The following is a 228,545-nucleotide window of genomic DNA, read 5'->3' on the forward strand; positions in this document are numbered from 1 at the left end:
CGCGGCCGTCGTGGCCTTCGCCCACGGCAGCGGCAGTTCCCGGCACAGCCCGCGCAACCGCGCGGTGGCCGGGGTGCTCCAGGACGCGGGGCTCGCGACGCTCCTGTTCGACCTGCTCACCGACGCCGAGGAGCGGGTGGACGCGATCACCGCGGAGCACCGCTTCGACATCCCGCTGCTGGGACGGCGGCTGGTGGCGGCGGTCGACTGGCTCGCCGGGCACCCCGGCACCGGCGGCCTGCCGGTGGGCCTGTTCGGCGCCAGTACGGGCGCGGCGGCCGCCCTGACCGCCGCGGCGGAGCGGCCGGAGCGGGTGCGGGCCGTGGTGTCCCGGGGCGGCCGCCCCGACTTGGCGGGCGGGGTGCTGAACCGGGTCGGCGCGCCGGTGCTGCTGGTGGTGGGCGGGGACGACCACGAGGTGCTGCGGCTGAACGAGCAGGCCGCCGCGATGCTGGCCGCGCCGCACGAGGTCCATGTGGTGCCCGGGGCGACCCATCTGTTCGAGGAGCCCGGAGCGCTGGAACAGGCGGCGGAGGCGGCCCGGAACTGGTTCGCGCGCATGGCCGAACAGCGCGGCGCCACCCGCTGACCGCGTACCGCTTGGTGCCGACGCGTACCGCTAGGTGCCCAGCACCTCGCGCAGGTCGTACGAGACGGGCTCCTCCAGCTGCGCGTAGGTGCACTCCCCCGGCTCCCGGTCGGGCCGCCAGCGCCGGAACCGGGCGGTGTGCCGGAAGCGGTCGCCCTGCATGTGGTCGTACGCCACCTCGCACACCCGCTCCGGGCGCAGCGGCAGCCAGGACAGGTCCTTGACGCCGGTCCAGCGGCTCGGCGCGCCCGGCATCCGGCCCTGGGCGTGCGCCTCCTCCCGCGCCCAGTCGGCCCACGGGTGGCCCTCGACGGACTCCATGCGCAGCGGCTCCAGTTCGGTCATCAGCTCCTGGCGGCGGCGCATCGGGAAGGCGGCGCAGACGCCGACGTGCTGGAGGCGGCCGGTGGAGTCGTGCAGGCCGAGCAGCAGGGAGCCGACGACCGGTCCGGACTTGTGCAGCCGCAAGCCCGCCACCACGCAGTCGGCGGTGCGCTCGTGCTTGACCTTGACCATGACGCGTTCGCCGGGCCGGTAGCCGAGGTCCGGGCGCTTGGCGACGACGCCGTCGAGCCCGGCCCCCTCGTACCGCTCGAACCACTGCCGTGCCACGTCGAGGTCGTCGGTCCAGGGGGCGGTGAAGACGGGGTCGGCGGCCTCCCGCAGCGCCTCGGTCAGGGCGTCGCGGCGCTCGCTGAGCGGGGCGTCCATGAGGGAGGTGTCGCCGAGGGCGAGGAGGTCGAAGGCGACGAAGCCCGCCGGGGTGGTTCCGGCCAGCATCCGCACCCGGGAGTCGGCGGGGTGGATGCGCTCCAGGAGGGCGTCGAAGTCGAGGCGGCCGCCGCGCGCGATGACGATCTCGCCGTCCAGGACGCAGCGCGGCGGCAGCCGGGTGCGGAAGGCGTCGACGAGTTCGGGGAAGTAGCGGGTGAGCGGCTTGCCGGTGCGGCTGCCGATCTCGATCTCGTCCCCGTCGCGGAACACGATGGCCCGGAAGCCGTCCCACTTCGCCTCGTACCGCATCCCGGGCGGGATCGTGGCCACCGACTTGGCCAGCATCGGCGCCACCGGGGGCATCACCGGAAGGTCCATGATGTCTTCGATTGTGCCGCCGCCGGAACCCGCGCGCCCGCCGGGAGGTGGAGCGGACGGAGTGGCCCTAGCTTTGGGGGTATGGCAGAGACGGTGGAGCTTGACGTCGGTGGGCGCAGCGTACGGCTGTCCAGCCCCGGGAAGGTGTACTTCCCGGAGCGGGGCTTCACCAAGCTCGACCTCGCCCGCTACTACCTCGCCGTCGGCGACGGTGTGCTGCGGGCGCTGCGGGACCGGCCGACGACGCTGGAGCGCTACCCGGACGGGGTGGCGGGGGAATCGTTCTTCCAGAAGCGGGCGCCGAAGAACCTGCCCGACTGGATCCCGACCGGCCGCATCTCCTTCCCCAGCGGGCGGTACGCGGACGAGCTGTGCCCCACCGAACCGGCGGCCGTGGTGTGGGCCGCGAACCTCGGCTGTCTGACCTTCCATCCGTGGCCGGTGCGGCGCTCGGACACCGATCACCCCGATGAGCTGCGCATCGACCTCGACCCGCAGCCGGGCACGGACTACCGGGACGCGGTACGGGCCGCGGGCGAGCTGCGCGAGGTGCTGGACGAGCTGGGGCTGCGGGGCTGGCCCAAGACCTCGGGCGGGCGGGGCATGCACGTCTTCGTGCCCATCGTGCCGGAGTGGACCTTCGCCCAGGTCCGGCGCTCGGCGATCGCGGTCGCGCGGGAGCTGGAGCGGCGGGCACCGGAGCGGATCACCACGGCGTGGTGGAAGGAGGAGCGCGGCCAGAAGATCTTCGTGGACTACAACCAGACCGCGCGGGACCGCACCATCGCCAGCGCCTATTCCGTACGCCCCCATCCGCACGCCCCGGTCTCCGCGCCGCTGCGCTGGGACGAGGTGCCCGACGCCCGGCCGCGCGACTTCGACCTGGCGACCATGCCGGTGCGCTACCGGGAGGTCGGCGATGTGCACGCGGACATGGACGAGCACGCGTACCGGCTGGACGCCGCGCTGGAACTGGCCGACCGGGACGAGCGGGAGCACGGCCTCGGCGACCTTCCGTATCCGCCGGAGCACCCCAAGGTGAAGGGCGAGCCGAAGCGGGTTCAGCCGAGCCGCGCCAAGCACTGAGCCGCGCGTCGGGTGCGAGAATCGCGGCATGGCTGTCTTCGCGCATCCGGACCGGCACCGGGTGGCCGTGCTGGTGCGGCACGGGATGCTGCCGTTCGAGCTGGGCATGGCGCACCGCCTGTTCGGGCGGGCCGTCTCGGCGTCCGGCGAGCCGCTGTACGAGGTGGTGACGTGTGCGCTGGTGCCCGGTGAGGTGCGTACGGACTCCGACGTCAGCGTGAACGTCGCCCACGGCCCGCAGGCGCTGGCCGAGGCCGACACGGTGATCGTCCCGGCCGCCAACGAGAAGGACGAGCCGCAGACCGAGGGCCGCCTCGGCCCCGCCCTGGCCGCTGCCTTCGCCCTCATCCGGCGGCCCGGCACCCGGATCGCCTCCATCTGCACCGGCGCCTTCGTCCTGGCGGCGGCCGGGCTGCTGGACGGCCGCCGGGCGACGACGCACTGGCAGGCCGCCGACCAGTTCCGGGCGCTGTTCCCGGCGGTCGCGCTGGACCCCGACGTCCTGTACGCCGACGAGGGCGACATCCTCACCTCCGCCGGAGACGCCTCCGGCATCGACCTGCTGCTGCATCTGATCCGGCTCGACCACGGCTCCGCGGTGGCGGGCGAGGTCGCACGGGGCGCCGTGGTGGCGCCGCACCGCGACGGCGGCCAGGCCCAGTTCATCCGCCGCCCCGTCCCCGCGCCGCGCGGCTCCACCACGCGCGAGGCACGGGCCTGGGCCCTGACCCGCCTCGACCGCCCGCTGACCCTGGCGGAGCTGGCCGCGCGCGAGTCGATGAGCGTACGGACGTTCTCGCGCCGGTTCCGCGAGGAGGTCGGGATGACGCCCGTGACGTGGCTGACGCAGCGCCGGGTGGAGCGGGCGTGCCAGCTGCTGGAGGAGACGGACCTGTCGGTGGACCAGGTGGCCGCGGAGGCAGGCTTCGGCACGGCGGCGTCGCTCCGGACGCATCTGCGCGAGGCGCTGGGCGTCTCGCCGAGCGCGTACCGCTGCACGTTCCGCGGGGAGTAGGGCCGTGGTGAGTGGCCGAGGACCCTGAGGGGCACAGAGTTGCTCGAATCTCTCCTCTAGCACAATCCAGCGCCTTGCTCCGGCGCAATATCCTGCCAAGATTGCCGAGATCGGTTCGCCTCGACGTACCCGTCGACCACGCTTGATGGCGTCATGTCGAGGGATCACGAAGGAGCGGCCATGCCGGGCAGCAGCACCGTCACCGTCCATGCCGATCGGGAGGTCCGGCCCAGCCACGCCGTGGCGCCGCCCATCTACCAGACGGCGGCGTTCTCGGCCGAGGACGCGCAGACGTTCGCCCAGGCCGCGGTCGACCGGCGGGGCCAGGACTTCTACACCCGCTTCGGCAATCCGAACCACGCCCAAGTCGCGGCCGTCGTGGCGGAACTGGAGGGCACCGAGGCGGCCATGGTCACCGCGTCCGGGATGGCCGCGCTGACCACCGCCGTGCTGGCCCTGGTGTCCACCGGCGACCACGTCATCGGGCAGCGGTCCACCTACGGCGGCACGGCCTCGGTACTGCTGAACCTGCTGCCCCGCTTCGGCGTGTCGACCACCCTGGTGGACCAGACCGACCCGGAGGCGTTCGAAAAGGCGCTGACCCCACAGACCCGCCTGATCCTGGTGGAGTCCCCGAGCAATCCGCTGCTCCGGATCACCGACCTGCGCGCCGTCGCGGACCTGGCCCGCGCGCACGACGTACTGACCATGGCGGACAACACCTTCGCCACTCCGCTGAACCAGCGCCCGACGGACTTCGGCATCGATCTGGTCTGGCACAGCGCGACCAAATACCTGGGCGGTCACTCCGACGTGTCCGCCGGAGCGCTGGCCGGCCCGGCAGAGCAGCTGGACCGGATCTGGGAGACCGGTCTGCTCACCGGCGCCGTCCTCGGCCCGTTCGACGCGTGGCTGCTGCTGCGCGGGATGCGTACGCTTCCGTTGCGCGTGCCCCGGCACAACGCCAACGGCCAGGCGCTCGCCGAGGCCCTGCACGACCACCCCGCCGTGAGCCGTGTGCACTTTCCCGGCCTGGCGTCCCACCCGCAGCACGAGCTGGCCGCACGTCAGATGAAGGGGTTCGGCGGGGTGCTCGGCATCGAGTTCACCGGCGGTTACGAGGCGGCCGACGCGTTCCTGGGCCACCTGCGCTACGCCCGCCGGTCGGCCAGCCTCGGCGGCGTGGAATCGCTGGCCGTGCACCCCGCGTCCATGTGGCAGGGCATGCTCAGCGAGGACCAGATCGCCGCCTCGGTTCCGCCGGGCCTGGTCCGGCTGGCCGCGGGCACCGAGGACACGGCCGACCTGGTCGCCGACGCACTCGCCGCGGCCGACGCGGTGGCCGCCACCGGTCACCGCCACCGGTGACCGCGTCAGGACGCCGTGAGCGTCTTCATGGTGACGTAGCTGTTCACCATGGCGACGCCGGGAAGATCGGCCAGCCGGTTGGCGTGGAAGTCCTCGTAGGCGGCCAGATCGGCGACCTCGACCTGAAGCAGGTAGTCGTAGTTGCCGGTGACGTGATGGGCGTGGACCACCTCGGGCAGTTGGATGACCGCGCGCTCGAACGCGGTCACGTCGCCGCGCTTGTGTCTCATGAGCCGGACACCGGCGAACACGCGGAGGCCGCGGCCGAGGGCGGCGGGGTCGATCTCCGCCCGGTAGCCGCGGATCACTCCGGTTTCCTCGAGCCGGTTCACGCGCCGCAGGCAGGGTGACGGCGAGAGGCCGACCCGGGCGGCGAGCTCCGCGTTGCTGATCCGCCCGTGCTTTTCGAGCACGGCGAGGATCGCCCGATCTACATCATCCATAAGGGCAGACTATTTACTCAAGGAGGAGTTCTCAGATGAGGATCCTGCTCACCGGCGGCACCGTGGTCAGCATGGACCCGGCTGTCGGCGATCTCGAACGCGGTGACGTGCTGATCGAGGACGGTGTGATCACCGAGGTGTCCGAGGCGATCGACGCTCCGGGCGCCGAGGTGATCGACGCGACCGACCGGATCGTCATGCCCGGCTTCGTCGACACCCACCGGCACACCTGGCAGACCGCGTTCCGCGGCGTCGGCGCGGACTGGACGTTCCCCGAGTGGGCGGTGGCGATGCACGGCACACTCAAGCCTCACTACCGGCCCGAGGACGTCTACCTGGGCACCCTGCTCGGTCGGCTGGAGGCCCTCCACTCCGGTGTGACCACGATGCTCGACTGGTTCCACTGCGCGCAGGGCCCCGAGCACGCGGACGCCGCCGTCGAGGCGCTGCGCGACACGGCCGGACGCTCGGTCTTCTGCCACGGCGCGGGGTGGGGCACCACTGGCCCGGTCGATGCCGAGGTCCGCCGTGTGCGGTCCGCGCTTCCCGGGGGCGGGCTGGTCACCATGGCACTGGGGCTGCGCGGCGCGGACGACACCTCCATGGACACGGTCGCCGAGGAGCTGAAGCTGGCGGCCGAGCTGGACCTGCGGACCAGCGTCCACGTCACCTCCGACGGCACTCAGCGCCCGATCGCGGACCTGCGCGAGCACGGGCTGCTGCGGGACACCACGACGTTCGTGCACGCCAACGGGCTCGGCGACGACGAGCTGCGGATGCTCGCCGACGCCGGCAGTTCGGTGTCGATCAGCCCGGACGTCGAGCTGAGGATGGGATTCGGCTGGCCGATGACCGGCCGGATGCTGGCCGCGGGCGTCCGCCCGACACTCTCCATCGACGACGTCCCCTCTGTCGGCGGCGACATGTTCGCCACCATGCGCACCGCCTTCGTGGTGCAGCGTGGCCTGGACGGTGGCCTCAACTCCCGGGACCTGCTGGAGTTCGCCACCGTCGACGGCGCCCACGCGCTGGGACTCGCCGCCCGCACGGGCAGCCTCACGCCCGGCAAGGACGCCGATGTGATCCTGCTGCGCACCGACGACATCACCGTGCTCCCGGCAGCCGGTCCGGCCGGCACGGTCGTCGCGGCCGGTCACCCCGGCCTGGTCGACACGGTTCTCGTCGCGGGCCGCGTCGTCAAGCGGGACGGCGTGCTGGTGGACGTGGACCTGCCCGCGCTGAAGGCACGGCTGGTGGCATCCCGCGACCAGGTCGCCGCGGCCGCCGGTATCCCGCTCGACGGCACCTGGCGTCCGGGGCCGAAGGCGGCGTGACCGTGCCCACCCAAGAGCCGCCACACCGGTTCATCACCCACAGCACCGGAGGAATTGATGCGGATCGGTGAGATCGAGATCCATCCCCTCACCGACGGGACCTTCCGCGCCTCGCCCGCCTACTTCGGCGAGCACGCCCGCCCCGAAGGCCACGAGGACCTGTTCCTCCCACCCGACGGCATGGCCTGGCTGCCCATCGGCTGCTTCCTCGTCCGCACCGGCGACCGCGTCGTCCTCGTGGACGCCGGAATGGGACCCGCGATCGACGACCACAGCCCGCGCCGGCTTCTCGACGGCCCGGACGGGGCGATGCCCGATCACATCCGAGACGGCCTCAAGGCGACCGCCGAGCGGGGCAGCCGCCTCCAACTGCTCGACCGTGGCACCACGGTGGCGCCCGGCATCACCCTGACGATGACGCCCGGACACACACCCGGACACCTGTGTGTCATCGTCGCCTCCCAAGTCCGCCGCGCGATTCTGCTCGGCGACGCGATCGTCTGCCCGGTCCAGCCGGACGAGCCCACCTGGCATTCCATGGGCGACGTGGATCCCCAGCTCGCGCAGCAGGTCCGCGAGCGGCTGTTCCGTGAACCCGAGGACGGGGCGGCCATCGGCGTCGGCGCCCATTTCCCCGAGCTGGAGTCCGGCCGCGTACTCACCGGGCAGGGCCGACACTGGTTCACCTGACCCGCGGCCCTGTGGCTGTCCCCAGGAGGAGAACTGACGGTGGCAGGCTGTCCGGGACCTGCCGCCGTCGGCAGCCTTGACCCATGCCTGGATCACATCGATTACCTCGGATACTGCTGCTCCTGCTGGCACTGACCGTCGCCGCCCCGCCGGCGCACGCGAGCGCGAGGACCACCACCGATCCGGTGCGTGAACTGGCGCGCGTCGCGCAGCCGCTGCGCACCACGGAGCCCGGCGCCCCCGGCGGGGATCTGCGCCCGCTCGGCCGCATGATCGGCTCGGCGAAGATCGTCGGACTGGGTGAAGCCACGCACGGCTCCCGGCAGTTCTTCACGATGAAGCACCGCGTCTTCCGGTACCTCGTCGAAGAGAAGGGCTTCACCACCTTCGCGCTGGAGGCTCCCTGGTCCACCGGCCTGGTCCTCAACGCGTACGTGCTGCACGGGAAGGGCGACCCGGAGAAGATCATGCGGAAGGAGTTCCAGAGCTCCTACCGGATATGGAACACCCGCGAATACCTCGATCTGCTGAGGTGGATGCGCACCCACAACGTCCGCCACCCCGACCACCCCGTGCGGTTCATGGGTGAGGACAACGGCTACGCGGGACCTCAGCTGTTCGACGAGGTCACGGACTATGTGTCCGCCCACCACCCGCGGCTGCTGCCGGAGTTCCGCCGCTCCTACCGCGCGCTCCGGCCGACCGGGAGCGTGGCGGAGACCGTCAACGAGAACCTGGCCAAGCCCGCCGCCGAGCGCGAGCGGACGGCCACGGACGTGCGGCGCGCCTACGAGCTGCTTCGGGCGCAGGGGCCGGACGGGGACCGGAGGGCGTACGAGTGGGCTCTCCAGCACGCCAGGGCCATTTCCCAGACCGGCACCCTCTACGCGTACTACGACCTCTCCGACCCGGAGAAGATCGCCCGGGCCATGCTCTACCGCGACCAGATCATGGCGGAGAACACCGTGTGGTGGCAGCGGCACACCGGCCACCGGATGCTGCTGTCGGCCCACAACGGCCATGTCTCCTACGAGTCCGACAACCCTGAGCAGTATCCGAAGACCCAGGGGGAGTTCCTGCGCGAGACGGTCGGAGCCGGATACGTGAACATCGGCTACACCTTCGGGCAGGGCTCGTTCAACGCGATGGATCTGACGGATCCGGAGGAGCCCTACCGCCGCTTCTCCGTGGAGCCGCTGGGCGCGGGCAGCAATGAGGAGGTGCTGGAGCGCGTCTCGCGCCGGGACTACTACATCGATCTGCGGGCCGCGCCCGAACCGGCGCGGGACTGGCTGCTGGCGAAGCGGCTGACCCGCTCCATCGGGAACGCCTGGCCGGAGGACCCCTATCCAACCTCGCTCGGGCGCCAGTTCGACGTGCTGATCCACCTCCATCGCGTCACGGCCGCGGATCTCCTGTCGACGACCTGATCTACCGCCGCGGGGCCACCAGGCGTTCTGGGCCCAGGGTGGTGAACCAGTGCTGGATCCGGTCCTCGTTGTGGGTCCGCGCCAGGGACAGGGTCAGCAGCAGCCGGGCCTTCTGCGGGGTCAGGTCCTGGGCGCCGACGACGCCGCGTACGTGCGGGTCGTACACCGCCCCCGACCCGGTGCGGGAGGCCGAGGCGAAGAGCACGCCGTTCTTCACCGCGTCCGCGCGGGCCTCCGTCATGGCCGGGGAGAGGCCGCCCGCGCCGGTGCCCGCGGTGACGACACCGGCCGCGCCCGCGTCGGCGAACGCCTTGATGGCCTCGGGCCCGGCGCCCTGGTAGCTGTAGGCGATCTCGACCTTCGGCAGCGGCCGCCGGGCGATGCGGTCCAGGTCGAACGGGGTCTTCCAGCCCGGCTTGCCGCATTCCCGGACGCGCGCCGGGGCCCGGTCGATGCGGATGTGGTTCTGGTCGACGACACCCAGCTCACCGCTGCTGCCGCTGGTGAAGGCGTTCAGCCGCGACGCGTCGGCCTTGCGGACCTCGCGGGCGGCCTGGATCTGGTCGTTGAGCATGACGACGGTGCCGAAGCAGGTGGTGCGGCCGCTGGCGGCGAGGTGGATCGCGTTGAAGAGGTTGGCGGGGCCGTCGGAGCCGATGACCGTCCACGGGCGCAGAGCGCCGGTGAGCACGACGGGCTTGTCGCTGCGGACGGTGAGGTCCAGCCAGTACGCGAACTCCTCCATGGTGTCCGTGCCGGTGGTGACGACGACCGCGTCGTTCGTCCGCAGCGCGTTGTCGACCGCGGCGGTGAGCCGCCGGTACTCGGGGACGGAGTAGTCGTTGGAGTCCTTGTTGCCGAACTGCCGTGTCGTGACGTCGGCGAGCCGGTTCACTTCGGGCCTGAGGTCCTCGACCAGCCGGGACACCGGGAGCTGTCCGGACTCGTAGTTCTGGAAGGACACCCGGCTCTTGCTGACGCCCGCGATGGTGCCGCCGGTGCCGATGACGGCGACCTGTGGCTTGGGCCCGCCCCGGGGCCCCGGCGACTGTCCGGCGACGGCGAGGGCCGCGGCGGGGGTGCCGAGGCCGACGGCGATCAGGGTGATCAGGACGGCGGAACCGCGGGCGATCTGGTGCATGGGAACCACTCAAAGCGGCATTTACGGGCAGATACGGCATATACGAACGGACTATCCACCGTAACCACGTTCTCCGGCGGAGGGCGAGCGCCCGCACAGCCGGGCCAGCAGCAGCGCCACGTCGTCGTCCGGCGCCCCGTGCAGCGCCGCCAGCACCTGGTCGCAGATCCGGTCCAGCGGGCCCTGGTGGTGGCGGCGCAGCAGCTGGACGAGGGTGTGCAGTCCGACGTCCAGCGACTCGTGCCGTTTTTCCACCAGACCGTCGGTGAACAGGGCCAGCACCGCGCCCTCGGCCAGTTCGCAGTCGACCGCGGCGAACGGAACGCCGCCGACGCCCAGCGGGGCGCCGCTGGGGGTGTCGATCAGCTCGGCGCCGCCGCCCGGGTGGACCAGGACCGGCGGCAGATGGCCCGCGGTGGACAGCTCGCAGTGCCCGGTGCGCGGGTCGCAGACCGCGTACAGGCAGGTGGCGATGGAATCCCCCAGGGTCTGGGTGATCTCGTCCAGGTGGCGCAGCAGCTCGACGGGCTCCAGGCCGAGCTGGGAGAAGGCGCGGGTCGCGGTGCGCAGCTGCCCCATGATCGCGGCGGCGTGGATGCCCTTGCCCATGACGTCCCCGACGACCAGGCCGACCCTGCCGTCCCGCAGCGGCAGCACATCGAACCAGTCGCCGCCCGCGGCGCTGACCGCGGGCAGATAGCGGGAGGCGGTCTCCAGGCCGTCGAGATCGCGCGGCGGCAGGGACAGCAGGCTGCGCTGGAGGGTGAGCGCGGCGTCGCGTTCACGCCCGTACAGCCGGGCGTTGTCGATGGCCAGGGCGGCACGGGTGGCCAGCTCGCAGGCGAGGGTGAGGTCGTCCTCGTCGAACGGCCGGGGGTTGACCGTGCGGTGCAGGCTGAGGGTGCCGAGCACGCCGCCGCGGGCGATGAGCGGGGCGGCGATGTAGGAGTGGACGCCCTCGCGCCGCAGCATCTCGGCGGCGGCCTCGTCGCGCGCGATACGGCGTATGTCCTGCTCGGACGTGCGCGGCAGCAGGATCGGCGTGGCGTCGCGCACGCACTGGGCGATCAGGCGGTTCGGGCCGTAGCGGGCGATCTCGCCGACCGGGTCGGCGGCGTCGACGGCCTCGGTGGGATAGCCCGCGGCGACGGCGAGCGCCCGGAAGCGGGCCGAGCCGTCGCTCCGTACCCGGGCCACGGGTTCGCGGTGCACCACCGCGTCGAGGACGTCGACGGCCGCGAGGTCGGCGAGCCGGGGCACCGCCACATCGGCGAGTTCCTGGGCGGTCTGCCGCAGGTCCAGGGTGGTGCCGATGCGGACGCCCGCGTCGGCGACGACGGCCAGCCGCTCGCGCGCCTCGGCGACCTCGCTGGCCGCCCGGTGGCGCGCGGACACGTCGATGACCGAGACGGCGACGCCCAGGACCCGGCCGCCGGGGTCCTCCAGCCGGTAGTACGACTCCGACCAGGCATGGTCGCGGTCGGGGTCGGCAGGGGTCCGGCCGATGGTCTGCTGGTCCAGGATCGGTTCCCCGGTGGCCAGGACGCGCCGCATGGCGGTCTCGATGGCCTCGGTGTCGAGCCCGGGCAGCAGCTCGCTGATCCGGCGCCCGCGCACCAGGGGTTCGGGCATGCCGTTCATGCGCTGCAGCGACGGGTTGGCGCGCAGCCACCGCAGTTCGGTGTCGAAGACCGCGAGGCCCACCGGCGACTGCTTGATCAGCAGGCCCGATACGGCCAGGTCGGTCTCGACCCGCCGTACGGTCCCCTCGTCGGCGGCCAGCCCGAGGGCGTACGCGTCGCCGTGCACGTCGTGGAGGCCCATGGTGTGGAACTCGACGCGCACGGTGGTGCCGTCCCGGCGCCGGACGGGGAAGACGCCCGCCCAGGTGTCGCCCGCCCGGACCCGGGCGAACAGGTCCACGGCCGCCCGCCGGTCCGCCGGGTTGACGAGCAGCTGGTCGGCGCGGCGCCCCAGGGCCTCGGCAGCGCGGTAGCCGAACAGCAGCTCCGCCTCGGGGCTCCACAGGGTGATCCGGCCGTCGGCGTCCAGCACCACGGCGGCGACCCGCAGGACGTCGAGCACTCCGCCCGCGACCGTGGTCAGGCCGTCCTCGGCCGTCGGGTCCGCCTCGCTGTCCTGGTCAAGACGGTCATGCGTCGTCATACCGGCACCTCACGGGCTCGCCGTGCCCTCCCTCTGTCATACCTCGCCCCGGGCACCACCGCACCACCGATGGGGGATGCGGGCACGGTCAGATGGTGAACGGGCGCTGCCGGGCGAAGCCGGGGCGCTCGGCTCCGGCCAGGACCAGATGGGGGGTCTGGTCCGGGGGCATCCGCCTGACGATCTCCCGGTGCAGGGCGCGGTAGCTGCCCGGGAACGCGCCGCCCCGCCAGATCTCCAGCAGGGTGCCGGTGAACAGCCCGTTGACCGTGCCGTCGGCGGAGGTCTGGTTGTCCTGGCAGCCGGAGATGTGCAGCACCGTGGCGTCGATTTTCGCGAGGTCCTTGGCGGTGCAGGTCTTCTGGATCCGGTCGTAGAGGCCGCGGTCGCGGGCGTAGACGGCGGACTGCACGGGCTGGGGCATCGCCCGCAGCCGCCTGCCGACCTCGCGGGGGTCGTCGGTGGCGAAGCGGCGGCCGAGTTCACCCGCGCTGAGCACCTCGGGCAGCCGCCGGGCGACCGTACCGCTGTGGCAGCTGTCGGAGAGCATCCAGATCCGCACGCCCCTGGCGAACTTGCCGAACAGCCCGAACAGCTCGTCGTCGACCAGCTGACGGTCGTACAGCACCCAGGTCCCGTCCAGCCGCTCGCCGGTCTCGTCGTGGTTGAGGTCGGGCACCTGGCCGCCGTGGCCGGAGTAGGTGAGGAAGAGGATGTCGCCCTCGGCCAGCCGCCCGGCCGCGGTCTCCAGCGCGGAGGTGACCGCCTCGGCGGTGGCGGCGGCGCTCAGCAGCGGGCCGGTGACCTCGAAGCCCGCGGCAGCGGCGAGCCGGGCCATGTCGGTCGCGTCCCGCTCCCCCGCGGTGAGCTCACCGCTCCAGCCGTCGTACGCCACGGGGTCGACCTGGTTGAGTCCTATGTGCACGGAGAGACCGGTGGGCATGGGGGCTCCTCGGGTGGCGGTCGACCGGACAGTGCGCGGCGCGGCCGCCCCGCGGGCGAGGGTTCGCCCTCCCCAGGATGATGCGGCGATACGTACCGCTCCGCCCTGTTTTCCGGGCCCATCCGGAGGACCTGCGGCCGCTCCGCCACGGCGGACCTAAGGCCGCTCCGCGCCCCCGGCGGACAAGGCGCGCACGACGAGGTCGGCGGTGCGCTCCAGATAGCCGGGCTCCGGCGGCACCCCCCGCACCGCGATGCGCCAGTAGACGGGCGCGGCGAGCAGATCGAGCGCCAGCTCGCGGTCGGTGTCCGGCGGCAGCTCGCCCCGCGCCACCGCGCGGTCCAGCACGCCGATCGCGCGGGCCCGGCGGGGCCCGCCGATGGTGGTGGCGAGGGCCTGCGCCAGCGCCTCGTCCCGGCGCGCCTCGGCGATCAGGTCCGGGAGGATCCGGCTGAACCGCGGGTGGGTCAGCCAGTCGGCGACCGCCCGCAGCGCGGACAGCACATCGCCGCGCAGCGTCCCGGTGTCGGGCAGGTCGACCATCGCGACGCTCAGTTCGGACGCGACGTCGATGACCATCTGCTGCTTGGAGGCCCACCGCCGGTACAGCGCGCTCTTGCCGACCCCGGCGCGCTTGGCGACCGCCTCCATCGACAGCCGCCCGTAGCCCTGTTCGGCGAGTTCGTCGAGCACGGCCGCGCGGATGGCCTCGGTCTTGTCCGGGCGCAGCGTGGCGGCGCCGCTCGGGGCGCGTCGGGTGGGCGGGGCGGGGCGAGAGGGATCCGGCATGGCCCGAGAGTAGCAGATGGACGAGACGGTACCGTTCTGTTTAGATGTGCGACGGGACGACACCGTCCCGTCCATTCACTGGAGGAGCAACACGTCATGGACGCACGCGTCACGGTGTACGAGCGGATCAAGGAGCGTCTGCTCGCCCACGACATGGGGGGATTCGCGGATCTGTGGGCCGAGGACGGCACCATGGAGTTCCCGTTCGCCCCGCCCGGCTGGCCGCGCAGGCTGGAGGGGCGCGAGGCGGTGCGGGAGTACGTACGCGACTACACCGACCACATCGATCCGCGGGCCGTGGCCCACGAGACGGTCCATCTGACCGCCGACCCCGCCGTGCTGATCGTGGAGTTCACGGTGGAAGCCGTCGCCGTCCCCTCCGGCCGCCCGCAGCGGATCGACTACGTGGCCGTCCTCACCGTCCGGGAGGGCGAGATCGCCTCGTACCGGGACTACTGGAATCCGCTCCTGCTGAACGGGGAGCTGGGCTTCGCCGCCGAGGGGAGCCGGACCGATGGCTGAACCCGGCGTGCTGGTCATCGGCGCGACCGGAACCACCGGCTCGCGCGTCGCGACGCTGCTGCGGGAGCGCGGCGCGCCGGTGCGGGCCGCCGCCCGGCGGCCCGATCCGGCGGCGGGCGCGGAGGGGGTGCGCTTCGACTGGTACGACCCGGCCACCCATGCCGCCGCGCTGACCGGGGTGGAGCGGATCTATCTGGTCGCCCCCGTGGGCGAGGCCGATCCGATGCCCGTGGTCGAACCGTTCCTGACCGCCGCGCTCGACCGGGGCGTACGGCGGGTGGTGCTGCTCAGTTCCTCCGCGGTCCCGTGCGGCGCGCCGGTCCTGGGCGCGCTGCACCAGTTCGTACGGGACACGGTGCCCGAGTGGGCGGTGCTGCGGCCGTCGTGGTTCATGCAGAACTTCACCGGCGACCACGCGGTGGCCCACGCCATCCGCGGCGACGGGCAGATCGTCACCGCCACCGGTGACGGCCGGGTCGGCTTCGTCGACGCGGACGACATCGCCGCCGTCGCCGTCCGGGCCCTGCTGGACGACCGCCCGCACAACACGGACCACGTCCTCACCGGCCCGGAGGCGCTCGGCTACGCCGAGGCGGCGCTCATCGTGGCCGAGGTCTCCGGGCGCCCGGTCGGCCATGTCGCGGTGACGGCCGAGGCGCTGCGGGAGAGGCTGACGGGGCTGGGGATACCGCGGGACTTCGCGGCGATGCTGGCGGGCCTCGACGAGGACATCCGGGGCGGCGCGGAGGACCGTACGACGGACGCGGTCCGCCGGATCACGGGCCGCGCACCGCGGTCGTTCCGGGACTTCGCGAAGGCCCACCGGGCGGCCTGGGCGTAGGCCCGCGTCAGCGCAGCAGCAGCTGGAGGCCGCCGACCACGGTCGCCGCGATCACCAGCCGCTCGAAGAGCAGCTGGTCGATGCGGTCGACGCACAGCTTGCCGAGGATGGCGCCGGGTATCACGAAGAGGGCGAGGCCCGCGTCCAGCAGCAGGGAGTGGCGGTCGATCAGGCCGAGCCCGACGCTGAAGGGCACCTTGCACACGTTCACGATGAAGAAGAACCAGGCCGAAGTGCCCAGGAAGCCGAGCTTCCGGAAGCCGGAGGAGATCAGGTAGAGGGACATCACCGGGCCGCCCGCGTTGGCGACCATGGTGGTGAACCCGCCGAGCGCACCGTACGAACCGGCCTTGGCCCGGCCCCCGGCGCCACCGGCCGGCTGGTCGGCCGCCGCCGCGTCCGCCCCCGTACGCCGTCGCCACACCGTGACGGCGGCCATGAACAGCAGGATCGCGCCGATCGACACGCGCACCGCCGCGTCGTCGGCCCACAGCATGAACACCCAGCCCGCCACCACCCCGACCGCGACCGCGGGCAGCAGCCGCCACAGGGTGGCCCAGTGGGCGTGCCGCCGGTAGGTGAGTACGGCGATCACATCGCCGACGATGAGCAGCGGCAGCAGCACCCCCGTCGACTCACGGGCGGGCAGTACGGCCGCGAAGATGGCGAGGCTGACCGTATTGGCCCCGCTGACGGCGGTCTTGGAGAAGCCGACGAGCAGGGCCGCACCGGCCAGCGCGGCCAGTTCCCAGAGCGCGATGGTGTTCATGCCACGACACGATGCTACGTACCCACCTGCGCGGATACGGCGGGGTGGCGCTACGGCATCGGGCGGTCCGCGGCTTCGTCCAGTGCGGCCCGTAGCGTGCGGCTGTCGGTGAGGCCCTCCCCCGGCCGGGTCAGCCAGATGTGGCCGCGCCGCACGCACCCGGGGCGGGGGCACCGCAGCACCCGGCCCGCCCCGGCCGCCGCGACCGTGCGGCGGCGGGCGTACGGGGTCCCGGCCAGCCAGCGCTTCCATTCGGCCGCGGACCCGGGCGGGACGAGGAAGGTCAGCACATGGCTGGAGGTCGCCAGCATCACGGGCCCGGTCGCGGCATCGCGCCGCTGGAGGGCCTGGATCACCGCCGTACCGATGTCGTCGGCCATCCGGACCAGGTCGAAGACGGTGCCCACCGGCAGATCGGCGAGTCCGTCGCCGCTGGCCCACTGGAGCCGTACCCGCCCGGGTTCGTCGCTGGCGGCCAGCAGCCAGTCGGCCGCGTCGGTCTGCACGGTGCCGCCCACAGGGCTCATGAGGCGTGCTCGAGGGGCAGGGTGAACCACACCTTCTTCCCCTCGCCCCCCGGGTCCGGCGGCTCGGTGCCCCAGTCGCTGGCCAGGCAGTCGACTATGGCGAGACCGCGGCCGGACTCCTCGGTCAGCGAGGCGCTGCGGAAGATGGGGATGACGGGCGAGCCGTCGGCCACCTCGACGCGCAGCTCATGGCCGAAGCATCCGTCGGCGACCTCCAGGGAGACGGTGATGGTCACGGTGTCGGCGGGGCCGGCGCTGCCGTGCTCGACCGCGTTGGCGAACAGTTCGTTGGTGGCGAGGACGGCGCCGTCCACGAGCGCGCCGAGCCGCCAGTCGTTCAGATGGCCCGTCACCATGCGCCGCACCGCGGCGGCACGGTCGGGAAGGGCGGGGAATTCGGCCCGGAAGAGCCGACGGGTGACGAGGGCGCTCATAAGCCCCTCCCCGCGCGGTTCGGGCCCGGTGATCCGGATGCAGTGGCGGTTGACGGACACCGCGAGGGCAGGGCGGTCGCGCCCCAGGTCCTCGTCATCGGCCGGTGCCGGCCGCTGCGGCAGTCCTGGGAGGGATCGGCTCACGGTGTCCGTCCTCGTCGGTCTGTGGGCTCTCATGACATACAGGCACATGGGGTGGTTGATGTTCCGTTACGCGGGTAGGCGCTTGCTGACGACTGACGGCGCTGCGTCTGAGCCGGTGGCGGTTGGTGCGCGCCCCCCGTCCGACCCGCCTGGACCGGCTGCCACGGACGGCGTCGACGCGGTCGCGGTTGGTGCCGGATACCGGCATGGTTCCTCCTTCGAAGGCAGCTCGGAGCGTCATCGGTCACCGTCATGTAGAAAAACGGTTGAACCGACCGGTGGGCGAGAGGGCATGGGGGTTGTCCGGTTGTACGGGCGTAGTGGTTCGGGCCGTACGGTCCTGGCGAGGCAGGCGTGAGCGGCGACCGCGGCGGGGAATCCGCCCCGGCCGCGGGGTCCGGTCCGTCCGATATGTTCCGCCTGGACGGCAAGCGGGTGCTGGTCACCGGGGGCACCCGGGGGCTCGGCGAACAGATCGTGCGGCTGCTGACCGCGACCGGAGCGCGGGTGGCCACCTGCGCGCGAACGGCTCAGGACCTGCGGGCCCTTGAGGCGTCGTTACCTACGCAGGCGCCGGGCGCGCTGTTCACCGAGGCCCTCGACCTCACCGCGCCGGACCGGCTGGAGGCATTCACCCAGGCGACGGTGGAACGTTTCGGCGGACTGGACGGCGTGGTGGCGTGCGCCGGGGGCGCACGAGGCCGCGGACTGGAGGAGGCCGACGCCCAGGACTGGTCCGCGACCTGGGAGCTGAACGTCGGTCACACGGCGCGGCTGATCAAGGCCACGGTGCCGCATCTGCGGCGCGGCGGCGGCGGTTCGGTGGTGGTGATCGCCTCCATCTCCGGCTGGAAGCCGGGACCGCAGGCGCAGTACGGGGCGGCCAAGGCCGCCCAGATCCATCTGGCGGCCTCACTCGCCCGCGAGCTGGGCCCGGACCGCATCCGGGTGAACGCCGTGTCGCCCGGCTCGATGCTGATCCCCGGCAAGCGCTGGGACCGGATGCGTGCCTCGGAGCCCGAGAGGTACGCCCGCTTCACGGCCGAGGTCCCGGGCGGCGACCTGGTCACGCCGCTGGAGGTCGCCCGGGTCGTGGCGTTTCTGCTGTCCGACGCGTCGAGCGGGGTCTCGGGCGCCCATCTGCCCGTGGACCGGGCCCAGAACGCCCCCACCCCGAACGGCTACTGACGACAACGGGGCGCCGGGGGTGCCACCCCGGATCGGGTGACACCCCCGGCGCCCGTCGCGCCCGATGTACGCGGCAGCCCCCCGGTCCCCCGCTCCGGGGGCCCGCCGCGCGCGGCCGTCAGGCCGTCAGGCCGCTGACCCGAGCACCGCCCGCGAGCGATGCTCGAATTCCCGCACCATGGGCTCGCCCCGCCGGGGCCGCAGCCTGCTGCGGAAGTCGCGCAGCGCCTGGATCGAGCGCTCGCTGTGCACCCCGCTGAGGGTGTCCAGCGCCTCGCCCGCGGTGCCGATGGCCTCGTCCAGCCGGTTCTGCTGGAGGTAGGCCGTGGCGAGGACGGACCGGCTGATGGCCTGGCGGCGGCGCCGGTCGGCGTTGGCGCGCACCGACTCGGCGGCCGAGTTCTCGGCCTCCGCCGCGTTTCCCAGGTCCCGGAAGCACAGGGCCGCCTCGGCCGCCAGATAGTGGTGGTCGAGGAAGCGCACCCAGGGCGACTCCTGCGGGGCGCCCCGGCTCGCCTCCAGCTGGGCGTCGGCCGCGCGCAGCGACTTGGACGCCTCCCGGGGCTGGTCGAGCGCGGCATGGCCGCGGGCGGCCATGGCGTGCAGCCGCATCAGGCCGAGCGGACTGCCCGCGTGCTTCGCGGTGGCGACGCCGACTCTGGCCAGCTCGACCCCCGCGTCCGGCTGGCCGAGGTTGGTGGCCAGATGGGACAGCCCGGCCAGGATCTGACCGCCGAGCACCCGGTCACCGCCCTCGGCGCACAGCCGCAGCGCCTGGGTCATATAGCGCTGGGCCAGGCCGTATTCGGCGTTGTCGTAGGAACTCCAGCCCGCCATCGCGGCCAGCTTGGCGGCCGCGGTGAACAGCTGGCGCCGCTCGTGCGGCGGCGCGCCGCGCTGCTGGAGCATGGGCACGACCTCGGTCGACAGATAGAGCACGATGCTGGCGCGGACCTGGCCGCCGCCGAAGCGGTTGTCCATCTCGTCGAACATGCTGATGGCCGCGTGGACCTGCTCGACACGGCCGCCATCGGCCGCGGAGGAGAGCCGGGGGGTGTCCTGGTTCTCGACCAGCCACAGCAGCCATTCGCGCTGTGGGGTCACCAGGGCTCCGGCGACGAAGGGCACCGCGCCCAGCAGGCTGCGGCGGGAGATATCGGTGGAGCCGAGTTCGGCGAGCGTGTGCAAGGTCTCTGCTACGTCCTCCCGGTAGGCCAGCGCTCTGGCGACGACGGGGCGCTGACGGTCGGCGATGAAGCCGAGCTCGGCGGGCGCCAGCGGCCGGCCGAGCCGGTGGGAGAGCACGGCGGCGATCAGCTCGGGCGTGTTGCCGCGCGGCTGTCCGCCCTGCAGCCAGCGGGTGACGGACGCCTTGTCGTAGTTCGACTCGTGTCCTTGCCTGCGGCCCAGTTCGTTGACCCGGTGCGCCAACGAGGCGTAGGAGCACCCGGATTCCTTCAGGGCCGCGGCCAACGCGGCGTTGGCGGGGGCACTCTGGCGCCCGCTTCCCGGCTGTGCGCCCGGCATCACCGTAACCCTCCCCGGCACGCGCCACGGAAGGTTTCGGGATCCCCGCCGCGCGGCGCCTTACCGCTCATCGGCTGCGTCAACGACGTTGTGGACAAAGGAGGTTGGGAGCCCCCGCCGTGGAGGGTGAGATGGGTCACCTGCTCACTATGCGTGGTGAGTCGCTCACCCCGCAACCTTCGTTCTGATAATTTCAGAACGATCCGCATAGCTCTGTCTGTGTCGTCGGGCTCGTGGCACACTGTCCAGGCACACTGTGCAGGCATATGACAGCCACTCCGGGAGGCGGGACGTGAGCGAGGCACGGCCGAGCGGCGCCGCCCCCACCGTCTTACGCAGGGTCCTCGGCAAGCGACTGCGGCACCTTCGGGAGCGGGCCAAGGTTTCCTTCGAAGAGGCAGCTCAGGCCATCGAAGTGACCCCGCTGACGGTGCGTCGGATGGAGAAGGCGGAAGTCGGCCTCAAGATTCCGTACGTCAAGGAACTGCTGCGGAATTACGGCGTCCGGGGACCGGAGATCGAAAGCTTCCTCGCCCTCGCCCGGGAGGCCAACCAGCCTGGCTGGTGGCATCAGTTCCGGGACGTACTGCCCGACTGGTTCAGTGCGTATGTCAGCCTGGAGAGCGAGGCCACCGTCATCCGTGCGTATGAGCCGCACTACGTCCCCGGGCTGCTGCAGACCGAGGACTACGCCCGGGCGGTGCTCCGTATCGGCTTCCCCAACGACACCGAGGAGGAGCTGGAGCGCCGTATCGCGCTGCGCCTCCAGCGGCAGATCCTGCTCACCAAGCCGGACGCGCCGATCATGTGGGCCATCCTCGACGAAACGGTGCTGCGCCGCCCCGTCGGCCCCAGCGAGGTGATGCGGAACCAGATCGACCACATCATCGACACCCTGTCGATGCCCAAGGTCCGGCTGCAGGTCATGCGCTTCGCGTCCGGGCCGCACCCCGGAGCCTTCGGCCCCTTCCACTACTTCCGCTTCGGGTTCTCCGAACTGCCCGACGTCGTCTACACCGAGAACCTCACCGGCGCGGTCTATGTGGACCGGCCGAAGGAGGTCGTGGCCTATCTGGAGGTCCTGGACCGGATGGCCGTCCAGGCGGACCCGATCGGCGATACCAGCACCATCCTGGCCGAACTGCGTAAGGAGCTGTGATGACAGACCCCGTCTACACCGGGATGCCCGCCACGGACCTCGGCACGGAGGGCTGGCAAAAGCCCTGGAGCGGGTCCAACGGAGGCACCTGCATCGAGGCCAAGCGGCTGCCGGACGGCCGGGTGGCCCTCCGTCAGTCCACCGACCCGGGCGGCCCCGCGCTGATCTACACCCGCTCCGAGGTCGCCTCCTTCCTGGAGGCCGCCAAGGCGGGCGGCGCCGACTTCCTCATCGCCTAGCCGCCTGGCCTGCGCCCTCGCCCGGCCCGCCGCATCGCCCGGCCCGCCTCGGCGGATGCCCCCCGATACGCGCCGGGCGCACCCCCACACGGGCCACCATTCGAAAACCACTACGGTCGCACAACCGCACAACCCCGCAGCGCACTCCCGCCCCCGCCACCCCGCCACGCACACTGAAGGCGCCGTGGCGGGCGGCGGTGTCGTCCCTCCATCCAATCCGGGTCGCTCCGGAACGACGGGAAGACGGGATGAAGCTCCAGGATGCGTATCCACAGCGGCGCACACTGATCGTCGAGGGCTGTGACGGCGTCCGCCGGGACGGGCTGCTGTCCGGGCTCGCGGACCGGCACGGCTTCGCCGTCACCCGTGCCTCCCCCGACCTCCCGCACCTCGACCCGGTCCGCCCCTACCGCGAGCTGCTCCAGCACGACGGGGCGCTCGCGGTGGACGCGGGGCTGGTGGGCGAGCTGGTCTACGGGCCGCTGCGGCGCGGGCGCTCCCGGGTCACCTGGATCCAGGCATTCGACTTCGCGGACGCGGTGGCCGCGGGCGACGGGGCGTTCGTCCATGTCACCGCGCCCGTGACCGTGCTGGAGGACCGGCTGGCCGCGCGCGGCGCCGGTGCGGCGGACCTCGCGGAGATCGACGCCGCGCTGACCGGCTTCGACCACGCCTTCCGGACCCTCGCGCAGCACGCCCCGGTGGTCACGGTCGACGAGGAGCCGCCGATGGACCCCGGTTCCGGCCCCGGCGCGGAGCCGGGCCCGGGCGAGACTCCGGTGACGCTCCAGACGGCCTCGTTCGCCCGCCGCCTGCCACGGATTCGCTCACCAGTCCGCCGCTACGCCGGGAACCGCTGAACTCCCGGTCGTAGTGGGTAAGTTGGAGCCTCTCACAGGCATGACGCACGGCAGGAGAAGTCCCGATGACCAACGGTTCGTCCACCCCCCGCCCCGACCAGCAGGCGTGGTCGAAGATCGACACCGGCGTGCCGCATTCGGCCCGGATCTGGAACTACTGGATGGGCGGCAAGGACAACTACGAGGTCGACCGGATCGCCGGCGACCAGTACCGGGAGGTCGCCCCGAACATCGAGGTGATGGCCCGCGCCTCGCGCGCCTACCTCATCCGCACCGTCACCCATGTGGCGGGCGAGTGCGGGATCCGCCAGTTCCTGGACATCGGCACCGGGCTGCCCACCTACGACAACACCCACCAGGTCGCCCAGCGGGTGGCGCCCGAGGCCAGGATCGTCTACGTCGACAACGACCCCCTGGTGCTCCGGCACGCGCAGGCGCTGCTCACCAGCACCCCGGAGGGGGTGACCGACTACATCGACGCCGATCTGCACGAGCCGGAGCGGATCCTGGAGATGGCCGCCAAGACGCTGGACTTCGACCAGCCGATCGCCCTGATGCTGATGGGCATCCTCGGGCACATCCAGGACTACGACGAGGCGGTGTCGATCGTCGCCCGGTTACAGCAGGCCCTGCCCTCCGGCAGCTACTTCGTGCACTACGACAGCACCGACACCGACCAGGCGCTCAAGGAGGCCCAGCAGGGCTACGACGACACCGGCGCCGTCCCGTACGTGCTGCGGGGCCTGACCGAGATCAGCCGCTTCTACGACGGCCTGGACCTGATCGAACCCGGTATCGTCTCGTGTCCGCTGTGGCGGCCCGGGCCGTCCGAGACGCCCATCGAGACGACGGACGTGCACGGGGGTGTCGCGCGGAAGCCATGACGAGGGCTGTCGCCGACCCGGACGGCCGTGCCGACCAAACGAATGGTTCGGCCACCGGGTAGGTAACCCGCGGCCCCGCCCCGTCGTCAGACACGGCGCCGGGGAAGCCGAGGCGGAGGGACGCGCGGGTGTTCGAGGTCGGAGCCTGGAGAGTGCCCTCGGTCAAGCGGCTGCTGCGGGCGTCCGTCACCGACGGGCCCGCCGTCGTACGACAGCTCCGCGGCCCCCGGGAGGACGCCCCGGGGGTGCCCCGGCACCTCGCCATCATCATGGACGGCAACGGCCGCTGGGCCGCCTCCCGCGGCCTCTCCCGCACCCGGGGCCATGAGGCGGGGGTGCTGGCGCTGCCGCGCGTGGTGGACACGGCGCTGGAGGAGGGCGTCGAGCATCTGTCGCTGTTCTTCTTCTCCACCGAGAACTGGAACCGGCCGCGCGCCGAGGTGGCCGCCCTCATGCGGCTCACCGCGCAGCTGGCCGATGTCTTCCGCGCGTACGGCGAGCGGGGCGTACGGCTCCGCTGGCTGGGCTCCGAGGCCCGTCTCCCCCGCGCCACCCTGGCCGCCCTGCGCCGGGCCGAGGAGGAGACGGCCGGAAACCGCGCGATGACGCTGGCCTTCTGCTTCAACCACGGCGGACGGGAAGAGATCGCCCGCGCCGCGACCTCGCTGGCACGGGCCTCGGCGGACGGGGCGCTGGACCCGGCCCTGATCGACGAGGCGCTGTTCACCCGGCACCTGCCGCACGGCGACCTCCCGGACATCGACATGCTGGTGCGGACGTCCGGGGAGCAGCGGATCTCGAACTTCATGCTGTGGCGCGCGGCCTACGCGGAGCTGTTCTTCGTGGACACGCTGTGGCCGGACTTCACCGCGGAGGAACTGCGCGGCCTGCTGGCGGCGTTCGCGGGGCGCAAACGCCGCTTCGGCGCGAGGTGATCCGGGAGCCGACGGCGCCCCCAGGCGTGTCCGCAAAGTCGGCGTCGGGCCCGCGACGCCTGGCACGCTCCCCCGGCTACCGCTGGGAGGTGCCCCCTGACGCCACGGGGCGATCCAACGCGACTGTGCGGACCCCCCTAGCGGATCGGGACGCCGGAGAGGGTGCGGGCGATGACCAGGCGCTGGATCTCGCTGGTGCCCTCGAAGATCGTGTAGATCGCGGCGTCCCGGTGCATGCGCTCGACCGGGTACTCGCGGGTGAAGCCGTTGCCGCCGAGGATCTGGACCGCCTGGGCGGTGACCGTCTTGGCGGTCTCGCTGGCGAACAGCTTGGACATGGAGCCCTCGGCCGAGTCGAACGGCCTGCCGTTCACGGCCATCCACGAGGCCCGCCACACCAGCAGGCGCGAGGCGTCGATCCGGGTGCGCATGTCGGCGAGCTGGAACGCGACGCCCTGGTTGTCGATGACGGGGCGGCCGAACTGCTGCCGGGTCTTGGCGTAGTCGAGCGCGACCTCGTACGCGGCGCGGGCGGTGCCGACCGCCATGGCGCCGACGGCCGGGCGGGACGCCTCGAAGGTGGCCATCGCGGCGTTCTTCAGCCGCTCCCCGCCGCCCGCGGCCCTCTCGCGGGCGCGGGCGAGGCGTTCGTCCAGCTTCTCCTTGCCGCCGAGCAGGCAGCTGCCGGGCACCCGTACGTTGTCGAGGACCACCTCGGCGGTGTGCGAGGCGCGGATGCCGTGCTTCTTGAACTTCTGCCCCTGGGACAGGCCGGCGGTGTCCGGCGGGATGATGAAGGACGCGTGGCCCTTGGAGCCGAGCCCGGGGTCGACGGCCGCGACCACCACGTGGACGCTCGCGATGCCGCCGTTGGTGGCCCAGGTCTTGGTGCCGTTGAGGACCCATTCGTCCTTGGCCTCGTCGTAGACGGCCCGGGTGCGCATGGCGGAGACGTCGGAGCCAGCGTCGGGCTCGGAGGAGCAGAAGGCGGCGACCTTCACGTCGTTCGCGTCGCCGTACATCTGCGGGATCCAGGTGCCGATCTGCTCCTCGGTGCCGTTGGCGAGCACGCCGACGGCGGCAAGGCCCGTGCCGACGATGGACAGGGCGATCCCCGCGTCGCCCCAGAACAGCTCCTCCATGGTCATGGGGATGCCGAGGCCGGTGGGGTCGAAGTACTGCTGGGCGTAGAAGTCCAGCGAGTACAGACCGATCTTGGCCGCCTCCTGGATAATCGGCCAGGGCGTTTCCTCGCGCTCGTCCCATTCGGCGGCTGCGGGGCGCATGACGTCCGCGGCGAAGCCGTGGATCCACTCGCGCACTGCCTTCTGATCTTCGTTGAGTTCGAACGAGAACTCCGCCATGGCCCCTCCACCTGCTACGCCTGCTGTTACCTACGGTAACAGCAGTCTGTTACCGGCGAGTAGGCGATGTCAACTCCATCGCCGTGCGAAACCCTTGCCCCGGGCGGGTGTTACGTTGCGCAGACACGCGGAGCCCAGGCATGTCACGCGTGCACACGTCAGGGGGCGGGGAGGCCACGTCATGGAGACCGGGACCAGCCAGCGCGAGGACCACCAGCAGCAGGCCGCGGCGCGGCGCCGCAAGGAGCTGCTGGAGGCCGCCGACCGGGTGGTGCTGCGCGACGGCCCCGAAGCCTCGATGAACGCGATCGCTGCCGAGGCGGGCATCACCAAGCCCATTCTGTACCGCCATTTCGGCGACAAGGGAGGGCTCTACCGGGCCCTCGCGGTACGCCACACCGACGCCCTGCTCGCCTCGCTGCGCAACGCGCTGGACGCCCCCGCGCCCGACCGCCGCGGACGGGTGGCGGCCACGCTGGACACCTATCTGGCGGCGATCGAGGCCCGCCCCCAGGTGTACCGCTTCCTGATGCATCCGGCCGACCGGAACCAGCAGCCGGAGCAGGAGCAGGGCTTCGACGTGGGCCACCACTCCGCCCCGCTGCTGCGCCGGATGGGCGACGAACTGGCCAAGGTGATCGCCGACCGGGTCGAACTCGGCCCCGAGGGCGAGGAGGTGGCCCGGATCTGGGGCCATGGGATCGTCGGCATGATGCACGCCGCGGGCGACTGGTGGCTGCGGGAGCGGCCCTGCTCGCGCGACCGGCTGGTGGAGCACCTCACCGACCTGCTGTGGGGGCGGCTGGCCCTGTTGGACGACCGGATCGGCGCCCCGGGCTTCTGAGCCCCCCCGGCCGGGTCCAAGACGTCGGCCGGGCCCAAGACGTCGCGGCCAGGACCACCGCCGGGAAAGCTCCCCGATTTACGCCCGCTCGCGCGCCCACGGCGCACGGCGGGCCGCCCACAGCACCCGGCGCCGCCGCAAGCCCTCCAGCCGGTCCAGGAACAGCCCGCCGTCCAGGTGATCGCCTTCGTGCTGGAGGCAGCGCGCGAAGAAGCCAGTGCCCTCGACCCGCACCGGCTCCCCGGTCAGCGTCACGCCCTCCACCACCGCGCGGTCGAAGCGCGGGGTGCCCGCCTCGATGCCGGGCAGCGACAGACAGCCCTCCGCGCCCCGTACGGTCACCCCGTCGGCCTCGACCGGGCGCGGGTTGACCACATGCCCCAGATGGCGCCGGTCCTCGTCGTCCGGGCAGTCGTACACGAAGACCCGCAGCCCCACGCCGATCTGGTTGGCGGCGAGGCCGACCCCGCCCGCCGCGTACATCGTGGCGAACAGGTCCTCGACCAGCCGGTCGAGCGCGGAGTCGAACGCGGTGACCTCCTCGCAGGGCGCGCGCAGCGCAGAATCGCCGAGCAGCCGCAGGGGCCGCACCGCCCCTCGGCTCCCCGGGATCGCGCCGTTTCGCATGAGAGCCAAGCCTACGGTCCCCCGGAAGGCGCGACGGAATTCGGGACACCGCCCGGATCTCGATAGGCTGATCCCCGACCGTGGCCTCCCGGCTGGCGACTCGGCACGGAGGGGGCGTACCACCGGTGCCTCGGGGGGCAGGTGCGGCGCCGGTATGCGAGGAGGATCGAGAGACGATGGCAGGCAACTCAGAGCCGCTGTCGCCACGTGCCAAGCTGGCCGTGACGGCGGGCAAGGCCGCGGCGGCGGTGTCGAAGGCCGCGGGCCGCGGCAGCGGATCGGTGATCGGCGGCAAGGTGGCCCTGCGCCTCGACCCCGATCTGCTCAGCAGGCTGGCGCACCACCTGGACGTGATCCTGGTGTCGGCGACCAACGGCAAGACCACGACCACCCGGCTGATCGCCGAGGCGCTGCGGGCCGCGGGCCCGGTGGTCTCCAACGCGCTCGGGGCCAACATGCCCGCGGGCATCACCTCGGCCCTGGCGGGCGGCTCCGACGCCCGCTACGGCGTGATCGAGGTCGACGAGAAGTACCTCGCCGGGGTGGCCCGCGACACCGAGCCCAAGGCCATCGCACTGCTCAACCTCTCGCGCGACCAGCTCGACCGGGCCGCCGAGACCCGGATGCTCGCCGAGAAGTGGCGCGAGGGCCTGGCCGGTACGAAGGCCACGGTGATCGCGAACGCGGACGATCCGCTCATCGTCTGGGCCGCCTCCTCCAGCACCAATGTGGTGTGGGTCGCCGCGGGCCAGGAGTGGAAGGACGACGCCTGGTCCTGCCCGTCGTGCGGCGGGGTGCTCCAGCGCCCCGGCGACGACTGGGTGTGCGGCGAGTGCGGCTTCCGCCGCCCGGTGCCCAGCTGGGCGCTGAACGGCGACTATGTGCTGGACCCGCACGGCGCGGCCTGGCCGATCCACCTCCAGCTGCCCGGCCGCGCGAACAAGGCGAACGCGGCCACCTCGGCGGCCGTCGCCGCGACCTTCGGCGTGCCCCCGCAGGTCGCGCTGGAGCGGATGTACCAGGTGCAGGCCGTCGCCGGCCGCTATGACGTGGTCACCTTCCAGGAGCGCGAGCTGCGGCTGCTGCTGGCCAAGAACCCGGCCGGCTGGCTGGAGACGTTCTCGCTGATCGACCCGCCGCCCACCCCGGTGATCCTCTCGGTCAACGCGCGCGGCGCGGACGGCACCGACACCTCCTGGCTGTGGGACGTGGACTACACCCGGCTCGCCGGGCACCCGATCTGTGTGATCGGCGACCGCAAGCTGGACCTCGCGGTGCGCCTCGAGGTCGCCGGGCTCGACTTCCGGGTCTGCGCGGACGCGGACGAGGCGGTACGGATCTCCCCGCCCGGGCGCATCGAGGTGATCGCGAACTACACCGCGTTCCAGGACCTGCGCCGCCGAGTCGGCAACTGACCCCCGTACGAGGAGACACGACGATGCGTAGCACGAGCCAGAACGGCCTGCGTCTGGTGTGGATCTACCCCGACCTGCTGAGCACGTACGGGGACCAGGGCAACGTCCTGGTGGTGGAGCGCCGGGCGCGCCAGCGCGGGCTGGACGTCTCCCGCCTGGACGTCCGCTCCGACCAGCAGATCCCCACCTCCGGGGACATCTACCTGATCGGCGGCGGTGAGGACCGCCCGCAGCGGCTGGCCGCCGAGCGGCTGATGCGGGACGGCGGGCTGAACCGCGCGGTCGCCAATGGGGCGATCGTCTTCTCGGTGTGCGCCGGGTACCAGATCCTCGGCCATGAGTTCGTCAACGACCTCGGGCAGCGCCAGCAGGGCCTGGGCCTGCTGGACGTGATCAGCACCCGCGGCGAGGGCGCCCGCTGCGTCGGCGACGTACTGGGCGACATCGACGAGCCGCTGGGGCTGCCGCCGCTGACCGGGTTCGAGAACCACCAGGGCGTCACCCATCTGGGCCCGACCGCGCGCCCCTTGGCCCGCGTCCGGTTCGGCAACGGCAACGGCACGGGCGACGGTTACGAGGGCGCGTACAAGGACACCGTCTTCGGGACGTACATGCACGGCCCGGTGATGGCCCGTAACCCGCACATCGCGGACCATCTGCTGAAGCTGGCCCTCGATGTGAACGGGCTGCCGCCGGTCGACGACCAGTGGTACGAGGCGCTGCGCAACGAGCGGATCGCGGCGGCCACGCAGCCCGCGTGAGCGCCCTCGCGCACAGCTGAGCCGCCGGGTGACCGCATGTCGGACACCCGGCGGCGTGTTGTCCGCCAGGGGCGCGGCCGCCTATAGGGTGTCGTCGTCCAGCCGGACAGCGCGGTCCGGATGTCGCTCCCATCTCCCATGGGACGTACGCAGACAGAGGAATCACGCGCCATGCGCATCGGTGTGCTCACATCCGGTGGCGACTGCCCCGGGCTGAACGCGGTGATCAGGTCCGTCGTCCACCGCGCCGTCGTCGACCACGGCGACGAGGTGATCGGCTTCCAGGACGGCTGGAAGGGCCTGCTGGAGTGCGACTACCGCAAGCTCGACCTGGACGCCGTGAGCGGCATCCTGGCCCTCGGCGGCACCATCCTCGGCTCCACCCGGGTGCAGCCCGCCCATCTGCGCGACGGGGTGGAGCGCGCGAAGGGCCACGTCGAGGAGCTGGGCCTGGACGCGGTCATCCCGATCGGCGGCGAGGGCACCCTGAAGGCGGCCCGGCTGCTGTCGGACGCCGGACTGCCGATCGTCGGCGTGCCGAAGACGATCGACAACGACATCGCGTCGACCGATGTGACCTTCGGCTTCGACACCGCGGTCGGGGTGGCGACCGAGGCCCTGGACCGGCTCAAGACCACCGCGGAGTCGCATCAGCGGGTGCTGATCGTCGAGGTCATGGGGCGGCACACCGGCTGGATCGCGCTGCATTCGGGCATGGCCGCGGGCGCCCACGCGATCGTCGTACCGGAGCGCCCGTTCGACGTCGAGGAGCTGGCCAGGACCGTCGGGGCCCGGTTCGAGGCGGGCAAGAAGTTCGCGATCGTGGTGGCCGCGGAGGGCGCCAAGCCGCGCGAGGGCACGATGGAGTACGCGGCGGGCGACCGGGACGTCTACGGCCACGAGCGGTTCGCCGGTATCGCCCGGCTGCTCTCCGTCGAGCTGGAGCGGCGGCTGGAGAAGGAGGCCCGGCCGGTGATCCTGGGCCATGTGCAGCGCGGCGGCACGCCGACGGCGTACGACCGGGTGCTGGCCACCCGCTTCGGCTGGCACGCGGTCGAGGCGGCGCACCGCGGCGAGTTCGGCAAGATCACGGCGCTGCGCGGTACGGACATCGTCATGGTGCCGCTCGCGGACGCCGTGGAGCGGCTGAAGACGGTACCCGCCGAGCGGTACACCGAGGCCGAGTGCGTACTGTAAGTACGACACGAGCCGGATACAGCCGATTCGCACCGCGACCATCAATTGCGCAACCCCTACGGCGAGCAACCAGGTCCGCGAGAGCGGCGCCGGTTCAGGCGCGCAAAGGGGAGAGCTGATGGATCACGGCGGGCACGGCATGATGATGGATCTGCCGCCGTTCACGCTGTCGCGCGGACTGGAGTTCGGCGGTGATCCCGTCTTCCTCGTCGGCTGTGTGCTGGCCCTCGCCCTGTACGGCTGGGGCGCGGTGCGGCTGTGGCGGCGCGGTGACCGCTGGCCGGTGGGGCGGCCGGTGGCGTTCGTGGCGGGCGTGCTGACCATCGCGGTCGCGATGTGCACCGGGCTGAACGACTACGGCATGGTCATGTTCAGCGTGCACATGGTCCAGCACATGATCATCAGCATGGTCTCCCCCATCCTGCTCCTCCTCGGTGCCCCGGTGACGCTGGCCCTGCGGGCGCTTCCGGCGGGCGGGCGCGGCCGCAAGGGGCCGCGGGAGCTGCTGGTGGCGCTGCTGCACAGCCGCTACATGCGGGTCGTCACCCATCCCGTGTTCACGATCCCGCTGTTCATCGCGAGCCTGTACGGGCTCTACTTCACCCCGCTCTTCGACTTCCTGATGAGCTCCAAGGCCGGGCACATCGCGATGATGGTCCACTTCCTCGCGGTGGGGCTGGTCTTCTTCTGGCCGATCATGGGCGTGGACCCGGGTCCGCACCGGCCGGGCTATGTGATGCGGATGCTGGAGCTGTTCGCGGGGATGCCCTTCCACGCGTTCTTCGGGATCGCGCTGATGATGGCGAGCGCGCCCATGGTCGGCACCTTCGAGCATCCGCCGGGCTCGCTGGGGATCGACGCGCTGTCCGACCAGAACGCGGCGGGCGGCATCGCCTGGGCGTTCAGCGAGGTCCCGTCGGTGATCGTACTGGTGGCGCTGGTGTACCAGTGGTACAAGTCCGACCAGCGCCAGGCGCGGCGCAGCGACCGTACGGCGGACCGCGACGGCGATCAGGAACTCGCCGCGTACAACGCCTATCTGGCGTCGCTCCAGGCCCGCGGACGCTGACAGAGCCTGTTCCCGGAGCCCCGGCCGGGGGACGATGGGGTGGGAGTTCCGGCGCCCGGGTGCCGGGACCGCCGTGAGGAGGTCGGGGATGACCGGATCGGCCAAGGGGATGACGGCGTGCGCGGTGGGCGGCCTGGTGGTGGTGACCGCCTACACCGTGGCACTGGGGAGCAACGGCTGGCTGTGGTTCGCCTGGGTCGTGCTCGCTCTGCTGGCGGTGGGAACGCTGCTGGCCCGCTGAGCGGGCGTACGTCACGCCGCGGTGCCGCGCAGCCACCGCCACAGCGACGTCCACCACGGGACGCGGGCGGGCGGTGCCACGGTGTCCGCGGTGGCGGTGCCGCCCGCGGATAAGGCGTCCTCGTCGTCCGTGGGCGCCCAGCGCGGGGCACGCACCTTGGGCGCGGGCAGCAGGCCGGCGGCGCCCACCGGGTCCGTTTCGGGTCTGCGCGGCATGAACGCGACCGGCAGCGCGACCAGATGGCGGGAGATCCACGACGCCACCCAGTTCAGCTCGGACTCCGGCGCGTCCAGCCGCAGGTCGGGCAGGCGCAGCAGCAGGGTGTCGATGGCGGTGTCCGCGATGGCGCGGCCGATGTCCTGGCCGGGGCATTCGTGGGGGCCGCCGCTGAACGACAGATGCGAGCGGTTGCCGTACATGGGCGCGCCGAGGTCGGGGCGGATGGCGGGGTCGACGTTCCCGGCGGCGAGGCCGAGCAGCAGCATGTCCCCGGCCTTGATCTGCCGTCCGCCCAGTTCGGTGTCGCCGGTGGCCCAGCGTCCGGGGATCACGGTGAGCGGCGGTTCGTTCCACAGCACATGCTCGATGGCGTCCGGCAGGGTCATATGGCCACCGGCCAGGGAGGCGCGGAAGCGCGGGTCGGTGAGGACCATGCGCAGCGTGTTGGCCATGAGGTTGGTGGTGGTCTCGTTGCCGGTGAGCAGCACGAGCCGCAGATGCTGGACGACCTCCTCCTCGGTCAGCTCGGAGGGGTGGCTCAGCAGCCAGGAGGCGAGGTCGCCGCCGGGCTGGAGGCGCTTGCGCTCGACGAGCTGGCGGAGGGTGTCGGTGACGTACTGGTCGCTGCGCAGGGCCGTGTGGGAGCCCTTCATCAGGTCGCGGGTGGCCTCGACCAGCCGTGGGCCGTATTCGTCGGGCATGCCGAGCAGGTGGGTGAGGACGAGCATGGGCAGCCGCTGGGCAAAGCCGGTGACCAGTTCGGCCTGTCCCTCGGCGCAGAAGTCGTTGACCAGCTGATGGGTGAAGCGGGTGATGTGGCGGCGGATGCCGCGGCGGTCGACGCGGTTCATGCTGTCGGTGAGCGCGGCCCGCAGCCGTTCGTGCTCGTCGCCGTCGGCGAAGGTGCACATGGGCTGCCAGCCGACCACGGGCAGCAGCGGCGAGTCGTCGGGGATCCGGCCCTCCCCCCAGGCGCTCCAGTAGCGGGAGTCGCGGGAGAAGCGGGAGGGGGTGCGGGCGACCTCCAGGTTCTCGCGGTAGCCGAGCAGCAGCCAGGCCGGTACGTCGTCGCCGAGCAGCACCGGGGCGACCGGTCCGTGTTCGGTGCGCAGCCGCTCGTACAGACCCATCGGGTCCTTCTCGTTCTCGGAACCGAAGAGGTTCACCCCACCGGTGAGGGGTCTCCGGGCGTGGGCGGGGCACTGGTCGGGAGGAGGGGTCACGGTGTCTCCGGGGTCACGGTGGTGAGGTGTTGCAGATAGCTCACGAGGGTGAGGAGGGTGTCGCGGCTGGAGGCGCGGTCGCGGGCGTCGCAGTCGATGATGGGGACGGCCTCGGGCAGGTCCATGGCCGCGCGCAGCTCGCCGACGCCGTGGACGGGCGCTCCGGGGAAGGCGTTGATGGCGACGACGAAGGGCACGCCCCGCTCCTCCAGCCGTCCCAGGACGTCGAAGCTGACCTCCAGCCGCCGGGTGTCGATGAGGACCACGGCCCCGAGCGCACCCTCGAAGAGGCCGTTCCACAGGAACCAGAAGCGCTCCTGGCCGGGGGTGCCGAAGAGGTAGAGCACCAGCCGTTCGTTGAGGCTGATCCGGCCGAAGTCCATGGCCACGGTGGTCTCGGTCTTGCGCTCCACCCCGGCGATGTCGTCGACCCCGGCACCGGCCTGCGTCATCGTCTCCTCGGTGGTCAGCGGCCTGATCTCGCTCACCGAGCCGACCATGGTCGTCTTGCCGACCCCGAATCCGCCGACGATCACGATCTTGACGGCCGCGGCGGCGGAGGCCGGGAGGGTGTCCTCGCTCCGGGGTCCGGCGAGCGTCTCAGAGGTTCTGTAGTCCATGCATCACCGCCTGGAGGAGTTCGGTGTCGGGCAGCACGGCGGCCGGGACCGGTGCCCGGGCCTCCACCTGGTGGTGGGCGAGCAGGTCCGCGAGCAGTACGGTCACCGTGCTGACGGGCAGGGTCAGGTACGCCGAGACCTCGGCGACGGAGAGCGGGAAGTGGCACATCCTCAGCACGGCGGCGGCCTCGGGCAGCATGCCCGGCTCGGGTTCGGCCCGGGCCACGATCAGGCTGACGAGTTCGATGGTGTCCCCCCGCGAGGACCGGCCGGGGCCGCCGCCGTCGACCATGTACAGCCGTTCCGGGCCGCCTTCGTCGACGCCCCTTCCGGTCCGGCTCATGTCACGCGTCCGTCGACCCGTGGCGGGCTGCTGAGGTGTTCGCCGAGCCGGGCGACCAGGTCTCTCATGCACTGGCCCATCAGCCCGGCGTCCACGCCGTCGTCGGCGAGCACGGCGAGGTAGGAGCTGATGCCCGCCGCCATCAGGTAGAAGAAGCCGCCGTCGACCTCGATGACCACGAGCCGCATCCGCCCGTCGCCGGTGGGGAATTCGGCGGCGATCGCCGTCGACAGGCTCTGCAGCCCCGCACAGGCGGCGGCCAGCCGGTCGGCGGTGTCCGCCTCCGTACCGACCTGGGCCATGCACAGGCCGTCCGAGGACAGCAGGACCACGTGGCGGGTCTGCGGAACGCTCTTGGCGAGGTCCCGGAGCATCCAGTCCATGTTGAACCGCGCTTGCGTCACTTGCTACTCACCCTTATCCGAGACATCGGAGGCATCCGAGGCGTTGTCCAAGGCGTTCCACGCGTCCGACGGCTCGTCGCCGTGCGGGTGGCCGGACATGTCCACCGGGTCCGCCTCGCCGGACACGGCCTTGGTGAACGCGGCCAGCCACATCCCGGGCTGGACGGGCGGCTCGGCCGGTGCCGGGGGGCCCGCCGGGGCGGGCTCCGGGTCGGCCTGGATCCGGATGGGCGGGGTCACGGTCGGCATCCGGCGGCGGCGCTGGGGCAGTCCGGCGGTGTTGTGGCGGATTCCGTTGTGGTCGTGGACGACCGGGCCGGTGGCGTCGGCGGGGAACGGCGGGTAGGGCGCGGCGCGCTTGATGGGCTTGGGCGGCGGCAGCTTCTGGGCCCGGGCGATGGCGCCGCCGGGGGCGGGGGTGGGACACATGACGTCCTGCGGGACGATGAGCACCGCGCGGACGCCGCCGTACGCGGAGGGCCGCAGCGAGACCTGGAACCGGTACTTCACGGCGAGCCGTCCGACCACGGCCAGGCCCAGCCGGGGCGTCTCGCCGAGGTCGTCGAGGTCGAAGCCGGTGCCCGCCTGCTCCATCACGTACTCGGCCCGCCTGCGGCTCTCCTCCGACAGGCCCACCCCGGCGTCCTCGATCTCGACCGCCACCCCGGACTGGACCTCGATCGCGGTCAGATGCACCCGGGTCTTGGGCGGGGAGTAGCGGGTGGCGTTGTCCAGCAGTTCGGCCAGGGCGTGGATCAGCGGCTCCACGGAGGGGCCGACGATGCCGACGTCGGCCACCGAGTGCAGATCCACCCGCCGGTATTCGAGAATGCGCGACATGGCACCGCGCAGCACGTTGTACAACGGCACCGGGTTGCGCCACTGGCGGCCCGGGCGGGAGCCGCCCAGCACCGAGATGCTGTCGGCGAGCCGCCCGATCAGCGCGTTGCCGTGGTCGAGGTGGAGCAGATCGTGGAAGACCTCGGGGGCGGCCCCGTGCTTGTCCTCCATGTCCCGCATGTCCATGGCCTGTTGATGGACGATGGCCTGCACCCGGCGGGCGATGTTGACGAACGCCCGCCCCGCCGCGTCCCGCAGGTCCTCCTCGGCCCGCACGGTCTCCAGCACCGTTTCCAGGACGACCAGGCGGGCGGACTCGAAGTCCGGGTCGAGGACGGGCGAGGGCTCGATGGTCTTCATCACGGCGTCGACCTCGGCCCCGCGCTGCAGCCGCCGCACGGCCGCGGGCAGCACCTCCTGGGCCAGCCGCCGGGTCTCCACCTCCTGGTCGACCAGGCGCTTGCGGTACGCGCCGTCCTGTTCGGCGACCCGCGCGCGCAGCCTGCCGATCAGGCGTCCGCGGCGGGCCGACTCGGCCGCCGACAGGGCGACCGCCAGCGTCGCCGCCGCGCCGCACCAGGCGACCGTCGCCCGCGCCCCGGCGGACACCACGGTCACGGCGAATGCCGCGCAGGCCGCGACAGCGGCGGGAGGGATGAGCCATACGAGCGCGGAGGCGGGCCGTCGGCCTCCAGATGACGCGCCGGCGAAAACCATCGGCTTCCTTAAAAGCAGCGGGAGAAAATGCGTGCGAAGAACTCGCTATGGGCCCTGGAGCATAGCGGTGATGGCACATCCCGAAATGACGATGATTTTTTCTTGGTAACGAATTCGGCGGGTGAATTCAATGAGCGTAAAAATGCGATCGCATTCGCTCATATCTCTGGGGGATCCGAAACCCCACACCGCCAACATGCGGTGTATTTGCTGCCATTACGGACATCATGCGGCGACTCGCCGGACGCGGCGGTGAGTTGTACAGTCGGCAGTTTTCCCCGGTCACGCAGACGGGGGCCGCCCGGATGGGCGACCCCCGCCGGACCCCGCTTCCGTACGCGCCGACTCGTACGGAAGCGGGCTCGGCCGACCGTTACTCGACGGCCCCGGCGGCCTTGGCGGCCCCGCCGGTCTTCGCGGGCTTCGGCGTGGCGTGCGGAGCGCACGTCACGTCCTTGGCGTCCACCGTGCCCTTGAGCAGGTAGGCGTCCACCCGGTCATTGATGCAGGCGTTGACCAGCCCGGTGACGCCGTGCGAACCGGCGTCCTTTTCCGTGATCAGTCGCGAACCCTTCAGGCGCTTGTGCAGCTCGACGGCGCCCTCGTACGGGGTCGCGGCGTCACGGGTGCTCTGCACGATGAGCGTCTTCGGCAGCCCCTTGCCCGCGCCGACCTCCAGCGGGGTGTGCTGCTTGGACTGCCAGGTGGCGCACGGCAGGTTCATCCAGGCGTTGGACCAGGTCAGGAACGGGTAGTCGCGGTGCAGCCGGGTGTTGTCCCGGTCCCACTTCTGCCAGCTGGTCGGCCACTTGGCGTCGGCGCACTCCACGGCGGTGTACACCGCGTTGCCGTTCTCCGAGGCGATGTTGCCCGCGGTGTCGGACAGGTCCGGGCCCGCGGCCTCGACGAGCGCCTTCTCGTCACCGGCCAGGTAGTCGCTCCACACCTGGGCGACCGTGGCCCACGACGAGTCGTAGTACGGCGCGCTCTGGAAGAAGCCGAGCAGCTCGGCCGGGCCGACGACCCCGCCGATCGGGTTCTTCTTGGCGGTCGCGCGCAGCTTCTCCCACCGCGCCTGGACCTTGGCCGGGGTGTTGCCGATGTGGTAGGCCGCGTCGTTCTTGGCGACCCATGCCTTCCAGTCGTCCCAGCGCATTTCGAACGCGACGTCCTGGTCCAGGTTGGCCTGGTACCAGATCTTCTCCCGCGAGGGGTTGACCACGGAGTCCACGATCAGGCGGCGCACATGGTCCGGGAAGAGCGTCGCGTAGACGCCTCCGATGTACGTCCCGTAGGACACGCCCAGGTAGTTGAGCTTCTTGTCGCCGAGCGCGGCCCGGAGGACGTCGATGTCGCGGGCGGTGTTGGGCGTCGTCATGTGCGGCAGCATCCGGCCGCTGCGCTCCTTGCACCCGTCGGCGTACTCCTTGGCGAGCTTGCGCTGCGCCCGCTTGTCCGCCTCGCTGTCGGGCACCGGGTCCATCTTGGGCGCCTTCACGGACTCCTGCGGGTCGATACAGGAGATGGGCGCCGAGTGGCCGACCCCGCGCGGGTCGAAGCCCACGAAGTCGTACGCCTTCGCGGTCTTCGTCCACAGCGGGTTCTTGTTGGTGACCCGGGTCGGGAACTTCAGCCCGGAGCCGCCCGGGCCGCCCGGGTTGTAGATCAGCGAACCCTGCCGCTCGGAGGCGGTCCCGGTGCTGCCGACGCGGTCCACCGCGATCTTGATGGTGCGGCCGTTCGGCTTGGCGTAGTCCAGCGGCACGGTCACATAGCCGCACTGGATGGGCTTGGCCAGGTTCCAGTCGGCCGGACAGTCCGTCCAGTCGATGCCCGCCTTCGCGGCCCGGGCCGCGGCGATCGCCGCCCCGCGGGCCTCCGCGACGCCCCCCGGCGTCCGCGTGGGCTCCGATGCCCCCGCCGTGGGAGCGGCCAGCGCACCGGTTATCAGCGCACCGGTCATCACGCCGCCGGCCACGCCGAGTACTGCTGTGCGTCTCACGTAGTAATCCCCCTGCTTTGTTGCGCCGCCCGTGCGGCGATGATCACAGAGTGTCAGGAGGATCCTCGCGCCTCGCTTACTCCGGAGTACAGGGCAAACCGCCGTTTCTTTATCAACACGTCACCTTCACGGACGGTTTCGCGCACGGACACGCGTACGAAAGCGCGTGCGGTCCTCAGCCGTCGACCGCGGCAGGGAGGCGGCGAGCAGACTCTCCCAGCCCTCGAAGACCTCCGCGGCGGCAGCTGGGGCGGGCTCGCCCCGCATCTGGCGGCCCGCCCCGGGGCGCGGGTCCTGGTCGTCGCCCGGGGCAGCATCGGCCTGTACGTGTGCGACATCGCCCGCGCACTCGGCGCCTCCGATGCCGCGTCGATCAGCTCGCCCTCGCGCTGAGGTCCCTCGCGCCCGAGGGCATCTGCGAGAGCGCCCTCGAACTCGCCGCCTCCGGACAGGTCGCCCCCGAGCGCGTCGTCTCCCATGTCCTGGACTGGGAGCAGCTGCCGGAGGCGCTGCCCGAGAAGCGCCTCAAGCCGGTGTTCGTACGCGACATCGCTCCGGCCGGGCGCTGGCCGCCGCCTCGTCCAGCATCCGGCGCAGCCGCAGGCCGTCCGTGGCCACGGCGCTGACCAGGGCCGCGGGACCGGCGAGCGGGGTGAGGACGGCCGTGTCGGCGAGCAGCCGGGGCTGTACGGGGTCGTCCTCGAACGCCGCGTCGACCACGAGGAGTTGACCGGCCGCCCGGTGGCCGCCGAGCACCGCGCCGCCGTCCCAGCCGGGCGCGCCGGGGCCGTACGACAGCTCCTGGTCCAGCAGCGGGCGCCCGGCGCGGTGCACGGTCAGCCTGCTGGTCAGCCGCCCCGGCTGCTCGCCGGAGCGGCCGAGGATCTGTTCCTCGCGCAGCACCAGACGGGCGGTGGGGGCGAGTTCGACGGTGGTGGTCATGCGCAGATCGCTGCCGTGGGCGGAGATCAGGGGTTCGGGCAGCCAGTGCAGGGTGGCGCCGTCGGCAACGGTCAGCCGGATCGCGTAGTGGGCGGGCTCGGCGCAACGGCCGGGCAGCGCGAGGGTCGCGGCCGCCGAGCCGACGCGGAGCCGAGCACCGGGGCCGACGGTCGCGGTCAGCGCGATCCGGTCGCCGCCGAGCGGGGCGCTCATCGCCCCGACGACGGTGACGCACGCCTCCCCGTCGCCGGTCGACCGGGTCCGCCGCAGGGCGAGCGGCCCGTCCCCGGACAGCACGGGCAGCGCGGTGCCGCCGCGTCCGTCCGCGGCGGCGACGAGGCGGGCGGCGGCGCGGACGCCGGTGCCGGACGCGGTGCCGGACGCGGTGCCCGTACCGGTCACGCCGGGACCGCCGTCCAGGCGGCCAGCCGCTCCCGGACCCAGTCGGCGATCGGACGGACGCCGTCCGCCGCGACCAGGGAGGTGAAGGCGACGGGCAGGTCGCCGCGCTGCTCCTTGGCGTCGCGCGCCATGCGCTCCAGATCGGATCCGACATACGGCGCGAGGTCGGTCTTGTTGACGACGAGGAGGTCGGCCGTCGTCACGCCCGGGCCGCCCTTGCGCGGGATGTCGTCGCCGCCCGCGACGTCGATGACGAACACCTGCGCGTCGACCAGGCCCCTGGAGAAGGTCGCGGTGAGGTTGTCGCCGCCGGACTCGACCAGGACGAGATCGAGCGGGCCGACGCTCTCCTCCAGATCCTCGACCGCTTCGAGGTTGGCGGAGATGTCGTCGCGGATCGCGGTGTGCGGGCAGGCGCCGGTCTCCACGGCGGTGATGCGCTCCGCGGGCAGCACCGCGTTGCGCAGCAGGAACTCGGCGTCCTCGCGGGTGTAGATGTCGTTGGTGACCACGGCGATCGACAGCTCGTCGCGCAGTGCCCGGCACAGCGCGGCGACGGTCGCGGTCTTGCCGGAGCCGACCGGTCCGCCGAGGCCGATGCGCAGCGCCCGGCGGGTGCCGTCGGGTCGGCGGGGGTCGGCGCCGTGGGTGTGGCGCTGCGGGTAGGTCTCGGGGTGATCGAGGTGCATGGCGGCTCCGGGGTGTCGGGCGACTACGAGGCGAAGAGGCGTACGGGCCAGGTGGCGTGCTGCTCGGCGGCGATGTCGAGCAGCGGCGCCGCGGCGGCGGGCAGCACGCCGGGGCCCTCGTCCAGCGCCCGGTGGGCCGCCTCAGCGGCCCGGGCGGCGATCCGGTCGGTCTCGGGGGCGAGGCGGGCGAGGACGGTGGTGGCGTCGAACGGGTCGAGGCTGAGCAGCCGTACGGCGGCGGACGCCGGTCCCCCGGCCGACTCGTACGCGGCGGCGTACGCGGCTGCCTGTGGGCCGAGCCCGGCGGCGCGCGCCGCCAGCCCCTGCACGACGGGCTGATGGGCACCGCGCGGGCGGGCGGCGGCGAGGGCGTCCAGTTCGGGCGAGGGCCAGGTGGCGCGGGCGGCACGCATCAGCTGACGGCCGAGCCGCCGTGCGGTCAGGCGCAGCGCGGGGACCGGGGTCCGGGCGTCGGCGGCCTCGTCCAGCGCGAGCGGGTCCACCCCGGCGGCGGCCGCGGCGGCGAGCCCGGCCGCGGTGAGCCCGGCGGTGTGCAGCCGCCCGCGGCAGAACGCCTCCAGGCTGGCCCGGTCATGGATGCGCCCGGCTCTGACGGCGGCCTCGGCCCCACCGGAGTGGGCGTGTCCCCCGGCGGGGAACCGCCCGTCGGCGAGGATGAGCAGCGCGGCGACGGCCCCGGGGGCCGTCGGCATGGTCTCGTCCACGGTCATCGCGCTCAGAAGAGGAAGTACCGCTGGGCCATGGGGAGTTCGGCGGCCGGGGCGGGTTCCACGGGCTCGCCGTCGATGGTCACCGTGAAGGTATCCGGGTCGACCTCCACCCGCGGCATGGCGTCGTTCTCCCGCATGTCCGCCTTGGTCACCCCGCGCGTCCCGCGGATCGGCACGAACCGCTTCCCCAGGCCGAGCCGGTCCGCCAGACCGTCGTCCAGGGCCGACCGCGTGACGAAGTTGAACGAGTTGGCGGCCGGGGCGCGCCCCATCGCGCCGAACATGGGCCGGGGCAGCACCGGCTGGGGCGTGGGGATGGACGCGTTCGCGTCGCCCATCTGCGCGTACGCGATCTGCCCGCCCTTGAGCACCAGGTGCGGCTTGACGCCGAAGAAGGCGGGCTCCCACAGCACCAGGTCGGCGAGCTTTCCGGGCTCCACCGAGCCGATCTCGCCGTCGAGGCCCTGCGCCACCGCCGGGTTGATGGTGTATTTGGCGACATAGCGACGCGCCCGCCGGTTGTCCGCGCGCCCGTCCCCCGGCAGGGCGCCCCGGCGCCGCTTCATCACGTGCGCGGTCTGCCAGGTACGCAGGACGACCTCGCCGATCCGGCCCATGGCCTGGGAGTCGGAGGAGATGATCGAGATGGCGCCGAGGTCGTGCAGGATGTCCTCGGCGGCGATGGTGCCGGGCCGGATACGGGACTCGGCGAAGGCGAGGTCCTCGGGGACGGCCGGGTTGAGGTGGTGGCAGACCATCAGCATGTCGAGGTGTTCCTCGACGGTGTTGACGGTGTGCGGCCGGGTCGGATTGGTGGAGCTGGGCAGCACGTTCGGCTGGGAGACCACGGTGATGATGTCGGGCGCGTGGCCGCCGCCCGCGCCCTCGGTGTGGTACGCGTGGATCGAGCGTCCGGCGATCGCGGCGAGGGTGTCGGCGACGAACCCGGCTTCGTTGAGGGTGTCGGTGTGGATGGCGAGCTGGGCGCCGCTCTCCTCGCACACGCCGAGGCAGGCGTCGATCGCGGCGGGGGTCGCCCCCCAGTCCTCGTGGATTTTGAATCCGAGGGCCCCGCCCCGCAGTTGGGACCACATGCCCTCGCGCGAGACGGTGTTGCCCTTGCCGAGCAGCCCGATGTTGACGGGGTACGCCTCCAGCGCCTCGAACATCCGGGCGAGGTGCCAGGGGCCGGGGGTGATGGTGGTCGCCTTGGTGCCCTCGGCGGGCCCGGTGCCGCCGCCGACGAGGGTGGTGATGCCCGAGGACAGCGCCTGGTCGAGAAGGGTCGGGGAGATGAAGTGGACGTGGGCGTCGATGGCGCCCGCGGTGAGGATCCTGCCGTTGCCCGCGATGACCTCGGTTTCGGGACCGATGACGAGATCGGGGTGGACACCGTCCATGGTGTCGGGGTTCCCGGCCTTGCCGATCCCGGTGATGCGGCCGTCGCGCAGCCCGACGTCGGCCTTGACCACGCCCCAGTGGTCGAGCACCACGGCACCGGTGATCACGGTGTCGGGGGCGCCCTCGGCGCGGGTGGCGCGGGACTGGCCCATGGATTCGCGGATCACCTTGCCGCCGCCGAAGACCGCCTCGTCGCCGGAGCGGCCGGGCCCGCCGCAGCGGTCCTCCTCGATCTCGACCACGAGGTCGGTGTCGGCGAGCCGGATCCGGTCCCCGGCGGTCGGTCCGAACAGGTCCGCGTAGGAGGCGCGGCTCAGCTCCGTCACAGCGCGCCGCCCGTCTCGCCGCGCAGCCCGGGGACGACCCGCGCTCCCGCCAGCGGTACGAGGGCCACCTCGACGGGGATGCCCGGTTCGAAGCGCACGGCGGTGCCCGCGGCGATGTGGAGCCGGTGGCCGCGGGCCGCGGCACGGTCGAACTCCAGGCCCGGGTTGGCCTCGGCGAAGTGGTAGTGGGAGCCGACCTGGACCGGCCGGTCGGCAGCGTTGAGCACGGTGAGCCGGATGACCGGCCGCCCCTCGTTGAGCCGTACCGGCTCGTCCGCGTAAAGGATCTCTCCGGGGATCACGGAACGGGTCCTTCCGTCAGACGATCGGCTGGTGGACGGTGACGAGCTTGGTGCCGTCCGGGAAAGTGGCCTCGACCTGCACGTCATGGATCATCTCGGGGATGCCCTCCATGACCTCGTCGCGGGTGAGCACCTTGCGCCCGGAGTCCATCAGCTCGGCGACGGTCCGGCCGTCGCGGGCGCCCTCCAGGATGTGCACGGTGATCAGCGCGATGGCCTCGGGATGGTTGAGCAGCACACCCCTGGACCGTCGCTTTTCAGCCACGTCGGCAGCCACATGAATGAGCAGGCGTTCCTGCTCGTGCGGCGTCAAATGCACGTCGTCCCACCTCATCCTCACGCACGACTATCGAAGGCTAGATGGGTGGCGTTTCAAGCTGGTTAACGCGTCGGCAAAGAATCGCTCTTGACGGGTGCACGGAAAAGCGATGATCCTCATGTCCGCATCATGATCTACCAGCTCCGCACAAACCCCCCACATCACTACGGAGCCCAACTGTGCATCGAATAGCGCCATTTCGCCGTGGCACGCTCGCGGCCGGAACCTGTGCCGCCCTCGCCGCCGCCCTGCTGGGCGGGGCCTCCGCGGCCCAGGCCACCGTCACCCCCCGCGCCGCCGCACCGGACATCGACGTGAAGGCGGTCAAGGCCGATCTGGACCAGCTCCAGACGATCGCCGACGACAACGGCGGCAACCGCGCCCACGGACAGCCCGGCTACCGGGCGTCCCTGGACTACATCAAGGGCAAGCTGGACGCCGCCGGGTTCAAGACCGGCGTCCAGGAGTTCACCTCGGGCGGCGCCAAGGGCTACAACCTGGTCGCCGACTGGCCGGGCGGCAGCGCCGACAAGGTGGTCATGGCCGGATCGCACCTCGACTCGGTCGAGGCCGGCCCCGGCATCAACGACAACGGATCGGGCTCCGCCGCGATCCTGGAGGTCGCGCTCGCCGTGGCCAAGGCCGACCTCAAGCCCACCAAGCAGCTGCGGTTCGCCTGGTGGGGCGACGAGGAGGACGGCATGGTCGGCTCCACGCACTACGTGGACAGCCTGAAGGCCGACGAGAAGTCGAAGATCGACTCGTATCTGAACTTCGACATGCTCGGCTCCCCCAACCCCGGGTACTTCGTCTACGACGACGACCCGGAGCTGGAGAAGGTCTTCAAGGACTGGTACGCGGCCAAGGACATCGCGACCGAGAAGGAGACCGAGGGCGACGGCCGCTCGGACCACGCCCCGTTCAAGGACGCCGGGGTGCGGGTCGGCGGGCTGTTCACCGGCGCCGAGGCCACCAAGAGCGCGGCGCAGGCGGACGCGTGGGGCGGCAAGGCGGGCGAGCCGTTCGACCCGTGCTACCACTCCGCGTGCGACAAGACGTCCAACGTGGACGACACCGCGCTGGACCGCAACAGCGACGCCATCGCCCACGCGGTGTGGGAGCTCAGCTCCTAGATCCCGCTCCCCCAGCCGTCGTCACCCGCGGCCCGGACGCCGATCCCCGGCGTCCGGGCCGCGGTGCTCTGCCGCGATACCGAAGCGCCGCCGTTCGCCGGGAGCGGACGAGGTCGGGCGCATCGCCGAGACCGTGCTGATCACCTGCTCCTCCTCCCCCTCCGCCTCGATCGCGTCGAGTCGTTGCAGGTCATCCGAGGACACCAGGGCGACCAGCGGCTTCCCGTGCCGGGTGAGGACCACCCGCTCACCGCCGTAGACCACGCGGTTGATCAGCTCCGCCAACTCCGCCCGGGCTTGCGTCACCGGAATCTCGTACGCCATGCTCCCCATCGTACGGGACGTACATCCTGTACATTTTTTACGGAGCCAAGCCACCGGAACCACGAGAGGTGACCGCGATGGAACGACCGGCCGCGCGCCATGTCCTGCCCGAGTTCACCGAGCGCACGAGCACAGGCGTGCGCACCATGGACCCCTACTCCAAGCTGCTCTCCGAGCGCATCGTCTTCCTCGGCACGCCCATCGACGACACCGCGGCCAACGATGTGATCGCGCAGCTCATCCACCTCGAACACGCCGCGCCCGACCAGGACATCTCGCTCTACATCAACTCCCCGGGCGGCTCGTTCGGCGCGATGACGGCGATCTACGACACGATGCGCTTCGTCACCTGCGACATCGAGACCACCTGCCTGGGCCAGGCCGCGTCCGCCGCCGCCGTGCTGCTCGCCGCCGGGACGCCGGGCAAGCGGCTGGCGCTGCCGGGCGCGCGGGTGCTCATCCATCAGGCGGCGTTCGGCGAGCCCGTCGAGGGCACCACCTCGGACCTGGAGATCCAGGCCGCCGAGCTGCTGCGGACCCAGGCGCTGCTGGAGGAGATGCTGACGCGGCACACCGGACAGAGCGCCGAGCGGATCCGCGCCGATATCGACCGCGACACGATCTTCGACGCCGCGGCCGCGGTGGCGTACGGGCTGGTGGACGGGGTCACCCAGAGCCGTAAGCGTCCGGGTTCGCTGCCCGGGGCGAGGTGATCGCGCGATGCTTCCGCCGGAACTGCCCCCGCTGCCTCCGCTGACCCGCGCGGAGGGAGACCTCGTGGACGGCTATCTGGAGGCCGTCGATCTGCTCGGCCGGATCAATCCGGCCCGCGGCCATGACACCTACAGCGGGCTGCGCGCCGCGCAGGCGCTGGTCGGGAAGGCCATCGCGCTGCGGGACGCGCTGGCGCTGATGCACGAGCGGGGCGAGAGCGAGCTGCACAGCGCGACGCTGGCCCGGGCGCTGCGGGTACTGGACGGGGAGCGGCGCTCCCAGCGGGTCACGCTGCCGTCCGTCGCCCAGCGCTGAGCCCGCGCCCGCCGCTGTCCGCCCCGACGCGCCGAGCCCGGCCCGGCGCACCGAGCCGGGGGCGCACCGGACCGGGGCGCCCGTGGCATCGCCCGAACGGCGTAGTCCGGATCCCGGCGCGAGGCCGCCGCCGGGTTGCGGCCGGTGTCGCCGATACGGCCCTATCCGCAGGCCGGAGCCCAGGGCACGGCCCGTCCCGGTCACCCGAACGGCGGAGCCGTGACCACCCTCACACCCCGCCCGCTCGGCTCGGAACCGGCGGCCGCCGGGGGTGACCATCCCTGGGACGACCGAACCCGGTCAGCGAAGGGTGGTGTGCGAGATGACCGCGCACATACGGATCCCCAGAATGGTCTCCCGGGCCGGTGCCGTCTCGGCCCTCACCGCCGTCGCCGTCGGCGGCACCGTGGCGGTGCCCGCGCTGCCGCAGCAGGCCGACGCGGCGACCGTGGCGGCCAAGGCGCTGCGCATCGCGGCCTCGAAGAAGGGCGCGCCCTATGTGTACGGGGCGGCGGGGCCGCGCCGCTTCGACTGCTCGGGGCTCACCCAGTACGCGTACAAGCGGGCCGGGAAGCGGCTGCCGCGCACCGCCGCCGCCCAGTACAACCGCACCCACCGCATCAAGGCGTCCGCCCGCAAGGGCGGTGACCTGGTCTTCTTCCACGAGGGAGGCAGCGTCTACCACGTCGGCCTCTACGCGGGCAGCGGCCGGATCTGGCATGCGCCCAAGGCGGGCACGGTGGTGCGGCTGGAGCGGATCTGGACGGGCAAGGTCTCGTACGGGCATGTGCGCTGAAAAATACCGGCCGATTGTCAGAGCCCGGAGCTACGTTGACGGGGAATCAGGGGTCGCCCTGGTCCCCCGTCACCTCCGGAGGAACCGCATGGCCTATCTCAATCCGGTCCGGCACATCTCCATCGACGCCCACGATCCCTACGCCCTGGCGCAGTTCTGGTCGCGGCTGACCGGCTACGCCATGACGGACGAGGACGCGCCGGGCGACGACGAGGTGCTGATCGTCGCGGACCAGCCCGGCGTGCCCGGCCTGCTGTTCCTGCGGGTGCCGGAGGCCAAGACCGTCAAGAACCGGGTCCACCTCGACATCCAGCCGCCCTCGGGCACCCGCGACGAGGAGGTGAAGCGGCTGCTCGGGCTCGGTGCGCGGATCGTGGACGACCGGCGCACGGAGGACGGGATGGGGTGGGCGGTGATGGCCGATCCCGAGGGAAACGAGTTCTGCGTGGAGCGCGGCGCGGCCGAGCGCGGTCTGGTGTGACCGCCCCGGTGAGGCGCTAGCGTGGGCCGGTGCCGGTCCGGGGAGGGACCGGCACCGGGAGGGGGAGCGTCATGAGCGATCAGTTTCAGGCGGACCGGACCTACGACCAGGTGTATCTCGTCTTCGTCGACACCTCCGGCTATTCCACGATCGTCCGCTCGAACCCCAGGGACCGGGCCGCGCACGGCTTCGATCTGCTGCGGGAGCGGATGCGGGCGCGGATCGACCAGGTCTCCGCGCAGCACCGCTGTGCCCGCAGCGATCTGTGGAACTGGCGCGGGGACGGCGGGTTCTTCGCGATCCACGACGACAGCGAGAGCGTGGCCCGCGATGTCGCGCTGGAGGCGGCCCGGACCTTTCTCACCCTCGATCTGCGGCATCTGCGGGACGAGTTCGCGCAGGCGGGGGTGGACGGCGAGCTGCATGTGCGGATGGCGGTGCACAAGGGGGCGATACGGCACACCGGCGAGGGCCGGACCGGCACCATCCACTCCCCCGACATCAATCTGGCCGCGCATCTGGAGAAGGCGACCCCGCCGGACTGTCTGGCGGTCTCGGAGGACGTGTACCGCACCGCGGGCCGGTATGCGGAACTGTTCGCGCACGTCGGCAGCCATGAGGGCAAGGACGTCTATCTGATGGCGGGCGACGGCGGCCCCGGCGAGGCGGCCAAGGCGTGGCTGGCGGGCCGGGGGCTGGCGGACGGCACGCCCGTGCACGCCTATCCCGAGCGGCCCAGTCCGGCCGAGAAGGCGCGGCTGCTGGACGCGGCGTCCGCGGAGGTCCTCGACATGGGCACCGCGCTGCGCACCTCGTCGTCCCGGCTGGTCACCACCGAGCGCCCGGCCCGGTATCGCGACGCGGCCCTGAGCCTGCTGCGCCGGGGCGGGGTGTACCGCTGCTATCTGCTGGATCCGTCCTCGGACGCGGCGGCCACCCTGTCGCGGCAGTACCAGGAGGACATGACCCGGAAGATCAAGGACTCGCTGGAGCGGTTCGGCCGGTTCAAGGAGCGGTACGGGGCGGCGGCGGACGGCCTGCGGGTCTACCAGACGGACGGGTTTCCCGGCTTCTCGGCGCTGGCCGTCGATTCCCGCGGGTCGAACGGGCTGATCCTCTACTCCTCGTATCTGATGGGCACGAGCCCGTACGGGGTGATCGAGCGCGGAGACATGCCGCACTATCTGATCAGCCCGGACGCCGGTCGTACGTACGCCCGCATCCTGGAGCTGACCGAGGCGCGGGCGGCTACGGGGCAGGTCGAGCGCGTATTGTGACCGGTTGCGGTAACCCGCACGCACATGAAGGACGACGCCCCGGAAACCGTCCGTCGCGAGACCGCGCTGGAGCGTGACGACCGGAACTTCGCCGAACTGCTGCAGGAGCTGCGCGTCACCCAGACGGGGGTGCAGATCCTGTTCGCCTTCCTGCTGACCCTGGCGTTCACGAATCGCTTCGGATCGCTGGACGAGGTGCAGCGCGGCACGTACGTGGCCACCCTGCTGCTCGCCGTCGTCGCGGCGGCCCTGTTCACGGCCCCGGCGGCGCTGCACCGGGCGCTGTTCCGGAAGGGGGCCAAGCGGCGGGTCGTGGACATCTCCGGGAAGCTGGCCTCGGCCGGTCTGTGCGTGCTGACGATGGCGTTCACCGGGTCGGTGCTGCTGGTGGTCGACGTGGTGTTCGGGCGCGCCCCGGGGATCGCCGCGGCGGCGGGCACGTTCGCGGTGTGCTGCGGGCTGTGGGGCGTCCTCCCGCGGTGGATCCGCCACCGGATGGACCGCGCGGCGGCAAGGGCGAGCGCACCGGCCGTGCCGCACGACGACACGGGCCGGGCAGACCCCTAGCGGACCGGCACGGTCCAGGGCAGCGCGATCCATACGGTCTTGCCGCCTTCCGCGGTGGGGGTGACGAACACCTCGCCGCCCGATTCGGCGGCCAGGCAGCCGATGATGACCAGGCCCCGCCCGTTGTCCTGGTGGGCGGTCGCGGACAGCCGCCGGGGCAGGCGGGGGTGGCTGTCGGTGACACCGATCGACAGCCGCCCCTCGTGGTCGAGCCTTATGTCCACGGTGAAGCTGGGCGACTGGCCCAGGGTGTGCTGTATGGCGTTGGTGGCGAGCTCGGAGACGATGAGCCGCACGGTGTCCGCGGCCTCCTCACCTTCCCCGAGTCCCCATTCGGCCAGCACGTTCGCCACATAGGCGCGGGCCGCGGGAACCGAGGCGGGCGTGCTCGGCAGAGTGACGGATGCTTCCTGATGGTCTGCCATGACGGCCTGTCCCTTTCCCGCCGGGGCACGGCTGCGGACGCGCACGGGTGGCGCCGGCGCAGCCTGAGGGTCCCGGGTTGGGCGGCCCCGGCGGCTCCGACCGTCAGACTGCCATCAATGCCCTCCGTGACGGGGGCGATCCACCGAGTTATGCATATATCTGTCGCCCGAAGCGGTGAACTCTGCTACGGAAGACCGGATTTGCCGGGCAGACTGGGCCACGGTCACGACAGGGCGGGACAGCGGGATCAGCGGACAGGGCAGGCGGGAGGGAGATCTCATGCGGTACGGCCCGGCGGTACGCCGCCGCAAGCTCGGCGCGGAGTTGCGTCGCCAGCGCGATCTGGCGGGGCTCACCAGCGGTGAGGCCGCGCGGCGGCTGAGCTGGCATCAGTCGAAGGTGAGCCGGATCGAGACCGGGCGCAGCGGGGCGAAGCCCGGGGATGTGACGCGGCTGCTGGAGGTGTACGGAGTCACCGACCCGCAGCTGCGGGCCCTGCTGGAGGCGCTGTGCGGCGGGGGCGCCTCGGATCCGGAGGGGTCGCGGCGCGGCTGGTGGTACGCGTACCGCGATCTGCTGCCGCCCGCCTACCGGGACTTCATCAGCCTGGAGGCGGAGGCGTCGGCCGCGTACACCCTGGAGACCACGGTGGTGCCGGGGCTGCTGCAGACCGCGGACTACGCGCGGACGGTGACCCGGGCGGCGCTGCCGGAGCTGCCGCAGGACCAGCTGGACACGCTGGTCGAGGTGCGGATCGCGCGCCAGTCCGTGCTGCGCGACGCCCAGCCGCTGGCCCTGCACGCGGTGCTCGACGAGGCGGTATTGCGGCGCGGAGTGGGCGACGCCGCGGTGATGCGGGCTCAGCTGCGACAATTGGCCGAGTTGGCCGAATTACCTCAGGTACGGTTGCAGGTGCTGCCGTTTTCCGCCGGAATGCCCATTGGTATTACAGGTCCTTTCATTATCTTCTCTTTTACGCACATTACTGACCTCGACGTAGTGGTTCTCGACCATTTGACGAGTAGCCTCTATCTGGAGCGGAAAGAAGACCTCCGGGCGTACAGCAGCGCATTCGATGTGCTGCGGACCAACGCCCTGGCACCTGAGGAATCGTTGACGTTCATCAAAAAAATCGGGGGCGGCGCCTGAGAGGGGCACCATGTCCGATCTATCCGTCAAGTCCGCCGACTGGCTGAAGAGCAGCTACAGCGTCGGAATGAACAATTGCGTCGAAACGGCCCGGCTGAGTCCTGGCCTGCTCGCCGTGCGGGACTCGAAGAACACCGCGGGTCCCGCCCTGTTGTTCCCCTCGTCGGCCTGGACCTCGTTCCTCGAGGACCTGTGCCACGGCGATCCCGGTGACCCCGGCTCCGGAGGTGCCTCCCGGCCGTAGCCGGGAGGTCTCCACCACGCCGGACACCGATCCGTCAGATCGATCCGTCAGGCGGCCGGTGCGGTCCCCACGATCACGTCGGCCGCCTCCTCCACCTGCTGATCCGTCAGATCCGCGCGAGCGGTGAGCCGTACCCGCGAGATGCCGTCGGGCACGGACGGGGGACGGAAGCAGCCCACCACCAGACCGGCCGCACGGCAGTCCGCTGCCCAGCCCACCGCCTGCTCGGGGGAGGGCGCGCGCACCGACACCACCGAGGCGTCGGGCCGCGCCGCGGTGAGCCCGGCGGCGGTCAGCCGTGCGTGCAGCCGCGCAGCGACCGTACGGGCCCGCGCGGCGCGCTCCGGCTCCCGGCGCAGCAGCCGCAGCCCCGCCAGGGCGGCGCCCACGGCGGCCGGGTTGAGGCCGGTGTCGAAGATGAACGTACGAGCGGTGTTCACCAGATGCTCGATGACCCGGGCGGGCCCCAGCACCACCCCGCCCTGGCTGCCCAGCGACTTCGACAGGGTGGCCGTGACCACCACGTCCGGCGCGCCCGCGAGCCCGGCGGCGTACGGGGCGCCGCGCCCGCCGTCGCCCACCACCCCCAGCCCGTGCGCGTCGTCCACGACCAGCGCCGCGCCGTGCGCCCGGCAGGCGGCGGCGAGCCCGGTCAGCGGTGCCACGTCGCCGTCCACCGAGAACACGGAGTCGGAGACGACGAGCGCGCGCCGGGCCGGGTCCTCCTTCCGGGCTCCGTCGAGCACCTTGGCCGCGGCGTCGGGGTCGGCGTGCGGGGCGACCGCGACCTCGGCGCGGGAGAGGCGGCAGCCGTCGATGAGCGACGCGTGGTTGCCCGCGTCGGAGACGATGAGCGCGTCCCGGCCGCTCAGCGCGGAGACCGCGGCCAGGTTGGCGGCGTACCCGGAGGAGAACACCAGGGCCGCATCGAAGCCGCAGAACGCGGCCAGCTCCGCCTCCAGCGCCGCGTGCAGTTCCGTGGACCCGGTGACCAGCCGGGAGCCGGTCGAACCGGCGCCCCAGCGGCGTGCCGCCGCCGCGGCGGCGTCCGTCACCTCGGGGTGCCGGGCCAGGCCCAGGTAGTCGTTGCTCGCCAGGTCGAGCAGCGGCGAGTCGGCGGGCCGGGGGCGCAGCACCCGCTGCAGCCCGGCGCGGCCGCGCCGCTCCCGCCCCGCGTCGATCCACGCGAACGGGTCGTCCTGGCGGTCCTGGGGCATCGGCTTCCTCGCCTTCCGTCGGGCCTGGTCCCGGCACCGGCCGGGCGGGGACCGGGTGCCGACTGTGGGGTCCGGATAGAAGGTAGTCGTGCCCACGCGTGGGCAGGGTGTGGCAATACACACACCCCGAACGCCGCGTCTTGTACGGTCCCTCCTTGGCCCGGAGCGGTGGCGTAAGACAGGATCTCCGCCATGGACCTGCTGAACACGCTGGTGGACAAGGGGCTGCGGGGCGAGTCGCCGACCCGCGCAGAGGCTCTCGCGGTATTGGCGACTTCCGACGACGACGTACTGGATGTGGTGGCCGCCGCGGGCAGGGTGCGCCGTCGCTGGTTCGGGCGGCGGGTGAAGCTCAACTACCTGGTGAACCTCAAATCCGGGCTGTGCCCCGAGGACTGCTCGTACTGCTCGCAGCGGCTCGGCTCGAAGTCCGAGATCCTCAAGTACACCTGGCTCAAGCCGGACCAGGCGGCGGCCGCGGCGGAGGCCGGGGTCGCGGGCGGCGCCAAGCGGGTCTGCCTGGTCGCCAGCGGACGCGGGCCGACGGACCGGGACGTGGACCGGGTCTCGCAGACCATCGCCGCGATCAAGGAGCAGAACGAGGACGTCGAGATCTGCGCCTGTCTCGGACTGCTGTCCGACGGCCAGGCGGCGCGGCTGCGGGACGCGGGCGCCGACGCGTACAACCACAACCTCAACACCTCCGAGGCCACGTACGGCGACATCACCACCACCCACACCTACGCCGACCGGGTCTCCACCGTGCAGCAGGCCCAGTCCGCGGGCATGTCGGCCTGCTCCGGGCTGATCGCGGGCATGGGCGAGCGTGACGAGGACCTGGTGGACGTGGTCTTCTCGCTGCGCGAGCTGAACCCGGACTCGGTGCCGGTCAACTTCCTCATCCCGATCGACGGCACCCCGCTGGCCGGGGACTGGAACCTCACCCCGCAGCGCTGTCTGCGCATCCTCGCCATGGTGCGGTTCGTCTGCCCGGACGTGGAGGTGCGGCTCGCGGGCGGGCGCGAGATCCATCTCCGCACGCTCCAGCCGCTGGCCCTGAACCTGGCGAACTCGATCTTCCTCGGCGACTATCTGACCACCGAGGGCCAGTCGGGCAAGGACGACCTGGCGATGATCGCCGACGCGGGTTTCGAGGTGGAGGGCACCGACACCAGGACGCTGCCCGCGCACCGCGCCGACGCCCTCGCGGCGGCCGGCGGCGGCTGCGGCTCGCACGGCGCGGAGGGCGGCGGCTGCGGCCCGTGCGGTGACGCCCACGACGCCCCGGCCGCCGACGCCGAGCCCGCCGTCGAACCCGCTGCCGCCCCCGCCGCCGAGCCCGTCGCGGTGGCGGCCGGGGAGTCGCACGCGGACCTGGTCGCGGTGCGCCGCCGGGGCCCGGGGACGGAACTGCCGCCCAATGCCTGAGCCGCTGACGCCCGACGCGCTGCTGGCGCTGGACCGGCAGCACGTCTGGCATCCGTACGGCCCGATGCCCGGCCGCGCGGACCCGCTCGTCGTCGAGTCCGCGGCCGGGGTCAGGCTGCGGCTCGCCGAACCGGCCGAGGGCGTACGGGAGCTGGTGGACGGGATGTCGTCGTGGTGGTCCGCCATCCACGGCTACAACCACCCGGTGCTCAACGACGCGGCGCGCGGCCAGCTCGACCGGATGAGCCATGTGATGTTCGGCGGGCTCACCCATGAGCCCGCCGTGCGGCTGGCCACCCGGCTCGTGGAGATCACGCCCGAGCCGCTCCAGCACGTCTTCCTCGCCGACTCCGGCTCGGTGTCGGTCGAGGTCGCGGTCAAGATGTGCCTCCAGTACTGGCGCTCCCTCGGCCGCCCAGCCAAGCAGCGGCTGCTGACCTGGCGCGGCGGCTACCACGGCGACACCTGGCAGCCGATGGCGGTGTGCGACCCGGACGGCGGCATGCACCGGCTGTGGTCGGGCGTCCTGCCCGAGCAGATCTTCGCGGACGCGCCGCCGCCCGGCTTCGACGCCGAGCCCGACCCGGCGTACGAGGCACATGTGCGCGAGCTGGTGGCCCGGCACGCGGACGAGCTGGCCGCGGTGATCGTGGAACCGGTGGTGCAGGGCGCGGGCGGCATGCGGTTCCACTCCCCCGCCCTGCTGCGGATGCTGCGCGAGGCGTGCGACGAGCACGACGTCCTGCTGGTGTTCGACGAGATCGCCACCGGCTTCGGGCGTACCGGCACGCTCTTCGCGGCCGAGCACGCCGGGGTCAGCCCCGATGTGATGTGCGTGGGCAAGGCGCTGACCGGCGGTTATCTGACGCTGGCCGCGACGCTGTGCACCTCGCGGGTGGCGGACGGCATCTCGCGCGGCGAGCTTCCGGTGCTCGCCCACGGGCCGACGTTCATGGGCAACCCGCTGGCCGCCGCCGTCGCTGGCGCCTCGATCGACCTGCTGCTGTCGTACGACTGGCGGCAGGAGGTCAAGCGGATCGAGACGGGGCTGCGGGAGGGGCTGGCGCCCGCCGCAGAACTGCCGGGCGTCACGGAGGTACGGACGCTCGGCGCGATCGGCGTCGTCCAGCTCGACCACCCGCTGGACGACGCGGGCATGGCGGCGGCGTCGCGGGCGGCGGTGCGCGAGGGCGTATGGCTGCGGCCGTTCCGCGACATGCTCTACACCATGCCGCCCTTCATCACGGGCGACGACGATCTGGCCCGCATCTGCACGGCGGTACGGGCGGCCGCGGCCGCCGCGGCGGGCTGACGGCACAACACGCGACGACACAACACGCGACGACACAACAACAAGACAACAGCGAAAGGCACGAAGCAACAGATGTCAGTACTGGTCGTGACCGGCACCGGCACGGAGGTCGGCAAGACCGTCACCACGGCGGCCGTCGCGGCGGCGGCGCTGTCCCGCGGCCGGTCGGTCGCCGTACTCAAACCCGCGCAGACCGGCGTCGGTCCGGACGAACCGGGCGATGCCGCCGAGGTGGCCCGGCTCGCCGGTGGCGTGACCTTGCGGGAACTCGCCCGCTACCCCGAGCCGCTGGCGCCCGACACCGCGGCGCGCCGCGCCGGGCACCCCGCCGTACGGCCGCGGGAGATCGCGGAGGCGGCGGAGAAGCTGGCCGCCGAGCACGATCTGGTCCTCGTGGAGGGCGCGGGCGGCCTGCTCGTACGGTTCGACGAGACCGGCGCGACGCTCGCCGACGCGGCCCGGCTGCTCGACGCCCCCGTCCTGGTCGTCGCCCACGCGGGCCTGGGCACGCTCAACGCCACGGCCCTGACGGCGGAGGCGCTGCGCGCCCGTGGCCTGCGCTTCCCCGGCGTCGTCATCGGCAGCTGGCCCGCCGACGCGGACCTCGCCTCCCGCTGCAACCGGACCGACCTGCCGCGCGCGGCAGGTGCCCCGCTACTGGGCGCCGTCCCCGAGGGGGCCGGGACCCTGCCGCCCGCCGACTTCCGCGCGGCGGCCCCGGAGTGGCTGGCACCGCGGCTCGACGGCGTGTGGGACGCGGAGCGCTTCGTGAAGGAGCACCGCACGAAGGAGCACCGCACGGCGTAGCGGTGGGGGCGGCATGGGCAGACTCCCGGTATCGGTATACAGCCGTCCCGCTGGAAAAGGGGTGTCACCCATGCCCGTACGCCGCCTCCGGCCCCCGAGCGAGGCCGTCCACCACCCGCTCTTCGCCCGCTTCTGGGCGAAGGTCAGCCCGCTGGCCGACGAACGGGCCGGGGTCGCCGAACTCCGCGGTGAACTGCTGTCCGGGCTGTCCGGCCGGGTCATCGAGATCGGCGCCGGAAACGGCCTGAACTTCGCGCACTACCCGAGCACCGTCTCCGAGGTCGTCGCCATCGAGCCCGAGCGCCATCTGCGCCGCCTGGCGGTGCGAGCGGGTCATCGGGCCGAGGTGCCGGTGGACGTGGTGCCCGGGGTCGCGGAGGCGCTGCCGGTCAAGAGCGAGGCGTTCGACGCGGCGGTGGCGTGTCTGGTGCTGTGCTCCGTACGGGACGTCCGGCGCACCCTGGCCGAGCTGCATCGGGTGCTGCGGCCGGGCGGTGAGCTGCGGTTCCTGGAGCACGGGCGGGCCGAGGGGCGGGCGCTGGCGATGACGCAGGGGGTGCTGGACCGGACGGTGTGGCCGCTGCTGTTCGGCGGCTGCCACACCGGGCGCGAGGTGCGGGTGGAGCTGGCGCGGGCGGGCTTCGAGCCCGTCACCCAACGGTCCCTGCGGCTGCCCGAACGGGGACTGCCGCTGCCCACCTCGCCCTGCACGCTGGGGGTGGTGCGGCGCCCGCCGTCATAATTCTCGCCCGACGCTCCAGCGGCGCGGCCCGTCGCCTCGCTAGACGCCCCAGCGGCGCAGCTCGTCCGCGATCGCGTGCACATCCACGGCGCCGTCGTGCACCAGGCGTGCCAGGTCCCGCACCCGCTCGGGCGAGATGGCCACCTTCAGCCCGCTCGCCACCAGGTAGGCGTACGCGACGGCCGACGCGAACAGCGCGTTCGAGCGCTCCAGGGCCGGCACCCGGAGCAGCAGCTGCAACAGGGCGGCGGCCCGCTCCTGCGGATCGGTGTAGATCGGGGTGCCGAATATCTCCGCCTCATGGCGGCTCACGGCGGCCACCAGCGCGCCGTAATCGGTGACGCGCGGGTCCCCCGGGGTGTTGTGCTCGGCGATCATCAGCAGCCAGGCGAGGTCGATACGCACGGTCAACGGCGCGCTTCGCCTCCGAGCTCCCGGCCGAACCCCTCGTCGAAGACGGATTCGTACTGCTTCATGAAGTCGGCGGCGGCCTCCACGAACGTATGACCCACCTCGCCCGCGTCCTTCCGCACCAGCTCTTCGATGTAGCGGTTGACGCTCACTCCCCGCTGAAGGGCACGCTCCCGGGCCACCTCAGCGGTGGTCTCATCGACCCGGACGTTCAGCTGTGTCTTAGCCACCCCTCCACGCTAGCGCATAATTGCTAGCAGCGCCAACCGCGCGCGAAAGCCGGGACGGTCCCTACCATCGAGGGCAAACCGTTCCGACACGGGAGGCGTTTGTGTCCACACCGGCGGCAACGAAAACAGACGGGTACGCGGAGGGCGGCGCCCGCGCGGCGGCCCGGGCCCGCGGCCTGACCAAGGCGTACGGCAGCGGCGACACCGCCGTGATCGCCCTGGACTCGGTGGACGTGGAGATCGAGCGGGGCAGGTTCACCGCGGTGATGGGGCCGTCCGGCTCCGGCAAGTCCACGCTGATGCACTGCCTGGCAGGGCTGGACACGGTCTCCTCGGGCCAGGTCTGGCTGGGCGACACCGAGATCACCGGACTCAACGACCGCCAGCTGACTCAGCTGCGCCGCGACCGGATCGGCTTCATGTTCCAGTCGTTCAACCTGCTGCCCACGCTGAACGCGGCCGAGAACATCACCCTGCCGATGGACATCGCGGGCAAGAAGCCCGACCCGGAGTGGCTTGAGCGGGTCATCGACACCCTCGGGCTGCGGGACCGCCTCAAGCACCGGCCCGCCCAGCTGTCCGGCGGCCAGCAGCAGCGGGTGGCCTGCGCGCGGGCGCTGGCCTCCCGCCCCGAGCTGATCTTCGCGGACGAGCCGACCGGCAACCTGGACTCGCGGGCGGGTCTGGAGGTGCTGACCTTCCTGCGCGAGGCGGTGGACGACCTGGGCCAGACAGTGGTCATGGTGACCCATGACCCGAGCGCCGCCGCCCACTCCGACCTGGTGCTCTTCCTCGACGACGGCCGGATCGTGGACCGGATGGAGCGGCCCACGGCCGACTCGGTGCTGGGCCGCATGCAGATCTTCACCCGGGCGTACACGACACCCGAGGGCTGACCGATGAGCGCCGTACTCCGATAGGTTCGGGGCATTCCCGATCAAGGAGGGCTCATGGCAAGGCCGTTCCGTTTCGGAGTCAATCTGCTCACGCTCGAATCGGCCCCGGCATGGCGCGAGAAGTGCCGCCGCGCCGACGGTCTGGGCTACGACGTACTGCTGGTCCCCGACCATCTGGGCATGCCCGATCCGTTCGCGGCGCTGGTGGCCGCCGCCGAGGCCACCGAGCGGCCGCGGCTCGGCACCTTCGTCCTCAACCTGGGTTTCTGGAACCCGGCCCTGCTGGCCCGCGCGGTGGCCACCTGCGACACGCTCACCGGGGGACGGCTGGAACTGGGCCTGGGCGCGGGGTACGTGAAGGCCGAACACGACAGCGCCGGGCTGCCGTTCGGATCGCCGCGCGAGCGGGTGGACCATCTGGAGCACACGGTCCATGAGCTGGAGCGGCTGCTGACCGACCCCGAGCAGCAGCCGCGGCCCGCGCAGACGCCGCACCCGCCGCTGCTGCTGGGCGGCAACGGCAACCGGCTGCTGCGGCTGGCCGCCCGCCACGCGCGGATCGCGGCCTTCACCGGCGCGGTCCAGGCGCCGGAGGACGCGCCCGGCCCGGTGAAGCTGATCACTCCGGAGGCGCTGGAGGAGCGGGTGGCGGCCTTTCGCCGCTTCGCCGCGGAAGCCGGGGCCGGGGCCGGGGCCGACAGTGGCGGCGGGGAGCGCGCCGAGCTGAACTATCTGATCCAGATGGTGGACGGCACCGACGACCGCCGTTCCAAGGCCCGCGAGCTGCGGCCCTTCGCCCCCGACCTCACCGAGGAGCAGCTTCTGGAGCACCCCGCGCTGCTGCTGGGCAGCCCCAAGGACATGGCGGACCAGCTGCGGGCCCACCGCGAGCGCTTCGGCTTCTCGTACTTCAGCGTGCTGGAGCACCACATGGAGACCTTCGCCCCGGTGATCGAGGAGCTGCACGGAGCGTGATCGACGTACATTGACGTAACAGGAGCGGGGGTGCAAACCTCAGGTCGTGCAGGTGACCATTCGAGACGTCGCGAAGGCCTCAGGGGTCTCGCCGTCCACGGTGTCGCGGGCGCTGGCCCCCGGGGGAACGGTCAGCGTCGTCACGCGCGAGCGGGTGCGGGCCGCCGCCGACCGGCTCGGCTACCAGCCCAACCGCGCGGCACAGGGCTTGATCACGGGACGTACCGGCCATCTGGGCGTGATCGTCCCTGACCTGCTGAACCCCTTCTACGCGGAGTGCTGCAAGGGCGTGCAGTCCCGGGCCCGGGGCCTCGGCTACGCGGTGTTCGTGTCCGACGCCGAGCGCGACGAGGCCTTGGAGCTGGACGCGATCCGCACCCTGGCCCCGCAGGTGGACGGGCTCGTCCTGGTCTCGCCGCATCTGAGCGGCGAGGAGCTGCGGTCGCTGGACGAACTCGCCGCCAAGCCGACCGTGCTGCTGCACCGCACGGAGCCCGGCTTCGCGAGCGTCACGGCCGACCTGATGGCGGGCATGAGCGACGCGGTGGCCCATCTGCACGCCCTGGGCCACCGCAAGATCGCGTACGTCGGCGGGCCGCGCAGCTCCTGGGCCGCGCAGGAGCGGGCGGCGGGCGTCGAGGCGATGGCGGAGTCGGGCAAGGTCGAGATCGTCCACGTGGGGAGCGTGTCCCCGCAGTTCGACGGCGGGATCACCGGCGCGGCCGATGTGGTGCTCGCCAGCGGGGCGAGCGCGGTGGTGGCGTTCAACGACATCGTCGCGTTCGGGCTGATCAGCCGGTTCACCGCGCGCGGGGTGCGGGTGCCGGACGAGATGAGCGTGGTGGGCTGCGACGACTTCGCGCTGTCCGGGATGGCCGCGCCCCCGCTGACCACGGTGTCGGTGCCGAAGGCGTACGCCGCGCGGGCCGCCGTCGATCTGCTGTCCCGCATCCTGGGCACGCCCGCGGTGGAGGGGGCGGAGCCGATGCAGCGGGTGCTGGAGACGCATCTGGTGGTACGGGGGTCAACGGCCGCCGTCGAGTGAGAGCCGTGCTGAACTACCAGCGCGGCAGCGCCGGGTCGAAGCCCGGCTCCACGGTCCTCATGTAGAGCGCGTCGTGCCGGTGCTCGCGCCCCAGGTGCAGGTACGTGGCGTGCAGCCGGTCGAGGACGGCGCGGTCCAGCTCGACCCCGAGACCCGGGCCCGGCGGGACCCGCACGGCTCCGTCGGCGAAGGCCAGGGCACCGGGCGCCACCACGTCATCGGCGGCGTTCCACGGGTAGTGGGTGTCGCACGCGTAGGCCAGCTCCTCGGTGGCGGCGGCTACGTGGGTCATCGCGGCGAGGCTGATGCCCAGGTGCGAGTTGGAGTGCATGGACAGCCCCCAGCCCACGGCCTTGCAGACGTCACCCAGCGCGGCGGTGCCCCGCAGCCCGCCCCAGATGTGGTGATCGGCCAACACGATCCGCACCGCACCGTGGTCGAGGGCGGGGCGCATGGTCTCCAGCGAGTTCACGCACATGTTGGTGGCGAGCGGGATCGGGGTCCGCGCGGCGAGGGCGCCCATGTTCTCGGCCCCGGCCACCGGGTCCTCCAGGTATTCGAGGACGCCTTCGAGTTCGCGGACCGCCGTCAGGGAGGTCTGGAGGGTCCACGCGGCGTTCGGGTCGATACGGAGCGGATGCCCGGGGAACGCCGCGTGTAGCGCGTGAATGGCGGCGATCTCCTCGTCCGGCGGGAAGACCCCGCCCTTGAGCTTGAGGGAGCGGAAACCGTACCGGTCCACCATGCGCCTGGCCTGGGCGACGATGCCCTCGGGGTCCAGGGCGGCGCCCCACTCGTCCTCGATCGCGGGGGCACCGTCCCGTGCGGGGTGCCGCTCCCACTTGTAGAAGAGGTACGCGCTGTAGGGCACGGCGTCCCGCACCTGGCCGCCCAGCAGGTCGACCACCGGTAGCCCGGTCAGCCTGCCCTGCGCGTCCAGGCACGCGACCTCGATCGCCGCGTACACGCGCCGTACGTCGAAGGCGGGCGCGGGAACCGGGGCGGGGCCGCGCGATTCGGGCGGCCTCGTACGGTCGGACCAGCGCCGCCACGGCGCGCCAGGGCCGTAGTCGACGCCGTCCGCCCGCCCGGACAGCAGCGCGCGGACGGTCCGGCCGACCGCTGCCGTGTCGAAGACGGGGAGGCCCGCCAGATGCGCGCCGACGAGCGTCAGCCAGTCGAGCTGCCAGGCGTGACCGGCGCATTCGCCGAGTCCGGTGACCTCGCCGCCGCGGCCGTCGTCCACGACCAGTTCGAGGACCGCGCGCAGGACATGGGGCTGGTGGACTCCGTCGGCGTTGAGCAGCGGGGGGTCACGGAAGGCGATGGGGGTGACCCGCAGTTCACGAATGATCATGGTTCAGCCCTGTGGCACGGTCGTCCGGTACTTCTCCGTCATATGGGCGGCCGCCGCCCGTTCGCTCCGCTTGCCGAAGAGCACGTCCTGGTAGACGCTCTCGAACTCCAGCTTGTCCTCGTCGGAGCCGGGCGGCGGCAGTGGAGACCGCGCGAAGTCCTTCTCGAACGCGGTGACGTACTCGTACACCATGCGGTCGCCCTTGCTGAAGCCGGGCGCGAGGCGGTTGAGGTTCGGCCGGTTCGGCGGAAGACCGCGGACCACGCCGAGCGCGCGTCCCGCCTCGGGGTCGTTGAGCAGGAAGTCGAGCAGCAGCGCGGCCTCCCGCTTGTGCGGAGAGCGCTGCTGTACGCACATCATGCCCGCGCCCGCGGTCAGTCCGAGCGGGGCGCCGGAGGACACCGTGGGGAACGGCACGGCGGCGACCTCACCGTAGGCCTCGAAGTAGGGCGTGACCGAGGAGGTGAGCTTGAACTCGGCCGTGGAGATCTTCCGTACCAGCGGAGAACTCTCGATCGAGCCGTCGTAGGAGGCGGTGACGTGCGGCGGGGTGAAGATGCCCTTGTCCCTCAGCCGCGCGGTCAGCTCCCAGAACGCGGCGAGATCGGCCGTGCCGAAGCCGAGCGAGGCGTCGGCCTTGTAGATCGACTTGCCGCGCTGGGCGAGCCAGACGTTGAAGCACTCGCTGTAGCCGCCGAAATCGGTGAGCGGGACTCTGCCGGGCACGGCCCGCTTCAGGGCGGGGCCGATGTCGTTCAGCAGGTCGTCCCAGGTCCAGCCCTTCTTCGGGAGGCCGACCCCCGCCTTGCGCCAGAGGGTGGGGTCGACGAACAGGGCTTGCGTCGTGAGCCCCGTCGGCACCGCGTACAGCTTGCCGTCCAGGCGGTTGGCGTTCACATAGGTCGCGGGCACCTGGTCCAGGGAGAGGGCGGAGAACTCGGGGCCGTCGAGGTTCGCGAGCAGCCCGTAGTCGGCGTAGGACCGCATCTGGTAGTAGTCCATTTGCAGAATGTCGGGTCCGCCTCCTGCCGCCACTTGGGTGGCGAGCCGCTGGAAGTAGGCGTCGTACCCGGTGAACGACGTCGCCGCTTTGATGTTCGGATGGCGGCGCTCGAAGATCCGCAGCGCCTTGGCGGTGGCCAGATTGCGGTCGTCGGGGCCCCACCACTGGAAGCCGAGCGTCACCGTGTCGTCGGCGGCGGCCCTGTCTGCGGCGCACCCTGCGGTGGCGGCGCCCAGACCCAGCGCGCCGAGCGAGGCGAGCACCCGGCGGCGAGAGGGCGGGACGGGGGCGGGGGGACGGCGTGTTGCGGACATCGCGGCCCTTCACTCTGCGGGGCGGGGGCGGTTGGCCGAGAACGGCGGACGAGTGACTGCAAACGTTGCCACTCTGTTGCAAGCTGAACCGGAAATTACGCTTGCCCGCGAGGCCCAGTCAATGTCAAGAGCCGAATCATCAGGGAAAAGTTCGCCGCGCCCCACCTCTTGCCGCAAGCGCTTTCCCATGCAACCGTTGCCGCCGTTATCCATCCTCGCCGTTGAGGAGCACGTATGGCCCAGGCGACCGCACCGCCCCGTCCCCTGCCCCGCCCCGGCGGCGGCGTCACCGACGCCGTCGCTCCGGCGCGGCGCCGCCGCCGTTCATCGGTGCTGTCGGCACATGTCTTCCTGGCGCCCTGGCTGATCGGCGCGGTCGTCCTGACCCTCGGCCCGATGCTCGCCTCGCTGTATCTGTCGTTCACCGACTACGACCTCTTCTCGAAGCCGCAGTGGGTGGGTCTTGCCAACTACCGCTACATGCTGGAGGACGACCGGTTCCTCACCTCGGTGGGCGTGACCCTGAAGTTCGTCCTCATCGGCGCGCCGCTCAAGCTCGCCGCCGCGCTCGCCGTGGCGCTGCTGCTGAACCGCGCGCACCGAGGAGTCGGCCTGTACCGCGCCGCCTTCTACGCCCCGTCACTGCTCGGCGCGAGCGTCAGCGTGGCCCTGGTGTGGCGGTCGCTGTTCGCCACAGGCGGTCTCACCGACCGTTCGCTGGCCTTCTTCGGCCTCCACCTGGGCGGCCTCACCGACAATCCGGACTACGCCCTGTATCCGCTGATCATGCTGACCGTCTGGCAGTTCGGCGCGCCCATGGTGATCTTCCTGGCCGGGCTGAAGCAGATCCCGAAGGAGCTGTACGAGGCGTCCTCGATCGACGGGGCGAGCCGGACGCGCACCTTCTTCTCCATCACGCTGCCGATGCTGACGCCCGTCCTCTTCTTCAACCTGGTCATGGAGATCATCCACTCCTTCCAGTCCTTCACCTCCGCGTTCGTGGTCAGCAACGGCACCGGAGGGCCGTCCGACTCGACCCTCTTCTACTCGCTGTACCTGTACCAACAGGCATTCACCAACTTCCACATGGGATACGCCTCCGCGATGGCGTGGGTCCTGCTGGCCGTCATCGCCCTGGTCACGTTCCTCGTCTTCCGCAGTTCCCGGCTGTGGGTCTTCTACGGACAGGAGGAGACGTCATGACGACCGCGATGTCCCCGGCTCCCGCCACGACCACCCCACGGCTGCGTTCCGCGGTGTGGCACCTCGTCTGCGTGGCGCTCGGCCTCGTGCTGCTCTATCCGGTGCTGTGGCTCGTCACGGCTTCGGTGAAGTCCGGCACCGAGATCATCTCGAATCTGAGCCCCATCCCGGAGGTCTTCACCCCGGGCAACTACACCAAGGCGGCCGAGGGGATCAGCGGCATCACGCTGTGGCGGCTGTTCGGCAACTCGCTGCTCATCTCCACCGGCGCGGTCATCGGCAACGTGCTGTCCTGCTCCCTGGCCGCGTACGCCTTCGCGCGGCTCCGCTTCCGGGGCCGTGGGCTCTACTTCGCGGTGATGATCGGGACGCTGATGCTGCCGATGCACGTCGTGCTGATCCCGCAGTACATCATCTTCCAGAAGCTCGGCATGGTCGGCACCTTCCTGCCGATCATCCTGCCGAAGTTCCTGGCCACCGAGGCCTTCTTCGTCTTTCTGATCGTCCAGTTCATCCGCTCGCTGCCGCGCGAACTGGATGAGGCGGCGGTCATCGACGGCTGCGGGCCGTACCGCACCTTCTGGCACGTCATCATGCCGCTGCTCAAACCGGCCCTGGTCACCACGACGATCTTCTCGTTCATCTGGAGCTGGAACGACTTCCTCTCCCAGCTGATGTATCTCGCCGACCCGCGGGACTACACGCTGCAACTGGGCCTGCGGATGTTCGTCGACCAGTCCGGCGGCGCCGCGTTCGGGCCGATGTTCGCGATGTCGGTGCTCACCCTCGTACCCGTGATGCTGTTCTTCCTCGCCTTCCAGCGGCTGCTGGTCGAGGGCGTGCACACCTCCGGGCTCAAGGGATAGGGAGGCAGGGCCGATGCGCCGCTCTTGGTTCGCGCCGTTCGCCGACTGTCTGCTGCTCGGGGTGTTCCTGCTGCTCGCCTCGCTGCCCGTGGTCACCGCCTACCCCGCGCTGGTGGCGGGCTGCACCGTGCTGCGAGAGCAGGCGCACGGCGGGGCGGGCGTGACGCCACGCACCTTCCTGGCGGCACTGCGCCGGGTGCTGCGCTCGGGGCCGTCCGGCTGGCTCGCCCCCGCCGGAGTGCTGGCGCTGCTGTGGCTGGACGCGCTCGCCCTGGACGCTCACGGCGGGCCGGGCGCCGGGCCGGCCCTCGCCGTCGCGACCGCCGCTCTCGCCGCCCTGGGGCTGCGGTGCGCCGCGGCCTGGCGGGACGGGCTGCGCTGGCGCGCCGTCCTCGCCGCGGCCTTCCGGTCGGTGCCGGGGCAGCCGCTCGTCACCGTCCTGCTGGCCGGGTCCACGGCCGCCGCGGCGGTCCTGCTGACCATGTCCCCCGTCCTTTTGCTGGTCGTCCTCGGCCCCCTCGCGCTCGCCGCGACCGCCACCGACACGTGGCGCCCGCTGACGCCCTGACCGCACGAAAAGGGTTCGCCGGACGGCCCGGCGCTCTGCTTGGCTCCCCGCATGAGTGATCTTCGAATCCGCCATGCCACCCCCTCTGACGTCGACACCGTGCTCGCCTTCTGGCGCGAGGCCGCGGAAGGAACGAGCATCAGCGACGACCGGGGCGGGGTGGCCCGGCTGATCGACCGGGACCCCGAGTCGCTGCTGCTGGCCGAGCGGGACGGGGCGCTCGCCGGGACCGTCATAGCGGGCTTCGACGGCTGGCGCTGCCATCTGTACCGGCTCGCCGTCCACCCCGCCCACCGCCGCCGGGGCGTGGCGACCGCGCTGCTCAACGAGGCCGAGGAGCGGTTCGCGGCGCTGGGCGGGCGGCGCGGGGACGCCATGGTGCTCGACGAGAACGCGCTCGCCCACCACGCGTGGAGCGCGGCCGGTTATGCCCGGGAGCCGCAGTGGAGCCGCTGGGTGAAGCCGCTGCCCCGGTGAGACGGCCGGTCCCCGGCCCGGCGCGGAGCTTTGCCGCGCCTTTACCATGAGAGTGCGCGGCGTCTCCCGTCGCGCGCTCCTCCGGGCCCTGCCGGATCATGGGACGGAGGTGAACCGATGACCGAAGTCCTCCTCCTGGTCGTGGCGCTCCTGCTGGCGCTCGCCTGCGGTGGTTTCGTGGCGGCGGAGTTCTCGCTGACCACGGTCGAGCGCAGCGAGCTGGAGCGCGCGGTGGAGCGCGGCGAGCGCGGTGCGGAGAGCGCACTGAAGGCCGTGCGCGGCCTGACGTACCAGCTCTCGGGCGCCCAGCTCGGCATCACCGTCACCAACCTGGTCGTGGGCATGCTCGCCGAGCCGTCCATCGCCGCGCTGCTGGGCGGGCCGCTGACCGCGATCGGGGTGCCCCGCTCCGCCGTCCACTCGGTGGCCCTCGTCGTCGGCACCGCCCTGTCGACGGTGGTGATGATGGTGGTCGGCGAGCTGGTCCCCAAGAACTGGGCGATCTCGCGCCCGCTGCCGGTCGCGCGGGCCGTCGCCACCCCGCAGCGCGTCTTCAGCGCGGCCTTCCGCCCGCTGATCGCCCACCTCAACAACACCGCCAACCGCCTGGTGCGCCGGATGGGCGTGGAGCCCGCCGAGGAGCTGGCCGGGGCGCGCGGACCGCAGGAGCTGATCGCGCTGGCCCGGCACTCCGCGAAGGAGGGCGCGCTGGAGGCGGACACCGCGGAGCTGTTCGTCCGCACCCTCAATCTGGGCGGGCTGACCGCGCAGAACGTGATGACGCCCCGGGTGCAGATGATCGCGCTGGACGTACGGGCCACCGCCGAGGACGTCGCCAACGCGACCCGCGCCACCGGGCTGTCCCGCTTCCCCGTCCACCGCGACAGCCTGGACGCGGTGGCGGGCATCGTCCACATCAAGGACGTCCTCGCGATCCCCGCCGAGGCGCGGCCGCGCCATCCGGTGTCCGAACTGATGCACGAGGCCCTGCTCGTCCCCGAGTCGCTCACCGTGGACCGGCTGCTGGACCGGCTCTCGGCCAGGCGCAGCATGGCCGTGGTCATCGACGAGTACGGCGGCACGGCCGGGGTCGTCACGATGGAGGACATCGTCGAGGAGGTGGTCGGCGAGGTCCGCGACGAGCACGACCCGCACGAGACCCCCGACCTGGCCCCGGCGGGCGAGGACGCCGAGGGGCGGGCGGTGTACGACGCGGACGGCGCCGCCCGGGTCGATCAGCTGGAGGGGATCGGGCTGCGGGTGCCCCCGGGGCCGTACGAGACGCTGGCCGGGCTGATCGCGGCCGAGCTGGGCCGTATCCCGGTCGTGGGCGACACGGTCCGGCCCGAGGGCTGGCGGGTGGAAGTGGTGAAGGCGGCGGGCCACCGCGCCGCCCGGGTGCGGCTGCACGCCCCGCTCCCCCACAACCATGGCGACGGCCGGGACGACGACGGGGCGGGCCCATGATCGCCGTCCAGCTGCTGATCGGCCTGCTGACGCTGGTCGCGAACGCCTTCTTCGTGGGCGCCGAGTTCGCCCTGATCTCGGTGCGGCGCAGCCAGATCGAGCCGTACGCCGAGCGGGGCGACCGCCGGGCGCGGGCCGTGCTGTGGGGGCTCGAACACGTCTCCGCGCTGCTGGCCGCGGCCCAGCTCGGCATCACGCTGTGCACGCTGGTGCTGGGTGCCGTCGCGGAACCGGCCATCGCGCATCTGCTGGAGCCGCTGTTCCACACGACCGGGCTGTCGCTCGGGCTGGTCCATCCCATCTCGTTCGTGATCGCGCTGAGCGTGGCTACGTATCTGCACATGCTGGTCGGCGAGATGGTGCCGAAGAACGTGGCGCTGGCCGAGCCGGTGCGCTCCGCGCTGCTGCTCGGGCCGTCGCTGGTGGGGCTCGCGCGGGCACTGCGCCCGGTCATCTTCGCGGTCAACACGTTTGCCAACGGTCTGCTGAAGCTGATGCGGGTCCAGCCCCGGGGCGAGGTGGCGGCCACGTTCTCGGATGACGAACTGGCGCGTATGGTCGCGGACTCCAGTGAGGCCGGACTGCTGGACGACCGGGGTGCCGAGCGGCTGCGGGACGCGCTGGAGCTGGGCCGGCGGCCGGTGCGGGACGTGGTGCTGCCCATGGACCGGGTGGTCTCGGCGCGGATCGGGGTGACCCCCGAGGAGCTGGAGCGGATGTCGGCCGAAACCGGCTTCTCCCGGTTCCCCGTGCTCGACGGCTCCGGGCGGATCCTGGGCTATCTCCATGTGAAGGACGCGCTGGACGCACATCCGCGGGATGTTCCGTTCCGCGCCGATCAGCTGCGGCCGGTCGCCCGGGTGCGGTCGCAGACGCCGCTGGACGACGTGCTGACCGCGATGCGCGACAGCGGGACCCATCTGGCGCCCGTCATCGACGCGGAGGAGCGGTTGGAGGGGCTGGTCACGATGGAGGACGTGCTGCGCCTCCTGGTGGCGTGACGGAGACCGGCGGGGCATGCCGCGGTGCCGGACCGTCACTGGTCCCGTCTGGACTCATGGGCGATGATGCACGCCTGCCAGTGCGCGAGCGCCTCCTCCCGTCCGCCGCCGCCCTCCTCGGCCACGGCCAGCAGCGCGTCGGCGGCCATCGCGGCCAGCCGGACGGCGACCCGGCACACATCGCGCGTCTCCATCGGCTCCAGCAGGGCCGCCGCGCCCTCACCGTCGTCGGCGAGGGCGGCGGCGACGATCGCCATCGTCGTACGGTCGCATTCAAAGGCATCCACGCGGACCAGACTGCCCTACTCCGCGTCGTCCGGAACCCTGCTCCGCCCAACCGAGCGACCCGTATCCGCCCGCGCGCCGTCCCGGCCGGAGATTCCCGGCCATCCGCGCGGGGAGCGCGCGTTCAGGGGCGGCGGCCGGGCCGTGCGCCCGAAGGGTCGTAGCGGAAGACCACGTATTCGACGTGCCCGATCACCTTCGTACGGTCGGTGCGCCGGTACAGCTCGGGCGGCCGGAAGATGTTGTCGTCGTAGATGTCCGCGCCGGGTTCGAGGTTCCAGCTCGCCGTCGTCCCGTTCCGGGCACCGCCCTCGAAATAGATGTGGGTCATCGCCATTGGCTCATGATGCGCGCGCCGGGGCCGCCGCGCAGCCCGCGTGCACCGGATAAGATCGTCCGAGCCATGCAGACGAACACCACCTATACGAGCTTTGTCGCGATCGGCGACTCCTTCACCGAGGGCATGTCCGACGCCCTCCCGGACGGCGGCTACCGCGGCTGGGCGGATCTGCTCGCCGCCCGGCTCGCGGCCCGTACCCCCGGCTTCCGGTACGCCAATCTCGCGGTGCGCGGGAAGCTGATCGGCCAGATCGTGGACGAGCAGACGGGCCCGGCGGCCGCGATGGGCGCGGACCTGGTGACACTGGTCGGCGGCGGGAACGACGTCCTGCGTCCGAAATGCGACGTCGGACGGGTGTGCGGGCTGCTGGAGGAGGCGGTCGAGCGGCTCGCGCCCAGCTGCAAGCAGCTGGTGCTGATGCGCAGCCCCGGGCGGCGCGGCCCGGTGCTGGCGCGGTTCGAGCCGCGGATGGAGGCCCTGTTCTCCTTCGTGGACGAGCTGGCCGTGCGGCATGACGCGCTGGTGGTGGACCTGTACGCCTCGGAGGCGGTCGGCGATCCCCGGATGTGGGCGGACGACCGGCTCCATCTGAACGCCGAGGGGCACCGCCGGGTCGCCGAGGCCGTCTGGCAGGCGCTGGGCCATGAGCCGGAGGAGGACTGGGACGCGCCCCTGCCGCCCGCGGTCCGCCCGGGCTGGGTGGCCCGCCGCACCTCGGACGCGCGGTTCGCCCGCGAGCACCTCGGGCCGTGGATAGCCCGGCGGGTGACGGGCCGTTCCTCGGGCGACGGCCGGGCCCCGAAGCGGGCCGAACTCCTGCCGTACCAGGGCTGACCGGACCGGAGTGCCCGGCCACCGGTCTGGCCTGGGGATACGGCCAGTAGACTCTGTGCACGTGACTGGTAAGCCGCGCATTCCGAACGTCCTGGCCGGCCGCTACGCCTCCGCGGAGCTGGCCGTCCTGTGGTCCCCCGAGTACAAGGTGACGCTGGAGCGGCGGCTGTGGCTCGCCGTGCTGCGTGCCCAGAAGGACCTGGGCATCGAGGTGCCGGACGCCGCCCTCGCCGACTACGAGCGGGTCCTGGAGAACGTCGACCTCGCCTCGATCGCCGAGCGCGAGAAGGTCACCCGGCACGATGTGAAGGCCCGCATCGAGGAGTTCAACGCCCTCGCGGGTCATGAGCACGTCCACAAGGGCATGACCTCCCGCGACCTGACCGAGAACGTCGAGCAGCTGCAGATCCGGCTCTCCCTGGAGCTGGTGCGGGACCGTACGGTCGCCGTGCTGGCCCGGCTCGGCAAGCTGGCCGCCGACAACGCCGAGCTGGTGATGGCGGGCCGCTCGCACAACGTCGCCGCGCAGGCCACCACGCTCGGCAAGCGCTTCGCGACCGCGGCGGACGAGCTGCTGGCCGCCCACGGGCGGCTGGAGGATCTGCTCGGCCGCTACCCGCTGCGCGGCATCAAGGGCCCGGTCGGCACCTCACAGGACATGCTGGACCTGCTCGGCGGCGACGCGCGGAAGCTGGCCGAGCTGGAGCAGCGGATCGCCGGTCACCTGGGCTTCGCGCAGGCGTTCACCTCGGTCGGCCAGGTTTACCCGCGCTCGCTGGACTACGAGGTCGTCACCGCCCTGGTGCAGCTGGCCGCGGCCCCGTCCTCGCTCGCCAAGACGATCCGGCTGATGGCCGGGCACGAGCTGGTGACCGAGGGCTTCAAGCCGGGCCAGGTCGGCTCGTCCGCGATGCCGCACAAGATGAACACCCGCTCCTGCGAGCGCGTCAACGGCCTCGCCGTGATCCTGCGCGGCTACGCCTCGATGACCGGCGAGCTGGCGGGCGACCAGTGGAACGAGGGCGATGTGTCCTGCTCCGTGGTGCGCCGGGTCGCGCTGCCGGACGCGTTCTTCGCCTTCGACGGGCTGCTGGAGACCTTCCTGACCGTACTCGACGAGTTCGGCGCCTTCCCCGCCGTCGTCGCCCGCGAGCTGGACCGCTACCTGCCCTTCCTCGCCACCACCAAGGTGCTGATGGGCGCCGTGCGGGCCGGGGTGGGCCGCGAGATCGCCCATGAGGCGATCAAGGAGCACGCGGTCGCCGCCGCCCTCGCGATGCGCGAGCAGGGCGCCGAGCGCAACGAGCTGCTCGACTCCCTCGCCGCCGATGAGCGGATTCCGCTGAACCTGGCGGAGCTGGCGGCGCTGATGGCCGACAAGCTGTCCTTCACGGGCGCGGCCGCCGACCAGGTCGGCACGGTGGTCGGCCGGATCGAGGAGATCGTCAAGCAGCACCCCGAGGCCGCGGCGTACGCCCCGGGCTCGATCCTCTGACGCCGCCCGTGACCCCCGAGGAGCTGGAGGCCGCCCGCGACCGTCTCGTCCCCGATGTGGTCGGGGACGGTCTGCGGGTCCTCTTCTGCGGCATCAACCCCGGGCTGATGACCGCCGCCACCGGCCACCACTTCGCCCGCCCCGGCAACCGGTTCTGGCCGGTGCTGCACGCCTCGGGGTTCACGCCGCGGCGGCTGCACCCCTCCGAACAGGGCGAGCTGCCGTCCTATGGGCTGGGCATCACCAATGTGGTCGCCCGGGCCAGCGCGCGTGCCGACGAGCTGACCGACGCGGAGTACCGGGAGGGCGGCCGGATCCTGGAGGAGAAGGTCCGCCGTCTGCGGCCGCGCTGGCTCGCGGTCGCGGGGGTCACCGCCTACCGGGTCGCGTTCGGCGACAAGCGGGCGAAGATCGGCCCGCAGGAACGGACGATCGGGGACACCCGCGTCTGGGCCCTGCCCAACCCCAGCGGGCTCAACGCGCACTGGACGGCGGCGGCGATGGCCGAGGAGTACGCCCGGCTGCGCGCCGCCGCCGAGGCGAACCAGGCCACCACCTGACGTCAGCCGCCGCCCTCGGCCTCCTTCCCCGCCTCCCCTATGGCCACCACCAGCTGGAACGGCAGCTCACGGTCGCCCTGCCCCACCCCGAGCCCGACCCAGCGGCCGTCCAGCCGCCAGACGTACAGCTCGGGCACATAGCCGCACAGGGCATCGAGCGGCGGCGGCACCGGCTCCCCCATGGCCGAGCGCTCCAGCGTGTCCGTGAGGTCCAATACCCGGGGAGTGCCCCACCGTAAGGTCAGCACCTGGACCAGGACGCCCAGCTCGGCCTCGAACTCCTCCAGCACCTCCTCGACCCGGGTCAGGTCCGCGTCCCAGAAGTCCTCGCTCACGCGGAGATCGGCGACATGGAACCCCGGGCCGCGGCGCTGCGCGGGAAAGTCCCGGGCGCGCAGGTCCTCGATCGTGGCCAGGTGGTCCGCCGTACTGGTCATGCCCTCAGTAAACAACCCCGGACCGACATCTGGTCGCCCGTCAGATGCCCCCGCGTGCGCGGGTTCGCAGGTGACTCGCCGTGCACGCCCCCAGCAGATACGATCCGGCACACGAGGCGGGAGGGGGTCCGACGTGGGGCGGCTGACCGGTGGGGATCCGTCCCTGCTGCGGCGCATCAACTCCGCCGTGGTGCTCCAGGCGCTGCGCGCCGCTACCGCTTCCGCGCCGCCGGACGCCGCCGCCGCGTCCCTCACCGACCTCACCCTGGCCACCGGCCTGTCCCGGCCCACGGTCGAGGGCGTGGTCGACGGGCTGATCGACAGCGGGCTCGCGGTGGAAGTGCCCGCCGAGGAGGGCGGAGTCCGCCGCCAGGGCCGCCCCGCGCGCCGCTTCCGCTTCCGCGCCGAGGCCGGACATCTGCTGGGCATAGAGATAGGAGCGCACCGGGTCGCCGCCCTGCTGTCCGACCTGGACGGGCGGGCGCTCGGCTCGACGGTGCGCGAGGTGTCCGAGAAGGCCCCGGCGGACGAGCGGCTGGAGCGGGTACGGGACGCCGCCGCGGAGCTGCTCCGGGACACCGGGGTCGAGGGCCGCTCGCTGCGGGCGGTCGGGGTGGGCAGCCCCGGCATCGTGGAGGCCGACGGCACCGTCCATCTGTGCACCGCCCTGCCGGGCTGGACGGGCCTGCCGCTCGGCGAGCGGCTGCGGCGCTCCTTCCAGTGCCCGGTGCTGGTGGAGAACGACGCGAACACGGCGGCCGTGGCGGAGCACTGGAAGGGCGCCGCGGCCGGTTCGGACGATGTCGTCTTCGTCCTGGCCGGGCTGAGCCCGGGCGCCGGGTCGCTGATCGGCGGGCGGCTGCACCGCGGCTACGGCGGCGCGGCCGGGGAGATCGGCGCGCTGCATCTGCTGGGCCGCGAGGCCAGCCCGGAAGAGGTGCTCTCCACCACCGGCGAACCGCTGAACCCGCTGGACGAGGCGCAGGTCGTGCGGGTCTTCGCGCTCGCCCGGGACGGCGACATCCGGGCGCGCGCGGCCGTGGACCGCTTCATCCGGCGGCTGGTGCACGACACGGCGGCCCTGGTGCTGGCGCTCGACCCCGAGGTGGTCGTGGTGGGCGGCTGGGCCGCTGGACTGGACGGCGTGCTGGCCCCGCTCCGCGGCGAACTGGCCCGCTACTGCCTGCGCCCGCCGCAGGTCGCCCAGTCGGTGCTGGGCGAGGCCGCGGTGACGACGGGCGCGCTGCGGCTGGCGCTGGACCATGTGGAGGCGGAGCTGTTCGCGGTGGACAGCACGGTCACCGCGCGCCGCGCCGGTCGGTGAGAAACTCCGCTCCGCCGCCGAGCGGGCCGGGTCAGCCCGCCAGCAGTTCGACGCCGCTGGCGTCGCCGAAGGTGAGGCGGCAGGTGTCGGCGCGGTACGTGGCCACGGCGACCGCCGCGGTGCGTTGCTCCGCGATGTAACGGGTGGTCACCACGAGAACGGGGGCGCCGGGCAGCCGGTCCAGCTCCTTGGCGTCGTCCGCCCGGGCCGACCCCAGCTCCACGGACTGCTCCCGCCCCTCCAGCTTCAGCCGGCTCAGCTCGCGCAGCACGGCCCGGGCGCGGGCCAGTCCGCTGGGGGTGTCGATGGCGGCGAGGCCGGGAACGGACGCGGCCGGTACGTACAGCAGCTCGGCGGCGAGCGGCTGGCCCTGGCTCACCCGGGTGCGCCGGACCCGGTGCACGGGGGTGTCGAGGTCGATGTCGAGGAGCTGCACGACCGCGGCGGGCGGCACCGCCTCGACACTGTCGACGCAGGCCCAGGCGTCGTCGCCGGCTTCCGTCCAGGTGTGGGTGTAATCCGTGACGGCCACGCCGACGCGCGGCGGGGCGACGGTGGTGCCGACCCCGCGGCGGCGCTGCAGCCTGCCCTCCAGCTCCAGCTGTTCGAGGGCCTGCCGGAGGGTGGCGCGGGCGACGCCGAAACGGGCGGCCAGGTCACGCTCGTTGGGCAGGATCTCCCCGACCGCGAACTCCGAGTCGAGCGCATCGCTGAGCACGGTCTTCAGATGCCAGTACTTCGGCTCCGGTACCGATTCGAGCTGTGAGGTCCCCACCCTGATCTCCCCCTGCGTCTTTATGCGTGCTTATTTATTAAACATTGTTGCAGTATCAATGCGACCATAGGGCGGGGGCCACACTTGGTCAAGACCAATGCACGATCAGCTATCGTCAATGATCATTTGTACGAGGGGCGGGAGCTGAGGCAATGGACCAGGTCACCGTGGTGACGGGCGGCAGTCGTGGCATCGGGGCGGCGGTGGCGGTGCGGCTGGCACGCGCCGGACACAGCGTCGCCATCGGCTACGAGCAGGCGCGGGAAGCCGCCGAGCGGTGTGCGGAGCTGGTGCGCGCGGAGGGGGTGCGGGCCGCCGTCGTGCGGGCCGACACCAGCGTCACGGAGCAGGTCGAGGCGATGTTCGACGCGGTGCGGGAGGAACTGGGCCCGGTCACCGGGCTGGTCAACAACGCCGGGATCACCGGGCCGTTGGGCCGCTTCACCGAGACGTCGCCCGAGGTGATGCGGCGCGTCGTGGACGTCAACACGACCGGCGCCCTGCTGTGCGCGCGGCGCGCGGCGCGCGAGATGTCCACCCGGCACGGCGGCAAGGGCGGCGCCATCGTCAACATCTCCTCCGGCGCGGCGACGACCGGCAGCCCCGGGGAGTACGTGCACTACGCGGCCAGCAAGGCGGCCGTGGACGCGATGACGGTGGGCCTGTCGAAGGAGCTGGCCGCGGAGGGGATCCGGGTCAACTCGGTGCAGCCGGGGATGACGCTGACCGACATCCACGCGCAGATGGGCGACCCGGAGCGGCCGTGGCGGAATCCGGAGCGGGTGCCGATGGGACGGCCGGGCGAGCCGGAGGAGATCGCGGGCGCGGTGGCGTGGCTGCTCTCCCCGGAGGCGTCGTATACGACCGGAGCCGTACTGCGGGTGGCGGGCGGGCTGTAGCCGAGTTCGCCAGAAGAGCCTGCTGTTTACTGTGCGTTCGGGAATGAGGCATCTCGCACCGATAGCAACAGACCAGCACAGCTGTTCTACGAGCAACGGGAGGCTCCACCATGGCGACGGAATCCGGCAGAGAGATCGGTCGGCGGAGGGTACTGCAGGGGTCGGCGGCCGCGTCCGCGGCGCTGGCCCTGCCCGCCGCCGCGGCGGGGGCGGCCTCGGCGGCGGCGGCGCCCGCGCAGGCGCTGTCGGGTCGCCCGAGCGCCCGGTGGGGCGTGCAGACGGGCGATGTGACGACGTCTTCGGGTCTGGTGTGGGTGCGCTCCGACCGCCCGGCCCGGATGATCGTGGAGACCTCCGCGACGGAGTCCTTCACGCGCCCGCGCCGCTGGCAGGGGCCGCTGCTCGGGCCCGGCACGGACTTCACCGGCCGCACCGCGCTGCACGGCCTGCCGTCCGGCAGCCAGGTGCACTACCGGGTGCTGCTCGCCGACCCGGAGGACCCGCGCCGCACCGGTGAGCCGGTGTACGGGACGTTCCGCACGGTGCCGGAGCGCCGTAAGGATGTGCGCTTCGTCTGGTCCGGCGACCTGGCGGGGCAGGGCTGGGGCATCGACCCGGACCACGGCGGCTACCGCGCCTTCGAGGAGATGCGCCGCCGGAACCCGGACTTCTTCCTGTGCAGCGGCGACAACATCTACGCCGACGGCCCGCTGACCGAGACCGTCAAGCTGCCCGACGGCTCGACGTGGCGGAACCTCATGACGCCGGAGAAGTCCAAGGTCGCCGAGACCCTGGACGAGTACCGCGGCAACTTCCGCTACAACCTGCTGGACGCCAATCTGCGCCGGTTCCACGCCGAGGTGCCGACCATCACCCAGTGGGACGACCACGAGGTGCTCAACAACTGGTACCCCGGCGAGATCCTGGTCGACGACCGCTACACCGAGAAGAACGTGGACGTGCTGGCGTCCCACGCCCGGCAGGCGTTCGCCGAGTACTTCCCGATCAGCACGCTGCGGCCGGACGCGAGCGGCCGGGTGTACCGGGTGCAGCACCACGGCCCGCTGCTGGACGTCTTCGTGCTGGACTGCCGTACGTACCGCGACGCCAACTCGCCCGGCCGCCAGCCGGAGGACACCCAGGGCATCCTGGGAGCCGAGCAGCTGAGGTGGCTGAAGCGCGAGCTGTCGCGGTCGCGCGCGGTGTGGAAGGTGATCGCCTGCGACATGCCGCTCGGTCTGGTGGTCCCGGACGGGGACAAGGACTTCGAGGCGGTCGCGCAGGGCGACCCGGGCGCCCCGCTGGGCCGTGAGCTGCAGCTGGCGGAGCTGCTGCGGTACATCAAGCACCAGAAGATCACCGGCACGGTGTGGCTGACGGCGGACGTCCACTACACCTCGGCGCAGCACTACGACCCGTCGCGGGCGGCGTTCAAGGACTTCGCGCCGTTCTGGGAGTTCGTCACCGGCCCGATCAACGCGGGCTCTTTCCCGGCCGTGAAGCTGGACGGGACGTTCGGCCCGGAGCAGCCGTTCGTCAAGGCGCCGGACCGGGCGAACGTCTCGCCCGCCGAGGGCTACCAGTTCTACGGCGAGGTGGAGATCGACGGCGACAGCGGCGAGCTGACGGTCCGGCTGCTGGAGGTCGGCGGGACGGTGCTGTACACCAAGGCCCTCAAGCCGGGCCTGGTCGGCCAGTAGCGGAAGCCCGCCGGTACGGTGTGCGGCCCCCTTCCCGGGGGACGCGTACCGTACGGCCATGGCCTCCTCCGTTCCGTCCTCCCGCCTCACCTATCCGGAGGTCGGCGCCACTCGGCACCGGCCGCTGCCCGCCGGATACGGGCATCTGCGGGTGCGGACCCGGGTCGGGGCGGGGGCGGAGGTGTTCGAGGCCGCGGGGCGGGCGGTGCTGGACTGGCGGATGCACCGGGCCGTCGGGGTCACGATCCGCGCCGACGGGCCCGCCGCCGAGGGGCGGGCGGTCGTGGTGGGGCTGGGGGCCGGGCCGCTGCGGCTGCGCGCGCCGTGCGAGGTGGTGTGGACGGTGGCGGACGGAACGGCGGCCGGCTTCGCGTACGGGACGCTGCCGGGCCATCCGGAGTGCGGCGAGGAGTCGTTCGTGGTGAGCCTGGAGCGGGACGGCTCGGTGTGGCTGACGGTCACGGCGTTCAGCCGCCCGGCGGTACGGTTGACCCGGGCGGTGGCACCCCTGGTGCCGCTCTTCCAGCGGGCGTACGCGCGCCGCTGCGGGCGGGTGCTGCGGCGGCTGGCGGCCGGGGGCCCGGACTCGTAGCTCCCCTCGCCCTCTTCCGCCTCGGACAACTTTAGTATCGGACAAAACGAGCTTCTCCGAGCAGATGCACACTTAACCCATAGGTCACAGGGCGTTTGTGATCACGCAACACCCTTGCGCGAGGCTGTTTCCCATGACTCCTCGAGCGACACACGACCACCACCCCACCCGACCGCGTGACCGCTGGCGGCTGCCCGTCTGGTGGCGCCGACTACACGGCCACGCCCCGCCGGTGCCGGAATCCTCACCGGAGCCCGCGGACCCGTCACGGACCGGCGCGGCCGAGGCCGCGGGCGCCCCGGAGAACTCCCCGCAAGAGGACACCGCCACCACGCTGTGGCGGATCCGCACGACCGTACGGGACGAGCCGGGCACCCTGGCCGTGCTGTGCGGGGCGCTGGCCGGTCACCGGGTCGACATCCTGTCGCTGCAGACCCATCCGCTGGCCGAGGGGACCGTGGACGAGTTCCTGCTGCGCGCCCCGGCCGCCGTATCCGTCGACGAGCTGAAGCGCTCGATCGCCGCCGGGGGCGGCAGCGACACCTGGATCGAGCGCGCCGACGCCCACGATCTGGTGGACGCGCCGACCCGGGTGCTGACGCTGGCGACCCGTACCGCGCTGGATGGCGCCGAACTGCCGCTCGCGCTGCGGCAGTTGCTCGGCCGCTGCACCATCCACTCGGTTCCGGCCACGTCGCTCGGCGGCCGCCCGCTGGAGGACGTACCGCCGGTCGAAGGGGTGCTGGAGGAGACCGTGATGCGGCTGCGGGACCCGTCCGGCGGGGCGCTCACCATCGAGCGGCCCCATCTGCCGTTCACCCCGACCGAGTTCGCGCGCGCCCGCGCGCTGGTCGAGCTGGACGCCCGGCTCGGCCCGCGGCTGCCGCACCGCCGCGATGTGCTGACGCTGCCCGAGGGCAACGAGGTCACCGTGCGCCGGGCCGACACCCGCGACCTGGCCGCGGCCCGCGCGATGCACGAGCGCTGCTCACCCGCCACGCTCGGCGGGCGCTACCACGGCCCGGTCGGCGACGCCGACCGCTATCTGGACCATCTGCTCAGCCCGCGCTTCGGCCGCACCCTCGGCGCGTACACCGCCTCCGGCAGGCTGGTCGCCCTCGGCCATCTGCTGTGGGACGGGGACGAGACCGAGGTCGCGCTGATCGTCGAGGACGCGTGGCAGCGCCGCGGCATCGGCGGGGAGCTGCTGCGGCGGCTGGTCGCGCTGGCCGCCGAGACGGGCAGCGAATGCGTCTACGCGGTCACCCAGTCGGCCAACACCGGGATGGTCGCGGCGATGCGCGCCCTCGAACTGCCGCTGGACTACCAGATCGAGCAGGGCACGCTGGTGGTCACCGCGCAGCTCGCCCCCGCGCAGGTGCCCGCCCCGGCCCCGCGTGGCGGCGGCACCCCTTGATGACGCCGCGCCCCCGGGCGTACGAGGATGGCCCCATGTCCGATTCCAAGAACGCTCCGCTGCCCCGGCAGGTCGCCGACGCCTATGTCGACGCCCTCATCGCACTCGACCCGATCACCGGCACCTTCCTGGGCGTTCCCGAGAGCGCGCGCCGGCTGCCCGACTTCTCCCCCGGGGGCGCCGAGGCGGCCGCCGAGCTGGCGCGCACCACTCTGGACCGGCTGGCCGAGGCCGAGGCGCGGCCGGGTGGGGACAGCGACGCCGAGCGGCGCTGCGGACGGCTGCTGCGGGAGCGGCTGACCGCCGAACTCGCCGTGCACGAGGCCGATGAGCATCTGCGCGCGATCAGCAATCTGCACTCCCCGCTGCACTCGGTGCGCAGCGTCTTCACGGTGATGCCGACCGCCACCGAGGACGACTGGTCGGCGATCGCGGACCGGCTGCGGGCCGTCCCCGGCGCGCTGGAGGGCTACCGCGCCTCGCTCGCCGAGGGGCTGCGGCGCGGACTGCCCGCCGGACCGCGGCAGGTGGCCACGGTCCTCGGCCAGCTGGACGAGTGGATCGGCACCGACCGGAGCTGGTTCGCCGACTTCACCGCCGAGGGGCCGGACGCGCTGCGCACCGAGCTGGACGGGGCCGCCGCCGCGGCCACCGAGGCGCTGGCCGCGCTCCGCGACTGGCTGCGCGACGTATACGGCCCGGGCGTCGAGGGCGCCCCGGAGGTGGTGGGGCGCGAGCGCTACCAGCGCTGGTCCCGGATGTGGAACGGCACGGACCTGGATCTGGACGAGGCGTACGCGTACGGCTGGTCCGAGTACCACCGCATCCACGCCGAGATGCGCACCGAGGCGGAGAAGATCCTGCCCGGCTCCACCCCGTGGGAGGCGCTGCGCCACCTCGATGAGCACGGCGCGCACATCGAGGGCGTCGAGGAGACCCGGGTCTGGCTGCAGGAGCTGATGGACGAGGCCATCGAGCAGCTGGACGGCACCCACTTCGACCTGGCCGAGCGGGTCAAGCAGGTCGAGTCGATGATCGCCCCGCCGGGGAGCGCGGCGGCCCCGTACTACACCCAGCCGTCGGTGGACTTCTCGCGGCCCGGCCGCACCTGGCTGCCCACCATGGGCGAGACCCGCTTCCCCGTCTACGACCTGGTCTCCACCTGGTACCACGAGGGTGTGCCCGGCCACCATCTGCAGCTCGCCCAGTGGGCGCACGTCGCCGACCGGCTCTCCCGCTACCAGGCCACGGTCGGCATGGTCAGCGCAAACGCCGAGGGCTGGGCGCTGTACGCGGAGCGGCTGATGGACGAGCTGGGCTATCTGACCGACCCGGAGCGGCGGCTCGGCTACCTCGACGCGCAGATGATGCGGGCGCTGCGGGTGATCGTCGACATCGGCATGCACCTGGAGCTGGAGATCCCCGCCCACTCGCCCTTCCACCCCGGTGAGCGCTGGACGCCCGGGCTGGCGCGGGAGTTCTTCGGGCAGCACTGCGGCCGCCCCGCGGAGTTCCTCGACAGCGAGCTGGTGCGCTACCTGGGCATGCCGGGCCAGGCCATCGGCTACAAGCTGGGCGAGCGAGCCTGGCTGACCGGGCGGGAGGCGGCCCGCAAGGCGCACGGCGACGCGTTCGACGCCAAGAAGTGGCACATGGCGGCGCTGTCCCAGGGGTCGCTCGGGCTGGACGATCTGGTCGCGGAGCTGTCGGCGCTCTGAGCGCGGGGCGCTGGCGCGCTCCGAGCCGCCGGGGGTACGAGGGGTGGCCGGGCCGGGTGTTGTGCCCCGGCCGCCCCTGTTCCTATCGTCCGTGTCATGCGTCCCGTGTTCCTCTTCTCCCGCGATCCGCTGGCCCCGCGCCGCATCGACCCCGAGTTCGCCGAGGAGGCCCAGGCCGTGCGCGCGACGGGGGCGGCGGTCGCGCTGGTCGACCACGAGGCCCTGACCGCCGGGGACGCGGCGGGCGCGGTGCGTGCCGTGGCCCGGGGCGAGCGCGGCGCCGGTCCCGTCTGGTACCGCGGCTGGATGCTGTCCGCCGGGCGGTACGCCGAACTGGCCGCCTCCCTCGCCGACCGCGGCCACACCCTGCTCACCTCGCCCGAGCGGTACCGCACCGCGCATGAACTCCCCGGCTGGTACGACGTCTTCGCCCCGCTGACCCCGCGCAGCGCCTGGCTGCCGCTGCGGCCCGGGGAGGCGGCGGTGCCGGACGAGCTGGCGCGGCTGGCCGCGCGGCTGGGCGGCGCGGGCCCGGCGGTGGTGAAGGACTGGGTCAAGTCCCGCAAACACGAGTGGGCCGAGGCGTGCTACATACCCGACCTCGCCGACACCGCCCGGCTGGCCTCGGTGGTCGCCCGCTTCGTGGAGCTGCAGGGCGCGTACCTCACCGGCGGTGTGGTGTTGCGCGCGTACGAGCCGTACCGGCCGACGGGCGAGGCCCGGGTCTGGTGGCTCGACGGCGAACCCGTTCTCATCGGCCCCCACCCCGACACGCCCGGCCTGACCCCCGACCCCGACCTGTCCGAGGTGGCCCCCGCCGTCCGTCAGCTGGCCTGCCGCTTCATCACCACGGACCTCGCCCGCCACGAGGACGGCCGCTGGCGCGTGGTGGAGGCCGGGGACGCGCAGGTCAGCGGCCTGCCGCGGACCACGGAGGCGAAGCCCCTGTTCACCGCCCTCACCACGGCCGCCGCGCGCTAGCGATCAGACCGGGTCAGCTCGGCGAGACACCCCCGGGTGCGTCGTCCGGGCGCCTCGGCCGGGCCCGGCCGAGTACAGTCTCGCTGGGCCGCGCGCATCCGCGCCGCGTCCCGGCGAGGAGGGGCCCCACGTGGCGTACGAGCAGACGCGCGAGAACGGGCGGCTGGTGCTGCGGAACGGCCGGGTGACGCTGCGCGAGCACACGCCCGGGGACGCGGCCGTGGTCGCCGACGGCAAGCCCGGCGATCTGGACTGGATCGACGGCGTCCCCGGCGACGCGTCGATCGGTGCCGCCGGAATGACCGCCCGCGCCGCGGCGGCGGGGTACCACAGCTCCCCCTGGGGCATCTACGCCATTCTGCGCGCCGAGGACGACGTCGCCCTCGGCAGCATCGGCTTCCATGGCGCGCCCGCGCCCGACGAGGGCGAGGTGGAGATCGGCTACGACCTGTCCCACTCGGCGCGCGGCGCGGGCTGGGCCACCGGTGCGCTGCGGCTGCTGATGGAGTGGACCGTGGAGCAGCCGGAGATCCACACCGTCATCGCCACCACCGAGCCGTGGAACATCCCCTCCCAGCGGGTGCTGCTCCGCGCGGACTTCGCGCGCACGGCGGACCGCGGCGACCTGTACGTCTACCGGCACACCGCCGCGCGGGCCTGAGGGGGCTCAGCCCGGGGCGGCGGAGGCGGTGCGGTGGCGCACCGCCGATCCCTCGCGCCCCTTGACCACCTCCAGCCGTGCCGGGATCCGCTGGCGCAGATCCGCGACATGGCTGACGATGCCGACCGTACGGTCCCGTTCCCGCAGCGAGTCCAGGACGTCCAGCACCTCGTCCAGGGTCTGTTCGTCCAGGCTGCCGAACCCCTCGTCGATGAAGAGCGTGTCCAGTCGGACCCCGCCCGCCTCGTCCGTGACGACATCGGCGAGGCCGAGCGCGAGGGAAAGCGACGCGAAGAAGGTCTCGCCGCCGGAGAGGGTGGCGGTGTCGCGCTCGCGGCCGGTCCACGCGTCGATGACGTGCAGCCCGAGCCCGGAGCGGCCGCGGCCGCCCGCCCGGGCGTCGGAGTGCACCAGGGTGTAGCGCCCGGCGGACATGTGCCGCAGCCGCGCGCTGGCCGCGGCCGCGACCTGCTCCAGCCGCGCGGCCAGTACGTACGCCTCCAGCCGCATCCGCCGCTCGTTGTCGGCGGAGGTACCGGCGGCGAGTGTCGCGAGGCGCGCGACGCGGTCGTACTCCCGGCGCAGCGGGGCGAGCCGGTGGGCGTCCTCGACGGCCTGCGCGGAGAGCCCGTCCAGATCCTGGCAGCGGGTGCGGGCCGCCGCGTCGGCCGCCGAGGCGTCGCGCAGGGCGCGGGTGGCCGCGTCCGCCGCGGCCCGGGCCGCGGCGAGGTCGGCGGGCGGCTGCTGCGCCGCGGCGGTGAGCCGCGGATCGGCCAGCTCGGCCGCGACGGCCGCCGACTCCCGCTGCCACTCGTCCAGTCGGCGCCGCGCCTCGTCGTGCCGGTCCGAGGACAGTACGGCGTCGGCCGCCGCCTCCGGCGTGTCGAAGCCCGCGCGGTACGCGGCGTCGGCGAGGTGGGCGTCGGCCTCCTTCAGCCGCCGTGCGGCGGCCTCGGCGTCGCGGACCGCCTCGGCCGTCCGCGCCAGCAGCCCGGCCTGCCGCTCCAGCCGCGCCGCGCGCTCGGCCACCGTGGCGTCCCCGCCGCGGGCCTCCGCCAGCTCGGCGAGCAGCGCGGCCCGCTCCCGGGCCAGCGCCTCGCGGTGCGACGTACGGCCCGCCGCGCGCCGCTCGGCCTCCTGCCGCTGGGCCAGCCGCCGGGCGTGCTCGCCCTCGGCGCGGTCGAGGGCCGCGCGGGCGTCGAGCCCGTCGGCGGCCGCGTCGCGGGCCCGGGCGTACGCGGTGCGCGCCTCGGCCAGGGCGCGGTCCAGCGCCTCCACCGTGCCGCCGTCCGCCCCGGCCTCCGCGCCCGCCAGGGCCTCCTGCAGCCGCTGCGACCTGCGCTCGACCTCCTCGCGGCCCGCCTCGGCGCGCTGGTACTCCTGCAGCGCGGCCTCTTCCGCCGTACGGTCCACATGCCCGGCCCCCGGGCGCGCCGGGCTCGGGTGCTCGCTTCCGCCGCACACCGCGCAAGGCTCCCCCGGGCGCAGCCCGGCCGCCAGCTCGGCGGCGATCCCCCGCAGCCGCCGGTCCTTGAGGTCCAGCCAGCTCTCCCGCGCGGCGCCCGATCGCTCCCGGCACCGCAACAGCTCTTCCCGCGCCCGGTCCGCCAGCGTGGCGAGGCGGTCGCGCTCGCGCGCGGCGTCGAGCCGCCGCTCGGCGGGCTCTATCCGCGCGCCGAGCTGTTCGGCCCGGGTGGCGGCCTCGTGCGCCGCCTCGATGCGCGCCTGATGGGCGAGCCGCACGGACTCCCATCCGGCGAGCCATTCGGCGGCCTCCTCGATGGCCTCGTCATCGGCCCGCGCCTCGCGGTCCAGCTCGGCGATCTCCTCCGCCACGGCCCGTGCCCGGTCCTCCCCGCGCCGCGCCGCGGCCAGCGCGCCCAGCTCCCCCCGCACCCCTTGTTCCACCCGCGCCAGCCGGGCGGCCCCGGCCTCGGCGAGCGGTCCGCCGGCTGAGACCGGCTCGGACGGCCGGGGGGCCGGGACCTGGGCGGGGGTCAGGGTGGCCAGGGCGGGGTCGGTGGCCAGGTGGGTGCGGGCCGTGCGCTCGGCGGTGGCCGCGCGGTGGTGGGCGTGGGCGGCGGTGGTGCGGAGGTCCAGCGCGGGGGCCACGGCGTCGGCGGCGCGGGCGCGGTCCAACAGGGCGTGCAGCCGGTCGCGTTCGGCCCGGCGCAGCTCCAGCTCGTCCCGGCGGCGCCGCGCCTCGGTGTGACGGCGCTGGAGTTCGGCGCGCGCGCTCTCCGCGTCGGCCGCCCGGCGGGCGGCCTCGTGCCCGGCTTCGGCGCCGCGCAGCGCGGATGCCGCGATGTCCCGCCGTTCGCGCGCGCCCGCGCGGGCGAGGGCGGCCCACTCCAGCACGGCGGCGGCGAGGCCCGGTTCGCCGGCGGTGGCCTCCGGCAGGGGGTGCGCGTCCAGTTCGGCGGAGCGGCCCGCGGCCTGGGCCATGCGGTGGGCGAGCGTGAGGAGCCGTTCGTCGCCGCCGATGACGCGCTTCTCGGCGGCCCGCCGCAGCTCGGCGAGCCGCTCCTCGACGGCGGCGAAGCGGCTGGTGTCGAAGAGCCGGCCCAGCAGCTTGGCCCGGGCCGGTTCGTCCGCGCGGAGGAAGCGGGCGAAGTCGCCCTGCGGCAACAGCACCACCTGACAGAACTGGTCCCGGCTCATGCCCAGCAGCTGTTCGATCTCCGCGCCGATCTCCTGGTGCGAGCGGCTGAGCGCCTTCCAGGTACGGGAGTCGGCGTCGTAGGCGCGCAGCCAGCTCTGCGCCTTCTCCCTGGTGACCCCGGTGCCCCGCTTCTTGGGGCGGGGCTGCTCCGGCCGCCGGGTGATCTCCAGGCGCCGTTCGCCGACGGTGAGTTCGAGGACGACCTCGGTCGGGGTCAGCGGATCGGCGTGGTCGCTGCGCAGGGAGAGCCCGCTGCCCTGCCGGGCGCCGGGCACCTGCCCGTACAGGCCGTAGCAGACGGCGTCGAGGACGGACGTCTTGCCCGCGCCGGTGGGCCCGTGCAGCAGGAAGAGCCCGGCGGCCGACAGCTCGTCGAAGTCGACATGCTGGGTGGTCCCGAAGGGGCCGAAGGCGGTGACGGTCAGCCGGTGGAGCCTCATCGCGGGTCCTCCCCCTCCGTCCTGACGGCTTCGAGGGCGTCGCCGAGCAGCACGGACTCCCGCGCGTCCGGGCCCCGCCCGCCCCGTACATGGGCGACGAAGTCCTCGGCGATCTCCCGGTCGGAGCGGCCGCGCAGCCGCTGGGCGTAGGAGGCGAGGGGGTCCTCGGGGGGCCGCTCCGGGTCGAAGACCAGGCTGAGGACGTGCGGGAAGCGCGCCGCGAGCCGGGCCATCGGCTCGTACGGCCGCACCGGGTCGGTCAGCGTCGCCTCGACCCACGCCGTCTCGTGCCGGGCGAGGTCCGGGTCGGCGAGCAGATCGTCCAGCCGCCCCCGGAGGCGGGCCAGCGGGCGCGGTACGGGACAGTCGACGCGCTCGGCGGCGCCGATCGCGCCGTCCGCGGTCAGCTCCACCAGCCACATGGACTTGCGGTGGACGGCCTCGGAGAAGGAGTACGCGAGCGGCGAGCCCGAGTAGCGGATCCGCTCGGTGAGGGTCTGACAGCCGTGCAGATGCCCGAGCGCCACATAGTCGACGCCGTCGAAGACCTCGGCGGGGACGGAGGCGACTCCGCCGACCGTGATGTCCCGTTCGCTGTCGCTGACCGCGCCGCCGGTGACGAAGGCGTGCGCGAGGACGACGGACCGGGTGCCGGGCGGCCGGGCGGCGAGGTCGGCGCGCACCCGGTCCATGGCGGCGCCGAGGACGGCCGGGTGTCCGGCGGCGGGGGCGCCCAACGTCTCGCGCACCAGGCCGGGTTCGAGGTAGGGCAGACCGTAGAAGGCCACGTCGCCGTGGCGGTCGGCGAGGACGACGGGGGTGCCGCACCCGGCGGGGTCGGTGCGCAGATGGATCCCGGCCCGCTCGATGAGCCCGGCGCCGACGCCCAGCCGCCGCGGCGAGTCATGGTTGCCGGAGATCATGACGGTCGGTACGCCGAGGTCGGCGAGCCGGTGCAGGGCGTCGTCGAACAGCTCGACGGCGGCCAGCGGCGGTACGGCCCGGTCGTAGACGTCCCCCGCGACGAGGACGGCGTCCACCTGCCGCTCCCGCACGGTCGCGACGAGATGGTCGAGGAACTCCCGCTGCGCCGTGAGCAGGCTGACGCGGTGGAAGGACCGCCCGAGATGCCAGTCGGAGGTGTGCAGAATTCTCAACGATCGACTCCGACCCGCACGTTTGTCCTTTCTCCACCCCATTGGTCAGCGATGCGCCCGTACCGGATCAGCGATACGGGCACCGACCACGTTAACCGTGATCGGTGCCCGGGTCCGCACGGACCTCGCTTTTGTACCCGTATTACCTGCGCGTCCCGCCCCATCGGTGGTCGTCGAAGAGGTCGACGCCCTCGGGGTAGCCGGTGCCGTAGTCCGAGCCGTAGCCGTCGGGGTGACCGTTTTGGTGGCCGTCCATGGGACGCGGGTCGAGGTAGTACCACTCGGCCGTGGGGCCGGGACCGGCGGACGGGTCGGCCGTCGGCTCCGGCCCGGGGTCCGGCTGCTTGGCCGATTTCGGCGCGTTCAGTTCGTTCGGCATCAGCAGCTCCACCCGTACGCCGGGGGTGGCCCGCTTCTGTGCGACGAACTCCTCGACCTGGCTGCGGCAGGCGTGGTCGAGATGGGTGACGCCCATCAGATCCAGCCGGATCCGCTCCTTCCCGGCGCCGCCGACGGCCTCGAGCGCGTCGATGAGGTTCGGCAGCCGCAGGAAGGTGGCATTGCCCTTCATGACGACCTTGGCGGTGTCGCCCTCGATGGTGTGCTCGACGGAGGTCTGCGACATCCGCAGCGCGGCCAGCACGATCCCGGCCGCCAGCCCGATCAGCACCCCTTCGAGCAGTGCGGTGGCGACGATGGCGAGCGTGGTGGCGAGCATCACGAAGAACTCGCCGCGGTCCTGGTGCCACATCTTCGGGAACTGCTCGGGGGCGAGCAGCTTCCAGCCGCTGTGGACGAGGACACCGGCCAGCACCGAGATCGGGATCAGGGCGAGGACGCTGGGCAGCAGCAGGGCGAACGCCAGCAGCCACAGGCCGTGCAGCGTGCGGGAGAGCCGGGTCTTGGCGCCGGACTGGACGTTGGCCGAGCTGCGGGCGACGACGGCGGTCATGGGGAGCGAACCGAGGATGCCGCAGAGGGTGTTGCCCGCGCCCTGGGCGATCAGCTCGCTGTTGTACTGGGTGCGCTTGCCGTCGTGCATCCGGTCGACGGCGGCGGCCGTGAACAGGCTCTCCGCCGAGGCGATGACGGTGAAGGTGACGATGGCGGTGAGGATCGCGGGGTCGGCGAGCCCGGCGAACTGCTCGGCGCCCGGTACCTGGATGGCGGCCAGCAGATTGCCGACCTGGAGCGTCTTCACCTCGACGCCGGGGAGCGCGGCGACGACGATGCCGAGACCGACGGCGACCAGCGCGGCGGGCACCTTCTTGACGGGCCCCGGCACCTTCTTCCAGACGAAGCTGAGGACGACGGTGGCGATGCCGAGCCCGGCGGCGATGGCCGCCTGCGGGTTCGCCAGGGTGTCGGCGATCAGTCCGGGGAAGGCGAGCATGTTCTCGATGGCCGTGCCGGGGGCCTTGTTGTCGGCCAGCGGATACGCCTGGCTGACCATCAGCGGCAGGCCGATCCCGGCGAGCATGCCCTGGACGACGGCGACGGAGGTCGCCTGGAACATCCGGCCGAGGCGGATCAGCCCCAGCACGATCTGGAGGATTCCGGAGCCCAGCACGATCACGCCGAGCATCGCGATGCCCTGCGCCTCCACCGTCTCGGCGACGAGCGCGGCGAGCCCGGCGGCGGGGCCGCTGACCTGGAGGGTGCTGCCCGGGGTCATGCCGACGACGAGGCCGCCGATCACCCCGGTGATGATGCCGAGTTCGGCGGGGGCACCCGAGGCGACGGCGACGCCGATGCACAGGGGCAGGGCGACGAGGAAGACGACGAGCGAGGCGCCGATCTCGGTGCCGAGGTTGACCCCGGCGGTCTTGCCGCCCTTGGGGGCACGTCCCGTGGAGTCGCGTCCCTGCGCGTCGCGCCCCGTGGAGTCGCCTCCCCGGGAGTCGCGCCCCGGTCCGCTCTCCCTTCCGGTGCCCGCGCGGGCACCGGGTTCCGCCCCGGTGGCGGGGCCAGCACCGGCCCCGCCACCGGGAGTCTTAACCATCCCTTGTAACGTCTCGAACGTTTCCCAACCCGCCCCGTTTCCGTCGCCCGGCGCATGGGCCGGGGCGTAGGCGGGGGTTTGGGCCGAGGCATGGTCCGGCCAATCGTCGACGTATATCGGGGGCCCGGCCGCTCCCGTGGGGGCCCGGCCTCGTGCGTGCCGTCCCGTCGTCATGGGTGCACCCGGAAGTCGCCGTCCGCTTCGAGTTCCCACAACTCGGCGCTGTCGATCTGATAGAACCAGCCGTGCAGCCGCAGTTGGCCCTTTTCCCACCGGCGCCGGGCGGCCGGGTATTCCTTGAGGGTGTCGAGCTGATTACGGACATTCAGCTGGGCCAATTCCCGCATGCACGGGTCCTCTTCGGCGGAGCCGAGCTTCAGGGCCAGTCCGGGCCGGGCGACGTCGAGCCAGGCCCCGACCCCGGGCATCTGGGACAGATCCGCCCCGGAGGCCAGCGCCCCCATGGCGCCGCAGTGCGAATGTCCGCAGACGATGACGTCCCGGACGCCCAGCACCTCCAGCGCGTATTCGATGGTGGCGACCTCGCCGGAGACCAGGTGCATACCGTGCGGGGGAACGATGTTTCCCGCGTTGCGCAGCTCGAAAATCTCACCGGGCCGGGCCCCCGTGATGAGCGCCGGAATGACGCGGGAGTCCGCGCAGGTGATGAACAGAGCCTGTGGAAATTGCCCGTCGGCCAGTTTCCGGTATTCGCCGCTGTCGAAATCGGCACGGCGCCGGAATGAGCGGGCGTGTTCAAGAAGAGTCTGCATCATGCCTCCCTGACGGGTGATTGTCACCAGATGCCATTCACCGTAGGGAGACATGAGTCAGGCGAGGGCTAAACGAACACTAGAGCATTGCAAGTTCTTGCCCAATATTCGGAGCCCACTCGCAACATTACAAAAACCGGGACGCGCGTCGGGCGCTGCGGTAGAACGGTCCCATGACCGTACGAGCACTGCTGATCGAGGACGACGAGACGATCGCCGAGCCACTCGTCGAGGGTTTACGGCGATACGGGCTGACGGCCAATCATGTCGGTACGGGTGCCGCCGGGCTGCAAGGGCCGTACGGGGACATCGTTCTGCTCGACCTGGGACTGCCGGACATGGACGGCATCGACGTCTGCCGCGGCATCCGGCAGGTCTCCGACGTACCCATCATCATGCTCACCGCGCGCGGTGAGGAGGCCGACCGGGTGCTCGGACTGGAACTGGGAGCCGACGACTACTTGGCGAAACCATTCAGCATGCGGGAGCTGATCGCCCGCATCCGCGCCGTGACCCGCCGCACCCAGCGCGCCGAGACCGCGCCCACCGCACCCCAGGCCGCCGCGCCCACCCCCACGCCTCCCCCGCCGGTCTTCGAACCGGAACCGGCCCGGGCCCAGGCGCCCGCTCCGGCACCGGCACCGGCCCGGCACCAGGCGCTGGACGGCCAGGACCCGCTGATCGTGGACCGCAGGACCCGGCAGGTGTGGGTGGGCGGCACCCCGGTCGCCCTCACGCCGAAGGAGTTCGAGCTGCTGGCCCTGCTCACCGAGGACCCCGGCGCCGTGTACTCGCGTCAGCAGATCCTCGACCGGGTGTGGGACCCGCACTTCCACGGGCCGACCAAGACCCTGGACGTGCACGTCGCCACCCTGCGCCGCAAGCTCGGCGATCCGGCCTGGATCCAGACCCTGCGCGGCGTCGGCTTCCGGCTCGCCGTGCACACCGGAGTTCCGGAGGCCGCCCGGCCGTGACCCGTCGTCTGCTGCTCGGCTATCTGAGCCTCGCCGTCCTGGTCCTGCTGTGCTTCGAGATCCCGCTCGGCTACATCTACAGCCGGTCCGAGAAGGAGCGGGTCATCTCCGCGGCCGAGGACGAGGCCGAGTCGGTGTCCGCGTTCGCTTCCCTGTCCATCATGGCGGGCCGGGAGGAGCGGGAGCTTCCGACGCGGGTCATGCACTGCGCCCAGCGCATCGGCGGCGAAGTGCTCATCGTGGCCGCCGAGGGCAGAGTGCTCGCCGCGTCCCATCCGCTGCCCGCCCAGGAGGCGCGGGACGTGACGTCCCGGCCGGAGATCGCGGCGGCGCTGGGCGGCCGTGACGCGGTCGACGTACGGACCTCCACCATCGGCGGGGTCAGCTATCTCTCCATCGCCCTTCCCGTCACCCACGGGAACCAGCTCCAGGGCGCGGTCCGGCTCACCGTACCCACCGACGCGGTGCACTCCAAGGTGCACCGGGCGTGGCTGCTGCTGGCCCTGGCGGGGCTGGCGATCCTGACCGGGGCCGCCGTGGTGGCGCTGGTCTTCGCCCGCTGGACCAGCCGTCCCATCGTGGAGCTGGAGCGCTTCGCGCACCGGCTGGCCGACGGCAAGGCCCCCACACCCGCCCCGGTGACCTCCGGGCCGCCGGAGGTACGCAGCCTGGCGGCCACCTTCAACCAGACCGCGGCCCGGCTGGCCCATCTGCTGGAGGCCCAGCGCGCGTTCGCCGCGGAGGCGTCCCACCAGCTCAAGACGCCGCTCGCGGCGCTGCGGCTGCGGCTGGACAACATGGAGGCCGATCTCCCCGAGCACGCCCGTCCCCAGCTCACCGCCGCGACGACCGAGACGGACCGGCTGGCCCGCATGGTCGGGGGGCTGCTGGCGATGGCCCGGATGGAGGAGGGCGCCGTGACGCCGGAGCCGGTCGACCTGGACGAGCTGTGCACGGAGCGCCTGCGCACCTGGACCCCGCTGTTCGAGAAGCACCATGCCCATCTCGTGCTGCGCGGCGTCCCGGTCGGCCACGCCCTCGCGGTGCCCGGGGCCGTCGAGCAGATCCTGGACAACCTGCTGTCCAACGCGCTGCGTTCCTCGCCGCTGGGCAGCACCGTCGCGCTCGACCTCCGCCACCCCGCGCCGGACCGCCGCCATCTGCACCGGGACGGCCGCCCCAGCTGGGTCGAGGTGCATGTCATCGACCAGGGTCCGGGCATGACCGCCGAGCAGCGCCGCCGTGCCTTCGACCGCTTCTGGCGGGCCCCCGACTCCCCCAAGGGCGGCACCGGCCTCGGCCTCTCGCTGGTCCAGCGGCTCGCCCACGCCAGCGGTGGCGAGGCCACGCTGAACGCGGCCCCCGGTGGCGGGCTGGACGCCGCGGTCCGGCTGCGGTCCCCGGTCAGGTCCGGTGGCCCGGGGCGCCCGGCCAGAATGCAGCTGCGCCGCAAATCCGTCCCGGAGCCCACCGTCCGGACCCCGGTCTAGCCCCCTCCGGGCTGCGGTCCGGCCCCGTCCGGGCCCCGGTCCAGCCCCGTCCGGGCTGCGGTCCGGCCTCCGGTCAGGGGGCCTCTTCGTATGCCTCGCCGCCCAGCTCCAGCCCGGCCGTCCCCGCGGTGGCGTCCGCGAGCCATTCACGGAAGGCCGCCACGTCCGCCTCGGGCAGCCCCACCTCGATGGTCACCGCCTCCGCGTACCGGACGTCCCGTACCACCCGGCCCGTCGTGCGCAGATCGTTCTCCAGCTTCCCGGCCCGCTGGTGGTCGACGGTGACCGTCGCCAGCCGGAACCGGCGACGGATCACGGTGCCCAGCGCGTCCAGCGCCTCGCCGACCGCTCCGCCGTACGCGCGGATCAGCCCGCCCGCGCCGAGCTTCACGCCCCCGAAGTAGCGGGTGACCACGGCCACCACGTACCGCGCCTCGCGGCGCACCAGCATCTGCAGCATCGGTACGCCCGCGGTGCCCCCCGGTTCGCCGTCGTCGCTCGCCTTCTGTACGTCGCCGTCGGCGCCGATGACGTAGGCGAAGCAGTTGTGGTTGGCGGTGGGGTGTTCCTTGCGGACCCGCTGGATGACCTCCTGGGCCTCCTGCTCGGTCGCGGCGGGCGCGAGCGTGCAGAGGAAGCGGGACTTGTTGATCTCGACCTCGTGCACGCCTTCGCGCGCGACCGTCCGGTACTGCTCCTGCATCCGGCCACCCTACGCCGGGGCTCCTTCGCGAGGGGCGGCCAGGAGTGCGGCGTGGGCCGCCGCGGTGAGCACCACCGCCGCGAGCACCCATGAGATCCAGTTGCCCGGGTTGGGCAGCCACTGCCTGCCCAGCGCGACCGGGTAGATGACCGCCGCGTACACGGCGGGGACGGCGTTCCGCACGATCCCCTTCCTGGCGGCGCCGAGGAACAGCAGCGGCGCCAGCAGCCCGGCGGAGAACACCACGCCCACGACCCAGAGCGCGCGGTGCCGCCGGCTGTGGTACATGGGAATGCTGGAGGACGCGGTGGCGGACAAGGGGTTCACGTTCACCTCTCGGCGGTCGGTGTACGGGTCATGGGTACGGACACGGATCGATCATTTGGCCGATTTCTCACTGCCCGAACTCCAGTTCCGATGAAATGTTCGACTAGTTCGCTAACCGCCCGGCTCGGCGCGGAGACAGCTGAGCGCACGCCGCGCGCTGGCGGCTCCGATTCCCTCCAGATCGCGCAACTGCCGGGCGGAGAGACTGGACAACCGTTCGACGCTGTCGACACCGGCCCGCAGCAAGGTGTTGGCCAGCCGATGCCCGAATCTGTCGTGTCCCAGAACGTCGAAGAGTTCGCCGCCCTCGCATGAACAACCGATCTCCCGGTCCAGCGTCCCCGACTCCTTTTCCCGCACCCGGCACGCGGAGCACACATCGATCACCCGGCCATCCCGGAGGGTCCTGGCCCAGCTCAGCGGGACCATCGCCGCTCGCGCCGCGCTCACGCTGTCGGCCGCGTCGGATGTACAAGTGGCGCCACAGATGTCACATCGAATGGTGATCGAATGACTCATGTGAGCATGATGACAGACAAGTCGCCAACGGGCTTTGCACACCGACACTTTGCGGCAGCCCGGCCCTCCACAGCATTCCCCGGATGTCGCGCGTCCCACCCTTGAAACCGTGGTACTCGGCGAAATGCTGCCCTCCGGCACATGCGTTTTTCACGGTGCCTTCATTACAAATGCGACTGTTACCGCGCCCGGAGGGGTGAAAACGTGGGCCGACAGTGGACAGCGCAGAGTCCGGGGGGATGCGCGCGCTGGGCGGAGAAGCGTGAGGAAGCGTCTCGATTCAGCCGATGAGGCGGAGGAGACGCACACACGCCCCAGCGGTCACACCCCTTGATGCCTGCCGGGTGCTGTCACGGAGCCCTGCCCGGGGCTCACTTGACCGACAACGGGAACGGCTGGGTGATGACAATCAAGGCCACTGGGGACGGTACGGCCGACGCGAAGGGCCCTCGGAAACGTGGATGGCGCTGGCGCGCGTCCGCGGCCGTGGGCCTGGCGGCGGTCCTGACCGGCGGGGGAATCGTGGCGCTGAAGGCGGCCGGGTCATCCGCACCGGACGACTCGGCGCCCGCGGCCAACATCGCCTCGCACACCGGGCCACTGACCTCGAAGGAGACCCGGGCGGCGTCCCGGATCGCCCTCGGGGCCACTGGCGAGCGGCAGAACACCCAGGGCAAGAACGCCAAGGGCGGGGAGCCCGCGGAGAAGAACGCCGCGGGCGGTTCCGGCGCCGAGGTGCTGGACACCCGCCGCCCGCCGCGCGCCAAGTCGGCCGCCGCCTCCGTGCCGGACAGCCAGGCCGAGGTCCAGCTCTACGACTACGCGTCCGACAGCCTGATCACCCGCGTCGTCGACATGCGCTCCGGCAAGGTCGTGCGCGCGGACCGCCAGCACGGGGTCCAGCCCGCGCCCACCCTCGCCGAGGTCCGGCAGGCGGTGAAGGTCATCCTCGCCGACCGCCGCCTCGGCGACGGGATGCGCGCCTCGTACCAGGCGGAGACGGGGAAGCGGCTGACCTCGCCCTCCCAGCTGAAGATCCAGGGCATGTCGTTCCTCGCGTCCCGTGCCGAGGGGGTGAAGGGCGCCGAGCAGGTGTCGCAGTGCGGCGCCCACCGGTGCGTACAGCTCTTCGTACGCATCCCGGGCGGCAAGTGGATCGACACCAGCAGGATCGTCATCGATCTCTCGGCCGGGCGCACCGCCGTCATCGGCCTGTGAGGGGAGCTCAGTTCGTGTTCAGTTCGTTTCGGCGTGCCCGTGTGCTCATGGCCGTGGTTGGTCTGCTGACGCTGTGGGTGCCGGGCCCGGCGTCCGCCGCTCCCCGGAAGGCACCGGCGACTCCGTCCTGCCCCGAGGCCGACCGCATCGACAAGACGCTGAAGAACGGCGCCCGCTGGCAGATGTGCTGGAACATCGACCGCAGCACCGGTGTGGAGCTGAGCGATGTGACATACACGCCCAACCGGGGTACCCCGACCCGCGTGCTGAAGAAGGCATCCCTCGCCGAGGTCCATGTGCCCTACGACAGCGGTCAGCCGCGCTTCTACGACGTGTCGTCCATCGGCTTCGGCGACCTCGGCGAGGGCACGCTCACCAAGCTCTCGAAGGACGACTGCCCCACGGGCAAGCTCTGGAACTACCAGGACACGCCCGTGATGTGCAGTCAGGAGCAGCCGCGGCCGTTCGCGTACAAGAGCGCGGTGGAGAAGAGCGTGCGGCACGGCAGCGATCTGACCGTGTTCTCGGTGTCCGAGATCGGCTGGTACGACTACATCATGGAGTGGCACTTCTCCGACGACGGTGCCATCACCCCGCGAGCGGGCGCCACCGGATCCCTGTCGCCGTTCGCGTTCTCCGACGCGACGAGCGGCTGGCCGACGGGCGTGGGCGACCAGCGGTTCAGCGAGAACCACTCGCACAACATCTTCTGGCGGCTGGACTTCGATGTGAACGGCCAGTCGCAGAACGTCGTCGAGCAGTACGACTTCGAGGGCTCGGGTACGGCCAAGCGCACCATGAAGCGCACCGAGCTGTCCAAGGAGACGGGCGCGGACCTGGCGCCCGGCCGCTTCTGGCGGGTGATGAACCCGTCGGCCGAGAACGACGACGGCCACCCCATGTCGTGGGAGATCGACAACGGCGACAGCGATCAGTACCGGGGTCCGGGCGACACCGAGAAGTTCACGCACCACGACATGTACGTCACCCAGTACCGGGAGTGCGAGCAGCTGGCCTACGGCAACACCACGAAGGGCTGCGCCGCCTCGGTGGACAAGTACACCAACGGCGAGAAGGTCACCGACCCCGTCGCCTGGGTCAACGTCGACTACCACCACGTGCCCCGGGACGAGGACCAGGACCCGATGCCCACGCACTGGCAGAGCTTCCGGATCGTCCCCCGGGACGTCACGGCCACGAGCCGGCTGCCGTGACCGACCCGATCCGTCCCCCGTCCCCTCCCTCCGCGACAAGGAGTGCACAGTGTTACACCGGCCCATGAGAACGTCCGGAGACGAGCGGCGGTCCACGGCGGCGCCACCCCATCGCCTCGAGGACCGTCTCCACGCCCTGGCGCGTGCCCATCAGGTGCCCGGAGCCCAACTCGCCGTGCACAGCGGCGGAACCACCCGCGCCGTGCACACCGGGGTCCTGGACTCCATAACCGGGGAGCCGTTCACCGCCGATACGGCGGTGCCCATCGGCTCCCTCACCAAGTGCTACACCGCCACCGTCGTGATGCTCCTGGTCGCGGACGGCGATGTGGAGCTGGACGACCAGCTCGGCGACCATGTGCCGGAGCTGCGGCGGGCCGGGCCGCCGTGCACGGTACGGCAGCTGCTCAGCCACACCGCCGGGCTCGCGTCCGGGCCCGACTCCGACCATGTCGCCGCGCTGACCACCACGCGCTATCTGCAGGCCCACTGCACCGACCGCAAGCTGGTGATGGAGCCGGGGACCGACTTCTCGTACTCCAACGCGGGCTATGTCGCTGCGGGCCGGCTGATCGAGACGGTCACCGGGATGAGCTGGCAGGACGCCGTACGCTCCATCCTCCTGGAGCCGCTGGGCACCGTGCCGTCCTTCATCGGCGCGCCCGGTACGCCGGGGCGGCAGGCCGCCCGCGGCCACTCGGCCAACAAGGCGTCGGGGCGGACCCGGCCGGTGCGGCAGAACCTCGCTCCGGCGGAGGCCGCGGCCGGGGCGCTGATGGCGAGCGCGCCGGACCTGGTGGCACTGGCGCTGGCCCACACCCACGACGGGCCGGGCGGGCTGCTGCCTCCGGAGCTGGCGGAGGAGATGCGACGGCCGGTGCCCGGTGCCGACCCCGGTGTTCTCGCCGACGGCTGGGGGCTGGGGTTCGCGCTCTTCCAGCGGGACGACGCCACCTGGTTCGGCCACGATGGCAACGCCCAGGGCACGTCCTGCTATCTGCGGGCCGATCCGCTCAGCCGTACCGTGGTGGCGTTCACCAGCAACTCCAACAGCGGTGCCGATATGTGGCACGAACTCAGCGGCGAGCTGGAGGAGATCACCGGCATTCCCGTCCCCGGGACACCGGCCCGGCCGCGTCCGGCCATCCCCATGGCCTCGACGGCGCAGTGCACCGGGATCTATCTCAACGGCGATGTCGAGTACCAGGTGACGATGAGCGACAGCGGCACCCTCGCCCTGTCCGTGGACGGTGACGTCCCCGCGCCACTGGTCTGCCACGAGGACCTGACCTGCGACCTGGTGGACCCGTCCTCCGGGCGCCGGATTCCCGGTGGCCGCTTCGTACGCGACCCGCGTACCGGCGCGGTCGACCGGATTCAGCTCTCGGGCCGGATGGCCCGTAAGAACGCCCTCGTCTGAGGTTCTTCAGCGCACTCCCCACCGCGGCCGTCTCCCCCGCCATGCCACGGCCGCGCGCGGCGCCTCCTCACCCGAGTTCCACCCCTTTCAACCGCTCTGAAGGGCCGCACCGACATGATGGACCAGTACGACAACGCATCGGGTTCGGCGTCCGCGTCCCCGGACGCCCCGGGCCTGCCTCCCGCGGCGTGGAACGCCACGTCCCGTAGCGCCTCCCGCGCGCCGCTGGGTGAGCTGTTCGCGTCCTGGGCGGCCCGTACCCCTCGGGCCACGGCGCTGGTGGCCGGGGACCGGACATGGTCGTTCGGTGAGGTCGACGCCTGGGCGAACCGGCTGGCCCACCACCTCATCGGGCGCGGTGTGGGACCCGAGCGCGTGGTGGCACTGGTCCTGCCGCGCTCGGCCGAACTGGTGGTGGCCGAGCTGGCGGTCGCCAAGGCGGGGGCCGCGTTCCTGCCGGTGGATCCCGCGCATCCGGAGGAGCGCCGGGCCATGATGCTGGCCGACGCCCGGCCGGTGGTGGTGCTCGACGATCCGGCGCACATCCGGGACGTGACCGGCCCCGAGCACACCCCCTGCGACGCGGACCGGCTCGCCCCGCTGCTGCCGGAGCATCCGGCGTACGTCATCTACACCTCCGGCTCGACGGGTGTGCCCAAGGGCGTGCTGGTGCCGCACGCCGGACTGGGCAACTTCTCCGCCGCCACCGCCGGCCACTACCGCGTCCGGCCGGGCGACCGGGTGCTCCAGTTCTCCTCGCCGAGCTTTGACGCCTCCGTACTGGAGCTGTGCTCCTCCTTGCTGGCGGGGGCGGCGCTGGTGGTGCCCCCCGAGGGCCCGCTGCTGGGCGCCGAACTCCCCGCCGTGCTGCGGCAACACCGGGTGACCCACGCCCTGATCCCCCCGGCGGCCCTGGCCACGGTGCCCGCGGAGGAGGTCCACGACGGCCTGCCCGAGTTCCGCACCCTGATCGTGGGAGCGGAGGCATGCCCCGCCGGTCTGGTGGACCTGTGGGCACCGGGCCGCCGGATGGTCAACTCCTACGGCCCGACCGAGGCCACCGTCGTGGCCACCTGGACGGACGCGCTGGAGGCGGGCTCCGGCAACCCGCCGATCGGCCGCCCGCTGCCCAATACCCGGGTGTTCGTGCTGGACGAGTCGATGCGGCCGGTGCCGGTGGGCTCGGTCGGCGAGCTGTACATCAGCGGCGCGGGCGTGGCCCGCGGCTATCTGGACCGCCCGGGGCTGACCGCGGAGCGCTTCGTCGCGGTCCCCTTCGGGCCGCCCGGCGCCCGGATGTACCGCACCGGTGACCTGGCCCGCTGGACGCCGGACGGCGAGGTGGAGTTCCTCGGCCGGACCGACCACCAAGTCAAGGTGCGCGGCTTCCGCATCGAACTGGGCGAGGTGGAGGCCGCGTTGGCGCGCCACCCGGACGTACAGGCCGCCGTCGTCACCGTCCGGGAGGACGAGCCCGGGCTGAAGCGGCTGGTCGGCTATGTGGTGCCCACCAGTGGCGGGACGCCGCCGCGGGCCGCGGAGCTGCGGGCCGCGGTGGCCCGGCTGCTGCCCGCCCACATGGTGCCGTCCGCCTACGTCGTCCTGGACGCGTTCCCCCTCACCCCGCACCGCAAGATCGACCGGCAGGCGCTGCCCGCCCCGTCCGCCACCGCGGAGGGGCACTCCCGCCACATCGCCCCGCGCACCCCCGCCGAAGCGGCCCTGGTCGGCGTCTGGACCGAGGTGCTGCCGGTGGACACCGTGGGCGTCGAGGACGACTTCCTGGGGCTGGGCGGCGACTCCATCCTCGGCGTCCAACTGCTGTCCCGGATCCGGGCCGAGCTGGGCGTGGAACTGTCGCTCCGGGAGCTGCTCGACGCCCGGACCGTGGCGCGGCTGGCCGCGCGGCTGCCGGAGGAGGGCGCCGACGCGCCGCAGGCGCCGATCCCGCCCGCCCCCCGCGACCGGCCGCTGCCGCTGTCCGCGGCCCAGCGGCGGCTGTGGTTCCTGGACGATCTGACCTCCGGCGGCACCGAGTACAACACCGGGGCCGGGCTGCGGCTGAGCGGCCCGCTCGACACCGGCGCCCTGCGCCGCGCGCTCGCCACCCTGGCCGCCCGGCACGACGCGCTGCGCACCACGTTCGTCACCGTGGACGGCCACGGTGTGCAGCGGATCGCCGAGCAGAGCACCGTGCCGCTCGACCACGCCGACCTCGGCGGGCGGCCCGCCGCGGAGCGCGACGCCGCCGTCGACCGGCGGCTGACCGACGAGCTGAACCGCCCCTACGACCTCGCCGAGGGCCCGCTGACCCGGGCGCTGCTCATCCGGCTCGCCGACGACGACCATGTGCTGCTGCTGGCCCAGCACCACATCGTCACCGACGGCTGGTCGGTCGGCCTGCTGGTCCGCGAACTGACCGCGCTGTACGCGGCGGAGGTCACCGGCGCCGACCCGGACCTCCCCCAACCCGCCCTGCAGTACCCGGACTTCGCCGTCTGGGAGCGGAACTGCCCGGCCCCGCCCGGGCAGGACACCGATCTGAAGTACTGGCGGGACCGGCTCGCCGGAATGCAGGCCCTGGAGCTGCCCACCGACCGTCCCCGCCCCCCGGTGCGCACCACCGCCGGCGCGGTGCACCGGCGTGAGCTGCCCGCCGACCTGGTGGCCGCCCTCGGGCGGCTCGGCCGGGAGCGGAACACCACGCTGTTCACCCTGCTCTCGGCGTCCGTCGCGCTCCTGTTCTCGCGCTACTCGGGCCAGCGGGACGTCTCCTTCGGCACCGTCACCAGCGGGCGCCACCGCAAGGAGCTGGAGTCGGTCGCCGGGTTCTTCGTCAACACACTGGTGCTGCGCGCCGATGTCGACGGGGACAGCACCGTCGAGCAGTTCGTGGACGCGATGCGCGAGACGGTGCTGGACGCCTTCAGCCACGACCGGCTGCCGTTCGAGCGGGTCGTCGAGGAGCTGGCCCCCAAGCGCGACGCCAGCCGCAACCCGCTGGTGCAGGCGCTGGTCGTCCAGCAGGGCGCCATGGTGCCCGCCCGGGAGGCCGGGGGCGTGACGATCGCCGAGCACTCGCTGCCGCGGCCCGCCGCGCGGTTCGACCTGGTGCTGGAGTTCCTGCCCCGGGACGACGGTTCGCTGGGGCTCACCGTCGAGTACAACTCCGATCTGTTCGACGCCCGGACGATGGAGCAGATGGCCGGGCATCTGCACCGGCTGCTGACCCGGATGGTGGCCGACCCCGGCAGCACCCTCATCGAACTCCAGATGCTGAGCGACGCCGAGTGGCACAAGCTGCTCGACTCCTGGAACGGCACGAACGGCACGAACGGCACGAGCGCCGCCACCGGGGCGACGCTGCCCGAACTCTTCGCGGCGCGGGCCGCCTCGCAACCGCGGGCGACCGCCGTGACCTGCGGCGGGACCCGGCTCTCCTACGACGAGGTGAACCGGCGCGCCAACCGCCTCGCCCGGCTGCTGATCGACCGGGGCGTCGGCCCCGAGCGGCTGGTGGCGCTGGCCCTGCCGCGCTCGGCCGAGCTGGTCGTCGTCCTGCTGGCGGTGCTCAAGGCGGGCGCCGGATATCTGCCGGTGGATCCCGGCTACCCGGCCGAGCGCATCGCGTTCATGCTGGACGACGCCGCGCCCTCGACGATCCTCACCAACGGCGACACGGCCGGCTGCCTGCCCGCCGGGGCCGAACCGCTGCTGCTGGACGACGCCGCGGTCCGCGCCGACCTGGCACGGCGGGCGGACGATGACCTCACCGACGCCGACCGGACCGGCCCGCTGGACCCGGCCCATCCCGCCTACGTCATCTACACCTCCGGGTCCACCGGCAAGCCCAAGGGCGTGGTGGTCACCCATCGGAGCGTCGTGGGCCTGGCCGCCTGGGCCGAGGCCGAGCTGGGACGGGAGCGGCTGACCGGGGTGGTGGCCTCGACCTCGCTCAACTTCGACGTGTCCGTGTTCGAGATCCTGTGCCCGCTGCTGGCGGGCGGCAGCATCGAGGTCGTCCAGGATCTGCTGGCCCTCGCCGACCCGGCGAACCGGCCGCGCGCGACCGGGCTGATCAGCGGCGTCCCGTCGGTGTTCGCCCGGCTGCTGGGCGGGGACCCCGGGCAGGCCGACCCCGGATACATCGACGCCGGGCGCCTCGACGCCGGGACCGTCGTCCTGGCGGGCGAGGCCCTCCCCGCCCAGACCGTACGGGACATCCGGGCGGCGCTGCCGACCTGCCGTATCGCCAACATGTACGGGCCGACCGAGGCGACCGTGTACGCCACCGCCTGGTTCTCCTCGGGCGAGACCCCGCGGCAGGCGCCGCCGATCGGGCGGCCCGTCGCGGACACCCGCGCCTACGTCCTGGACCCGACGCTGCGGCTGGTGCCGCCCGGGGTGACCGGTGAGCTGTACCTCGGCGGCCAGGGCCTCGCCCGGGGCTACCTCAACCGGCCCGCGCTGACCGCCGACCGCTTTCTCGCGGACCCCTTCGGGACGCCGGGCAGCCGCATGTACCGCACCGGTGACCTGGTGCGCTGGGGCAGCGACGGCCAGCTGGAGTACATGGGCCGGGCCGACGACCAGGTGAAGATCCGCGGCTTCCGCATCGAACTCGGCGAGGTCGAGACGGCGTTGCTGCGCCACCCCGGCGTCGCCGAGGCCGCCGCCGTCGCGAAGGAGACCGGCGGCCACAAGCGGCTCATCGCCTACGTCGTGCCCGCACCGGGCACCACACCGGACCCGGCCGCGCTGCGCACCTTCCTCCAGGGCAGCCTGCCCGACTACATGGTGCCCGCCTCGATCCTGGCCATGGAGCGGATGCCGCTCAACCCCAACGGCAAGCTGGACCGCGGCCGCCTCCCCGACCCCGACTGGTCCCAGTCGGCGGCGCCGGGCTACGTGGCGCCGCGTACCGCGACCGAACGGACCCTCGCCCAGGTCTGGTCCCGGATCCTCCATGTGGAACGCATCGGGGTCGAGGACAACTTCTTCTCGCTCGGCGGCGATTCGATCCTCAGCATCCAGGTGGTCTCGCAGGCGCGGCAGGCCGGGCTCTCCGTCACCTCGCGCGACGTCTACCGCCACCAGACCATCGCCGCCCTCGCCCTGCACCTGGACGCCGCGGCCCTCACCGCCGACGCGGAGCCGCGGCCCGGCGCCGCCGACGAGGGCGCGGCCACCGGGGAGCTGCCGCTGACGCCCATCCAGCACTGGCTGTTCGAGACCGACCCCGAGCGGGCCGGGCACTTCAACCAGACGATCTCCCTCGTCCTGCCCGAGGACGTGGACGAGGACGCGCTGCGCGGCGCCCTGGCGGCGGTCGTGACCCACCACGACGCCCTGCGCTCCCGCTTCCCCGACGAGGACGGCGCCCGCTCCCAGTGGATCGACGACGGCGGGACCACCGACCTCCTGCACCGCCACACCGGCGACGGCGAGCCCCACCTCGGCGGCTTCGACCTGACGGACGGGCCGCTGCTGCGCGCGGTGCTCCACGAGGGCGCCGGTGCCGAGGGGCGGCCGGTGCTCCACCTCACCGTGCACCACGCCGTGGTGGACGGGGTCTCCTGGCGCATCCTGCTGGAGGACATGGACGGCGCCTACCGCCGACTGGCCCGGGGCGAGGCGGCCGCGCTGCCCGCCGCGTCCTCCCCGCTGCGCCGCTGGGCCCGGCGGCTGAACGACCACGCGCGGACCGGCGGGTTCGACGCCGAGGCCGCGTACTGGACCGAGCTGGCGGAGAACTGCGATCAGTCGCTGCCGGTGGACCACGACGGGGCGAACACCTACGCCTCGGCCCGGTCGGTCACCGTCACCCTCGACCGGGACGAGACCACCGCCCTGCTCCAGACGCTGCCCGAGGTCTACCGGACTCAGGTCAACGATGTGCTGCTGAGCGCGCTGGCCCGGGTACTGACCCGGTGGACCGGGCGCGGCCGGGTGCCGGTGGACCTGGAGGGCCACGGCCGCGAGGAGATCTTCGAGGAGGTGGATCTGTCCCGTACGGTCGGCTGGTTCACCACCCGCTTCCCGGTGGCGCTCGGCCTTCCCGAAAGCCTTCCCGAAGGCTCTCCCGAAAGCCTTCCCGAGGACGCCTGGGGGGACGTACTCAAGTCCGTCAAGGAGCAGTTGCGGGCCGTGCCGCAGCGCGGCCTCGGCTACGGGGCGCTGCGCCATCTGGCCCGCTCCGAGGGCTTCCCCGCCGGTCCCACGGCCGGGATCAGCTTCAACTACCTGGGCCAGTTCGAGCTGGCGGGCGACGGCGACGGGCTCTTCCGCGGCCTCCACCGCGAACTGGCGCTGGATGCCTCCCCGGAGTCGCCGCGGCCGCATCCGCTGGAGGTGGTCGGCCTGGTCGAGGACCAGCGGCTCACCTTCACCTGGTTCTACTCGGCGAATCTGCACCGGGAGGAGACCGTCGACCAGCTGGCCGGGGAATTCCTGCGGGCGCTGCGCGCCATCGCCGGGCACGCCGCCGCGCCCGGCGCGGGCGGCCGCACCCCGTCCGACTTCCCGCTCGCCTCCCTCGACCAGGGCACGGTGGACCGGCTGGTGGGCGACGGCAGCGGAGTGGAGGACGTCTACCCGCTCACCCCCACCCAGGCGGGCATGCTGTTCCACGGGCTGTCCCAGGACGACCGGCGCGCCTACTTCCAGCAGCTCTCCTTCGTCCTCGACGGGGTGTCCGACCCGCGCGCGCTGGCCGCGGCCTGGCAGCGGGTCGCCGACCGTACGCCGGTCCTGCGCAGCCGCGCCGAGTGGGACGGGGTGCCCGAGCCGCTGCAGGTGGTGGAGCGCGGCGTGCGGGTGCCGGTCACCCAGCTCGACTGGCGCGGACTGTCCGCGGCGGAGCGCCGGGAGGAGTCGCGGCGGTTCCTCGCCGAGGACCGGGACCGGGGTCTGGACCTGGCCGCCGCACCGCTGATGCGGCTGGCGATCGCCCGGCTCTCCGACACCGAGGTCCAGGTGGTGTGGACGTTCCACCATCTGATCCTGGACGGCTGGAGCCTGTTCCAGGTGCTGTCCGACGTCTTCGCCTGCCATGCGTCCGGCGCGGGGGCCGCGCTGCCCAGCCGCCGCCCGTTCCGCGACTATGTGGCCTGGCTGCGGGACCGCGACTGGGCTGAGGCCGAGGAGCACTGGCGCTCCCGGCTCGGCGACCTGTCGGAGCCCACCCCGCTGCCGTTCGACCGGGAGCCCACCGAGACCCATCACGCGGAGTCCACCGGCGAGGTGCGCGTCACGCTGCCCGCCGACGCGTCCCGCGGGCTGGCGGAGCTGGCCAGGGGCGGCGGGCTCACCATGAACACCCTGCTGCAGGGGGCCTGGACGCTGCTGCTGGCCCGGTACACCGGCCGCGCGGACGTCGTCTTCGGGACCACGGTCTCGGGCCGTCCGCCGGAGCTGCCGGGCGTCGAGGCGATGACCGGTCTGTTCATCACCACCGTGCCGACCCGGCTGCCGGTGCCCACCGACGGCACCCTGCTGTCGTGGCTGCGGGAGCTGCAGGAGCGGCAGACCGAGGACCGGCGGTTCGACTTCGTACCGCTCACCCGGCTGCGGTCGATGACCCGGCTCGAAGAGCGGGTGAACCTCTTCGACAGCATCGTGGTGTTCGAGAACTACCCCGTGGGCGAGGACCTCGCCGCCGCGCACGGGCTGGCCCTGCGGGACCTCGACGGCGTCGAGACGACGAACTACCCGCTGAGCCTGGTGGTCTACCCCGGCGAGGAGATCGCGCTGCGGCTCGGCTACGACCCGTCCCTGTTCGACGCCGCGACGGTTCAGCGCATGGGCGAGTACCTGTCGGTGCTGCTGACGAACATGGCGACCGGCCGGGACCGGGCGCCCGCGCGCCTTCCGGTGCTCGGCGACGCCCGGCGCGCCCAGGTGCTCCGGGAGTGGAACGACACCACGGCCCCGCTGCCCGAGGGGTCGGTGGCCGAGCTGTTCGCCGCCCAGGCACGGCGTACGCCGGACGCGCCCGCGCTGGACGGTGACGGCGGCGCGGTGAGCTACCGGGAGCTGGACGCGCGCGCCAACCGGCTGGCGCACCGGCTCATCGGGCTCGGGACCGGGCCGGAACGCCCGGTGGCCGTGCTGATGGACCGGTCCGTGGAACTGGTGGTCGCACAGCTGGCGATCGTCAAGGCGGGCGGGGTGTACGTACCGCTGGACACCCGTGCGCCCGAGGACCGGCTCCGGCTGGTGCTGGCCGAGGCGACGGCGGACGTCCTGCTGACCGACCGCGCCTGGGAGCGGACCGCCGCGGACCTCGGGCACGGCGGGCGGACGCTGCTGGTGGCGCCCGGTGCCTCGGGCGGCGAAGGCGACGAGGGCGGCGCGGGCGGCGACGAGCCGTCCGGCCCGCCCGCGGTGCGGGTCTTCCCCGACAACACCGCCTATCTGATGTTCACTTCGGGCTCCACCGGGCGGCCCAAGGGCGTCGCGGTCCGGCACCGCGATGTGACCGCCCTCGCCCATGACCGCGTCTTCGCGGGCCACGACCGGGTGCTGGTGCACTCCCCGCAGGCGTTCGACGCCTCCACCTACGAGGTGTGGGTGCCGCTGCTGCGCGGCGGTACGGCCGTCGTGGCCCCGGTGGGCGACGTGGACGCGGACGCCGTACGCCACGCGATCACCCGGCACGGGGTGAGCTGCCTGTGGCTGACCGCCGGTCTGTTCCGGCTTCTGGCGCAGGAGGCGCCGGACTGCCTGCGCGGCGCCCGGGAGGTGTGGACCGGCGGCGAGGCGGTGCCGCCCGCGGCGGTGCGCCGGGTGCTCGACGCCTGCCCGGACCTGACGGTGGTCGACGGCTACGGGCCCACCGAGACCACGACCTTCGCCACCCGGCGCCCCTTCCGCGCCGGTGCGGAGCTGCCCGGGACCCTGCCCATCGGACGGCCGATGGACAACACTCGGGTGTACGTACTGGACGGCGCCCTCCAGCCGCAACCGCCGGGCATCCCGGGCGAGTTGTACATCGCGGGCGCCGGGCTCGCCCGTGGCTACCGCAACCGGTCCGGCCCGACGGCCGAGCGCTATGTCGCCGACCCCTTCGGCCCTCCCGGCTCCCGCATGTACCGCACCGGGGACCTGGTGTCGTGGACCGCCGACGGCGAACTCGCCTTCGTGGGCCGGTCGGACGACCAGATGAAGATCCGCGGCTTCCGCATCGAACCGGGCGAGATCGAGGCCGCGCTCACCCGCCACCCGGCCGTCGCCGAGGCGGTCGTCGCGCTGGCGCGGGACCAGGAACGGAAGCTCCTGGCCGCCTATCTGGTCCCGGTGCGCGGCGCCGAGGTGCCCGAGCCCGAGGCGCTGCGGTCCCTGGTGGGCCAGTCGCTGCCCGACTACATGGTGCCCGCGGTCTTCATCGCCCTGGACGAACTCCCGCTCACCGGCAACGGCAAGGTGGACCGCCGTCGGCTGCCCGAGCCCGACTGGGCGGCGGCCACGACGGGCGCCGAGTACGTGGCGCCCCGCACCGACGCCGAACGGATCCTGGCGGAGATCATGGGTCCGCTGCTGGGCCGGGAGCGGATCGGCGTCGAGGACAACTTCTTCATGCTCGGCGGGGACTCGATCCTCAGCATCCAGGTCGCCTCGCGCGCCCGGCAGGCGGGCCTGTCGGTGACGCCCAGGGAGCTCTTCCGGCACCCCACCATCGCCTCGCTCGCGACCGTCGCCACGGCCACCGCCCGGCCCGTCGCCGACACGGGCCCGGTGAGCGGCGAGGTGCCGCTGACCCCGATCCAGCACTGGTTCCTCGGTACGGACAGCCCCCGGCCCGAGCACTTCAACCAGTCCGTGCTGGTCGAACTCGACCGGGACCCCGACCCCGAGGCGCTCCGGCAGGCCCTGCGGGCGCTGCTGGTCCACCATGACGCGCTGCGGATGCGCGTGACGCACGGGGCGGACGGGACCGTACGGCAGTACTGCCCGCCGCCGGACGCGAGCGGCCCGGACCCGCTGCGGGAAGTCGATCTGTCGGGGCTCGGGGAGCCGGAGCGGAAGGCCGCCGAGGAGGCGGCGATGGCCGAGGCGAACGCCGGGTTCGTGCTGGAGCGGGGGCCGCTGCTGGCCGCCCGGCTGCTGCGCCCGGGTCAGGGCCTGCGGCCCTCGCTCTTCCTGACCGTGCACCACTTGGTGGTCGACGGCGTCTCCTGGCGCGTGCTGCTGGAGGACCTGGAGACCGCCTACCGCCAGGTGCGCGGCGGCGCCCCGGCCGATCTGGGCGCGCGCACCACCTCCGTACGGGACTGGTCCCGGCGGCTGACCGCGCACACCGCGGCCGGTGGCTTCGACGCCGAACTCCCGCACTGGACGGCGGTGGCCGCGGACTGCGCCACCGGGATTCCGGTCGACGGGAGCGAGGCCGAGGGCGACAACACCGTCGCCGCCATGCGGTCGGTGACCGTCACGCTGGACCGGGAGCGGACCACCGCCCTGCTCCAGCAGGTCCCCGAGGTCTACCGCACCCGCGTGGACGATGTGCTGCTCTCGGCGCTGGGCCGGGTGCTGGCCGAGTGGACCGGGCGGCGGCGGGTCGCCGTCGATCTGGAGGGGCACGGCCGGGAGGAACACCTGCTCGACGGCGTGGACCTGTCCCGTACCGTCGGCTGGTTCACCACCATGTTCCCGGTCGCACTGGACCTCCCGAACCTCGCGGACGTCCCGGGCGGCGGCTGGGGCGAGACGCTCAAGTCCGTCAAGGAGCAGCTGCGTGCGGTGCCCGCCCAGGGCATCGGCTACGGGGCGCTGCGCCATCTGGCGCCGGGCTCGCCGCTCGCGGACGCGGCGGAGCCCCGGATCAGCTTCAACTACCTGGGCCAGTTCGACTGGTCGGACGCGGGCGGGACCACCGGCGACGACGCCCTGGTCCGCACCGTGCAAGGCGGTCTGGGCGGCGACGCCGCGCCGGAGTCGCCCCGGGCGCATCTGCTCGACATCGTGGGCCGGGTCGAGCGGCGCCGCCTGGAGATCACCTGGTACTACGGCTCCGGGACGCACTCCGAGGAGACGGTGTCCCGGCTGGCCGGGGAGATGCTCCGCGCGCTGGAGGACATCGTCGCCCACTGCGCCGCACCCGGTGCGGGCGGCCGTACCCCGTCGGACTTCCCGCTGGCCCGGCTGGACCAGGCCGCGGTGGACCGGGTGGCCGCCGACGGGCGGTCGGTGGAGGACGTCTATCCGCTGACCCCGATGCAGGCCGGGATGCTGTTCCACAGCCTCGTGGACCCGGCGTCCGACGCCTACTTCAACCAGGTGCAGCTGCGGCTCACCGGGGTGACGGACCCGCGGGCGCTGGCCACGGCGTGGCAGCGGACCACGGACGCCAACCCGATCCTGCGCACCCAGCTGGTCTGGGCGGACACCCCGGAGCCCCTCCAGGTCGTGCGGCGCCGGGCCACCCTGCGGATCACCCACCACGACTGGACCGGACGGTCCGAGGAGTGGCGCGAGGCCGAACTGAGCAGCCTGCTCGCCGACGACCGGGCCGAGGGGATCGACCTCGGCAGCGCGCCGCTGACCCGGCTGGCCCTGATCCGGCTGTCGGCCGACGAGGTGCGGCTGATCTGGACGTTCCACCATGTGCTGCTCGACGGCTGGAGCGCGGCGCAGGTCTTCGACGAGGTGTGCGAGCGGTACGCGGCGCTCACCACCGGACGCGCCGCCGTCGTGTCCGCGCGGCGGCCCTTCCGGGAGTACCTGGGCTGGCTCGGCGCGCAGGACACGGCGGAGGCCGAGCGGTTCTGGCGCGGCGCGCTGGCGGGCTTCACCGCCCCGACCGAGCTGCCCCGCGACCGGCCCGCGGCCGAGGCGCACCGTACGGCGTCCTCCGGCACGCACCGGGTCACCCTCGGTGCGGAGGAGTCCGCGCGGCTCCGGCAGGTCGCCCAGCGCAACGGGCTGACGATGAACACGGTGATGCAGGGCGCCTGGGGGCTGCTGCTGTCCCGCTACGGCGGCGTGGACGACGTGGCGTTCGGGACGACCGTCTCGGGCCGCCCCGCCGCGCTGCCCGGGGTCGAAGCGATGGTCGGGGTGTTCATCAACACCATCCCCACCCGGGTCCGGGTGGACGGCCACAGCCCGCTGCTGAGCTGGCTGCGGGAACTCCAGACGGCGCAGTCGGAGTCCCGGCGCTTCGAGTTCGTGTCCCTGGCCCAGCTGCAGAGCTGGAGCGAGGTGCCCGGCGGCGTCGGTCTCTTCGACAGCATCGTGGTCTTCGAGAACTACCCCTTCGACAGCGAGGCCATCGCGGCCCACGGCCTCAAAATCCATCAGGAGCGGGATCTCGAACCGACGAACTACGCGCTCAGCGTCGTGGTGGCGCCCGAGGAGCGGGTGTCGATCTCGCTGGACTACGACCCCGCCGCCTTCGACGCCGCGACGGTCGAGCGGCTGGGCGGGTGCCTGCACGGGCTGCTGTCCGAGATGGCGGCCGACCCGGACCGGCGGCTGGCGGAGCTGCCGCTGATCGGCGCGGCGGAAACCCGCCGGATTCTGGACGAGTTCAGCGGCCGTGTCGCCCCGGCGCCGCGCGCGGTGCTGCCGGAGCTGTACGAGGCGCAGGCTGCCCGTACCCCGGACGCGGTGGCCGTGCGCGGCGCGGACGGACAGCTGACGTACCGGGAGCTGAACGAGCGCGCCAACCGGCTGGCCCGGCTGCTGATCGGCGCGGGAGCCGGTCCCGAGCGCTTCGTGGCGCTGTCGCTGCCGCGTACGCCGGAGCTGGTGGTGGCGCTGCTGGCGGTGCTCAAGACCGGCGCCGGGTATCTCCCGGTCGACCCCGCGTACCCGGCGGAGCGCATCGCGTTCATGATCGGCGACATCGCCCCGGACACCGTCCTGACCACCCGGGAGACGGCTGCCCGGATCCCGGCCGGTCCGGAGCGGATCCTGCTGGACGACGCGGAGACCGCCCGGGCGCTGTCCGGGCTCGCGGCCGACGACGTCGGCGATGCCGAGCGCGTCGCCCCGCTGACCTCCGGTCATCCGGCGTACGTCATCCACACCTCCGGATCGACCGGTACGCCCAAGGGCGTCGTGGCCACCCACCAGGGTGTCGCCGCGCTGGCCGCCTGGGCGGCGGAGGAGTTCGGCGCGGCGGGGCTCTCCCACGTCGTGGCGTCCACCTCGCTCAACTTCGATGTGTCGGTCTTCGAGATCATCTGCCCGCTGCTGGCCGGTGGTTCAATGGAGATCGTCCGCGATCTGCTGGCCCTGGCCGAGCGGCCGGAGCCGTGGACGGCGTCCCTGATCAGCGCCGTGCCCTCGGCCCTCGGGCAGGTGCTCGGCAAGGGCGGCGTGTCCGTCACGGCCGACACCGTGGTGCTGGCGGGCGAGGGGCTGGCGGCCCGTACGGTCCAGGAGGTCCGCAACGCCATCCCGGGCTGCCGGGTGGCCAACATCTACGGCCCCACCGAGGCCACCGTCTACGCCACCGCCTGGGTGTGCGACCCCGCCGACCCCGGCCGGACCCCGCCGATCGGCTCACCGGTCGCCGCCACCCGGGCCTACGCGCTGGACGCGCGGCTGCGGCCGGTGCCCGTCGGGGTGCCCGGCGAGCTGTATCTCGCCGGTCCGGGCCTGGCCCGGGGGTACTTCGGCCGCCCCGGGCTGACCGCGGACCGCTTCACGGCCGACCCCTTCGGCCCCGCGGGCAGCCGCATGTACCGCACCGGCGACCTCGTGCGCTGGGACGCGGACGGGCAGCTGGAGTACCTCGGCCGGACCGACGACCAGGTCAAGGTGCGGGGATTCCGCATCGAGCTGGGCGAGGTCGAGGCCGCGCTGGCGCGCCACCCCGAGGTCGCCGAGGCGGCCGCGGCCGTCATCGAGACCTCGGGCCACAAGCGGCTGGTCGGCTATGTCGTCCCGGCTCCCGGCACCACGGCCGTCGAGCCCGCCGCGATGCGGGCGTTCCTCGCGACGAGCCTGCCGGACCACATGGTGCCCGCGGCCGTCGTCACTCTGGAGCGGCTGCCGCTGAACCCCAGCGGCAAGCTCGACCGGCGGGCGCTGCCCGCCCCGGACTGGGCCGCCCCCGCCACCGGCCATGTGCCGCCCCGGACGGAGGCCGAGAAGGTGCTCGCCGGGATCTGGGCCGAGGTCCTGGGGGTGGAGCGGATCGGCGTCGACGACAACTACTTCAGCCTCGGCGGCGACTCCATCCTCAGCATCCAGATCGTCTCCTCGGCCCGCCGCGCGGGCATCGAGCTGACCCCGCGCCATCTGTTCGTCCACCAGACCGTCGCGGACCTGGCCGCCGCCGCCAGGGACGTCCCGGCCACGGCGGTCGCGGCCGAACAGGGGCCGGTCGTCGGCGAGGTGCCGCTCACCCCCGTTCAGCACTGGCTCTTCGACACCCTCCCGGACAGCCCCGGCCACTTCACCCAGTCGGTGTCCGCCGAGCTGACCGGGCCGGTGGACGAAGCCGCGCTGCGCGCCGCGCTGGACACGCTGCTCGACCACCACGACGCGCTGCGGATGCGCTTCGAGCACACCGGGAACGGCCACTGGAGCCAGCACGGCGTCCCGCCGGGCGGCGGCGATCCGGTGCTCGACGTCCACGATCTGTCCGCCACCGAACCCGGGCCGCGGGAAGCGGCCATGCGGGAGGCGGCGGCACGGATCCGGGCCGGATTCCGGCTGGACCAGGGGCCGTTGTTCAAGGCCGTGCTGTTCCTCCGGGGCGTCGGGGAGCGCCCGGTCCTCGGTCTGATCGCCCACCATCTGGTGGTGGACGCGGTCTCCTGGCGGATCCTGCTGGAGGATCTGGACACCGCCTACCGGCAGCTCGCCGCGGGGCGGACCGGGGGCCTCGGCCGGAAGACCACCTCGTTCCGCGCGTGGTCGCGGCGGCTGAGCGAACACACCGTCGCCGGGGGCTTCGACGCCGAGCGCGGCCACTGGACCGCCGCGCACGGCTTCCCGGACCTCCCCACGGACGGCGAGGGCCCCAACACCGCCGCCAGCGAGGAGGCGGTGACGGTCCGGCTGGACACCGAGGAGACCCGGGTCCTGCTGCAGGAGGTGCCGGGCGCCTATCTGACCCGGATCAACGATGTCCTGCTGTGCGCGCTGGGCCGGGTGCTGAGCCGCTGGACCGGTCGGGACCGGGTGCTGGTCGCGCTGGAGGGGCACGGCCGCGAGGAGATCTTCGAGGGAGTCGATCTCTCCCGTACGGTCGGCTGGTTCACCTCCATGTTCCCCGTCGCCCTGGACGGCGGCGCCGGGACCGGGCTGGAGGAGGCGCTGAAGACCGTCAAGGAGCGGCTGCGGGCCATCCCCGGGAACGGGCTGTCCTACGGGGCGCTGCGCCATCTGTCGGGGGCGGCCGCGCCGGACCTCACCGAGGGCCCGCAGATCAGCTTCAACTACCTCGGCCAGCTCGACTGGGACCTGCCGGACGGCGGTCTGCTGCACGCCCTGAGCAGCGGTCTCGAAGGCGACATGAGCCCGGACGCGCCCCGGCCGCATCTCCTCGACGTGGTCGGCCGGGTGGAGCGCAAGAAGCTGGAACTCACCTGGTCCTACTCGCGGGACCGGCATCACCGCGACACGGTGCTCCGGCTCGCCGAGGAGACGCTGGAGGAGCTGCGCGCGATCATGCGGCTGTGCACGGGTGCGGAGGCGGGCGGACGCACGCCGTCGGACTTCCCGCTGGCCGCTCTGGACCAGGCGACCGTGGACCGGCTGGCGGGCGACGGCCGGGACGTGGCCGACATCTATCCGCTGACGCCCACGCAGAACGGGCTGGTCTTCCACGGGCTGGCGCAGCGCGGCCAGGGGCTCTACGTGGAGCAGGCGACGTTCATCCTCGACGGGGTCGGGGACTCCCGGATCCTCGCCGCCGCCTGGCAGCACGTCGTCGACCGCACCCCGGTGCTGCGCAGCGAGGTCGTGGTCCAGGGGGTGCCCGAGCCGCTGCAGATCGTGCGCCGCGGCGCGGCCATACCGGTCGAGGAACTGGACTGGAGCGGTCTGACGGAGGACGAGCGCCAGGCCGCGCTGCGGCGGCTGCTCGACCAGGACCGCGCCCGGGGGCTCGACCTCGCCGCGGCGCCGCTGCTCCGCGTCACGCTGGCCCGGCTCTCGCCGACCGAGGTGCAGGTGCTGTGGACGTTCCACCATGTGCTGCTCGACGGCTGGAGCGTCTTCCAGGTCCTGACGGACGTCTTCGCGGCCCACGCGGCGCTGGCCGCGGGGGAACAGCCGCAGCTCCAGGCCCGCAGGCCGTTCGCGGACTACGTCGCCTGGCTCGGCCGACAGGACCGCGCACAGGCCGAGGCGCACTGGCGTAAGGCACTCGCGGGGTTCACCGCGCCCACTCCCCTCCCCTACGACCGCAAGCCGACGGCGGAGGCCCCCACCCGGTCGTCGCAGTGGCTGTCGCACCGGCTCGGCGAGCAGGAGACAGCGGCCCTGGAGGACTTCGCCCGGCGGCACCGGCTCACTCTCAATACGATCGTCCAGGGCGCTTGGGGATTGCTCGTATCTCGCTTGAGCGGAGCGTCGGACGTCTGCTTCGGGGCGACCGTCTCGGGACGGCCCACCGAACTGCCCGGCGCCGACAGCATCACCGGCATCTTCATCAACACGCTGCCGGTGCGGCTGACCGTGCACGAGGGTGCCGCTTCCGTCCCGTGGCTGCGCGAGCTCCAGGCCGATCAGGCCGACGCGCGCGGCTTCGGACATGTCCCGCTCTCCCAGCTCCAGGGCTGGAGCGAGATACCGGGCGGGTCGGACCTCTTCGAGAGCCTGGTGGTGTTCGAGAACTACCCGATCAACAGCTCGGCAGCCGCCGAACACGGGCTGCGGGTGCGCGAGCTCCAGGCGCTGGAGAGCACCAACTACGCGCTGACCGTGGTCGTCTCGCCCGGCTCCGAGCTGTCCGTCGAACTCGGCTACGACCCCCGGCTCTTCGAGGAGACCACCGCGCAGGGGCTGGCCGCCCAGCTGACGCACGTCCTCGGCGCCCTCGCCGCGGCGCCCGACGATCAGCCGCTGGACCGGCTCGGCACGCTGCCCGCCGCGATGCGCGAACGGCTCCTGGTGGAGTGGAACGACACCGCCCGGCCTGCCGCGCGGACGACCCTGGCGGAGCTGTTCGAGGCCGCCGCGGACCGTCATCCCGACGCGCCCGCGGTCCTCGCGCCCGAGGTGCGCCTGTCGTACGCGGAGCTGGACGCCCGGGCCAACCGCCTCGCCCACCGCCTCATCGGGCAGGGCGTGGGCCCCGGGCGGCTCGTCGCGCTGGTGCTGCCCCGGTCGGTGGAGATCGTCGTCGCCCAGCTCGCGGTGGCCAAGGCGGGCGGCGCCTATCTGCCCGTCGACCCCGGCTACCCCGCCGAGCGCGTCGCCCTGATGCTGGCCGACGCCGCCCCGCACCTCACCCTCGACGACATCGGGGATGACACCCCGGGCGGTGCGGCGCACCGGCCCACCGACCGGGACCGGTCGCGGCCGGTCGACCCCGACGACCCGGCCTATGTGATCTACACGTCCGGGTCCACCGGCACCCCCAAGGGAGTGGTCGTCACCCACCGCGGGATCGGCAACTTCGCCGCCGCCGAGGCCGAGCACTACGAGGTGCGGGAGGGCGACCGCGTCCTGCAGTTCGCCTCGCCCAGCTTCGACGCCTCCGTACTGGAGCTGTGCATGGCGCTGCCCACCGGGGCCGCGCTCGTGGTGCCGGAGCCCGGGCCGCTGCTGGGCGAGCACCTCGCGCGCGTCCTGCGCGAACAGCGCGTCACCCACACCCTCATCCCGCCCGCCGCGCTGGCCACGCTGCCCCCCGGAACCGAGAAGGAGCTGCCCGAGCTGCACACACTGATCGTGGGCGGGGACGCCTGCGGTCCGGAGCTGACGACCCGGTGGGCCACCCACCACCGCATGATCAACTCCTATGGGCCCACCGAGGCCACCGTGGTCGCCACCTGGTCCGGTCCGCTCGTCGCCGACGGCGCTCCGCCGCCCATCGGGCGGCCCGTCCCCAACACCCGGGTGTATCTGCTCGACGCGCGGCTGCGCCCGGTGCCCCCGGGGGTGCCCGGCGAGCTGTGGATCAGCGGTCCGTCGCTGGCCCGCGGCTATCTGAACCGCCCCGGGCTGACCGCGTCCCGGTTCCTCGCGGACCCCTTCGGGCCCGCCGGGTCCCGGATGTACCGCACCGGCGACCTCGCCCGCTACGACGCCGAGGGCCGGATCCACCACCTGGGCCGCACCGACCACCAGATCAAGCTGCACGGCTACCGCATCGAGGCCGGGGAGGTGGAGACCGCCCTGGTCGGCCACCCCTCGGTCGCGGAGGCCGTGGTGACGGTCCGGGAGGACGAGCCCGGCGTGCGCAGGCTGGTGGCGCACCTCGTGCTCGCCCCCGGGGCCACCGTCCCGGCCGACGCCGAGCTGCGGGCCGAGCTGGGCCGTACCCTGCCCGGCTACATGGTGCCGTCGGCGTTCGCCGTCCTGGACCGCCTCCCGCTCACCGAGAACGGCAAGACGGACCGTGCCGCGCTGCCCGCGCCGGGGCCCGCCACCGCGGCACCGGCCGTCGGCCATGTCGAGCCGCGGACCCCCACCGAGGAGGTCGTCGCGGAGATCTGGTCCGAGGTTCTGGGGGTGGAGCCGGTCGGCGCCGAGGACGACTTCTTCGCCCTGGGCGGTGACTCCGTCCGCAGCCTGCTGATCGCCTCGCGGGCGGGTGAGGCGTTCGGCCTCGACCTGACGCCGCGGGACATCATGACCGCGCACACCGTCTCCGCCCTCGCCGAACTGGTCGAGGAATACATCCTGCGCGAACTCGAAGACGCCGCTTCGGGCGGCAGCGACCACGACGAACGGTGAGGACAGACAAGATGACGTCTTCGAGGAACAGCCGCGCCTCCGCCCTGCCCGAGGAAATGCGGGAAGCCCTGCGCCGCCGTCTGGCGGGCAAGGCCGGACGCGGGGCGATCCCCCGCGCGGACCGCACACCGCCCCTGCCGCTGTCCTTCGCGCAAGCGCGGCTGTGGTTCCTGCACACCCTCCAGCCCGACGAGGCGGGCTACAACAGCGCGGTCGCCCTGCGGCTGACCGGCGCCCTGGACCTGGCCGCGCTCTCCCGGGCGCTCGATGCCCTGGTGGAGCGCCACGAGGCGCTGCGGACCGTATTCGAGGACGGTGACGGGCAGCCGACGCAGGTGGTGCGCGAGGCCACCGCGGTTCCGCTGCCGGTGGCCGGCCTCACCGGCGACCCCGGAGCGCTGGACGACACACTGCTCGCCGAGTACTCCCGCCCGTTCGACCTGCGGACCGGGCCCCTGCTGCGGGCGCTGCTGGTCCGGCTGGCCGACGAGGAGCACGTCCTGCTGCTCACCGCCCATCACATCGTCACCGACGGCTGGTCCATGGGCATCCTGCTGGACGAGCTGTGCGCGCTGTACGGGGACGGGTCGGCCGACCTGCCGCCGGTTGCGGTGCAGTACCCGGACTTCGCGGTGTGGCAGCGGAAGCGGCTCTCCGGGGCCGCCCTCGACAAGCAGCTCGACTACTGGAAGGGGCGGCTCGCCGACACCGTCCCGCTGGAGCTGCCCACCGATCGGCCCCGGCCCAAGATGCGCACCTCGGCGGGCGCGGTGCACGAGTTCACTGTGGACCGCCGGGTCGCGGCGCGGCTGAAGGAGCTGGCGGCGGAGCGGCGCACCACCCTGTTCACCGTGCTGGTCGCCGCGTGCCAGGGGCTGTTCGCCCGCTGGTCGGGGCAGGACGACATCGCGCTGGGCACCGTCACGTCCGGCCGTGGCCGCACCGAACTGGAGCGCGCCGTCGGGTTCTTCGTGAACACCGTGGTGCTGCGTTCCGGGGTCGACGTCTCGCGTTCGTACCGCGAGCTGATCGACACCGCCGGTACGACGGTCCTCGACGCGTTCGCGCACGACGAGACGCCGTTCGAGCGGCTGGTGGAGGCCGTGGGGGCGCGCCGGGACGCCGGGCGCAACCCGCTGTTCGACGTCATGGTGCTGCTGCACAGCGCCCCGCGGGGCACGCCCCGCCCGGCCGGGCTGACGGCGACGAGCGTCGATGTGCCCCGGCAGTCGTCCACCTTCGACCTCAGCGTGGAATTCGTGGAGGACGACGGGGAGTTGCGCGGGCTGCTGGAGTACAGCACCGAGCTGTTCGACGGGGAGACCGCCGAGCGGATGGCGGGGCATCTGCTGGTGCTGCTCGACGCGGCGAGCGCCGAGCCGGACCGGCCGCTGCGGGAGCTTCCGCTGCTGACGGAGGACGAGAGGCGGCGGGTGGCGGAGTGGGAGCGCGGTCCCGCCCTGGGCACGGAGCCGACGACGTTCCCCGCCGTGTTCGAGGCGCAGGCGGCCCGTACCCCGGCGGCGACGGCCCTGGTCGCCGGGGAGGAGACGTACGACTTCGCGGCGCTCAACGCGGCCGCCAACCGGCTGGCGCACCAGCTGATCGGGCAGGGCGTCGGCCCCGAGCGGATCGTCGGGGTGAGGCTGCCGCGCACCGCCGACATGGTCGTGGCGATCCTCGCCGTCCTCAAGGCGGGCGGCGTCTATCTGCCCATCGACCCCGAACTCCCCGAGGAGCGCGTCGCGTTCCTCCTCGACGACGCCCGGCCGATGCTGGTGCTGGACGAGGCGGCCGTACGCGCGGTCCCCGCCACGCTGCCCCGGACCGACCCCACCGACGCGGACCGGACCGCCGCGCTGCACCCGGACGGCGCGGCCTACATCATCTACACCTCCGGCTCCACCGGCCGCCCCAAGGGCGTGGCCGTGGCGCACCAGGCCATGGTGAACCTGCTGGTGGGCCACCGCCACGGCTTCGTGGCCGAAGCGGGCGGCGGTCCGCTGCGCGCCGCGCTGACCGCGTCGTTCTCCTTCGACACCTCGCTGGAGGGGCTGCTGCTCCTGGCGGACGGCCATGAGCTGCACCTGATCGACGAGACCACCCGGCTCGATCCGGCCGCGCTGGTGGACCACATCGCGGGGCACCGGATCGACTTCCTCGACCTCACCCCGTCGTATCTGCGGCAGCTCCTCCCGGCCGGGCTGCTCACCGACGCCCGGCACCGGCCCCGGGTTCTGATGCTGGGCGGCGAGGCCATCGGGCAGACGCTGTGGCGGGAGCTGGCGGAGGCGCCCGGCACCACGGCGTACAACTTCTACGGTCCGACCGAGTGCACCGTCGACGCGCTCGCAGCCCGGATCGGCGGCGCCGGGCGTCCGGTGGTGGGACGGCCGCTGGGCAATCTGCGCGCGTACGTGCTCGACACCCGGCTCCGGCCCGTCCCGGCCGGGGTCGCGGGCGAGCTGTATCTCGCGGGTGACCAGCTCGCGCGCGGCTATCCGCACCGCGCGGGGCTCACCGCCGCGCGCTTCGTGGCGGATCCGTTCGGGCCCGCGGGCGGCCGGATGTACCGCACCGGCGATGTGGCCCGCTGGACCGCCACCGGGGAGCTGGACTACCTCGGCCGCGCCGACGACCAGGTGAAGATCCGCGGCCACCGGGTCGAACCGGGCGAGATCGAGGCCGCGCTGCTCGATCTGCCGTCCGTCGCCGAGGCGGCCGTGGTGGCCGTGACCGACGAGCGCGACCACGCACGGCTGGCCGCCTACTACGTACCGGCCGCCGCCACCGAACCGCCCACCGCGCAGGAGCTGCGGGCGGCCCTGAAGCGCACGCTGCCGGGCCACATGGTGCCCGGCGCCTTCCTCGCCCTCGACGCCATGCCGCTCACCACGAGCGGCAAGCTCGACCGGCGGGCGCTGCCCGCCCCACGGCCCGACGCCGACCGCCGGGAGAACGCCTATCTGGCCCCGCGTACCCCGGTGGAGGAGGAGCTGGCGCGGATCTGGGCCGAGGTGCTGGGCGCCGGGACGGTCGGGGTGTCCGACAACTTCTTCGAACTCGGCGGCGACTCGATCCTCAGCATCCAGGCCGTCTCCCGGGCGCGCCAGGCCGGGCTACGGCTCAACTCCCGGGACGTGTTCCTGCACCAGACGATCGCCGACCTGGCGGCCGCGATCGCCCCGCGCACCGCGCCCGGCGCCGAGGACGATGCCGAAGAGCCGACGGGTCCGGCGCCGCTGACCCCGATCCAGCACTGGTTCTTCGCCACCCACGGCCCGCTGCGCCACTTCACGATGTCGATGGTCGTGGACCTGCCGTACGACGTGGACGAGACCGCGCTGAACACCGCTCTGGACGCGGTCGCCGCCCACCATCCGGCGCTGCGGACCCGGTTCGTACGCGACGGCGACGGCGGCGAGTGGCGCCAGCACGCCGACGGCCCGGTGGCGGGGCCGCTGGTCCGCCGCCACGACCTGTCGGGGCTGGAGGGCGACGCGCTGCGCGCCGCGGCCGAGGCGGCCGCCGAGGCCGCCCGCGCCGAACTCGACCTCACCACGGGCGCGTTGCTGCGCGCCGCGCTGATCCTGCGCGGCGCGGGGGCCCGGCCGCGGTTGTTCCTGACCGCGCACCACCTGGCCGTGGACAGCGTGTCCTGGCGCATCCTGCTCGGTGATCTGGAGGCCGCGTACCGGCAGGCCGCGGCCGGGGAGCCGGTGCGGCTGGACCCGGTCGGCACCTCCTTCACCCGCTGGGCCCACCGGCTGAGCGGCCATGTGCTGGCCGGGGAGCTGGACGGCGACCTGCCGTACTGGGAGGGCGTGGCGCGCGCGGGCGGCCCGGACCTGCCGGTGGACCGCCCGGGCAGCGCCACCGCCGGAACCACCCGCACGGTCCGGGTGCGGCTGGACCACGACACGACCGACGCGCTGCTGCGCCGGGTGCCCGGGGTGTACCGGACGCAGATCAACGACGTCCTGATGAGCGCGCTCGGCCGGGTGCTCGCCGACTGGACGCGCACCGACCGGGTGCTGGTGGCGATGGAGGGCCACGGCCGGGAGGAGATCGACGACACCGCCGAACTGTCCCGGACCGTCGGCTGGTTCACCACCCAGTACCCGGTGGCGCTCACCCTGCCCGGGGGCGGCTGGGGCCCGGTCCTGAAGTCCGTGAAGGAGCAGCTGCGGGCGCTGCCCCGGCGGGGCCTGAGCTACGAGGCGCTGGCCCATCTGAGCGCGCCCGGCTCCCCCGCCCGTGTGCTGCGCGACGCCCCGCTGCCGGGCATCTGCTTCAACTACCACGGCCAGTGGGACTCCGTCACCGGCGACGACGCGTTCACCCTCACCGGCGAGGCCCTGGGGCGGGATCTCGCCGCCGATGAGCCCTCGACCTATGCGCTCGATGTGTCGGGCGTGGTGGCCGCCGGGGAACTGGAGCTGACCTGGCTCTACTCCGACCGCGTCCACGACGAGAGCACGGTGCGCGGGCTCGCGGACGCGATGCTGGCGGCGCTGCGGGAGATCGTCGGCCACTGCGCCGAGCCGGGCGCGGGCGGCCGTACGCCGTCCGACTTCCCGCTCGCCCGGCTGGACCAGGCGGGCGTGGACCGGCTGGTCGGGGACGGGCGCGGGACCGAGGACGTCTATCCGCTGACCCCGCTGCAGGAAGGCATGCTCTTCCACCGTCTGGTGGGCGACGGGAACGATGTCTATCTGGACCAGGCCACCCTGACCCTGGCCGGGGTGGGCGACCCGCGGGCGTTCGCCCTCGCCTGGCAGCAGACGGTCGACCGCACCCCGGTGCTGCGCAGCGGCGTGGTGTGGGAGGACGTCGAGCGGCCCGTGCAGTTCGTACGGCACCGGGCCGCCGTGCCCGTCACCCACGTGGACTGGCGGGAGCTGCCGGAGGAGCGGCGCGCGGCCGAACTGGACCGGCTCCGGGAACAGGATCTGGCGCTCGGTCTGGAGCTGACGGCGCCGCCGCTGATGCGGCTGACGCTTATCCAGCTTCCTGGCGACCGGCTGGAGTTGATCTGGACCTCGCACCATCTGATCCTGGACGGCTGGAGTCTGGCCCAGGTCTTCACCGAGGTGTGCGAGCGGTACGCCGCGGCGGCCCGGGGAGAGCTCCCGGCGCTGACCGCCCGGCGGCCGTTCCGCGACTATCTGCACTGGCTGGACCGCCAGGACGGGCGGGAGGCCGAGGAGCACTGGCGGGCGCTGCTCGCGGGGGTCACCGCGCCGACTCCGCTGCCGTACGACCGCAAGCCGCTGGAGTCCCACCGGGCCGGGTCCTCGGCGACCGTGGCGGTGGCGCTGGGCGCCGGGGTGTCGGCGCAGCTGCGCGCGGCTGCCCGGCGCTGCGGCCTGACGGTCAACACGATCGTGCAGGGCGCCTGGGCGCTGCTGCTGTCCCGGTACAGCGGTGAGGGCGACGTGGTGTTCGGCACCACCGTCTCGGGCCGCCCGGCGGAGCTGGCCGGGGTCGAGTCCATGGTGGGCATGTTCATCAACACCCTGCCCACCCGGGTACGGGTCGACGGCACCCGGAACACCGTGGAGTGGCTGCGGGAACTCCAGGTGGCGCAGGCCGGTTCGCGGGGCTTCGAATCCGTGTCGCTGGCCCAGCTGTCGGCCTGGAGCGAGGTCCCGGCCGGTACGCCGCTCTTCGACAGCATGGTGGCGTTCGAGAACTACCCCTTCGACGACTCCTCGGCGCGCGAGGCCGGGCTGCGGATCCTCGACGTCCACTCGACCGACGCCACGAACTTCCCGCTGAGCCTGCGGGCCCATCTGTCCGACCGGCTCGGCTTCGACCTCGGCTACGACCCGGAGCTGTTCGACGCACGCACCGCGGAAGCCCTCACGGACCGGCTGTGCCAGCTGCTGACCCAGATCGCGGCGGACCCCGACCGTCCGCTGCGGGCCCTGCCGTGGCTGACGGCCGAGGAGCAGCGGCGGATCCTGGTCGAGTGGAACGGCTCCGCGCGGAGCGCGCCGGAGCGGACCGTGGTGGACCTGTTCGAGGAGCAGGCCGCCCGTACCCCGGACGCGACCGCCGTCACCTGCGGCGCGGAGTCGCTGTCGTACGCGGAACTCGACGCGCGGGCGGGCCGGTTGGCCCACCGGCTCGCCGCCGGGGGCGCGGCGCGGGAGCGGTATGTGGCGCTGGCCCTGCCCCGCTCGCCCGACATGATCGTGGCGATCGTGGCCGTGCTGAAGACCGGGGCGGCGTATCTGCCGATCGACCCGGACCAGCCCGCCGGGCGGATCGCCCATATGCTCGCCGACACCGAACCCGTACTGCTGCTGACCACCACCGACCTGGCCGAGCGGATCGCGGCGGACACCGCCGTGCCCCGGCTGTGCCTGGACGACAGGGGCGTGGCCGCCGATCTGCGGGACCGCCCCGCCACCGTCCCGGCCGCCGCGCGGCCGCTGCCGGACAGCCCGGCCTACGCCATCTACACCTCGGGGTCGACCGGGATGCCCAAAGGCGTGGTCATCCCGCACGCCAACGTGGTCCGGCTGTTCTCGCAGACCGAAGCGTGGTTCTCGTTCGACGCGAGCGATGTGTGGACGCTGTTCCACTCCTACGCCTTCGACTTCTCCGTCTGGGAGATCTGGGGGCCGCTGCTGCACGGCGGCCGGCTCGTGGTCGTCCCGTACGCCGTCTCGCGCTCCCCGGAGGAGTTCCTGCGGCTGCTGGCGGATGAGCGGGTGACGGTGCTCAACCAGACGCCGTCGGCCTTCTACGCGCTGATGCGGGCGGACGAAGAGCGTCCCGGGTCGCGGCTGAGCCTGCGTACGGTGGTCTTCGGCGGTGAGGCGCTCGACCCGCGCCGTCTGGAGGGCTGGTACGCGCGGCACGCGGACACCGCGCCCGTCCTGGTCAACATGTACGGCATCACCGAGACCACCGTGCACGTCACCCATGTCGCGCTCGACCGTGCCACCGCGGCCGGGGCCACCGGCAGCGGCATCGGCACCGGCATCCCCGACCTGCGGATCTACGTCCTCGACGCGGCTCTCGAACCGGTGCCGCCGGGCGCGGTGGGCGAGCTGTACGTGGCGGGCGCGGGGCTGGCCCGTGGCTATCTGCGCCGTCCGGGGCTGACCGCGTCCCGTTTCGTCGCCGACCCGTTCGGCGCGCCGGGGAGCCGGATGTACCGCACCGGCGACCGGGCCCGGTGGAGCGCGGACGGCGAGCTGGAGTATCTGGGCCGCGCCGACGACCAGGTGAAGATCCGCGGTTTCCGGATCGAACCCGGTGAGATCGAGGCCGCCCTGACCGCGCATCCGGGCGTGGCCCACGCGGTGGTGACCGTGCGCGAGGACACCGGCCACCGGCGGCTGGTGGCCTACACCGTGGCCACCGGTCAGGACGCGCCGCCGTCCGCCGCCGAGCTGCGGGAATTCCTCGGGCGGACCCTGCCCGAGCACATGATTCCGGCCGCCTACGTCCCGCTGGCCACCCTGCCGCTGACCGCCAACGGCAAGCTGGACCGGGCGGCGCTGCCCGCCCCGCGCGCGGACGGCCTCGCAACGGGCGCCGAGCGGATCGCCCCGCGCACCGAGGCGGAAGCCACGGTGGCCCGGGTGTGGGCCGAGGTCCTGGGGGTCGAGGAGGCGGGGGCGGAGGACAACTTCTTCGCCCTGGGCGGCGATTCGATCCTCGCCATCCGGGTGGCCTCCCGGCTGCGCACCGCCTTCGGCACCGACGTCTCGCCGCGGTCGCTGTTCACCCATGCCACCGTCGCCGCCCTCGCCGCCGCCTTGAGCGCCCCGGACGGCGCCGCCCCGGGCGGGATGATCCCGGCCGTGGCGCGGGGCGGGGCGGACCTGCCGCTGTCGTACGCGCAAGCGCGCCTGTGGTTCCTGGACGGCTTCGACGACCGCGACACCGAGTATGTGACCCCGTTCGCGCTGCGGCTGCGCGGCCCGCTCGACACCGGTGCCCTGCGCACCGCGCTCGACGGCCTGGTGGCCCGGCACGAGCCGCTGCGGACCACGTTCGCCGAGATGGACGGCCGCGGTGTGCAGCGGATCCACGACCCGTACGCGGTGGAGCTGTCGCGCCACGACCTGACCGCTTTCCCCGCCGCCGAGCGCGAACGGGAGCTGGAGCGGCTGCTGGAGCGGGCGGGCGCCACCCCCTTCGACCTGGCCACCGGCCCCCTGCTGCGGGCGTCCCTGATCGGGCTGGACGACGAGGAACACGTCCTCACGCTGACGATGCATCACATCGTCACCGACGGCTGGTCCACCGCCGTCCTCAGCGACGATCTGAGCGAGCTGTACACCGCGGCGCGCGAAGGCCGGAGCCCGGAGCTGCCCCCGCTGCCGCTGGGGTACGCCGACTACGCGGCCTGGCAGCGCGACCCGGACGGCGGGGCCGCCACCGTGGAACCGCAGCTGGACCACTGGCGCAAGACGCTCGCCGACCTGGCCCCGCTGGAGCTGCCGACCGACCGGCCGCGCCCGGCCGTGCAGACCAAGAACGGGGCGCTGCTCGACTTCACCCTGGACGCGGGTCTGGTGGACCGGCTCCGCGAGACCGGGCGGCACAGCGAGAGCACCCTCTTCATGACCCTGCTCGCCACCTGCCAGGTGCTCCTGGCACGCTGGTCGGGGCAGGAGGACATCGCGGTGGGTACCGTGACCTCGGGGCGGGAGCGCCCCGAGCTGGAGCGCCTGGTCGGGATGTTCGTGAACACGCTCGTGCTGCGCGGCCGGGTGCGCGCGGAACGCCCGTTCGGCGAACTCCTCCGGGAGGTGCGGGACACCGTCCTTACCGCCTTCGCCCACCAGGACGTGCCGTTCGAGCGGATCGTGGACACGCTCCAGCCGGAGCGGGACACCAGCCGCACCCCGCTGTTCCAGGTGACGGTGGCGCTGCACAACCTGGGAGCCGAGGTACCGAGCCTGCCCGGGCTCGCCGTGGAGGCCGTGCGGATCCCGAGCCGGACCGCCGCCTTCGACCTCGGCTTCGACTTCGTGGCCCACCAGGGCGCCCTCACCGGGTACGTGGAGTACAACACCGACCTGTTCGACGCGGCGACCGTGCGGCGGATGACCGACCAGCTGCGGCTGCTGCTGGAGGCGGTGGCGGAGGACCCGGGCCGCCCGGTGGGCGAACTGCCGCTGCTGACCGCGCGGGAGCGCCACACCGTGCTGGAGGAGTGGAACGCCACCGCGCTCCCGGTGCCGGACACCACCTTCCCGCGCCACTTCGAGGAGCAGGCCGCCCGCACCCCGCACGCCACGGCGCTGGTGGCCCCCGATGCCACCCTCGACTTCGCCGGGCTGAACGCCCGCGCCAACCGGCTGGCCCACCATCTGATCGGCCTGGGGGCCGGTCCCGAGCGGGTGGTCGCGGTCAGGCTGCCGCGCGGCGCCGACCTGATGGTGGCCCAGCTCGCGGTCCTCAAGGCGGGCGGCGCGTATCTGTACCTCGACCCGGAACTGCCCGCCGAGCGTGCCCGGTTCCTGCTGGAGGACTCGGGCCCCGAGGTGGTCCTCACCCCCGAGGCGCTGCGCGACGCGCCGCTGGGCGATCTGCCCGCCACCGATCCCACCGACCGGGACCGGCGCTCCCCGCTGCGCCCCGCGAACACCGCGTACATCAACTACACCTCGGGTTCCACCGGCCGTCCCAAGGGCGTCGCCGTCGAACACCACCAGCTGGTCAACCTCTGCCACGACCACCTCGCCGGGCTCATCGCGCCGCACGCCGCCGAGGCGGGCCGTCCGCTGCGCGCGGCGCTGACCGCCGCCTTCTCCTTCGACACCTCCTGGGAGGGCGCGGTGTTCCTGGCCGCGGGCCAGGAGGTGCATCTGATCGACGACGCGGTACGGCTCGACCCGGACGCGCTGGTGGAGCTGATCGGCGCCCGGGAGCTGGACTTCCTCGACCTGACCCCCTCGTATCTCCACGAGCTGATGGCCGCCGGGCTGTTCGACGGCCGCCACCGGCCCCGGATCGTCATGGTGGGCGGCGAGGCGCTCGGGGCGCCGCTGTGGCGGGAGCTGCGCGCGGTGCCCGGGGTGGCCGCGTACAACTTCTACGGGCCCACCGAGTGCGCCGTCGACGCGGTGTACGGGCGCCTGGCCGACCTCGGGGACCGGCCGCTCATCGGGCGCCCCGGCCACAACCTGCGGGCGTACGTGCTGGACGCGGCGCTGCGCCCTGTACCCCCCGGGGTGCCGGGCGAACTGCATCTGGCCGGTGCCCAGGTCGTGCGCGGCTACCGGGGCCGACCGGGGCTGACCGCGTGCCACTTCGTCCCCGACCCGTACGGTCCGCCCGGCTCCCGGATGTACCGCACCGGCGACCGGGCCCGCTGGACGGCGGACGGGGTGCTCGAATTCCTCGGCCGCACCGACGAGCAGGTCAAGATCCGTGGCTTCCGCATCGAGCCCGGTGAGATCGAGGCCGCCGTGCTGGACCACCCGGCGGTCGAGGACGCCGTGGTGGTGGCCCGGGAGGACACCGGCCACCGGCGGCTGGTGTGCTACCTCGTGGCCACCGCGCCCGAAGCCGCGCCCGGCGCGGTGGAACTGCGCGCCCGGCTCAAGGAGAGCCTGCCCGACTACATGGTCCCGGCGGCCTTCGTGACGCTGGACCGGATGCCCCGTAACGACGCCGGAAAGGTCGACCGGCGGGCGCTGCCCGTGCCGCCCGCGCAACCGGACGCGGAGAGCGCGTACGTGGCGCCGCGCACCGAGACGGAAACCGTGCTCGCGCGCGTGTGGTCCGAGGTGCTGGGCACCCCGCGGATCGGGGTAGAGGACAACTTCTTCGCCCTGGGCGGCGATTCGATCCTCAGCATCCAGATCGTCTCCCGCGCCCGCCAGGCCGGGCTGCGGATCACCTCCAAGGATGTCTTCCGCCACCAGACCATCGCGGAACTCGGGTTGAGCGTCGGGGCCGCCCCGGCGGAGGACCGCGCCCCGGCCGGTCCCCCGGCGGGCCCGGCGCCGCTGACCCCGATCCAGCACTGGTACCTCGACGGGCGGCGGCCCGGCGATCCGCACCACTTCACCATGACCCAGCGGCTGCGGCTCGCCGACGGCCTCGACGAGGCGGCCCTGCGGCGGGCGGTGGACGCAGCTGTGGCGCACCACGCGGCGCTGCGCACCCGGTTCCTCGTCATCGACGGCCAGTGGCGGCAGGAGGTCCTGGCCACCGCGCCCGGTCCACTCCTCGAACGGCACGATCTGTCCGGCCTCGCCGGCGACGAGGCGCGGGCGCGCGCCATGCGGGAGGCCACGATCGCGGCCCAGACCGGTCTGGACATCGCCGAGGGCGCGGTGCTGCGGGCCCTGCTGTTCACCTACGGTCCGCAGCGGCCGCCCGAGTTGCTGCTCACCGTCCACCATCTGGTGGTCGACGGCGTGTCCTGGCGCGTCCTGCTGGGCGATCTGGAAACCGCCTACGCCCACGCCGCGGCCGGAGCCACGCCCGCTCTGCCCCCGGCGAGCAGCGCCTACGCGCACTGGGCGGCCCGGCTGGCGGAACACGCGCGGTCCGGCGGGCTGGACGGCGACCTGGCGTACTGGCAGCGCACCGCGCACACCACGCCCGCCCCGCTGCCCGTCGACCGCCGGGGCGCCAACACCCAGGAGACGGCGGCCACGGTGACCACTCGCCTCAGCCGCGCCGAGACCGACGCGCTGCTGCGCGACGTCCCGGACGTCTACCGCACCCAGATCAACGATGTGCTGCTCAGCGCGCTCGGCCGGAGCCTGGCCCGCTGGACCGGCGGCGACACCGTGCTGATCGGGGTGGAGGGCCACGGCCGCGAGGACCTCTTCGACGAGCTGGACCTGTCCCGTACGGTCGGCTGGTTCACCGCCGAGTTCCCGCTCGCGCTGACCGTCGCGCCGGACGCGGACTGGCGGGAGCTGCTCAGGTCCGTCAAGGAGCAGCTGCACGCCGTCCCGCACCGGGGGCTGAGTCACGGCGCGCTGCGCCACCTCTCCCCCGGCGCGGGCGCGGAACTGGCGGGCGGTCCGGCCCCGCAGATCGGGTTCAACTACCACGGTCAGTGGGATGTCGCCGCCGAGGAAGACGCCTCCGGACTCATCCGGGCCGCCCTGCCCGCCACCGGCCGGGACGCGCCGGACGGCGAGACCCGTACGTATCTGCTGGAGGTCACCGGAGCCGTCCAGGGCGGCCGTCTGGAGCTGGGCTGGACCTATCCGGCCCAGATGTACGACGAGGCGACCGTGCGCCGCCTCGCCGAGGACGTGGTCGCCGCGCTGCGGGAGATCGTCGCGCACTGCGCGGAGCCCGGCGCGGGCGGCCGTACCCCCTCCGACTTCCCGCTCGCCCGGCTCGACCAGCGCCGGGTGGACATAATCGCGGGCGACGGCAGGGACGTGGAGGACGTCTATCCGCTGACCCCGCTGCAGGCGGGCATGCTCTTCCACGGCCTGGTCGACACCCAGGGCGCCTACTTCGACCAGATCGCGCTGCGCATCGGCGGAATCGCCGACCCGGACGCGTTCGCCGCCGCCTGGCAGCGGGTCGTGGACCGGACACCGGTGCTGCGCAGCGAGGTCCGCTGGGAGGAGCTGGAGGAGCCGGTCCAGGTGGTGCGCAGGCAGGCCGTACTGCCCACCGCCCGGCACGACTGGCGTGACCTCTCCCCGGACGGGCGACAGGCCGCACTGGAGCGGCTGCTGGCCGAGGACCGGGCGGCCGGGATGGAGCTGACCGAGGCGCCGCTGACCCGGATCGCGGTGGCGCGGCTGACCGACGACGAGATCATGCTGGTGTGGACCTCTCACCATCTGATGCTCGACGGCTGGTCCACCGGGCAGATCTTCGCCGAGGTGTGCGCGTACTACGCGGCGCTCACCGAGGGCCGCACCGTGCAGCCGCCCGCGCGCCGCCCGTTCCGGGACTTCCTGCGCTGGCTGGGTGAGCAGGACCGGGAGCGGGCCGAGCGGCACTGGCGGGACGTCCTGGCGGGCTTCGGCGCCCGCACCCCACTGCCGTACGACCGGCCGCCCCGGGAGGCGCACCGCGCCACCTCGGGCGCGCTGACCCGGCTGGAGCTGACCCCTCAGGTGTCCGCGCGGCTGCGCGAGACGGCCCGGAGCCGCGGGCTGACGGTCAACACGGTGGTGCAGGGCGCCTGGGCGCTGCTGCTGTCCCGGTACAGCGGCGAGAGCGACGTGGTGTTCGGCACGACCGCCTCGGGGCGCCCGGACGGGCTGCCGGGGGTGGAGACGATGGTCGGCATGTTCATCAACACGGTCCCCACCCGGGCCGTGGCGGACGGCGGCCGCGACGTGGTGCGGTGGCTGCGGGAGCTCCAGGAGCAGCAGAGCGAGTCCCGCCGCTTCGACTTCGTCGCCCTCTCCCGGATCCAGGCCCTGAGCGAACTGCCCGCCGCCGAGGCGCTGTTCGACTCCATGGTGGTCTTCGAGAACTACCCCTTCGACGAGGATTCGGCGTCCGGCGCCGGGATCGCCATCCGGGAGGTGCGGGCCGAGGACGCCACGAACTTCCCGCTGTGCCTGCGCGCCTACCTCGGCGACCGGCTCGGGTTCGACATCGCCTACGATCCCGCGCTGTTCGACGCGGCGACGGCGGAGCGGGCCGCGCGCCATCTGGGGACGCTCCTGACCGGTATCGCCGACGGCGCCGGGCGCACCCTGGACGATCTGCGGCTGCTGACCGGCGCCGAGGAGCGCCGGGCGGTGCGGGAGGGGAACGACACCGCCCGGCCACTGCCCACGGGCTCGCTCGCGGAGCTGTTCGCCGAGCAGACCGCGCGCACCCCGGACGCCCTCGCCGTCACCGACGGCGACACCGCGCTGAGCTACCGCGACCTCGACGCGTGGTCCGGTCAACTCGCCGCCGTACTCGCCGAGTCGGGGGTGCGGGCCGAGGAGCGGGTGGCGCTGCTCATGGACCGGTCGGCCGAACTCGTCGTGGCGCAGCTCGCGGTGGTCAAGGCGGGCGGAGTGTACGTACCGGTGGACGCCCGCGCGCCGCGCGCACGGCAGCGGGAGCTGCTGGAGCAGACGGCCGCGAAGACCGTGCTGACCGCGGACGAGGTGGCCGCCGCGCGCGACGGCGAGCGGACACCGCCGGTCGTGGCGGCGGACCGGGACAACCTGGCGTACGTGATGTTCACCTCCGGGTCGACCGGGGTGCCGAAGGGCGTGGGGGTGCGCCACCGCGATGTGGCGGCGCTCGCCTTCCACCGGGCGTTCGCCAGCGGCGGGCACGAACGGGTGCCGCTGCACTCCCCGGTGGCGTTCGACGCCGCCACCTACGAAGTGTGGGTGCCGCTGCTGCGCGGCGGCCGGGTGGTGGTGGCCCCGCCGGGTGAGCTGGACGCGGCGGCGCTGCGGCGGCTGGTGGCCGCCGACGGCGTGACGGGCCTGTGGCTGACCGCCGGGCTGTTCCGGCTGCTGGCGCAGGACGCCCCGGAGTCTTTCGCGGGACTGCGCGAGGTGTGGACCGGTGGCGATGTGGTGCCCGCGGCGGCCGTACGGAGGGTGCTCGCGGCCTGCCCCGGGCTGACCGTGGTGGACGGGTACGGGCCGACCGAGACGACGACGTTCGGGACGGCCTTCCCGATGTCCGAGGCCGACCGGGTGCCCGAGGTGGTGCCGATCGGCGGGCCGCTGGACAACATGCGGGCGTACGTCCTGGACGCGCGGCTGCGGATCGTCCCGCCGGGTGTCGTCGGGGAGCTCTTCGTCGCGGGTGAGGGCGTGGCCCGCGGCTATCTGGGGCGGCCCGGCGCGACGGCGGCGGCCTTCCTCGCCGATCCGTACGGGCCCGCCGGGGAGCGGATGTACCGCACCGGCGACCTGGCGCGGCGGCGGCCGGACGGCACGGTGGAGTTCGTCGGCCGCGCCGACCACCAGGTGAAGGTCCGGGGCTTCCGGATCGAGCCGGGCGAGGTGGAGAGCGTGCTGACCGCGCACCCCGGGGTGGCGGACGCGGCGGTGGTGGCCCGAGAGGACCGTCCCGGGGTGAAGCGGCTGGTGGCGTATGTGGTGTTGGGCGGTGAACCGGCCGTGGACGGCGCGGAGTTGCGCGCCCATGTGGCGGCCGGGCTGCCGGACTACATGGTCCCGTCCGCGGTCGTCCTGCTGGACGCGCTGCCGCTGAGCCGCAACGGCAAGCTGGACCGCGCGGCGCTGCCCGCCCCCGGTCCCGCCCCGGACCGGGCGGCCTACGTCGCTCCGCGTGACGAGGCCGAGCGGCGCACGGCGCTGATCCTGACCGAGGTGCTGGGGGTCGAACGGGTCGGCGCCGAGGACGACTTCTTCGCCCTCGGCGGTGACTCCATCCTCAGCATCCGGCTCACCTCGCGGCTGCGGGAGGCGTTCGGGGCGGAGATCTCGCCCCGGCTGGTGTTCACCCACTCGACCGTGGCCGCCCTCGCCACCGCCCTCACCGAGGCGAGCGGCCGTACGGACGGCAGGTCCACGCCGATCACACCGGTGCCCCGGGACGCGGAGCTGCCGCTGTCGTATCCCCAGCAACGCCTGTGGTTCCTGGACTCCTTCGCACCGGACAGCACCGAGTACATCACCCCGCTGGCGCTGCGGATGCGCGGCACCCTCGACGTCCGGGCGCTGGAGGACGCGCTGACCGCGCTGGTGGCCCGGCACGAGTCGCTGCGCACCACCTTCGACGCGGTGGACGGGCGCGGCGTGCAGATCGTGCACGAGCCCGCCCCGGTCCCGCTCGCCCGGCACGATCTGTCGGACCTCCCCGCCGAACGGCGGGAGGCGGAGCTGACGGAGTTGCTGGCGCGGGAGCGGGAGCGCCCGTTCGACCTGCGGCGCGGCCCGCTGCTGCGGACCGGGCTGATCCGGCTGGGCGCCGAGGACCACGCGCTCACCCTGACGCTGCACCACATCATCACCGACGGCTGGTCCACCGGTGTGCTCCTCGGCGATCTGCGCGAGCTGTACCGGGCGGCGTCCAGCGGCGAGGCGGCGGCGCTGCCACCGCTTCCGGTGCAGTACGCCGACGTCGCGGCCTGGCAGCGCACCGAGCTGTCCGGTCCGCAGACCGACGAACAACTGACGTACTGGAAGCGGCAGTTGAGCCATGTCGAGCCGCTGGAGCTGCCCACCGACCGGCCCCGTCCGGCGGTGCGGAGCGGACACGGCGCGACGGCGGAGTTCGAGGTGCCCGCGGCCGTGAACCGGCGTCTCAAGGAGTACGGACAGGCCCGTGGCACGACCCTCTTCATGACGCTGGTGGCGGCGGCCCAGGTGCTCCTGGCCCGGCTGTCGGGCCAGGAGGACATCACCGTGGGAACGGTCACCTCGGGGCGGGAGCGCGCCGAGGCGGAGCATCTGATCGGCTTCTTCGTCAACACGCTGGTGCTGCGCTCCTCGGTCGACCCCGAGCGGGGCTTCACCGATCTCCTGGCCGATGTGCGCGGCACCGTCCTGGACGCCTTCGCCCACCAGAGCGTGCCGTTCGAGCGGGTGGTGGACGAGGTGCAGCCCACCCGGGACACCAGCCGGACACCGCTGTTCCAGGCGATGGTGGTGCTCCAGAACATCCCCGGCGGGCCGCTGGACCTGCCCGGTCTCGCGCTGGCGGACATCGCCCCCGAGACCAGCACCGCGAGCTTCGACCTCACGCTGGAGTTCGCCGAGGCCGACGGGGGCGTACTGCGCGGGCTGATCAGCTACAGCACCGACCTGTTCGACGCGCCGACGGCCGAGCGGATGGGCGCCGCCCTCCGTACGCTCCTCACCGGCATCGCCGACGACCCGGACCGGGCGGTGGGCGCGCTGCCGCTCGCCACCCCGGCCGAGCTGCGGCGGACCCTCGTCGAGTGGAACGCCACCGGGCACCCCGTACCCCCGGCCACGCTGGCCGAGCTGTTCGCGCGGCAGGCCGCGGTGTCCCCGGACGCCACGGCCGTGCGGTACGGGGCGGGCACGCTCACCTTCGCCGAGCTGGACACGGCCGCGAACCGGCTGGCGCACCGGCTCATCGGGCGCGGTGTGCGGCCGGAGAAGCTGGTGGCGCTGGTGCTGCCGCGGTCGGTGGAGATGGTGGTGGCCCAGCTGGCGGTGGTGAAGGCGGGCGGCGCGTTCCTGCCGGTCGACCCCAACTACCCGGCGGAGCGGGTGGCGTTCATGCTGCGCGACTCCGAGCCCCTGGTGGTCCTGGACGACCCGGCGTCGGTGTGGGCCGGGGACGGTCCCGCCGATCCGCCCGCCGCGCGGGGGCTGACCCCGGACCATCCGGCGTACGTCATCTACACCTCCGGGTCCACCGGAGTGCCCAAGGCGGTCGTGGTCACCCACGCGGGGCTGGCGAGCTTCTCGGCCGCCGCCGCGGCACGCTACGACGTCCGGGCCGGGGACCGCGTCCTGCAGTTCGCCTCGCCGAGCTTCGACGCCTCCGTACTGGAGCTGTGCGTATCCCTGCCGAGGGGTGCGGCGCTCGTCGTCGCGGAGGAGGGACCGCTGCTGGGCGAGCGGCTGGCCCAGGTGCTGACCGAGCACCGGATCACCCACGCCCTCATTCCCCCGGCGGCGCTGGCCACCGTGCCGGAGGGGGCCGGTGTCCCGGAGCTGCGCACCCTGATCGTCGGCGGTGACGCGTGCTCCGCCGAACTGGTGGACCGCTGGGCCCCGGGACGCCGGATGATCAACTCGTACGGTCCGACCGAGGCGACCGTGGTGAGCACCTGGTCCGGGCCCCTGACCGCCGGTTCCGGGGTGCCGCCGATCGGCGGGCCGATCCGGAACACCCGGGCCTATGTGCTGGACTCCGCGCTGCGCCCGGTTCCGGTGGGCGTGGCCGGGGAGCTGTACGTGGCCGGGGCCGGTCTGGCACGCGGCTATCTGGGCCGCCCCGGGCTGACCGCCTCCCGCTTCCTGGCCGATCCGTTCGGCCCCGCGGGCGGGCGGATGTACCGCACGGGCGATGTGGTGCGCTGGACCGCCGACGGCGAGCTGCGGTTCGTCGGCCGGGCCGACGACCAGGTCAAGGTGCGGGGCTTCCGGATCGAGCCGGGCGAGGTGGAGAGCGCGCTGCGGCGCAGCCCCGAGGTGCGCGAGGCGGTGGTGGCCGTGTGGGACAGCGGGCCCACGCCCGAGCATCCGTCCGGGCTGAAGCGCCTGGTCGGCTATGTGGTTCCGGCGGAGGACAGCGCGCCGACCGCCGCGTCGCTGCGCGACTTCCTGGGCCGGACCCTGCCGCCCCACATGGTGCCGACGGCGTTCGCCACCCTGGCGGAGCTGCCGCTCACCCCCAACGGAAAGGTGGACCGGCGCGCCCTGCCCGATCCGGATCCGGCACCGGCCCCCGGCGCGGACCATGTCGCGCCGCGCACCCCGATGGAGAGCCGGATCGCGGCGATCTGGGCGGACGTCCTCGGGCTGGACCGGGTCGGCGTGCACGACAACTTCTTCGACCTCGGCGGGGATTCCATCCTGAGCATCCAGGTCGTCTCCCGCGCCCGCCAGTCGGGGCTGCGGGTGTCCACCAAGGACCTCTTCACCCATCAGTCGGTGGCCGCCCTGGCCGCGGTGGCGACGACGGAACAGGAGGAGGGCGGTGCGGAACCGGTGACCGGTGCCCTGCCGCTCACCCCGATCCAGCGCTGGTTCTTCGCCACCCACACCGTCAACCCGCACCACTTCAACCAGTCCACCCTGCTGGAGCTGGACCAGCAGCTGGACGAAGCCGCGCTGGAACGGGCGCTGGCCGCCCTCCTCACCCACCATGACGCGCTGCGGATGCGGTTCACCGAAGAGGACGGCGCGTGGCGGCAGTACAACCCGGAGCCCGAACCGGCGGCCGTCCTCGCCCGGTACGACCTGTCGGGGCTGCCGCCGCACGAGGCGGACGCGGCGATGGAGAAGACGGCCGACGCCCTGCACGCGGGCTTCGACCTCGGCAGCGGTCCGCTGCTGAAGGCCGCGCTCTTCCGGTTCGGCGACGACCGGCGGCCCTTCCTCTTCCTGACCGCGCATCATCTGGTCATCGACGGGGTGTCCTGGCGGATCGTGCTGGACGACCTGGACACCGCGTATCAGCAGAGCGCGCGCGGCGCGACCGTCGACCTCGGGACCAAGACGACCTCGTTCCGGGACTGGGCCCGGCAGCTCGCCGAGCAGGTCGCGGACGGCGCCCTGGACCACGAGGCCGACCACTGGGCCGCGGCGCTGGACGCGCGGCCGCTGCCGGTCGACCACGAGTCGTCCGCCCCGGGGGCCGAGACCCGGGCGGTTCCGGTGGAGATCGACGAGGCGGATACGGAGGCGCTGCTGCGCGCGGCCCCCACCGCCTACCGCACCCGCATCAACGATGTGCTGCTGGCCGCCCTGGCGCTGGCCCTGTCGCGCTGGACCGGCCGGGACCGGATCTCCGTCGAACTGGAGGGCCACGGGCGCGAGGACGTCATCGAGGGCGCCGATCTCTCCCGTACGGTGGGCTGGTTCACCACGATGTACCCGGTCTCCTTCGACCTGCCCGCCGCCCGGGATTCCGCGTCCGTCGACTGGCGCGGCCTGGTCAAGTCGGTCCGGCGTCATCTGCGGGCCGTCCCCGGCAACGGCTTCGGCTTCGGGGCGCTGCGGACCTTCGGCACGGCCGCCGTACGGGAGCGGCTGACCGGCACCGGCGACGGGCCCCAGGTCGTGTTCAACTACCTCGGCCAGTGGGACGCCCGCTCCGCCGAGGCCAAGGACGGCCTCGTCCACGCCGAACACGGCTCCTTCGGCCAGGACCACGACCCGCGCGAGGGCGGCTCGCATCTGCTGGAGGTCGTAGGCGCGGTGCAGAACGGACGGCTCGGCTTCACCTGGTACTACCGTCCGGGCGTCCACGAAGAGTCGACCGTGGCGGCGGTGGCCGCGGACTTCGCGGACGCGCTGCGCCGTATCGCCCAGGACTGCCGGGGTGCCGTATGACCGGGCACCGCGCCGCCCCCGCGGCGCCCCCGGTGGACCCGCCGCTGCCGCTGTCGCGCAACCGCGGCTACCGGCTGCTGTGGGGCAGCCAGGCGCTGTCGGAGTTCGGCTTCCACGCGACGATGATCGCGTTCCCGCTGCTGGTCCTGGCGCTCACCGGCTCGGGCGCCGCCTCCGGTCTGGTGATGGGCACGATCGCCGCCGCCCAGATGGTGGCCGGGCTTCCGGCCGGTGTCCTGGTGGACCGCTACGACCGCAAAACGATCATGCTCGGCTGTGAGGCGGCCCAGGCGGTGTCCGCCGTCAGCCTGGTCGTCGCGGTGTGGAGCGACGCGGCCACCGTGCCGCACATGGTCGCCGTCGCCGCGGTGTTCGGGGCCGCCGCCGCCCTCTTCGAACCGGCGGAGAACGCCGCGCTGCCGCTGCTGGTGGACGACGCCCAGCTGCCCGCGGCGGTCTCGATGAACACGGCGCGGGCGTCGATGGGGCAGCTCTCGGGCACCGCCACCGGCGGGTTCCTGTTCGCCGTGGGGCGCTTCGTCCCCTTCCTGGCCGACGCCGTCATGCACACCCTCTCGTTCGTCGCGCTGCTCTTCCTCCGGCTGCCGAAGCGGGAGCGGCCCGCCACCCCGCCCGGCAGGCTCGGCCACGAGATGCTGACCGGCCTGCGGTGGGTGTGGCGGGAGCGGCGGATCCGGGTCACGATCCTGTGCGCGGTCGTGCTGAACCTGTTCTTCAGCGCCTTCTACCTCGTCGTCATCGTGCTCGCCGGAACCCGGGGGGTGCCCTCCGGGGAAGTCGGGGTGATGGCGGCCATGCTCGGGGTGGGCGGGGTCCTCGGCGCGTTCGCCGCGCCCGTACTCCACAGCCGCCTCGGCTCCTACCGCGCCATCGTGGCGGTGTTCTGGGCGCTGGCCGTGCTCACCCCGGTCGCCGCCTTCGTGCACAGCGGCTATCTGACCGGCGTGCTCTTCGCCCTGATGGCGCTGTTCCCGCCCACCGCGAACACCGCGATCATGACGGACCAGCTGCTGCGCACCCCGGACGAGCTGCGCGGCAGGCTCACCAGCGTCCTCGCCCTGGCCTGCGGCGCCGCGGGCGCCGCGGGCCCCGCGCTGGGCGGCCTGCTCACCCAGGGGCTGCCGGGCGACCGGGCGATCCTGGTGTGCTCGGCCGGGATGGCCGCCGCGGCCGTCCTCGCCACCGCCAGCCCGACCCTGCGCGGGCTGTCCCCGAACGCCCCGTCCGGCAACGAGCCGACGGGGACCTGAGAACCGTATCCGCGAGAAATCAGTACCGAAAAAGGAGAAAGACGATGGACGACAACGCCCGCTACCAGGTGCTCCGCAACGACGAGGACCAGTACTCCTTGTGGCCCGCCGACCTCGACGTCCCCGACGGCTGGCAGACCGTCGGCAAGGAGGGCACCAAGGACGAGTGCTCGGCCTACGTCGACGAGGTGTGGACCGACATGCGGCCCCGCAGCCTGCGCGAGCGCATGGCCGACTCGCCCTCCTGAACGGCCCCCGGCACCCGCCGGGGAATCTCCGGGGCGCGGTGTCCGTTTCCGCCGAGGAGGCCGGACACCGCACCCGCAGGAGGCAACCCATGTACGGCGACACCGCGACGATCCGCACGATCCTGAGCGAGCTGGGAGACACCTGGGCCGTCGTCGGTCTGTCCTCCAACCAGGCCCGCGCGGCCTATGGCGTGGCCGGGGTGCTCCAGCGCCACGGCAAGCGCGTCGTGCCCGTCCACCCGAAGGCCGAGACGGTGCTCGGCGAACCCGGGTACGCCACGCTGGCCGACGTCCCGTTTCCGGTCGACGTGGTCGATGTGTTCGTCAACTCCGAGCTGGCCGGGCCGGTCGCCGACCAGGCGGTGGCGATCGGCGCCAAGGCGGTGTGGTTCCAGCTCGGCGTCGTCGATCCGGCGGCGTACGAGCGGACCCGTGCGGCGGGGCTGGAGATGGTGATGGACCGCTGCCCCGCCATCGAGCTTCCGCGGCTGGGCCGTTAAAGGGTTTGGGGCCGACGCGGCGCGGCGGTTAGCTTCGCTCCATGATCCCGATACGTGCCGCCCGCCCCGCCGACGCCGCCGAGCTGGTGCGGCTGCGCCGCCTGATGTTCCTCGCGATGCACGGCGAGGACGAGCCGGGGCCCTGGGAGGCGAGGGCCGAGGAGGTCGTCCGGCGGCAGTTGAGCGAGCCGGAGCGCGTGCTCGGCGCGTTCGTCGTGGACGGGGACATCGCGGACGGGGGCGGGCCCGGGGCGCCGCATCTGGCGGCGTGCGCGGTGGGGCGAGTGGAGGAGCGGCTGCCCGCGCCCAGCCACCCCGCCGGGTATTTCGGCTTCATCTTCAACGTATGCACCGACCCGCGCTACCGGGGCCGCGGCTATGCCCGCGCGACGACGGAGGCGCTGCTCGACTGGTTCGCCGGGCAGGGCGTCACCCGCGTCGATCTGCACGCCACGGACGACGCCGAGGAGCTGTACCGGAGCCTGGGCTTCGCCGAGCACTCCACCGCGCTGTCGCTGGACCTGTCCCGGCGCCGCGGCTGACCGCTACCCGGCCAGCCCCTCCAGCACGACCGCGCCGGGCAGCCCGGCGAGCACCTTGCCCGGCACGATGAGCTTGCCCCGGCGGCTGCCGCTGCCGATGAGCGCGTACGGGATGTCGGCGACGGCGGCGTCCAGCAGGAGCGGCCAGTCGGCGGGCAGCCCGATCGGGGTGATGCCGCCGAACTCCATGGCGCTCTCGCCGGTCGCCGTACTCGTAGGCGCGAACGACGCCTTGCGGGCGCCCAGTTGGCGGCGTACGGCCCCGTTGACGTCCGCTCGGGTGTGGGCGAGGACCAGGCACGCGGCGAGCGTGACCTCGCCGCCCCGCTTCCCGGCCACCACCACGCAGTTGGCGGACTGCTCCAGCAGCCAGGAGCCGTAGTTCTCCACGAGCACGGCGGTGTCGGCCTTGTCCGGGTCGGTGTCCACGTACAGCACCTGCTCCACCGGGCCGGTGCCGCGCCAGTCGCGCAGCGCGCCCGCGACCGGGGCGGCCAGCAGGTCCAGGCATTCCACGGCGGGACGGACCTCGTCGAAGGCATCCATCGGGGTAGGCATGCGGCTCAAGTTAGCAGGCCGGGCGGGGTGCCACGGCCGCCCTCCCGGGCCCTGACCTCAGCGGGCGGGCGGCACCGAGACGGCCATGGTCATCTCCACCGGTACGTCCCCGTCGTTGCGGTAGGTGTGCGGGGCGTTGGCCTCGAAGGCAGCCGAGGTCCCGGTCGGCACGGTGTGCTCCCGGCCCCCGATGACCAGGGTCAGCTCGCCCGCGGTCACCCGCAGCAGCTCGAACGTACCGGCCGGGTGCGGGTCGGAGGCGCTGCCGTCGCCGGGCATCAGCCGCCAGTCCCACATCTCCAGCGGTCCGTTCGCCTCCGTGCCCACCAGCAGCGCGGTATAGCTGCCCGCGTCGGTGGACCACATCCGCACGGCCTGCTCGGCGGGGACGAAGGTCACCTGGGGGCCCTGCTCGTAGTCGAGGAGCGTCGTGATGCTCACGCCGAGCGCGTCGGCGAGCTTCACGGTGGTGCCGACGCTGGGGTTCGTACGGGCCTGCTCGATCTGGATGATCATGCCCCGGCTGACCCCGGCGCGCGCGGCGAGGGCGTCGAGGGTGTAGCCGCGTTCGTTGCGCCAGCGCTTGAGGTTGCGGGCGAGCGACTGCGTGAGCTGATCGAGGTCCGTCACAGTTCCAGTCCAATATTGTGAATGGCGGAGTCGAAATTAGTGAACTACGGTGTGCTGTACTCCAGCGTCCATCACACTGTACGGCGAGGTTTCACCATGTCCGCACTCTTCGCTCTTGCCACCAGCCTGATGTGGGGGCTGGCCGACTTCGGCGGAGGGCTGCTCACCCGGCGCACTCCCGCGCTCACGGTGGTCGTCGTCTCGCAGGTCATCGCGGTGACCGTGCTCGGCGCGATCGTGGTGGCCACCGGCGGCTGGTCCGAGGCCGGTCCGCAGCTGTGGTTCGCCGCGGCGGCGGGCGTGGTGGGCCCGGCCGCCATGCTCTGCTTCTACCGGGCGCTCGCGCTCGGCCCGATGGGCGTCGTCTCCCCGCTCGGCGCCCTGGGCGGGGTCATGGTGCCGCTCGCGGTCGCGATCGTGCTCGGCGAGCGGCCCGGGCTGCTCCAGCTGGCCGGGGTCGTGGTGGCGGTGGCCGGAGTGGTGCTGGCGGGCGGGCCGCAGACCGGCGGCGCCCCCGTCCAGCGGCAGACCCTGCTGCTCACCCTGGTCGCCGCGCTGGGCTTCGGCTCGGTGATGGCGCTGATCGCCGAGGCGTCCTCCACCCTGACCGGGCTGTTCCTCGCGCTGTTCGTGCAGCGGGTGTGCAACGTGGCGGTCGGCGGCACCGCGCTGCTGATCTCCGTACGGCGCGGCGCCTCCGCGCTGCCCGAGGGCGGCATGCGCGTCGTCGCGGCGTCCCTGCCCGCGCTCGCCTTCGTGGGGCTGGCCGACGTCGCCGCCAACGGCACGTACAACCTGGCGGCCCACCACGGTCCGGTCACCACCGCCGCCGTACTCGCCTCGCTGTACCCGGTGGTGACCGCACTCGCCGCCCGCGGGCTGCTGGGCGAGCGGCTGCGCGCGGTGCAGGCGACCGGCGCCGGGCTCGCCCTGGTGGGCACCGTGCTGCTGACGACGGGCTAACGTGCCGGGGACGAGACGTACGAGCCGAAGGAGACGGCAGTGGCGGAGCGGGCGCTGATCGCGGGAGTGGGCGGCAAGGAGCCGAAGGTCGATCCGGAGGCGTTCACCGCCCCGACCTCCGTGGTGATCGGCGATGTGTCGGTGGCCGCGGGAGCGAGCGTCTGGTACCACGCCGTGCTGCGCGGGGACGCCGAGTCGATCAGCGTGGGCGCGCAGAGCAACATCCAGGACAACTGCACCGTGCACGCCGACCCCGGCTTCCCGGCCAGCGTCGGCGAGCGGGTGACCGTGGGCCACAACGCAGTGCTGCACGGCTGCACCGTCGAGGACGACGTCCTGGTCGGCATGGGCGCCACGGTGCTGAACGGCGCGCACATCGGCGCGGGCTCGCTGATCGCCGCCCAGGCGCTGGTGCCGCAGGGGATGCGGGTGCCGCCGGGCTCGCTGGTCGCGGGGGTTCCGGCGAAGGTCAGGCGCGAGCTGACCGAGGAGGAGCGGGAGCACGTCCGGATCAACGCCGAGGGCTATGTGGAACTGGCCCGCCACCACCGCGCGGCGACGGAGGAGCGGGCCGGCAGGGACTGAGGGAAGCGGGTTACTCGGCGGCCGGGACGGGCTCCGGCTCGGCCGCCCCGGACCCGGCCGTCCCGGTCTTGGCGACCGCCACCGGCTGCTGGGCCTCGCGGGCCTCCCGGGCCGCCTGGGCCTTCTTCGAGCGCCACTTCATCACCAGCATCGAGCCGAGTCCGAAGCACAGCGCGAGGACGAGCCCGAGCCAGGAGAAGCGCTTGAGCCAGTCCTCGGCGACCTTCCCGACGGAGTAGATGACCGCGGTGGTGCCGCCCGCCCAGACGATGCCGCCGAGCACGTTGGCGATGGCGAACTTCCAGTACGGCATGCGCAGCACGCCCGCGAGCGGGCCCGCGAAGATGCGCAGCAGCGCGATGAAGCGGCCCACGAAGACCGCCCACATGCCCCACTTCTGGAAGGACCGCTCGGCGGTCGCCACATGATCGGCGCTGAAGTGCTTGGGGAATTTACGGCCCAGCCAGGTGAGCAGGGGCTGACCGCCCTTGCGGCCGATCAGATAGCCGATCGAGTCGCCGATCACGGCTCCCGCGATGGCGCTGGCACCCAGGACGTACGGATTGATGTGGTCCTGGGAGGCCGCCAGCAGCGAGGCGCTGACGAGGACGATCTCTCCGGGAAGCGGGATGCCCAGGCTTTCGAGGCCGATGACCAGGCCGACGAGCAGATACACGCTGATCGCGGGTACGGTTTCGAGCCATTCCTCGATGTGCAACGCCGGTTCCCTCCCGTATGCCGATCCCTTGTCGGCGCACGCCCGATCGAGCGCACTCGGGAAGCGTACTCAATCGGCGCGGCCGCCACATTCCACGATGGGTGGTCCAGGCCACATCGGCTCGCCGGACGGCTCCGTACGAGGGGGAGGCACCGCCGTACGAGGGAGACACAGGCCGCTCCTGAGCCCTGCGGCAGGTCCGCTCCTCAGTCCTGCGGCCGCAGGGTCCAGGTGATGGACATCTCCCCGGTGACCGCTCCGTCCTCGCGCGCGATCTCGATCCGTACGGGAAATTCGGGGCGCTCGCCCGCGTCGAGTCCGGCCACCACCTCGGCCACCGGGCGGCCGAGCCGGGCGGTCGCGGTGACCGGCCCCTTGGCGAGCTTCTTGTAGTCGATCTCGGCGCGCACGGCCAGCGGTACGGCGCGCTGCAGCTGGTCGCCGAAGGCGGCGAGCACGATCGCGCCGGACGCGGATTCGGCCAGGGTGAACATCGCCCCCGCGTGCGGTCCGCCGACGTGGTTGTGGAAGTCGGGCTGGTCGGGCAGGCGCACCACGGCACGCTCGGGAGACGCCTCGACGAACTCCAGGTTCAGGGTGCGGACCATGGGCACGGTGGCCGCGAGCATGTCGCCGATGGACGGCAGAGTCTCTGACATACCCCAGAAGTTACCACCCAGTAGGAAACTCGGGAAAGGGGCGGCCGTAGCCGCTGTCGGCCACCCCCTCTATCGTTATCGGCCATGTGGCCAGGACAGCAGCCGCCCGGGGGCGAGCAAAACCCGCAGGATCAGAACCCCTATCAGCAACCGGGGTACCAACAGCCCAACCCGTACCAGCAGCCGGGTTATCAGCAGCCGAATCCGTATCAGCAGCCACAGCCGCCGGGGTACCCCGGCCAGCAGGGGCAGCCGGGCCAGCAGCCCGGTTACGGACCGCCGCAGAACCAGCCCGGACACGGCTGGAACACGCCGTCCGGACCAGCCGGGGCACCGCAGCCGCCGCCGGACAAGAAGAAGCGCACGGCGACCATCGCGATCGTCGCCGCGGTGGCGGTCGTCGCGGCGGCCGTGATCACCGGCGTCGTCGTCCTGAACCAGGACGACAGCAAGGACGACGAGGCGAAGAAGGACGACAAGAAGCCCGCGGCTCCCTCGTCCGCCGCCTCCGCCCCGGCCGAGGACCCCTCCACCAGTGGCGAGGACAACCCGCGTGCCGGTGGCGACGCGGTCCAGGTGAAGCCGGTGATACCCGGCTGGCAGACGGTCGTCAGCCCCAAGCGGCACGACGCCTTCGACGTGCCCAAGAACTGGTCGGTCAAGAAGTCGGGCCTGAGCATCGGTTTCGAGGACGACAAGGGCAACCCGCTCGTCATCATGTCCGCCCCGGCCAAGTACAAGGAAAACGCCTGCACGGTCAAGGGCAAGGACGGCGAGGACGAGACCAGCGGCATCGCCGGGGTCGGCACCAAGGGCGCGCAGGGCGCCAAGACCGAGGCATCCGCCGCCAAGATCGAGGCCGAGAACTGGGTCTTCGCCGCCTTCGACCAGAAGCAGACCGGCACCCGCAAGGTCACCGACGCCAAGCCGTTCAAGAGTGACCACGGGCTCAAGGGCTACACCTCCACGGCGACGGTCACCGGCGTCAAGAAGACCGACAAGTGCGTCACGGACGGCAAGGCGGTCACCGTCACCTACACCGACGTCAACGGCGACTTCGCGACCTGGGTGCTCTACTCCGCCAAGGGCGTCAAGGACGAGGTTCCGGACGCCACGATCAAGAAGATCATGAGCACGCTGCGTCCGGTGAAGTCCGAGGACGGCTACTGATCGACGCGGCCGGAATCTGGTTGGACGCCGGGGCCCGCCCCCGGGGATAGTCCGCTGCGTGACCACTCCCCCGGCCTCGCGTCCCCGACCGCACCGCCCCGCGTGGGCGGGCCGCAACTACACCCTGCTGACCGCCGCCGCGGTGGTGACGGGTCTCGGAAACGCCGGGGCCCTCATCGCGGCGGCGTTCGCGGTCCTGGACGCGGGCGGGGACGGCGGCGACGTCGGGCTCGTCGCCGCGGCCCGCACCCTCCCCCTCGTCGCCTTCCTGCTGATCGGCGGCGCGTTGGCGGACCGGCTGCCGCGGCACCGGGTGATGGTCGCGGCCAACGCCCTCAACTGCGCCTCGCAGGGCCTCTTCGCGGCGCTCGTGCTCTCCGGCGAGGCGCGGCTGTGGCAGATGGCCGTGCTCGCCGGGCTCGGCGGCATCGGGCAGGCGTTCTTCGGCCCGGCCGCCGAGGGCATGCTGTTCTCCAGCGTCACCTCCGAACAGTCCGCCCGCGCCTTCGCGTTGTTCCGGATGGGCCTGAACGGCTCGCAGATCGGCGGCGCCGCGCTGGGCGGCGCGCTGGTGGCGGTCGTCGGCCCGGGCTGGGTGCTGGCCCTCGACGCCGCCGCCTTCGCCGCCGCCGGGGCGCTGCGCGCGCTGCTCGACGTCGGCCACCTCGCGCCGCGCGAGCCCGGCGGCGGCATGCTGCGCGATCTGCGCGAGGGCTGGCGGGAGTTCATCGGACGGCCCTGGCTGTGGAGCATCGTGGTGCAGTTCTCCGTCGTCAACGCCGTGGTGGCCGCGGCCGAGGCGGTGTACGGGCCGCTGGTCGCCGAGGAACATCTCGGCGGGGCGCGGCCCTGGGGGCTGGCGCTCGCGGCGTTCGGCGCGGGCAACGTCGTCGGCGGGCTGGCGATGATGCGCTGGAGACCGCGTCGGCTGCTGCTCGCGGGCGCCCTGTGCGTGCTGCCGTTCGCCCTGCCGTCGGCCGCGCTCGCCGTACCGCTGTCCGCGCCCGGGCTGGGCGTGGTGATGTTCGTCGCGGGGGCGTCGGTCGAGGTGTTCGGGGTGTCCTGGATGACCGCGCTGCACCAGGAGATCCCCGAGGACAAGCTGTCCCGGGTGGCGGCGTACGACTGGCTGGGCTCCATCGCCCTGGTCCCCGTCGCCACCGCCCTCGCGGGCCCGGCCGAGAGCGCGTTCGGCCGGACGGCCGCGCTCTGGGGCTGCTCGGCGCTGATCCTGCTGCTGACCCTGGCGGTGCTGTGCGTACCGGACGTACGGCGGCTTCGGCGCCGCGAACCGGCCCCGGTCGCCGAGGGGATGCCCAGCGCGGAGCCCGCGGCGGCCCCGGAGAAGCGCTGAGGCCCGCCGCCTGACGTACGTGCCGTACCCGCCGCGCCGTCAGCCGACGCTGAACGCGCCGCCCGGCGGCTCCGGCGACGGCACCGCGTCCTCGTCCCGCACCGGCACCGCGTCGCCCGTGAACCGCTCCAGCGCCGCCCCGTACTCCACCCGCGCCGGGAACGCGTCGGCCGCGGTACGCCGCGCCAGCGCCCCGACCGGCAACTCGCCCTGCGAGGCCACCAGCACCACGTTCCCGAACCGGCGGCCGCGCAGCACCGCGGGCTCCGCGATCAGGCACACCTCCACGAACACGGCGTGGAACGTGGCCAGTTGGGAGCGGAGGAAAGTGAACGGCGCGCTGTCGGCGAGGTTGGCCATATAGCACCCGCCGGGGCGCAGCACCCGGGCCGCGGCGCGCGCGTACGCGACCGAGGTGAGATGCGCGGGCACCCGCGAGCCGCCGAACACATCGGCCACGATGACGTCCGCGGACGCGTCGGGCGCGGCCTCCAGCGCGGCGCGGGCGTCCACCCGGCGCACCGCGATGCCCGCGCCGTCCGACGGCAGCGGCAGGTGCTCGGCGACCAGCTCCAGCAGCCCGCCGTCGGCCTCGACCACCTGCTGCCGGGAGCCGGGCCGGGTGGCGGCCAGATAGCGGGGCAGGGTCAGCGCCCCGCCGCCCAGATGCAGGGCGTCCAGCGGCGCACCGGACTCGCCGGTCTCGTCCAGGACATGGGCGAGGCGGCGCGCGTACTCGAACTCCAGGTGGCCGGGGTCGTCCAGGTCGACGTACGACTGGGGTGCGCCGTCCACCGTGAGCAGCCAGGCGCGCGGGCGGTCCAAGTCCGGCATCAGCTTGGCGGTTCCATGGTCCACGGCCCGGGTCACGGGTATCGGCTCGTTCACGTCCCCATTGTGCCGTCCCGGGCAGGCCGTCCCGGGCAGGCGGTGCCGTCCCGGGCAGGCCACGACTCCCGCCCGCCCTCCCCGGCGGGGTCGGGCGAGCGGGAGCCGTCCCTACGGCTGGTCGAGCACGGTGAGCACCGTGCCCGCGCCCACCGTGCGGCCGCCCTCGCGGATCGCGAAGCCGAGCCCCGGCTCCAGCGGCACCGCGCGGCCCAGCTCCACCGTCACGGTGACGGTGTCACCGGGGCGGGCCGTCCCGGCGGCCCCGAGGTCCACCTCGCCGACCACATCGGCCGTGCGGAGGTAGAACTGCGGCCGGTAGCCGGAGACCACCGGGGTGCGCCGACCGCCCTCGGCCGCCGACAGCACGTACACCCTCGCCGTGAAGCGCCGCCGGGGGACGACACTGCCGGGCGCCGCGACCACCTGCCCGCGGCGCACCGCGTCCCGGGCCACCCCGCGCAGCAGCAGCGCCACGTTGTCGCCCGCCTCGGCGGACTCCATGGGTTTGCTGAAGGTCTCGACGCCCGTGACGACGGTCGTCACGTCCGCGCCGAGCACCTCGACGCGGTCGCCGACGCGCACCGTGCCGCGCTCGATGGCGCCGGTGACCACCGTGCCGCGGCCGGTGATGGTCAGCACGTTCTCCACCGGCAGCAGGAACGGCGCGTCGAGGTAACGCACCGGCGTCGGTACGTAGATGTCGACGGCGTCGAGCAGCGCCTCGATCGCCCCGGTCCAGCGCGGGTCGCCGTCCAGCGCGCGCAGCCCCGAGACCCGTACGACGGGCGTGGTCTCGCCGGGATAGCCGTGCGCGGACAGCAGCTCGCGCACCTCCAGTTCGACCAGGTCGGTGAGCTCGGGGTCGCCCGCGTCGGCCTTGTTGAGGGCGACCACGATGTGGTCGACCCCCACCTGCCGGGCGAGCAGCACGTGTTCGGCGGTCTGCGGCATGACGCCGTCGAGCGCGGAGACGACGAGGATGGCGCCGTCGAGCTGGGCCGCACCGGTCACCATGTTCTTGATGAAGTCGGCGTGGCCGGGCATGTCGACGTGCGCGTAGTGCCGGGTGTCGGTCTCGTACTCGACGTGCGCGATGTTGATGGTGATGCCGCGCGCGGCCTCCTCCGGCGCCCGGTCGATGCGGTCGAACGGCACGAAGGTGCCGCCGGAGCCGCGCTCGCTGAGCACCTTGGTGATGGCGGCGGTGAGCGTCGTCTTGCCGTGGTCGACGTGGCCCATGGTGCCGATGTTCAGATGCGGCTTGGTGCGCACGTAACCCTGCTTGGACACCTTGGAGGTGTTGGACACCTTGGACGTGGCGGACATAGGACTGTTCCTCCTCGGAACGACAGGGAAGCGCGGACCCCAAGTGCCTGGCCGACCCTCCCCTGGCGGGGTCCGTCGGAGAGGTCCGAGGAGGGTCAGCTTCGGGCGCCGTCGAGGTGGGTGGCTGTCACGGCCACGGCGGCGGCAGCGAGCGCTGCGGCAGCGGTGGCGTCGGAGAAGGTGGCGGCAGCCTTCGGCGCGTCCGCGACCGCGGACGTCGTCATGGGGAAGGCATACCGGAACATGCGGTGATCATTGCGCACCGTTCGGTCCCCGTCGAATGGTTTTCGCGGCGCACGGGACCGGTGCGGCGCGGGCGAACCCCTGGTGTCCATGAGGTGGTCGACCGGGCGGCCGCATGTATCGGCGGGGCGACAACCAGCCGACGAGCGGGCGACATCACAGCGTGCGCCGGGCCCGGTCGGTTACGCTCCCCCGATGCTCGACGTCGCCGTCCCCGCCCCGAAACCGGCCGTGCGCCGCGCCCGCGCCGTGCTGTTCTCGCCGTGGTCACGGCTGGGGCTGCTCGCCGCGCTGCTGGGCGGCTCCGCGGCCGCGGTGTGGGTGTGGCAGCCGCACCGGCTGCTGGCCGACGGCTGGTCGCCGCAGCTGTCGGGGGCGTCGGCCGTGGTGCTGTTCGCGGCCGCGTACGGGCTGTGCACCGCCGCGCTGGTGCCGAGGCCGCTGCTGAACCTGGCGGCGGGTGTGCTCCTCGGCGCCCAGGTTGGTCTCGCCGCGGCGGTCGCCGGTACGGTGCTCGGCGCCGGGATCTCCTTCGGCCTGGGCAGACTGCTGGGCCAGGACGCGCTGCGCCCGCTGCTGCGGGGCCGCTGGCTGGGCGCGGCCGACCGGCAGCTGAGCAGACACGGCTTCCGCTCGATGCTGGCGATCCGGCTCTTCCCCGGCGTGCCGTTCGCCGTCGCGAACTACTGCGCGGCGATCTCGCGGATGGGCTGGCCCGCCTTCCTGCTGGCGACCGGGCTCGGCTGTGTGCCGAACACGGCGGCGTACGTGGTGGCGGGCGGCCATGCGGCCACGCCCACCTCGCCCGTCTTCCTCATCGCACTGGCCTGCATCGCCGTACCGGCCCTCGGCGGGCTCGTCGTGGCCTGGCGCAAGCGCGGCAGGCTGCGGGGCGCGTGAAGGAACGACGTGGGCGAACGCAACCCGGAAGAGCGGCAAGTACCCCTGCTCATATGGGTAAACCGGCCCTCGCACCGGGCCCTTGGCAGTCCGTTCGCCCGGGGACGCTACGCTGCCACCACAACCGGTTGCCGGTCCCCGGCCATCGGCCTTCACCTCGGCCGCCCCGCCTGTTCCGGCATGCCCCGGAGCAGCGCATGATCAGCCTTTGGATAGCGTAGACCCAATGTCGTGGTTTGAATCATTCATCCTCGGGCTGGTCCAGGGGCTGACCGAGTTTCTTCCGATTTCCTCCAGCGCCCATCTGCGCCTCACCGCCGCCTTCGCGGGCTGGACCGACCCTGGCCCCGCCTTCACGGCCATTACCCAGATAGGCACCGAGCTGGCGGTGCTCATCTACTTCCGCAAGGACATAGCCAGGATCGTGAGCGCCTGGTTCCGCTCCCTGTTCAACAAGGAGTGGCGCGGCGACCACGATGCCCAGATGGGCTGGCTGGTGATCGTCGGCTCGATCCCGATCGGTGTGCTCGGCCTCACACTGCAGGACGCGATCGAGGGCCCGTTCCGCGATCTGCGGCTCATCGCCACCACCCTCGTCGTCATGGGCATCGTGCTCGGCTACGCCGACCGGCGGGCCGCGCGCGACGAGACGGGCGGCAAGCACCGCGTCGCCAGCCAGCGCAAGTCGCTGCAGGAGCTGAGCGTCCGGGACGGACTGATCTTCGGTATATGCCAGGCGATGGCGCTCGTCCCCGGTGTCTCCCGGTCCGGCGCGACCATCAGCGGTGGTCTGCTCATGGGCTACACCCGCGAGGCCGCGGCCCGCTACTCCTTCCTCCTCGCCGTCCCGGCCGTACTGGCCTCCGGGGCCTTCGAGCTGAAGGACGCGTCCGAAGGACACACCGCCTGGGGTCCGACGATCTTCGCGACCGTCATCGCCTTCGTCGTCGGCTACGCCGTCATCGCCTGGTTCATGAAATTCATCTCCAGCAAGAGCTTCATGCCCTTCGTGATCTACCGGATCGTGCTGGGCCTGGCACTCTTCGCCCTGATCGGCTTCGGCGTGCTGAGCGCGCACGCGGCCGAGTCGGCGGGCTGACCTCCGACTTCACGAGTTTGAGGGATGGGCCGCCGGCCGAGGAGGGAGGAGGTCCGGCGGCCCCTTCGCCCAGGTCTGGCGCCCCCTGAGCGGTATACGAAGAGTCAACCGCCACGCGGCGCGCGGCGGGAGGGTGTGCGATAGATATATGCAAGCACTCTGGTCACACGGGGTGTGAATACATCACACTCCGCACAACCTCTCCCCCGAACTGCGGCTCATCCCGCCCCGCTCCTCCCCTCGCGCACCACCTCGACCAGCTCCCCCAGCTCCGAGACCCGCCAGTCCGCCCGCGCCACGTCGTCACCGGCCGCCCACAGATGCGCCCAGGGCCCCCGGCGGACGTGCGCGGCCCGCAGCCCGGCGGCCTGCGCCGCCCGGATGTCGAACACCGGATGGTCGCCCACGTAGAGCGTGCGGCCCGGCGCGGCCCCGCCCAGCTCGACGACCCGCGCGAAGAACCCCGGGTCGGGCTTGGCCACTCCCCACTCGTCGGACATCGCGAGGGCATCCACCGGCAGCTCCAGAGCGCGCAGCAGCTCCCCTGTGCGCACCGGCTGGTTCCCCGCCACCACGACCCGCACCCCCAGCGCACGCAGCGCCCCGAGCGCGGGCCGGACATCCGGATACAGATCGCGCTCCGCCAGCCACTCCCCGCGCCCCGCCGCATCCCACGCCCGCCGCTCCGCGGCGACATCCGCCCCCGGCTTGGCCAGCCGGATCGCCTCCCCGTCCTCCCGCCCCTGCGCGACGACGGCTCCCACCAGGGCGGACATCGTGTGCGGGGGCACGCCGAGCCAGTCGGCCCACGCGGCCCAGTAGCGGTCCTCCCGCACCAGCGTGGAGCCGACATCGAAGGCAACGACGTCGATCACCGCTCCTACTCCTTCTCCCCCGCCCAGTCCGCGTACCGGACCCGCGCGATCTCCAGTACCTCGCCGACCGTCCCCCACTCGTTCTTCCCCAGCCGCGCCAGCGGCCGCAGCCTGCCCACCTCCGGGTGCCCGTCGACCATCACCCCGTCGTCGACCGCGGCATGCACCACCCGCCCGAACACCACGGTCGAGTCCCCCAGCAGCATGGTGCTGTGCAGCTCACACTCCAACGCCACCGGCGACTCCGCCACCCGAGGCGGCCGCACCCGCACACTCTCCTCCCGCGCCACCCCGACGGCCTCGAACTCGCTCACCCCACGCGGAAAGTCCGTAGCCGTCCCATTGATCGTCTCGAACATCCGCTCCGGCGCGAGGTTCACCACGAACTCCCCGGTCTCCTCCACATTCCGCAGCGAGTCCTTCCGCCCGACGGACGTGAACTGCACGACGGGTGGGGACACGCAGGCAACGGTGAAGAAGGAGTGCGGCGCCAGGTTCGCCGACAGCGTGTCCGGGTTGATGGTGGACACCCAAGCGATCGGCCGCGGCACGACGACCGAGGTCAGCAGCTTGTAGAAGGGGTTCCGGCCGACGGTCTCAGGATCAAAGTCGATACGCATACGCCCCAGTATCCGCAACCCCGCCAGCCCACCCCAACGACGCCCCGCGGTCTCACCCAGCCCTGAGTTCACGGAACGTGCCCGGTACCGGAAGGCACAAGCGCCCGGAGCCGAGCACCACCATGTCCGCCCCATCCCTGTGGGAAGACTTCGAGATCCCGCCCGACAGCGATGCTCGGCATGACCCTGGTCAGCGCCACCGCCTTGTGCTGGCGCTGGGGCCGCCCCTTGGCTCGTTGGTCCTTGCGCCTAACGGAGTCCTATCAGGACCCCATACCGAGATGCGCTCCACCGGCGACGTCGAGAGAGACGCCGGTGATGTACCGGTTGGCCCGGTCCGTGAGGAAGCCGATCGCGTTGGCGACCTCGGCCGGTTCGGCGAAGCGTCGCATGGGGAGCTGCGCGGCGCGAGCGTCGCGTGCTGCCTGCGCGGAGCCGGACTGGTCGGCGAGCAGTGTCCACATCGGCGTGTTCACCGGTCCGGGGTTGACGGTGTTGACCGAGATCCCGTCCGGTCCGAGGATCTTCGCCATCGACCACATGATGTGCAGCACGGCGATCTTGCTAGCGTTGTACGGCAGGTAGTCGATCCGCGCTTCCTTGGCCGCGACCGACGACAGAAGCAGAATGGTGCCCTTCGTGCCGCTGCCCCGCATGAGGTTCGCGACCTCGCGCGTGATGGTGAACGTGCCCGTGGCGTTGATGCGCATGGTGCGCTCGAACTCCTCGGTCGTGGTCGCCAGCGGAGCGGGGGTGCCGCCGAGCACCCCCGCGGCGTGGACGAGGACGTCGATGCGGCCGTGCTCGGCGACGATCCGGCGCACCACTTCGGCGGTCTGCTGCTCGTCGGTGACGTCGAGCTCGGAGAAGCCGGCGACGTCCTGCCCGTCGAGCGGCGCGAGATCCGCCCCGACGACGATGTCCCCGCGCGCCTGCAGCGCCTCGACGACGGCCGCGCCGATGCCGCCGCTGGAGCCGGTGACCAGGGCGACCTGGGGCAGCGGCGCTACTGCACTGCTTTGCTGGACCACGCGCGTCCCTCCTGCTCCTCGGTGGGCAGGCCTGCCGCCGCGAGGATCTTGTCGAGTAGTTGCTGGGTCTTGACCGCTTCCCATCCGGAGGTCAGCGGCTGTTGCCGGTCCTGAACGCGGTCGAGGAAGTGGCGGACCGCGTCGGCGAAGCCGAAGGTCTCGGTCGCGGTCGCCCAGCCGAACGCCTCCGGGCTCATCGACCGGACGGTGCGGACGCCGTCCGCCGTCACCGCGACGGTGTCGGGGGCGATGACCTCCGCCGAGCGCAGCTGCCCGTACGCGTCGAGCTTCTCACCCCACGCGCCGGCGGCTCGGGCCGCGACCAGCAGGCCCGTGTTCCCGGTCGAGAACCGGATGAGGGCGGCCGCGCCGTCCTCCTCCCAGGGGTCGGTTCCGGCGGCCGCGCTGGAGACCTCGACGACGTCTCCGCCGCAGAACCAGCGGAGGAGGTCCACCATGTGGATCGCGTTCTCGAACGTGGCCCGGTACTCGGAGCCGGCGCGGTTCTTCTGCGCGACGCAGAACGACGCTCCGGCCGCACCGAACGCTTCCCGCGCAGCGACGTACACGGGCGCGAACCGCCGGTTCAGGCCGACCATCAGGATGCGGCCGTGCTCGTCGGCGAGCTCCGCGAGGCGGACCGAGTCGGAGGTCGAGGTGGCTAGGGGCTTCTCGCAGAACACGTCGATGCCGGCGCGGAGGGCGCTCTCGACCGCCGCGACGTGCTCGGAGCGGGGAGTGAGCACGAAGACGGCGTCGAGCTCTTCGGCGTCGAGCATCGCGTCGACCGTGCGGTACACGTTCGCGAACCCCCACCGACGCTGCAGCAGGCTCGGGTCCTCGCGCCGCGACACCAGGGCGCGCAGCTCGACGTCGTCGCGCTGAACAAGGGTGGGCAGCTGCGCGATGCTGGCGATGTTGCCGGCGCCCACCACGCCGACGCGCAGTGCGGTCACGAGCGGACCTCGGCGTCCTGGCCGTTCGCCTCGAGATCGAGCTGCCGCAGCAGCGTACGGAGGTGCTCGGCGCCGCGACGGAATCCGATCTCGGGGGCGTCGAGATCCTGCGGATGCCACCGGTACTCGTATTCGAGCGAGAGCACGTCGTCGTAGCCGACCTCGCGGAGGCGCCGGAGGATGGGCGACCAGGCGAGGGCGCCGTCGCCGACGACGCGCGAGATGACGGCGCGTTCCTCGGCGCGCACGCGCGCCGTCTCGGACGCGACGAACGGGGCGTTCGAGTTCTTGAAGACAAGGTCCTTGACGTGCACGTGGCCGATGAGATCGCCCTGGACGGCGAAGGCGTCGTCGACGTCCTCGTCGTGGGTGAAGGTGAGGTTCGCCTGGTCGTAGAGCACGCGGACGGCGGGCGAGTCGACCGCGTGGATGAGCTTGGCGGTGTCGCGCGCGGTCTGCGTCATGGTGCCGAAGTGGTTCTCGGCGCAGAGCACGACGCCTGCGTCCGCCGCCGGGCCGGAGAGTTCCTGGAACGAGCGGACGAGCTGCGTCCAGTGCGCGGCGTGGTCCTGCTGGCCCGGCTGCCACGCGCCGGAATAGACGCGGATGCGGTTCGCGCCGACCGCGTGGGCGATGTCGATGGCCGACCGCAGCTCGTCGACGGCTGCTCCGCGCATGCGTTCGTCGGTCGCGTTGATACCGGTCGTGTACGGGGTGAGCCCGATGACCGGGATGCCTTCGCCGTCGGCGACGCGTGCCGCTTCCGCCGCTGCCGCGGCACCGCCGATGGGCAGACCGCTCGTGTAGTCGTCCTGGTAGATCACCTCGGCGGCATCCAGGCCGGCTCGGGCGAAGAGTTCAAGCGCTTCGGCAACGGTGTGGTCGGGAGTGCCGAGGGTGTGGCCGGCGATCTTCACGAGGGTGTCTCCGAGGTCTTCGAGGCCGAGTGGGTGTGCCAGTCGTGGGGGCCGACGAGACGCGGGGGATCGACGACCCGCGAGCGGTCGACGAACTCGAGGATGAGGCCCCAAGAGGTGCGGGCGTACACCCACCGGTTCCCGGCGACAGCGGGGCTGTCGCCGGCGACCTCCTTGCGCGCACCGAGGATCTCGATGCCCCGGAGGTCGGCGACCGCGTCGACGACGTCGTCTACGTCGTCGACGACGAAGCAGAGGTGGTGCCCGCCCGCATCGCTGGCGCGCGGGAACACGGGCGAGCGGTCCTCGCTCCACCACTGGAACAGCTCCACGTTCAGGTTCGGCGGCAGCCGGAGCATGCGCAGCTCCAGGTGCGCGTCCGCGGGCACGCCGAAGTGCTCCGGCATGACCGCGGCATCGGGTCCGCGGGTGGAGCGATAGAGCTCCTCGGCGCCGAGAAGGACGGTGAACAGGCGGGTGGCGTCGTCGAGGTCGGGGACGGTGAAGGCCACATGGTCCACGTATTGCAGACCGGGAAGGCGACCGGGGTGCGGGTTCATGAGCGGAGTTCCTGGGTGGAGGAGCGGATGAGAAGCGACGGCTCGAGCACGACGTGGTCGGGCGGGCCGCCGGCGATGAGGGCCTCGCCGAGTTCGATGGCGATCCGTCCGAGGTCGGTGATTGGCTGTCGGACACTGGTCAACCGGGGGTTGAACTGGGCGCCGAGGTCGAGGCCGTCGAAGCCGACCACCGACAGGTCGGCGGGCACGGTCAGTCCGCGCGAGCCGAGCTCGGAGATCATGGCGAACGCGATGAGGTCGTTGGAGGCGATCACCGCCGTCGGGCGGATCGGTTCCCGCATCCAGTGGTCCACGATCCCCGGCCCCGGATCGGCGCCGGGCGCCCCCTCCAGGACGACGGGCGGGATGGCGTGACGCTCGGCGGCGTGGTGGTAGGCGTCCCAGCGATCCTGGGCGGTGTACGTGCCGACGATCCCCGGGGCGTAGGCGATGTTCGCGTGGCCGAGACCAAGGAGGTGGTCGAAGGCGAGGTCGACGCCCCGGGCGCTGTCGACAGTGACGGTGGGCACGGCGGGGTCGTCTTCGACCCGGTCGATGACGACGACCCGGTTCGAAAACGCGTACCGGCGGAGCGCCTCGAGGTTGACCCGGGTTGAGGGGGCGACAATACCGAAGGGGGAGTACATGGAGTGCATCGCGCTCACGTAGTCGGCGGTCTGCCCGGTGTCGCCGTCGGTGATGCAGAGCATCAGCTGGTAGCCGCGTGCTTCGGCGGCGGCGGCGGTCGTGCGCGCCAGCTCGGCGAAGAACGGGTTGGTCATGTCCGGAACGATCAGCGGGATGAGGTTGCTCGAGCCGCGGCGGAGAGCCTGCGCGAGGGGGTTCATCGAGTACCCGAGCTCGGCTGCGACACGCAGCACGTGTTCCCGGGTCGCCGCGCGCACGGCATCCGGCTTCGAGAACGCGCGCGACACGGTCGAGCGGTGGACGCCGGCCGCTTCGGCGACGTCGTCGATGCTCACCTCAGCCACGACGCACCGTCCCCTCCAGGTGCGGCGACCAGATGAGCTCCATAGTGGTCAGAAGCTCGGCGAGCGTCGGCAGGCCCGCGAACCCGGTCGTGAGCGTGTCGGCGACGCCGGTGACGAACACGTCGTACAGCGGGTCGCTGTCGACCTCGAGGACGGCGCTCTTGGTGATGCCGGATTGGTCGGTGAACGTCGCGTAGCCGGTGGTGTCGACGGTGGCGAACCCGTTGGTCCCGGCCGCGGTGAAGCTGCAGTACCGCTTCAGCGGCGAGTTGGGGAACGCGTAGCCGACCTCGACGATTGCCTCGCGGCCCGTGACGGTGGTCAGGACCATCGTGGAGTGGTCGTCGACCGCCTCGCCGTGCAGCGTGGTGGAGAGCTTCTGGACGACGTCGACGGGGTGTCCGAGGTGGCGAATCGCCAGGTCGACGAAGTGCGGGCCGAGGTTCATTAGGCTGCCGCCGCCGGAGAGGGCGGGTTCGAGCATCCACGGGTTGCCGTTCCGCCGGTACCGCGAGGGCGGACCGGTGACGAACGCCATCCGCTCGTAGACAATGTCGCCGGCCTGTCGCAGCCAAGTGTCGATCGGGGCGCCGCGCTGGACGAGCGGCACGGTCGTCGGCACGGCGGCCGAGCGCGCCTCCTCCTCGATCGTCCGAAGGTCGTCGAGGCTCGCACCGGCTGGCTTCTCGATCACGAACGGGATACCGCGGTCGATGAGCTCCCGGCCGACCGCGAGCATCTCGTGGTGCGGGCAGAACACGAACGCCACGTCGGTGCCGTCCTGGTCCAGAGCCTCGTCGACGCTCGCCGCGACTGGTGCGCCCAAGGGCTCGGCGAATGCCCGAGAGACCGCGGGATCGGGGTCCTGCACCGCCGTCACGCGGAAATGTCGAGCGAGCCCGGCTCGGTACAGCGGCGCGTGCCAGTGGGACGCACCCAGCACCACGGCCGAGGGCCGAGGGGCCGAAGAGGAATGATCCACCGCAGTCGACTCCTTCGCCTAGATAAGGATCCCGGCGCATCAGTCGCCCTCCAGAATGAGAACGATTGCTGAGATCGATTGCAACCCAGGATGTAGCACCTCGCCGCGGTTCGTCAACGCATCCGGATCGCGGCTCGCGAAGCGCGCGAAAGTGGTGTACCCATCTGGGTCATGTTCCAGAAACTCGACGTCATAGAGACCATCCGCGATTCCGGCAACGTCCTCATCGTCCGCCTCGACACCGCCGAGGAGGCGTTCGAGGTCGCCTCGGCAGCCGTCGCCGGCGGCATCCGCGCCCTCGAGATCACCCTGTCGATCCCCGGCGCCCTCACCGTGATCGAGCGCCTGACCGAGCGCTTCGCCGGTGAAGACGTGGCCTTCGGCGCGGGTACCGTCCTCGACGGGCACGCCGCCTGGTCGAGCATTCAGGCCGGCGCGCAGTTCCTCGTCAGCCCGAACCTCAACCCCGAGATGATCCGCGTCGCCAACCGCTACCAGATCGCCACCATCAGTGGTGCCTACACACCGACCGAGATCCTCGATACGGCCGAGGCCGGCTCGGACATCGTCAAGCTCTTCCCCACCGAAGCCGGCGGCATCCCTTACGCCAAGGCGGTCCTGGCGCCGCTCGCGCACGTCCCGATCCTTCCGGCGGGTGGCGTCACCACCGCCAACGTCGGCGACTGGTTCGCCGCAGGCGTCGCGGCGGTCGGAGTGGGCAGCGCCATCACCAAGGCCGGCCGCCCCGACGGCGACATGGGCAAGGTCACCGCAGCGGCGAAGGACTTCGTGGCCGCGATCTCGCGAGTGAAGCGGTGACATCCGACGTCCGAGCCCTGCCCATCGCCTACATCACGCTCGGCGGGGCGGGGTCGGGTAAGTCGACCCTGTCGAGACACCTCAGCTCCCTCACGGGCGCGGCGTATCTCGACAAGGACACGCTCGCCGGGTCCCTCGTGCAAGTGGCTCTCGAGGCGTTCGGGCAGGATCCCTCCGATCGGGAATCGAACGAGCTGTACCTGCGGAGGGTCATGCCGGCCGAGTACGAGACGCTCTTCGCGACCGCCGGCCGGAATCTGGAACTCGGCCACTCCGTCGTCCTCGATGCGCCGTTCGTGGCGTACCTCGGAGACCCCGACTTCCTGCGTCACTCGACCGAGAGTGCAGGCTGGCCCGCCGCTCGCATCCGGGTGATCCACGTGCGCACCTCGCCCGAGGTCGTGCGGCAACGGTTGATCGAGCGCGGCAGCGAGCGGGACCGGGTCAAGCTCGCCGGATGGGACGTCTACTGGGAGCGGTTCGGTGCACTCGAGTGCCGCTGGAACACCGGCGAGCACGACATCGTCGTGAACGATGACGAGTCGGCGTTCACGCGTCTGCGTGAGCTGGTGCAGCAGATCTGACCGCTGCGTTCTCGGGGTCTGACGACCAGGATGACCGCTGGGGCTTGACAGCGAGGGCGGACCCGTATGACTGTTCGTAACAGCGTTACAGGCGACGCGGACGTGGATCCACAATGGCGAGGAGACGAGGACATGGCACTAGCCGATGACGTCACAAATGCGATGCATGTGCTCGAACTGCTGGCGCCGCATCCCGAAGGCCGACGCGTCACGGAGATCGCCGAGCGCCTGGGCATCAACAAGGCCATCGCTCATCGCCTCCTCGCCGCCCTGGTCGATGCGGGCTATGTGAATCAGGATCCCCGCACCTCCACCTACTTCGCCACTCACAGCCTCGGCGCCCTGGGGCTCCGCCAGCTGTCCTCGTCAGCAGTGGGAACGTGGGCTCAGCGAAGCCTGGACTCGCTCGCGGCGGAGTGTGAAGAGCTCGTTCGCCTGGCGGTAGCCACCAACGACTCCTTGAAGTGGATCGCCAAAGCCCAGGGGGCGAACTCGCGTCTCCGCATCGACCCCGTCATGGGCCAGGAGGCGGTCCCCCACGCCACTGCATCCGGGAAGGCGTGGCTCGCCACTCTTTCTCCGGACCGAGTCGCGACCGTGCTGGCGCACGAGAGCCGTCTCGACGTCACCCCAAGATCCCCCCTCGATCGGTCCGCTCTCCAGGTCGAGCTCGACGAGGTTCGTCACCGCGGGTACGCCACGACGATTGAGGAGATGGACCTCGGTATCAGTGCCGTGGCGGCCGCCATCCACGGAGCCGGACCGGGCCGGGAGGCCACCGGGACGATCAGCATCGCGGGCCCCTCCGTGCGGATGACCCGAGCGCGCATGGCCGAGCTGTCGCCGCCCCTGCTCGCGGCCGCGGCTGACATCTCCCGGAGCTGGCCGAGCTATGCCTACCTCGTCGCAGACGAAGAACTCTCCGCCTAAGCGGCGTCCCATAACTGCCGGTCACAGGTGAGAGGGTCTTGACGTGTCTGGTGTGATCACGGCGTCGGAACCGTCCTGGACAGCCCCGTTCACCGGGCTGAGCCCGCGGCAGTTCGGCAAGATGATCACCGCGATGCGGCGTGAGGGCGTGGACCCGGTCCGCAAGGGCCGACCCTGGAGCCTGCCCCTGGAGGACCGGGTCCTGCTGGTCGCCGCCTACTGGCGCACCAACCTCACCCTGCGCCAACTCGCCCCGCTGTTCGGAGAGTCGAAGTCGGCTGCCGACCGCATCATCAACCACCCCGCACCCTCGCTCGCGCTCCGCCCGCGTAAGCGGTTCCGCGAGGACACCGTGCTGATCGTGGACGGAACCCTGGTCCCCACTCGCGACCACAGCGTCGCCGAGCAGTCGAAGAACTACCGGTACTCCACCAACCACCAGGTCGTCATCGACGCCGACACCCGGCTCGTCGTCGCGGTCGGCCGGCCGCTGCCCGGCAACCGCAACGACTGCGAGGCGTGGGAGCTGTCCGGTGCGAAGGACGCTCCCGGCAGGACGACCGTGATCGCGGACGGCGGCTTACCGGCGTAACCGGCCTGGTCATCCCGCACCGCCGTGAACGCGGGCAGGCCGAACTCCCTGCCTGGCAAGAGGACCACAACACCTCCCACCGCGGAATCCGCGCCCGCGTCGAGCACACCTTTGCCCGCAGGAAGAGCTGGAAGATCCTCCGCGACTGCCGCCTCAAAGGTGACGCTGTCCACCACGCCATGCTCCGTATCGCCCGCCTGCACAACCTGACCCTCGCGGCACCCCTTCAACAGGTTCAGCGACCCTCGGCCCGGGCGTTGGGATGCTCACTCGCGACCAAATGCAAAGGAAAATTCAATGACGGCCTCACATCTCGCGCCCAGCGCATCCACCCCCGACAGCGCAGATCCTGTCTCGCGTAAAAGACGGGCCCGTAACCTGCTCGCCGGGACCGTCGGGCACTTTGTCGAGTGGTACGACTGGTATGTATACGGTCTTCTCGCCGCTGTCTTCTCCGCGCAGATCTTCCCCTCGGGCTCCCAGTTCGCGTCCCTCATCGCCGGGTTCCTCACTTACGCCATCGGGTTCATCGTGCGGCCTCTGAGCGGCATCATCATCTCGCCGCTTGCCGACCGGTACGGGCGCCGACGCGTCCTGTCTCTCGCGGTCTCGGGGATGGCTCTCGGCTCGTTGATCATCGGGTTTACACCCCCGTACGCGACCATCGGCTACTTCGCGCCGATCCTGTTCGTCGTCGCCCGCATCCTCCAGGGCATCTCCGCCGGCGCCGAGGGGCAGAGCGCCATCGCGTTCATGGTGGAACACGCTCCAGCCAACCGGCGCGGACTCTTCGGCTCCTTCACCAACATGGCCAGCGGGCTGGCAACCCTCGCCGCAACGGGCGCCGCAGCCAGCGTCACCTCTGTTTTCACCGCCGACGCCCTGGCGTCTTACGGATGGAGGATCCCTTTCATCATCGGTGGTGTGATCGGCGTCGCTGGACTCATCCTCCGCGCCCGCTCGGACGAGTCTCCGGAGTTCGAAGCCAGCACGCTCGTCGAGCAGAAGTCCGCACCCGCGAAGCTCCTCCAGCTGCTCCGCGAGCACCCCAAGGCGATCCTGCAGACTGCTGCCCTTTCCGCTCCCGCCGTGGCCTACTACACCTGGGCGACGTTCCTGCCCACCTACGCCAACCTCACCTCGGGCCGAGACCTGTCCTCCACCCTTGCCGGCAGCACGATCGGCCTGGCCCTGCTGGTTGTCGTCGTCCCCACCAGCGGCTACCTCTCCGACCGTCTCGGTCGCCGGAAGATCTTCCCCATCATCGGCGCCATCGGAATGATCGTCCTGTTCTATCCGCTCCTTCTCCTCCTGCAGGCGCCCGGCTTCGGTGTCTACGTCATCGTCGCCGCCTCCGGATGGGTTGTCCTCGGAATCTGGCAAGCCGTCTACCCCACCATCCAGGCCGAGCTGTTCCCCGCCTCGGTCCGCGTCTCCGGAATCGGATTCGCCCATCAGATCGTCATCGCCCTCTTCGGCGGCACCGCACCCCTCATCGCGGCCGCGTTCGTCGGCGCCGGACGGCCCATGTACGTGGCGATCTACATGATCGCCATCGTCGCCCTGTGCCTCATCGTCTACTTCACGCTCCCGGAGACTGGCAGCCGTGCCCCGCGGGAGATCGTTTCCGCGAACGACACCATCGCCGTCGTCATGAGCGAGAACTCGTCCACTGCTGCCAGTTCAGCTCCTGAGCAGTACAAGGACTCCCGGTCGTAACCGCCCCTGCTCCCGAGCGCGCGATGGGGGCACCTCAAAGATCGAACGGAAATTCATATGATCATCAACACTTTTTCGTATCTTTGGTCGACAACGGCGATCGATGCGATATCCGAGTTGGTCCAGAATGGATACAATACCTTCGAGGTTCCCATCAGCTCTCCACATTGCTGGCCGGAAGAGATCTCCAGCTCCGAACATTCGGCAATCCTGGCGACGCTCAACGAGAACGGCGCCAAGATCCGATCCCTGAATGCCGGCGGATACGACATCAATCTGGCCAGTCCTGGTGCCAGCATGCGCCGGAAGAGCATCGAGCACATCAGGTCGGTGATCGATCTTGCGGTAGCTTGGGATGTCCCGGAAATTGTGATCTCACCCGGCACGCGGCGTCCCATGATCTCCCCCTCACTCGAAAATGTCCACGGTTGGATGCACGAAAGCCTGGAAGAGCTGGTCCCGCTGGCCAAGCGGGCGGGAAAACGACTCCTCTTCGAGAACACCCCCTACTGCTTTGCGCCGACAATTGGAGAACTGGCAGATATCGTCGGCACGGTCAATGATGATGCACTGAAAATCGTGTACGACGTCGCGAACGCTGCCTACATCGGGGAGGATCCCGTCTCGAGTCTGCGCTCCCACCACGGATCGGTTGCACTCATGCATATCTCCGACACGGGTACGGAAACGTGGGGCCACGACCCTATCGGCACTGGGGTGATCGACTGGAACGGGCTGGGTAAAGCAGTCCAAGAAACAATCGGGGTAGACAACGTCGTACTTGAAGTCATCCGCGAAGAGAACACCCTTGAAGAATTCGCGAAGGCGATGCGTGACCTCAGCGAAGAGGGTTGGAATCTCGGAGAGTGATTTCAGCGCCTCGGGGTTCAGAGTGACTCCGAGGGTCATCGAACAGTAAGGTGACAGTTCTCGATCACTGGTGTGAGTCGAAGTGCTTCGAAACGCATCAGATACAGCTGTCACGACTTGTGCGGCCTGCCGAGTATGCCCGCTGGAAATATACAAGGAGAGTGTGCAATGAGAGCTCTGGTCAGTGGCGGAAGCAGCGGCATCGGCGCGGCTGCAAGCCTGAGGCTCGCAGAGGCAGCGCTTGCCCGTGGCGAACAGCCGATGATCGCGGTATCCGGCCTTACTGCGAACGCGCGACAAGACGAGGTCGTCCGATCGATCCAGTCGATGGGCGGCAAAGCCATTGCATTGACAGGAGATCTGGGTGATCCCGACGTGCCCGGTCGGCTGGTAACCGCTGTGGTCGACGAGTTCGGCGGCTTGGATGCGCTGGTGGCAAATGCCGGAATCGCCAACCCTGGCGCACTCAAGGATCTCTCCCTCGAGGACTGGGACGACATGTTCTCCGTCAACCTCCGCGGGGCGTGGCTACTCGCCAAAGCAAGTTACCAGCACCTGAAGGATAGCCGCGGGTCCGCCTGTTTCACCTCTTCAATGTCGGGCCAGCTCCCACATGCCGGATCGGGTGCTTACAGTCCGACCAAGGCTGCGCTCACGCTGTTGGCTCAGACACTCGCACTGGAATGGGCACCTGACGGAATCCGCGTGAACGTGGTGTCCCCGGGCATGACTCGGACGCAGATGACTGAACAAATGTATCTCGATCCCGAAGTCAAGAAGGCAAGGGAAAAAATCATCCCGTTGTCGAAAATTGGCGACCCGATGGATATCGCGAACGTGATCGAGTTTCTTGTCAGCCCGCTGGCAGGATATGTCACCGGCCAAGATGTCTGCGTCGACGGGGGTTTCTCCAAGTCCATTCTCAGCCACATTCCCGGTCGGCCCAGCTCCAAGTCCTGACGGGAACTGTTCAACCGATTTCACCTGGGACCGCGTGCCGGTGCAGCGTCGGATCTGCGAACGCATGCTGCCGCTCATCGCCCCGGCGGCCTGGGTGATCGACGACGTGTCGGTGCCCAAGGACGGAAGAATGTCGGTCGCCGTGGCCCCGCGGTACTGCGGGGCCCTGGGCAAGCGCGCCAACTGCCAGGTTGCGCCCCGCCGGCAAGACCGTCGAGCGTCCGATCAAGGCCACTGCTTCGTCCGAGCAGGACTGGTGGGACGGGGTCCTGCCCGACTGCTGGCTGCTGGCTGGTGGCTGGTGGCTGGTGGCTGGTGGCTGCGCCTAACGAAGTCCTACTAGGCCGTGTCTGACAAATGATCTCTGCGAAGCTTCGTTGTCCGAGGCTGAAGGAGGGGTCATGGGGATTGAGCTGGAACTGCACTCGGGGCGACCCACGCGGAAGGGTTCGTCCCGAGACACCTTGCTGCGAGGGTCCTACGATCACGGTGAAGCGCTGGCGAGGGTGCTGAGCACCCTCGACCGGCGTGGCTCGGGCAAGCTCGGTTGGGTGGATCCGTATGGCGACACGCTGTTCAACGAACAGGAAGCTCAAGCCGCCCGCCAGGAAATCGCCTCCCTGACACAACGGTGCACTGACGACCTGCAGAAAGCGGCGCTCCTCGACCTTGCCGAGCTCCTTGAAGCGTGTGGGGGGACGCCAGGCAGCTACTTGTGGTTCATGGGTGACTAACCATGCTTGATCATTGATCTTGTAGTTGGCCGGGGCGAGTTGACGGATATGGCGTGGGAGCGGACAGTGCCGCTGTTGCCGCGCGTTGATGGTCGTAGGCGGCCATGGCGGGATCACCGTCAGGTGGTCAAATGGGAGGCGAGGATCTCCTCAAGAACGAACGACTCATCCGTTGGCAGGCCATCGCCATCGCGAACCGCTCCGGCGCAGACGACCAGGGCCTTCCAGAGCGCCCAGGCCCGTCCACGCTCCCAGGTCGCCTCGTCCACGCCTAGCCGGTCACGGAACGCGGCGCGGCTCTTGCCGGTCAGCATCGTCCAGGCGATCGACAGATCGCAGGCCGGGTCTCCGACTCCGCAGGTGCCGAAGTCGATAACGGCCGCGAGCGCGCCGTCCTTCACCAGAAGGTTCCCCGAGGCCATGTCACCGTGGAACCAGACTGGCTTACCGTCCCACGAGGCTCGCAACGCCCGTCCCCAGATCTCCTCGGCGATCTCGGTCCGGATCAGACCGTCCAACGTCTCCAGAGCTGCCCGGGCCCACCGGTCGTAGGTCGTCAGTGGCCCGCCTCGGAACCAATTGTGCAGTCCCGGACCCGGTCCGCCTGTCGGGTCGATCCGCTGCAGGGACACGAGGAACTCCGCAAGGTGAATGGCGAAGGCCGTCATGTCCTCGACGACGGCACGGGCCGCAGGCTCGCCACCGATCCACCGATATACCGACCAGTTGTGCGGGAAGCCCTCATCAGGCACGCCTTCGGCCAGCGGAACCGGGATCTCCAACGGCAACGCGGCGGCGAGCACCGGCAGCCACCGGTGCTCCTTCCCAACCGCCAGCGCGTACTCCTCGGCAGTCGGTAGCCGCACAAGCATCTCGTCACCGAGGCGAAAGGTGCAGTTGTCCCAACCTTGCGCATCGACCGGCCGGACCTCAAGGTCGGACCACTGCGGGAACTGCGCGGCGATCAACCTGCCCGCCACCGCGGCGTCGACTGGTTTCCGGTCCGGCAACGGCAGAACCTCGGGCGTCCCGTTCATCGGAGGCGACCGTACGGCGCCCCATCGGATCACCGCAATCGATTTCCGATCGCACGAACTCAATCGGTTCGATCCAGGGCATCCGGGAGACCGCGCGCTGGTGCGCCAGGCCGTGCAGGCAGACCCAGAGGGTGACCGCGTCCGTCTGCGGGTCGGTGGTTGCCGATTGCTCTGCCTGGCATCCACACCCGGCTGGAGCGCCGTGGACTGCTGCCCGCCGAGCACCTGGTCGACGGCGGCTACACCTCGCTGGTCCATCTGGAGCAGGCAGCCCGGGAACACCAGGTCACGATCACCGGGCCACTGCCGGTCAACTTTTGCTTCAACGTGCGACGGCGCGCCGGCCAGGGGAACGGGCGCTTCCTCAGTCCTCGCCCACCACGGTCAGGTCGTCGCCCAGGGCTGCGGCGATTTCGGCGGCCCGGGAGTGATCGTCCAATCGGCGCGTCAGGTAGGCGCAGGCGTGGTGGTGCCGGAGTGACCACCAGGCGGCGGAGCCGCCGATCCCACCTTTGGCGATCTTGCCCTTGTCGCGCACGAAACCCAGCGTCCAGGTGATTTCGGTGCCGAAAACCTCGTCGTAGTCGGTGATTTGGGAGGCAAGGAGCTCAGTGTGCAGCTGTGGGCCCAGCAGTTCACGTACGGGCCCATCCTGGCGGGTGAGATGGGAGAAGAACGCAGCCATAGCCGTCGCGGTCGTGTGCAGGTTGACCGCTCCGAAGACCGACTGCCGCCAGGCCCGGGAGTTGGCACGCTCCGTGTCCAGGGCCCCGGCGGGGATCTGAAGCCACGGCGCCGCGTGGAGCTGCCGCGGCCAGTTCGGGTCCGCGTACTCCAGGTCGGCGACGCGATCCAGTGCGTGATCCGGAACGCCGAACCAAGCGTCGAGATCCAGCGCGGGCCGCACCACGTCGTTGAATATCTCCTCCAGCGTTGCCCCCGCGCCCGCGCGCAGGATGCCATCGACGAGGTGGCCGTAGGTCAGCGCGTGCTCCCCGAGTGATGTCCCGGGAGCGTACTCCGGCGCCGCCTGCGCCAGGCTCGCCCGCAGCCCGCTGTCATCCAGCAGGTCGAGATCCGCGGCTTCGGGCCCGAAGCGCGGCTGCCCCGCCCGGTGTGTGAGCACGTGGCGGAGAGTGGTCCGTTCCTTGCCCCGGGCCCCGTATGCGGTCCAGTACCCGGCGATCGGCTCGTCCAGTGCCAGCGCACCGTCGCGAACCGCCACAAGGGCGGCGAGCGTGACGAGCGACTTCGACAGCGAGTACGGCTGGACCAGCGTGTCGCCACGCCAGGGACGACTCCGCCTGGCGTCAGCCCATCCCGCGTTCAGCCGGACGACCTCGCGGCCCTCCCGCCAGACCGATACGCCCGCCCCTGTTTCCTGGCCGTTGTCCACCAGCCGCTGGAAGACCTGACGCACCGCGTCATACCCGTCCTCGGCGAAACCCTCAACGTTCATCGCACCCGCCTCTACGTCCGATCAGATAGCCGCCAGCCGAGTAACTCGGACAACTCGCTCTTCTTCTCAGGGATGGAGTCCCGGAACCCAGGAGGATACCCCCTAGGGGTATCCAAGATAAGGGTTGAGGCAAGAGGAAACACCTGGCCGTTTCTGGATCGCCACGGGACTACAGGTGCTTTGCGGCAATGCCAGCCGATGAAGCATCCGCAGCCATTACATACCCCTAGGGGGTATAATCGCAACCCTTCCAGAAGGGCGGCAGACGCGCGAACTCGACGCCCCGCCCGCGACTTACCCATGCAGCGTGAGTTCACCGGCCTCGCCGGGGGTCAGACCACCGCCCAGCGTGACCTCGTAACCGGCAACCTTGACCGTGGTGTTGTGTGGGGGCAGGTGCGTTGGCTCGTACGCCCCGGATACGGCGAGGTCGGCGCCGAGCGTCAGCGCCTCTCCCCCGTGGGCTTGAAGTCGGCGAAAACGCGGTAGCCGCCGGCCTTGGGCAGGTCCACGGGAGTGGACCAAGTACCTTCGGCCGCACGGGTCGGGTGCAGATGGCGGTACTCGGCCAGCGCTAGACCGTAGAACACCCAGGCGGTATGCAGACAGGGTGAGCGGGCCAGGCGGCGGGCACCTTGCCTCCGCCTCTCCGGCCACTGAGCAGGGCACAGCAGAGGGATGAACGCGGACGTCAACGACGCTCCCTCCCGGGCTCGCGTGGCGACCAGGCTTCCAGCGCAGAGCTTGGACCGGGCGCGACGCCTCCGGAACGCGCTCGGTGTCGCGTATCCGACGGTGTGTGCGACTCGGGATGCCGGTGTGCGGTCTCAGGACTTCTCTGACGGTTTCTCGCCAGGAGACCGGTGATCGCCTTGCGGTCTATCTTCGACCAGTTCGCCGGCGGCGAGGGATGGCTGTGCCACTGCGAGCCCTGGGCAGGGCGGCGGGTGCGGGCTCGGGACCGGCCGGACGGCGCCGACTCGCGGTCCCCTGCGGCGGCACAACCGGCGGTTCGACGACTTCGATGGGCAACTCCGTTTCAGCGACCGCCTGCTCAGGATGCCCCTCACCGTCGCGGACGGGAGCACGGGGGCGGAACAGGCAAAATCATCCAACCCACGGCCCCACTGCACAGGTTAATGATCAAGTTAGAGCCGCAGCGTGAACGTCACGCCGCTATACGGGTCCTAGGCCTCCTCGGCGACGGAGCCGGGCACACGTGGTGTGGGCTCGGTGTGCGTTTGCGCGGCGGCCTCGAGGATGGCGCCGATCGCTTCAGGTTTCATTGCCGACAGGCCCTCGAAGTTGGTGCTCGTGCGCAGGGCGATGACGCCGATCAAGCAGGAGATCAGGACCTCGGCCCGGCCGACCGGATCGTCGGCACCCTCGGCCGCGAGTCGGTTGGCGAGCGGAGATATCAGGCGGGTGCGCGCTTCGTCTGCCGCGGCGGTACGCGCTTCGGGGACGTCGCTCCGGGAGAGGAGAGCCTGGACGAGAGGGCCCGGCGCGCCTCTGCGGTCGGCTCGGTGCAGCGCCTCCACGGTGAAGGCCCCCAGGTCGAGCGTCTCGGGCGACACGTTCACGTTCCGGCTGTCCTCGTCCACCACCGCCCGGTACAAGGCAGCCTTGCTGCCGAAATACCGCGCGATCAGGGAGGCGTCGACACCGGCGTGCTCTCCTATGTCCCGAACCGTCACCGTGTCATATCCATGGCGGGCGAACAGGTCGCGGGCGGCGCCGAGCAGCGCGGCCCGCGTGGCGTCCGAATCACGTTTTCTGCCGCGCGCGTGTTCCGTCTTCAAGCCCATGAGTCGTCCTTTCCGGCTCAGGTCCTTCATCGGCCGGAGCCGCGGCGGACGATACCCCACCCGGGCCACGCCGGTCGTGTGTCCGCGCCCGGACGCCGCACCCACCCGCCGCTATCCCGCCATGGGATACATCGACCCGCGCCGCCCCTCCGGCGACGCCAGCCATTCCAGCTTATCCGCGGTGTCCGCCTCGTTCTGCGGCGTGTGCAGCACGATCGACAGATCCGGCCGCGCCGGCAGCCTCATCGTGTCCCGCCGCTCCCACAGCTCGGCGAACTCCCCACTCGACGGCTTCAGTTCGGCCGCCACCGCCTGGAACCCCTCGTCGTCCGGGCTGGCCAAGCAGGCGGCCCGGAACTGCGCGACGACCGTTGAACAGCACGGAGTTGAGATGGCGGCGCTCGGCGTATCTCAGCCGCAGGACGCGGGCGACGGCCTCAGCGCCGGACAGCTCTGATGCGGAAACGGTCGGCTTCCTCGAGGCGTAGCAGCCCGAAGAATGATCGTTAAGGCCCTCACCGCAAGATACTCGCGGACGCCCGGCAAAAACGCGGCACCGTGGTACGGCCGCGTGCCCGCCGCAACCACCGCTTACCTCAGAACTTCGCAGGCGCCAGATTCGGTGCCAGCGTGTCCGGGTTGATGGTGGACACCCAAGCGATCGGCCGAGGTACGACGCCCGAGGTCAGCAGCTTGCAGAAAGGGTTACGGCCGACAGTCTCAGGATCAAAGCCGATACGTATGCGGCCAGTATCCGCGGCCGATCGGGCCGACGGGGGGGATCGACTCACGCCACCATCATGAGCAGCATCGCGGACATGGTTCCGCCCATACCGATGTGAGCGGCCAGTGCCGCGTCCGGCGCCGCGCCGACCCTGCGCCGACGGCCGTGGCTTCCCCGCTCCACCGTACGGGCCTTGTTCCACACCGAGATGGTCAGCGATACGAGGAACACCACCACTGTGTCCGGCATGGCGAGCAGCCAGCGCCCCCAGGTACGGCTTCGGCCGCTGTCACGGTCGGCGGGCAGGTTCTCCCTGTTGGTCCCCCGGACCCGGGCCCAGACGGAGGCGCAGATGGACAACAGGAAGTACACCGCGAGCACCGCGATCACGTAACGCCAGAAGGAGCCCGAAGATGACGCTGTGGTGGAGTCGGCCGCGGCGGCCATGCCCGGCGTGTTCATCCCGTGCGTCCCTCCCATGCCCTGCATCCCCTCCATGCCGTCCATGCCCTGCGCCGAGTCCATCCCGGGCATGTTCTCCATGCCCGGCATCCCGGCCATGGATGAGCCGCCCAGTGCCAGTACCGGCCCGGAGGGCGTAGTCGTCATGGCGAGTGTCATGATCACCATGCCGGCGCTGCCGACGATGAGGTGCCCCCACTGGCGGCCGTGGCTCCAGCCGCTCGCACGCGTGCGCTTGACGGCCATCATCACGCCGCCGAGTCCCAGGAGGGCGAATGTCGTTGCCCACCACATGCCGTGACCGGCGTACCACGCTGTCGTCGAGGGCAACGCCATGGCAGCCATGCATGCGCCCATCAGCGCATCGCCCCCCGCAGCGAAGCGGGCCTCCCCCTCGGTGGTCATCACGCGGACCAAGCTGACGGCGGCCACCAGCGCGGCGACCGCCGCTACGGACCAACTCAGAGTCTCCATCGCTGCTTTCCCTCTCCGTCCAAGTGCGGTCTCGGCGCCTCGTGCGGCATCGGCTGCTGAGCCCCTGAGTACGTAGGAGCTTAGGAGAGCGTTCAGTATTACCCCTACCGGGTATATTGGCGGAGTCGCCCACCGGGAGCAGGGATGGAAGCCATGACGACAGCCGGGTCCCGGCGGGACCGCGCCCGCGGTGGCGCGGTCCGCTGGATGCGGGGCGCAGCTGTCGCACTGCTCGCCGTGCTCGCCGTGGTCGTCCACCACGAGATCCCATCCTCGGTGCGTGCGACCGCCATGACCGGGATGGCGCGCATGGCCCACGCGCCCTCGGCGACGATGTCCGCGGACGGGGGTGGGCACAACAGCACCGCACAGGCTTCCGCCCCGGCCGCGCACAGTGACGGTGGGTTCTGTTCGGGCATGGCCATGCAGCACTGCTCGACCGCCGGCGTCGACGCCGTGAAGTTCATGCCACCGAGCGAGCCCTGGGGCGGCCGCGTGGGCGATGCACACGCCACCCCGACGGGTCGCTTCGTTCCCGGCACGGTGAGCCGGGCGCCGCCCGACCTTTCCGTTCTCTCTCGATTGCTCCTTTAGGCCGCCTCCACGGCATCTCCGCGTCCGTGTACGCGGTCAGCCGTGCCCTCGTGCGACCGAACAGAAGGCACATCGAGAAGAGGACACCACCATCGTGAACAGCATCAACCGACGCTCCGTCCTGCTGGCCGGGCTCGGCGTCGCGGGCGCGGGCGCGCTCGCCGCCTGCGGTAGCTCCGGCGGCGACGCCGGAGCCACCGCCCTGGTCAAGCCGTCCGACCCGGCCGTGGCCGCCACCGAGAAGAAGCGCGCCAGTACCGGCAAGGTGCACAAGCTGACCCTGACCGCCGCGCCCGCCATGCTGGAGCTCGGCGGTGGCGTCATGGCCAAGAGCTGGGCCTTCGGCGGGCAGGCTCCCGGCAAGGGGATCCGGGTGTCGGCCGGTGACACCGTGGCCGCCGAGCTCTCCAACCAACTGCCGCACAAGACGGCCACGTCCATCCACTGGCACGGCCTCGCGCTGCGCAACGACATGGACGGCGTTCCCCCGGCCACCCAGACCGCCGTACGGGCCGGATCCACCTTCGCCTACCGCTTCATCGCCGAGACCCCCGGCACGTACTTCTTCCACCCACACGTCGGTGTCCAGCTCGACCGCGGGCTTTACGCGCCGCTGATCGTGGAGGACCCGAAGGAGCCGCTGTCCTACGACGACGAATGGGTCGTCGTCCTGGACGACTGGGTCGACGGCGTCACCGGCACACCCGACGAGGTCTTCGCCGAACTGAGGCGGGGCATGGGCGGGATGGACATGGGTGGCCACGGCACGGGCGGCCATGACATGGGTGACATGAGCGGGATGGACATGAGCGGAGACAAGGGCGGGGAGGACACCTCACCGTCCGCCTCCGCCTCCGCCTCCGGCGACGGCATGTCGATGAAGTTCATGCTGATGGGCGCCGACAGCGATCTGCTCGGCGGGGACGCCGGCGACGTGAAGTACCCGTACCACCTGATCAACGGCCGTGTCCCGGCCGACCCGCACGTCCATACCGGCAGGCCCGGCAAGCGGGTCCGCCTGCGGATCATCAACGCGGGTGGCGACACCGCCTACCGCGTCGCGCTCGGCGGCCACAAGATGACCATCACCCACACCGACGGCTTTCCCGTCGAGCACCGGCAGGCCGACGCCGTGCTGATCGGCATGGGCGAGCGCTACGACGTGCTGGTCACGCTCGCCGACGGCGTCTTCCCGCTCGTCGCGCTCGCCGAGGGGAAGAACACCACCGGCATGGCCCTGGTCCGTACCGGCTCCGGCAGGGCCCCGGAAGCCACCGTCCGCCCGAGGGAACTGGACGGCACGATCGCGACCGCCTCCCAGCTCCGCGCGGCGGATGACGTCCGGCTGCCGTCGAAGAAGGTCGACCGGGTGCACCGCGTCGACCTGACCGGTGGCATGACGAAGTACAACTGGGCCATCAACGGCAAGCCGTTCGACATGAGCGATCCGACGGCCGCGCCCCTCGTGATCGAGGAAGGTCAGCGCGTCCGGCTCGACTTCGTGAACCGCACGAGCATGTGGCACCCGATGCATCTGCACGGCCACACGTACCAGCTCGGGAGCTCCGGACCCCGCAAGGACACCACGATCGTGCTGCCGAAGAAGAAGCTGTCCGTGGTCTTCGACGCCGACAACCCCGGCCGATGGATGCTTCACTGCCACAACGCCTACCACGGGGAGGCCGGGATGATGGCGCTGGTCGCCTATCAAGCCTGATGGCTCCAGGGCTCCCGCCGCGGTGGACTCCACCATGTGGCGGGAGCCCACGGTGCGTCAGGTCTTCCAGCGGCCAGAGCGGGTCTTCACCGCGCTGCTGGCCCACGCCGATGCCGAGTCGGCCCCGCGTCCACGGGGTGCCTCTATGTCTTTGGTCAAGCGAGGCGTGGGGTTCGGGGTTCGTAGAAGGTGCCGTCGCGGAGCATGGCGAACAGGACGCTGATGCGGTGTCGGGCGAGGCGGAGGAGGGCTTGGGTGTGGGTCTTTCCGCGGGCTCGGCAGCGGTCGTAGTAGGTGCGGGAGGCGGGGTCGTGCAGGGCGGCGAACGCGGACAGGAACATCGCGCGTTTGAGCTGCCGGTTGCCGCCTCTGGGTGCGTGTTCGCCGTGGATGGAGGTCCCGGAGGACTTGGTTGTCGGGGCGAGGCCGGCGTAGGAGGCGAGGTGGGCGGCGGTGGGGAAGCTGGTGCCGTCGCCGACGGTGACCAGCAAGGTTGCGGCGGTCCTGGCCGCGACCCCCGGCATCGAGGTCAGGACTTCCAGGACATGGTGGCCCGTGCCGCGAACCTGCCCCAGACCAGTCTCTTCTTCCAGCGGCTCACCCTGCGGCTGAGGATGTTCATCGCGGTCCTGGGGCTGGGCTTCGCCGACACGGCCGCCGACCTCATCGCCCGCGAGAACGCCCGGATCTTCGAGGCGATCCGAGCCGGTGACGGGGCCGAGGCGGCCCGTCTGTGGCGTATCAAGGTCGAACACAGCGTCCGCTTCATGGCTACGCAACTGCCTGACAGCACCTTCGACCCCAACCTCTGGGCCACCATCGCGGGCAAGCCGGAACGCCGCGCCGATGATCCCCGCAAGACCAGAAGCGTCTGACCGCCGCGGTGGTCAGAGGCTGTTGAGGAGTGCTAGCCGCTCGGCGCTGGTGGAGCCCTGGTCGGCGTAGTAGACGACGATCAGCTGGCGGGCTTGCGGGCGCACCATCTTCTCGTAGCGCAGGTCGAGTTCGCCGACGAGCGGGTGGTTCAGCCGGGTGAGGCCGGTGTCGCGGCGGCGGACGTCGCGGCGGGTCCACAGCGTGCGGAACCGCTCGCTGACGACGGTGAGTTCGCCGATGGTCTCCAGCAGCTCCGGGTCGGCGCCGTCGACGTCGATCATGGCGCGCAGACCGGAGACGGCCTTGGCGGTGATGTCGTCCCACTGCGGGTAGAGGCCGCGCATCTCGGGTTCGAGGAAGGCGGCCCGCAGCGGGTTGTGGCCGACGGCGAAGAAGGGGCACAGGAGCACGGCCTGCCGGTTGGCCGCGACCACGCGTCCGCCGGACCCCTGGACGTATGCGGGGGTGTCCGGCCAGCTGTCCAGGAGCGGTTGGAGATCGCCCTGGTTCGTACGGGCGCGGTGGCGTGGCCTGCGGGCGGGTGGGGCGGGGTGGGCGAGGCGGTGCAGGTAGGCGAGCGCGTCCTCATCGAGCTGGAGCGCGCCCGCCAGCGCGGCCAGGATCTGGTCGGAGGGGTTGAGGTTACGGCCCTGTTCCAGGCGCAGGTAGTACTCGGGGCTGATTCCGGCGAGCTGGGCGACCTCCTCCCGTCGCAGTCCGGGTACGCGGCGCCGCTCCCCGGCGGGCAGCCCGGCCTGTCGCGGGCTGATCTGTCCGCGCCGGGCCCGCAGGAACTCGCCCAGGGTGTCTGCCGTCTCGTGGCCCATGTGCTCGACGTTAGCCGCTCAGCAGCCCGAGGCGGACCAGGCTCTCGGCGGTGGCCACGACAGCGTCCTCATTGGAACGCGGTGTCCAGTCCAGCTCCTCGCGGGCCTTCGCGTGGGAGGCGCGGCGCACGACCCCCAGCTGCGGCACCGTCTCACGCAGCGGCGGGTTGACCATGGCCAGCAGGCGCAGCAGCCAGGCCGGGGCGGAACCGGTGGGGACCTTGGCGGCGGCCTCGCCCAGCCGCGCGCGCAACGCCACGGCGATGTGGTGGAAGGAGAGAGGCTCGCCCGCGAGCGCCAGATACCGCTGTCCGGCCGCCTGAGGCGCCGTCATGGCACGCAGATGCAGGTCGGCCGCGTCGCGTACGTCGACCGTGTTGGTCCAGATCGGCGGCGCGGCCCGCATCCCGCCGGTCAGCATCGTGTGGATGATACGGATCGACGCGGAGTAGTCGGGCCCGAGGACCGGCCCGAAGATCCCCACGGGGTTGACGACCGTCAGTTCCAGCCCCTTGCCCTCGCTCTCGATGAAGTCCCAGGCGGCCCGTTCGGCGACCGCCTTGGACTTGATGTACGCGGACACCCCCGGCCCGTCGGTCTTGGTCCAGTCGTCCTCGCCGAACGTCCGTCCGGTCCGCCCGTGGCCGTAGCCCACCGCCGCGAAGGAGGAGGTCAGCACCGTGCGCCGGACGCCCGCTTCCCGGGCGGCGCGAAGGACCCGCAGGGCCCCGTCCCGGGCCGGGACGATCACGTCGTCCTCGTGCCGCGGCCGCGCTCCGGGAAACGGCGAGGCAACGTGCAGGACGTAGTCGGCTCCGGCCACGGCCCGGTCCCAGCCGCGGTCGGAGGTCAGATCCGCCTCCACGTAGGAGACGCGGTCCACGTGCGGGGCTCCGGCCACGGCGAGCATCCGCTCGACGTCGGACCGCCGCGCCAGGGAGCGCACCGTGGTCGTGACGGTGTGCTCGGCGGACAGGAGCTGCGCGATCGTGTGGGAACCCAGAAACCCGGTTCCGCCCGTGACGGTTACGTGTGCCATGCCTTCATGGTCGGCGGCCGGGGCGTCGCGTTCCAGATCCCGCCGATACCAGTACTCCGGGGGACAGGCTCAGCGCACGCTGCCCCGCGACAGCTGGGCGGGTCGGGCACCCTCCGCCTTGCTCGGGGCGGACGGATAATCTGGGCCCGTCAGCAAAGATCGCAGAAGGGCGGAGAACATGGCAGACATCATGGAGACGGCGGCGCGGAAGGTCTTCGAGCGCTACGACGTCGATGGGGACGGCCTGGTCACCGCGGACGAATACCGGAAGGTCGTGGCCGAGCTGGAGGGCTCGGAGATCACCGAGTCGCAGGCCCAGGAGCTGATCGACTCGCTCGACACCAACGGCGACCGCCAGATGTCCTTCGAGGAGTTCTGGGCGGCCATGAACCGCTGACACCGTTACGTCATGCGCCGGGGCGAGGGTGGGGCGTTTGCGCCCACCGCCCCGTCGCCAGGTCCAGCGCGTCGTCCGGAAGCGGGAGTTCGGGGTGGGCGGTCAGCCGCACCCACTCCAGCAGCCCGCCGGACGGGCCGCCATGGACACGGATGACCGCGGTGAGCACCGGGGTGTCCGGGGCGATCCCGAGGTGGCGGCGGACCAGTGGCGAGGGGTTACCGGCGCGCAGCGACCGGCGGACGGCGGTGATCTCGTACCGGCCGGAGAGGATCTGGAGCATCTGCCGGGTGCGCAGTTCCTCCAGCGTGTGCCGGGCGCCGATCTCCGGTGGCTGTACGTGGTGGGAGACGAGCAGGGGCGTGCCCGCCCGCTCGTGTGACTGCACGCACTGCCACAGCCCGCTGCCGGGCGCCAGCCCGAACGCCCGGCATGCCTCGGCCGGTGCGGTCTCGATCCCCACCCGCAGCGGCCGGAAGGCATCCGGGGAGCCCTCGCTGTCGAGGACGAACCACACCGGCCCGTTGCCCGGCGGCTCCGGTGGGACGTACGGGGACGTGGCACGCCGGCCACGTCCCCGTACCACCAGCCCTTCCCGCGCGAGCCGCTCCAGCGCGCGCCGGGAGGTGATGAGGCTGACCCCGTACCGCTCGGCCAGATCACGCTCGCCGGGGAAGCCGGTGCGGCCGGCCCACAGCCCGTCCAGGATCTCCGCTGGCGCCCGTCCCCGTACCGTCGTCGGCCATCGCCTGAACGGTGGCCACCCCGCCCATGCTGGCCACGGCCGTCGCCCCACTGGCGACCATCAGCCGCTTCATGAACGCGCGCCGGTTCGTCCCCGCCCGCTGTTCCGTCATCCCAACCCCTTCGCGGTATGCCTCACGGCCGGGCCGGATGGCCCGCCGACGGAAAGGAGGCTGGGGACGCCGTATATGGGGAAGCTGGGATGTGTCTGTGGCCCGGATATCACACACCTGTAGGGGATTTCGACGGGACCCCCATCGCGGCGACCGGGCGCACACTTTGCCATCTCTTTACAACCTGCTCCCCCGCTGCCTCGTCTCTCCGCTCGATCCACACCGCAGCCCGCCGCATGGCGGGCGGACCGACGAAAGAGAGCGATTCCATGCGCCGAACCATCCTCAGCGCCGCGGCGCTCGCGTGCACCGCCGTGCTGGCGAGCAGCGGGCCCGCGTTCGCCGACCGGACTCCCCCGGCCCCGGCCCAGTCTCCGGCCACCGACGCCCGGCCCGTCCCCGAGCAGGCGACCAAGGTGCCGGCCGACGCCGTCCCGTCGCCGCGCCAGGAAGCGAGCGAGGAAGCGAGCAAGGCGCCGGACAAGGCCGCCCCGGTTCCCCGCGAGGAGTCGCGCCGGGGCCAGGTCTCCGCCGTGCCGAAGGGCGCGCCCGACACCGGTGCCACGGAGCCGTCTTCGGACTCCGGGACCGAAGGCGGGCTGATCGGCGGTGGCGCCGCGGCGGCGCTGCTGATGGGCGGCGCGACGGTCTACGTCGTACGGCGCCGCCGGGCGACCGGGGCATGACTCCGCTCTCCAGGCGCGCGTTCGCCACCGCGGCGATGGGCTCGCTGCTCGTGGGCTGCGGCGCCGACCGGACCTCCCGGGCCACGGCCGCACGCCCCACGCGTACGCCACCGCCCGGACCGGCCTCCGGCAAGGCGGCGCGCCCCCTGGGGCGTTCGGTCCCGGTCAGGCTGCGGATCCCGGCCATCGGGGTCGACACCCCGGTCATCCAGCTGGGGCTGGCGCGCGACGGCAGTGTGCGGGTGCCCCCGGTCACCGCACACGACCGGGCGGGCTGGTACCGGAATTCGCCGACTCCCGGTCAGACCGGCCCGTCGGTGATCCTCGGTCATGTCACGGCCGGCGCCTACGGGGACGGCGTCTTCCGCCACCTCACGCGGCTGCGCCGCGGCGACCGGATCACGGCGCGCCTGGAGAACGGCACGGCGGCGGAGTTCGCCGTGGACTCCGTACGGACCGTCCCCAAGGCGGATTTCCCGACGGACGACGTCTACGGGGACGTCAAACTCCCCGAGTTGCGGCTCATCACCTGCGGCGGCGCCCGCTCCGGCGACGGCTACCTCGACAACGTGATCGTCTTCGCCACGCTGAGCGCCACCGACACCTGACAGCGCTCCCGGATGACCGGTCCCGGGCCGATGGAACGTACGCCGTCGGCCCGGGCTCCTCCCTCATGAGTGCCCCCATGAGTGCCCCTACGAGTGCGACCACGACCATGGAGAACGTTGAAACGGTCCCGTGACAAGGCGGCGTCCGAGCTGTTCGCCGCCCTCTACCCGAGCCTCGCAGGCTGGTGCCGCCGTCTCGTCGACGACGATGAGACGGCCCACGAGATCACCTCGGAGGCGTTCACCCGTCTCTGGGCCCGCTGGACTTCCGTGGAGGAGCCCCGCGGCTTTCTCTACGTCACCGCGGCCAACCTCGTCCGGGACCACTGGCGCAAGCTGGAGCGCGAACGCAAGGCCATGCGCCGCATCACCACGGAAGCCGCTCTCCGCCCCCACACCGAACAGACCGATCCGTCGGTACGCCTGCTCGTGCAGTCGCTGCCGGAACGGCTGCGCGTCCCGATCCTGCTGCACTATTACGCTGACATGCCGATCCGGGAGGTGTCCGTGCTGACCGGACGCAAGGAAGGAACCGTCAAGGCCGACCTCCACGCGGCCCGGGAACTGCTCCGCGTCCACCTGAGGAGAAGCCTTGACCACACGCCTTGACGACGGCACGGAGCCCGAACCCGACGACCTCCTCGCGGTGATCCTGCGCCCGCCCACCGGCCCGCTCGGCCCGCCCCCCGGCCGCTACGCGGCGATCCGCCGCGCCGCGGCCCGCCGCCGTACGCTCCGCGCCGCCGCCGGGATCGGCCTGACCGGCGCGGTCGCCGCCCTCATCGCCCTGCCGCTCCACCTGGCAACGCCCAACGCCCCCGCGTCCCCGAGGCCCCCGCTCACCCCGCCGCCCGCGAACGCCCCCGTCGTGCCACCCACCCCCTCGGCGTCTTCCGGCCCCGCCGAGCAGCGCCCCACCAGGAACCCCCAGCCCAGCGACTCCGCATCCAAGAGCGGACCGACGCCCCCTCGCAGCCGACCGTCGGCCACACCCAGCTCGCCCCGGGCCAACCCCTCGGATGTCCGCCGCGGAACCGTCCTCCCCACCCCCGACCAGTCCCCCCGCCGCTAGTCGCTTCGGGCGGATGGGAGCCTGACCGCGTGAAGGATTCCCCGCAGCACCACCAGGAGCAGTCCGCGTGCCCTGTGCGGGCCGTACACAGCGGCTCATCCGGGCACACAGGCTACCTCGTCACCGGATACGCGGAAGCCAGGCAGGCGCTCGCCGACCCACGCCTGTCGAAGAACACCGCCGCCTTCTTCGCCGACAAAGGCTCCACACGACGGCTGCACCCTGCCCTGACGCAGAACATGCTGGCCAGCGACCCTCCGCACCACACCCGCCTGCGCAGGCTGGTGACCAAGGCGTTCACCACGGGGGCCGTCGCCGCGATGCGTCCGTTCATCGAGCGGGTGACCGATGCCCTTCTGGACGGCTGGCCCACGCATGGCCGGGTCGATGTCATCGCCGACCTGGCCATGCCGCTTCCCGTCACCGTGATCTGCGAGCTGCTCGGAGTACCCGAAGGCGACCGTTCGGACGTCAAGCGCTGGTCCGCCGATCTGTTCGCGGCAGGGCAGCCCGAACTCATCGACGCCGCCTCGCACGCGATGGCCGCGTACATGGCGGGCCTCATCGCCGAAAAACGAGATCGCTCGGGCGACACGCTTCTGGACGACCTCATCCGGGCCCGTGACGGCGAAGACCGGCTCAGCGAGGAGGAGTTGGTGTCCCTCGCCGTTCTCCTCCTCGTCGCCGGGCACGAAACCACCACCAACTTCATCGGCAGCGCGCTCCTCGCGCTCCTGCGGCAGCCCGACGAGCTGGAACGGTTGCGCCACGCGCCGGACCTCGTACCAGGCGCACTGGACGAACTGCTGCGCCACAGCTCCCCCGTCAGCACCGCCACGTTCCGGTACGCCACGGAGACCCTCACCCTCGGCGGCACCGAGATCCCCGCCGACGCTCCGGTACAGGTGGCCATCGGAGCCGCCAACCACGATCCCGCCCGTTTCCCCGCACCCGGTCAGCTCGACCTCGCACGGGACGCCACCGGACACCTCGGCTTCGGCCATGGCATCCACCGGTGTGTCGGCGCTCCGCTGGCCAGGGCCGAGGCGGAAGTCGCCCTCCGGAAAGTCCTCACCCGCTTTCCGGACCTCCGGCAAGCGGTGGACCCGGAAGAACTGGTCTGGCGTCCGACCCGCCTGGTTCGCGGCCTGCTGACGCTCCCTGTTCTCGTCTAGGCCGACAGCGGCATCGCGGCCTAGCGCGCCACGCGGTGGCGGAGGTAGACAACTTTCGAGCCGAAGGTGCGGGTCTCGACGAGTTCGAGATCCACCCGGCGCTCGTGCCGGGGAAAGAACGGAATGCCACCGCCGATCAGCACCGGGTAGACCATGGCCCGGTACTCGTCGATCAGGCCCGACGCGGCCGCCTCGGCGGCGAGCGTCGCGCCGCCGATCGCGATGTCGCCCTCCCCCGGTTCGGCCCGCAACCGCTCGATCTCCTCCGCCAGGCTCCCGGAGGCCAGGCGGGCAGTGCCCTGCACAGCCGACAGCGTGGTGGAGAACACCACCTTGGGCAGCGGCTTCCAGAGCGCTGTCCATTCGAGCTCGGAGTCGCCGAGCGAGGGATCCTGGTCGGCGGTCTCCCAGTACAGCATCGTCTCGTACAGCCGTCGCCCCAGCAGGTGGACGCCGACCTCTCGGATCTCGTCGATCCAGAAGCGGAAGACCTCCTCGTCGGGCACCGTCCAGTCGATGCCGCCGTCCGGCCCGACGATGTAGCCGTCGAGTGAGACGCTCATCGAATACGTCACGCCGCGCATCAGAAGTCCTCCTCGGTGACGGGTTCGACGTTACGACCGCCGCACGCACCGGAACTCATCGCCGCTCGCGGGATTCCCTCAGCTCTCCCCGACCAGCTGCTCGAACAGGTCCGTGCTGTCCGCCCACTGGTCGACGCCTCCCACCAGCGGCAACTCCCGGAGTTCTGGATCCGTGACCGTCCGGGCGAGTGCGTGCGCGAAGCGCTCGGCGTGCAGGACCAGGAAGGGGCGCGCGTGGTAGCGCCGTCGCTCGGGGTCGACCGGGGTGGTGAGGCCGGACGCGTTCTGAAGCGACGCGACGGCCTCGTAGGCGTCGCACAGGTGCGCTTCCCGGGCAGGGTAGTCCGTCGCCGCCAGTGCACCGCGCAGGGACGGGGCGAGCGACTCGGCCACCGGCTGTCGGCCGAACGCGCTGCCGAGCCACTTGCCGTACGGGGCGTATCGGCGGTCCAGCAGCAGGCACAGCCGCATCAGGTCCCGGACCAGACGACCGGCCACGACGGCTGATCCGATGTCGTCCCCGACCTCCGCGCAACGCCCCACGAACGCCTCTTCCCGCGAGATCCGCTGCCATTGGCACGCCAGCAGGTACCGCCACACCTGGTCCGGGTACCACGCCAGGCTGTCCCGCACGGCGGTGAGGGCGCCGAACCCGTCGTGGAAGACCGCGCCCCCCGTGGTCTCGGCGAGCCGTTGCTGCGGCATCGCCAGCCATTCCTGAACGCTCGGCGGTGCGTCGGCCGACCGCAGTCCGAGCTGTCCGGTCAGCCACCCGTCCACGTCGTACACATCCACGCGGTGGTTGACCGGTCCCTCGGTCGGCCGCATACGCCCGACCGGATCCAGCGGATCGTCGCTCTCCTGGAAGTGGGTGGGCCAGCCCCGCACCCGCTTCGGCAGCCGCTCCCCCAGGAGCCGATGGATGTCCGCGCCGTACCGGGCATGATCCGTGGCCGTCAGGAACACCTGCAGCCGCGGACCCCACTCGTGATCCGCGGACCGCGGCGTGTCGAAGCCCAGCACCTCGGAGCCGCTGCCGACCCGAGCGGCCGCGTACGGCAATTCCGGAAAGGCGCTGTGGAGGATCGGCCGCACCGCCTCCTCATACAAGATCTTGGACAGCTCGATGCCGGGCATGAACCTGCCGCCGGAGATCGCCATCAGCCCACTGTGCCGGTGCCCGCTGACCGAAGCCATCTGTTTTACGCGCGGTCTCTTTACGCGCGGTCCCGCACGATGATCTTGCCGGTGTCCCGCGGGCGGACCGCGTCGGTGAGGAGGTCCAGCAGGCGATCGGTCTGCTCCTGGGGGGCGCCGTCCGTGATGGCGACGAAGACCCCGACGAGCATCATGGTGACGTCCTCGGGGGCGACGTCCGCGCGGAGGGTGCCCGCCGCGACGCCCTGTTCGAGGATTGTGGCGATCGTAGTGGTCACGCGCTCCCGTGAGGGGGCCGCGATGCGCCCGGAGGCGAAACCGGCGCGCAGCGTCTCCCTCATCCCGCGCTTGGTGGCGACGAACGTGGCGTAGCGGCCCATCCAGGCCCGGAGCGCGACGTCGGCGGGGTGCTGTTCGAGCAGGGTGGGGACACTCGCGGTGACGTCCTCCAGCTCGGCGGCGTAGACCGCGTCGACGAGGTCCTCGCGGGTGGGGAAGTGGCGGTACAGGGTCCCGATTCCGACTCCGGCCCGGCGGGCGATGGCCTCCAGCGCGACCGGGCCGTCGGCGGCCGCGAAGGCGGCCTGGGCGGTGGCGATGAGCTTTTCGCGGTTGCGCCGCGCATCGCGGCGGACCGGCTGTCCGGCGGTGCCGGGCGAGCCTGCGGGGCCGCGGGGCGGCGGCGTTTCGGACCGATTCAAAACGGAGGCACCTCCGGTAGTGCTACGGTGGACGTAACGGAGGTTCCTCCGTTTCACTCATCTTCTCACGGGAGCAGGTAGTTCATGACGCCCGAAAACACCCCCACCTCCGAGGCCGCCCCTGCCGGGACCGTGCGCCCGGGTGGCCCCGGCCCGATGGCCGGTCGCACCGTCTCGCGCGTCGGGTACGGCGCGATGCAGCTGGCCCGCCTGCACGGGGACCGCCGCGCCGCCGTCGCCCTGCTGCGCCACGCGTTCGACCTCGGCGTCGACCACGTGGACACCGCCCAGTTCTACGGCGACGGCTTCGTCAACGACGTCATCCGCGAGGCGCTCCGCCCCCAGGACGACGGCGTCCTGGTCGTCAGCAAGGTCGGCGCCGCCTCCGACCCCGGCGGCCCGCACCCGCTGCGTCTGGCGCAGCGGCCCGAGGAGCTGCGGACCGGTGTCGAGGAGAACCTCGCCACGCTTGGGCTGGAGCGGATCCCGGTGGTGAACCTCCGCCGCCCCGACAGCGGGATCACGGTCCCCTACCCGGACGATCAGGTGGTCGACCTCGACGACCAGCTCGCGGAGCTGATAGCCCTGCGCGGCGAAGGCAAGATCGGTGAGATCGGGCTGAGCAGCGTGACCCTCGACGGACTGCGCCGGGCCCTCCCGGCGGGCATCGTCTGCGTGCAGAACGCCCACAGCCTCGTGGCGCGCGACGACGAGGACATGCTCCGGCTCTGCGGGGACGAGCGGATCGCCTGGGTGCCCTACTTCCCCCTCGGCGGCGCGCTCCCGGGACTTCCCAAGGTGACCGACGAGCCGACCGTGCTCGCCACCGCCCGTAACCTGGGATGCACCCCGGCACAGGTCGGACTGGCCTGGCTGCTGCACCACGCCCCCCATGTGCTGCTCATCCCGGGCACCGCCGACGCTCGCCATCTCGAAGCGAACCTGGCGGCGGGCGCGCTCGCCCTCGACGAGGAGACCCTCGCCGCGCTCGACGCGGTCCCGTCGCACTCGTACACCACCCCGCGCCACTGACGGAGGACACAGGGGGCATAGCAGAGCGTTCCGGCTGGTCGCAGACGGTTTGCCCGCATACTGAAGTTCTCGGCCAGCACCCCTTGACGCTGGAGTTGCCGAAAACTACTTTTCTGGTTCACGGAATTGTATTTCCGTCTTACGGAAACACTCAGTCGCCTACTCGGTTTGACCCGTGAACAAACGGAAGATTGGGGGCAGCTCGATGACTGCCGTGGAAGACCGGTCGTCCCAGGGCACCACCAGCACCACCAACGCCGCCAGTTCGGGCCTGTACACCTATGACCTCGCCCCTACGAAGAAGGAGGGGCGCCGCTGGGGCGCCTACAACGTCTTCACCCTCTGGGCCAACGACGCGCACAGCCTCGGGAACTACGCCTTCGCCTTCGGCCTCTTCGCGCTCGGCCTGAACGTGTGGGGGATCCTGCTGTCCTTCGCGCTCGCGTCCGTGCTGCTGTTCCTGCTGCTGACGCTCTCCGGCTACATGGGCCACAAGACGGGCGTGCCCTTCCCCGTCATGAGCCGCATCGCCTTCGGCATCAAGGGGGCGAAGATCCCGGCGGCCGTCCGAGGCATCGTCGCCATCGCCTGGTTCGGCATCCAGACCTACCTCGCGGCCTCGGTGCTGAAGTCCCTGATCCTGGCGATGGCTCCCGGTCTGCGGGGGCTGGACTCCCACTCCGCGCTCGGCCTCTCCGCCCTCGGCTGGATCACCTTCCTGGCGCTGTGGGTGCTGCAAGTAGCCATCGTCAGCTACGGGATGCAGGTCATCCGCCGGTACATGGCCTTCGCCGCGCCCACCACCCTGATCACCATGTGCGCGCTCGCGGTGTGGATGTTCGTGCGCGCCGACGGCTCCATCGCGCTGTCCACCAACGACCCGCTCACCGGCGGCGCGATGTGGCTGCAGATCCTGCAGGGTGCCGCGCTGTGGGTGGTGATCTACGGGACGTTCGTGCTGAACTTCTGCGACTTCACCCGGTCCGCCAAGAGCCGCAAGGCCATCGTGTGGGGCAACGTCATCGGCATCCCGGTGAACATGCTGTTCTTCGCCCTCATCGCCGTGGTCCTCAGCGGTGCGCAGTTCAAGCTCGGCGGGCACGTCATCACCAGCCCCACGGACATCGTCCGGACGATCCCGAACATGTTCCTGCTCGCGGCCGCTTCCCTCGCCCTCGTCGCGCTGACGATCGCGGTGAACCTGCTCGCCAACTTCGTCGCGCCCATCTACGCCCTGGTCGACCTCTTCCCGCAGCGGCTGAACTTCCGGCGAGCCGGTCTGGTGAGCGCCTCCATCGGGCTGGTGATCCTGCCCTGGAACCTCTACAACAACCCGGTGGTGGTCAACTACTTCCTGGGCGGGCTCGGCGCCCTGCTCGGGCCGCTGTTCGGCGTGATCATGGCCGACTACTGGCTGCTGCGGAAGTCGTGGGTCAACGTCCCGGACCTCTACTCCGACGAACCGGGGGGCGACTACCACTACCGCCACGGCTACAACCCCCGCGCCGTCGCCGCCTTCATCCCCGCCGCCACCATCGCGGTCGTGACGGCCCTCGTGCCCACCTTCCATGCCGTCGCCGGGTTCTCCTGGTTCATCGGGGCGTTCGTCGGCGCGCTGGTGTACGCGGTGATCGCGGACCGCACCCGGCCGTACAAGAACGTCGACGGCGAGGCCATCGCCGTCGCGGCCGAATGAGCCGACCCGTCGGCATACGTCACAGCACTAGCGTCCGCACTCGCCCGGGAGAGCACCGTCCATGCGCATCCTCGTCGTGAACGTCAACACCACCGCCTCCATGACCGAGTCGATCGGCCGACAGGCTGCCGACGTGGCGTCACCCGGCACCGAGATCATCCCGCTCACCCCCTCCTTCGGGGCAGAGTCCGTCGAGGGCAACTACGAGAGCTACCTCGCCGCGATCGCCGTCATGGAGACCGTACGCGCCCACCCGGAGCCGTTCGACGCCGTCATCCAGGCGGGCTACGGCGAACACGGCCGGGAGGGGCTGCAGGAGCTGCTGGACGTACCCGTCGTGGACATCACCGAGGCGGCGGCGAGCACCGCCCAGTTCCTCGGCCGCGCCTACTCCGTCGTCACCACCCTCGACCGCACCGTCCCGCTGATCGAGGACCGGTTGCACACGGCCGGTCTCGCCGCCCGGTGCGCCTCGGTGCGGGCCAGTGGACTGGCCGTCCTCGATCTGGAGCGGGACGAGAAGGCCGCCGTCGAGGCCATCGTCGGCGAGGCCGTCCGCGCGGTGGAGGACGACCGCGCGGAAGTGATCTGTCTCGGTTGCGGGGGCATGTCCGGGCTGACGGAACGCGTGGTCGAACGTACCGGCGTTCCGGTCGTCGACGGCGTGTCGGCCGCCGTGACGATCGCCGAGTCCCTCGTCCGGCTGGGGCTGACGACCTCGAAGGTGCGTACGTACGCCCCACCGCGCCCCAAGTCCTTCACGAACTGGCCCCCGCGGCTCGGCTGACCGCCGCCCAGGGGACTCAGGAACACCCAGGCAGAAGACCCACACTGAAGGAGGGGCGTTTCGTTGCCCGACATACAGCTCGTACTGCGCTCGACCCGCGTCATCACCCCCGAGGGCACGCGCCCGGCGTCCGTGACCGTCGCGAACGGCCGGATCGTGGACGTTCTCCCGCACCACGCCGAAGTACCGGCAGGAGCCCGGCTGGTGGACGTGGGTGACGACGCCGTGCTGCCCGGCCTGGTCGACACGCACGTGCACGTCAACGACCCGGGGCGCAGCCACTGGGAGGGCTTCTTCACGGCCACGCGGGCGGCGGCCGCGGGTGGCATCACGACGCTCGTCGACATGCCGCTCAACTCGCTGCCGCCCACCACCACCGTGAAGCACCTGCGCGTCAAGCAGATGGTGGCGCGCTCCAAGGCGCACATCGACACCGGCTTCTGGGGTGGCGCGATCCCGGGGAACGTCGGCGACCTGCGGCCGCTGCACGAGGCCGGTGTCTTCGGCTTCAAGTGCTTCCTCTCACCCTCCGGCGTCGAGGAGTTCCCCGAGCTGGACCCGGACCAGCTGGCCGAGGCCATCGCCGAGATCGCCTCGTTCGACGGGCAGCTCATCGTGCACGCCGAGGACCCCGGCCACCTGGCCTCCGCCCCGCAGCAGGGTGGCCCCGCCTACGCCGACTTCCTCGCCTCCCGCCCCCGTGCGGCCGAGAACGACGCCATCGCACTCCTGATCAAGCTGGCCCGCGAGCACGGTGCCCGCGTCCATGTGCTGCACCTGTCCTCCAGCGAGGCACTGCCGATGATCGCCGAGGCCCGGCGCGAGGGTGTCCGTATCACCGCGGAGACCTGCCCCCACTTCCTCACCCTCACCGCGGAGGAAGTCCCGGACGGGGCCACCGAGTTCAAGTGCTGCCCGCCCATCCGGGAGCGCGAGAACCAGGACGCCCTGTGGCAGGGCCTGGCCGACGGGACCCTCGACTGCATCGTCTCCGACCATTCGCCCTGTACCACCGACCTCAAGACCGACGACTTCGGCACCGCCTGGGGCGGCATCTCCTCCCTCCAGCTCGGCCTGCCCGCCATCTGGACCGCGGTCCGCGAGCGCGGCCACAGCCTGGAGGACGTCGTGCGCTGGATGTCCACGGCTCCCTCCCGGCTGGCCGGTCTGGACCGCAAGGGCGCCATCGCCCCGGGCCGCGACGCCGACTTCGTGGTCCTCGCCCCCGAGGAGACCTTCACCGTCGACCCGGCCCAGCTCCACCACCGCAACCAGATCACCGCCTACGCCGGAAAGACACTGCACGGCGTCGTCCGCGAGACCTGGCTGCGCGGTGAGCGCATCGCCGAGCACGGGCGCATCACACAGCAGACCGGAAAGCTGATCGAGAGGACCGACGGATAACCGCGACGCCCGGCTGGTATGTCAAGGCACCGCGGCACGTCGGGGAAGCCTGGCCCGGAAGACGGTGTAGCCCGGCCCGCTGGTCAGCGTGATCGTGCCGTCGTGGGCCGCGACCACGGCACGGACGATAGCCAGCCCCAGCCCCGTACCGCCCGCCGCCCGGGACCGTCCGTGGTCGGCGCGCGCGAACCGCTCGAACACCTCGCCCTGGATCTCCTCGGGCACACCGGGACCGTCGTCCGACACCGTCAGCTCCGCCCAGCCCTCGCCGTCCGCCGCGAGCCGTACGGTGACCCGGGTCCCGGCCGGTGTGTGGGTCCGGGCGTTGGCCAGCAGGTTGCCGATCACCTGCTGCAACCGGTGTTCGTCGCCGGTCACCGTGATCGGCTCCTCGGCCAGCTCCATCGTCCAGCGGTGGCCGGGCCCCGCGGCCCGCGCGTCGCCCGTCGCGTCCAGCACGAGCCGGGTCAGATCCACCGGCCGGCGGGCCAGCGGGCGCCCCGCGTCGAGCCGGGCGAGCAGCAGCAGATCGTCGACGAGGGTGGACATCCGCTCCGACTCGGCCTGGATCCGCTCCAGAGCGCGGCGCACCTCGTCGGGGACCGGCCCCGGGTGGCGCAGCGCCAGCTCGGCGTGGCCGCGGACGGAGGCCACCGGTGTGCGCAGCTCGTGGCTGGCGTCCGCGGAGAAGTGCCGCAGCCGTTCCTCGCTCGCCTGGCGACGGGCCAGCGCGTCCCCGACGTGGCCGAGCATCCGGTTGAGCGCGGTGCCCACCTGGCCCACCTCGGTGCGTGGATCGGTGTCCGGTACCGGCGGAGGCATGGCCACCTCACCGCTGGCGAGCGGCAGCTCGGCCACTTCGGCGGCGGTCGTGGACACCCGCCGCAGCGGCCGGAGCGACAGCCGCACCCACAGCGCCCCGGCCACCCCGGTGACCAGCAGAGCGCTGCCGAAGACCACGGCTTCGACGGTCTCCAGCCGGTGGACGGTCTCCTCCACCGGGCGCAGCGGCAGCCCGGTGATCAGGACGTCGCCGTCGTCCCCTGGGACCGCGACCACCCGGTAGCCGTCGAGCGCGGACAGATGGACGGTGTGTCCCCGGCCGGTGACCGGTAGGTCCGCCAGGACCCGCCGGTCGTCGGCGGTCAGCGGTACGGCGGCGTCCGTCTGGTCACGCACCACCGCCGCGTCCGTCGTCGTGCCGCGCAGCAGCCGGGCCCCGAAGGTGTCCTCCGACTGGCCGCGGGTATCGGGCCGGTTGTCGGCGTCCGGGTGCCGTTCACCGTGCTCCAGGCTGGCCGGGAACCGGCCGCCGGCCGCCGTGAGCTGCTGGTCCAGCCGGCGCACCAGAAACCCCTCCAGGGCGAACACCGTGGTCAGCCCGACCGTCAGGGACGCCACCGCCAGCAGCACCACCAGCCCGGCGGTCAGCCGGGCGCGCAGCGTACGGGGAAGCCACCGGCCTGGCCCTCCGAGGAGCGGCCGCCTCACGGCGCCTCCGCCTTCAGGACGTAGCCGACCCCGCGCACGGTGTGGATCAGCGGCGCCCGCCCCGCGTCGACCTTCTTGCGCAGATAGCTGATGTACAGCTCGACCACATGGGCCTGGCCGCCGAAGTCGTAGCTCCACACCCGGTCCAGGATCTGCGCCTTGGACAGCACCCGGCGGGGGTTGCGCATCAGGAACCGCAGCAGTTCGAACTCGGTACGGGACAGCTCCACGGCCACTCCCCCGCGGGTCACCTCCCGGGCCTGCTCGTCCATCACCAGGTCCCCGACCACCAGCCGGTCGTCGCCGGGCTCCCGGGCCATCCCGGCCCGGCGCAGCAGCCCGCGCAGCCGGGCCAGCACCTCTTCCAGGCTGAACGGCTTGGTCACGTAGTCGTCGCCGCCCGCCGTGATCCCCGCGATCCGGTCCTCCACCGCGTCGCGCGCGGTCAGGAACAGCACGCACACGTCCGGCAGCTCGGCCCGCAGCGCGCGCAGCAGCGTGAGCCCGTCGGTGTCCGGCAGCATCCAGTCGAGCACCACCGCGTCCGGGTGGAACGCCCGCACGGCGGCCAGCGCGGACGCGCCGTCGGCGGCGGTACGGACCTCCCAGCCCTCGTAGCGCAGCGCCCCCGACAGCACCTCGGTCAGATCGGGCTCGTCGTCGACGACGAGGACGCGGACCCGGGCGCCATCGGGCCGCAGCAGAAAGCGGCTGGTGGTGTGCGTATCCATGATGAATCCAGCATCCCTCGCGGCGCACCGTGCCGAGGTCCGCCCTTCCTCTGAGTTTCCTCTGAATCCGAGGCGGTCGGCCCGGTTCATAGGGTCTTCAGAGCTTCGACGGTGACGCTGACCAGGCCGTACACCGAGAGGATCCCCATGACCAGCACGACACCGTCGGCCCCGGCCATGACCCGCCCCTCCCGGTCGGCGCCGCGCCCGCCCAGCCCCGTCCCGGCCCTGGCGCACCTGCTGATCTGGGGCGGGGCCGTCGCCGTCCTGGCGCTTTGGTGGAGCGACACCGCCTCCGTGGTCGGTGCCACCGGCTGGCTCACCGGCGCCGGACGGATCACCGGGCTACTGGCCGGTTACGCGTGCGCGGTCCTGCTGATGCTGATGGCGCGCGTACCGCTGCTGGACCGTGCCGTCGGCACCGACCGGCTGGCCCGCTGGCACGCCATGGGCGGCCGCTACACAGTCTCCCTCGCGTCCGCCCATGTGCTGCTGATCATCTGGGGATACTCGCTGGAATCGCACACCGGCGTCGTGGAGCAGGCCACCACCCTGGTCCTCCACTATCCGGACCTGCTGAAGGGCACGATCGGCTTTCTGCTGTTCCTGGTCACCGCGATCGTGTCCGCGCGTGCAGTGCGCCGCCGGGTGGCGTACGAGACGTGGCACTTCCTGCACTTCGCCACCTATCTGGCGGTCTTCCTGGTCTTCGGCCACCAGCTCTCCAACGGCGCCGACTTCACCGGCAACCGCCCCGCCCAGCTCGCCTGGTACAGCCTCTACATAGGGGTGGCGGCGCTGCTGGCCTGGTACCGGTTCGCCGTCCCGGTGCGCCGGGCGCTGCGCCACCGGCTGTACGTCGCCGAGGTCCGGCCCGAGGCGCCGGGCATCGTGTCGGTGTATCTGTCGGGCAGCGGGCTGGAGGGGCTGCGCGCCGAGCCCGGCCAGTTCTTCCGCTGGCGGTTCCTGGCGCGGGGCCTGTGGTGGGCGGCCAACCCCTACTCCCTGTCCGCCGCCCCGCACCCGGCGTACCTGCGCATCACCGTCAAGGCGTCCGGCGGCCACAGCACGGCCCTCGCCCGGCTGGCACCCGGCACCCGGGTGCTCGCGGAGGGACCGTACGGGGCCTTCACCGCACGCCGCCGCCGCACCCGCAAAACCCTGCTGCTGGGTGGCGGCGTCGGCATCACCCCGCTGCGGACCCTCTTCGAGACGCTTCCCGGCGAGGTGACCCTGATCTACCGGGCCCGGCGCCCCGAGGACCTGGCCCTGCGCGCCGAACTGGACGCGCTGGCCGCCGCGCGCGGGGCGGCCGTCCACTACGTCGTCGACGAGCCGGCCGCGTACTCCTCACCACTGACCCCGGAGGCATTGCGCGGTCTGGTGCCCGACCTCGCCGAGCGCGACGTCTACCTGTGCGGGCCGCCCGGGATGACCGAGGCCGCGGTCACGGCCCTGCGCGGGGCCGGGGTGCCGCGCAGGCACATCCACCACGAGTCGTTCGCGTTCTGACCCGGATGAACAGGAGCCAGGCCATGCGCAAAGCCGCCATCACCACCGTCTCGACCGTGGCGGGAGTGATCCTGCTGCTGTCGCTCAAACCGCACCAGAACCCTGCCCCGGCCGTGGCGGCGCCGTCACCGGCGTCCCCGTCCAGCACCGGAACCGGCGGCGCCTCCGGCACGTACACCGGCAACGTGATCAATACCTCGTACGGGCCGGTCCAGGTGTCCGTCACGCTCTCGCACGGCAAGATCACCGCCGTCAAGGCGCTCCGGACGCCGTCCGACCGCCCCCGCTCCCAGCAGATCGCCGCCGACGCCGTACCGCAGCTCACCCGTGAGGCGCTGAGCGCCCAGAGCGCGCACATCGACGCGGTGTCCGGCGCCACCTACACCAGCGAGGGGTACACCCGGTCCCTGCAGAGCGCACTGGACAGAGCCGGTGTCTGAGGCAGCCGCCCCCGCGCGCGGGCTGCGCCACGTCGAGCACGCCATGGGCACGGTGTTCTCCTTCGACGTCCGCGACCCGGTCACCCCGTCCGTCCGCCAAGCACTGAAGGAGGCCGTGGCCTGGCTGCACCACGTGGACGAGGTGTTCTCCACCTACCGGACCGACAGCGCGATCAGCCGCCTCGGCCGTGGCGAACCGGTTCCGGAGCGGTACCGGCCCGAGGTGGCCGAGGTGATCGCGCTGTGCGAGGAGGCGGCGTACGCCACCGGCGGCTGGTTCAGCCACACCCCAGGTGGCCGGCTCGACCCGTCCGGAATGGTCAAGGGCTGGGCCATCGAACGAGCCTCGCGGCTCCTGTACGAGGCGGGCGCGCACCATACCTGTGTCAACGGCGGCGGCGACATCCAGACGCGCGGCGAGGCCGCCCCCGGCACACCCTGGCGGATCGGCGTCGCCCACCCCGCCCGCCCCGGAGAGCTGGCGGCCGTGGTCACCGGGCACGAGCTGGCCGTCGCCACCTCGGGGACGGCCGAGCGCGGCCCGCACATCCTGGACCCGCACACCCGCGAGCCCGCCCGCGCCCTCGTCTCGCTCACCCTGACCGGCCACGGCCTCACCCGGACCGACGCCTACGCCACGGCCGCGTTCGCCATGGGCGCCGGGGCCCGCGCCTGGACCGAGGCGCTGGACGGGTACGAGGCACTGGGCGTCACCGCGACGGGCGAGGTCTGGCGCACCCCCGGCTTTCCCGAGGCCGCCGGGGCCGGGATGTGACGGGCGGCGCGCGACGCCTCGGGCGGAGGCACGAGGCCATCGGGCATTCGACGTCCACGACGCCCTCCACGGCATGAGCGAGGCGTATTCCCCGGCCACATGGAGCGATCGCAGGACCCCTCTTGCGTGTTCTATGCCATCCCCCATAAGTTACCGACAGGTAGATCCTGATCGGGAAGGCGGTGGGGGCGGGTGAGCCCGCGGAAAAGTGACAGTCGCGACCGGATGGTCCTCAGCGCCGCCGCCCTGCTGCGCGAGTACGGCGCGAGCGCGACCAGCATCGACCGGGTGCTCGCCCACAGCGGCGCCCCTCGCGGCTCGGTGTATCACCACTTCCCCGGCGGGCGGACGCAGCTCATCGACGAGGCGGTGGCGCTGGCGGGGGACTTCATCGCCGGACTGATCGAGGCCGCCGCGCGGGCCGACGATCCGGTCGAGGCCGTCGACGCGTTCTTCGGGCTGTGGCGCGACCGGCTCACGGAGAGCGGCTTCAGAGCGGGCTGCCCGATCGTGGCGGTGGCCGTGGAGACCAACGACGACGCACCCCGTCTGACCCGCTCCGCGGCCGCCGTCTTCGCCCGCTGGCAGGAGGCCCTCGCGGCCCTGTTCGTCCGGCACGGCCTGCCTGAAGAACGCGGCCGGAGGCTGGGCGCCTTCGTCATCGCCGCGGTCGAAGGCGCGGTGATCATGTGCCGGGCCGAGCAGAGCACCGCCCCGCTCGAAGCAGCCGCCGCCGAGATCCACGACCTGCTCGTCCACGCCCTGCGCGGCCGCCCCGAGGCCGAACCCCGGTCCTGAGCCACCGCAGGGTCACCTACCCAGTTCGAAGGAGCCGTCATGCCCTCGCTCGACCGTCAGGACAACGTCTTCGTCCTCGACCTCGGAGACGGAGAGAACCGCTTCCACCCCGACTGGATCAGCGCCGTCGGCGCCGCACTCGGCGAGGTGGAGAAGGCGGAGGGCCCCCGCGCCCTGGTCACCGCCGCCACGGGCAAGTTCTGGTCCAACGGCCTCGACCTGGACTGGCTGTTCGCCCACGCCGACGAGCACCAGGACTACGTCGTCTCCGTCCACGAGCTGTTCGCGCGGTTGCTGTCGCTGCCGGTCATCACGGTGGCCGCGCTGCAGGGGCACGCCTTCGCCGCCGGGGCGATGTTCTCCCTCGCCCACGACTTCCGCGTGATGCGCGCCGACCGTGGCTTCTGGTGCCTGCCCGAAGCGGACATCAACATCCCCTTCACCCCGGGCATGTCCGCCCTCATCCAGTCCCGGCTGACACCGCAGACCGCGCACGAGGCCATGCTCACCGCCCGCCGCTACGGAGGGTCCGACGCCGCGGCCACCGGCATCGTCGACCAGGCGGTCGCCGAGGACGCCGTGCGTTCCGCCGCCGTCGAGCTGGCCCAGGCGCAGGTGAGCAAGGCAGGCGACACCCTCGGCACCATCAAGGCCCGCATGTACGCCCCGACCCTGGCCACCCTGCGCGACACCACCAACCCGCTCGGCTGACCAGCACCGCACCGCCCTGCCCAACCGCTTCCCCCAAGGAGAACGACCATGACCACCACCGACCTCGCAGCCATGTCCGGCCTGGAGCTGATGCGCTGGGTGCAGACCGAACGCCCCACCGACATACCCTCCATCGGCCGTCTGCTCGGCATGCGCTTCGACGAGGTCGAACACGGCCGCATCGTCGTCTCCCTCGACACCCGCCCCGACTTCGCCAACCCCCTCGGCACCGTCCACGGCGGCATCGCCGCCACCCTCCTCGACTCCGCCATGGCCTGCGCCGTCCACACCACCCTCCCCGCCGGGGCCGGGTACACCACCCTCGAACTCAAGGTCAACTACATCCGCGCCGCCCGCACCGACGGGCAGACGCTCACCGCCGAGGGCACCACGATCCACGTCGGCCGCCGCACCGCCACCGCCGAGGGCAAGGTGCTGGACGAGCAGGGCAACCTCCTCGCCCACGCCACCACCACCTGCCTCATCCTCTAGAACGTCGGCCGCGGCCGACGTTCGGTGGCGCGGGCCGTTCGCGGATTTAATCGGTTGCCCGTTGACGAGGGTGGTGGATGCAATGTCCGGCATGGTCACCCAAGCGCGCCCCACGGGAAGCTCGCCCGTCCGGATCGGCGTGCTCGTTCCGCTCACCCGGCCCGGCTGGGTCGGGGCGGGCCAACACTTGCTCGCCGGGGTCGAGTTGGCCGTACGCGAAGTCAATGACGCGGGCGGGATCGGCGGAAGGCCACTCGAGCTGGTGGTCCGGGACACCGCGGCCGATCCGCGGAGGGCCGTGGCGGCCGTGGACGAGCTGGCCCGTCTGGGCGTGGCGGCCTTGGCGGGTGAGTATCACAGCGTCGTCGCTCGCGCCGTCGCCACCAGGGCCGACGCCCTCGGATGGCCGTTCCTCTGCTCGTCGGCGGTTCTCGACGCGCTCACCGAACAGCCGACAGAATGGGTCGCACGCCTCTCTCCCCCGCAGTCCCGCGGCTGGCAGATCTACACGGACTTCCTCCTCGGCGCGGGGCACCGCCGAATCGCCGTAGCGACCCAGCCGAGCGCCTATTGGGCAGCCGGGGCGCGCGTTCTGCGGGACCGTCTCGCGCCACGCGGCGGCACCCTCACCGAACTCGACACGCGGGCGCTGGCGCCGACGGCCGTGTGCGACGCACTCGTGGACCAGCGCGCGACGGCCCTTCTCCTTCTGGTCGGCCACCCGGAACCGGCGGTGCCGATCGTCAAGGCCGTCCGCCGCGACCAGCGCCTCGCCGAGATCTTGATCGGTGCTCCGGCCGGGCAGCCGGAGTTCGCCGAATGGGCGGCGTCGCTGGGTGCCGACGGCGCCGCGATCCCGTTCCTGCGCTATCTGCCCGGGCGCCTCGGCCCGCTGGGTGTACGCGTCGAGGCGACCCTTCGCGAGCGGCTGGCCGAAGCGCCCTCCTTCGTCGCCTTCGAGGGCTACGACACGGTCGCCGTCCTCGCCGAGGTGCTGCGTTCTCACGGCGTGGACCGGGCGCGCACTGCCGAGTCCTGGCCGCGCGTCGCCGTCGAAGGCACCCGGGGGCGGATCCAGTTCTCCCGCACGCCCGGCATCAGCGTGTGGCAATGGACGTGGGCGCCGGTCCAGGTCGTTGATCGAGATCCGGCGCAACCCGATCGCTTCCGGATCCTTCACACCGGCTGAGAAACGGCCGGATAGCGTTCGTCCATGGCGATGCAACTACTGTCCTTCGACGATGTCCTCGTGGACCGCATGATCGAACTCGCGGATCTGCCCTGGAGCCTGCACGCGTTCGAGGGCGCCTTCGCGCGCAACGGCTGGTGCGACGGCGAGGATCCCGACGCACCGGGCGTGGGCTGGGAAGAGCCCTGGTGGATCAGTGGGCAGGAGCTGGTGGACGACTGGTGGCTGTTGCTCGGGGAGGCTCCCGGATGCCGCCGCCAGCCGGACCCCACGGTGGTCTGCGATCACCCCGACTGCCGGGCGGGCTGTTTCGTGGAGCACCCCTTCGCGTACTTCACCGATCCGTCCAGCCCGGAGGAGTGGGACAACGAGTTCGGCCCCTTCCACAGCCGGGCGGATGTGAACCCCGAGGCCACGGCCGAGGACTTCGCGGCCCAGTACCGGCGGGTGTCCGGGATGCTCCGCGACCGGCTCGGCGATCCGCTGCCCGAAGGCGCCTGCCGGTCCCTCGGGGCCGAGGAGGACTGGGACGAGTGCCTGGTGTGGGAGCGGGGCGACTGCTGGGTGGTGCTGCTCGTCGCCGAGGATCAGATCACCTACGGCGCATACGACCGGGCGGGCATCCAGGTACGTCCCAGGACCTGACCGTACGGCCGGTTCGGTCAGGTCCGGATCGGTCCGGACATCAGCCGCCGGAAGGGGGCGGGCCGTGCGGTTCGGACGGGGCGAGAAGGTAGGACTGGAGCTGCCCGAGCAGTTCGGTGATGCCGTCCCTGTCGGCGCGGTAGCGGACCAGCTTGCCGCTGCGCGTCGACTGGAGCAGGCCGCCGCGCCGGAGGACCGCGAGGTGCTCGGAGGTGGTCGACGGGCCGAGTCCGGCACGTTCGGCGATCTCGCCTACGGTCAGCTCCTCCCCGTCGGCGAAGTGCGCGTAGAGCCTTTGGCGTGTTCCGCTGGCCAGCGCCTTGAGGAAGACCTGAAGGTCGTCGCCGGGCAGGACGGCCTCGGGGCGGTCGTCCGGGGCCGGGTATGGGCGGGGCACCCGGAGCGCCCGGTGCAGGTCGAACTCGGCCGGAGGGATGTCCAGGGCCGAGCAGACGTCACGGACGACACCTCGCTCGCTTTCGTCGAAGTAGCCGTCGGCGCAGCCGATGACGATGCCGATCTGGATGACGGCCCGCGCCTCGGCGGGCTTCTTCCTCGCCTTGCCGATCTCCCGCAGGGCGCTCGCCCTGCCGAGGGCGAAATCCGCGGTCAGCTGGTCGAGGTGCTCCTCGAAGCGGTGGTGCAGGCCGTCCGAGGGGAAGTTCTGGAGCACGTCGTTGGTGGCGATGAGCTGGGCGACGCGCTGCCGCTCGGACGGGTCGATCGTGCCGTCCGCCGCCGCCACCAGGGCGCACATGGCCATGCTCGCGTCCCGGAACCCCCCGCTCCGCAGCTCGGCCTTTCTCGCCGTGAGCTGAGCCTGCATGGCCTGGACCGAGTCCTTGAGGCGGTCCCACAGCACCATCCACGTCTCCTTGTCAGTACTCCTCCGCGCGAGGAGGAATTCTACAATGTTGTAGATCTATGCCCGGATTCCGCCCGCGCGGGTTGGCGTTTTTGTTACGTACCCGGCCCTGACCGGGAATGATGTGTGCCGTGATCCCCAAGAACACTCCCACACCCGAGTCCACGTCCGAATCCACCTCCGCCCCTGAGCCGGGCCCCGCCCCCGGCCAGCCGTTTCGCGTCCGGCTCGCCGTCCGCCAAAGCGACCTGGACACCAACGGCCATGTACGCGGCTCCGCCTACGTGGACTTCGCCGACCACGCCCGTTGGACCTGTGTACGGGAAGCCGGGGTCGACCTGTCGGAGATGGCACGGGCCGCTCTGGGGCCCGTCAACCTGGAAACCACCATTCGCTACCACCGCGAATTGCGCGCCGGTGAGGAGTTCGACGTCACCTGCGTGTTCACGTACGGCGGCGCCGACAAGAAAACCGGCCGGGTCACCCAGGAACTCCTGTGCACCGACGGCACATTGGCCGCCACAGTGGAAAGCGTCATCGGCGTGCTCGACCTCGAAACGCGCCGCCTCGTGCCCGACCCGGCCTCTCACTGGCGCCGACTGGCCACCATCCCCTCCCTGCTCGGTGCCGATTAGCCGGTTCCGGCCGTCGGTGCGAGTGCGCCGGCGACTCGTCGGAGTGCGCGGGTCCGCCGCCCCGGCCGCCGCGCGGGGCACAGTAGGGGCATGAATACGGACGACAGCGGCATCCTCGCCCGGGCACGCGCGGCGACCAGGCTTCCGGCCCAGGATCTGGAGCGGGCGCGGCGCTTCTACGCGGAGCGGCTCGGTCTGGAGCCCGTGGACGAACGGCCCGGTGGGCTGCTCTATCGGTGCGGAGGTGTGGACTTCGCGCTGTTCCTGTCGGCGGGAGCTTCGCCCGGCACCTTCACCCAGATGGGGTGGGAGGTCGACGACATCGAGACGGCCGTGGCGGACCTCAAGCGGCGCGGCGTGGTGTTCGAGGAGGTCGACCTGCCCGGGCTGCGCACACGGGACGGGATCGCCGAGATCGACGGCAACTACCCGAGCAAGGGCGCACGGGGTGAACGCGGCGCCTGGTTCCGTGACAGCGAGGGGAACATGCTGGGCATCGGCCAGCCGGTCGTCTGAGTCCACTGCCGCCGGAGTCGTTCAGAGGCGTCGCGTCGTCCGCGTCATGTCGAACCGCGGCTCCTCGGTCCTGGTGCGCTTGATCTCGTAGAAGGCGGGCACGGTGGCGATCCGGAGAAAACCGTCCCACAGCTGTCCGGCCATCTCCCCCGTCGGCGCGGGGGAGACGACGGGGCCGAAGAAGCCGACGCGCTCGCCGTCCGGCCCGGTGACGGACACCACCGGGGTGCCGGTGTCGACACCGGCCAGGGCGACGGCCTGGGCGTGCGACGACCGGATCGCCTCGTCGTACGCGGTGGATCCGGCGGCCTCGGCCATCTCCTCCGGCAGTCCGGCATCCGTCAGTGCGCCCGGGAGGTTTCCCCAGTCGCCCCGGAGGTGGAGGCGGGCGCCCATGGCCTGGAAGAGGTCACCGAGCGCACGCTGTCCGAACCGCTTCTCCACCGCGGCACACACCCGCACCGGAGCCCACAGGAAGTCCCCCCAGTCGCCCTCGGGGTTGTCCTCCCGGTGCTCGTTGAGCACCGCCAGACTCATCACCCGCCAGTGGACGGTCACCGGCCGCACCTTGGTGACCTCCACCATCCAGCGCGAGGCGATCCAGGTGTAGGGGCAGACGGGGTCGAACCAGAAGTCGGCGGTCCGGTGTTGGTCCATCAGCGGCCGGTCCACCGGGGCAGGCGTTTTTCGGCGAAGGCACGCGGGCCCTCCTCCGCGTCGTCGGATGTCAGCATGGCCCGGTATGCGGGCAGGTCGCCGTGGCGCATCCGCTCGTAGCCCTCCTCGATCGTGGAACCGTCCGTGGTCCGCAGGATCTCCTTGATGGCCGCCACCGCCAGTGGTGCCCCGGCGCAGATGTCGCGTGCCAGTCGCATGGCCGCGTCCAGTGTGTCGGGGCCGTCGACGACACGGTTGACCAGACCCCACCGCTCCGCCTCGTGCGCGGGCATCCGCCGCCCGGTCAGCAGGAGGTCCCTGGCCACCGCCTGCGGGAGGCGCCGGGGAAGCCTCAGCACCCCGCCGGAGTCGGGGATCATGCCGAGCGTCACCTCCGGCAGGGCGAACTCGGCGTGGTCGGCGGCGACGATCAGATCGGCGGCCAGGGCGAGTTCGAAACCACCGCCGAGGGCGAGGCCGCCCACCGCCGCGATGACAGGCTTGTCGAGGCCGAAGAGTTCGGTGAGGCCCGCGAAGCCACCGGGGCCGTGATCGGCGTCGATCGCTTCGCCCGAGGCCGCGGCCTTGAGGTCCCATCCCGCCGAGAAGAACCGCTGCCCGGCGCCGGTGAGCACCGCCACGCGCAGCTCCTCGTCCCGGGCCAGCCTGTCGAAGGCCGAGTGGAGCGCGCGGCTCGTGGCCACGTCGATCGCGTTCGCCTTGGGCCGGTCCAGGGTCACCAGCAGGATGCCGCCGTCGACTTCCGTGCGTACCGGGTCAGCCATCCAGTCCTCCTCGTTCGTCGGTCCCCAGCCTGATCAGCACGTCGGCGGCCACCACGCCGCCGTGGCCGGGCAGGACCAGCAGGGGGTTGATGTCGAGTTCCAGCAGTGTGTCCGCGTGGTCGCGCGCGTACTCGGCTACGGCCGTCACCGCGTCGACGACCGCGTCGACGTCGCCCGGCGGCTGTCCGCGGTAGCCGGTCAGCAGGGGCCAGATCCGCAGGCGCCGCAGCGCGGCGCGGATCTCGTCGCGCCGTACGGGCAGCAGCAGGGTCACCGCGTCGCCGAGAAGCTCGACCATCGTGCCGCCCGCGCCGATGGTGAGCGCCGGGCCGAACTGCGGGTCCCGGTGGACCCCGACGATCAGTTCCGCCACCGCGCCACGGACCATGCGCTCCACGAGGAAACGGCCCGAGAGCCCCGCCATCCCGGCCACCGCGTCGCGCACCTGCGGTTCCCCGGTCAGGCCGAGGTGCACCCCGCCGACGTCGCTCTTGTGCGCGATCGTCTCCGACACCGCCTTCACCACCACCGGGAATCCGATGTCCCGGGCCACTTCGGCCGCGGTCTCGGCAGTGGCCACGGCACCCGCCGGTACGGGCACACCCCAGTCGGCGAGGACCCGCTTGCCGCGCCACTCGTCGAGCGGAAGCGCCCTGGGTGGCGGCGCGGTCGCCGGGGCGAGCGGCTGGACCGTATCGGCCGACTGCTGGGCCAGCCCGATGTGGCGCGCCGCCGCGATCGCCGTCAGGCATTCGGCGATGCCCTGCATCGGGGCGACGCCTTCGTCCAGCAGCCGGGTGCGCACCGGCTCCGGCAGCCCTTCCGGCAGCGAGCTGACCACGCAGGCGGGCGCATCGGTGTGCCGGTGTGCGGCCAGGTAGGCGTCCAGAGTGGTCTGCCACGTGTCCGGGGAGCAGCGGTCCGCCCGTGGGAAGTCCAGCACCAGGAGGTGCATGTCGAAACCGGTGGCGAGGAACGCGTGGAAGCAGCTCCGCTGTGCGTCGAAGTCGCCCCAGATGTAGGTGTGGTAGTCCAAGGGGTTGGCGACCGAGACGCGTTCGCCGAGCACCTCACCCAGCCGCCGGGCGGCGTCGTCCGGAAACGGCGGCAGTTCGACCTCATGGTCGTGGGCGAGGTCGGCCAGCAGCGACGCCTCGCCACCGGAACAGCTCGCGGAGGCGATGCGCGCCCCGGGCCGCGTCCCGTGGACATGCAGGTATTTCAAGGTCTCCAGAAAGCTGCTGACCTGGTGCACCCGGGCCATTCCCAGGCGCCGGAAGAAGGCATCGCAGAGCACATCGGAGCCCGCCAGCGAACTCGTGTGGCTCAGATTGGCCCGGCCGCCCAGTTCCGACCGGCCCGTTTTCAGCACGACGATCGGGACGCGCCGGTGGAGGGCGCGTACGGCGGCCCGGGACAGGCCCGCGGGGTCGTCGATGCCCTCCAGATGCAGGCCGATCGCGGTGATGCGGGGATCCTCCAGCAGGGCTTCCACGAGTTCGGCGACCCCGGTCACGGCGGCGTTGCCGACCGTCACCAGCCGGGCCAGTGGCATCGATCTGCGCTGCATGGTCAGGTTCTGGCCGATGTTGCCGCTCTGCGTGATGATGGCGACACCGCGGTCCACGCGCCGCCCGCCGTGCTGGTCGGCCCACAGGGCCGCACCGTCGAGGTAGTCCAGCATGCCGATGCAGTTGGGCCCGATCACCGCCATCTGCCCCGCGGCGCGCACGAACTCGCGCTGCCACCGCGCACCGGTCGGCCCGTCCTCGGCGAACCCCGACGCGTGGCAGACCGCTCCGCCCGCGTCGCGTGCGGCGAGTTCCGCCAGCACCTCGACGGTGGCATCCCTCGGCACGGCGAGGAACGAGGCGTCCGGTGGACCGGGCAGCGCGGTGGCGTTCGGGTAGCAGCGCAGGCCCTCGATGCTCGTACGCCTGGGGTGGACGGGCCAGATCGTCCCGGTGAAGCCCGCGCGGCGGCACTGGCGGATCGCCTCGGCGGCGGTGTCGCCGCCGAACACCGCGATGTGGCGCGGGCTCAGCAGGCGCCGGAGGTTGTCCCTCGTACCCATCCCCGGCTCACGATCCGAGGGGGCGCAGCAGGGACCGGGAGATGATGTGGCGCTGGATCTCGCTGGTGCCGTCCCAGATGCGCTCCACGCGGGCGTCCCGCCAGAAGCGTTCGAGCGGGAGTTCCGCCATCAGCCCCATGCCGCCGAAGATCTGCACCGCCCGGTCGGTGATCCGGCCCAGCGCCTCGGAGGCGTACAGCTTCGCCATCGCCGCGTCCCGGTCGGTCATGGTGCCCTGGTCGAGCTTCCACGCCGCCCGCATGGTCAGCAGCTCCGCGGCTTCCAGCTCGGTGGCCATGTCCGCAAGGGGGAAGCCGACGCCCTGGAAACGGCCGATCGTCTGCCCGAACTGGCTGCGCTCGGCGGCCCACCCCGTGGCGAGGTCCAGTACGCGCCGGGCGCGGCCGACGCTGGTGGCGGCGACGCTGAGCCGACTGGCGCCCAGCCACTCCCCCATCAGGTCGAAGCCGCGTCCCTCTTCGCCGAGGCGCTGGCCCGCGGGGATCCGGCAGTCGGTGAACGACAGCTCGCACTGGTGGTAGCCGCGGTGCGATACGCACGCCGAGCCACGGGTGACGGTGAGGCCGGGGGTGTCCAGGTCCACCAGGAACGCCGTGATCGGGTTCTTCCGCGCCCGTCCTGATTCCCGCTCCGCGTCGGGGGTGGCGTTGGTGGTGTCCGTGGTGGCGAACAGGATCACGAAGTCCGCCGCGTCGGCGTGGCTGATGAAGTGCTTGGTGCCGTTGATGACGTAGTCGCCGCCGTCCAGCACCGCGCGCGTGGTCATGGACCGTACGTCGGATCCGGCGCCGGGTTCGGTCATGGCCAGGCAGTCATGGCGTTCGCCGCGGATGGCCGGGAACAGGTAGCGCTCGCGTTGCTCGCCCTCGCATGCCTGGAGGATGTTGCTCGGCCGTGCGACGAGCATCTGCAGGGCGTACCCGGCACGGCCCAGCTCGCGCTCGACCAGTGTCATGCTGGTGGCGTCCAGACCGCCGCCACCCAGTTCTTCGGGCATGTTGGCCGCGTAGAGCCCGGCGTCGAGGGCTTTGCGGCGGATCCGTTCGGCCAGCGCGGGCGGCACTTCGTCGAGCCGCTCGACCTCGTCCTCGTGCGGCTCCAGCTCGGTCGTGACGAACTTGCGGACCGTCTCCACGATCATGCGCTGCTCGTCGGTGAGTTCGAAATCCATGGCGGCTCCTCAGGACGGCGGGACGGGAGCGAATGGGCTTCATCAGCCGTGGCAGGTGATTCGGCTGTGGCTTGGGCTTCAGCCTCGGCGGCGGATCCCCATCGGGCGGCCTACGGTCTTGGGGCGGGGCAGGGCCGTATGCGCCTGCTGGATCGCGGCCAGCCGCCTCAGCAGGGCCGCGGGCATCGATGACGACCTCCCCTCCTCCATGTCGACGTGCACCAGCATCTGTTCGGCCGTGGCCAGCAGGGTGCCGGTGGTGCCGTGGTGCATTTCGTGGAAGATGTGCACGCGCTTGGTGTCGTGGTCCAGGACGCGGAGGGTCAGCCGGAGAGGCTCGCCCTCGGCCACCTCGCGGCGGTTGTGCAGATGGGTTTCCACCGTGTACAGCGAGTGGCCTTCGGCCCGGTACTGCTCGTCGATGCCGATGTAGCGGAAGAACGCGTCCGCGTTGTCCCCGAAGACCAGCAGGTAACACGACTCGCTCATGTGGCCGTTGTAGTCCACCCAGGCCGGGCTGACCGTGGTGTGGTGCAGGGACAGCGGTGCGGGGATGTCGGCGGTGTCGTCCCAGGCGCGATGGCCGGTGCCCTCGTAGGGCGTGACCACCCGGGCCTGGGCTGCCTCGGTCATTTCGTCGCTGGCGGTCGGCTTGTCGGCGTCGGTCGGCTTGCCGGCGTCGGCCATACGCGGCTCCTGTTCGGTCAGCTCCGGACGATTTCGCGTTGTACGAAGTCGTAGAGAATCCGCCGCATCCGCTCGGCGGTCCGTCCCGGACGGCCGGTGAGCACCTGAATGCCCAGACCGTCGATCAGGGCCGTCAGGGACACCGCCAGCTCCTCGGGGTCGGCGTCGGTGAAGACGCCCTGGGCCTGGCCTTCGGCGATCGTGCGCGCGACCGTCTCGTGGTAGCGGGCGTAGGAATCGGTGTGCAGCGCCCGCAGTTCCGGGCGCAGCGCGGTCTCGTTCCACACCTGCAACCAGATCGACCATTCCCTCTGCAACGCGCCCGGTGCGGGCAGTTGCAGCTCGACGAGGCGCAACAGCCGTTGATGCGCGTCCTCGATGCCGTGCAGTTCCGCGACCTGGCGGTCGAACGCCTGCCGCACCGAATGGCGCAGTGCCTCGGTGAGCAGGCCGTCGCGGCCCGGGAAGTAGTAGTGGATCGTGGCGGCACTCGTGCCGCATGCCTCCGCGACGTCCGACACCCGCACCGCGTGGTAGCCCCGCTCGGCGATGAGGCGCCAGGCCGCGTCGAGGATCTGCCGGTACCGGCCGGTGTCTCCGCCCCGTACGGGTCGCCGCGCGCTGCGTTGCGGAACGGCGGACACCGTCTCCGCCTCGTCGCTGCCGTTGATCAGCCAGTTCACCGTGACGTTGCCGATCTCGGCGATCCTGGTCAGCTCGGCGGGGGTGAACCGCCGGGTCCCGGTCAGCGACTTGGACAGCTTGGTGGGGTCCAGCCCCATGTCGTCGGCGAAGGCGCGCTGACTGCCCGGGTAGCCGCGCAGCACTTCGCGCACCCGCTGACGCGTCGCGTCCGCAGTGTGCAGCATGCCGCCGACCCTAGGGGCGCGTTGCGAAACCCGCAATGGTCGAGACGCGGTGAAATCGCGAACTTCCCTACGTCGCGCGGGCCAAATCACCCGTGCCGACTGACGCATCAATCACATCGCAACGCGGCTCGCCACGGACCAGGCCGCGTAGACCGGTGGTGGCGTCGATCACCCGGCCATTGGTCACGTTGATCAATCGGGACCGCCCAACACCCCTTGACAGTGGGCAGATTGCCCAGCCGGAAGGAGACATGTTGCGCAGAAGGTGAGGGCTCGGTCTACTTCTCGCATCACACAGCATTTCCGGGCGCCAGGCCCGGGCAGTGGAGGTGGTCAATGTGGTCATGGACGCGACCTTCTCGGGCGCCCCGGGCAAGGACCCGGCCGGGAGGGAACACCCCGGGACGCTCGGCACGCTGGAAGCGGTCGAGCGCCGGGTGCTGTGGCTGTCCACGGCCATGATCGACCATGCCAACCGGGTACGGCCGAACCCCACGGGGCTGAAGGTCGGCGGCCACCAGGCGTCCAGCGCGTCGATGGCCTCGATCATGACGGCGCTGTGGTTCCACACGCTGGCCGCCGAGGACCGGGTGTCGGTCAAGCCCCACGCCTCACCGGTGCTGCACGCCATCAACTACCTGCTCGGCGAGCTGGACGAGTCCTATCTGACGACGCTTCGCGCGTTCGGCGGGCTCCAGAGCTACCCCAGCCGGTCCAAGGATCCCGACAGGGTGGACTACTCCACCGGCTCGGTCGGGATCGGCGCCACCGCTCCCCTGTGGGGCGCGCTCGCCCGCCGCTATGTGGAGGGCCGCTTCGGCGGCGCCGGGACCGGGCGGCAGTACTCCCTGCTCGGTGACGCGGAGCTGGACGAGGGGGCGATCTGGGAGGCGGTCCAGGACCCGGTGGTGTCCTCCCTCGGCGAGGTGACGTGGATCGTCGACCTGAACCGGCAGTCCCTCGACCGTGTGGTGCCCGGCATCGCCGCCGGTCGGCTCCAGGGCATGTTCACGGCCGCGGGCTGGCAGGTGCTCACGCTCAAGTACGGGCATCTGCTGGACGAGCTGTTCGCCCGGCCCGGCGGAGAGGCCCTGCGCACCCGTATCGACGCCATGGGCAACCCCGAATACCAGCGGCTGCTGCGCTGCACCGCCGACCAGCTGCGGGAGCGGCTGCCGGGCACCGGCTCCACCGCCGGTCCCATCGCCGGGCTCATCGCGCAACTGGACGACGCCACGCTGCTCGCCGCGCTGCGCAACCTGGGCGGCCATGATCTGGGCGCCCTCCTGGAGGCGTACGACGCCATCGACGACACCCGGCCGACCGTGATCTTCGCGTACACGGTCAAGGGTCACGGGCTGCCCACCGAGGGCCATCCGCAGAACCACTCCTCGCTGCTGACCGCCGACCAGATGCGCCCGCTGGCCGAGCGGCTGGGGACGGATCCGGATCGCCCATGGGCCCTCTTCCCCGACGGCTCGGCGGAGGCGTCCCTGTGCGCGGCCGCCGCGCACAGGCTGCGTCGGCCCGAGCGCGAGCCGCAGCAGCCGCCCGCCCTTCCGGCCGACATCGGACGCCCGGCGCCCACCGGGACCGGCCACACCCAGCAGGCGCTGGGGAGGGCTCTGCTCGACCTCACCCGCCGGGCACCGGAGGCGGCGGGCCGGATCGTCACCGTCAGCCCGGACGTCAGCTCGACCACCAACCTGGGCGGCTGGCTGAACAAGGTCGGCGTGTGGTCGGCCACGGAAGGCACCGACTGGTTCGCCGACGACGCCGAGACGATCCTGCACTGGCGGGAGAAGCCGACCGGGCAGCATGTGGAACTGGGCATCGCCGAGACCAACCTGGTCGGCCTGCTGGGCGAGTTGGGTGCCACCTGGAGCCGCTGGGGGCAGCCGCTGCTGCCCATCGGTGTGGTGTACGACCCGTTCGTCAACCGGGCGCTGGAGCCGTGGTCCTTCGGCATGTACGCGGGCGGGCAGTCCATCCTGGTGGGCACCCCGTCCGGGGTCACTCTCGCCCCGGAGGGCGGCGCACACCAGTCGATCACCACGCCTTCGCTCGGCATCGAGCAGCCGGGGTGTGTGTCGTACGAGCCCGCCTTCGCCATCGACACCGAATGGTGTCTGCTCGCCTCCTTAAGCAACCTCGGACGCCCGGGAGGGAGTTCGGCGTATCTGCGGCTGTCCACCCGGCCGGTGGACCAGTCCCTGGCCGCCGTGCCCACCGACCCCGCCGCGCGCGAGCGACGGCGGCGGCAGGTGGCCGCGGGCGCGTACCGGTTGCGGCGCCACGACAAGCCGGTGGTGACCATCGCGGCGATGGGCGCCATGGTCCCCGAAGCCCTGGCCGCGGCCGAACGGCTCGACGCTCTCGGCCACGGCGCCGATGTGGTGTGCGTGACCAGCCCGGACCTGCTGTTCCGCGCCCTTCAGGCCCGGCGCGGCCTGGCGGAGGACCCGGACTGGATCCTCGACCGGGCCTTCCCCGCCGACCGGGCCACCCCGCTGGTCACCGTGCTCGACGGCCACCCGCACACCCTGGCCTTCCTCGCCACCGTGCACCAGGTGCCCGTCACCACCCTCGGTGTGACCCGGTTCGGCCAGTGCGGCGCCCTCGACGACGTCTACCGGTACCACGGCATTGACGGCGACAGCGTGCTGACCGCCGCCCTCGACCTCATCGACTGAGGTCTGCCGAACGGGGCGGCGGGCCGGGGGATCGCGCTCGGCTCAAAGGTGCCGCAGCTTGTCCGGGTTGCGGATGATACGGATCTCCGTGATCCGGCCGTCGGCGACCTCCGCGACAGCGACGGTGTCCGGGCGGCCCGCGACGGTGAGCAGCAGTCCCGGCCGTCCGTTGACATCGACCGCGTGGACGCGGGGGTCGTCCATCGGCTGGGTGACGACGGCGGCGAGGAAACGGGCGACCTTGTCCGCGCCGCGCTGCGGACGGACGGCGGCCTTCACCTTGCCGCCGCCGTCGCTCCACGCCGTCACATCGGGGGCGAGCAGCTCCATCATTCGGTTGAGGTCGCCGCCGAGACAGGCGGCCAGGAACTCATCGGTGACCTGTCGCCGCACCTCGGCCGGTGTGTCGTAGCGCGGCCGCCGGGCCTGGACGTGTGACCTGGCCCGGTGGCCGACCTGCCGTACGGACGCCTCGCCGCGCTCCAGCATCGCGGCGATCTCCTTGAAGGAGAAGCCGAAGACCTCCTTGAGGACGAAGACCGCCCGCTCCAGCGGCGAGAGGTTGTCGAGGACGACGAGCATGGCGAGTGAGACCGACTCGGCCCGCTCCACCTCCTCGGCGGCGTCGGGCTGGGTGACCAGCGGCTCGGGCAGCCAGGGCCCGACGTACTGCTCGCGGGTGGCGGCGGCCGAGGTGAGCCGGTTGAGCGCGAGGTTGGTGACCGTACGGGTCAGATAGCCGGCCGGGTTGTCCACGGCGGTGGACACCTGGCTGCAGCGCAGCCAGGTGTCCTGCACCAGGTCCTCGGCGTCGGCGACACTGCCGAGCATGCGGTAGGCGATGCCGAACAGCATGCCCCGGTGTTGTTCGAAGGTGGTGGTGTCGATCACGCCCGCGACGGTACCGCGCAGTCGTCCGAGAAGCCCTGGCTGACCAGGCCGAAAGCGCTGTTGACGCGCGAGCGGTAATTTTCCAGGGCGACCATGGCGGTGAGTTCGACGAACGCGGCCTCACCGAGCCGTTCGACCAGGGCGGCGGCCAGCTCGTCGGTGACGCGGGGCTCGGTCTCGGTCATGGCCTCGGCGTAGTCCAGGACGAGCAGCTCCAGCTCGGTGAAGTCCGCCTGGTGGTCACGCCACCGCGGGACCTTGGAGATCTTGTCCATGGACAGTCCGAGGGTGTCGGCCTCCCAGTGTCCGAAGTCCACGCACCACGAGCAGTTGATCCTGGCCGCCGCGGCCATGACGGCGAGGTGCTTGAGGCTCTGGTCGAGGTGGTTCCACTTGGCTGCGCCGCGCTCCTGCCGTACGTAGCCGAGCAGCACCCGCGCGTGGTGGCCGAGGGCCAGGCCGGGGTCGAGCACCTTGCCGTAGGTGCGCCGGGAGTACCAGGCTCCGATGCGGTTGAGCAGGGTGCGGGGCGGGGTGAGCGAGATCCGGGCCATGGCAGGTGTCCTCCGTCTGGTCGAGCGCTTTCCCAAGGCTTCCGGAGGTATGACAAGGGAGATCGCCGGAGTGTGACATCCCGGCCCGGTACGCCCGGCGATCCCCTCCAGCGGCTCGCCCGCACGTCACTGCGCAGAGCCATCCCCTTGGGCTCACCGCCCGGCCAACAGCGCCTCCAGGGCCAGGGCCGTGTCCGGATGGCGGCCGGCCAGGGCCGCGCCCGCGGGGTGGGCGTCCGCCGTGGCCCATGTCCCGTCGCAGCTCAGCAGGTTCGCCACCGCGTCGCACGTCGCCGGGTGGGCGGCGAGCAGGGCGCTGCGGCGGCCGACGTCCGCGCGCGGGGCGGGTCGAGCGGGCTCCGGCCGCGCCTGCCATGGCGGCACCCACGCGTCCAGTGCCGCCAGCTGGCCGGGGAAGGTTCGCCCGGCCTCGCGGATCAGCAGCGGGGCCAGTTCGGCGCCGCCCGCGCGCAGGGTGGTGATCAGGGTCGGCAGCCAGGGCAGGAGCACCGCGTCCGGCAGCCGTCCGAAGGCGTTCGACACCGCCTCCACGACGAAGTCGGTGAGGCCCGGGACGGGCTCCAGGGCGTGGACGAAGCCGCTGAGGTAGCGCGGATAGGCGGGCACCACCATGGGGTTGGCGAGCAGTTCGTCGCACCTGGCCCGGAGGTCGGTGCGGGAGAGCTGCCCGAGCTGCTGCTGTGCCGCCCACAGCAGCGCCGTCTTCGACGGATCCCGCGGATGCGACTGGGCGACGGACAGCTCCAGCTGGGCCCGGTCGCAGCCCAGCGACAGCGCCAGGCTCTCCATGCTGAACAGGAAGCCCAGCATCGCCGCCACCTGGCGGACGGTGGCGTCGTCGTCGGTGAACGCCGTCGGCAGCAGGGTGCAGTAGTGCGCGTATCCGGTCTTGACGAAGGACTCGATCCACGGCGGCAGCACCGGCTCGCTGGTGCGGTAGTACGCCAGCAGCCGCCGCACCCGGCGCAGCACCTCCGGCGCCCCGTCGACACTGCGCTCGGCCGACAGCACCTCAAGGGCGCGGGTACCCAGTTCGTCGGCGAGGCGGCGGCTGCGCAGGTACAGCGTCGCGTCCTCGACGGCTTCGAGGACGGTCGCCGCGGTGGCCTTGGGGTCGTACGCCGTGCGGCGCAGGCGCTGCTCCATGACCTGCTCGATGCTGACGCCCTCGTAGCCCAGCTCGATGAGCGCCCGCTGATGGGTGCCCAGCGCCACATCCCAGGACTCCTGGATCGGCCGCTCCCCCAGCGTCCGCTCGCCCATGATCGGCCGGGCGGTGCCGTGCGGCATCAGGTGGCGCAGGATCCACAGCACGTCGGAGCACTTCTGAAGCTCCGGCCGGGCGGAGATGTCCAGCAACGCCCGCTGAACACCGCGCTGTTCGAGCTTCAGGTTCAGCGGCGCGAGCCGGTCGTGCACATCGCGGGCCAGGGGTGGCAGCGCGTCGTAGCCGACCTTTCCGATCCGGTCGCCACCCATCATGATTTCCACGAGGCGGCGGACATCGCGCCGCCCGGGCACGGTGTCCTTCTCGATGCAGGTGACAGCCGCGTCCTGGAAGTCGTACGGCGTGGGCTTGGCCCGGTCGCGCATCCCGGCCAGCAGGATCGACGTCTCGAACACCGCGATGGCGTCGGCGGTGGACGCGAGATAGCCATTGCGGCGGGCGGCGCGCACGATCTCCACCGACCAGCCGAGCAGTTCGGTCTCGTCCAGCCGGTCCAGGACGGGCGGTTGCCGCAGGAAGCCGGTCAGCTTGTCGGATGCGGGAGGGGCCGGTTCCGGGGTGGCCGCGGTCTTCCTGGGCTTCGGTTTCTTCGCGCCCGCCTGGCCCTCCAGGCGGTACGGCTCCACCCGGGTGCGCTTGATGTTCTTCGCCCAGACCGTCGCGGCGATCGACACCGAACCGGCGGCGAGGCCGAACTGCGCCTCGATCGCCGCGTGGCTGGACGGAATCAGGCCGTACTGCCAGGTGGTGGCGGTGCGCGGGCTGATCCGGTACGTGTCGGCGCCGTGGACGCCGAACTCCTCGACGCGGCTCGCGGCGTGGAAGGCGCCGCAGACGTAGAGGCAGTCCGCGGGATCGGTGCCGGTCGCGGCCAGGTGCTCGCGCATCCTGGTCCACATGTAGCGCTCGCGGTCCTCGTCCACCCGGACCCGGTGCGCATCGCCGGGTGCGAGGCGCCGGAAGAGGCTGCCGATCAGGAACATGACCTGGCGGTAGGCGTCGTGGTCGCTGTCGCCGAGCGGCAGCTCGACGTACTGGTGCCACCACTCCGACCAGTGCCGCACCTTGCCGTGGCGCAGCAGGTGTTCCTCCAGCTCCGCGAAGCGCGGCCGCAGGTCGCCGATCTCCACGCCGACCGCGTCGCCGTGCAGCGCGGTCTCTTCGTCGGCGGCGGGCGCGTCCGGCTCCGCCGCGCCGCCGGGCTCCCCGGAGTGCGTTCCGCGCGTGTCCCACTGGAAGACGTGGTCCGAGGAACGGTCGACGAGGACCAGTTCGACTCCGGGGGTGTCGAGTGCGTAGGCGATCGCCTGGTACTCGGCGGAGACCTCGGTGACGGGTGCGACCACCGACAGCGGCGACCAGTCGGCCGGGAAGCCGTCGATGTCGGTGGCGAACGCCTGGACCGCCACCGGGAGCCTGCAGTTGCGCAGTTCGGTGAGCAGCGGGGCCATGTCCTCGCACAGCTCCACGTACACGACCTTGGGCTGCTTCTGGCGCAGTCGGCGGGCCATGGCGATGGCCGAGGCGGGCGAGTGGTGGCAGACGGGGAAGATCTCCAGTGGCTCGGCCACCGCGCGGTCGACGTCATCGACGAGGCCGAGCAGGATGCCCTCCAGGGCGTCGGGCCCGTCGGCGAACGTCGCGGCGGCCTCCCGCAGCTGCCCGCGCAGCGCTTCGAATGTCTCCTGGTGCCCGTTGTGCCCCTGGTAGGTGCCGCTCATGACAGGGTGGCGATCGCGTCGCGGCCGCCGTCCAGGAACTCCGGCCAGGATCCGCCTTCTTCCTTGGCTCGCGGCTCCACGACACCGTGCAGATACTTGTTGAGGATGGCCAGGTCCTCGGGCTCGCGCCGGGCCAGCGACCCGACGAGCGAGGTGGCGAGGGCGTGGGCGGTCAGGGCGCGCTCGCCGAAGAAGTTGCTGTGCAGGATCGCGTCCTCCAGCACACCGATCTGTTCGGCGGTGGACAGCGCGGACTCCAGCTTCTCGTCGTCGCTTCCCGCGGCGGCTGCCGAGGCGCGCAGATCGGCGAAGCTCTGGAGCAGTACGTCGAGCAGCGTCGGCGGCACGTCCAGCTCGATCTGGTGACGGCGCAGCAGTTCCTCGGTGCGGAAGCGGACGATCTCGGTTTCGCTCTTCTTGTTCGTCATCACCGGGATGCGGACGAAGTTGAAGCGGCGCTTGAGGGCGGAGGACAGGTCGTTGACGCCCCTGTCACGGCTGTTGGCGGTGGCGATGACCGAGAATCCGGGCTTGGCGAAGACGATGCTGTCGCTGTCCAGTTCGGGAACGGAGATGTACTTCTCGGACAGGATCGAGATCAGGGCGTCCTGAACGTCGCTGGTGGACCGGGTGAGTTCCTCGAAGCGGCCGATCGCGCCGGTCTCCATGGCGGTCATGATCGGTGAGGGGATCATCGACTCCCGCGACTGGCCCTTGGCGATGACCATGGACACGTTCCACGAGTACTTGATGTGGTCCTCGGTGGTACCGGCCGTGCCCTGCACGACCAGCGTGGAGTTGCGGGAGATGGCCGCGGACAGCAGCTCGGCCAGCCAGCTCTTTCCAGTGCCGGGGTCTCCGATGAGCAGCAGGCCGCGGTCGGAGGCCAGCGTGACGATGGAGCGCTCGACAAAACTGCGGTCGCCGAACCACTTCTGGGCGATCTCGCGGTCCAAGCCGTCGGAGCGCTCGGAGCCCAGGATGAACAGGCGGATCATCTTCGGGGACAGGCGCCAGGAGAAGGGCTTGGGGCCGTCGTCGACGGACTCCAGCCAGTCCAGCTCCTCGGCGTACTTGATCTCGGCGGGGGCGCGCAGCAGGTCGGACATCACAGGGCCTTTCTGAACAAGGAAAGAGGCGGGAGACCAGGCGGGTGACTAGGCGAGGAACGTCTTGAGTTCATGGACGAGCTTGCGGATGTGGCCGGAGAGAACCGGCGCACCGAGATCCTTGAAGCGCTCCCGGAACCACGGGTTGACGCTGCCGCGTCCGGAGCTGGTCACCGAGCCGACCGGGATGAATTTGGCCCCCGAGCGGTGAATGGCGGCCATGCTCTCGAACAGCGGCTCGCTCTGCCATTCGTAGAAGTCGGAGATCCACACCACGACGGTGTTGCGCGGCTCGGCGATCTTCGGCTGGGCCAGTGCCATGGCGACCGTGCCGTCGGTGCCGCCCCCGAGATTGGTGCGCAGCAGGGTTTCGAAGGGGTCGTGCACCCAGGGCGTCAGGTCGAGCGCCTGGGTGTCGTACGCGATCAGGTGGACGTCCACCTTGGGGAGCCCGGCGAATATGGACGCCAGGATGGTGCAGTTCACCATCGAGTCGACCATCGAGCCCGACTGGTCCACGACGACGATCAGCCGCTGCGGTGTCGTCTTGCGGGCGGTGTGCCGGTAGTAGAGGCGGTCGACGTACAGCCGCTCCTCCTCCGGGCTCCAGTTGGTGAGGTTCTTCCAGATCGTGCGGTCGAGGTCGAGGTTGCGGAACACCCGCTTGGGCGGGACGGAGCGGTCCAGCGCGCCGACCGTGGCCTTCTCGACCTGGGTGCGCAGCACTTCGGCGACCTCGTCGACGAAACGGCGGATCAGCGCCTTGGCGTTGGCCAGTGCCACGCCGGAGAGGTTGTCCTTGTCCCGCAGCAGCTGCTCGATGAGCGACATGCTCGGTGTCAGCTGCGCGGCGAGCTGGGGGTCGGCCAGCACCTCACGCAGCCGCATCCGCCTGACGAGGTCGGCCTCCAGGGCGCCCAGCTCCGGGCCGATCTCCGGGATCAGCCGGCTGAGGTCGGGCGTCCGGCCCGGGCCGCCGGTGCCGGTCGGGCTGACGCCCGGCCCCGCGGCCGCTCCGCCAGACTGCCCGCCGGAGCGGCCCCCGCGCAGGTCGCCGGGCTTGCAGCCGAGGGCGCGCTCCAGCCATCCGGCGTCGGACTGCCAGCGGGCCAGCTGTCCCGCGGTCACCGTGCCGGAGCCCGAGGCGAAGACGTTGAGCAGGACCTTCGAGGCCAGCGCGGCGCGCCGTACTTCGGCGGCCCGGTTCCGTCCTCCGTCGGCGGCATCGGCGTCGGCATCGGGCTCGGGGGTCATCAGACCGTCGAACTCGGCGGCCAGCTCCGGGTGGCGCTGCACGATCGAGTCGACGGATGCCTGCGGGTCCAGCAGGGCGGTCGGCAGCCCGATGTCCTCCACGACGGCGAGGCTCGCCGATTCCAGGGCGGCCTGCTCCTCGGGGTCGAAGAGGCGGGCGAGCAGCCGCCAGTACAGGACCTGACGGCGGTTGTCATGGGCTGCGTGCTCGCCGGTCCGCGAGGTGGTGTGTGCGGAGGTGTGGGCGGTGGCGTGTTCGGTGGTGTGCTCCGTCATTTCCGCAGCAGCCTCCCGGCCCGCTCCCGCAGCGCGGCCACGGCGTCGGTGGCGGCCTTCTCGGCCTTGACCCCGGCCTTGTCGGTCGTGCCCCCGGCCCATCCCCCGGCGTGGAGGGCGACGGCCTTCTTCCGCACGGTCTTCTCCACGGCCAGGGGCTGAACGCGATACGCCCCGGCGTCCCAGCGGAGCAGCCCGATGCAGGCGCTCGACCCCGCGACGGCCTCGGGGGTGAGCGGACCGGCGGCCGGAACGCGGTCGGTGTCGACGGCGAGAGCGTGTCCGGCGACGCTGAACGTCAGCGCGTCGTCGCCCTTCTGGGAGCCGTAGCCCTCCAGGAAGACGGGGACGGCGATGCGCGACGGATGCCGGTCCAGCGGTGCGGTCGGCGCGTCGGTGGCGGTGGGCAGGGCGACGCGGGCGGTGGCGAAGGGATCGGCTGGCTCGCCCTGGCGTGCGTGCTCGTCGCTCCAGAGCAGGTCGCCCTCGGCGGTGACCGGCATGTCGGTGAGGTCCATCGAGCGGCCCTCGCTGACGGCCGCCAGGAGCGACATATGCGGCCGGAGCAGCTGCCAGATGCCGACTCCCACGACCGTATCGGGCTTGGGCACCGACACGCTGGCGCGCACCAGGCGGGGTGTGCTGCCGTCGGCGGGCTCGAACACCGCGTGGACCTGGGCCTGCGCCGCGGTCGCGTGTTCCTGCACATCGACACCGAGGGGCAGGAGGCGGCCGGTGGCCGCCCCGGTCGCGGGTGCGTCGGCCGCACCGGGCAGCGTCAGCAGCAGCGCCCGCGCCCACAGGTCGGCCCATCGGCGCGCCGGGACACGGTCCAGCGCGGCGCCCGGGCAGGACGCGGCGAGTTCGGCGGCGAAGCCGTCGAGGAGCGTCGCCAGGCGCCGCAGGGCCGGGTCCGGCAGCATCGCGGAGACGACCTGCGCCGCCCCGGAGACCACCTCGTGGTCGATGCCCCGCCACCCGGAGCGCGCCAGATCGGACAGCCAGGAGCGGGCGGCGGCGAGCAGGTTCACCGCCTCCTGCCCACCGGGCGCGGGCAGCGCGGCGGCCTCCTCGCCGCGGGGCCGGGCGGTCGCCTCCTCGACCCGCGTCATCAGCGCGTCGTGGACGGACCCGAGCAGTGCGGTGCGGGCGGCGGCGAGGGCGACGAAATGGTCCTCGCCCGCTGCTCCGGCCGCCGCCTTCCCGGCCGCCTCGGCGACCCTGTCGGCCAGCGGCGTCCCCGCCACGGCATGGGCGAGGTCCGTCAGCCCGGTGGCCTGGCCGGGCTGGGGGCGCAGCAGACCGGCGACGAGTGCCTGGTCGAAGGCGTCGACGGCGGCCAGGGCCGCGTCGAGATCGGCGAGGGGTTCGGCGAGCAGATCGGCACGCATCACGCCACCGCCCGGCTGGAGGGGAACCACTGCATCTCCGGCAACGGCGCGGTAACCGGGGCGAGTTCCAGATAGGTCAGGTGGCGCAGGAACCGGCTGAAGACCGCCGCCGCGGGCTTGGATGCCGCCTGCGAGGGAAGCGTGTCGGCCATATCCGCGGTGAGGGACAGCGCGGTGGGCTCCCCGTCCGACGTCTCGACCCTCAGATAGCGGGCGACCCGCCCGGCGCCGTACTGCAGCACCGCCTCGCTGATGAGAGCCATGATGTGCTTGCAGTACGAGCCGTGCGCACCGCCGCAGGGGCGGTTGTTGTTGGTGCTGCACGAGAACGCGTAGGTCCCGGCCGCGACCGACGAGACGTAGACCCGCCCGATGTCCGAGCCGCTGGACACCACGCCCTGGAGGCGTCCGTCGGCCAGCTCGACGAACGGGACCTTGGCGAGCTTGCGCGGCCGTGCGGGTGGGATCACCCGCGCCGTGCTCGACCTCTCCCAGTCTGACAAGGCGTCATCTCCTCTGCGCACAGGGGTGCTCCGCGCCCCGGCGGCGCGGCACGAATGAACATACGTGCGCCCACTGACAACGCCCCTCGGAGCGGAGGTTGACATTCCGCTACAGCGGGAGTCAGGTGGCCGAATAACATCCTCGACCAGGCATCAAATCCAGCCATCTGGAATGTTTTACAGAAGGCTCTTGTTTGTTGCCGATTACTACTGTTTTCATCCTTTTAGCTTCCAGGGAACACCTGCCGAAGCGATCAGGAACTCAAAACATGGAGAGATCATGCGGCATATCCATGCCGGGCCGGACCGTGTCCGTAACCTGCACACACTCGGTCCGCACGGGACCAACTTGGAAGCCGCCTCGCACGAATGGCTGCGCAGACGCGGCGTGGAGGGAACAGTCCATCTGCATTCCTCCATCGAATCGGCGCTGGAAGCCGTCCCGGCCGACGGGCAGCACGCCTTGACCGCCTGCGCGGTCTATCCGGCCCTGCACACCCTGGTATTCGGCAATCTGCACCGGTTACGGATGGTCGACAGCTTCATCATGCCGACGTACAACATGGTGCTCGCCTCCGCGGGCACGCCGACGCCCGCCACCGTCGCCTCGCACCCGGCGCCCAGGGGGCTCGTCCCCGCGTCGGCCGAGGTCCACGAGGTGCTCAGCAACTCCCAGGCCGCCATCGACTGCGCCGCCGGGAAGGTCGAGGGCTGCATCACCACGCTCGTCGCCGCCGAGCGGCACGGACTGCGTGTCCTGCGCGACTTCGGCCCGGTCCCCATGGTCTTCACCGTCCACCAGGTCCTGGCCGCGGACGCCGGGGCCGAGGAGCCGCTCGCGGCGGGAGCGGTGGCGCTGTGATATCCCGAGCACCGATAGCCCCCGCGTACCTGGCCGAGGCGCGGATCCTGACGGAATCGGTCATCCCGCTGGTCGACCGCTTCCGGACGCGCCAGGCCGACGACGGCACGGTCGCCGAACCCACGGCGGACGACCGTGCGCTGCTCGCCCGCGTCTCGGACGAGGCGTGTGCCTGGTACCGGCGCAACGGGCTCGGGCACCAGGCCGACGCGCTGGACGCCGATGTCGCCGGGTGGCTGGACGCCGGGCTGGACACCCGGCCGCACTTCGCCCGCTCCCGCGACGCGCTGCGCCCGCCCGAGGACGGAAGCATGGTCTTCTTCCTCGCGCCGCTGCAGACCACCAACAGCGCACCGCCCGTCGGCAAGCGGCTGGACTGCTTCTACGCGCTGCGCGAGGAGCCCGACGCCCTGCCGGAGCTGGCGCTCACCCATCCGCATCCGAAGAACAACTGCCAGTCCCTGATCCTCGTCGCGGGCAGCGACGGCTTCGCGCGCGGCAACTGCCTGGTGTTCTTCCCGGAGAACGTGGCCGCGCACGACAAGATCACCGATCAGCCGTACGCCATGTTCTTCTACAACAAGATGCGCAGCATCCACGAGACCTACGCGCTCCCGGGGGCGGCCGCCGTCCTCACCCCGGACTCCGTGCCCCGCGCCTCCACCGACCTGGCCCCGGAGGTGTGCTTCGAGGCCCGCGCCATCTGGGGCTATCTGCACGACCGCATGCACTACCAGGGGCTGTGGCCGTTCGACGAGCACATCTCGCTCAAGATGAACTGGTTCGTCGGCCTGCTCGAAGAGATCAAGGTGGACGCGAAGACCGTGCTGGCCTGCGCCGACGGCGGAGTTCCGTACGCCGAGGAGCAGATCGACATGATCTTGCTGGAACGTGTCTTCCGCTACCCGCAGGCCACCGACGCGACCCGCAACTTCGACTCCGGAACCGGTGTCTTCGTGTACTCGTGGCTGCGCGAGCGCGGCGCGCTGACCGGTTCCGTACAGGACGGCGGGCTGCTGCGGCTGGACCGGGACGCCACCTTGGGCGCGCTGCGGGACTACATCACCACGGTCGAGAAGCTGGAGGCCGAGGTCACCACCGACGACGAGTACCGGGCCGCCGCCAAGGCCCTGGTGCGCGACTATCTGCCCGCCGGGGAGGCCAAGCAGCGCTACCGGTTCACCGAGGACCAGCGGGCGCTGCTGCGTGCCAGGCAGAGCCTGGACCGGCTGCCACCGCTGACGTTCGCGCTCGCTCAGTGGTGACCGGCGACCCGGCGACCCGGCGGGGCGGCGGACCGCTGCTGGTACCCGCCCTGTCGGTGCTCATGGTGCTGCTGCTCGCCGCGGGCTGGCTGATGTCCGCCCGGCTGGTCGACGGCGTTCCCGCGCTCGCCGTGGCGAGCGGCCGTACGGCGGCCAGCTTCCTGGCCATCTCCGTGATCGCCGTACTCCGGCCGCGCAGCTGGCCGGACGTCCGCAAGGGGTTCGGCCGCCCGGGCGGGTTTCTGCTGCTGGCGTTCCTCGGGTTCTTCGCGTACTACTCCGGCACGTTGCTCGGCATCGGCCGGATCGGCGCCTCCCGGGTGGGCCTGATCGTCTCGCTGCTGCCGTGCGTGACCTTCGTCATCGGCATCGTCGCCTTCGGCGAGCGCGGGACGGTCCGCAAGGTGTGCGGCACCCTGCTCGCGGTGGCCGCGGCGTGCGGTTACGCGGTGGCGGACGGGCCGGGCGGCGAGGCGGCCGGGGCGGGCACCCTGCTGGCCGGTGCCCTGCTGGCGCTGGGCGGCACGTTCACGTACGCCCTCTACGGCTACGTCTACCGGCAGCGCATGGCCGACATCTCACCGCTGGCGGCACTGCCCGCCATCACGGGGGCGGGCGCCGTCATGCTGGGGCTGACGACCGCCGTCTTCGTGCCGATGGGCGGCGTCACGGCGGCCGACTGGGGCGGGGTGGCGCTGCTCGGCGCGGGGCTCACCGCCCCGGTCTTCCTCATCTCGCACGAACTCATCCTGCGCAAGGGCCCGTTGTACACCTCCGCCGTGGCCCTGGTGGTGCCGTTCCTGATCCGGCTCGGCGAATGGGCGCTGGGATGGGCGGGCGCGCCCGGTCCCGTCGTGCTCGTCCTGATCGTCGCCTGTTCGGCCGGGGTGTGGCTGACGGTGGGCGGCTCCCGCCGGGCGCGGCCCCAGGCCACCGGCTCCGGCGCGGCCGAGGACACCGGCTCCGGCACGGCCGAGGAGAACGACGACACCGGCCGGTCGGCCGGAATGCCACTGGAACGAGGAACATCGTGAGCACACCGCAGCCCCGCGTCGTCCTGGTGTATCAGCGGACGACGCTGCCCTGGGTCTTCGACAGCGCCGAGCGCGCCGGTATCCGCCTCATCCTGGTCCCCCGCCCCGACGAGGACGTGTCCCCGGACCGGCTGCCCCCGGCCGTGGCCGACGTGCTGCCTCTGGACATCGACGGGGACCGCGCGGGCGCTCTGGCCCGGCTCCGGAAGTCGCACGAGACCACCCCGTTCCAGGGCATCTGCACCCTGTACGACCCGGCCGTGCCGTTCGTCGCGGAGGCCGCCGAACTCCTCGGGCTGCCCGGCATCGGGCGGGACGCGGCGCTCGGCGCGCAGGACAAGCGGGTGATGCGGGAACGGCTGGCCGCGGCGGGGCTCAACGTGCCCCGCTTCGTCGGCCTGAAGGACCCCTCCGCCTGGGAGGAGGCCGCACACCTGGACTTTCCGGTCGTGGTCAAACCCGCGCACGGCTTCTCCAGCCTCGGCGTCACCAAGGCGGAACGCCCGGACGCACTGAAGGCCGTCGTCGAGGAGGTGTGGCAGATCTGCCGGGGCAAACTGGGCGGGGCCGGGGGCCTGATCGTGGAGGAGTATCTCGACGGGCCCGAGTTCGCCGTGGAATCCCTCGCCCACCGCGGGGAGGTGACGGTGTGCGGCATCGGCTACAAGGGCGAGCCCGAGGGCCCGTATTTCGAGGAGAGCGTCTACCGCGCCCCGGCCGTCCTGCCCGAGGCGATCCAGGACGCCATCCGGCACGAGGTGACCGCCGCGCACACCGCCCTCGGCATCGCCGACGGCCCCACCCACACCGAACTGCGGCTGCGCGGCGACCGGCCGTACCTGCTGGAGCTGGGGGCCCGCATCGGCGGTTCGGGGGTCTCGGAGTACATCGTCCGGAACGCCACCGGGCTGGACTTCGCCGCGGACGCGCTGCGGATCGCCGCCGGGCTGCCGCCACGTTCCTTCGGCGCCGGTCGCACGCCCTCCGCCACGGGCGCCGCGGCCAACTACATCGTGCCGTGCGGCGGTTCGGGGCGGATCACCGCGATCCACGGCCTGGACGAGCTGCGCGCCGACCCCCGGGTGGACCACATCGTGCAGATGCTCTTCCCCGGCGACGTGGTGCGGCCCTACCCGGACTTCACCGGCTACCCGGCGTTCATCCTGTCCCGGCACACCACCACCGCCGAGGCGGAGGAGTTCCACCGCACGCTGGAGACCGCCATCCACATCGAGTACGCCCCGGAAGGCAGTGGACGATGATCTCCCTCCCCTTCGACGACCGTGACGGCGTCATCTGGTACGACGGCGCCTTCGTGCCCTGGCGGGACGCGAAGCTGCACGTCCTCTCCCACGGACTGCACTACGGCGGTGGCGTGTTCGAGGGGATGCGCGTCTACGACGGCGCCATCTTCAAGCTCACCGAGCACACCGAGCGCCTGCACACCTCCGCACACGCCCTGGGCTTCGCCATCCCCTTCGGCGTGCCCGAACTCGCCGATGCCGCCCGGGAGCTGGTCCGCAGGCAGGGCATCGCCGACGGATACGTCAGGCCCGTCGCCTGGCGGGGCGGCGAGCAGCTCAGCGTCTCCAGTACGGGCAACCGCGTCCATGTCGCCATCGCCACCTGGGAGTGGCCGCGCCTCTTCGGGGACGCGACCCAGGAGGAGGGCATCCGCCTCGGCACCTCCCGCTGGCGCCGCCCGGCGCCCGACACCGCGCCGGTGCACGCCAAGGCGGCATCGCTGTACAACATCTGCACACTCGCCCGCGACGAGGCCGAAGCCGCCGGTTACGACGACGCGCTGCTGCTCGACCACCGGGGTCTGCTGGCCGAGGCCACCGGCGCCAACCTCTTCCTCGTCATCGACGGCGCCCTGCACACCCCCGTCCCCGACACCTTCCTGAACGGCATCACCCGCCAGACCGTCATCGGCCTCGCCCATGACCTCGGCATCCCCGTCCATGAGCGGCCTCTGGAGCCGGACGCCCTCGCCGACGCCGACGAGGTGTTCCTGACCGGCACCGCCTACGAGGTGCAGCCGGTGCGGGAGGTGGACGGCCACCGGTACGGCGTCGGCAAGGTGGCGTCGGCGCTGGCCGAGGCGTACGCCCGGCTGGTGCGCACGCCCTGAAGCGCCCTAATGGGTGACCGGGGCCTGCCACAGGGCGACGATCGCGTCGACGAGGCCGGTGGCGGTGTCGTGCCACGTCGTACGGGAGGTGGGGGCGGCGTCGGCGAGGGCGCGCTCCCGCTCGGCGCTCATCTGCGTGATGAGGTGGCGTGTCATGGCGCCACGCTCGGCGTACACCTCGGCGGGCAGGTCGGGCAGGCAGCGGTTCACCCCGTCCTGCAACGAGTGCAGCGACGGGGAGGCGGCGAAGGACTCCGCGGTGGTGATCGCCTGGAGTGCGGGGTCGGCCGTGACCTGGGCGATGAACCGCGCGTACCAGCTGGGGTGGCCCAGCGCCGCAAGGTGCTCGATGGACGGCCGGACCACGCCTGCCACCCAGTCCCGCAGCTCGGTGGAGTCGCCGATGCCGGCCAGCATCCCCGCGCGGATCCGCTCGATCTGCTCGGCGTGGCGGCGGACGATCGCGCGGACCAGGTCGGTCTTGGTGCCGAAGTGGTAGTTGACCGCGGCGTTGTTGCCCTGTCCGGCGGCCGCGCTGATCTGGCGGTTGGCGACCGCGTGCACCCCGTATTCGGCGAACAGCCGCTCCGCCGCCGTCAGCAGCGCCTCCCGGGTCGCGCTGACCCGCTCGTCCTGCGTCATCCTGGCTGCCATCATCACCACCGCGTTCCCGCTCCGCGCGCACCACTTTAAATCAATCCATTTAAAGTATACCCGGTATCGCGCCGGGCGGCCGCGCGCGCCCTGCCGGTGGTTTTCGCGTACGACCACGCGTACGACCACCGGCAGGGCGTCACCTCAGCGGCAGGTGCGTCCGGTGTTGATGCACCGCACCATCTGGTTCATCACCTTCTCGTCGAAGACGTTGATGAAGTCCCCGTGGTCGGTGACCGGCTTGTGCAACTGCTCGGGGAAGCCATCCACCGCGAAGAACGGCCGGGTCTTCCCGTTGTCCTTCAGGCTGGGCGCGTCCACGTCGTACACCAGGCGCTGCACGAGCTGCGGAATCGCCACGAAGCCCTTCGGGCAGCTGCCGTCGGCGCCGGTGAACGCCACGTGGGAGCGGTGGTTGGCGCTGTCGGCGTTCTTGCCGTCCCAGCAGCTCTGGAACTTCGAGGTACGCACCACATCGCTGCCCTGCGGGCAGATCGGGTACTTGTCCTTCAGCTGCCGGTTCTCGAACCCGGTGCAGCTCCACGCGGCGTTGGCGTTCGCCGTCCCGTTGCTGAACGCCTTCGCGTCGCCGGTGATGATGCGCAGGAACCTGGGCATCGCCACGACCTTGCCGCGCGGGTTGCCCTCGTACTCCAGGGTGACCTTCTTGGCCGTCAGGATGCGGCCGGTGTTGCCCTCCGCGCCACCGCCCTGCTTGTCCGCGTCGAACTCACGGGTGCCGTCCTGAAGCCGCAGCACCGGCCAGTAGTAGGTGGATTTGTCGCCCTGGTTCTGGCAGGTGGTGCGGCCACCGGCGAAGGTGTTGTTGTCGGCGAACGCGTTGTTGGCCTGGTTGCCGACGTAGTCGTGGGTGTGGTGCGCCCCGTTGGACACGCCCGGAGCGACGATGACGTTGTCGGTGTTGTAGAGCTTGTTGGCGTTGACGCCGCACTTGGTGGCGAAGAGGCCCTTGGAGGCGTTCCGCGCCGGGCGCGGTGTGCGCACATTGGGCTGGACACTGGTGATGTCCACGAAATCCGCGGCCGCCGGGCCGTTGCCGCTCTGGCCCTGACCGCCGCCCTGGTTGCCACCTTGGCCGCCGCCCTGGCTGCCGCCCTGATTCCCGCCCTGGCCTCCGCCGGAAGCCTTGAGCGTGCAGGTGGCGAGCCCGTCGAGGCCCTGCGGGGTGGCTGCCACTCGGCCGATGGCGATCGATATCCGGTCGATGGTCGCCGTGCGCTTGTCCTTCAGCGGACCCATGATCGCGTTCTGTGCGAAGTTGGCATCCTGCTGGATCGCCCGCTGGGAACCGGCGAGCCGCTGATACGCCTCGGCGACCTGCTTGTCCAGCAGGGCGAGCTCCCGGTCCACCTCGGCCCTGGCCCGCTGCGGCACCGCGCTCAGGCGCTGGCCGACGTCGGGGCAGTCGATGGTGGACCCTTGGGCGGATAACGCCCTGCCGCGGGTGTCGCTCTGCTGCGAATCGCCCGCGTCGGCCGAGGCGTACATGTTGACCGTCACCAGTCCGCCCGCCCCCAGGGCTAACGCGGCGGTGGCGACGATCGCCCGTCTCGCGGCTTTCGACCGTCTGCGCGTAGTGCGTCGCATGGAACTCCTCTGTCATGTCGGACGCGTTCGACGGAAGGCTATAGCCACGCGACCGGGCCGGGACGCCGGGGTGGATCACGTCACCGGAGGGTAAGATTGCCTAAAGGTCTTAGGCAGCCGAATAGTGGGCGCTGCCGGCGGAGAGGGAGGGCATGGCCTACGCAGGGCTGACCACGGAACGGCTGACCCGGGCCGGAGCGGAGCTGGCCGACGAGGTCGGTTTCGACCAGGTGACCGTGTCGGAGGTGGCCAGGCGGTTCGACGTCAAGGTCGCGAGCCTGTACTCGCACCTGAAGAACTCCCGCGACCTCAAGACCAGGATCGCCCTGCTCGCCCTGGAGGAACTCGCCGACCGGGCCGCCGACGCCCTGGCCGGGCGGGCCGGGAAGGACGCCCTGACCGCCTTCGCCAATGTCTACCGCGACTACGCCCGCGAGCACCCCGGCCGCTATGCCGCGGCCCAGTTCAGGCTCGACCCGGAGGCGGCGGCCGCCAGCGCGGGCGGCAGGCACTCACAGATGACGCGGGCGATCCTGCGCGGCTACGACCTGCCGGAGCCGGACGAGACGCATGCGGTCCGGCTGCTCGGCAGCGTGTTCCACGGCTACGTCAGCCTGGAGCTGGCGGGCGGGTTCAGCCACAGCTCCCCCGATTCGGCGGAATCCTGGTCCCGGTCCCTGGACGCGCTCGACACCCTGCTGCGCAACTGGCCCGCGCCCTGACCGCACGTACCGCGCGCGAATAGCCCATTCGCTCCCCTCCGGCCATTCCCGCCGGTATACCGTCCGTCGCTCCGGTGACCTGCGCGGATGATCAAGCGGAGCGGTGGCGGCGACGTGACGGGGTGACGCTTCGTGTTGCGGTGGTGGCGGAGTGTCGGTTGTCTCGTGAACGGAACACCTCACAGGTGCCTCGTGTTCGGGTCGGCCACTGCTCCGTTGGAGGATTTTCATGCGTTACGTACCCGCCGGTGCAGCCATCGGCCTGGTTCTCTGTGCCCTCACCCTGCAGGGCCCGGCCGCTGCCGCCGATGACACGGACCTCACCATCAGCCCGAGCAAGGCCCTTCCGGGGTCCACGGTCACCGTCAGTACGACCGCCTGCGGCTCGGACGTGACCTACGGCAAGGGCTCCGCGGGCGGAGACGAGTTCCACCTGTTCAAGGGCGACCACAAGGGCGAGCTCACCGGCCACTTCCGGATTCCGGAGAAGGCCGATTCCGGTAGCCACGAAGTCGTCGTGAAGTGTCCCCCGAGCATCAAGATGACGGATGACATCAAGGTCAAGCGCACCCACCCCAGCGGCGGGGTCGACGCCGGATTCGGGCCCGCCGCGGTCGGCGAGAACAAGCCGACCCTCCTCGGCGGCGCGGTCCTGGCGGTCACGGCCACAGGTGTGCTCATGATGCGCCGCCACCGAAGCGTTCGGCGCTAGCGTCTCTGTCCCGCGGTGGCGTGGGATGCGGACGTGGCGGTCGTCGGCGCGGGTGCGGCCGGTCTGACGCTGGCCCACCGGCTCGCCGCCCTGCCCTCCCCGCCGCGGGTGCTGCTGGTCGAGGCGCCGGACGGGCCGCTGCGGCCGCCGGAGCGGACGTGGTGCTGGTGGGAGGAGCCGGGCGGTGAGTTCGACGCGGCGCTGGCCGCCCGCTGGAGCCGGGTCGGGGTGCACGGAGCCGATGGCCGCCCGCTGGAGCGCGAGATCGCGCCCTTCGTCTACAAGATGCTGCGGTCGCGCGACTTCGAGCGCTGGACGGCCGCCCGGCTCGACGCGGCGCCCTCGGTGCGGCGCGTCGAGGCGGTGGTGGACGAGGTGCGCGACGACGCGGGCGGCGCGGTGGTACGGGGCGTCCGCGCCGGGAGCCAACCGGTGGTCCTGCGTACCCGATGGGCCTTCGACTCCCGCCCGGCGGCCGCCCTGCCACCGGCTCGTACGACGCTGCTCCAGCACTTCCGGGGCTGGTTCATCCGCTGCGAGACCCCGGCGCTGGATCCCGCGGTGGCCGAGCTGATGGACTTCCGCACCCCGCAGCCGGACGGCGGCCTGTCGTTCGGCTATGTGCTGCCGCTGAGCACCCGTGAGGCGCTGGTGGAGTACACCGAGTTCTCGCCCGCCGTGCTGGACGGCGCCGCGTACGACGCGGCCCTGCGCCACTACACCCGGGCCGTGCTGCGGTTGCCGCCCTTCCGGGTGCTCTCCACCGAGCAGGGCGTCATCCCCATGACCGACGGCCGCTTCCCCCGCCACGCGGGCGACGCCGTGTTCCGGATCGGCGCCGCGGGCGGCGCCACCCGTCCGGCCACCGGCTACACCTTCGCCGCGGTGCAGCGGCAGTCCCGGGCGGTGGCGGCGGCCTTCGCCGCGGGCCGCCGCCCGGTGCCGCCCGCCCCGTACCCGGCCCGCGCACGCGCCATGGACGCGGCGATGCTGCGCGCCCTGGCCACCGGCCGGGTGACCGGCGCCGACGTCTTCACCGGCCTCTTCCGCCACGTCCCCGCCGACCGTCTGCTGCGGTTCCTCGACGGCGGCACCGGCCTGGCGGAGGACGTCATGGTCGGGGTGCGGACACCGGTGGCGCCCATGCTGCGGACGGTGGCCGAGCTGCCCTGGCTCCGGCGGCGCACCGGCCCCGCCTTCGGCCACGCGCCACCGGAGCCGAAGCGGTGACCCCCACGATGGCGGCCCGGCGCGGGCGGGACCGGCGGGCCGAGATGCTGCCGGTGGCGGCGGGCCGGGCCCGGGTCGCGGCCGGGTGTGCGCCGCGGGTCGCGGTGGTGGGCGGCGGGATCGCGGGGCTCGCGGCGGCGACCGGGCTGGCCGAGCGCGGGGTCGCGGTGGTGCTGTACGAACGCGCCACGGTGCTCGGCGGACGGCTGGCCGGGTGGCCGACGACGCTCGCGGACGGGTCGGCGGCGACGATGTGCCGCGGTTTCCACGCCTTCTTCCGGCAGTACTACAACCTGCGGGGGCTGCTGCGGCGGATCGACCCCGCCCTGAGCATGCTCACCGGGCTGCCGGACTATCCGCTGTGGCACAGCTCGGGCCTGCGGGACGGCTTCGCGGGCGTCCCGCGCACCCCGCCGTGGTCCGCGCTCGGCTTCGTGGCGCGCAGCCCGTCGTTCGGCTGGCGGGAGCTGGCGGCCATGGACCCGGTGGCCGCGCTGCCGCTGTTCGACGTACGACTGCCGCGGATCCACGAGCGGCTGGACGCGCTGAGCGCGGCGGAGTTCCTGGACGCGGTCCGCTTCCCGGCGGCGGCCCGGCACCTGGCGTTCGACGTGTTTTCCCGCAGCTTCTTCGTGGATCCGGGCGAGCTGTCGGCGGCCGAGCTGGCGGTGATGTTCCACATCTACTTCCTCGGGTCGAGCGAGGGGCTGCTGTTCGACGTGGTGCGCGAGCCGTTCCCGTACGCGCTGTGGGATCCGCTGCGGCGCTATCTGGAGGGCCATGGCACACGGCTGCGGCTGGGCGCCGCCGTGGAGTCGGTGCGGCCGCTGGGCGGCGGGCGGGTGGCGGTGGACGGGGAGGCGTACGACGGGGTGGTGCTCGCCCTGGACGCGGCGGGCCTGCGCGGGCTGGTCGCGAACTCCCCCGGCCTGGGCGGCCCGCCGTGGCGGGAGCGGATCGCGGCCCTGCGGACCGCGCCGCCGTTCCTGGTCTCCCGCCTGTGGCTGGGCACCCCCACGGACCCCGGCCGCCCGGGTTTCCTCGGCACGAGCGGCTACGGCCCGCTCGACAACGTCAGCGTCGTGTCCCGGTGGGAGGGCGAAGCCGCCCGATGGGCCGCGGCCACCGGCGGATCGGTACTGGAGCTGCACGCGTACGCCGTGGACCCGGCCGCCGAACGGGTCGCCGTGGAGCGCCGGTTGCGGCAGGAGCTGGCCCGGGTCTACCCCGAGACCCGGGATGCCGAGGTGGTCGACGTCCGCCACGAGTGGCGCGCCGACTGCCCGGCCTTCCCCGTCGGCGGCTACCGCGACCGGCCCGCGGTGCGCACGCCCGACCCGGCGGTGGTGCTGGCCGGGGACCTGGTCCGCACCGATCTGCCGGTCGCCCTGATGGAACGGGCGGCCACCAGCGGCTTCCTGGCCGCCAACGCGCTGCTCGCCCGCTGGGGCGTGCGCGGCCAGCGGCTGTGGACGGTCCCCCGCCACGGCCGCACGGCCGTGCTGCGCGGGGTGCACCGGCTGGCGGGGGCACTCACCGGACACCCCGCCGTGCCCGCCACCGGTCAGCCCGGAAAGCGGCCCGCCTCCCGCAGGGCCCAGCGGCGTTCGGCGTAGGCGAGGTCGTCGCGCCACAGGCGACCGGCGGCCGCGCGCATCAGCGGGCGCAGCAGGGGCGCGGCCGCGCGGGCGACGGCGAAGCCGGGGCGGTCGGAGGTGGCGAGAACCGCCTCGATGACGGCGGTACGGGGGCGGCCGCGGGGGTCGGAGGCCAGCGGGGTGGCGTGGGTTTCCACGACGGAGCCGCGGCCCTCGCCGTCGGTGATGCGCATGACGACGGTGCGGGGTCCGGGCGCGGAGAAGACGGCCCGGACGGGGACGACCACACGACCGGCCACCTTGAAGGACACCCGGACGGCGAGAGCGTCCTCGCCGTCCGGCTCCTCGACGGTGAGATCGACGAAGGAGTACGGGTGGAGCCATCCGCCGTGCCACGGGTCGAGGCGGTTGGCGACGACATCGGCCGGTTCGCAGGTGCCGGTGACGTCGTGGACGGCGGCGACCGTGGCCCCGGCCACCGGGCGGGGCGGCAGCACCGGGCGGGGCAGCGGCTCCTCGCCACCGGCCGCGTCGAGCCGTACCCAGGCGAGGACGCCGTCGTCGTGGGCGGGCAGCGGGGACCAGCCCGCGGTGGCGTCCCCGCACAGGGCGAGGCCGTGCCAGTGGCAGACGAGGGTGCCGCGGCTGACCACCGCGTCCTTCAGCGGCGCCCCGAGGTGCGGGCACGCGCCGGGTCCGGCGAGGAGCCGTCCGCCCTCGTCCCGCCAGGCCACCACCTCGGTACCGGCGACGGTCCGGCCGAAGGGGCGGCTGGGGGCGACGGCGGCGGACGCGCCGAGCACGTACCAGTTGCCCGACGGCCGGTCCCGCGCCCGCTTCAGGGCCGCGGCGATCAGGGCGGGGCTCGCCTCCCGCCAGGTGGGCCGCTGCCGGTCCCAGCGGACACCGCGGCGGCGCAGGGACAGCGGAAGACGGCCGGGTGCGGGTGGCGTCATGCGGCCTCCTCGACGGGGAGCGGCCCGCCTGGCGGGGCGGTGGGTGGCTTACGTACGGCACGGTCGGCGCGGGCGGCCAGCAGCCGGGCGGCACCGACCCGGACCAGCCCGTCGAGGGCGACCGCGGCCCGTACCCGCCGCCGCACCGCCGACCGCCGGTGCAGCACCGCGTAGCCGTCGCGTTCGACGGCGGTGACGATGCCTCCGTAGAGCACGTACGCGGTACGGATGCAGGGCCGGGCCACCGGGTCGAGCATGGCGATGCCGGGCAGCGCCCGGCGGTAGTAGCCGCGGGTCAGGGCAGCGAAGTCGCGCAGCGCGGCGGTGATGTGCCGGTCCAGCCGCCCGGTGCGGCGGCTCCACCGCAGGCGTGCCCGGTCCACTCCGTGGGCGGCCAGCAGGTCGGCGGGCAGGTAGATCCGGCCGCGGTCCAGGTCCTCCCCCACGTCCCGCAGGAAGTTGGTGAGCTGGAAGGCGACGCCGAGCGCCGCCGCGTGCGGCTCGGCGTCCTCGCGGGGCACGA

General features: G+C 72.2%; 198 protein-coding genes and 7 pseudogenes (2 of these 205 cut by a window edge). 114 read left to right on the top strand and 91 right to left on the bottom strand.

What is annotated here, in order from left to right:
- Positions 1–589, top strand: the 3' portion of a protein-coding gene (locus tag ACZ59A_RS31910) for a dienelactone hydrolase family protein (RefSeq protein ID WP_470965882.1). It extends 74 nt beyond the left edge of the window; the window shows 589 of its 663 coding nt (coding positions 75–663); the start codon falls outside the window, past its left edge; it ends in the stop codon at positions 587–589.
- 30 nt (positions 590–619) lie between these two features.
- Here the strand turns inward: ACZ59A_RS31910 and ACZ59A_RS31915 are convergent, their stop codons facing one another.
- On the bottom strand, positions 620–1,681 hold the full coding sequence (locus tag ACZ59A_RS31915) for an ATP-dependent DNA ligase (RefSeq protein WP_470965884.1): 1,062 nt from the start codon (positions 1,679–1,681) through the stop codon (positions 620–622).
- A gap of 81 nt (positions 1,682–1,762) precedes the next feature.
- On the opposite strand from ACZ59A_RS31915, the gene ligD reads away from it, so the two are divergent.
- The 3 genes from ligD (at position 1,763) to ACZ59A_RS31930 (ending at position 5,150) form a co-directional block, all read left to right on the top strand.
- A complete protein-coding gene (gene ligD, locus ACZ59A_RS31920) occupies positions 1,763–2,767 on the top strand; it encodes a non-homologous end-joining DNA ligase (RefSeq protein ID WP_470965887.1) in 1,005 nt (334 codons plus the stop codon).
- A 28-nt stretch (positions 2,768–2,795) separates the two neighbouring features.
- On the top strand, positions 2,796–3,782 hold the full coding sequence (locus ACZ59A_RS31925; protein ID WP_470965889.1) for a GlxA family transcriptional regulator: 987 nt from the start codon (positions 2,796–2,798) through the stop codon (positions 3,780–3,782).
- A 180-nt stretch (positions 3,783–3,962) separates the two neighbouring features.
- Positions 3,963–5,150 carry a trans-sulfuration enzyme family protein gene (locus ACZ59A_RS31930; protein WP_470965891.1) on the top strand — a complete coding sequence of 396 codons (1,188 nt, stop codon included), beginning with the start codon at positions 3,963–3,965 and terminating at the stop codon, positions 5,148–5,150.
- Between the two features lie 5 nt (positions 5,151–5,155).
- Here ACZ59A_RS31930 and ACZ59A_RS31935 read toward each other — a convergent pair whose 3' ends face one another.
- Positions 5,156–5,593, bottom strand: a complete 438-nt coding sequence (locus ACZ59A_RS31935) for an Lrp/AsnC family transcriptional regulator (protein ID WP_470965894.1) — start codon at positions 5,591–5,593, stop codon at positions 5,156–5,158.
- 35 nt (positions 5,594–5,628) lie between these two features.
- On the opposite strand from ACZ59A_RS31935, the gene ACZ59A_RS31940 reads away from it, so the two are divergent.
- The 3 genes from ACZ59A_RS31940 to ACZ59A_RS31950 all read left to right on the top strand — a co-directional run bounded on the left by ACZ59A_RS31940 (position 5,629) and on the right by ACZ59A_RS31950 (position 9,047).
- On the top strand, positions 5,629–6,927 hold the full coding sequence (locus tag ACZ59A_RS31940) for an amidohydrolase family protein (RefSeq protein ID WP_470965897.1): 1,299 nt from the start codon (positions 5,629–5,631) through the stop codon (positions 6,925–6,927).
- Positions 6,928–6,984: 57 nt separating this feature from the next.
- Positions 6,985–7,617 carry an MBL fold metallo-hydrolase gene (locus ACZ59A_RS31945; RefSeq protein ID WP_470965900.1) on the top strand — a complete coding sequence of 211 codons (633 nt, stop codon included), beginning with the start codon at positions 6,985–6,987 and terminating at the stop codon, positions 7,615–7,617.
- 83 nt (positions 7,618–7,700) lie between these two features.
- The gene (locus ACZ59A_RS31950) at positions 7,701–9,047 is read left to right on the top strand and encodes an erythromycin esterase family protein (protein ID WP_470965902.1); all 1,347 of its coding nucleotides are present in this window, start codon (positions 7,701–7,703) and stop codon (positions 9,045–9,047) included.
- A gap of 1 nt (position 9,048) precedes the next feature.
- Here ACZ59A_RS31950 and ACZ59A_RS31955 read toward each other — a convergent pair whose 3' ends face one another.
- The 4 genes from ACZ59A_RS31955 to ACZ59A_RS31970 form a co-directional block, all read right to left on the bottom strand.
- Positions 9,049–10,188: an asparaginase gene (locus ACZ59A_RS31955; protein ID WP_470965904.1), complete on the bottom strand. Its 1,140-nt coding sequence runs from the start codon at positions 10,186–10,188 to the stop codon at positions 9,049–9,051.
- 51 nt (positions 10,189–10,239) lie between these two features.
- The gene (locus tag ACZ59A_RS31960) at positions 10,240–12,354 is read right to left on the bottom strand and encodes a SpoIIE family protein phosphatase (RefSeq protein ID WP_470965907.1); all 2,115 of its coding nucleotides are present in this window, start codon (positions 12,352–12,354) and stop codon (positions 10,240–10,242) included.
- An 88-nt stretch (positions 12,355–12,442) separates the two neighbouring features.
- The gene (locus ACZ59A_RS31965) at positions 12,443–13,297 is read right to left on the bottom strand and encodes a caspase family protein (RefSeq protein WP_470965909.1); all 855 of its coding nucleotides are present in this window, start codon (positions 13,295–13,297) and stop codon (positions 12,443–12,445) included.
- A 156-nt stretch (positions 13,298–13,453) separates the two neighbouring features.
- Positions 13,454–14,086 carry a TetR/AcrR family transcriptional regulator gene (locus ACZ59A_RS31970; protein WP_470965911.1) on the bottom strand — a complete coding sequence of 211 codons (633 nt, stop codon included), beginning with the start codon at positions 14,084–14,086 and terminating at the stop codon, positions 13,454–13,456.
- Between the two features lie 96 nt (positions 14,087–14,182).
- Between ACZ59A_RS31970 and ACZ59A_RS31975 the strand changes: the two genes are divergently transcribed.
- Positions 14,183–14,608, top strand: coding sequence for a nuclear transport factor 2 family protein (locus tag ACZ59A_RS31975; protein ID WP_470965914.1), 426 nt, complete (start codon positions 14,183–14,185; stop codon positions 14,606–14,608).
- Positions 14,601–15,449 (top strand): ergot alkaloid biosynthesis protein, encoded by an 849-nt coding sequence (locus ACZ59A_RS31980; RefSeq protein ID WP_470965916.1) that lies wholly within the window; start codon positions 14,601–14,603, stop codon positions 15,447–15,449. The genes ACZ59A_RS31975 and ACZ59A_RS31980 overlap by 8 nt, the downstream gene beginning before the upstream one ends.
- Before the next feature lie 7 nt (positions 15,450–15,456).
- Here ACZ59A_RS31980 and ACZ59A_RS31985 read toward each other — a convergent pair whose 3' ends face one another.
- From ACZ59A_RS31985 to ACZ59A_RS31995, 3 genes are read right to left on the bottom strand one after another with little or no spacing between them, the layout of a single operon-like run.
- Entirely contained in the window at positions 15,457–16,218 is a 762-nt protein-coding gene (locus ACZ59A_RS31985; RefSeq protein ID WP_470965918.1) for a sulfite exporter TauE/SafE family protein, read from the bottom strand.
- Between the two features lie 50 nt (positions 16,219–16,268).
- On the bottom strand, positions 16,269–16,745 hold the full coding sequence (locus ACZ59A_RS31990; RefSeq protein ID WP_470965921.1) for a hypothetical protein: 477 nt from the start codon (positions 16,743–16,745) through the stop codon (positions 16,269–16,271).
- Positions 16,742–17,323 (bottom strand): ATP-binding protein, encoded by a 582-nt coding sequence (locus tag ACZ59A_RS31995; protein WP_470965923.1) that lies wholly within the window; start codon positions 17,321–17,323, stop codon positions 16,742–16,744. The genes ACZ59A_RS31990 and ACZ59A_RS31995 overlap by 4 nt, the downstream gene beginning before the upstream one ends.
- Positions 17,324–17,677: 354 nt before the next feature.
- Here ACZ59A_RS31995 and ACZ59A_RS32000 point away from each other — a divergent pair, with 354 nt between their 5' ends.
- Entirely contained in the window at positions 17,678–18,511 is an 834-nt protein-coding gene (locus tag ACZ59A_RS32000) for an SDR family NAD(P)-dependent oxidoreductase (RefSeq protein WP_470965926.1), read from the top strand.
- A 126-nt stretch (positions 18,512–18,637) separates the two neighbouring features.
- Here the strand turns inward: ACZ59A_RS32000 and ACZ59A_RS32005 are convergent, their stop codons facing one another.
- Positions 18,638–20,038: a hypothetical protein gene (locus tag ACZ59A_RS32005; protein ID WP_470965928.1), complete on the bottom strand. Its 1,401-nt coding sequence runs from the start codon at positions 20,036–20,038 to the stop codon at positions 18,638–18,640.
- 292 nt (positions 20,039–20,330) lie between these two features.
- On the opposite strand from ACZ59A_RS32005, the gene ACZ59A_RS32010 reads away from it, so the two are divergent.
- The 5 genes from ACZ59A_RS32010 (at position 20,331) to uppS (ending at position 24,115) form a co-directional block, all read left to right on the top strand.
- Entirely contained in the window at positions 20,331–21,197 is an 867-nt protein-coding gene (locus ACZ59A_RS32010; protein ID WP_468044440.1) for a helix-turn-helix domain-containing protein, read from the top strand.
- Entirely contained in the window at positions 21,197–21,436 is a 240-nt protein-coding gene (locus ACZ59A_RS32015; RefSeq protein WP_468044442.1) for a DUF397 domain-containing protein, read from the top strand. The genes ACZ59A_RS32010 and ACZ59A_RS32015 overlap by 1 nt, the downstream gene beginning before the upstream one ends.
- 248 nt (positions 21,437–21,684) lie before the next feature.
- Positions 21,685–22,296 carry a hypothetical protein gene (locus tag ACZ59A_RS32020; protein WP_470965932.1) on the top strand — a complete coding sequence of 204 codons (612 nt, stop codon included), beginning with the start codon at positions 21,685–21,687 and terminating at the stop codon, positions 22,294–22,296.
- A gap of 65 nt (positions 22,297–22,361) precedes the next feature.
- Positions 22,362–23,180: an SAM-dependent methyltransferase gene (locus ACZ59A_RS32025; RefSeq protein WP_470965934.1), complete on the top strand. Its 819-nt coding sequence runs from the start codon at positions 22,362–22,364 to the stop codon at positions 23,178–23,180.
- Between the two features lie 128 nt (positions 23,181–23,308).
- The gene (gene uppS / locus ACZ59A_RS32030; protein ID WP_470965937.1) at positions 23,309–24,115 is read left to right on the top strand and encodes a polyprenyl diphosphate synthase; all 807 of its coding nucleotides are present in this window, start codon (positions 23,309–23,311) and stop codon (positions 24,113–24,115) included.
- A gap of 137 nt (positions 24,116–24,252) precedes the next feature.
- Here the strand turns inward: uppS and ACZ59A_RS32035 are convergent, their stop codons facing one another.
- Complete coding sequence (locus ACZ59A_RS32035; protein WP_470965939.1) at positions 24,253–25,479, bottom strand: acyl-CoA dehydrogenase family protein; 1,227 nt, start codon at positions 25,477–25,479, stop codon at positions 24,253–24,255.
- A 181-nt stretch (positions 25,480–25,660) separates the two neighbouring features.
- On the opposite strand from ACZ59A_RS32035, the gene ACZ59A_RS32040 reads away from it, so the two are divergent.
- Positions 25,661–26,323, top strand: coding sequence for a TetR/AcrR family transcriptional regulator (locus ACZ59A_RS32040; protein ID WP_470965942.1), 663 nt, complete (start codon positions 25,661–25,663; stop codon positions 26,321–26,323).
- Between the two features lie 78 nt (positions 26,324–26,401).
- Here the strand turns inward: ACZ59A_RS32040 and def are convergent, their stop codons facing one another.
- Positions 26,402–26,950, bottom strand: coding sequence for a peptide deformylase (def, locus tag ACZ59A_RS32045; protein ID WP_470965944.1), 549 nt, complete (start codon positions 26,948–26,950; stop codon positions 26,402–26,404).
- A 176-nt stretch (positions 26,951–27,126) separates the two neighbouring features.
- On the opposite strand from def, the gene ACZ59A_RS32050 reads away from it, so the two are divergent.
- The 5 genes from ACZ59A_RS32050 (at position 27,127) to ACZ59A_RS32070 (ending at position 31,633) form a co-directional block, all read left to right on the top strand.
- Complete coding sequence (locus ACZ59A_RS32050; RefSeq protein WP_468044455.1) at positions 27,127–28,365, top strand: MurT ligase domain-containing protein; 1,239 nt, start codon at positions 27,127–27,129, stop codon at positions 28,363–28,365.
- A gap of 23 nt (positions 28,366–28,388) precedes the next feature.
- A complete protein-coding gene (locus ACZ59A_RS32055; protein ID WP_468044457.1) occupies positions 28,389–29,126 on the top strand; it encodes a type 1 glutamine amidotransferase in 738 nt (245 codons plus the stop codon).
- A 171-nt stretch (positions 29,127–29,297) separates the two neighbouring features.
- A complete protein-coding gene (locus ACZ59A_RS32060) occupies positions 29,298–30,323 on the top strand; it encodes a 6-phosphofructokinase (protein ID WP_470965947.1) in 1,026 nt (341 codons plus the stop codon).
- A gap of 118 nt (positions 30,324–30,441) precedes the next feature.
- Complete coding sequence (locus ACZ59A_RS32065; RefSeq protein WP_470965949.1) at positions 30,442–31,392, top strand: cytochrome c oxidase assembly protein; 951 nt, start codon at positions 30,442–30,444, stop codon at positions 31,390–31,392.
- 88 nt (positions 31,393–31,480) lie between these two features.
- Positions 31,481–31,633, top strand: coding sequence for a hypothetical protein (locus ACZ59A_RS32070; protein WP_385444205.1), 153 nt, complete (start codon positions 31,481–31,483; stop codon positions 31,631–31,633).
- An 11-nt stretch (positions 31,634–31,644) separates the two neighbouring features.
- Here the strand turns inward: ACZ59A_RS32070 and ACZ59A_RS32075 are convergent, their stop codons facing one another.
- From ACZ59A_RS32075 to ACZ59A_RS32100, 6 genes are all read right to left on the bottom strand, one after another.
- On the bottom strand, positions 31,645–33,075 hold the full coding sequence (locus ACZ59A_RS32075) for a cytochrome P450 (protein WP_470965953.1): 1,431 nt from the start codon (positions 33,073–33,075) through the stop codon (positions 31,645–31,647).
- On the bottom strand, positions 33,072–33,695 hold the full coding sequence (locus ACZ59A_RS32080; protein ID WP_470965955.1) for a GTP-binding protein: 624 nt from the start codon (positions 33,693–33,695) through the stop codon (positions 33,072–33,074). Before ACZ59A_RS32080 ends, ACZ59A_RS32075 begins: the two co-directional genes overlap by 4 nt.
- On the bottom strand, positions 33,676–34,038 hold the full coding sequence (locus ACZ59A_RS32085; RefSeq protein ID WP_470965958.1) for a DUF742 domain-containing protein: 363 nt from the start codon (positions 34,036–34,038) through the stop codon (positions 33,676–33,678). Before ACZ59A_RS32085 ends, ACZ59A_RS32080 begins: the two co-directional genes overlap by 20 nt.
- Positions 34,035–34,442 carry a roadblock/LC7 domain-containing protein gene (locus tag ACZ59A_RS32090; RefSeq protein ID WP_468044469.1) on the bottom strand — a complete coding sequence of 136 codons (408 nt, stop codon included), beginning with the start codon at positions 34,440–34,442 and terminating at the stop codon, positions 34,035–34,037. The genes ACZ59A_RS32085 and ACZ59A_RS32090 overlap by 4 nt, the downstream gene beginning before the upstream one ends.
- A gap of 3 nt (positions 34,443–34,445) precedes the next feature.
- Complete coding sequence (locus ACZ59A_RS32095; RefSeq protein ID WP_470965961.1) at positions 34,446–35,999, bottom strand: ATP-binding protein; 1,554 nt, start codon at positions 35,997–35,999, stop codon at positions 34,446–34,448.
- A 373-nt stretch (positions 36,000–36,372) separates the two neighbouring features.
- Positions 36,373–37,962: an alpha/beta hydrolase gene (locus ACZ59A_RS32100; RefSeq protein ID WP_470966527.1), complete on the bottom strand. Its 1,590-nt coding sequence runs from the start codon at positions 37,960–37,962 to the stop codon at positions 36,373–36,375.
- A gap of 282 nt (positions 37,963–38,244) precedes the next feature.
- Between ACZ59A_RS32100 and ACZ59A_RS32105 the strand changes: the two are divergent.
- Positions 38,245–38,627, top strand: a pseudogene (locus tag ACZ59A_RS32105) (hypothetical protein); the annotation flags it as partial.
- Here the strand turns inward: ACZ59A_RS32105 and ACZ59A_RS32110 are convergent.
- From ACZ59A_RS32110 to ACZ59A_RS32135, 6 genes are read right to left on the bottom strand one after another with little or no spacing between them, the layout of a single operon-like run.
- Positions 38,527–39,345 (bottom strand): urease accessory protein UreD, encoded by an 819-nt coding sequence (locus tag ACZ59A_RS32110; protein WP_470965964.1) that lies wholly within the window; start codon positions 39,343–39,345, stop codon positions 38,527–38,529. The pseudogene ACZ59A_RS32105 and the gene ACZ59A_RS32110 overlap by 101 nt on opposite strands.
- Entirely contained in the window at positions 39,342–40,034 is a 693-nt protein-coding gene (gene ureG / locus ACZ59A_RS32115; RefSeq protein ID WP_470965966.1) for an urease accessory protein UreG, read from the bottom strand. Before ureG ends, ACZ59A_RS32110 begins: the two co-directional genes overlap by 4 nt.
- A gap of 23 nt (positions 40,035–40,057) precedes the next feature.
- On the bottom strand, positions 40,058–40,765 hold the full coding sequence (locus tag ACZ59A_RS32120) for an urease accessory protein UreF (RefSeq protein ID WP_470965968.1): 708 nt from the start codon (positions 40,763–40,765) through the stop codon (positions 40,058–40,060).
- 5 nt (positions 40,766–40,770) lie between these two features.
- The gene (locus ACZ59A_RS32125; protein WP_470965971.1) at positions 40,771–42,492 is read right to left on the bottom strand and encodes an urease subunit alpha; all 1,722 of its coding nucleotides are present in this window, start codon (positions 42,490–42,492) and stop codon (positions 40,771–40,773) included.
- On the bottom strand, positions 42,489–42,794 hold the full coding sequence (locus tag ACZ59A_RS32130) for an urease subunit beta (protein WP_468044486.1): 306 nt from the start codon (positions 42,792–42,794) through the stop codon (positions 42,489–42,491). The genes ACZ59A_RS32125 and ACZ59A_RS32130 overlap by 4 nt, the downstream gene beginning before the upstream one ends.
- A gap of 16 nt (positions 42,795–42,810) precedes the next feature.
- Positions 42,811–43,113 carry an urease subunit gamma gene (locus ACZ59A_RS32135; protein ID WP_468044488.1) on the bottom strand — a complete coding sequence of 101 codons (303 nt, stop codon included), beginning with the start codon at positions 43,111–43,113 and terminating at the stop codon, positions 42,811–42,813.
- Positions 43,114–43,292: 179 nt separating this feature from the next.
- Between ACZ59A_RS32135 and ACZ59A_RS32140 the strand changes: the two genes are divergently transcribed.
- Entirely contained in the window at positions 43,293–44,246 is a 954-nt protein-coding gene (locus tag ACZ59A_RS32140) for a M28 family metallopeptidase (RefSeq protein ID WP_470965974.1), read from the top strand.
- A gap of 21 nt (positions 44,247–44,267) precedes the next feature.
- Here ACZ59A_RS32140 and ACZ59A_RS32145 read toward each other — a convergent pair whose 3' ends face one another.
- Positions 44,268–44,570 (bottom strand): type II toxin-antitoxin system Phd/YefM family antitoxin, encoded by a 303-nt coding sequence (locus ACZ59A_RS32145; protein ID WP_468044492.1) that lies wholly within the window; start codon positions 44,568–44,570, stop codon positions 44,268–44,270.
- Positions 44,571–44,647: 77 nt separating this feature from the next.
- On the opposite strand from ACZ59A_RS32145, the gene ACZ59A_RS32150 reads away from it, so the two are divergent.
- The 6 genes from ACZ59A_RS32150 to ACZ59A_RS32175 all read left to right on the top strand — a co-directional run bounded on the left by ACZ59A_RS32150 (position 44,648) and on the right by ACZ59A_RS32175 (position 48,720).
- Positions 44,648–45,283: an ATP-dependent Clp protease proteolytic subunit gene (locus ACZ59A_RS32150; protein WP_470965977.1), complete on the top strand. Its 636-nt coding sequence runs from the start codon at positions 44,648–44,650 to the stop codon at positions 45,281–45,283.
- Between the two features lie 7 nt (positions 45,284–45,290).
- Positions 45,291–45,599, top strand: a complete 309-nt coding sequence (locus tag ACZ59A_RS32155; protein WP_470965979.1) for a hypothetical protein — start codon at positions 45,291–45,293, stop codon at positions 45,597–45,599.
- A 322-nt stretch (positions 45,600–45,921) separates the two neighbouring features.
- Positions 45,922–46,395 (top strand): C40 family peptidase, encoded by a 474-nt coding sequence (locus ACZ59A_RS32160; RefSeq protein ID WP_470965982.1) that lies wholly within the window; start codon positions 45,922–45,924, stop codon positions 46,393–46,395.
- Between the two features lie 88 nt (positions 46,396–46,483).
- Positions 46,484–46,876: a VOC family protein gene (locus ACZ59A_RS32165; protein WP_470965985.1), complete on the top strand. Its 393-nt coding sequence runs from the start codon at positions 46,484–46,486 to the stop codon at positions 46,874–46,876.
- A 71-nt stretch (positions 46,877–46,947) separates the two neighbouring features.
- Positions 46,948–48,153, top strand: a complete 1,206-nt coding sequence (locus ACZ59A_RS32170) for a nucleotidyl cyclase domain-containing protein (RefSeq protein ID WP_470965987.1) — start codon at positions 46,948–46,950, stop codon at positions 48,151–48,153.
- Positions 48,154–48,177: 24 nt separating this feature from the next.
- The gene (locus tag ACZ59A_RS32175; RefSeq protein WP_470965989.1) at positions 48,178–48,720 is read left to right on the top strand and encodes a DUF6328 family protein; all 543 of its coding nucleotides are present in this window, start codon (positions 48,178–48,180) and stop codon (positions 48,718–48,720) included.
- Here the strand turns inward: ACZ59A_RS32175 and ACZ59A_RS32180 are convergent.
- Positions 48,717–49,145: an ATP-binding protein gene (locus tag ACZ59A_RS32180; protein ID WP_470965991.1), complete on the bottom strand. Its 429-nt coding sequence runs from the start codon at positions 49,143–49,145 to the stop codon at positions 48,717–48,719. The genes ACZ59A_RS32175 and ACZ59A_RS32180 overlap by 4 nt on opposite strands.
- 280 nt (positions 49,146–49,425) lie before the next feature.
- On the opposite strand from ACZ59A_RS32180, the gene ACZ59A_RS32185 reads away from it, so the two are divergent.
- Together ACZ59A_RS32185 and ACZ59A_RS32190 are read left to right on the top strand one after the other, a co-directional pair.
- Positions 49,426–50,295, top strand: coding sequence for a helix-turn-helix domain-containing protein (locus ACZ59A_RS32185; RefSeq protein WP_470965995.1), 870 nt, complete (start codon positions 49,426–49,428; stop codon positions 50,293–50,295).
- 10 nt (positions 50,296–50,305) lie between these two features.
- Positions 50,306–50,539 carry a DUF397 domain-containing protein gene (locus ACZ59A_RS32190; RefSeq protein ID WP_468044513.1) on the top strand — a complete coding sequence of 78 codons (234 nt, stop codon included), beginning with the start codon at positions 50,306–50,308 and terminating at the stop codon, positions 50,537–50,539.
- A 47-nt stretch (positions 50,540–50,586) separates the two neighbouring features.
- Here ACZ59A_RS32190 and ACZ59A_RS32195 read toward each other — a convergent pair whose 3' ends face one another.
- Complete coding sequence (locus ACZ59A_RS32195) at positions 50,587–51,756, bottom strand: 8-amino-7-oxononanoate synthase (RefSeq protein WP_470965998.1); 1,170 nt, start codon at positions 51,754–51,756, stop codon at positions 50,587–50,589.
- Positions 51,757–51,948: 192 nt separating this feature from the next.
- On the opposite strand from ACZ59A_RS32195, the gene bioB reads away from it, so the two are divergent.
- The 4 genes from bioB (at position 51,949) to ACZ59A_RS32215 (ending at position 56,045) form a co-directional block, all read left to right on the top strand.
- A complete protein-coding gene (gene bioB, locus ACZ59A_RS32200) occupies positions 51,949–53,184 on the top strand; it encodes a biotin synthase BioB (protein WP_470966000.1) in 1,236 nt (411 codons plus the stop codon).
- Entirely contained in the window at positions 53,177–54,496 is a 1,320-nt protein-coding gene (locus ACZ59A_RS32205) for an adenosylmethionine--8-amino-7-oxononanoate transaminase (RefSeq protein WP_470966003.1), read from the top strand. Before bioB ends, ACZ59A_RS32205 begins: the two co-directional genes overlap by 8 nt.
- Before the next feature lie 72 nt (positions 54,497–54,568).
- The gene (bioD, locus tag ACZ59A_RS32210) at positions 54,569–55,303 is read left to right on the top strand and encodes a dethiobiotin synthase (RefSeq protein ID WP_470966005.1); all 735 of its coding nucleotides are present in this window, start codon (positions 54,569–54,571) and stop codon (positions 55,301–55,303) included.
- A 70-nt stretch (positions 55,304–55,373) separates the two neighbouring features.
- Positions 55,374–56,045 (top strand): class I SAM-dependent methyltransferase, encoded by a 672-nt coding sequence (locus ACZ59A_RS32215; protein WP_470966007.1) that lies wholly within the window; start codon positions 55,374–55,376, stop codon positions 56,043–56,045.
- Between the two features lie 39 nt (positions 56,046–56,084).
- On the opposite strand, the gene ACZ59A_RS32220 is transcribed toward ACZ59A_RS32215, so the two are convergent.
- Both ACZ59A_RS32220 and ACZ59A_RS32225 read right to left on the bottom strand, forming a co-directional pair.
- On the bottom strand, positions 56,085–56,456 hold the full coding sequence (locus ACZ59A_RS32220) for a fic family toxin-antitoxin system, toxin component (protein ID WP_468044525.1): 372 nt from the start codon (positions 56,454–56,456) through the stop codon (positions 56,085–56,087).
- Entirely contained in the window at positions 56,453–56,686 is a 234-nt protein-coding gene (locus ACZ59A_RS32225) for an antitoxin (protein WP_470966010.1), read from the bottom strand. The genes ACZ59A_RS32220 and ACZ59A_RS32225 overlap by 4 nt, the downstream gene beginning before the upstream one ends.
- Before the next feature lie 101 nt (positions 56,687–56,787).
- Here ACZ59A_RS32225 and ACZ59A_RS32230 point away from each other — a divergent pair, with 101 nt between their 5' ends.
- Genes ACZ59A_RS32230 through ACZ59A_RS32240 form a run of 3 tightly spaced genes read left to right on the top strand, consistent with a single transcriptional unit; the run spans position 56,788 to position 59,602 of the window.
- Positions 56,788–57,582 (top strand): ABC transporter ATP-binding protein, encoded by a 795-nt coding sequence (locus ACZ59A_RS32230; protein WP_470966012.1) that lies wholly within the window; start codon positions 56,788–56,790, stop codon positions 57,580–57,582.
- Between the two features lie 54 nt (positions 57,583–57,636).
- Positions 57,637–58,557 carry an LLM class F420-dependent oxidoreductase gene (locus tag ACZ59A_RS32235; protein ID WP_470966015.1) on the top strand — a complete coding sequence of 307 codons (921 nt, stop codon included), beginning with the start codon at positions 57,637–57,639 and terminating at the stop codon, positions 58,555–58,557.
- Between the two features lie 52 nt (positions 58,558–58,609).
- Positions 58,610–59,602 (top strand): LacI family DNA-binding transcriptional regulator, encoded by a 993-nt coding sequence (locus ACZ59A_RS32240; protein WP_470966017.1) that lies wholly within the window; start codon positions 58,610–58,612, stop codon positions 59,600–59,602.
- A 13-nt stretch (positions 59,603–59,615) separates the two neighbouring features.
- Here ACZ59A_RS32240 and ACZ59A_RS32245 read toward each other — a convergent pair whose 3' ends face one another.
- Both ACZ59A_RS32245 and ACZ59A_RS32250 read right to left on the bottom strand, forming a co-directional pair.
- Entirely contained in the window at positions 59,616–60,959 is a 1,344-nt protein-coding gene (locus ACZ59A_RS32245; protein WP_470966020.1) for an enolase C-terminal domain-like protein, read from the bottom strand.
- 3 nt (positions 60,960–60,962) lie between these two features.
- Positions 60,963–62,276 carry an ABC transporter substrate-binding protein gene (locus ACZ59A_RS32250; RefSeq protein WP_470966023.1) on the bottom strand — a complete coding sequence of 438 codons (1,314 nt, stop codon included), beginning with the start codon at positions 62,274–62,276 and terminating at the stop codon, positions 60,963–60,965.
- A 234-nt stretch (positions 62,277–62,510) separates the two neighbouring features.
- Between ACZ59A_RS32250 and ACZ59A_RS32255 the strand changes: the two genes are divergently transcribed.
- The 6 genes from ACZ59A_RS32255 to ACZ59A_RS32280 all read left to right on the top strand — a co-directional run bounded on the left by ACZ59A_RS32255 (position 62,511) and on the right by ACZ59A_RS32280 (position 67,858).
- The gene (locus tag ACZ59A_RS32255; protein WP_470966025.1) at positions 62,511–63,479 is read left to right on the top strand and encodes a carbohydrate ABC transporter permease; all 969 of its coding nucleotides are present in this window, start codon (positions 62,511–62,513) and stop codon (positions 63,477–63,479) included.
- Complete coding sequence (locus ACZ59A_RS32260; protein WP_470966028.1) at positions 63,476–64,345, top strand: carbohydrate ABC transporter permease; 870 nt, start codon at positions 63,476–63,478, stop codon at positions 64,343–64,345. The genes ACZ59A_RS32255 and ACZ59A_RS32260 overlap by 4 nt, the downstream gene beginning before the upstream one ends.
- A 13-nt stretch (positions 64,346–64,358) precedes the next feature.
- Positions 64,359–64,913: a hypothetical protein gene (locus ACZ59A_RS32265; protein WP_470966030.1), complete on the top strand. Its 555-nt coding sequence runs from the start codon at positions 64,359–64,361 to the stop codon at positions 64,911–64,913.
- A gap of 51 nt (positions 64,914–64,964) precedes the next feature.
- On the top strand, positions 64,965–65,390 hold the full coding sequence (locus ACZ59A_RS32270) for a GNAT family N-acetyltransferase (protein WP_470966033.1): 426 nt from the start codon (positions 64,965–64,967) through the stop codon (positions 65,388–65,390).
- A 117-nt stretch (positions 65,391–65,507) separates the two neighbouring features.
- Positions 65,508–66,857, top strand: a complete 1,350-nt coding sequence (locus tag ACZ59A_RS32275; protein WP_470966035.1) for a hemolysin family protein — start codon at positions 65,508–65,510, stop codon at positions 66,855–66,857.
- Positions 66,854–67,858 carry a hemolysin family protein gene (locus ACZ59A_RS32280; RefSeq protein WP_468044537.1) on the top strand — a complete coding sequence of 335 codons (1,005 nt, stop codon included), beginning with the start codon at positions 66,854–66,856 and terminating at the stop codon, positions 67,856–67,858. The genes ACZ59A_RS32275 and ACZ59A_RS32280 overlap by 4 nt, the downstream gene beginning before the upstream one ends.
- Positions 67,859–67,893: 35 nt before the next feature.
- Here the strand turns inward: ACZ59A_RS32280 and ACZ59A_RS32285 are convergent, their stop codons facing one another.
- Positions 67,894–68,115 (bottom strand): hypothetical protein, encoded by a 222-nt coding sequence (locus ACZ59A_RS32285; protein ID WP_470966530.1) that lies wholly within the window; start codon positions 68,113–68,115, stop codon positions 67,894–67,896.
- A 152-nt stretch (positions 68,116–68,267) separates the two neighbouring features.
- The gene (locus tag ACZ59A_RS32290; protein ID WP_234365206.1) at positions 68,268–68,480 is read right to left on the bottom strand and encodes a hypothetical protein; all 213 of its coding nucleotides are present in this window, start codon (positions 68,478–68,480) and stop codon (positions 68,268–68,270) included.
- 66 nt (positions 68,481–68,546) lie between these two features.
- On the opposite strand from ACZ59A_RS32290, the gene ACZ59A_RS32295 reads away from it, so the two are divergent.
- The 3 genes from ACZ59A_RS32295 (at position 68,547) to mug (ending at position 71,372) form a co-directional block, all read left to right on the top strand.
- Positions 68,547–69,317: an SGNH/GDSL hydrolase family protein gene (locus ACZ59A_RS32295; RefSeq protein WP_470966040.1), complete on the top strand. Its 771-nt coding sequence runs from the start codon at positions 68,547–68,549 to the stop codon at positions 69,315–69,317.
- Between the two features lie 61 nt (positions 69,318–69,378).
- Complete coding sequence (gene purB / locus ACZ59A_RS32300) at positions 69,379–70,812, top strand: adenylosuccinate lyase (protein ID WP_470966042.1); 1,434 nt, start codon at positions 69,379–69,381, stop codon at positions 70,810–70,812.
- A gap of 8 nt (positions 70,813–70,820) precedes the next feature.
- Positions 70,821–71,372 (top strand): G/U mismatch-specific DNA glycosylase, encoded by a 552-nt coding sequence (gene mug / locus ACZ59A_RS32305; RefSeq protein ID WP_470966045.1) that lies wholly within the window; start codon positions 70,821–70,823, stop codon positions 71,370–71,372.
- A 2-nt stretch (positions 71,373–71,374) separates the two neighbouring features.
- On the opposite strand, the gene ACZ59A_RS32310 is transcribed toward mug, so the two are convergent.
- Positions 71,375–71,809, bottom strand: coding sequence for a hypothetical protein (locus tag ACZ59A_RS32310; RefSeq protein WP_470966047.1), 435 nt, complete (start codon positions 71,807–71,809; stop codon positions 71,375–71,377).
- A gap of 133 nt (positions 71,810–71,942) precedes the next feature.
- Between ACZ59A_RS32310 and ACZ59A_RS32315 the strand changes: the two genes are divergently transcribed.
- Positions 71,943–73,133: an ROK family protein gene (locus ACZ59A_RS32315; protein ID WP_470966050.1), complete on the top strand. Its 1,191-nt coding sequence runs from the start codon at positions 71,943–71,945 to the stop codon at positions 73,131–73,133.
- A gap of 31 nt (positions 73,134–73,164) precedes the next feature.
- On the opposite strand, the gene ACZ59A_RS32320 is transcribed toward ACZ59A_RS32315, so the two are convergent.
- The gene (locus ACZ59A_RS32320; protein ID WP_470966053.1) at positions 73,165–73,908 is read right to left on the bottom strand and encodes a GntR family transcriptional regulator; all 744 of its coding nucleotides are present in this window, start codon (positions 73,906–73,908) and stop codon (positions 73,165–73,167) included.
- Positions 73,909–74,060: 152 nt separating this feature from the next.
- On the opposite strand from ACZ59A_RS32320, the gene ACZ59A_RS32325 reads away from it, so the two are divergent.
- The 7 genes from ACZ59A_RS32325 (at position 74,061) to ACZ59A_RS32355 (ending at position 81,876) form a co-directional block, all read left to right on the top strand.
- Entirely contained in the window at positions 74,061–74,807 is a 747-nt protein-coding gene (locus ACZ59A_RS32325; RefSeq protein ID WP_470966055.1) for an SDR family oxidoreductase, read from the top strand.
- Between the two features lie 110 nt (positions 74,808–74,917).
- Positions 74,918–76,507 (top strand): alkaline phosphatase D family protein, encoded by a 1,590-nt coding sequence (locus tag ACZ59A_RS32330; protein WP_470966058.1) that lies wholly within the window; start codon positions 74,918–74,920, stop codon positions 76,505–76,507.
- A gap of 58 nt (positions 76,508–76,565) precedes the next feature.
- Positions 76,566–77,099 carry a DUF1990 family protein gene (locus tag ACZ59A_RS32335; RefSeq protein WP_470966061.1) on the top strand — a complete coding sequence of 178 codons (534 nt, stop codon included), beginning with the start codon at positions 76,566–76,568 and terminating at the stop codon, positions 77,097–77,099.
- Between the two features lie 133 nt (positions 77,100–77,232).
- Entirely contained in the window at positions 77,233–78,516 is a 1,284-nt protein-coding gene (locus ACZ59A_RS32340; protein WP_470966064.1) for a GNAT family N-acetyltransferase, read from the top strand.
- A gap of 35 nt (positions 78,517–78,551) precedes the next feature.
- Positions 78,552–80,234 carry a DUF885 domain-containing protein gene (locus ACZ59A_RS32345; protein ID WP_470966067.1) on the top strand — a complete coding sequence of 561 codons (1,683 nt, stop codon included), beginning with the start codon at positions 78,552–78,554 and terminating at the stop codon, positions 80,232–80,234.
- Positions 80,235–80,330: 96 nt separating this feature from the next.
- Positions 80,331–81,215, top strand: coding sequence for an ATP-grasp domain-containing protein (locus ACZ59A_RS32350; protein ID WP_470966070.1), 885 nt, complete (start codon positions 80,331–80,333; stop codon positions 81,213–81,215).
- A gap of 130 nt (positions 81,216–81,345) precedes the next feature.
- The gene (locus ACZ59A_RS32355) at positions 81,346–81,876 is read left to right on the top strand and encodes a GNAT family N-acetyltransferase (protein WP_470966072.1); all 531 of its coding nucleotides are present in this window, start codon (positions 81,346–81,348) and stop codon (positions 81,874–81,876) included.
- 6 nt (positions 81,877–81,882) lie between these two features.
- On the opposite strand, the gene ACZ59A_RS32360 is transcribed toward ACZ59A_RS32355, so the two are convergent.
- The 4 genes from ACZ59A_RS32360 to ACZ59A_RS32375 all read right to left on the bottom strand — a co-directional run bounded on the left by ACZ59A_RS32360 (position 81,883) and on the right by ACZ59A_RS32375 (position 88,910).
- A complete protein-coding gene (locus ACZ59A_RS32360) occupies positions 81,883–84,978 on the bottom strand; it encodes an AAA family ATPase (protein ID WP_470966074.1) in 3,096 nt (1,031 codons plus the stop codon).
- Positions 84,975–86,135, bottom strand: a complete 1,161-nt coding sequence (locus ACZ59A_RS32365; protein ID WP_470966077.1) for an exonuclease SbcCD subunit D — start codon at positions 86,133–86,135, stop codon at positions 84,975–84,977. Before ACZ59A_RS32365 ends, ACZ59A_RS32360 begins: the two co-directional genes overlap by 4 nt.
- A gap of 142 nt (positions 86,136–86,277) precedes the next feature.
- A complete protein-coding gene (locus ACZ59A_RS32370; protein ID WP_470966080.1) occupies positions 86,278–88,137 on the bottom strand; it encodes a SulP family inorganic anion transporter in 1,860 nt (619 codons plus the stop codon).
- 170 nt (positions 88,138–88,307) lie between these two features.
- A complete protein-coding gene (locus ACZ59A_RS32375; RefSeq protein ID WP_470966532.1) occupies positions 88,308–88,910 on the bottom strand; it encodes a carbonic anhydrase in 603 nt (200 codons plus the stop codon).
- Positions 88,911–89,083: 173 nt separating this feature from the next.
- On the opposite strand from ACZ59A_RS32375, the gene ACZ59A_RS32380 reads away from it, so the two are divergent.
- Positions 89,084–89,884: a response regulator transcription factor gene (locus ACZ59A_RS32380; RefSeq protein WP_470966084.1), complete on the top strand. Its 801-nt coding sequence runs from the start codon at positions 89,084–89,086 to the stop codon at positions 89,882–89,884.
- Entirely contained in the window at positions 89,881–91,374 is a 1,494-nt protein-coding gene (locus tag ACZ59A_RS32385; RefSeq protein ID WP_470966086.1) for a HAMP domain-containing sensor histidine kinase, read from the top strand. Before ACZ59A_RS32380 ends, ACZ59A_RS32385 begins: the two co-directional genes overlap by 4 nt.
- 73 nt (positions 91,375–91,447) lie before the next feature.
- Here ACZ59A_RS32385 and ACZ59A_RS32390 read toward each other — a convergent pair whose 3' ends face one another.
- The 3 genes from ACZ59A_RS32390 to ACZ59A_RS32400 all read right to left on the bottom strand — a co-directional run bounded on the left by ACZ59A_RS32390 (position 91,448) and on the right by ACZ59A_RS32400 (position 92,854).
- Positions 91,448–92,077: a YigZ family protein gene (locus ACZ59A_RS32390; protein WP_470966087.1), complete on the bottom strand. Its 630-nt coding sequence runs from the start codon at positions 92,075–92,077 to the stop codon at positions 91,448–91,450.
- 9 nt (positions 92,078–92,086) lie between these two features.
- On the bottom strand, positions 92,087–92,395 hold the full coding sequence (locus tag ACZ59A_RS32395) for a hypothetical protein (protein ID WP_470966089.1): 309 nt from the start codon (positions 92,393–92,395) through the stop codon (positions 92,087–92,089).
- Between the two features lie 120 nt (positions 92,396–92,515).
- Positions 92,516–92,854 carry a helix-hairpin-helix domain-containing protein gene (locus ACZ59A_RS32400; protein ID WP_470966091.1) on the bottom strand — a complete coding sequence of 113 codons (339 nt, stop codon included), beginning with the start codon at positions 92,852–92,854 and terminating at the stop codon, positions 92,516–92,518.
- Positions 92,855–93,325: 471 nt separating this feature from the next.
- Between ACZ59A_RS32400 and ACZ59A_RS32405 the strand changes: the two genes are divergently transcribed.
- From ACZ59A_RS32405 to ACZ59A_RS32445, 9 genes are all read left to right on the top strand, one after another.
- Complete coding sequence (locus ACZ59A_RS32405) at positions 93,326–94,141, top strand: hypothetical protein (protein ID WP_470966092.1); 816 nt, start codon at positions 93,326–93,328, stop codon at positions 94,139–94,141.
- 47 nt (positions 94,142–94,188) lie between these two features.
- Positions 94,189–95,355, top strand: coding sequence for a copper amine oxidase (locus ACZ59A_RS32410; protein ID WP_470966094.1), 1,167 nt, complete (start codon positions 94,189–94,191; stop codon positions 95,353–95,355).
- Positions 95,356–95,419: 64 nt separating this feature from the next.
- Positions 95,420–96,775: a serine hydrolase domain-containing protein gene (locus tag ACZ59A_RS32415; protein ID WP_470966095.1), complete on the top strand. Its 1,356-nt coding sequence runs from the start codon at positions 95,420–95,422 to the stop codon at positions 96,773–96,775.
- Between the two features lie 114 nt (positions 96,776–96,889).
- Positions 96,890–115,639, top strand: coding sequence for a non-ribosomal peptide synthetase (locus tag ACZ59A_RS32420; RefSeq protein ID WP_470966097.1), 18,750 nt, complete (start codon positions 96,890–96,892; stop codon positions 115,637–115,639).
- 11 nt (positions 115,640–115,650) lie between these two features.
- Positions 115,651–135,570, top strand: a complete 19,920-nt coding sequence (locus tag ACZ59A_RS32425) for a non-ribosomal peptide synthase/polyketide synthase (protein ID WP_470966099.1) — start codon at positions 115,651–115,653, stop codon at positions 135,568–135,570.
- Positions 135,567–136,841 carry an MFS transporter gene (locus tag ACZ59A_RS32430; RefSeq protein ID WP_470966101.1) on the top strand — a complete coding sequence of 425 codons (1,275 nt, stop codon included), beginning with the start codon at positions 135,567–135,569 and terminating at the stop codon, positions 136,839–136,841. The genes ACZ59A_RS32425 and ACZ59A_RS32430 overlap by 4 nt, the downstream gene beginning before the upstream one ends.
- 44 nt (positions 136,842–136,885) lie before the next feature.
- Positions 136,886–137,089, top strand: coding sequence for an MbtH family protein (locus ACZ59A_RS32435; protein ID WP_470966104.1), 204 nt, complete (start codon positions 136,886–136,888; stop codon positions 137,087–137,089).
- A gap of 89 nt (positions 137,090–137,178) precedes the next feature.
- Complete coding sequence (locus ACZ59A_RS32440) at positions 137,179–137,589, top strand: CoA-binding protein (protein ID WP_470966106.1); 411 nt, start codon at positions 137,179–137,181, stop codon at positions 137,587–137,589.
- Between the two features lie 41 nt (positions 137,590–137,630).
- Positions 137,631–138,131 (top strand): GNAT family N-acetyltransferase, encoded by a 501-nt coding sequence (locus ACZ59A_RS32445; RefSeq protein ID WP_470966109.1) that lies wholly within the window; start codon positions 137,631–137,633, stop codon positions 138,129–138,131.
- Positions 138,132–138,134: 3 nt separating this feature from the next.
- On the opposite strand, the gene ACZ59A_RS32450 is transcribed toward ACZ59A_RS32445, so the two are convergent.
- Positions 138,135–138,689, bottom strand: coding sequence for a YbaK/EbsC family protein (locus tag ACZ59A_RS32450; protein ID WP_470966111.1), 555 nt, complete (start codon positions 138,687–138,689; stop codon positions 138,135–138,137).
- Positions 138,690–138,746: 57 nt separating this feature from the next.
- Positions 138,747–139,319, bottom strand: coding sequence for a helix-turn-helix domain-containing protein (locus ACZ59A_RS32455; RefSeq protein ID WP_470966114.1), 573 nt, complete (start codon positions 139,317–139,319; stop codon positions 138,747–138,749).
- Positions 139,320–139,415: 96 nt separating this feature from the next.
- Between ACZ59A_RS32455 and ACZ59A_RS32460 the strand changes: the two genes are divergently transcribed.
- On the top strand, positions 139,416–140,282 hold the full coding sequence (locus ACZ59A_RS32460; RefSeq protein WP_470966116.1) for an EamA family transporter: 867 nt from the start codon (positions 139,416–139,418) through the stop codon (positions 140,280–140,282).
- A 39-nt stretch (positions 140,283–140,321) separates the two neighbouring features.
- Positions 140,322–140,867, top strand: a complete 546-nt coding sequence (locus ACZ59A_RS32465) for a gamma carbonic anhydrase family protein (protein WP_470966118.1) — start codon at positions 140,322–140,324, stop codon at positions 140,865–140,867.
- Positions 140,868–140,877: 10 nt separating this feature from the next.
- On the opposite strand, the gene ACZ59A_RS32470 is transcribed toward ACZ59A_RS32465, so the two are convergent.
- Both ACZ59A_RS32470 and ACZ59A_RS32475 read right to left on the bottom strand, forming a co-directional pair.
- A complete protein-coding gene (locus tag ACZ59A_RS32470) occupies positions 140,878–141,585 on the bottom strand; it encodes a DedA family protein (protein WP_470966120.1) in 708 nt (235 codons plus the stop codon).
- Between the two features lie 206 nt (positions 141,586–141,791).
- Positions 141,792–142,244, bottom strand: coding sequence for a DUF4442 domain-containing protein (locus tag ACZ59A_RS32475; protein WP_470966122.1), 453 nt, complete (start codon positions 142,242–142,244; stop codon positions 141,792–141,794).
- Positions 142,245–142,328: 84 nt separating this feature from the next.
- Between ACZ59A_RS32475 and ACZ59A_RS32480 the strand changes: the two genes are divergently transcribed.
- Together ACZ59A_RS32480 and ACZ59A_RS32485 are read left to right on the top strand one after the other, a co-directional pair.
- The gene (locus ACZ59A_RS32480) at positions 142,329–143,414 is read left to right on the top strand and encodes a DUF8017 domain-containing protein (RefSeq protein ID WP_470966125.1); all 1,086 of its coding nucleotides are present in this window, start codon (positions 142,329–142,331) and stop codon (positions 143,412–143,414) included.
- Positions 143,415–143,472: 58 nt separating this feature from the next.
- The gene (locus ACZ59A_RS32485; protein ID WP_470966127.1) at positions 143,473–144,768 is read left to right on the top strand and encodes an MFS transporter; all 1,296 of its coding nucleotides are present in this window, start codon (positions 143,473–143,475) and stop codon (positions 144,766–144,768) included.
- 39 nt (positions 144,769–144,807) lie between these two features.
- Here ACZ59A_RS32485 and ACZ59A_RS32490 read toward each other — a convergent pair whose 3' ends face one another.
- From ACZ59A_RS32490 to ACZ59A_RS32500, 3 genes are all read right to left on the bottom strand, one after another.
- On the bottom strand, positions 144,808–145,656 hold the full coding sequence (locus ACZ59A_RS32490; RefSeq protein ID WP_470966130.1) for a spermidine synthase: 849 nt from the start codon (positions 145,654–145,656) through the stop codon (positions 144,808–144,810).
- A 111-nt stretch (positions 145,657–145,767) separates the two neighbouring features.
- On the bottom strand, positions 145,768–146,949 hold the full coding sequence (tuf, locus tag ACZ59A_RS32495; RefSeq protein ID WP_470966534.1) for an elongation factor Tu: 1,182 nt from the start codon (positions 146,947–146,949) through the stop codon (positions 145,768–145,770).
- Positions 146,950–147,080: 131 nt separating this feature from the next.
- Positions 147,081–147,209 carry a hypothetical protein gene (locus ACZ59A_RS32500; protein WP_470966132.1) on the bottom strand — a complete coding sequence of 43 codons (129 nt, stop codon included), beginning with the start codon at positions 147,207–147,209 and terminating at the stop codon, positions 147,081–147,083.
- Between the two features lie 214 nt (positions 147,210–147,423).
- Between ACZ59A_RS32500 and ACZ59A_RS32505 the strand changes: the two genes are divergently transcribed.
- Positions 147,424–148,128, top strand: coding sequence for a TVP38/TMEM64 family protein (locus ACZ59A_RS32505; protein WP_470966135.1), 705 nt, complete (start codon positions 147,424–147,426; stop codon positions 148,126–148,128).
- Positions 148,129–148,354: 226 nt separating this feature from the next.
- The gene (locus tag ACZ59A_RS32510; RefSeq protein WP_470966137.1) at positions 148,355–149,227 is read left to right on the top strand and encodes an undecaprenyl-diphosphate phosphatase; all 873 of its coding nucleotides are present in this window, start codon (positions 148,355–148,357) and stop codon (positions 149,225–149,227) included.
- A gap of 218 nt (positions 149,228–149,445) precedes the next feature.
- On the opposite strand, the gene ACZ59A_RS32515 is transcribed toward ACZ59A_RS32510, so the two are convergent.
- The 8 genes from ACZ59A_RS32515 to ACZ59A_RS32550 all read right to left on the bottom strand — a co-directional run bounded on the left by ACZ59A_RS32515 (position 149,446) and on the right by ACZ59A_RS32550 (position 156,160).
- On the bottom strand, positions 149,446–150,102 hold the full coding sequence (locus ACZ59A_RS32515; protein ID WP_470966140.1) for an HAD family hydrolase: 657 nt from the start codon (positions 150,100–150,102) through the stop codon (positions 149,446–149,448).
- Between the two features lie 5 nt (positions 150,103–150,107).
- Positions 150,108–150,722 (bottom strand): flavin reductase family protein, encoded by a 615-nt coding sequence (locus ACZ59A_RS32520; protein WP_470966142.1) that lies wholly within the window; start codon positions 150,720–150,722, stop codon positions 150,108–150,110.
- Between the two features lie 263 nt (positions 150,723–150,985).
- Positions 150,986–151,753 (bottom strand): SDR family NAD(P)-dependent oxidoreductase, encoded by a 768-nt coding sequence (locus ACZ59A_RS32525; RefSeq protein WP_470966144.1) that lies wholly within the window; start codon positions 151,751–151,753, stop codon positions 150,986–150,988.
- On the bottom strand, positions 151,729–152,709 hold the full coding sequence (locus ACZ59A_RS32530) for a Gfo/Idh/MocA family protein (RefSeq protein ID WP_470966147.1): 981 nt from the start codon (positions 152,707–152,709) through the stop codon (positions 151,729–151,731). Before ACZ59A_RS32530 ends, ACZ59A_RS32525 begins: the two co-directional genes overlap by 25 nt.
- Positions 152,706–153,626: a sugar phosphate isomerase/epimerase family protein gene (locus ACZ59A_RS32535; protein ID WP_470966150.1), complete on the bottom strand. Its 921-nt coding sequence runs from the start codon at positions 153,624–153,626 to the stop codon at positions 152,706–152,708. The genes ACZ59A_RS32530 and ACZ59A_RS32535 overlap by 4 nt, the downstream gene beginning before the upstream one ends.
- Positions 153,623–154,186, bottom strand: a complete 564-nt coding sequence (locus ACZ59A_RS32540; RefSeq protein WP_470966152.1) for a VOC family protein — start codon at positions 154,184–154,186, stop codon at positions 153,623–153,625. Before ACZ59A_RS32540 ends, ACZ59A_RS32535 begins: the two co-directional genes overlap by 4 nt.
- On the bottom strand, positions 154,183–155,169 hold the full coding sequence (locus ACZ59A_RS32545) for a LacI family DNA-binding transcriptional regulator (RefSeq protein ID WP_470966155.1): 987 nt from the start codon (positions 155,167–155,169) through the stop codon (positions 154,183–154,185). The genes ACZ59A_RS32540 and ACZ59A_RS32545 overlap by 4 nt, the downstream gene beginning before the upstream one ends.
- Position 155,170: 1 nt before the next feature.
- On the bottom strand, positions 155,171–156,160 hold the full coding sequence (locus ACZ59A_RS32550) for a Gfo/Idh/MocA family protein (RefSeq protein WP_470966157.1): 990 nt from the start codon (positions 156,158–156,160) through the stop codon (positions 155,171–155,173).
- Between the two features lie 171 nt (positions 156,161–156,331).
- On the opposite strand from ACZ59A_RS32550, the gene ACZ59A_RS32555 reads away from it, so the two are divergent.
- The 9 genes and pseudogenes from ACZ59A_RS32555 to ACZ59A_RS32595 all read left to right on the top strand — a co-directional run bounded on the left by ACZ59A_RS32555 (position 156,332) and on the right by ACZ59A_RS32595 (position 163,368).
- Positions 156,332–156,979, top strand: a complete 648-nt coding sequence (locus tag ACZ59A_RS32555) for a bifunctional 4-hydroxy-2-oxoglutarate aldolase/2-dehydro-3-deoxy-phosphogluconate aldolase (protein ID WP_470966160.1) — start codon at positions 156,332–156,334, stop codon at positions 156,977–156,979.
- Positions 156,976–157,563, top strand: coding sequence for a P-loop nucleotide/nucleoside kinase family protein (locus ACZ59A_RS32560; RefSeq protein WP_470966162.1), 588 nt, complete (start codon positions 156,976–156,978; stop codon positions 157,561–157,563). The genes ACZ59A_RS32555 and ACZ59A_RS32560 overlap by 4 nt, the downstream gene beginning before the upstream one ends.
- Before the next feature lie 132 nt (positions 157,564–157,695).
- Positions 157,696–158,493 (top strand): IclR family transcriptional regulator, encoded by a 798-nt coding sequence (locus tag ACZ59A_RS32565; protein WP_470966165.1) that lies wholly within the window; start codon positions 157,696–157,698, stop codon positions 158,491–158,493.
- Positions 158,494–158,536: 43 nt separating this feature from the next.
- A pseudogene (locus ACZ59A_RS32570) lies at positions 158,537–159,303 on the top strand (transposase); the annotation flags it as partial.
- Positions 159,304–159,382: 79 nt separating this feature from the next.
- Positions 159,383–160,804, top strand: a complete 1,422-nt coding sequence (locus tag ACZ59A_RS32575) for an MFS transporter (RefSeq protein WP_470966168.1) — start codon at positions 159,383–159,385, stop codon at positions 160,802–160,804.
- Between the two features lie 57 nt (positions 160,805–160,861).
- Positions 160,862–161,674: a sugar phosphate isomerase/epimerase family protein gene (locus ACZ59A_RS32580; protein ID WP_470966170.1), complete on the top strand. Its 813-nt coding sequence runs from the start codon at positions 160,862–160,864 to the stop codon at positions 161,672–161,674.
- A 168-nt stretch (positions 161,675–161,842) separates the two neighbouring features.
- Positions 161,843–162,634, top strand: a complete 792-nt coding sequence (locus tag ACZ59A_RS32585; protein ID WP_470966173.1) for an SDR family NAD(P)-dependent oxidoreductase — start codon at positions 161,843–161,845, stop codon at positions 162,632–162,634.
- Positions 162,630–162,830 (top strand): annotated as a pseudogene (locus tag ACZ59A_RS32590) (transposase); the annotation flags it as partial. The gene ACZ59A_RS32585 and the pseudogene ACZ59A_RS32590, both read left to right, overlap by 5 nt.
- Positions 162,831–163,035: 205 nt before the next feature.
- Complete coding sequence (locus ACZ59A_RS32595) at positions 163,036–163,368, top strand: hypothetical protein (protein WP_470966175.1); 333 nt, start codon at positions 163,036–163,038, stop codon at positions 163,366–163,368.
- Between the two features lie 119 nt (positions 163,369–163,487).
- On the opposite strand, the gene ACZ59A_RS32600 is transcribed toward ACZ59A_RS32595, so the two are convergent.
- From ACZ59A_RS32600 to ACZ59A_RS32625, 6 genes and pseudogenes are all read right to left on the bottom strand, one after another.
- Complete coding sequence (locus tag ACZ59A_RS32600; protein ID WP_470966177.1) at positions 163,488–164,405, bottom strand: aminoglycoside phosphotransferase family protein; 918 nt, start codon at positions 164,403–164,405, stop codon at positions 163,488–163,490.
- Positions 164,406–164,769: 364 nt separating this feature from the next.
- Positions 164,770–165,864: a serine hydrolase domain-containing protein gene (locus ACZ59A_RS32605; RefSeq protein WP_470966179.1), complete on the bottom strand. Its 1,095-nt coding sequence runs from the start codon at positions 165,862–165,864 to the stop codon at positions 164,770–164,772.
- A 303-nt stretch (positions 165,865–166,167) separates the two neighbouring features.
- Positions 166,168–166,436 (bottom strand): annotated as a pseudogene (locus ACZ59A_RS32610) (hypothetical protein); the annotation flags it as partial.
- A gap of 615 nt (positions 166,437–167,051) precedes the next feature.
- Positions 167,052–167,702: a TetR/AcrR family transcriptional regulator gene (locus ACZ59A_RS32615; RefSeq protein ID WP_470966182.1), complete on the bottom strand. Its 651-nt coding sequence runs from the start codon at positions 167,700–167,702 to the stop codon at positions 167,052–167,054.
- Between the two features lie 81 nt (positions 167,703–167,783).
- Positions 167,784–168,044: pseudogene (locus ACZ59A_RS32620) on the bottom strand (MmyB family transcriptional regulator); the annotation flags it as partial.
- A 415-nt stretch (positions 168,045–168,459) separates the two neighbouring features.
- A complete protein-coding gene (locus ACZ59A_RS32625; RefSeq protein ID WP_470966185.1) occupies positions 168,460–169,332 on the bottom strand; it encodes a DUF5134 domain-containing protein in 873 nt (290 codons plus the stop codon).
- 144 nt (positions 169,333–169,476) lie between these two features.
- Here ACZ59A_RS32625 and ACZ59A_RS32630 point away from each other — a divergent pair, with 144 nt between their 5' ends.
- Both ACZ59A_RS32630 and ACZ59A_RS32635 read left to right on the top strand, forming a co-directional pair.
- Complete coding sequence (locus tag ACZ59A_RS32630; protein WP_470966188.1) at positions 169,477–169,926, top strand: hypothetical protein; 450 nt, start codon at positions 169,477–169,479, stop codon at positions 169,924–169,926.
- Between the two features lie 94 nt (positions 169,927–170,020).
- Positions 170,021–171,643 carry a multicopper oxidase family protein gene (locus ACZ59A_RS32635; RefSeq protein WP_470966190.1) on the top strand — a complete coding sequence of 541 codons (1,623 nt, stop codon included), beginning with the start codon at positions 170,021–170,023 and terminating at the stop codon, positions 171,641–171,643.
- A 155-nt stretch (positions 171,644–171,798) separates the two neighbouring features.
- On the opposite strand, the pseudogene ACZ59A_RS32640 reads toward ACZ59A_RS32635, so the two are convergent.
- Positions 171,799–172,194 (bottom strand): annotated as a pseudogene (locus ACZ59A_RS32640) (transposase); the annotation flags it as partial.
- On the opposite strand from ACZ59A_RS32640, the gene ACZ59A_RS32645 reads away from it, so the two are divergent.
- A complete protein-coding gene (locus tag ACZ59A_RS32645; protein ID WP_470966559.1) occupies positions 172,189–172,518 on the top strand; it encodes a hypothetical protein in 330 nt (109 codons plus the stop codon). The pseudogene ACZ59A_RS32640 and the gene ACZ59A_RS32645 sit on opposite strands and share 6 nt — an antisense overlap.
- A gap of 12 nt (positions 172,519–172,530) precedes the next feature.
- On the opposite strand, the gene ACZ59A_RS32650 is transcribed toward ACZ59A_RS32645, so the two are convergent.
- Positions 172,531–173,346 carry a helix-turn-helix domain-containing protein gene (locus ACZ59A_RS32650; protein WP_470966193.1) on the bottom strand — a complete coding sequence of 272 codons (816 nt, stop codon included), beginning with the start codon at positions 173,344–173,346 and terminating at the stop codon, positions 172,531–172,533.
- Positions 173,347–173,356: 10 nt separating this feature from the next.
- Positions 173,357–174,385, bottom strand: coding sequence for an SDR family oxidoreductase (locus ACZ59A_RS32655; RefSeq protein WP_470966196.1), 1,029 nt, complete (start codon positions 174,383–174,385; stop codon positions 173,357–173,359).
- A 178-nt stretch (positions 174,386–174,563) separates the two neighbouring features.
- Here ACZ59A_RS32655 and ACZ59A_RS32660 point away from each other — a divergent pair, with 178 nt between their 5' ends.
- Positions 174,564–174,782: an EF-hand domain-containing protein gene (locus tag ACZ59A_RS32660; protein WP_470966199.1), complete on the top strand. Its 219-nt coding sequence runs from the start codon at positions 174,564–174,566 to the stop codon at positions 174,780–174,782.
- A gap of 10 nt (positions 174,783–174,792) precedes the next feature.
- On the opposite strand, the gene ACZ59A_RS32665 is transcribed toward ACZ59A_RS32660, so the two are convergent.
- Positions 174,793–175,578 (bottom strand): GntR family transcriptional regulator, encoded by a 786-nt coding sequence (locus ACZ59A_RS32665; RefSeq protein WP_470966201.1) that lies wholly within the window; start codon positions 175,576–175,578, stop codon positions 174,793–174,795.
- Positions 175,579–175,908: 330 nt separating this feature from the next.
- On the opposite strand from ACZ59A_RS32665, the gene ACZ59A_RS32670 reads away from it, so the two are divergent.
- From ACZ59A_RS32670 to ACZ59A_RS32690, 5 genes are all read left to right on the top strand, one after another.
- Positions 175,909–176,325 (top strand): sortase-dependent protein, encoded by a 417-nt coding sequence (locus ACZ59A_RS32670; protein ID WP_470966204.1) that lies wholly within the window; start codon positions 175,909–175,911, stop codon positions 176,323–176,325.
- Positions 176,322–176,933 carry a class F sortase gene (locus ACZ59A_RS32675; RefSeq protein ID WP_470966207.1) on the top strand — a complete coding sequence of 204 codons (612 nt, stop codon included), beginning with the start codon at positions 176,322–176,324 and terminating at the stop codon, positions 176,931–176,933. The genes ACZ59A_RS32670 and ACZ59A_RS32675 overlap by 4 nt, the downstream gene beginning before the upstream one ends.
- A gap of 117 nt (positions 176,934–177,050) precedes the next feature.
- Entirely contained in the window at positions 177,051–177,542 is a 492-nt protein-coding gene (locus ACZ59A_RS32680; protein WP_470966209.1) for an RNA polymerase sigma factor, read from the top strand.
- Positions 177,526–178,005, top strand: a complete 480-nt coding sequence (locus ACZ59A_RS32685) for a hypothetical protein (RefSeq protein WP_470966212.1) — start codon at positions 177,526–177,528, stop codon at positions 178,003–178,005. Before ACZ59A_RS32680 ends, ACZ59A_RS32685 begins: the two co-directional genes overlap by 17 nt.
- A 29-nt stretch (positions 178,006–178,034) precedes the next feature.
- A complete protein-coding gene (locus ACZ59A_RS32690; protein ID WP_470966215.1) occupies positions 178,035–179,180 on the top strand; it encodes a cytochrome P450 family protein in 1,146 nt (381 codons plus the stop codon).
- A gap of 20 nt (positions 179,181–179,200) precedes the next feature.
- Here ACZ59A_RS32690 and ACZ59A_RS32695 read toward each other — a convergent pair whose 3' ends face one another.
- From ACZ59A_RS32695 to ACZ59A_RS32705, 3 genes are all read right to left on the bottom strand, one after another.
- Positions 179,201–179,764, bottom strand: coding sequence for a dihydrofolate reductase family protein (locus ACZ59A_RS32695; RefSeq protein ID WP_470966217.1), 564 nt, complete (start codon positions 179,762–179,764; stop codon positions 179,201–179,203).
- A 78-nt stretch (positions 179,765–179,842) separates the two neighbouring features.
- A complete protein-coding gene (locus ACZ59A_RS32700; protein ID WP_470966220.1) occupies positions 179,843–180,925 on the bottom strand; it encodes a DUF4037 domain-containing protein in 1,083 nt (360 codons plus the stop codon).
- Positions 180,926–180,981: 56 nt separating this feature from the next.
- The gene (locus ACZ59A_RS32705) at positions 180,982–181,623 is read right to left on the bottom strand and encodes a TetR/AcrR family transcriptional regulator (protein ID WP_470966223.1); all 642 of its coding nucleotides are present in this window, start codon (positions 181,621–181,623) and stop codon (positions 180,982–180,984) included.
- A gap of 84 nt (positions 181,624–181,707) precedes the next feature.
- Here ACZ59A_RS32705 and ACZ59A_RS32710 point away from each other — a divergent pair, with 84 nt between their 5' ends.
- From ACZ59A_RS32710 to allB, 4 genes are all read left to right on the top strand, one after another.
- Complete coding sequence (locus ACZ59A_RS32710) at positions 181,708–182,655, top strand: aldo/keto reductase (RefSeq protein ID WP_470966226.1); 948 nt, start codon at positions 181,708–181,710, stop codon at positions 182,653–182,655.
- Positions 182,656–182,860: 205 nt separating this feature from the next.
- Positions 182,861–184,351 carry an NCS1 family nucleobase:cation symporter-1 gene (locus ACZ59A_RS32715; protein WP_470966228.1) on the top strand — a complete coding sequence of 497 codons (1,491 nt, stop codon included), beginning with the start codon at positions 182,861–182,863 and terminating at the stop codon, positions 184,349–184,351.
- A gap of 61 nt (positions 184,352–184,412) precedes the next feature.
- On the top strand, positions 184,413–185,138 hold the full coding sequence (locus tag ACZ59A_RS32720) for an aspartate/glutamate racemase family protein (protein ID WP_470966230.1): 726 nt from the start codon (positions 184,413–184,415) through the stop codon (positions 185,136–185,138).
- Positions 185,139–185,201: 63 nt separating this feature from the next.
- A complete protein-coding gene (gene allB / locus ACZ59A_RS32725) occupies positions 185,202–186,542 on the top strand; it encodes an allantoinase AllB (protein WP_470966233.1) in 1,341 nt (446 codons plus the stop codon).
- A 21-nt stretch (positions 186,543–186,563) separates the two neighbouring features.
- Here the strand turns inward: allB and ACZ59A_RS32730 are convergent, their stop codons facing one another.
- Positions 186,564–188,033, bottom strand: a complete 1,470-nt coding sequence (locus tag ACZ59A_RS32730; RefSeq protein ID WP_470966236.1) for a sensor histidine kinase — start codon at positions 188,031–188,033, stop codon at positions 186,564–186,566.
- Positions 188,030–188,764 (bottom strand): response regulator transcription factor, encoded by a 735-nt coding sequence (locus tag ACZ59A_RS32735; RefSeq protein WP_470966239.1) that lies wholly within the window; start codon positions 188,762–188,764, stop codon positions 188,030–188,032. The genes ACZ59A_RS32730 and ACZ59A_RS32735 overlap by 4 nt, the downstream gene beginning before the upstream one ends.
- Before the next feature lie 147 nt (positions 188,765–188,911).
- On the opposite strand from ACZ59A_RS32735, the gene ACZ59A_RS32740 reads away from it, so the two are divergent.
- From ACZ59A_RS32740 to ACZ59A_RS32775, 8 genes are all read left to right on the top strand, one after another.
- Positions 188,912–190,276: a ferredoxin reductase family protein gene (locus tag ACZ59A_RS32740; RefSeq protein WP_470966242.1), complete on the top strand. Its 1,365-nt coding sequence runs from the start codon at positions 188,912–188,914 to the stop codon at positions 190,274–190,276.
- Between the two features lie 23 nt (positions 190,277–190,299).
- Positions 190,300–190,716, top strand: coding sequence for an FMN-binding protein (locus ACZ59A_RS32745; protein WP_470966244.1), 417 nt, complete (start codon positions 190,300–190,302; stop codon positions 190,714–190,716).
- A gap of 43 nt (positions 190,717–190,759) precedes the next feature.
- Positions 190,760–191,491 carry an FAD:protein FMN transferase gene (locus ACZ59A_RS32750; RefSeq protein ID WP_470966537.1) on the top strand — a complete coding sequence of 244 codons (732 nt, stop codon included), beginning with the start codon at positions 190,760–190,762 and terminating at the stop codon, positions 191,489–191,491.
- A gap of 225 nt (positions 191,492–191,716) precedes the next feature.
- Positions 191,717–192,289 (top strand): TetR/AcrR family transcriptional regulator, encoded by a 573-nt coding sequence (locus ACZ59A_RS32755; RefSeq protein WP_470966247.1) that lies wholly within the window; start codon positions 191,717–191,719, stop codon positions 192,287–192,289.
- A 39-nt stretch (positions 192,290–192,328) separates the two neighbouring features.
- A complete protein-coding gene (locus ACZ59A_RS32760; protein ID WP_470966250.1) occupies positions 192,329–193,000 on the top strand; it encodes an enoyl-CoA hydratase-related protein in 672 nt (223 codons plus the stop codon).
- A gap of 48 nt (positions 193,001–193,048) precedes the next feature.
- The gene (locus ACZ59A_RS32765; RefSeq protein WP_470966252.1) at positions 193,049–193,492 is read left to right on the top strand and encodes a PaaI family thioesterase; all 444 of its coding nucleotides are present in this window, start codon (positions 193,049–193,051) and stop codon (positions 193,490–193,492) included.
- A gap of 91 nt (positions 193,493–193,583) precedes the next feature.
- Positions 193,584–194,681, top strand: a complete 1,098-nt coding sequence (locus tag ACZ59A_RS32770) for an ABC transporter substrate-binding protein (protein WP_470966255.1) — start codon at positions 193,584–193,586, stop codon at positions 194,679–194,681.
- 24 nt (positions 194,682–194,705) lie between these two features.
- Positions 194,706–195,326: a hypothetical protein gene (locus tag ACZ59A_RS32775; RefSeq protein WP_470966257.1), complete on the top strand. Its 621-nt coding sequence runs from the start codon at positions 194,706–194,708 to the stop codon at positions 195,324–195,326.
- Between the two features lie 40 nt (positions 195,327–195,366).
- Here ACZ59A_RS32775 and ACZ59A_RS32780 read toward each other — a convergent pair whose 3' ends face one another.
- A complete protein-coding gene (locus ACZ59A_RS32780; RefSeq protein WP_470966540.1) occupies positions 195,367–195,723 on the bottom strand; it encodes an ArsR/SmtB family transcription factor in 357 nt (118 codons plus the stop codon).
- A 15-nt stretch (positions 195,724–195,738) separates the two neighbouring features.
- Positions 195,739–196,191 (bottom strand): annotated as a pseudogene (locus tag ACZ59A_RS32785) (tellurite resistance TerB family protein); the annotation flags it as partial.
- 131 nt (positions 196,192–196,322) lie between these two features.
- Here ACZ59A_RS32785 and ACZ59A_RS32790 point away from each other — a divergent pair.
- Both ACZ59A_RS32790 and ACZ59A_RS32795 read left to right on the top strand, forming a co-directional pair.
- Positions 196,323–196,826, top strand: a complete 504-nt coding sequence (locus tag ACZ59A_RS32790) for a thioesterase family protein (RefSeq protein WP_470966259.1) — start codon at positions 196,323–196,325, stop codon at positions 196,824–196,826.
- 90 nt (positions 196,827–196,916) lie between these two features.
- The gene (locus tag ACZ59A_RS32795; protein ID WP_470966261.1) at positions 196,917–197,342 is read left to right on the top strand and encodes a VOC family protein; all 426 of its coding nucleotides are present in this window, start codon (positions 196,917–196,919) and stop codon (positions 197,340–197,342) included.
- A gap of 21 nt (positions 197,343–197,363) precedes the next feature.
- Here the strand turns inward: ACZ59A_RS32795 and ACZ59A_RS32800 are convergent, their stop codons facing one another.
- The 6 genes from ACZ59A_RS32800 to ACZ59A_RS32825 all read right to left on the bottom strand — a co-directional run bounded on the left by ACZ59A_RS32800 (position 197,364) and on the right by ACZ59A_RS32825 (position 203,606).
- The gene (locus ACZ59A_RS32800) at positions 197,364–197,999 is read right to left on the bottom strand and encodes a mycothiol-dependent nitroreductase Rv2466c family protein (protein ID WP_470966264.1); all 636 of its coding nucleotides are present in this window, start codon (positions 197,997–197,999) and stop codon (positions 197,364–197,366) included.
- Positions 197,999–198,784, bottom strand: coding sequence for an enoyl-CoA hydratase-related protein (locus ACZ59A_RS32805; RefSeq protein WP_470966266.1), 786 nt, complete (start codon positions 198,782–198,784; stop codon positions 197,999–198,001). Before ACZ59A_RS32805 ends, ACZ59A_RS32800 begins: the two co-directional genes overlap by 1 nt.
- A complete protein-coding gene (locus ACZ59A_RS32810) occupies positions 198,777–200,858 on the bottom strand; it encodes an acetate--CoA ligase family protein (protein ID WP_470966269.1) in 2,082 nt (693 codons plus the stop codon). Before ACZ59A_RS32810 ends, ACZ59A_RS32805 begins: the two co-directional genes overlap by 8 nt.
- A 7-nt stretch (positions 200,859–200,865) precedes the next feature.
- Positions 200,866–202,050: an acyl-CoA dehydrogenase family protein gene (locus ACZ59A_RS32815; protein ID WP_470966271.1), complete on the bottom strand. Its 1,185-nt coding sequence runs from the start codon at positions 202,048–202,050 to the stop codon at positions 200,866–200,868.
- A 78-nt stretch (positions 202,051–202,128) separates the two neighbouring features.
- Positions 202,129–202,737 (bottom strand): thioesterase family protein, encoded by a 609-nt coding sequence (locus ACZ59A_RS32820; RefSeq protein ID WP_470966273.1) that lies wholly within the window; start codon positions 202,735–202,737, stop codon positions 202,129–202,131.
- Between the two features lie 17 nt (positions 202,738–202,754).
- The gene (locus ACZ59A_RS32825; protein ID WP_470966276.1) at positions 202,755–203,606 is read right to left on the bottom strand and encodes a TetR/AcrR family transcriptional regulator; all 852 of its coding nucleotides are present in this window, start codon (positions 203,604–203,606) and stop codon (positions 202,755–202,757) included.
- A 458-nt stretch (positions 203,607–204,064) separates the two neighbouring features.
- Here ACZ59A_RS32825 and ACZ59A_RS32830 point away from each other — a divergent pair, with 458 nt between their 5' ends.
- On the top strand, positions 204,065–206,299 hold the full coding sequence (locus tag ACZ59A_RS32830) for a transketolase-like TK C-terminal-containing protein (protein WP_470966542.1): 2,235 nt from the start codon (positions 204,065–204,067) through the stop codon (positions 206,297–206,299).
- 42 nt (positions 206,300–206,341) lie between these two features.
- On the opposite strand, the gene ACZ59A_RS32835 is transcribed toward ACZ59A_RS32830, so the two are convergent.
- The 7 genes from ACZ59A_RS32835 to ACZ59A_RS32865 form a co-directional block, all read right to left on the bottom strand.
- Positions 206,342–207,190, bottom strand: coding sequence for an RNA polymerase sigma-70 factor (locus ACZ59A_RS32835; protein WP_470966278.1), 849 nt, complete (start codon positions 207,188–207,190; stop codon positions 206,342–206,344).
- Positions 207,187–207,744: a carboxymuconolactone decarboxylase family protein gene (locus ACZ59A_RS32840; RefSeq protein WP_470966280.1), complete on the bottom strand. Its 558-nt coding sequence runs from the start codon at positions 207,742–207,744 to the stop codon at positions 207,187–207,189. The genes ACZ59A_RS32835 and ACZ59A_RS32840 overlap by 4 nt, the downstream gene beginning before the upstream one ends.
- 153 nt (positions 207,745–207,897) lie before the next feature.
- Positions 207,898–210,714, bottom strand: coding sequence for a DUF5682 family protein (locus ACZ59A_RS32845; RefSeq protein WP_470966283.1), 2,817 nt, complete (start codon positions 210,712–210,714; stop codon positions 207,898–207,900).
- The gene (locus ACZ59A_RS32850; protein ID WP_470966285.1) at positions 210,711–211,823 is read right to left on the bottom strand and encodes an ATP-binding protein; all 1,113 of its coding nucleotides are present in this window, start codon (positions 211,821–211,823) and stop codon (positions 210,711–210,713) included. The genes ACZ59A_RS32845 and ACZ59A_RS32850 overlap by 4 nt, the downstream gene beginning before the upstream one ends.
- 48 nt (positions 211,824–211,871) lie before the next feature.
- The gene (locus ACZ59A_RS32855) at positions 211,872–213,353 is read right to left on the bottom strand and encodes a vWA domain-containing protein (RefSeq protein ID WP_470966288.1); all 1,482 of its coding nucleotides are present in this window, start codon (positions 213,351–213,353) and stop codon (positions 211,872–211,874) included.
- Positions 213,350–214,744 carry a hypothetical protein gene (locus tag ACZ59A_RS32860; protein ID WP_470966291.1) on the bottom strand — a complete coding sequence of 465 codons (1,395 nt, stop codon included), beginning with the start codon at positions 214,742–214,744 and terminating at the stop codon, positions 213,350–213,352. The genes ACZ59A_RS32855 and ACZ59A_RS32860 overlap by 4 nt, the downstream gene beginning before the upstream one ends.
- Positions 214,744–215,247 (bottom strand): hypothetical protein, encoded by a 504-nt coding sequence (locus ACZ59A_RS32865; protein ID WP_470966294.1) that lies wholly within the window; start codon positions 215,245–215,247, stop codon positions 214,744–214,746. The genes ACZ59A_RS32860 and ACZ59A_RS32865 overlap by 1 nt, the downstream gene beginning before the upstream one ends.
- 280 nt (positions 215,248–215,527) lie before the next feature.
- Here ACZ59A_RS32865 and ACZ59A_RS32870 point away from each other — a divergent pair, with 280 nt between their 5' ends.
- The 5 genes from ACZ59A_RS32870 to ACZ59A_RS32890 are packed head-to-tail and all read left to right on the top strand — an operon-like array spanning position 215,528 to position 220,542.
- Positions 215,528–216,109, top strand: coding sequence for a bacilysin biosynthesis protein BacA (locus tag ACZ59A_RS32870; protein WP_470966296.1), 582 nt, complete (start codon positions 215,528–215,530; stop codon positions 216,107–216,109).
- Complete coding sequence (locus ACZ59A_RS32875; RefSeq protein WP_470966299.1) at positions 216,106–217,374, top strand: DUF6421 family protein; 1,269 nt, start codon at positions 216,106–216,108, stop codon at positions 217,372–217,374. The genes ACZ59A_RS32870 and ACZ59A_RS32875 overlap by 4 nt, the downstream gene beginning before the upstream one ends.
- Positions 217,368–218,408, top strand: a complete 1,041-nt coding sequence (locus ACZ59A_RS32880) for an EamA family transporter (protein ID WP_470966301.1) — start codon at positions 217,368–217,370, stop codon at positions 218,406–218,408. Before ACZ59A_RS32875 ends, ACZ59A_RS32880 begins: the two co-directional genes overlap by 7 nt.
- Positions 218,405–219,670, top strand: coding sequence for an ATP-grasp domain-containing protein (locus ACZ59A_RS32885; RefSeq protein ID WP_470966303.1), 1,266 nt, complete (start codon positions 218,405–218,407; stop codon positions 219,668–219,670). The genes ACZ59A_RS32880 and ACZ59A_RS32885 overlap by 4 nt, the downstream gene beginning before the upstream one ends.
- The gene (locus ACZ59A_RS32890; protein WP_470966306.1) at positions 219,667–220,542 is read left to right on the top strand and encodes a branched-chain amino acid aminotransferase; all 876 of its coding nucleotides are present in this window, start codon (positions 219,667–219,669) and stop codon (positions 220,540–220,542) included. The genes ACZ59A_RS32885 and ACZ59A_RS32890 overlap by 4 nt, the downstream gene beginning before the upstream one ends.
- Positions 220,543–220,548: 6 nt before the next feature.
- Here the strand turns inward: ACZ59A_RS32890 and ACZ59A_RS32895 are convergent, their stop codons facing one another.
- Both ACZ59A_RS32895 and ACZ59A_RS32900 read right to left on the bottom strand, forming a co-directional pair.
- Positions 220,549–221,184 carry a TetR/AcrR family transcriptional regulator gene (locus ACZ59A_RS32895; protein WP_470966308.1) on the bottom strand — a complete coding sequence of 212 codons (636 nt, stop codon included), beginning with the start codon at positions 221,182–221,184 and terminating at the stop codon, positions 220,549–220,551.
- 156 nt (positions 221,185–221,340) lie between these two features.
- Entirely contained in the window at positions 221,341–222,804 is a 1,464-nt protein-coding gene (locus tag ACZ59A_RS32900; protein WP_470966311.1) for a DUF1996 domain-containing protein, read from the bottom strand.
- A 152-nt stretch (positions 222,805–222,956) separates the two neighbouring features.
- Between ACZ59A_RS32900 and ACZ59A_RS32905 the strand changes: the two genes are divergently transcribed.
- The 4 genes from ACZ59A_RS32905 (at position 222,957) to ACZ59A_RS32920 (ending at position 227,084) form a co-directional block, all read left to right on the top strand.
- Entirely contained in the window at positions 222,957–223,526 is a 570-nt protein-coding gene (locus ACZ59A_RS32905) for a TetR/AcrR family transcriptional regulator (protein WP_470966313.1), read from the top strand.
- 229 nt (positions 223,527–223,755) lie between these two features.
- Positions 223,756–224,238 (top strand): sortase, encoded by a 483-nt coding sequence (locus ACZ59A_RS32910; RefSeq protein WP_470966316.1) that lies wholly within the window; start codon positions 223,756–223,758, stop codon positions 224,236–224,238.
- 15 nt (positions 224,239–224,253) lie between these two features.
- Positions 224,254–225,468 carry a lycopene cyclase family protein gene (locus ACZ59A_RS32915; RefSeq protein ID WP_470966319.1) on the top strand — a complete coding sequence of 405 codons (1,215 nt, stop codon included), beginning with the start codon at positions 224,254–224,256 and terminating at the stop codon, positions 225,466–225,468.
- Positions 225,469–225,476: 8 nt separating this feature from the next.
- Positions 225,477–227,084 (top strand): FAD-dependent oxidoreductase, encoded by a 1,608-nt coding sequence (locus ACZ59A_RS32920; RefSeq protein ID WP_470966544.1) that lies wholly within the window; start codon positions 225,477–225,479, stop codon positions 227,082–227,084.
- Here the strand turns inward: ACZ59A_RS32920 and ACZ59A_RS32925 are convergent.
- Positions 227,033–228,022 carry a DUF5914 domain-containing protein gene (locus ACZ59A_RS32925; RefSeq protein ID WP_470966322.1) on the bottom strand — a complete coding sequence of 330 codons (990 nt, stop codon included), beginning with the start codon at positions 228,020–228,022 and terminating at the stop codon, positions 227,033–227,035. The two genes, ACZ59A_RS32920 and ACZ59A_RS32925, sit on opposite strands and share 52 nt — an antisense overlap.
- Positions 228,019–228,545 carry the 3' portion of a phytoene/squalene synthase family protein gene (locus ACZ59A_RS32930; protein WP_470966324.1) on the bottom strand. It continues 481 nt past the right edge of the window, so the window shows 527 of its 1,008 coding nt (coding positions 482–1,008); its start codon lies beyond the right edge, outside the window — the gene reads right to left on this strand; its stop codon occupies positions 228,019–228,021. Before ACZ59A_RS32930 ends, ACZ59A_RS32925 begins: the two co-directional genes overlap by 4 nt.

This window comes from Streptomyces sp. NPDC040405 (assembly GCF_055595765.1).

Coding starts and splice junctions, on each gene's coding strand:
- ACZ59A_RS32755 (WP_470966247.1), top strand. CDS start 191,717: ATGGTCCTCAGCGCCGCCGCCCTGCTGCGCGAGTACGGCGCGAGCGCG.
- ACZ59A_RS32120 (WP_470965968.1), bottom strand. CDS start 40,765: ATGACCGTGGACGAGACCATGCCGACGGCCCCCGGGGCCGTCGCCGCG.
- ACZ59A_RS32100 (WP_470966527.1), bottom strand. CDS start 37,962: ATGACCGGTGCGCTGATAACCGGTGCGCTGGCCGCTCCCACGGCGGGG.
- ACZ59A_RS31990 (WP_470965921.1), bottom strand. CDS start 16,745: ATGAGCCCTGTGGGCGGCACCGTGCAGACCGACGCGGCCGACTGGCTG.
- ACZ59A_RS32855 (WP_470966288.1), bottom strand. CDS start 213,353: ATGACGGAGCACACCACCGAACACGCCACCGCCCACACCTCCGCACAC.
- ACZ59A_RS32415 (WP_470966095.1), top strand. CDS start 95,420: ATGAGAACGTCCGGAGACGAGCGGCGGTCCACGGCGGCGCCACCCCAT.
- ACZ59A_RS31970 (WP_470965911.1), bottom strand. CDS start 14,086: ATGCCGGATCCCTCTCGCCCCGCCCCGCCCACCCGACGCGCCCCGAGC.
- ACZ59A_RS32660 (WP_470966199.1), top strand. CDS start 174,564: ATGGCAGACATCATGGAGACGGCGGCGCGGAAGGTCTTCGAGCGCTAC.
- ACZ59A_RS32670 (WP_470966204.1), top strand. CDS start 175,909: ATGCGCCGAACCATCCTCAGCGCCGCGGCGCTCGCGTGCACCGCCGTG.
- ACZ59A_RS31950 (WP_470965902.1), top strand. CDS start 7,701: ATGCCTGGATCACATCGATTACCTCGGATACTGCTGCTCCTGCTGGCA.
- ACZ59A_RS32585 (WP_470966173.1), top strand. CDS start 161,843: ATGAGAGCTCTGGTCAGTGGCGGAAGCAGCGGCATCGGCGCGGCTGCA.
- ACZ59A_RS32520 (WP_470966142.1), bottom strand. CDS start 150,722: ATGCGTATCGACTTTGATCCTGAGACCGTCGGCCGGAACCCCTTCTAC.
- ACZ59A_RS31915 (WP_470965884.1), bottom strand. CDS start 1,681: ATGGACCTTCCGGTGATGCCCCCGGTGGCGCCGATGCTGGCCAAGTCG.
- ACZ59A_RS32330 (WP_470966058.1), top strand. CDS start 74,918: ATGGCGACGGAATCCGGCAGAGAGATCGGTCGGCGGAGGGTACTGCAG.
- ACZ59A_RS32475 (WP_470966122.1), bottom strand. CDS start 142,244: ATGTCAGAGACTCTGCCGTCCATCGGCGACATGCTCGCGGCCACCGTG.
- ACZ59A_RS32445 (WP_470966109.1), top strand. CDS start 137,631: ATGATCCCGATACGTGCCGCCCGCCCCGCCGACGCCGCCGAGCTGGTG.
- ACZ59A_RS32050 (WP_468044455.1), top strand. CDS start 27,127: ATGGCAGGCAACTCAGAGCCGCTGTCGCCACGTGCCAAGCTGGCCGTG.
- ACZ59A_RS32035 (WP_470965939.1), bottom strand. CDS start 25,479: ATGGCGGAGTTCTCGTTCGAACTCAACGAAGATCAGAAGGCAGTGCGC.
- ACZ59A_RS31975 (WP_470965914.1), top strand. CDS start 14,183: ATGGACGCACGCGTCACGGTGTACGAGCGGATCAAGGAGCGTCTGCTC.
- ACZ59A_RS32540 (WP_470966152.1), bottom strand. CDS start 154,186: ATGAACCCGCACCCCGGTCGCCTTCCCGGTCTGCAATACGTGGACCAT.
- ACZ59A_RS32505 (WP_470966135.1), top strand. CDS start 147,424: ATGCTCGACGTCGCCGTCCCCGCCCCGAAACCGGCCGTGCGCCGCGCC.
- ACZ59A_RS32615 (WP_470966182.1), bottom strand. CDS start 167,702: ATGAAGGACCTGAGCCGGAAAGGACGACTCATGGGCTTGAAGACGGAA.
- ACZ59A_RS32185 (WP_470965995.1), top strand. CDS start 49,426: ATGCGGTACGGCCCGGCGGTACGCCGCCGCAAGCTCGGCGCGGAGTTG.
- ACZ59A_RS32710 (WP_470966226.1), top strand. CDS start 181,708: ATGACGCCCGAAAACACCCCCACCTCCGAGGCCGCCCCTGCCGGGACC.
- ACZ59A_RS32795 (WP_470966261.1), top strand. CDS start 196,917: ATGAATACGGACGACAGCGGCATCCTCGCCCGGGCACGCGCGGCGACC.
- ACZ59A_RS32170 (WP_470965987.1), top strand. CDS start 46,948: ATGAGCGATCAGTTTCAGGCGGACCGGACCTACGACCAGGTGTATCTC.
- ACZ59A_RS32340 (WP_470966064.1), top strand. CDS start 77,233: ATGACTCCTCGAGCGACACACGACCACCACCCCACCCGACCGCGTGAC.
- ACZ59A_RS32375 (WP_470966532.1), bottom strand. CDS start 88,910: ATGCAGACTCTTCTTGAACACGCCCGCTCATTCCGGCGCCGTGCCGAT.
- ACZ59A_RS32290 (WP_234365206.1), bottom strand. CDS start 68,480: ATGGCGATGACCCACATCTATTTCGAGGGCGGTGCCCGGAACGGGACG.
- ACZ59A_RS32270 (WP_470966033.1), top strand. CDS start 64,965: ATGAGTGATCTTCGAATCCGCCATGCCACCCCCTCTGACGTCGACACC.
- ureG (WP_470965966.1), bottom strand. CDS start 40,034: ATGCACCTCGATCACCCCGAGACCTACCCGCAGCGCCACACCCACGGC.
- ACZ59A_RS32655 (WP_470966196.1), bottom strand. CDS start 174,385: ATGGCACACGTAACCGTCACGGGCGGAACCGGGTTTCTGGGTTCCCAC.
- ACZ59A_RS32145 (WP_468044492.1), bottom strand. CDS start 44,570: ATGGCGTACGAGATTCCGGTGACGCAAGCCCGGGCGGAGTTGGCGGAG.
- ACZ59A_RS32440 (WP_470966106.1), top strand. CDS start 137,179: ATGTACGGCGACACCGCGACGATCCGCACGATCCTGAGCGAGCTGGGA.
- ACZ59A_RS32175 (WP_470965989.1), top strand. CDS start 48,178: ATGAAGGACGACGCCCCGGAAACCGTCCGTCGCGAGACCGCGCTGGAG.
- ACZ59A_RS32195 (WP_470965998.1), bottom strand. CDS start 51,756: ATGCCCCAGGACCGCCAGGACGACCCGTTCGCGTGGATCGACGCGGGG.
- ACZ59A_RS32805 (WP_470966266.1), bottom strand. CDS start 198,784: ATGGCTGACCCGGTACGCACGGAAGTCGACGGCGGCATCCTGCTGGTG.
- ACZ59A_RS32825 (WP_470966276.1), bottom strand. CDS start 203,606: ATGCTGCACACTGCGGACGCGACGCGTCAGCGGGTGCGCGAAGTGCTG.
- ACZ59A_RS32390 (WP_470966087.1), bottom strand. CDS start 92,077: ATGCAGGAGCAGTACCGGACGGTCGCGCGCGAAGGCGTGCACGAGGTC.
- ACZ59A_RS32510 (WP_470966137.1), top strand. CDS start 148,355: ATGTCGTGGTTTGAATCATTCATCCTCGGGCTGGTCCAGGGGCTGACC.
- ACZ59A_RS31940 (WP_470965897.1), top strand. CDS start 5,629: ATGAGGATCCTGCTCACCGGCGGCACCGTGGTCAGCATGGACCCGGCT.
- ACZ59A_RS32265 (WP_470966030.1), top strand. CDS start 64,359: ATGCGCCGCTCTTGGTTCGCGCCGTTCGCCGACTGTCTGCTGCTCGGG.
- ACZ59A_RS31925 (WP_470965889.1), top strand. CDS start 2,796: ATGGCTGTCTTCGCGCATCCGGACCGGCACCGGGTGGCCGTGCTGGTG.
- ACZ59A_RS32815 (WP_470966271.1), bottom strand. CDS start 202,050: ATGGATTTCGAACTCACCGACGAGCAGCGCATGATCGTGGAGACGGTC.
- ACZ59A_RS32460 (WP_470966116.1), top strand. CDS start 139,416: ATGTCCGCACTCTTCGCTCTTGCCACCAGCCTGATGTGGGGGCTGGCC.
- ACZ59A_RS32215 (WP_470966007.1), top strand. CDS start 55,374: ATGCCCGTACGCCGCCTCCGGCCCCCGAGCGAGGCCGTCCACCACCCG.
- ACZ59A_RS32380 (WP_470966084.1), top strand. CDS start 89,084: ATGACCGTACGAGCACTGCTGATCGAGGACGACGAGACGATCGCCGAG.
- ACZ59A_RS32180 (WP_470965991.1), bottom strand. CDS start 49,145: ATGGCAGACCATCAGGAAGCATCCGTCACTCTGCCGAGCACGCCCGCC.
- ACZ59A_RS32430 (WP_470966101.1), top strand. CDS start 135,567: ATGACCGGGCACCGCGCCGCCCCCGCGGCGCCCCCGGTGGACCCGCCG.
- ACZ59A_RS32025 (WP_470965934.1), top strand. CDS start 22,362: ATGACCAACGGTTCGTCCACCCCCCGCCCCGACCAGCAGGCGTGGTCG.
- ACZ59A_RS32575 (WP_470966168.1), top strand. CDS start 159,383: ATGACGGCCTCACATCTCGCGCCCAGCGCATCCACCCCCGACAGCGCA.
- ACZ59A_RS32870 (WP_470966296.1), top strand. CDS start 215,528: ATGCGGCATATCCATGCCGGGCCGGACCGTGTCCGTAACCTGCACACA.
- ACZ59A_RS32555 (WP_470966160.1), top strand. CDS start 156,332: ATGTTCCAGAAACTCGACGTCATAGAGACCATCCGCGATTCCGGCAAC.
- ACZ59A_RS32720 (WP_470966230.1), top strand. CDS start 184,413: ATGCGCATCCTCGTCGTGAACGTCAACACCACCGCCTCCATGACCGAG.
- ACZ59A_RS32925 (WP_470966322.1), bottom strand. CDS start 228,022: ATGACGCCACCCGCACCCGGCCGTCTTCCGCTGTCCCTGCGCCGCCGC.
- ACZ59A_RS32910 (WP_470966316.1), top strand. CDS start 223,756: ATGCGTTACGTACCCGCCGGTGCAGCCATCGGCCTGGTTCTCTGTGCC.
- ACZ59A_RS32820 (WP_470966273.1), bottom strand. CDS start 202,737: ATGGCCGACGCCGGCAAGCCGACCGACGCCGACAAGCCGACCGCCAGC.
- ACZ59A_RS32160 (WP_470965982.1), top strand. CDS start 45,922: ATGACCGCGCACATACGGATCCCCAGAATGGTCTCCCGGGCCGGTGCC.
- ACZ59A_RS32005 (WP_470965928.1), bottom strand. CDS start 20,038: ATGCCGGGCGCACAGCCGGGAAGCGGGCGCCAGAGTGCCCCCGCCAAC.
- ACZ59A_RS32580 (WP_470966170.1), top strand. CDS start 160,862: ATGATCATCAACACTTTTTCGTATCTTTGGTCGACAACGGCGATCGAT.
- ACZ59A_RS32255 (WP_470966025.1), top strand. CDS start 62,511: ATGGCCCAGGCGACCGCACCGCCCCGTCCCCTGCCCCGCCCCGGCGGC.
- ACZ59A_RS32650 (WP_470966193.1), bottom strand. CDS start 173,346: ATGGGCCACGAGACGGCAGACACCCTGGGCGAGTTCCTGCGGGCCCGG.
- ACZ59A_RS32360 (WP_470966074.1), bottom strand. CDS start 84,978: ATGAGGCTCCACCGGCTGACCGTCACCGCCTTCGGCCCCTTCGGGACC.
- ACZ59A_RS32800 (WP_470966264.1), bottom strand. CDS start 197,999: ATGGACCAACACCGGACCGCCGACTTCTGGTTCGACCCCGTCTGCCCC.
- ACZ59A_RS32190 (WP_468044513.1), top strand. CDS start 50,306: ATGTCCGATCTATCCGTCAAGTCCGCCGACTGGCTGAAGAGCAGCTAC.
- ACZ59A_RS32370 (WP_470966080.1), bottom strand. CDS start 88,137: ATGGTTAAGACTCCCGGTGGCGGGGCCGGTGCTGGCCCCGCCACCGGG.
- ACZ59A_RS32810 (WP_470966269.1), bottom strand. CDS start 200,858: ATGGGTACGAGGGACAACCTCCGGCGCCTGCTGAGCCCGCGCCACATC.
- bioD (WP_470966005.1), top strand. CDS start 54,569: ATGTCAGTACTGGTCGTGACCGGCACCGGCACGGAGGTCGGCAAGACC.
- ACZ59A_RS32250 (WP_470966023.1), bottom strand. CDS start 62,276: ATGTCCGCAACACGCCGTCCCCCCGCCCCCGTCCCGCCCTCTCGCCGC.
- ACZ59A_RS32740 (WP_470966242.1), top strand. CDS start 188,912: ATGACCAGCACGACACCGTCGGCCCCGGCCATGACCCGCCCCTCCCGG.
- ACZ59A_RS32040 (WP_470965942.1), top strand. CDS start 25,661: ATGGAGACCGGGACCAGCCAGCGCGAGGACCACCAGCAGCAGGCCGCG.
- ACZ59A_RS31930 (WP_470965891.1), top strand. CDS start 3,963: ATGCCGGGCAGCAGCACCGTCACCGTCCATGCCGATCGGGAGGTCCGG.
- ACZ59A_RS32750 (WP_470966537.1), top strand. CDS start 190,760: ATGGGCACGGTGTTCTCCTTCGACGTCCGCGACCCGGTCACCCCGTCC.
- ACZ59A_RS32345 (WP_470966067.1), top strand. CDS start 78,552: ATGTCCGATTCCAAGAACGCTCCGCTGCCCCGGCAGGTCGCCGACGCC.
- ACZ59A_RS32845 (WP_470966283.1), bottom strand. CDS start 210,714: ATGAGCGGCACCTACCAGGGGCACAACGGGCACCAGGAGACATTCGAA.
- ACZ59A_RS32260 (WP_470966028.1), top strand. CDS start 63,476: ATGACGACCGCGATGTCCCCGGCTCCCGCCACGACCACCCCACGGCTG.
- ACZ59A_RS32625 (WP_470966185.1), bottom strand. CDS start 169,332: ATGGAGACTCTGAGTTGGTCCGTAGCGGCGGTCGCCGCGCTGGTGGCC.
- ACZ59A_RS32850 (WP_470966285.1), bottom strand. CDS start 211,823: ATGTCCGACCTGCTGCGCGCCCCCGCCGAGATCAAGTACGCCGAGGAG.
- ACZ59A_RS32480 (WP_470966125.1), top strand. CDS start 142,329: ATGTGGCCAGGACAGCAGCCGCCCGGGGGCGAGCAAAACCCGCAGGAT.
- ACZ59A_RS32895 (WP_470966308.1), bottom strand. CDS start 221,184: ATGACGCAGGACGAGCGGGTCAGCGCGACCCGGGAGGCGCTGCTGACG.
- ACZ59A_RS32325 (WP_470966055.1), top strand. CDS start 74,061: ATGGACCAGGTCACCGTGGTGACGGGCGGCAGTCGTGGCATCGGGGCG.
- ACZ59A_RS32275 (WP_470966035.1), top strand. CDS start 65,508: ATGACCGAAGTCCTCCTCCTGGTCGTGGCGCTCCTGCTGGCGCTCGCC.
- bioB (WP_470966000.1), top strand. CDS start 51,949: ATGGACCTGCTGAACACGCTGGTGGACAAGGGGCTGCGGGGCGAGTCG.
- ACZ59A_RS32600 (WP_470966177.1), bottom strand. CDS start 164,405: ATGAACGGGACGCCCGAGGTTCTGCCGTTGCCGGACCGGAAACCAGTC.
- ACZ59A_RS32015 (WP_468044442.1), top strand. CDS start 21,197: ATGACAGACCCCGTCTACACCGGGATGCCCGCCACGGACCTCGGCACG.
- ACZ59A_RS32450 (WP_470966111.1), bottom strand. CDS start 138,689: ATGCCTACCCCGATGGATGCCTTCGACGAGGTCCGTCCCGCCGTGGAA.
- ACZ59A_RS32700 (WP_470966220.1), bottom strand. CDS start 180,925: ATGGCGATCTCCGGCGGCAGGTTCATGCCCGGCATCGAGCTGTCCAAG.
- ACZ59A_RS31955 (WP_470965904.1), bottom strand. CDS start 10,188: ATGCACCAGATCGCCCGCGGTTCCGCCGTCCTGATCACCCTGATCGCC.
- ACZ59A_RS32695 (WP_470966217.1), bottom strand. CDS start 179,764: ATGCGCGGCGTGACGTATTCGATGAGCGTCTCACTCGACGGCTACATC.
- ACZ59A_RS32085 (WP_470965958.1), bottom strand. CDS start 34,038: ATGAGCCGGACCGGAAGGGGCGTCGACGAAGGCGGCCCGGAACGGCTG.
- ACZ59A_RS32605 (WP_470966179.1), bottom strand. CDS start 165,864: ATGAACGTTGAGGGTTTCGCCGAGGACGGGTATGACGCGGTGCGTCAG.
- ACZ59A_RS32765 (WP_470966252.1), top strand. CDS start 193,049: ATGACCACCACCGACCTCGCAGCCATGTCCGGCCTGGAGCTGATGCGC.
- ACZ59A_RS32020 (WP_470965932.1), top strand. CDS start 21,685: ATGAAGCTCCAGGATGCGTATCCACAGCGGCGCACACTGATCGTCGAG.
- ACZ59A_RS32770 (WP_470966255.1), top strand. CDS start 193,584: ATGGTCACCCAAGCGCGCCCCACGGGAAGCTCGCCCGTCCGGATCGGC.
- ACZ59A_RS32070 (WP_385444205.1), top strand. CDS start 31,481: ATGACCGGATCGGCCAAGGGGATGACGGCGTGCGCGGTGGGCGGCCTG.
- ACZ59A_RS32055 (WP_468044457.1), top strand. CDS start 28,389: ATGCGTAGCACGAGCCAGAACGGCCTGCGTCTGGTGTGGATCTACCCC.
- ligD (WP_470965887.1), top strand. CDS start 1,763: ATGGCAGAGACGGTGGAGCTTGACGTCGGTGGGCGCAGCGTACGGCTG.
- ACZ59A_RS31985 (WP_470965918.1), bottom strand. CDS start 16,218: ATGAACACCATCGCGCTCTGGGAACTGGCCGCGCTGGCCGGTGCGGCC.
- ACZ59A_RS32350 (WP_470966070.1), top strand. CDS start 80,331: ATGCGTCCCGTGTTCCTCTTCTCCCGCGATCCGCTGGCCCCGCGCCGC.
- ACZ59A_RS32405 (WP_470966092.1), top strand. CDS start 93,326: ATGACAATCAAGGCCACTGGGGACGGTACGGCCGACGCGAAGGGCCCT.
- ACZ59A_RS31945 (WP_470965900.1), top strand. CDS start 6,985: ATGCGGATCGGTGAGATCGAGATCCATCCCCTCACCGACGGGACCTTC.
- ACZ59A_RS32060 (WP_470965947.1), top strand. CDS start 29,298: ATGCGCATCGGTGTGCTCACATCCGGTGGCGACTGCCCCGGGCTGAAC.
- ACZ59A_RS32435 (WP_470966104.1), top strand. CDS start 136,886: ATGGACGACAACGCCCGCTACCAGGTGCTCCGCAACGACGAGGACCAG.
- ACZ59A_RS32310 (WP_470966047.1), bottom strand. CDS start 71,809: ATGACCAGTACGGCGGACCACCTGGCCACGATCGAGGACCTGCGCGCC.
- ACZ59A_RS32205 (WP_470966003.1), top strand. CDS start 53,177: ATGCCTGAGCCGCTGACGCCCGACGCGCTGCTGGCGCTGGACCGGCAG.
- ACZ59A_RS32735 (WP_470966239.1), bottom strand. CDS start 188,764: ATGGATACGCACACCACCAGCCGCTTTCTGCTGCGGCCCGATGGCGCC.
- ACZ59A_RS32900 (WP_470966311.1), bottom strand. CDS start 222,804: ATGCGACGCACTACGCGCAGACGGTCGAAAGCCGCGAGACGGGCGATC.
- ACZ59A_RS31980 (WP_470965916.1), top strand. CDS start 14,601: ATGGCTGAACCCGGCGTGCTGGTCATCGGCGCGACCGGAACCACCGGC.
- ACZ59A_RS32165 (WP_470965985.1), top strand. CDS start 46,484: ATGGCCTATCTCAATCCGGTCCGGCACATCTCCATCGACGCCCACGAT.
- ACZ59A_RS32860 (WP_470966291.1), bottom strand. CDS start 214,744: ATGCGTGCCGATCTGCTCGCCGAACCCCTCGCCGATCTCGACGCGGCC.
- ACZ59A_RS32905 (WP_470966313.1), top strand. CDS start 222,957: ATGGCCTACGCAGGGCTGACCACGGAACGGCTGACCCGGGCCGGAGCG.
- ACZ59A_RS32840 (WP_470966280.1), bottom strand. CDS start 207,744: ATGGCCCGGATCTCGCTCACCCCGCCCCGCACCCTGCTCAACCGCATC.
- ACZ59A_RS31960 (WP_470965907.1), bottom strand. CDS start 12,354: ATGACGACGCATGACCGTCTTGACCAGGACAGCGAGGCGGACCCGACG.
- ACZ59A_RS32675 (WP_470966207.1), top strand. CDS start 176,322: ATGACTCCGCTCTCCAGGCGCGCGTTCGCCACCGCGGCGATGGGCTCG.
- ACZ59A_RS32920 (WP_470966544.1), top strand. CDS start 225,477: ATGGCGGCCCGGCGCGGGCGGGACCGGCGGGCCGAGATGCTGCCGGTG.
- ACZ59A_RS32595 (WP_470966175.1), top strand. CDS start 163,036: ATGGGGATTGAGCTGGAACTGCACTCGGGGCGACCCACGCGGAAGGGT.
- ACZ59A_RS32715 (WP_470966228.1), top strand. CDS start 182,861: ATGACTGCCGTGGAAGACCGGTCGTCCCAGGGCACCACCAGCACCACC.
- ACZ59A_RS32280 (WP_468044537.1), top strand. CDS start 66,854: ATGATCGCCGTCCAGCTGCTGATCGGCCTGCTGACGCTGGTCGCGAAC.
- ACZ59A_RS32420 (WP_470966097.1), top strand. CDS start 96,890: ATGATGGACCAGTACGACAACGCATCGGGTTCGGCGTCCGCGTCCCCG.
- ACZ59A_RS32235 (WP_470966015.1), top strand. CDS start 57,637: ATGGCAAGGCCGTTCCGTTTCGGAGTCAATCTGCTCACGCTCGAATCG.
- ACZ59A_RS32080 (WP_470965955.1), bottom strand. CDS start 33,695: ATGGACTACAGAACCTCTGAGACGCTCGCCGGACCCCGGAGCGAGGAC.
- ACZ59A_RS32890 (WP_470966306.1), top strand. CDS start 219,667: ATGATCTCCCTCCCCTTCGACGACCGTGACGGCGTCATCTGGTACGAC.
- ACZ59A_RS32500 (WP_470966132.1), bottom strand. CDS start 147,209: ATGACGACGTCCGCGGTCGCGGACGCGCCGAAGGCTGCCGCCACCTTC.
- ACZ59A_RS32295 (WP_470966040.1), top strand. CDS start 68,547: ATGCAGACGAACACCACCTATACGAGCTTTGTCGCGATCGGCGACTCC.
- ACZ59A_RS32155 (WP_470965979.1), top strand. CDS start 45,291: ATGCTTCCGCCGGAACTGCCCCCGCTGCCTCCGCTGACCCGCGCGGAG.
- ACZ59A_RS32410 (WP_470966094.1), top strand. CDS start 94,189: ATGGCCGTGGTTGGTCTGCTGACGCTGTGGGTGCCGGGCCCGGCGTCC.
- ACZ59A_RS32335 (WP_470966061.1), top strand. CDS start 76,566: ATGGCCTCCTCCGTTCCGTCCTCCCGCCTCACCTATCCGGAGGTCGGC.
- ACZ59A_RS32645 (WP_470966559.1), top strand. CDS start 172,189: ATGGTGGCCCGTGCCGCGAACCTGCCCCAGACCAGTCTCTTCTTCCAG.
- ACZ59A_RS32830 (WP_470966542.1), top strand. CDS start 204,065: ATGATCGACCATGCCAACCGGGTACGGCCGAACCCCACGGGGCTGAAG.
- ACZ59A_RS32285 (WP_470966530.1), bottom strand. CDS start 68,115: ATGGCGATCGTCGCCGCCGCCCTCGCCGACGACGGTGAGGGCGCGGCG.
- ACZ59A_RS32425 (WP_470966099.1), top strand. CDS start 115,651: ATGACGTCTTCGAGGAACAGCCGCGCCTCCGCCCTGCCCGAGGAAATG.
- ACZ59A_RS32745 (WP_470966244.1), top strand. CDS start 190,300: ATGCGCAAAGCCGCCATCACCACCGTCTCGACCGTGGCGGGAGTGATC.
- ACZ59A_RS32095 (WP_470965961.1), bottom strand. CDS start 35,999: ATGGTTTTCGCCGGCGCGTCATCTGGAGGCCGACGGCCCGCCTCCGCG.
- ACZ59A_RS32065 (WP_470965949.1), top strand. CDS start 30,442: ATGGATCACGGCGGGCACGGCATGATGATGGATCTGCCGCCGTTCACG.
- def (WP_470965944.1), bottom strand. CDS start 26,950: ATGCGAAACGGCGCGATCCCGGGGAGCCGAGGGGCGGTGCGGCCCCTG.
- ACZ59A_RS32150 (WP_470965977.1), top strand. CDS start 44,648: ATGGAACGACCGGCCGCGCGCCATGTCCTGCCCGAGTTCACCGAGCGC.
- ACZ59A_RS32760 (WP_470966250.1), top strand. CDS start 192,329: ATGCCCTCGCTCGACCGTCAGGACAACGTCTTCGTCCTCGACCTCGGA.
- ACZ59A_RS31965 (WP_470965909.1), bottom strand. CDS start 13,297: ATGCCCACCGGTCTCTCCGTGCACATAGGACTCAACCAGGTCGACCCC.
- ACZ59A_RS32775 (WP_470966257.1), top strand. CDS start 194,706: ATGGCGATGCAACTACTGTCCTTCGACGATGTCCTCGTGGACCGCATG.
- ACZ59A_RS32245 (WP_470966020.1), bottom strand. CDS start 60,959: ATGATCATTCGTGAACTGCGGGTCACCCCCATCGCCTTCCGTGACCCC.
- ACZ59A_RS31935 (WP_470965894.1), bottom strand. CDS start 5,593: ATGGATGATGTAGATCGGGCGATCCTCGCCGTGCTCGAAAAGCACGGG.
- ACZ59A_RS32565 (WP_470966165.1), top strand. CDS start 157,696: ATGGCACTAGCCGATGACGTCACAAATGCGATGCATGTGCTCGAACTG.
- ACZ59A_RS32630 (WP_470966188.1), top strand. CDS start 169,477: ATGGAAGCCATGACGACAGCCGGGTCCCGGCGGGACCGCGCCCGCGGT.